Source organism: Dehalobacter sp. CP (genome assembly GCF_047652685.1).
Lineage (GTDB): Bacteria > Bacillota > Desulfitobacteriia > Desulfitobacteriales > Syntrophobotulaceae > Dehalobacter.
In genome coordinates this window covers 430,805-661,490 of record NZ_CP157399.1, presented here as the reverse complement: position 1 = coordinate 661,490, position 230,686 = coordinate 430,805, and the positions used below count along the sequence as shown (strand labels likewise).

Sequence of the window (230,686 nt, the reverse complement as noted above, 5' to 3'; positions counted from 1 at the left end):
GCCCTCACGCACTTGCCGCATAAAATGCATTTATTCATATCCCGAAAAATGAACGGATTGCTGTCATCCGGGTCAGAGCAACGTTTCTCTCCCTGAAAAGTATTTCCTTTAACCTGATATTCATAGGCATAACGGGAAAGATCGCAGTCGCCCATCTTTTCGCAGGTTAGGCAGTCAATATCATGGTTCGCTAAAATCAATTCCAGGATAATTCTGCGGGCTTCCCTAATTTCCGGTGTTGAAGTCCTTACGACCATCCCCTGTTGTACTTCCATCGTACATGCTGTAGCCAGGTTTCGCATGCCTTCTACTTCGACCATGCACAACCTGCAAGCGCCCCAGTTCGTCAGTTCGGGAGCATGGCACAGTGTCGGAACAGAAATCCCGTTTTTCCGGCAAGCTTCCAAAATCGTAGATTTTGCTGAGGCCAATACAGTTTTTCCGTCAATTTGGAGTTGAACCTTTTCCACACTCTCACTCCTTTTTCACTTTTCATCCAAGCAAACAATACAAATCACTCGACATTCAAATAAACGAATACCAGATCAGCCATTCCTAGGCTCATCTGGATAACCATTTGAAATACTAAGCTAAGCTGATTGCATTAAATTTGCATTTTTTCAGACAAGCCCCGCATTTAATGCATTTCTGCGTATCGATCACATAGGGTGTCTCTTTATCCCCGGTGATGCAGCCGACCGGACAGACTTTGGAACATTGCCCGCAGCGCTTGCATTTTTCATTGTCGACCGTATATTCCATCAGCGCGGTACAGGCATGTGCCGGACATCGTTTCTCAAAGATATGGGCTTCATATTCGTGGCGGAAATAGCGCAGTGTTGCGAGCAGTGGATTCGGGGCTGTCTGACCAAGACCACACAGTGATGTTTGTTTGATAACCTTGGCCAAATTTTCCAGCGTATTCAGGTCCTCAGCTTGCCCCTCACCCTTGGTGATCCGGACCAGGATTTCCAGAAGCCGCTTCGTTCCTTCCCGGCAGGGTGTGCACTTGCCGCAGGATTCCTTCTGGGTAAAGCTTAAGAAAAAACGGGCAATATCGACCATACATGTCGTATTATCAAGGATAACCAGTCCGCCTGAGCCAACCATTGCTCCTGCGGCGGTCAGATTATCATAATCGACTTCAATATCCAGCATTTCCTCGGGCAGACAGCCTCCGGAGGGCCCCCCGATCTGAACAGCCTTAAATTGGTTCCCGTCCTTGATCCCGCCGCCGATATCAAAGATGATGTCCCTCAGCGTGATCCCCATCGGCACTTCCACCAGGCCGGTGTTATTGACCTTGCCGGTCAGAGCAAATATCTTGGTGCCTTTGCTTTTTTCAGTGCCGAATTGCGTATACCAGTCTGCGCCATTCCGTAAAATATACGGTACATTGGCCCAAGTCTCGACGTTGTTAATATTGGTCGGTTTCCCCCAGAGACCTTTGACGGCAGGGTAGGGAGGCCTGACCGTCGGCATCCCGCGCTTGCCTTCGATGGAAGCAATCAGGGCCGTCTCCTCGCCGCAGACAAAAGCGCCTGCACCGGCTTTGATCTTTAGTTTGAAGTTAAATCCGGAATTCAGGATGTTATTGCCCAGTAATCCGTTTTCCTCAGCCTGGGCAATCGCGGTTTTAAGCCTGTCGATCGCGAGCGGATACTCGGCCCGGCAGTAGATATAACCCTCGTCAGCGCCAATCGCGTAAGCTCCGATCAGCATTCCTTCAATCACCGCATGCGGGTCTCCTTCAAGAACGCCCCTGTCCATGAACGCACCGGGATCTCCCTCATCTGCGTTGCAGATCACATATTTTTTCGTGCCCTCTGACTGGCGGCATAGACTCCATTTAAGTCCTGTCGGAAAGCCTGCACCTCCGCGGCCTCTCAAGCCTGATTTTTTGACTTCCTCCACAACCTCGTCCGGGCTCATGGTTTGAATCGCTTTGGCCAAACCTTTGTAGCCGTCTTTAGCGAGATAATGGCTGATTTCCTCCGGGTCGATCTTGCCGCAGTTATCAAGGATGATCCGTTTCTGTTTGGCAAATAAATTCACGGTCTCAAAATTTGCCGCGAGTTTCCCCGATACCGGATCCTCGTAAAGAAGTCTTTCGACTTTTTCATCACGTATAATATCTTTTTCGATGATTTCGGAAATGTCCTCCGCTTTAACCTTCGTATAGAAAGTCTTGTCCGGTTCAATGATCACGGTCGGCCCTTGTTCGCAAAAACCATGACAGCCCGTAGAGCGGACGTCAGCCGTATGGATGCCTCTTTCAGCCAATCCTTCCCTGAGTAGATCGATTAATGTCTGGGAACCCGAAGAAAAGCAGCCTGTTCCATTGCAGACCAAAACCTGCTTATTTTTCCTGTCTGGTTCCAGGATCAAAGACGTCAGTTTCTGCCTCTGCTGTTTGCAGGAAATATCGTCATGGCATAACGGCCCTTCCGTCCTGCATTGAACATAATCGGAACAGGGAGTGGATGCTGTATGATGACATTTTTCACAACACGGGTTCGCTAAAACCTTCATCGTTTCCCCTCCCTTATTTAAATCTTTTCAGAATATCCGGCACCAGGCCGGAATTCATATTCCCAAAAACCTGACCGTTGATGGTCATGACAGGAGCCAGGCCACAGGCTCCAATACAAGCAACGGTTTCCAACGTGAATCTTTGATCAGCGGTAGTCTCTCCGGCAACAATTGCAAGTTCACGTTCAATCTCAGAAAGTACTTTCTGAGCGCCCCTGACGTGACAGGCCGTTCCCATACAAACCCGGATCAAATTACGGCCTGTTGGTTTCAGTCTGAACTGAGCATAGAAAGTAACGACGCCAAATACTTTTGCCTCAGGAATCTTCAGTCCTTTGGCAATGGCCCGCATGACGGCCTCAGGAAGATAACCATACACTTCCTGAGCTTCCTGGAGAACCGGAATAAGAGCACCATCATGACCCTGATAAGCAGAGAGGATCTCATTCAGCCTGTGTTGGTTGGAATCAGCAAATACTGCCTCTTGTTTGGAGTCACAACACTTACACATATTCACTCTCCTTAAATTGTCATAATCTTCGCAAATATGATTATGGAACATAGATTACACCATTTTCTGTAAGCAGTAAAGACATTTTAAAATCGTGATCCTCTGCTGCAATTTTTTCAACCAGCTGACAATCGTACGCCAAACCGACGATGCAGACGTCTTTCCTTAATTGAGGCAGAAAACGGTCATAAAAGCCTTTGCCAAAACCAATCCTTTCGCCTTGCCTGTCGAATACGACACCCGGAACTAGAATCAGATCAATTTCTTCTGGGGATACCGGATGCAATCGGTCGGGACGCGGCTCTCTGATCCCAAAAGTCCCTGACTGCACATCATTTTTAACATTTCTGATCTCACACGGAATGATCGTTTCCCCCTGACATAATGGAATGATCAGCTTTTTTCGTGCTTTGAGCGTTTCTTCGGCAACCCCGTTAGTTTCAGCTTCATCCCAATAATTTAAGTACATCATAATTATCTCAGCGTTCTGATAAGCTGGCAAAGACATTATATTCCTCTGAATCCGATCATTTTTTTGCCTACGTTCATCAGCTGTCATGACCCTCCTGATTTGAAGAACTTTTTTTCGAAATAAATCTTTTTCTTTTTCGTTCACGTTCTGCTTCCTCCTGGTCATATGTCTGCATTATAGAGCAAAATTAATCAAATTTTCGACATTAATCACTTCTAAAATTGCAATTTCCTAACAATGATGTTCGTTTAGCATTTTTCTCCTAAGAAATTATCCCCATCCGCAGTAGCCAAAGAACAAGTTTTTTCATGGTTTATCCACATTATCCACAATCGTTGTGGATAAATATTGCATCCTATGTTTTTCTTATACCTATTCTTTTTTGTCGATTTTTTCACCATAATAAATAAAAAATATAAAGTTTTTGATAATTTTGATAATTATTAATGAATAATTGAATATAAACTGATGTAACTGCGTCCTCCAATTTTACAGATTTAAGCCAGGAACTGCATTTAACTTCCATGAAGCATAATCATCATTCATAAAGCGATAATAACCGGCCAGTGCAATCATCGCACCATTGTCGGTACAGTATACCGGCGAAGGATAAATAAAAGAGATCCCGCGGTGATCCAGTTCCTGCTGCAGCGCTTGCCGCAAATTGCTGTTTGCTGCAACCCCGCCGGCCAGGGCCAAGGTCTTAACCGGATATTTTTCCAAGGCCCGGAGGGTTTTCTGCACAAGCACCTCCACAACGGCAGCCTGGAAAGAAGCTGCCAGGTCGGCAGTATTCAAAACTTCGCCCTTCATCCGGGCCCTGTTTAAGGTATTAAGAACCGAGGACTTTAACCCGCTGAAACTAAAATCAAAGCTCCCGGTCTCCAGCATCGCTCTGGGAAAATCAAAAGCTGCTGCGTTTCCTTCGAAAGCAGCTTTCTGGATATTCGGACCGCCCGGATATCCAAATCCGAGCGCCCGGGCTACTTTGTCAAAGGCTTCCCCGGCAGCATCATCCCTGGTTCTGCCGATCACTTCATAGTCTAGATGCCCCCTAAAAATAATCAGATTGGTATGTCCGCCGGATGCCAAAAGCGCCAGCAGCGGGAAACGTAAGTCCGGATGCTCCAAGAAATTGGCATAAACATGCCCCTCCAGATGGTTGACGCCGATTAAAGGAATGTCTGCTGCATAGGCCATGGCTTTGGCAGCAGATACTCCCACCAGGAGAGACCCTACCAGCCCCGGGCCGTACGTCACTGCAACCGCAGAAAGATCTTTGAATCCCATACCTGCTTGTCCGAGGGCCTCTGCAACTACCTGACTGATATGCAGACAGTGTTCCCGTGATGCTATTTCCGGGACAACGCCGCCATACTTTTGATGGGTACCAATCTGAGATGAGATGATGTGGCTTTTTAAATCCGTGCCGTTGGCTAGGACTGCCGCCGACGTCTCATCACAACTCGTTTCAATACCTAAAATTATTACATTATTGTTATTGTCCACAATACTCCTCCAACGAGACCAGTTAAGTTCTACTAGAGACTGGCCCACATAATCAGCGCATCCTCCTGGTTGTCGGAATAGTACCCTTTGCGTACTCCGGCGGCCTTAAAACCTAATTTCTCATACAGATTCCGCGCCGCCTGATTGGATACCCGGACTTCCAGTGTAAACCGCAGCACGCCTTTGGCAATCATCTGATAAATCACGTTTTTCATCAGGTATTCACCCCAGCCCTTACCACGGCATCCCGGCCAGATTGCAACATTTGTAATATGGCCCTCTCCCATGACGATCCAAAGCCCTATATAGCCAATAACCTTGTGATCCAGCTCTAGGCAAAAATAATTGGCTAAAACATTATTTTTCAGTTCTGATGTAAAGGACTCCGTTGTCCATGGCGTGGCAAACGATACTTCCTCAATCGCCACAATGGATGGGATATCCTCAAGCTGCATAGGACGAACGATAGCCTCCGCCTCAGGTTCCCTATTCTGTTCGGCCTGACCTCTTTTTAACATTTTTATCACCTGAATATCAGTATTCTTTTTATAGTATGTTGAGAATACCAATATGACTACTGCATTGTACCTTGTTTCTTAAGATAATTGGTTTCAGCTTCTGAGAGACGAATATAAATGGGTTCCAGGGCCTGAAAATTCCCGTCAGAGCATCTTGTCTTCCACTGTTCCCAAACCTCACATGCTGCATAGGCTCCTCTGGGCAGGTACTGGTATTCGGACAGCAGAACGGCCTGGCTGCCGAGTTGTTCCTCCAGAAATTCTCTGGCTCCGGTAACCGCATCCCCAACAAAAAAACAAGGTTTTTGAAGTTCCTTCAACTTCGCTGTGAGCGCCTCGGGTGTAACAGCCTTCGGCCCGTCCAGGCACTCTCTGCCATCCCGCCAAATATAGCGGGCATAATACCATTCATTTTTACGGGCGTCAAGGATCACAACGGTTTCTTCCGGCCTGCCCTTTCCGGCCCAGGCTAGCGTATCCAGCGAAGTAATTCCGACCAAAGGGATATTGAGGACCTGTGCAAGTCCCTGGGCTGTGGCGATTCCGATCCTGATGCCGGTAAACGACCCCGGACCCCGGACTGCGCCGATAAAATCAAGATCCACGGGTTTCCAGTCGGCAGCATTCAGCAGCTGATCCAGCATCGGGATCAGTCTTTCAGAATGGGTTTTTCCAGTGTTCAGAAATCCCTCTCCGACCAGCCTGCCATCCTGACCCAGGGCCAGCGCAGTCATCTTTGTCGTTGTATCGATTGTCAGATATTTCATAAGCCTCACTGCTCTTAATTATTTTTTTCTTAGGACCACAGATTTATTCTAAAGCTTTTTAGCAAGTATGATGTCAAAAATTGAGCATAATTAAACGTGTTTGATCACCACTTCCCTGAATTCTGATTTCGAACCTGTCTTCCGGCAGTAAATCCACGATGATTTCCGGCCATTCCAGCAGACAGACACAGTCATCCCGGAAATAATCGGCGACACCAATGATTTCTGCTTCTTCCGGGTAGCGGAGCCTGTATAAATCCATATGAATCAGTTTCAGTCCATCAATTTTGGTACTGTATTCCTGAATCAGGGTAAATGTCGGACTTGTCATGGTGTCTGTAACCCCCAGTCCTTCACCGAGCCCTTTGGCCAGGACGGTTTTGCCCGAGCCCAAATCTCCATAAAGACAGATGACCGTGCCTTCCCGGATACTTTGTCCGAGCTGTTTCCCGAGAAGAAAAGTCTCCTCAGAACTTCTCGATTCAATCAGCCGTTCCATATTTTCACGCTCCCGTCTCACTCGGGCTTTACGATCAAACCGTTGATCAATACTGTATGGGGCGTGGCCTCAAAACTGAGCGGCTTGCCCTCCCATACGACAATATCAGCATCTTTTCCTACTTCCAAAGATCCGACTCTGTCAGCTACCCCGAGTATTTCAGCCGGCCAGATCGTGATTGCTTTCAGTGCGTCTTCTTCCTCAAGTCCGTTGCGGACAGCCATCGCTGCACACAGCGGCAGATGCTCGATAGGGGTAACGGAATGATCAGTGATGATCGCTATTTTAAGTCCTGCTTTGTTCAATACTCCCGGTGTGCTGAATGTTTTATCTTTAAGCTCTACTTTAGCCCTGTTTGTGAAAGAAGGACCTACAGCCGCTGGATAGCCATACTGCTGAAGAACATCGGCAATTTTATGCCCTTCAGTACAGTGATCCAGAACAAGATCCACGTCAAACTCGCGGGCTATGCGGATAGCAGTCATGATATCATCTGTCCTGTGGGCATGCGCTCTGAGCGGTATTTTTTTGTCCAGTACAAGATTGATGGTTTCGAGCCCGAGGTCCCGTTCAGGAAGTTTGTCCAAATCCTTTTGGCCTTGTTCCAGTTTCTCCCGATAATTTTGAGCATCTACCAACGCCTGCCGGAGCAAGGCTGCGGTTCCCATCCGCGTCATAGGCATTTTTTTCTGTTCTCCGTATACAGATTTTGGGTTTTCACCGAACGCAATTTTGAGTCCTGCAGGATCTCTCAGAATCATTTCTTCGACCACACGGCCCGCCGTTTTGACAACAACACCTGTACCCCCAATGACATTTGCGCTTCCGGGGCAGGTAAACGCAGCGGTGACTCCTCCGAGCCGTGCATCCCTGAAGCCTTCATCTTCAGGATGGATTCCGTCAATCGCGCGAAGTTCGGGGGTTAGTGGATCCGTCATTTCATTCAGGTCGTCACCTTCATGCTGATAGATTTCTTCTCCAATCCCGACGTGGCAGTGCGCATCAATGAAACCAGGCAAAACCCATTTTCCCCTGGCAGACACAATATGTACCGGCTCTTCTGTACTTAGGCCGAACATTTCTCTGAACGCACTTTCTTCGTCTTCATCTGTCTCCGCAACCGAATGCTTCCTAATTGTTGCAATTTTACTGTCTTTAACCAAAATACTCCCTGTAAATTCAGGCTCTCCGGTCATCGGCTTGATATTTCCGCCGGCAATAATGATCTGTTGATTGCTCATATGAAATATTTCCTCACTTTAAGGTATTATCGTACAAATACATTTATAATGGCTATTCAAACGCCTTCACGCTTCCTGTGCCGTCGTCCATGCTGCGCTCACCACGAAACTGTGGCCCCCAGACTGATTTATAGAGTTTTTTCAGAAGATCTGCATGCCTGAATGTTACTCTTTGTATGAAGTTATTTCAAGAATGATTTATTAAATATCCTTCATCGAGAGGCTGACTCGACCTCTGGCGTGATCGATACCGAGGACTCTGACCTTCACGATATCGCCGACCGAGATAACTTCCATCGGATGTCTGACATAACTGTTGCTGAGTTCCGAGATATGAACCAATCCGTCATTCTTGACGCCAATATCGACGAATGCGCCAAAGTCAACAATGTTCCTGACCGTCCCTTCCAGACTTATTCCTACCTGCAGGTCCTCCAATTTGGTGATATCCTGACGCAGCAGTGGGCGCGGCAGGTCCTCACGCGGATCCCTCCCCGGTCTCAGCAAAGCCTCGAGAATATCTTTAACGGTCGGTACGCCTGCCTGAAGTTCCGCAGCCAACCCCTCAGCACTGAAACCTCCCAGCGCAGCGCGCACCTGCTCCGGATTCGTTTTGAGGTCCATCGCTGTCAAATTGGCTTTCTTCAGGATTGCCGAGGCGACATCATAAGACTCTGGATGAACTGGTGTGTTCTCCAGACAATTATCTCCATCCGGCAGCCGGATAAAACCGGCACATTGAATATAGGTCTGCTCCCCGAGCCGGGATACCTTCTTCAGTTCTTCTCTGCAACGAAATTTGCCGTTCTTCTCCCTGTAGGAAACAATATTTTTGGCGACTGTATAATTCAATCCGGAGACAAATTTCAGAATAGACGGAGAAGCCGTATTCAAGTTGACTCCGACTGTATTGACGCAGGATTCGACGACACCGCCCAGCGAGCTTTCCAAAACCTTAGGCTGGATATCATGCTGGTACTGACCAACACCGATTGCTTTCGGTTCAATCTTGACAAGCTCAGCCAAAGGATCCTGCAGTCTGCGGGCGATGGATACCGCACTTCTCAGCGAAAGATCAAAATCCGGAAATTCCTCTTTGGCCAGTGGCGAAGCCGAATAAACCGAAGCCCCTGCCTCGCTGACAATAATATATTCCAACGGACGTCCGCTTTCCCGGATGAATTCGGTGACGAGCTCCTCCGTTTCGCGGGAAGCCGTTCCATTGCCGATTGCAATAATCTGGACGCCATACTGCTCCACCACTTTGGCAATGAGCTGTTTGGCTTCTTTCTTTTTATTCTGTGGAGGGTTTGGATAGATCACCCCTACCTCTCCAAGTTTTCCTGTATCATCGATCAGCGCCCACTTGCAGCCTGTCCTGTAACCGGGATCGAGCCCCATGATCACTTTATCTCTTACCGGCGGCTGCAGCAGAAGCTGCCGCAAGTTGGCGGAAAACACCTTGACAGCTTGTTCTCCTGCCCTGCTGGTAATCTCGGCCCGGATCTCCCTTTCGATCGATGGGTAGATCAGCCGCTTATAGCTATCCTGCAAGGCCTCTTTCATCAACTCCTGACAGGGGCCTCCCTGCAGGTATTTCTTTTCCAGTAATTGCAGAATCTTATCCGCTTCAATCTCAAGCCCTACGGAAAGGAATTCCTCCTTTTCTCCTCTGTTCAAAGCCAGAACCCGGTGCGGCGGAATTTTACGGACAGGTTCCTTATATTCATAGTACATCTCATACGGCGAACGCTCTTCTTTTTTCGCTTTGGCTGTAATTTCTGCCCATTCATAGATCCTGGTCCGAACTAGTTTTCTTGTTTCCGCATCATCGGAAACGTTCTCGGCAATTATATCCCGGGCTCCGCTCAAGGCCTCAGCAGCATCATGGACATTCAAATCGGGATTAAGATACTTAGCGGCCTCTTCCTGTAGACTTCCTTTGGCAGGCTGGTTAAATAACCAATCCGCCAGAGGCTCCAAACCCTTTTCTCTGGCTATCGAGGCTCTGGTTCTTTTTTTCTGCTTGTACGGCCGGTACAAGTCTTCGACTTCCTGCAGTTTGGCGGCAGCTTCTATTTTGGATCTTAAACCGTCATCTAGCTTGCCCTGTTCGTTAATCAAGCGGATGACTTCCTCTTTTCTGAGCTCCAGGTTCCGGATATATTCCAGCCGATCTGCTATGGTTCTGAGTACAGTTTCATCCAATTCTCCGGTTGCTTCTTTGCGGTAGCGTGCAATAAACGGAATGGTATTCCCCTGGTCCAGGAGCTTTACCGTTTCCCCGACCTGCCAGGTTCTCAATCCTAACTCCCTCGAAATGACGCTAATAAAGTCCATTATTATTTTTTCCTCCAATCATGGGAACATGGGGACGTTTCTTTTATCCCCTCGAGGGGATAAAAGAAACGTCCCCATGTCTCCCCTCCGTATAAAAAACAGCGTCAGGTGTTAGAAGCCTGTACGCTGCGTTATTCCGTACTATGTAATTTGGCCTCATCCATTGAAATCCTTCAGATCTCCGTCAGCCCAAGGCTTATTTCAATAGCTTCATCAACCCTGAGCATTACTTCCTCGTCGAGCACTGCGACTTTTTCCTTCAAACGGCTCTTATCGATCGTTCTGATTTGTTCAGTCAAAATAACAGAATCTCTTTCCAAACCACTTCGTTTCGCTTTGACTTCCACATGGGTCGGCAGTTTGGCTTTTGAAATCTGGGATGTAATTGCTGCGATAATTGTTGTCGGGCTATACTGGTTTCCAATATCATTCTGAATAACCAAGACCGGCCTGGTGCCGCCTTGTTCAGAACCTACAACGGGGTTTAGTTCCGCATAAAAAATCTCCCCGCGTTTAATACTCATACCCGACACTCCAAGCTAGTTTCCCTTCATAACGCATGGTTGCCTCTTCTTCAGCCTGGCATAAATCTACTGCCATCGACAGGTTGATTTGAGCCATCTCAACATATCCCTGCCGCATCTGCTCTCGTATTCCTGCTTTTCGCCGTTCAATCAATACACTGTAAACAGCTTCTTTGATAAAATCACTCCGGTTTAACTTCTCTGACGATACGATTTCGTCTACTTCCTCAATAATGCTTTCCGGCAAACATACAACAATACGCCTAGTCTCTGCCAAGCAAGGCACCCCCTTCATGGCCACGGAAGGCCCCATTAAGCAATCCTATTTTATTATAGCGACTCACCCTCTAAAGTGTCAACGAAGACACGGCCGGGTACAAGCAATATTCAATAATTCTTTCTGGTTTTGATCATGTAATTTTTTCCTGTTTCAATCCTATTTGGCTCCTGCCCTGGATCCTGCCGTGAGAAAACGCTCAATAATCGCATGATGCGCTGCTTTTTCCAGAGAATCTCCCAGGATTTCCAGCTGATAAGCCGGATCCTTTCTTTTTGTCGCCAGTCCCAGCAGCAGGTCGGTAATATGGGGATTCTTCGGCAGCAACGGTCCATGGAGGTAAGTCCCGAAAACATTTTTATACCATACACCCTCCTGTAAATCCTCTCCGTTATTGCCATAACCCCTCAGCGCTCTTCCCAAGGGATTCAGCTCTGATCCAAGATAGGTCTTCCCGGAATGGTTCTCAAATCCGACCATGGTATTGAACACCTCAACGCCATCGGTCTGCCGGATAATGTTTCCCGACACGGAACTCAGAAGCTCAGGTGACATTTCAACAATGACATTGCCAATCAGTCGTTTGTTTCCGGCAATGGTATAGAGGTCCAGGATACCCAGGCCCGGAATTTTTTTCCCGTCTCCGGTCTGATAATACAGCCCCAAAAGCTGGTAACCGCCGCAAATGGTCAGCATGACAAGTCCATCGTCGATCGCTGCTTTAAGTTCTGAGGATCTGGTGCTTAAATCCTGAACCAAAAGGCTTTGCTCCCGGTCTGAACCGCCCCCTAGAAAAAGAATATCCGCCTCGGAGAAATCCATTTCTTCCCCCAAAGATATTCTGCGTATCTCGACATCAATGCCGCGCCACCTGCATCTGGCAGCCAGCGCCAGAACATTTCCCCTGTCGCCGTATAAATCAAGCAAATCCGGATAAAGATGAAAAATGGTGAGCTTCATATATTTACCGCCTTACGCTGTTTTTCTCCGGTTTTTCTTCTCACCAGAATATCCCGCATCGGGAAAAGGGCAGTGTAGGTTGGCAAAATAAATACGGCTTCTCCCTCTGCTATGCTTGCAGCCGCCTCAACCGCTGACACCGTGTTGGCGCTTGGCTGTTCCAGCATCTCCACCGCTTTTTCCAGAGAATGTTCCATTGTAATTCTGTCTTCCTTAATTCCGGCATACTTCAGTCGCAAAGCCATGTCCTCAGCTCTTAAACCGGAGCATATGATTTGTTTCACGTCATCCTGACGCAAAGCCAAAATTTCAAAGTCGACATCCCATAACCAAGATATATCCCGGCCATCGGCCGCCAGATCGTTAATCGCAATCAGCAAGCGGACAGACCGAGGCAGTTCTGCAATGGTATGGATGACCTGATTAAAACCTGTTGGATTTTTCACCAGGGTCAACGTTGCCTCACATCCGGGAAGCGAAAACTGTTCCATTCGCCCGGCATCGGAAACATACCGGTTCAGTCCGGCACCAATATCCTCTCTGGATATCTGCAGACGGTCCGCAGCACAGAAAGCTGCCAGTGCGTTATACAGATTATAATACCCTTGCAAAGGTACCTGATAGACGCGGTCGTCATGGTCATCATCTATCCTGAACGAGATCTCCCTGCTTTCCACTTTGACTTCTTTCGTTTCAATATAAGGATCAGGCCGGCTGAAACCGCAGCCAGGACACCTATAGTACCCTAACTGACCGTAATGAAACAGCGTGTAAGACAATTCCTGACCACAGTGCGAACAGTATCGTCCTTCCCGCGTTTCCGTGCTGTCGGCAGAGCTTGTGGGCAGTGTGCTTACCCCAAAGTAAAATACACCTTTCCGGCCGGTTCCGATCTGAGCAACTAGCGGATCATCCGCATTCAGCACCAGTTCTGTTGCAACAGGCAGCGACTCTTTTACCAGCTTGATCGTCGTATCCAATTCGCCATACCTATCCAACTGATCCCGAAAGAAATTCGTAATCACAGCAAGCCGTGGAGTCAGCTGCCTGCATAGCCCCGGCAGTGTAGCCTCATCCACTTCGAGCAGCAGGACAGAAGCTTGCGGCATGCCGGCAAATGTAGTATTCTGCAGTAATGCTCCTGTAATCCCCGTAAGCATATTGGCCCCTTCCCGGTTAAAAGCAATCTTTTTTCCGGCTGTCTTCAGGATGGAAGCGAGTAGGTTGTTCGTTGTCGTTTTGCCGTTGGTTCCCGTAATAATCACCGCGCCTTCCGCAAAACTGGAAGCCAAAAGGCCAATAATATTGGGGCAAATCTTAAGCGCAATAAATCCAGGGAAGGTTGTGCCTTTCTTCCCCAAAAGCCGCATCAATATCAATACGATTTTTCCTGTCCAAAGCGCCAGGTAGAAACGGATTTTCATCAGGAGCTGCTCCTTATTTTTTAGTTGTTGTAACAACATACTTCTTTGTTATTTCCAAACATTCTTAAACATCCCTATTAATATAACCTAACTTACACCTAAAATAAACAGCAACTTAAGGGTTTGCTTGTTTTTCAAGAAAATTTGACTGGTGCCAAGCTTTTAGCGGCAGGCCCTTCTCGACAAAAGCTGTCCTGGAATCTATAATATTTTAAAAGATAAAAAGCAGGGAGCAAGCAATCCTATGATCATTCCATCGGGGCGTTAGGCCGTCGGTGGCAGAAACTGTCTATGTGGCGGACGGCGCAAAAATCATTGGCAGCGTAACCATCGGGGACCACGCAAGTATCTGGTTCAATTGTGTTCTGCGCGGAGATATTGCCCCGATTACCATCGGTCAAAGAACAAACATTCAGGACTTAAGTGTTATCCATGTGAATACCGATCTGCCGACACTTATTGAAGATGAGGTTTCTGTCGGCCATGGTTGTATCCTCCACAGTTGTACGATTCGTAAAGGCTCTCTGATCGGGATGGGTGCAATCATCATGAACGAAGCTGTCATTGGTGAAAATTCGATTGTGGGCGCTGGCTCCCTGGTCCCGGAAAGAAAGATATTTCCTCCAAAATCACTGATTCTTGGCTCTCCCGCCAGGGTAATTAGAGAAATTACCCCGGAAGAATTGATATCCATTCGCCAAATAGCAGAGAGGTACGTGGCCAAAGGCCAGGAATATCTTTTTCAAGGATACCCGATATAGTTATTGTCTTTGCCGTAAAAAAAGATAGCTGAAATACTTTATCAACTATCTTTTTTATCTGTTTTTTTGTAAGCGTAATGCCCGGTTAGTTGTATACCGATAGCTAAAAATGGTTTACTGTTTCACGACCACAATACTGTCCCCCGGTTTAATCCATCCCGGAGACAGGACTTTGGTAAAAACCCCCTCACGCGGCATCACGCAGTCCCCGGCAAGCCGTTTAATGGCGCATCCGCTGTTATGGCATTGTTTGCCGATCTGGGTCACTTCCATCAGCGTCTCACCGATTTTAAGCTTTGTACCAATGGGAAGCTCATACAGAATAATGCCTTCGGTCGTGAGGTTTTCCGCAAATCTACCGTTATCCAGCCCGGTGAGTCCGGCCTGTTTTAATTTTTCAACACTTTCTGTCCCAAGCAAGCTGACCTGTCTGTGCCAGTTGGCAGCATGCGCATCCCCTACTAAACCATGATCCACTTTAAAATAGCCTTTTTCAATTTCTTGCTTCGGAACCCCTGTTGTTTCACTAATATTGACAGCAATTATTTTTGGCATTCGGGTACCCCTTCCTTTAAGACAAATATTTCTCGACGATAAAATCCGCTACAGCTTGATAATCGTTGATATCGATCACCGGAACCGGAACTGCAAGATCATTGATATCCGTGATAACACCAATTAAATTCTCCAAAGGTGAAACAATAGCGGTGCCTACTTCTCTTCGTACAACTTCAAACCGTGGTCTTTGGGACATTTTGAATCCTTCAACCAGGATGATATCGATGTCTTCAATCATCGCAATCACATCTTCAATATCTTTCTTCATCTCGGTTTTCTGAATGACAGCATATTGGTCTGGCCCGATAATCGCCGTAGATCTTGCACCTGCCTCGGCAAACCGCCAACTGTCTTTACCTGGTTGATCGATATTGAAGCGGTGAGCATCGCTCTTGATCACACCGACCTTGAAGCCGCGTTCCGTCATTTCTCTGATGAGCTTTTCCAAGAAAGTTGTCTTTCCGGTACCTGATTTCGCAGCAACAAAACATATGACTGGAACATCATTCACAGTGCTCTCCCCCTGTCTGTTGTTTGTTAAATTGGCTGCGCACACTCTTCGGCAGTCCCTTTTAGAATTTCTATACCGTGCTCCAACGACTGCAGAGCAACAGTCAGACATTCTTTAACACCTTTAGGGCTTCCCGGTAAATTGATAATCACGGTTTTGCCTCTGATCCCGGCGGCCGCTCTGGAAAGCATCGCTCTGGGCGTGACCTTCAGGCTCTCCAGTCTCATCGCCTCGGGAATTCCCGGAGTGAGCCTTTCGACGACAGCCAGCGTAGCTTCCGGGGTCACATCCCTCGGTGAAAACCCGGTTCCTCCGGTCGTGAATATCACATCAACTTTGCATTCGTCGGCATATTCAATCAGCTTGGCTTCAATGATCTTCTGTTCATCCGGAACAATTTCCATAATCCTAACTTCCCAGCCGATCTCTTCAACCATATTTTTAATGACCTGCCCGCTTAAGTCCTCGCGTTCTCCTCTGGATCCTTTGTCACTGGCTGTGATAACACCTACAGTGATCATCGTCTTTCACCTCTTTAAAGTTTTTTGAATAGTACATCTGTCATTTTTGTTCTGGATATCTTGTTCATTTCTTGTTCATAATTTGTTATTTATTAAATCTCTTAAATATTTTGTTTTATTTTGTTTTATCCGCTCGGATATAATTGCCGCTTTTGCCGCCGGACTTGCTGACCAGACAGATATCCCCGATCGCCATATCCTTTTCTGCGGCCTTGCACATGTCATAGATGGTAAGCGCTGCGACAGAAACTCCCGTAAGTGCTTCCATTTCGACGCCGGTCTGGCCGGAGTTATTAACTGTTACCTGAATTTCAATCTTGCTTTCCTGGTCGTTGATTTTAAAAGAAACATCTATTCCCGACAACAGCAGCGGGTGGCACATCGGAATAATATCAGAAGTTTTTTTGGCACCCATGATACCTGCAACCTGTGACACCGCCAGCACATCCCCTTTAGCCATGAGTCCCTCCTTGACTAGCGTCAGGGTTTCAGGCTTCATCCGGATCTCGCCGCGTGCTACCGCCACGCGAGTGGTTTCAGCCTTCCTGCTTACGTCAACCATTCTGGCCCGTCCCTCTTCATTGAAATGTGTCAGTTCATTCATGTTATTTTTCACCCGCCTATTTCATGCATATTTCTTATTACCGGCTCAAAGTCACTGTTCTGGATACAATGCCGGGTGGGTTTTGCCATGATTCCATCCATCAGAAACTTCTCAAGTCCGTTTTCACCGTAATTTCGGATATCGATCTCGATATTGGAATGAAGACATGGTTTCAGTTTGCCGTCGGGCGTAATCCTGATCCGGTTACAGTAATTACAGAAATGACTGCTTAACGAGCTGATCAGACCAACCTTGCCTTTGCTATTCGGAAGTTTGTAGAGACGTGCTACGCTGCCATGTCCTTTAAATGGCATCGGGATCAACGTCGGTACTCTTTTTAGTATTTCTTCGTTGGACAAGAAATGCTCCCGGCCCCATGCTCCAGCTTCCCCAATCGGCATAAGCTCAATAAAACGAACTTCGATATCATCATCCATCGTCATCGCGACAAAATCTTCGATTTCATTGTCGTTGAATCCGCCAATAAGAACGACATTGATCTTTAATGGGAATAGTTTTGCTTCTTTTGCCGCCCTGATCCCTTCCAGAACATCCTGGACATTACCGGAGCGGGTAATTTCCTTATATTTTGCCGGATCCATGCTGTCAATACTAATATTTACCCGCGTCAGCCCAGCTTTTTTCAGGTCATCCGCATATTTTTCCAGAAGCAGCCCGTTGGTCGTGAGTCCCAGTTCCTTGAGTCCTTTGTTTTTCAGCAAGGCAATATTTTGGACCAGATCCATGATCCCTCTCCTTACCAATGGCTCTCCGCCAGTGAGCCTGATCTTGGTGATCCCGAGTTTAACGGCTGTCTCAGCAATTTTCTCCATAGTTTCCAGGCTTAAGATATCGCAGCGTTCTTTTTTCTCAATACCTTTTTCCGGCATACAGTACGTACATTTTAAATTGCATAAATCCGTTACAGATATTCTTAAATAATTGATATCCCTGCCATATGCATCGATCATTATCCCAACTCCCCACTTACACTCGTATACCCGTACACTGAATGAAAATTTTTATCTGCAGAAATAGCAGCTTGGATATTGACACATCTGGCAGTTCAAACATAAGCCGCCTTCCCCCATGCGGATAAAATCATTTTTGTTCAGTGTCTCTCCAGCAAAGATCTTCGGGAGTACCGCATCCAGGACAGTGGTCTTGTAATAGGCGGCCGCTCCAGGTACGCCTAAGATAGGTATCCCATTCAAATAAGCCAGCATAAACATATTGCCGGGCTGAACAGGAACACCATATGTTACAACATCTGCACCGGTACTCCTGATCGCCCCAGGAGTAAGATCATCGGGATCTACGGACATCCCCCCGGTCATAATAATCATGTCGGCTTTTTGCTTCATATAACCTGTGATCTTCGCTTGAATCAATTCCAATTCATCAGGGCAATATTCCTGACCGATGATTTCCGCGCCAAAATACTCAAGTTTTTTCCTGATCACAGGCCCAAATTTATCTTTGATCCTTCCCTTATACACTTCACTTCCGGTAATTACAATCCCAACCCTGAGCTTTATATACGGCTCAACATGAAATACCGGACCATAAAGGGTGCATAATTCTTCTACTTTGCGAATATTTTCTTCTTTGGTAACAAGCGGTATAATCCTGGTTGCTGCAACTTTCTGATTAACTTCAACCTTGAAATTATTCGGTAGGGACGGTATCGTAACATGTTCGATCGAATTGATTTCGTGCAGCAATGAGCTTTTGATCCTCAGCAAACCTTTTTGAGTCGAAATCAACGTAGTTTTACCTTCCTGAGGTTCCAAAAAACTGATGTTCTGACCCATGACAGCTTGTGCCATTCTGATCGCCGCATCGTCTTCATGGATTTCATCGGCATTTTCTTCCCAGACGTAGATGTGCTCTTTACCAAGACTCAACAGTTCCTCGATATCTTCCTGCTTGATCACATGATTTCTTTTAAAAGCGGGGCCTTTAAATTCCCCAGGAATCACTTTCGTTATATCGTGGCAAAGGGTCATGCCGACTGCATCCTGGACTGCTATTTTTTTCACTTTTATTCATCTCCTTAGACCATAAAATCGTATAACAGCTTCTTATTTGATTCCCATTCTTATTGAATTCCAACTTTTTCATTTTGCTTCTATTCAATGATATAAGCGGTTAATTTTTCACCGGCTTTGACTGGGCCGCTCTTTTCCGGAATTTCCGCCAGGATATCGCAGCCGAGCATGGAGCGCAGTACGCCATTGCCTTGTTCTCCGGTCGATTCCATGATGACCATACCATTCTCGTAAAGCATTCTGCCGCGTAAAAATCTTCGGCGAGGACTTGATTTTCGGAAATCCTTCTTCAGGGTCACTTCAATCTTTCGATAACAATAATCCCTTCTGCCAGTCATTTTTTTAATGTAGGGGACAGCCATCAGCTGAAAAGTTACCATTGCTGCGGCCGGATTGCCTGACAAGCCGATCAGCATCTTCCCGTCCTTCACTGCGGCTAGACACGGTGAGCCCGGTTTAATCTCAATTTTCCAGAAAAGTGTTTCGGCGCCAAGATAATCGGCTGCATGCCGGATCACGTCATAGTCTCCCACCGATACGTCTCCGGTCGTCAGTACCAAGTCGGCGTGCTTCCAAGCCTCTTCAACCAGAGCTGCAACATCTTCTTTCTTGTCTTTGCAGATCCCCATCACGACAGTCTCTGCACCAAGTGAACGGAGATAGCCTTGGAGTGTATAGCTGTTGCTGTTTCGGATCTTACCGGGAGCCAGAGGCTCCGTTACATCACGCAGTTCGTCTCCGGTAGAGATAATCGCAATTTTTGGACGTTTATAAACCAGTACTTCCGCAACACCGAGGGAGGCCATCAGCCCCATCAGCGGTGCCGTAACAACGGTTCCCTCAGCCGCAATCAGATCACCTACGGCAATATCTTCACCCGCAGGCACGATATCTTCACCGTGCATGAAGGCCTTTGAAACAGATATCTTGCTACCCTGAACTTCTACCTCTTCAAATTTGACAACTGCATCCGCGCCTTCAGGGATCGGAGCTCCTGTCAAAATTTTAATTGCCTGACCCTTGCTGACAGCGTTTTGGGCCGTATAACCTGCCGGCACTTCTTCAATCACCTCAAAGGTGACCGGATTAGCTTCGCTGGCTCCCGCAGTATCTTCGGCCCTGAAAACAAAACCGTCATAAGGTGAACGCGAAAACGGCGGAATGTTTTCCCTGGCAACAATATCCTCTGCCAGCACTCTACCAAGGGTATCCGCTAAATGATTATTCTCCATTTCGGTCAAAGGACAATAATCAAATATCAAACTTTGGGCTTCTTCCAACGAAATATTTTTTTGCATGCATATCCTCCTTATTAATCACAAAAATCCTGCACGGACATGCAGGATAAAGATTTTTGGCTCGGCAAACAAACCAATTCTTTTCACATCTCCTTCGCAATACAGCAAGTAATAGAATTTCTTCTACTACTCCGTGGACTTTGTCCAGACCTTGCATCCATAGCCGCATTGCAACTTTAGGATCCAAGGCTCGGAGAAAAATATTCTAATGTCGTGATCCGCCGACTCCTTTGCTTATATTCGCTTCAGCAATTGAAGGGGGTACCCTACTAGGTGAACACTCCTAGTAGGGTTATATAAAGGGAAGGAACACACCCAAGGGTAATGGCATGGTAAGATAAGATTATACTTATCTTACTCGTTCCTTATTCAATAATCAATGCAAAATAAGTGCCAGTTTCAAATTTACTTCGTTTAACAGCGTTAATAACCCTGCAAGCCTTGAGAAATGCCCATCATGTTATCACCAAGCATTTTTTCGTTTTGTTAAGCAATGATATCATTTTTTAAAAATTGAGTCATAAAATTTTCAAAACAGGAATTTGTTGTTCATCTATTGCCTCCAGATTTACAAATTAGCTGGAATAGACAGATTATCCAGCAATTCTCAGACTAAAAAATTACCGATTCCCATCCCCGGACTTCGAAATTATGATATACTATACTGCGTATTATTCAATTTTGAGGTGAAACTGTCGATGGACGAAAAGAAACTATCCAGTCAGGTTGTAAAACGTTTGCCCAGATATTACCGGTATCTTTCAACACTGCTGCAATTGGGAATCAGCAGGATTTCCTCTAAAGATTTGGGCAACCGAATGGGTCTGACCTCTTCTCAGGTAAGACAGGACTTTTTCTGTTTTGGCGGCAACGGCTTACAGGGATATGGTTATGATGTCGGTTTTCTGCATCAGGAAATACACAAACTGCTTGGACTGCAGCATTCTCATACCATGATCATTATAGGGGCCGGAAGTTTGGGCCATGCTTTGGCCAAACACGCGAATTTTGAAAAAAGCGGGTTTAAACTTGCCGGGATCTTTGATGTCAAGCCTGAACTGATCGGCGAAAAAATCAGAAACGTTGAGGTCCAGCCCGTGGATAACCTGTCAGATTTTTTGAGCAAAAACCCTGTGGATATTGCGGTTTTGACCGTGCCGGAAAATTGTGCCGGTGAGGTCGCCAGGTTGGTTGCTGATTTAGGCGTTAAAGCTTTATGGAATTTCTCTCCGGTCGAACTGATGATGCCGGAAGATATCATTGTGGAAAATACCCATATGATTGACTGTCTGATGGTGCTCGGATACAACCTTCAGGAAAGGTCGCTGAGGGAAGAGTCGCTGAAAGAAAAACCATAAACAGCAATTATTGTTGAATAGATCATAAAGCAATCAACAATTAGGCGAACAAATAGGCATATAAAAATAGAATAATCAATTCAAGAAAAATAACAAATAGCCCTGCTAATCTCCCTGTTAAAACTGAACCGGGAGATTTCTTATTTATTGTTAAATAATTAACAGCATTGTTAAATATATTAATAACTTTGCTAGCAATGTCTATTATTTTGCATCGTTATTCTGTTATTTTGTCAAATAAATAACTATTCTTGATTTACATTTTGCCCCATATTACACTGAAGCAAGCACAGGTAAACTTTCCTGCAGAAAGGTTACAGAAAGGCAGTGTGATCAAATGACGGCAATCAAAGAAGTTGTCAACCGGTTTGGAAAAAAAGAAGCCTTGTTGCTTCAAGTAATTTTAGCCGTTCAGGATGCCGACCCCCAGAATCATCTGAGTGAAGAAGCCGTAAATGAAATTTCCCGGGAAATGAATATCTCCCGAAGCAGAGTTTATTCTACGGCATCTTTCTATAGTGAGATCTCCCTGAAACCACGGGGCATACACATTATCCGGATATGTACGAACGCGCCCTGTGAAAATGCCAACAAAGCTTCCATCCTTGCTGCAATTAAACAGGAACTCGGTATTAAGATCGGACAAACAACAGCAGACGGGCTTTTTTCTCTGGAAAGCGTCAATTGCCTTGGTGCCTGCTATATGTCTCCGGCCATCAAAATTGATGATGCGGTCTATGGTGACCTGACTCCGGAAGCTGCGGTCACCATTATCCATAATTTAAGAAAGGAATATCAAGATGAACAAAATGCTTGATGACGATCAGATTTTTAATATTTCTCCGGGCAGGCATGTCGACTTGGACCATCATTGTCAAAACGGTGGATATTCCGCGTTAGCCAAAGCCCTGGCCCAGGGTCCTGAAACTTCCCTGAAAGAAATATTGGATGCTGGACTGCGCGGCAGGGGCGGAGCTGCTTTCCCTACTGCTGAAAAAATAAAAATGCTTCGAGCCAACACGGAAAAACTGCGTTATATCATTTGCAATGCCGACGAAGGTGAACCAGGCACCTTTAAGGACCGGTTCATTATGACCCATATCCCTTTCCAACTGTTGGAAGGCATCACCATCGCGGCGTTTATGGCCGGAGCTTCCGAAGGCTATATCTACGTGCGGCACGAGTATCCTGAAGCACAGAAAATCCTGCGCGAAAGCATCGAAGAAGCCGAGCGCCGCGGGTTCCTTGGAGACAATATTCTTGGCAGTGGTTTCAGCTTGTCTTTAAAGCTATTTTCCGGTGCCGGAAGCTATCTTTGCGGTGAGGAAACCGCGTTAATTTCCTCCATCGAGGGCAAAAAAGGCCGTCCGCGTCTGAAACCCCCTTACCCGACCCAAGCCGGTCTCTGGCAAAAACCCACGTTGATCAACAATGTTGAAACGCTTGCCAATATCCCCAAAATCATTGAAAAAAGTGCATCCTGGTACCGTTCTTTTGGTACACCGGACAGTCCCGGAACCAAGTTGATTTCGCTTTCCGGTGATGTCCAAAACCGTGGTTTATTTGAAGTACCATTCGGAATGACCTTCGCTCAAATTATCAACGAATATGGCGGCGGAGCAAAGACCGGAAAAGCCATAAAAGCGGTAAACATTGGCGGCGCTTCCGGCGTTCTGATACCGCCGGAAATGCTTTTTACCCCGCTGGAATATCTGGCCTGTGCCAAAACCGGGATTACGATCGGATCAGGGGCTATCTTTGTTTTGGACGACACCCGTTCGATCTTGTCAAACGTTCAAAACCGTCTGCGCTTCTTTCTGCATGAAAGCTGCGGCAAATGCACGCCCTGCCGGGAAGGTCTGCGTCAGGCCAATCTGATCCTTGACAGGCTGCTCGCCGGAGAAGCCGTGCGTCAGGATGTTAGCACGCTGGAGCGTTATACCCGGGCGATTCAGGAAGCTTCCTTCTGCGGTCTCGGCCAAGCAGCCGGCAACAGCCTTCGTTCCTCCCTGGCCTATTACCGGGATGAATATCTTGCTTCCTGCCGTGATAACAAACCATCATTCATTGAGGAGGAGACCGCCTGATGCAAACTATCAATATTACGCTAAACGGTAAGGTAACGGCAGTTGCACCTGAAATCACTATTTTAGAGGCAGCCAGACAACAGGGCATTGATCTTCCAACCCTTTGCCATCATCCTGATCAGCGCGTCAAGGCAAATTGCCGGATTTGTGTGGTCGAGATAGAAGGCGTAAAAAACCTTGTGCCTTCCTGTTCCACTAGGGTAACAGCCGGAATGAACATCACGACGAATTCTCCGAGAGTCAGAGAGACCGTCCGCACGATTCTGGAATTAATTTTTGCTGACCATCCGCAGGAATGTCTGACCTGTATCCGCAACGGCAACTGTGAGCTCAGACAAATCGCCGCCAAATTCGGAGTCAGGGATATCCAAGGAGAAAAAAGAAAACACAGTTTTTCTCAGGATTTCTCAACTCCCTCGCTGGTCAGAAATCCAGATAAATGCATCAAATGTGGCCGATGCGCGGAAGCCTGCCACTATATTCAGAACGTTGGAATCCTCTATAGTCATGACCGCAGTACGGAAATCAGCATTTCACCGGAATACGGCAAACAGTTGGCTGATGTCGCCTGTGTGCTGTGCGGACAGTGTGCTTTGGTTTGTCCGGTAGGTGCAATTCATGAAAGAGATGATACAGACCGCGTCTGGGAAGCTCTCGCCGATCCCCAAAAACATGTCGTCGTTCAGGTCGCTCCGGCCGTCCGGGTATCCCTAGCCGAGGAATTTGGATTCCCATCAGGCGAAATCGCGACAGGAAAACTCGTTTCTGCTTTGCGCAGTCTGGGATTTGACCGGGTTTTTGATACAGACTTCTCAGCAGATCTGACCATCATGGAAGAAGGCCATGAATTACTGGACCGGATAGCAAACGGCGGTGTCCTGCCGATGATTACTTCCTGCAGTCCCGGCTGGATCAAATATATGGAACATTACTATCCGGAATTAATTCCGCATCTGTCAACCTGCAAATCTCCCCAACAAATGTTTGGGGCCCTGGCCAAAACGTACTACGCTCAGACCAGTGGCCTTGAAGCCAAGGATATCATTGTCGTCTCCGTGATGCCCTGTACCGCTAAAAAATTTGAAGCCGAGCGCCCGGAAATGAATGCAAGCGGCAGCCAGGATGTAGATATCGTCCTCACGACCCGCGAACTTGGCAGAATGCTGCAGCACGAGGGAATTGATTTCCGGATGCTCCCTGAAGCTGAATTTGATTCGCCCCTCGGCATATCAACAGGTGCAGCCGCTATTTTCGGAGCAACCGGTGGAGTTATGGAAGCAGCCCTGCGTACCGTATATGAAGTTGTTACAGGTAGAACCCTGACTGACTTAAACTTTACAGCCGTGCGCGGAATGGTCGGCGTAAAAAAAGCTTCGGTTGATCTTGCCGGAACGGAAGTAAAAGCGGGGATTGCTCACGGACTTGCCAACGCCAAAAAAATCCTGGAAATGATCAAAGCCGGCCAGGCCGATTATACATTCATCGAGGTCATGTGCTGTCCCGGAGGGTGTATCGGCGGAGGAGGCCAGCCTTACGGCACGACCAATGAGATCAGAGCCAGACGGATCGAAGCCCTGTACCAGGTCGATGAAAATATGCCGCTACGCAAGTCACATGAAAATCCGGCAGTACAGGAACTCTATCAGGACTTTCTGCTTGAGCCCCTCGGAGAATTATCCCACAGGCTTTTGCACACCCAATATTGCAACCGCAGTTAAAACAGCGATGCCGAAGCAAAAGCACCTCGTCCATGAACACCCTTTTCTGGAATATACCTTCCCCTTGAACACTCCTTCCAATGGACACTCTTTATCTGAATATACCTTCTCTCTGAACACACCCTCCCTTAATTACCTATTCAAATATAATGCGAAGGAACCGTGGATGTTATTAAATACCCGCGGTTCCTTCGCATTATATTGACTAATCTTCCACCCAAATATAGTTCAAAATCATCAATGCCACTTGAATCTCGTGCCCCGTAAGTTTAGGCGATAATGCTTTGGACAATTAATATCTTTTACGGTGTAAATTTGTAGGTATCCCCATACTCTGACGGTACTTGTTGACAGTTCTCCGGGAGATCCTCATCCCTTTGTTCACAAGCATCATCATAATATCCTGGTCGCTCAGTGGTTGGTTCGGGTCTTCTTTATTAATGATATCCTGGATCAAGTGTTTGACACTTTTGGAACTTATTTTGTCGCAGTCATAAGAACCCACACCGGAGTTAAAGAAATACTTCAAAGCAAACAGTCCGCGCGGCGTCTGAACGTATTTGTTGCAGGTGACCCGGCTTACCGTAGATTCATGGATGCCGACCAGGTCCGCAACCTGACTCATGGTCAAGGGCTTCAGATATTCAATGCCATTGTCAAAAAATTCTCTTTGAATATCAACAATGCTTTGCACAACTTTGTAAATGTTCAGTCTTCTTTGTTCAATTCCGCGGATGAGTCCCAAAGCGGAATCAAACTTTTCTTCAAGATATTTTTTTACATCATCAGATAACGCATTCGAATTACGGAGAATATCCACATACGTCTGATTGATTCTCAAATAGTTAAAATCAAAGTCGTTTACAATAACCATATAATCGTTCTGGTCTCTCATAATCGTAACATCAGGCCAAATAAAAGGATTTCTTTCAGCGCCAAACTGCAGTCCGGGTTTGGGATCAAGCGTCCTGATAAGATCATAGACTTCTTGGACCTGCTTCGTAGACACGGAGAGGGTATTGGCTATTTTCATTATTTTTTTGTCGGCAAGCTCCTGGAAGTAGTTTTGAATAACCTGTTCCGCAAGCTCACTATCCTTGCCGTTTGCTCTCATTTGCAGAAGCAGGCATTCCTGAAGATTTCGGGCACCTACGCCGGTAGGATAGAAAGTATGAATGACCTTTAGGACCTCTTCCACTCTCTCAACGGCAACATTCAATTTTTGGCTGACATATTCCAGTTCTGTTGTAAAATAGCCGTTCCGATCAATACTTCCTATCAGAAAGTTTCCAATGATAATATCCGCAGGATTTTTGATCTCTAAATTCAATTGTAATTCAAGCTGCTCATATAAACTTGGCCGATCAGACAGATATTGTTCGTATCCGGTGTCATTTTCATTCTTCTCATTCCAGATATGACCCATATTGCTGTCGCTGCTGAAATGTTCAATCAGGTCGTCCATATTAACCCGGGTTGCAGTTTTGCTGACAACCTCATTGTTTTCAGCAACAGGTTCATCTTCGTCCAGAAAAGGATTCTCTTCTATTTTTTTTGTGATATACTCGCTTAGTTCCAGAGTCGACATCTGCAATACAGAAATTGCCTGACGCAGTTCAGTGGTCATGAACAATCTCTGTTGCTGTTCAAGAAATATATCTTGGCGTATCTGCCTCATATTTTCCTTCCACCTTCTGAATCAAACTAAAATACTATACAGATTCCCGGACAGACGGCATTTTCATATTCTTTTCACATTAAAAACCGGGATTTACTCGGGTATGCTACATCCACTTGACCCTTACGGCAAGATTCATGCCAAACGATATCTACGTTCAAGTATACAACTTATTTAAAATACTTTCTATTATTGTTTTTTAATTTTTTTATGTAAATTATTCTTCATTTTCCAACCAATTTCAACGCTTTGCAGATTCGTTTCAAGGATTATTTATTTCAATTATTTATTTCCTGTTACTTCTTCCACTAGAGTCTTGAAAAATAACTCCATAAATCTGACCCTTTTTCTGGCAATTGCTTTCGCTTCTTCCGTATACAGCCTATCCGGTATTTTTCTTAATTTAAGCTCAAATTCCAGGTTGGTCGTATGTTTGGAAGCATCTTTAATCCTGCCGTTCTCACCAATATTTTCCTTCAGATATTCTTCGACAGAAACCTCATGATATAGTCTTTCCCCGTGCTGGCCAGCAAGCATGAAAGAGCGGGCAATCCCAGTTGCTCCGATGATATCAAGTTTGTCGGCATCAAAGAGGATTTTGGCTTCGATGCTCTCCGGCTGATGTCCTGTTCTGAACCGATGCGCTAAAATACAGTGTGTGATCTCCTGTCTCAAATCCGGATCATAATTTAGGTCTTGAAGGATCTTCTCGGCCATTTCCGCACCCAATACGGCATGGTCGATCTCTCCGGAATTATCTTCATCCTCTTTGGCTCTGGCAATATCATGAAGCAGGACAGCCGGAATCAATACTTCCGTATCGACATCCTCCCGCTGCCCGGCCAGAATCAAACAAAGATGATAGACCCGCATAACATGATCCAGATCGTGGGCCGCATAAGACAGCTCTTTCTCTACAATATCCTGCAGAACCCGATACCGTTTTTCCATTGATATATTCTATGCCTCCCTGTCCTTGCAATAAACGCTTTTAAATGAAGGCGTAAAAGTCTTCATATCATTATAACATAGAGAAATGCCAGTCTTCAGAAGCGTTTCTTTTATAACCACTTAGAAAACAGTTTATTTGACTTAATTACTTAAGTATTTTATAATTTAGTTAAGTATTTAGTTAATTAAAAATACTCGGAGGATATATGGAGCAAATTGTGCAGGTATTCAAAGCGCTTTCTGACGAAACAAGACTGCAGATCTTGCTTATCTTGTCCAGAAGAAGCATCTGTGCTAAAGGAATTGCAAGACATCTTCAAATTTCCGAAGCAGCCGTGTCCCAACATATTAAAATTTTAAAGGAAGCCGGCCTTCTGATTGGCGAGAAAACAGGCTACTTCGTACAATACAATTTGCAGCAATCAGTTTTTGAAGATCTGATCGGATTCATTGAGCAGATATCAGGCACCCACCCCTCGGACCACTATAAAGATGTTTTCAGCGTCCCATTCAATTGTCAATATGCTTGCAATGCCCAGCGTGAAAAGTGCTGTGAGCGTTCAAGCAATGAATAAACCGAGAAAAGGAGCTTAAACATGAAAATTTGTATCCCTGTAAAAGAAGACAAAGGACTTGAGAGTATCCCCTATGATCATTTTGGCTCAGCCCCATTTTTTCTGATCTACGACCTGGATAAAGAAGAGATGAAAGTCATCGACAACGGAGACTCTCATCATGAGCACGGGATGTGCCAGCCTTTGAAGGCATTGGGTGGAGAACAGGTGGACGCGATTCTGGTTGGCGGAATCGGTGCAGGCGCCCTAATGAAACTCAATGCGCAAGGGGTGCGTGCTTTTCGGGTTGATAATGCCACCGTTTCGGGTAACATCCAGCTCTTCCTGGATAACCAGCTTCCGGAATTCTCTGCCATGAACAGCTGCAGCCATCACGGATGCCACTAACCTTGATAGATATTTTCTAGCCCTAAGGGGGAAAAACAACCCCGAAGGGCTACTTTTTTATCTTGTCAGCCATCAAATTCTATTTAAAGAAACATACCGCTTTTTGTTTCCCGACATCAGCAATAATCTCCAGGGCTTTATGCATTCCTTTATTGACATCATATACTTTAATGATTTCTCCAAGGGAGGCGCTCAGTGGTAGCAGCTCAGGAAGCAAATTTTGAAAGTGGTTTAATAGTTTTGTCTGAAGGACTCCTCCCCTGCCTTCCGGAAAAAGCGCCACATAAAAGATATCACTTTCAATGAGATCCTGAAAGAAATGGGTTCCGTAAGATATCTCCGGGGTGAACCCGCCCTCTTTAACTGCAATTTCACCAAGGACAGTGATATTATTAATTTCGGAAAAATAAACAGGCACGCCGAGCGAAGGCGTACTGGTACCCCATCGTCCGGGGCCGAGCAGCAGCACGGTCATGTTTTCTTTCTCAATCTGGCTGTTCAATTTGCCGATACATCTGGCTACCCTGTATTTTTCGAGGTCACTTAGCCTGCTGTAGGTTTCAGGCTCGACATAAATGATTCGCTGAATACCATAATGGATATTCCCGCCCATGAAAGTATTATGGCTTTGAAAGAATGTTTTTTGGAAATCAATATGTTTCGGGAACACCACCTTACTTTTGAGACCTTTTGCGGGCAGCGGCCTGCACTGCAGGAGATTGATCTGATAATGATTCAAATCTTTAAAATTAACGGTAAATTCAATGTCCACCGGATATGCGTAGAATTTTTCCAGGCATTTAAGCATTTTTTGAATGACCCCGACAAAAGTGGAATCGGACAGAAATTGATCAAAATTGATAATCCAGGCCTGCCGGCCTTGCTGGCCTATTTCTTTCATCATTTTTTCTGCAGTATAGTCTCTCTGCGCGAAATAATGCAGTTTGGGATCGTCAATTTCGTTTAAAAGATCGTTAAACGCGATACCAACCATGCTGTTTTTGGTTACCATCAGCGCATCAATGTTTCTTTGGGCATATTGCCTGTAATCATCAAAATCCGTTAAAGGTGATGACAAAGGTTCATCAATCGCTATAATTCTGGCATAGTCACCTGCCGTACGGTTTACAGCCCGAGTGCCTAGACCTACAACTACCCGCAGCATGCCCGCTTTCGGAGACATTTTCTCATCCCAGACATAGATATTGTTTGAGTAGCCGACCCCAGCAAGATCCGGGAAAAAATATTCCTTACGATAAGAACCCGATACGCGTTGAACAAGCAAAGCCATCTGCTCATCCTGGTCGGCTATTCCTCGTTTCAAACGATACATCAGCGCGTCGTCGCTCATCGTGCTGGCAAAGACTTGTTTCACAGCGTTTTCAAATTCAAGATAGCGATGTTCGAGCGTACCTTGGTTCGTACAAAAAACACTTTCATATTTTCCAGCAAAAGAATTACCAAATCCATCTTCCAAAAGGCTGCTGGAGCGGACAATGATCGGTGATTGTCCAAAGTACTCCAGGACCCGCAAAAAATGGTTTTTGACATTCTCCGGAAAAACACCGCTGAGTATTTTGCTTTTAATGACTCTGGCCAGAGAAAAATATTTTTCAGGTTTTCTCTGCTCCATTCTAAGTTTCCAGAGACCATTTTTAACAAGATAAGTGTAAAAGACATCAGAACCAATGTAGAATGAATCATGGGGTTCCAGAATTTTTTTATAATCAAAATTTTCATCTTCAAGTAAAATTTTTCTGGCCAGAAGCATTCCGACCGCTTTGCCGCCGATAAATCCCGATCCAATTAAACTTGACTTGATCTGAAGCAAATCTTCCAGAGTAAAGACCTTCGTCAGCAACTCAAGGAATCTTTCATCGCGACTTAAAACCATCCGGCAGAGCTTTTCTACCAGGTTTTTTTCCTCAGCAGACGGTATACGACTGAATTTTACCTTTTCATAGGTGTCTGACGCTTTCAAAAACATCCGGTCCCAATAATCCAAATGCCTTCGCGGAGCATCAAATACATTCAGGGACATATCTGCAAACAGCTTTGAAGCATCGCTGCTGCTTGTTAACGGAATAAAATCCTGCGCCTGTTTGATATGCGGCAGAAACATCGTCGGTGAATACCTGTCGATCACTTTGACCGGATGGATATAGGTCTGTCCCCTGACATTATAGATATTCATCAATACCTGGGTCGTTTCCCGAATTGCGGAAATCGTCTCATACGAATTCATATTTTTATAAATTGCAAAGAAAGCCACCGTTTTCAGTTCATATAAATACGGACAGGTGATCTGAAAAAAGTTGCCGATCATAAGATCCGTTGCCCAGGTGTACAAAAGATCGGACAGACAATCAAAAACGTAAAAAGCCTCTTCTCCCTCAGCTGCAATAATCTGGTGGACCTGCGTGGAAAAAGCTTCAAAACCGTGTTCGGCGTCAATATGATACACTTTAACATTTTCATTGTCGTCAATAATTGGAGAATGACGCGCAAACCGCATATAAATCACTTTTCTGCCCTCGTCCAGACTCGTTCTGACAAAAGGCAGCACAAAGGATTCATAATCTGCGATATTGTCAACCTGCAGAACAACATTATCGCCAATCCTGAGATGGTCGATGATCTCATCGAGCCCCGGCAGGCCGGATCTTATTTTCTTACGCTGATCCATTACACATCATTCCTTACGCCAATTTAGCTATCATTTTATCCTTAAAATTAATAATTGCTGACACTCAAATCTATATGTGCAAGCAGCCAATAACCGATACGCAAAAACCAAGCAATGAATCCTAGCATCTATCCATTACTTGGCTTTACTATTCGGTATGATAAAGCATAACGGTGGATGCCGTGTAATATCATGTTATCACATCCGGCATGAACATTGCACTCTGTTTATCATAACAATTGGCTAGATAATTATACTTTTTCCCATCAAATATTTGTCCACTTCTCTAGCTGCCAGCTTTCCTTCCTGGAAAGCCCAGACAACCAGACTCTGACCTCTGCGCATGTCGCCAGCGGCAAAAACTCTGTCAACATTCGTCTCAAAAAACGCATATTCCGCTTTGACATTGCTGCGAGCATCCCGCTCCAGCTTAAGCTCTGTGGGGATATTGTCTTCAGGCCCTAAAAAGCCCATGGCCAGCAGGATCAGGTCCGCTTCCCATACCTTTTCACTTCCGGGAGTCACCTGTGGAACCATTCTGCCGGCAGCATCTTTGACCCAGGTAAGGTTGACTGTATGAACTTCCTTGACCTCACCGTTCTCATTGCCCACAATCTTTGTGGTGGAAATGCAATAATTCCTCGGATCCTTGCCATAAAGACAGATTGCTTCTTCCTGTCCGTAATCCACTTTCAGTTTTTTCGGCCATTCCGGCCAGGGGTTCTCAGCCTCAAGACGATGGGCAGGTGGCTCAGGCAGAATTTCAAACTGAAAAACACTTTTGCAGCCATGCCGGATTGCCGTGGCCACACAATCCGTCCCGGTATCTCCACCGCCAATGATGATGACATTCTTACCCTTGGCACTAATAAAACTCTCATCCTTTAAGTTGGAATTCAATAAACTTTTGGTGGTCGCTTTTAGGAAGTCTACGGCATAATAAACCCCTTTCAGATCTTTGCCTTCCACATCCAGCCTCCGGGGCTTGGTAGCTCCTGTGCACAGCACAACGGCATCATAGTTGTCTATGAGCTCTTGGGCCTTCATATATTTGCCGACTTCGGTATTCAGAACAAATTCTATCCCGGATGCCTTCAGTACATCAAGCCGTCTTTCAATAAATCGTTTATCAAGCTTCATGTTGGGGATCCCGTACATCAAAAGTCCCCCAGCCCGGTCATCCCGCTCATACACCGTGACCTCATGGCCGACGGCATTCAGATAATAGGCCGCAGACAGTCCGGACGGGCCCGAACCGACAACAGCGACTTTCTTGCCGGTGGCTTTGGCCTTCTTAGGATTTACCCATCCTTCGGCAAACGCTTTCTCGATAATCTCATATTCAATGCTGTTAATAGTCACAGCGTCCATGATATAGCCTTCGGTACAAGCCCCTTCACAAGGTGCAGGGCAAACCCTTGAGGTGAATTCCGGGAACGGCGTCGTTCTGGTCAGCCGCTTGTATGCTTCCCGCCACTGTCCCTTATAGACGAGCTCATTCCATTCTGGAATCAAATTGTGCAGCGGGCAACCTGAAGCGGCGCCGTTCAAGAGCACACCGCCGTGGCAGAAAGGTACACCGCAGTCCATACAGCGCGCGCCCTGCGTTCGGACAATCTCAGGATCCTGGGGAATCTTGACTTCATTGTAGTCTTTGATCCGCTCTTCAGGCTTTCTTTTCTTCGGATCGATTCTGTTATACTCTAAAAATCCTGTTACTTTTCCCATGATCACACCTTCCCTTCAAAGGCAGCCGTCAGGGCTTCTTCACCGCTTAAGCCAGCCTTGTGAGCTCTATCGATATTTTCCATCATCTTTTTATAATCTTTGGGTATGATCTTCGTAAATCTTGCTGCGTAATCCGCCCAATTGTCCAGTACTTTCCGGCCTAGGGGGCTTCCCGTGTGCGCTACATGTTTACGGATCATTTCCCTGATTTCTTTCAGTTCCTTTTCCGAAGCAATTTTTTCCATAAGAATCAGGGACTTGTTGCAGTATATTTCCTCAAAATCAAGGATATAGGCAACACCGCCGGACATACCCGCAGCAAAGTTCCGTCCTGTCTTACCCAGGATCACAACTTTTCCTCCGGTCATATATTCACAGCCATGGTCGCCGACACCTTCAACAACCGCATTGACGCCGCTGTTTCGGACACAGAATCTTTCACCGGCGATTCCGTTGATATAGGCTTCACCCGAAGTTGCACCGTAGAAGGCGACATTGCCGATTAGAATATTCTTTGCTGGTTCAAAATCCGAAGTTTTTGGCGGATAGACTATGATTTTACCACCCGAAAGGCCTTTGCCAATATAGTCATTAGCATCACCCTCAAGTTCCAAGGACATGCCCTTGGGTGCGAACGCACCAAAGCTTTGACCAGCAGAACCAACAAAAGTCAGCTTAATGGTATCCTCCGGAAGCCCCACTTCCCCGAAACGCTTGGTTATTTCACTGCCGACAATGGTTCCAACCACACGATCCACATTGTTGATCTTCAGTTTGGCCCGGATTGATTTTTTGTGTTCCAGGGCCGGTTTGCACATTCTTAAGAGCTTGCGCATATCCAGGGATTCTTCCAGTCCATGGTTTTGCTGCTGTGACTTAAATCTGCCGACATCTGCACCGGCATAGGGCTGATACAGAACCTGGGAAAGATCAACCTTGGCTGCTTTCCAATTCTTAATATTTTCTTTGTGTTTGAGCCTGTCTGTACGTCCAACCATTTCATTAATGGTCCTGAAGCCAAGTTTTGCCATGATCTCCCGCATTTCCTGTGCAATAAACAACATAAAATTCTCAACATGCTCAGGCTTGCCGGCAAAATTCTTACGGAGCTCTTCATTCTGGGTTGCAATACCTACCGGGCATGTGTTCAGATTGCAGACGCGCATCATCACACAGCCCATGGAAATGAGTGGGGTGGTGGCAAATCCATATTCCTCAGCACCTAAAAGTGCAGCGATGACAACATCTCTACCTGACAGAAGCTTACCGTCTGTTTCCAGGACGACTCTGTCTCTTAAGCGATTAAGCACAAGGGTCTGATGGGTTTCGGCAAGTCCCAATTCCCACGGCAATCCTGTATTTTTAATGCTTGTTCTCGGTGAAGCACCTGTACCGCCATCATAGCCGCTGATCAGAATAACGTCGGCCTTGCCCTTGGCCACACCGGCCGCGATCGTACCGACACCCACTTCAGAAACAAGCTTAACATTGATTCGGGCATCACGGTTGGCATTTTTAAGGTCATGGATCAGTTCCGCCAGATCTTCGATTGAATAGATATCATGGTGCGGCGGGGGTGAAATTAATTCGACACCTGGTGTTGAGTGTCTAACTTTGGCAATTGCCGGAAAAACCTTCCGGCCTGGAAGCTGCCCGCCTTCTCCAGGCTTGGCCCCTTGCGCCATTTTGATCTGTATTTCCGAGGCATTTACCAGGAAGCTGCTGGTAACACCGAAGCGACCTGAAGCAACCTGCTTGATGGCACTGATCAGACTGTCGCCATTCGGCAGCTTTCTAAATCTTTCAGGATCCTCGCCGCCTTCACCGCTGTTACTTTTGCCGCCCAAACGGTTCATGGCAATCGCCATACATTCGTGAGCTTCCTTGCTGATCGAGCCATAGGACATCGCCCCGGTCTTAAATCTTTTGACGATAGACTCGACCGGTTCGACTTCTTCGATAGGAATCGTATCTCCGGCGCTTATTTTGAAATCCAGCAGCTGCCTGAGTGTATAGATCTCCTCGTCATTAATTTTTCTGGAGTAATCTTTAAAAAGATGGTAATCGCCTTCCCGGCAGGCGCGCTGAAGCAGGTAGATTGTTTCCGGGTTGTAGAGATGAATCTCCCCGTTATCTTTACATTGGTAGAAGCCGCCGATTTCCAGTGTATCTGTATAAAGTGCATTCTCATCAAAAGCGCTTTCATGCCGCATTTGATTTTCCATCGTAATTTCTTCCAGACCGATTCCTTCCAAGCGGGATGGCGTCTGAGTAAAGTAGCGGTCAATCAGATCTCTTTTCAGTCCGACAGCTTCAAATATCTGGGCACCATGGTAGCTGCGCATCGTCGAAATACCCATTTTCGTAAGCACCTTTAAGATGCCTTTGATCGAGGCTTTAATATAGTTCTTTTTGGCCTCCTGATAACTTAGGCCATTCGTCATTCCTTTGGCCGCTAGGTCTCTGATCGTTTCGTAAGCAATATAGGGGTTGATCGCGGTAACACCGTACCCGATCAAGGCACAGAAATGGTGTACCTCCCTGGCTTCTCCGGTCTCCAGAACAATACCCACACTCGTCCGGATTTCACGGCGTATCAAATGGTGATGCAGCCCTGAAGATGCCAGAAGAGCGGGGATAGCAGCAAATTCTTTATTAACGCCCCTATCCGAAAGAACAAGAATATTTGTGCCATCAGCAATTGCTTTATCTGCTTCCCGGGATATTTTGTCTAAAGCTCTTTCCATTGCTCTAAGGCCGCCAGCTGCCTTGTAAAGAATGGAAATCCTGGCTGTCTTGAACTTCCCGTTATTTAATTTCATAATGGTATCCAATTGCGTATTGGTGAGGATCGGTGACTCCAGATATACTGCGGAACTATGCGTCCGGTCAGGATCCAGAAGGTTTCCCGCATTCCCCAGGAGCATTGTGCTGGAGGTAATGATTTCCTCACGGATGCCATCAATCGGGGGATTCGTCACTTGGGCAAAAAGCTGCTTGAAATAATGGTACAGCATTTGAGGTTTGTCTGAAAGTACTGCCAGCGGTGAATCCATGCCCATCGATCCGACAGGGTCAAGGCCATCAGTCGCCATCGGCAGAATCATTTTATGGATATCCTCATGGGTATAGCCAAATGCTTTCTGCTGGGAGATAATATCTTCCAGCATCGGTGCTTCCAATTCGTCGTCAGCAGGGAGATCACTTAAATAGACAATATGCTTCTTATTCCACTCTTCATACGGATGCATCAGGGAAACATTCTTTTTGATTTCCTCATCAGAAATGATCCTTTGTGCTTCCGTATCGATCAGGAGCATTTTACCCGGTTCCAAACGGCCTTTATACTTGACATTTTCAGGTTTGATGTCGAGAACCCCCACCTCGGAGGCGAGGATAACTTTATCATCTTTCGTGACATAATAACGTGATGGTCTGAGTCCATTCCTGTCCAGTACGCCACCGATAACGGTTCCGTCGGTAAAGCCCATGGCAGCCGGTCCGTCCCAAGGCTCCATAATAAAATTATTAAACTCATAAAAGTCCTTTTTTTCTTTAGACATCAGATCATTCTTTTCCCATGGCTCAGGAATCATCATCATGACAGCATGTGGAAGTGATCTGCCGGTAAGATGGATAAACTCAAGACTGTTGTCAAACATGGCCGAATCGCTGCCTGACTCGTCAACAATCGGATATACCTTGGAAATGTCATCAAATAATGGTGAATCAATGCATTTTTGCCTGGCCTTCATCCAGTTCACGTTTCCTCTGATGGTATTGATTTCCCCATTATGGACAATATATCGGTTCGGGTGTGCCCGCTCCCAGCTCGGAAAGGTATTAGTGCTGAACCTGGAATGAACCATGGCCAATGCTGAAACAAAATCGAGATCGGAAAGATCCAGATAAAAATTCCTGAGCTGTTCAGCTGTAAGCATACCTTTGTAGACAATGGTTTTGCTGGAAAGGCTGGCAACATAGAAGGAGCCGCCCTTGTCTTCACACATTGGGATGATCAGTTTCTCTGCTCTTTTCCGAATGACATAGAGCTTTCTTTCAAAATCCATATCATCGGTCAGATCAGGGCTTCTTCCGATAAAAACCTGTATAAACCGGGGCATTACAGCTTTGGCACTATGGCCGACCGTTGATTTGTCAATCGGGACTTCCCGCCACCCAAGAATCTTCTGTCCTTCCTCACGAACAATCTTTTCAAAAGAATCCATCTGGGTAACCCGAAAATCTTCATATTTATGCGCAAAAATCATCCCTACACCATATTTGCCCTTTTCCGGCAAATTAAAACCAAGAACATCACATTCCCGTTTAAAGAAGTTATGGGGTATTTGCACCAGAATGCCAGCCCCGTCACCCGTATTCTCATCCGCACCACTGGCGCCTCTGTGGTTTAAGTTTTCCAGAACAGTTAAAGCTTCCTCGACAATGTCGTGTGATTTTTCACCTTTGATATTCACGACAAATCCCATACCGCAGGCATCATGCTCAAAGGCCGGATCGTAAAGACCCTGTTTTTTTGGCAATTGATTGTATTTCATATTACACACCCTTTGTTGGAGTTTATATCTATAGTTTCTTTACGATTTTACCAAAAATCCATCAACAACATAACTGTTTTAACTAAAAAATATTGTATTCATTTTAATTTTCTTTGTATTTTTTAGTTTTTCGTATAATTTTAATGCCAATGTTTAAATATTTAGATTTAATATTATAAATTCATTATTTTGCATCACTAATATCTTATAATGAATACAGTATATTGTTTGTTTTGTTATGTTCAAACGCAAATTAATATTGTAGAATACGGTTATTGATAAAAAACATTATTTTTTCTGGAGGGTAAAAAATATGTCTTATGTCCAACAAGTCATGGAACAGGCTATCAAAAGAAGCCCGAACGAGCCTGAGTTCCACCAGGCACTCAAGGAAGTGCTGGAATCTTTGGAACCGGTAATTGCCAAACATCCTGAATATGAAAAAGCTGGTATCCTCGAGCGGCTCGTCGAGCCCGAACGCGTGATCATGTTCAGAGTTCCCTGGGTCGATGACAAGGGAAATGTTCGGGTTAACCGTGGTTTCCGAGTTCAATTCAACAGCGCTATCGGTCCTTACAAAGGCGGCCTGCGTTTACACCCGTCTGTTAACCTTGGCATCATCAAATTTTTAGGTTTTGAGCAGATCTTCAAAAACTCCCTGACCGGACTCCCGATCGGCGGCGGCAAGGGCGGCAGCGACTTCGATCCCAAAGGCAAATCCGATAACGAAATCATGAAATTCTGCCAGAGCTTCATGACCGAACTTTGCAAACATATTGGTGCAGACACTGATGTTCCTGCCGGTGATATCGGTGTTGGCGGCAGAGAAATCGGTTACATGTTCGGTCAGTATAAGAGAGTCAGAAATCTCTTTGAAGGCGTACTTACTGGAAAAGGCCTGACTTATGGCGGAAGCTTAGTTCGTACCGAAGCAACCGGCTATGGTCTGGTTTATCTGATGGACGAAGCAATTAAAGACATCGGCAAATCCTTTAAAGGTGCTACCGTTGTTATCTCCGGTTCAGGCAATGTTTCGATTTATGCAGCCGAAAAGGCCATGCAGCTGGGTGCCAATGTTGTTGCCCTGAGCGATTCCAACGGCTACATCTACGACAAAAACGGTATTGACCTGAAGACCGTTAAGCAGCTCAAAGAAATTGAAAGAAGAAGAATCAAAGATTATCTGGAATTCCACCCGAAAGCTGAATACAAAGAAGGCTTCGAAGGCATCTGGACCATTCCTTGCGATATCGCTCTTCCCTGCGCTACGCAGAACGAATTGAACGAAGAATCCGCCAAGGCTCTGGTTGCCAATAAATGCTTTGCTGTCGGTGAAGGTGCGAATATGCCTTCTACTCCGGAAGCAGTCAAAGTATTCCATGCCAATAAAATCATCTTTGCTCCTGGTAAAGCTGCCAATGCCGGCGGTGTTGCAACCTCCGCTCTGGAAATGTCCCAGAATAGCATGCGTTATTCCTGGACTTTCGAAGAAGTTGACGCCAAACTTAAAGACATCATGGTCAACATCTATCGCAATGCCAGCTCAGCTGCCAAAGAATACGGCTGTGAAGGCAACCTGGTCGTCGGTGCTAACATTGCAGGCTTCCTGAAAGTTGCTAACACCATGATGGCTCACGGCGTAATCTAAGCCGGAGCTGCCTAATCCGATTCGTGATTCCATTGATACTCACGATATAGTCTTGATACCACTAAAATTAAAAAGACCTCTTGGAGACTGAGTATGTTCAAAACAGCTCGCATCCAAAAGGTCTTTTTTATTAATGTTTTCCAAATACTATTTGCTCTCAACCATCACCCTTGGCACTCTCTTGGAAATACCGCACAGGATCTCATAGCTAATCGTTCCGCATTGTTCAGCAATCCGATCTGCGGAAATAAACAGGTCACCGTTTCTGCCGAGCAGAACGGCTTCATCCCCTTCTTGGATCTCTTTAATTTCTGTTACATCAACCATGATCTGATCCATGCATATTTTGCCGATGATCCTGGCTTTCTTTCCCTTCAGCAAGACCTCACCGCCGTTGGACAGAGAACGGCGCAGACCATCGCCGTAACCGATCGGCAGCGTTGCGACTTTTGTGGGCCTGTCGGCAATAAACGTCCTTCCATAGCCAACACTCTCGCCCTCTTCGATGGTCTTCAGCTGGGAAATGCGGGTTTTTAAAGACATAACCGGTTCAAAGCCGGCTTCCTGTCCGGCGTGGTCCATCGGTAAAAGTCCGTACAATATGATTCCTGGACGGCAAAGTTCGTAATGACTTTCGGGAATTTGCATGATTGCAGCAGAGTTTGCGACATGACGGATCGGAATTTTTATTCCTGCCGCGCATAACTTTTCATATAAGTCATCAAAGATCTTCAGCTGCTGCTTCGCATAAGACAAATCAGTGCTGTCGGCCGTGGCCAGATGGGTATAAATCCCCTCCAGATAAAGGCCGGGAAGCTTTGCAATTTTTTGAATATTTTCGAGTACATTTTCACGGAACCCTGTCCTACCCATTCCCGTATCCACTTTGATATGGAGTCTCGCTGTTTTATTCAGCTTCAACGCTGCCGCTGAAAGCGCTTCAGCCTGTTCGATCTGAAATATTTCGGGAATGATCTCTTCTTTGACCAGTATTTCTGAATACTTCGACAATGTAGGTCCAATAACCATAAGGGCAATATCCGGGAGTTCCCTTCTGAGCTCCAAAGCTTCTTCCAGGATAGCAACCCCGAATCTGGTAATCCCTTCTTCCTTTAGAGTCCGAACAACCTCCACTGCACCGTGTCCGTAGGCATCTGCCTTGACTATGGGCATTATTTCACTGCCGGCGTACTGCTGTATCCTTTTTAAATTGCGTCTTAAAGCCCCCAAATCAACTTCTGCCCAAACCGGACGAAAAATATTCATTCTAAAAATCTCCTAACTGCTCTATCTCTTTTCTGACCCTTGGGAGGCAATCAGCTACCTCCGAAGCTGTGAAACCTGATAAACCAAACTGATCTTTTAAAACATCTCCGGCCTTGCCGTGAAGATAAACCCCCATGCAAGCTGCACCTAACGGAGGGACACCCTGGGCAATCCAGGACATAATACTTCCGGTCAGCACATCCCCTGTGCCGCCTGTGCCAAGTCCTGCATTACCTGTCGGATTCAAAAAAACTCTGCCGTCCGGCGAAGCAACGACCGAACCTGCGCCTTTCAGGGCAACAATGGCACCCCATTCCAGGGCTTTGGCCAGCGCTATCTTCAAACGGTTTTCCTGAACCTCGTCAATTGAACAGCCGCATAAGCGGGCCATTTCCCCTGGATGAGGCGTCAGAATAAGATTGCCTCTGCCTTTCCTTAAACTGACAACATCCGGTTCGCGGGAAATCAGATTCAACGCGTCTGCATCCAGAACTACCGGTACATCGGTCTCTATCAGTATATTTTTTATGACATTAAGAAATGACTCCGTCTGCCTGAGTCCGGGACCTACTGCACAAGCGTCAGCTCCTTGTAACCGCTCCTGAATGACCGACCAGGCATTGACGCTTAACATTTCATAATCCTTTGCTGGCCAGACCGTAGCTTCAATGACTCCCAAATCTACCGTCTCAGCAATCGCTTCAGGGGTAACGATCTGAAGAAGCCCTGCCCCGCAGCGCAGAGCCGACTTTCCTGCCAGGATGACAGCCCCGCTCATTCCAAGCGATCCCCCAATCAGAACCGCCCGGCCATGCGTACCTTTATGGCCCAGTATGTGTCTTGCTGGAATCAAAGGCCGGATGACTTCATCCGTCAATAGATAGGCAAAGATTTTTTCTTCGCCTATCACTTTTTCGGGAATTGAAATTTGGTCAATGACCAGCCTTCCTGTATAGATTAATCCTTCTCCGAGAAAATGTCCAAGCTTTGGCAAGCCAAAGGTAACTGTCACATCTCCCTGGACCGCAATCGTATGTACTTTCCCCGTATCTGCTTCCAGACCGCTGGGAATATCGACACAAACCACCGGCAGATCGGCTTTGTTTAAGTCTTCAATGAAACCTGCCAGGGATTCCGGAATTTCTCCTTTAAAGCCTATTCCATACAACGCATCAACAGCAACCTGAGACTGCATCAGCGCAAGCTTGAATAGACGAAGCTGTTTTTCGTCTTCGACAGGAATGATCTTCTCTCCCATTTTCTGGAACAATTCATAGTTAAGCTTGGCATCCCCTTGAAGCTCAGCAGGATTTGCGAAAAGAAAAACGGTCACTTCCATCCCTAATACACAGAGATGCCTGGCCACTGCCAGACCGTCACCGCCATTATTGCCTTTTCCGGCAAGAATAACTGCTCTCAAACCACGAAGCGACTTTTTTTCATCCTTCAGCAGAATAATCTTTATTTCCCTTACTACTGCCAACGCTGCATTCTCCATAAGAATTGACCCGGGGATTCCAAAATGATTGATTGCGTTGGAATCAATGCTGCGCATTTGTCCGGCACTTACAATACGCATTTCTTTCTATCCTCCTCGGAAAAAAACTTTTCCACTTATTTTATAATGAACACTGCCAAGTACCATGTCAACCCTAAAATGCCCGCCCGTTGCTGTCACCGTTTGTTGCTGTTTAATATTTTAGATACCAACGATATCTATTCCAGAATAACAGACGCTATGGCCGTATCTTTGCTGTGAGAGAGGCTTATTCGGACTCTCTCTGCTCCTCTCGACCGCGCTGCAGCCTGTGCCCTTTCACTCAAATATACGATTGGTTCTCCCGCTTCATTCCGCAGGATCTCAATATCATGCCAGCTTAGACCGCTGAGCCCCGTCCCCAGTGCTTTAAGTACCGCTTCTTTGCCTGCAAACCTGGCAGCCAGAGAAGATATATGTTTTTTTGATAGTTCAGCCAGCTCCCTGTCGGTAAACAGTCTGGCAACCAGTTTTGAATGTCTCCGGCAGGCCTGTTCAAATCTGGCTATTTCAACAATATCTATACCTGGATACAAATGAAGTTCCCCGTTTCTTCGTAAAATCAAATACCATTTCTGGCCCTGGTACTAGACATAGGGTCCTGAATCCAGGGTTCGGCAGAAGGCTGCTGCGGACTGGTCTGTTTGTATGGAAGCCTCATTTCTACAGTCGTCCCCTCACCTATTTTGCTTTCAATGTTTAATCCGTATTCTGAACCATATAAACCCTTCAGGCGGGCATGGACATTGGCGAGCCCTACACCGTTGCCTGAGCCTACACCGGGCAGCAGGACATCTTTCAGCCGATCCTCTTCAATCCCCATTCCGTTATCAATGACTTCTACAAAAAGCTCACTTTTACCATCTTCCAGCCCAAGTTCCCTGACTCGGATCGTTACAACACCATTCAGCATGATCATGGGGGTAATCCCATGTTTGACCGCATTTTCAACTAGAGGCTGAATACTCAGTCTTGGTACCTCGGCATCCATCAGTTCCTTGTCAATTTCCAGCTTAATCTTCAGCTTTTTCCCAAAGCGAGCTTTTTCCAGCACAAAATAATTATTAACGAATTCCATCTCTTCCCGAAGAGAAATGAGTGCGCCTTTAGATTTTAAAGACTTACGGAAAAATTCGGCCAGATGGATCAAAAGTCTTCTGGCCCGGTTGGGGTTGGTTCGGCTGGTGGCAATAATTGTATTCAGAACATTAAAAAAGAAATGCGGATTGATCTGAGCCTGAAGAGCATCGAGTCTGGCTTCCATCGTCAGATTGGTCTGATGGTCCAGTTCAGCTACTTCCACCTGAAGGCTTAAAATCTGGCCCATGCCAAGTGCAAGCCTGATCAGGTCAGGAGAAATCTTTCCACCCTTCGTTTCATAGAGCTTAAATGTTCCGACAACATTTCCTTTGCAGGAAAGCGGAACAATGACTGCCGCAGCCAAAGGACAGTCACACGTGTCCGACATCGGGCAGTTTAATTCTTCCTGCGTCTGAACAACTTTATATTTTGCAGTCTGTATGACTTCTCTGGTCGCTGCCGTCAGAATCTTATCACCGGGATGGTGCCTGTCGCAGCCTGCCCCAAGATAGGCGAGCTGTTTCTCACAATCGGTGATCGAGACTGCGGCCACCTGAGCAATCCCTTGAATGATTTTGGCAATGGCTTCGGCGTTTTGTTTATTCAGACCGCCGCGCAGGTAAGGAAGTGTTTCGTTAGCAATCTTTACACTCAGGTCTGCCCTGCTTAACGTATGCAGCGGTACGGCCTTTTTCTCTGAATTTTTCATATACCAGAAGAAATATCCAGCGTCAATCACCATAAAAGCGGCCAATAGAAAAGCATTTTGCAAATAAAGACCCAGAGCGATTTCAAGGGCTATGACCAGAACAAGGGTTACATTCATATTTTTCATCGTCACACCTCCCTAAGAAATTATTTCAATAAGCTCCGGACTTTTTTATTGCCATTCTCCGAGCTGACTACGAGAAGAATATCTCCTTCTTCGAGCAGGAAGTCGGCTTCAGGAGAAAAATTCTCATTGCCGTTTCTGACAACCCCTACGACTGTTGCTCCAGTTTTTTCTCTGACTTTAAGCTCTCTCAGGGAACAGCCGATTGCGGATGATTCCGGCTGGATTTTGAGTTCTTCAACGTCATTCCAGCGAGAGATATATCGGTCGGCATAGGTCGAAACTTTCTGAAGCAGCACATCGATTTGCCCGTCAATTTCCTTTCTCTGCTCCATCAGGCTTTTCAACTCGTCAATAAAGGCTTGAACCTCATTTTTTTGGTCAAAAGACTTTAAAAATTTTTCGGCCTCTATCCTGGAGTTCACAATGATGCCAATACCCGGTTTTACTCTGACGACTCCTTCATTTTGCAGAATAGCAATTGCCCGACGGATCGTCTCCGGAGAAACATTGAATCTTCCTGCCAGGGTCGACCTTCCGTGGATTTTATCCCCTTCACGGAACTCGCCGAGAACGACGGCATGCGCGATCTCATTCGCAATTTCCTGGTATTTGGCCTGTTCCAAGATATGATCCCTTTCTTTCTTTGCTGATTTCAGATACCTAGTACCATGTCAATCAATCCGCATCTTCTATCATGCACGCATCAAATTTTTGCCTTTTACGTAATTCTACCCTAGGGAGTTGGGGAAGACAATCTTTTCTATAAAAAAAGACCATTTCCAGGCAATATTGGAGCAGCGCCATACCTTCAAGATTTTTCCATTATTTGACGTAATCGGACATTTTAACCCTCTTGACGCCCGACAACTTACAATGCTATGATTGGTTGGCAGTATAATTTTTAGCGTCGCTATTTTGTATGATATGGAGGTTTTTTCTGTAATTAGCATTTGAAAGGGGGGCTAAATATGGCAATCGAGCTATATAGACCGCATCGTGATTATCACTATTTTTCTATTAAACGTACCGAAGAATTAAAGCAGCGGATCGAACCCTATCTGCAAAAAGCTAATCAGATACCTGCCGGACTTAATCTGACAGATTTATATTCTGCCCAAAAGGAAAGGATCCTTCAATACTTCGGGGCAACCCAGGAAATTTGGGATGACTGGCGGTGGCAAATGAGCCACAGGATCACGGATGTCAACACGCTGAATTCTCTTTTTCCGTTAACTGATGCTCAAAAAAATGAGATCGCAACAGTCGGCCGGATATACCGCTGGGCTGTATCACCGTATTACCTCAGTTTGATGGATTTTAGCAACCCTGAAGACCCCATCCTTCTGCAGGGAATACCCAAAATAGAAGAGCTGTTTGATAAAAGCGGAGAAGAAGATCCAATGGGAGAAGCCTTAACCTCCCCCGCTCCTTGTATCACCAGACGCTATCCGGACCGCTTGATTATTAATGTTACCAACATGTGCGGCATGTACTGCCGTCACTGCCAGCGCCGGCGTAATATCGGCGAAACAGACGGACACAAGGAAAAAGAAGACCTGAAAGCCGCCCTGGATTATATCCGTGAGAACCCAGAAATCCGGGATGTACTGATCACAGGCGGGGATGCGTTTCTTTTAAGTGACCAGACCATCGAATGGCTGCTTGCTGAACTTCATAGTATTCCACATGTTGAAATCAAACGTCTTGGAACCAGGGTCCCTGTAACCCTGCCGATGCGGATTACCGATGAACTTCTAGCCATACTTGCCAAATATCCGCCAATCTATATCAATACCCAATTTAATCATCCGAAAGAAGTAACCCTGGAAGCCAAAAAGGCTGCAGATAGGCTTGTTTCAGCCGGTGTTGTGCTTGGGAATCAGGCCGTACTGCTCAAAGGCATCAATACAGACCCCGATGTCATGAAGAAAATGAATCAGGAATTACTGAAAATCCGTGTCCGTCCCTACTATATCTTTCACGCCAAAAACGTCAAAGGCACCCGGCATTTTATTCCGTCCATTCAGGAAGGTCTGGCCGTGATGGAAGCGCTCAGAGGCTTCACCTCCGGTCTGGCCGTTCCGACCTATATTATCAATGCACCAAAAGGAGGCGGCAAAACCCCGCTTCTTCCCCAATATCTTCTTTCCCTCGATGAGCACCGGGCTGTTTTGAAGACATGGGAAGGGAAAATTGTTTATTATGAGAATCATTACGCTGATGAAGGCTAAGTTAATCGCATTTACCAGGTTAACGGAATTTTGGCGTTATGATGGATTCCTTGAAAGCTTCCTCTTCGTTCCATCTCTTGGTCGATGCCGTTTAAGACCTCCCATTTACGTCGGGTCCACATTGGGGCAATAACATCATTGAGAGGTCCGTCGCCCATAAGTCTGTGGATGATCATATTGGGAGGAAGAATCTCCAGGATATTGGCTACGAGATCTATATATTGTTCCATGGAAAGTAGCCGAAGACCACTCTGGCTGTAGAGATCCGCAAGCGGAGTCCCTCTTAAAATATGAAGCGAATGAATCTTTATACCCTGTATCGGGATTTGGCTGATCACCTGTGCTGTCCTGAACATTTCCTCCTGGCTTTCACAGGGAAGCCCCATGATGATATGGGTACATACCCGAATATTCCTTTGTCTGAGCTTATTCACACCCTCCAGAAAACAGTTGAAATCATGTCCCCTGTTCAGCCAGTCCAAGGTTTTGTTATGAACAGACTGCAAACCCAGTTCTACCCATAGATAGGTCTGTTTATTCAGGTCTTCCAGAACATCAAGGATTGCTTCGTTCAGACAGTCCGGTCTGGTCGAAACGGATATGCCGACGACATCTTCCAGCGCCAACGCTTCCCGGTATAAATTTTCCAGATAATCTTCAGGACCATACGTCGCAGAAAACGATTGAAAATAAGCAATATATTTTGCTTTTGGCCATTTTTTCAAAGTCCTTTCCCGAACCTGGTTAAACTGTTCGCGAATGGACAGCCCTCTTTGCCCTGCAAAATCGCCGGAACCTTTTTCACTGCAAAATATACAGCCCCCGTCACTTACCGTCCCATCCCGGTTCGGGCAGCTGAGACCTGCATCCAAAGATACTTTGATGACTTTTTCGCCAAAAAATCCGCGGAAATGTTCATTTAATGTATAATAGCGTTTGTTCATGTTCAACCCCATCTTTGACTTGCAATGTCGTATCTCTTTTCTTTGCTATTTGTTAAAGAAGTCTCTGTATCATAGGCTAGTCTTGTGCCATATACACTTTTTGTCTTTCTTGCATCCTATTATAGCTTTAGTTGGTCTGAAACAAAACAACAACGCCAAGAAACCTGTAATTTCTCCATATAAAGCCAGAAACCGGAATCAAATGTATTTCCCAGCCTAGCGGTGGCATACATCTGGATTCCGGTCTCATTATCTTCATAAGCTTACATCTGCATATCATACTTTACTGCATATCATACTTTAGGTCTGCACTTATAACGCAATCTTGTTGCTTCTATAAATTATAGATCGAATTTGCTGTTAATCCTTCAAAATCGGGATAGGCACTTTCTCCGTGTTGGGTTGTATCAAGACCGCTGACCTGTTCAGCGTCTGTAGCTGTGAGCGGAGTGATCGCTCCGATGACTTTCAGTAGGATAAACGTTACCAGACCTGCGTATATATACGTTGCCAGTACTGCAATGAGCTGTATGCCGACTTGATGGAACTCACCAGTGTAGAACAGGCCGTCTTTACCGAGAGGGTTAACTGCGGTTGTGCAGAAGATGCCTGTTGCCAGAGCTCCCCAGGTTCCGCCGATTCCGTGGATGCCAAAGGCATCCAGCGCGTCGTCATAACCAAGCTTATCTTTAAGGATTGCAACTGCAAAGTAGCATAATCCGCCGGCTACAAGGCCGATTACCATTGCGGAGGCATTTGTTACATAGGCACAAGCAGGTGTTATGGCTACCAGTCCGGCAACAGCTCCGGAAATTGCACCCAGGACAGTAGGCTTCCCACGGTGCAGTTTTTCTGCAACGACCCAGCCCAAAAGCCCTAAGGCAGCTGCAATAAATGTGGTCACAAAAGCGATGACTGCAATTCCATCAGCCGCCAGTTCACTGCCTGCATTAAAGCCAAACCAGCCAAACCATAGCAGGGCGCCGCCCAGAATCACGTAAGGAATATTATGCGGAATAGTCGGATCTGTGGACTTATTGATGCGTTTTCCAATCACAAGTGCTGCGATCAGACCGGAGAAACCTGAACTGATATGAACGACAGTACCGCCGGCAAAATCAAGTGCACCTAAATTTCCAAGCCAGCCGCCACCCCATACCCAGTGTGCGATCGGAACGTACACCAGTAAACTCCAGAAACTCATCAGTAAAACAAATGCGGGAAAACGCAAGCGTTCGGCAGTTGCCCCAGTCATTAAGGCCGGTGTCAGGATCGCGAACATCATTTGGAAAACCATGAAAAGCAGATGCGGAATCGTAGCGCCTTCAGTTCGCGGCTCCAGCCCTACGCCCTTCAGCATCAGATGGTCGAGGCCTCCAATGACTGAACCGATATCTGGCCCAAAAGCAAGCGAATAACCTAAAACTACCCAGATAAGTGTTACAACACCCATCGCAATAATACTTTGCATCATCATGGATAAAACATGACGTTTTTTAACCAGTCCTCCGTAAAAAAAGGCCAGACCGGGTGTCATTAACATAACAAGTGCAGTGGAAATAATCATAAAACCAATATCCCCAGTTGTGTAATTCATTTTCTTCTCCTCCTTAGTTCTCTTGATGTATTTCTTATAGATTTATTGATAGCTTGATACAAGTCTTTAGCCACGCGCCGATTGACTAATAAAAAAAGCCTCAAAAAAGTATTGCACTTTTTTGAGGCCCCGTTGCCTGATTGACTTGCGTATAACAAACGATCTATCTGTACTATATTACCCGGTAAACAATCTGTAAAGAGGTTTTTCGTTTAAATAATGTATACATTCCTGTATACATTCTTCAATATTACACATACCTGATTAATCCTAAACCTGTCATTGGTCATAAGAGTCCAGCTCCCCAAATTTCCTGACCGCATCCGCATTTCCCTTCTGTGGTTTTAACGGTCACCCGCATGTCTCTGGTAATAACCTCCTGACCGCATTGCGGACAATAGGTTGTGTTGCCTCCTGCCATATTCCCGAGGTACACATAGGGCAGGGTTTCTTTGGCCAACCTCCATAGTTTCCTCAGTTTCTTTTCATCCGTTGCCGGTATTTTGCTTTTATGCATTGGATGATATTTGCTCAAATGCCACGCCAGCGGAGTATTTAAGCCGGACAGCCATTTGGCCAGCGCCTTAATTTCCTGCGGATTGTCATTCAAGTTCGGGATAACAAGCGTTGTGATCTCGGTATGAACGTTTGACACCAGCGTTTCAACTGTTTTTAACACCCACTCCAGTTTCCCTCCGGTGTATTTCTCGTAGAATTCCGGGGTGAACCCTTTAATATCAATATTGACCGCATCGATGTAAGGGATTAGATATTCGAGGTATTTCTGTTCGATAATCCCATTGGATACCAGGACGACCTTTCCTCCCCGCTCTTTAACCAGCGGAGCTGTCTCCATGATCATTTCGTACCAGACCAGAGGCTCCGTATACGTAAAGCAAATCCCGATGGACTGGTCTTCCGCGGCCATTTCCGTCAGCTGCTTCGGGGGAATCTGGCGGCCCTGCTCATATTTTTGGGAGATCTCATGGTTCTGGCAGAAGAAGCAGTGCAGGTTGCAGCCATAGCCGCCGACAGAGAATATCCGGCTTCCCGGATAGAAATGATAAAGCGGTTTCTTCTCCACAGGATCAAGATGAAACGCAGCGACTTCAGCAAAAGTCAGCGGTATGATTTCACCGTTCCGACACCCTCTGACCTTACAGAATCCGGACTGGCCTTCTTTGAGTTTACAGTGATGCGGACATAGCGGACATTCAGAAAATCCTGTCATATGCTTCATCCCTCTTTCCTGTTATTCAAAAAAACGTTCGACTTCAAAACGCCAGAGCTCGACTTCCTCCTCCGGATCAATACCAGCTTTCTGTTTGGCTATTCCGACCTGTTCCTCAACCGTATCAATCCCTTCAAGATGAGGCAGCAACAACCCGACCTTTCCACCGCGGCGTACAACTACCCCGTAACGCTGAGGATCCAGATCTTCGGGCCCAGTAATCTTCTCCGTGTCTCCAAGAACATCGACAGATACAGATATTAAGGGCAGTTCTTCCGCTTGGATCGGCCAAAAGCGTGGATCCTGGGTACCTGCTGCTATCGCGTTATGTCTAATTTCTGAAGCCAGGTTTTCTCTTACCGGTTGGATCGTACCAATGCAGCCCCGCAATGCCCCATCCTTTTTAAGGGAAACAAAGCAGCCTTTCTTTTCTTTCAGCAGAGGGTCTCCAGGAATATTTAACCTGTCAAAAGGCGGGGATGTAAGATAGTAAGTCAGGCATTCCCTGGCATAACCGGCAATCGGTGAAGAACGGAAGATCTCAGCAATGAGGTAACCTACCCCAAACGGTCCTTCATAGGAGAGAACCTTAATCGCACCTTCTCTCGCCCCGAGTGCAAACAGCAGGGAATGATAGCCGCACTGGCCCGCTTCATCCAAAAGACTGGCGGGAATCCCCCTGAGCAGTGTTGTATCTCTTTTCAATCCTTTGACTATAAGCTGGTCCAGTTTGGGGCCTGAAGGGTGGAATCCATAAGGTCCGTCTTCTTTGAGCCGGTGGGAAAGGTCACCGCTTGCAAGCAAGGCGCAGCGTTCAGCTGCATCATTTAAAATTTGGCCGACTTTTTTTCCGTAATGTTCCGGACGGCTCATCGGCATGCTTAAGACAACAATCTTCCCGGACCATCCGGCTTGATGGAGAAAATAAAGCGGAATGAGTGAACCATGATCAAGCTCTGCCCGGACAGGAAAAGCATCAGGAATCTCTTCCCTGATGGTCTCCACGAGTTGCTGATCTGTTTCAAAGCTTAAGCTAACCTGGCCTGCCCCAAAACGGCTGAAACTCCCGGAGAGAGTGTCTCCGTCTAAGATTACCAAACCCTGCTCGGCCAGCTGCGCATGAGGAGATACAATCAGAACCGTCTGCGTATTCATCCCGATGACTTGCTGAACGAGCGTCCTATAAGCCTCTGCTGTTTGCTGACAACCTTTTTCTTCACCATGCCCGACCTCAGGCACGAGAATCGGAGGATGAGGAACAAACCCTACATAGACAAGACTCATAGCAATACCCCCTTAGTTTCTAAAGAAAATTTGGCTGACACCAAGCCTTTGGCGATTGATTTTCTCATATCGGTTATTTCATCGGATTTGCTTCTGTCAATTTACTTCTTTTTGAAGTACTATTTTTTCTTTATATATTTTCTTTTTATATGCATATTTATCCTGCTAATTCATCTGCTGGGCTCGGATTAATTATAATCCGGATTATTTCCGGATTATATTTTGTATACATCGGAATAAACACTTGTTATTTCTAAAAAAGTGTGTTAACTTTTTGATATATTTTTATAGGTAATTTAAGCAAAGATGCTTATTCCTCAACCAAACGCTTTGAGGGTTAAGTTTGTTTTTGCTTTTTTTGCTTTTTGTGGTTATTTATCTATGTACCATTATTTAATATCTAAATCTGAAGGGAGATTTCGAAACAATGGATATCTTTGCAATGAACGTTTTTAACGATGCCGTCATGAGGGAACGGCTGCCCAAAGCAACTTACAAAGCTTTGAAGAAAACAATTGAGGACGGGAAAGCGCTGGATCCGGATGTCGCCGAAGTCGTTGCGAATGCAATGAAAGACTGGGCGATTGAAAAAGGAGCTACCCACTATACCCACTGGTTCCAGCCAATGACAGGACTCACTGCGGAGAAGCACGACTCGTTTATTTCTCCGACTGCCGACGGCAAAGTCATTATGGAATTTTCCGGTAAAGAACTGATCAAAGGCGAACCCGATGCATCTTCTTTCCCAAGCGGCGGCATTAGAGCCACGTTTGAGGCCAGAGGCTATACTGCCTGGGACTGCACCTCTCCGGCTTTTGCCAGAGAAGAAAGAAACGGCAACATCACGCTGACAATTCCCACAGTATTCTATTCGTATACCGGTGAAGTTCTCGACAAAAAAACGCCGCTTTTGCGTTCTATGGAAGCACTCTCCAAACAAGCAGTAAGACTGTTAAAATTATTTGGCAATACGACAGCAACCCGGGTCATTTCTACGGTCGGACCCGAGCAGGAATACTTCCTGATTGATAAAAGTTTTTTTGATGCCAGAATGGATTTAGTCCTTACCGGCAGAACACTCTTTGGCGCTCCGCCGGCTAAGGGCCAGGAAATGGAGGACCACTACTTCGGCAGCATCAAAGAGCGCATCGCCGCCTTTATGAAAGAATTGAATGAAGAACTCTGGAAGTTGGGCGTTTTGGCTAAAACGCAGCACAACGAAGTTGCTCCTGGCCAGTTTGAAATTGCCCCAATTTTCTCGACAACCAATGTTGCCACCGACCATAACCAACTGATCATGGATAATTTGAAAAAGGTTGCCTTGCATCATGATCTGGTCTGCCTGCTGCATGAGAAACCGTTTGCAGGCGTCAATGGTTCCGGGAAACACAATAACTGGTCCATGAGCACTAATGATGGACAGAATCTGCTTGATCCGGGAAGTACCCCGCACGATAATGCTCAGTTCTTAACTTTCCTTTGTGCTGTCATTAAAGCTGTGGATGAATACTCCGAACTGCTCAGAGTCTCCGCCGCCAACCCTGGAAACGACCACCGTCTCGGTGCGAATGAGGCTCCCCCGGCAATCATTTCCATGTTCCTCGGCGACATGCTTTCGGATATTGTCGAACAAATCCAAAACAATGGCGGTGCTGTATCATCCAAACCAAACGGCACTTTGACAGTCGGCGTGTCCACGCTTCCGGAAATTCCAAAGGATAACTCCGACCGCAACCGGACTTCACCGTTTGCCTTTACCGGAAATAAATTTGAGTTCCGCATGGTTCCTTCCAGTGCATCTATCGCCGGTCCGAACATGGTCCTAAATACGATTGTCGCTGAAAGTATTTGCCAGATTGCCGATAAGCTTGAAAAGGCTGTCGATTTTAACAGCGAACTGCAGGCCCTCTTGAAAGAAATTCTGGTCAAACACAATCGTATCATCTTCAATGGCAACAACTATTCCGAAGACTGGGTCACTGAAGCAGAAAAACGTGGTCTGCCAAACATCAAATCCATGGTGGAAGCTTTGGAGCACTTCATTGATGAGAAAAATGTCAATGCGTTCGAAAAACACGGTGTATTGAGCAAACAGGAAGTTCATTCCCGTTACGAGATTTTGCTGGAGCAATACAGCAAAACGATCAATATTGAAGCCAAGACGATGATTGATATGGCTAACAGGCTGATTCTTCCCGCAGCTGCAAAATATGCAGCTGACCTGGCCGGTTCCGTGCAAAGCGTTAAAGCTGCCGTAGCTTCTGCGGACACCTCGGCTCAGGAAGAAGTCATTAAAGAAGTATCTTCGGCTTTAGGTTCCTTTAAAGCCAAAACTGTGGCTTTGGAAAAAGCTGTTTTGGGCGCGGCTGACGTTGAAGATGTCCATGCCAATGCGGTTTACTACCGTGATATCGTCTTTGTTGCGATGAATGAATTGAGGATCTATGGGGATAAGCTTGAAACACTTGTTGACGCGGAGCTTTGGCCGCTGCCGACTTATGTGGAAATGCTGTTCATCATTTAATCCATACCCTTCAGAAAAATAGCAGAGGAGAGGGCACCGGCCCTCTCCTCTGCTATTTAATTACATTCTCATCGTCATTTTCCTATCCCTCACCAGCTTTGCAGACTATTTACTGTTTTGAGTTCTTATCGCCTGCCGGCCCAAAATCCTCCGCGGAAATTCTTAGGCTCCTGGAAAAATATAAACGCGCTTGGGCAGGAACCATTAACAATATTCAAAAGTTCTTTTTGCCGGTTTCTTTTGGCCAGAACCAACATCAGGAGGCGTTTCCCGTCGCGGCCTTCCCCGGTCCAGGTGGTAACACCAAATCCTTTCTTACGCAATAATTTGGGAAGCGTCTCATCAAGCGAATCAACAATGACCTCGGCAGTCATGTACCCAAGAGCAAGTCTTTCCTCGATCCTGCTTCCCAGATACACTCCGATACCATAACCGATGCAATATGCTGCGATGTTCCAGTAACTGTCCAGGTTTTTTAGAATAATAGACAATCCGGCAATGTACACGAGCACTTCGACCATGGACAGCATGGAAGCATACTCCTTTAAGCCCTTGATCACAAGGATAAACCGTACCGTTGTCAGTGATACGTACGTAATATTAATAGCCGTGATCAGCAGAGCAAACAGGACTACTTGGTTCATTCTTATCACCAATCTTCTTTTCTGGGCTGGATCATTCCTTGATATTATTATGATCCATTTTAGCGCAATTCTACTATGCTGTTCCGAATTTTTCTGAATTGCTGTTTCACTCGTTACTGTTTCACTCACATTTTGCCGGTTATCTCCTGCGCATTACAAAAATACCCGTATATGTAAAGAAATGAATAAAATATGCTAAGGAACACACAATAATGACGGACTAGCAAAAGACCGGCTTTTTTTCATTCAGTAAGCCAATATTCTATATCGGGAGGGGAAAACATTGAAGAAGGGCAGCTATTATGACTGGGCCCGCCAGAAAGGAATATCCCGGCGGGACTTTTTAAGGTTTTGTGCCATGACTGCAGCAATGTTGGGACTCGATGCAACCGCTGTCCCCAGAATTGTGGAAGCTTTGGAAAACAAGTCACGCCCACCTGTCATTTATCTAAATCTGCAGGAATGCACCTGCTGCGGCGAGTCTTTCATCAGGTCCGCCCACCCTTTGTTTTCGGACCTGATCTTCAATATGATTTCCCTTGATTATATGGAGACGCTGCAGGCCGCAGCCGGAACACAGGCAGAGTCTGTCCGTCTGAAAACAATGCAGGAACATTACGGGGAATATATTCTGGTAGTCGAAGGCAGTGCCACGCTGGCAGAGGGCGGCATTTACTGTACCATCGGCGGAATGACTGCCAACGAGCTCCTGAAGGAATGTGCCGACGGAGCAGCTGCCGTGATAGCGTATGGCTCCTGTGCGACCAACGCCTGTGTCCAGGGGGCACACCCCAATCCAACACAGGCTGTACCGATTCGGAGAATTGTCAAGAACAAGCCTGTCATTGACGTTCCCGGATGTCCGCCCATTGCTGAAGTCATCACCGGTACAATCGTTCATTACCTGACATTTGGGAAAATCCCGGAATTAACGAGCTTGGGCCGTCCTAAAGCCTTTTACTCCAAACGTGTCCACGACGGCTGCACCCGCCGGGCCTTTTTTGATGCCGGCCAGTTTGTGGAGCGCTTTGATGACGAAGGTGCCAGAAAAGGCTGGTGCCTGTATAAAGTTGGCTGCAAAGGCCCAGTTGCTTATAATGCCTGCGCCGTAACGGAATGGAATGACGGAGTCAGCTTTCCTGTGAAATCGGGACACCCTTGCATGGCCTGTTCCGAGAATAATTGGTATGATTCCAGCACGCCTTTTTATGCTCACCTGGCTGAGATCCCCAATGAGGCCATCGGCGGCAACCCTGACCATATCGGTCTTGCCGCTTTAGGTGTGGCCGGTCTGGGTGTTGTTGCCCATGGGGGAATTACGGCCGCTGCTAAAGGGCGTGGGAAAAAGAACCACCCGGACAGAAGTACGGATACTGAACAAAGAAGACAAGTAACTAAGAAGACAAATAATAAAGAAGACTAATGCAGAAAGGTTTTGAATCTCAATGACAACAAGAATTGTTGTGGATCCTGTCACCCGGATCGAAGGTCATTTACGCATTGAAGCCATTGTTGACGGGACAAAGATCAGTGATGCCGTCAGCTCAGGAACAACATTTAGAGGAATTGAGAAGATTGTCGAAAACAGGGATCCACGTGATGTCTGGGCGTTTGTCCAACGGATTTGCGGTGTTTGCACGCACATCCATGCGATCGCCTCCGTGCGGGCAGTGGAAGATGCCTTGGATTATCCGATCCCCAAAAATGCCAACTACATACGCAATATCATGACGCTGACCCAATTTACTCAGGATCATGTAATCCACTTTTATCATTTGCATGGTTTTGACTGGATTGATGTCTTAAGCGCGTTAAAGGCTGATCCTAAAGCAACAAGCAGTCTGGCTATGTCCATCTCCTCGTGGCCTAATTCTTCGGAGGGTTACTTCAGGGATGTGCAAAACAAAGTTAAGAATATTGTCCAAAGCGGCCAGCTTGGTATTTTTGCCAATGCTTACTGGGGTCATCCCGCTTATCGCTTACCGCCGGAAGCCAATCTAATGGGAGTCGCGCATTACCTGGAAGCATTAAGTTGGCAAAAAGAAATCGCTAAAGTCCATACCGTGTTCGGAGGGAAAAACCCGCACCCGAACTATCTGGTCGGCGGGCATGCTTCGAGCATCAACCTTGATGATGTCCATGTTCTGAATATGGAACGCCTGAATCTTGTGAAAACAAAGATCGATGAAGCCCAAACGTTTGTCAACCAGGTCCTTATTCCAGATATTCTAGCCATTGCTGGCTTTTACAAAAAAGACCTTTGGGGAGGCGGAATCGGCAACTTCCTGGCCTACGGCGGTGTACCGCTGGTCGATATCCACGAACCGGACAGCTACCTGTTCCCGCGTGGGATTGTCCTGAACAGGGACTTGAGCAAAGTCTATGATCTTGATCTAAAGAATCCAAGCCATATTCAGGAATTTGTATCTCACTCGTGGTATCAATACGAGGATAAGGATGCCGGGCTTCACCCCTGGCAGGGGCGGACGGATCCAGCGTATGACGGGCCCAAACCACCTTATCACAATTTGGATGAATCAAAAAAATACAGTTGGATCAAAACACCGCGCTGGCAGGGCCATGCGATGGAAGTCGGCCCACTGGCCCGCTTCGTGGTTGCTTATGCCAAAGGCAATAAGGAAATCAAGGAACTGGTCGACAGCTCCCTGCGGAAACTGGATCTTCCGCTCAACGCTTTGTTTTCAACGCTCGGACGGACACTGGCCAGAGCACTGGAAGCAAAATTTTGCGTCGATCAACTTGCTGGTTTTTATGCGGACCTAATCGCTAATATTAAAGCCGGTGACACACAGACCTTCAATCCTGAAAAATGGGAACCCAGCCGCTGGCCGGCAGAAGCGCAGGGTGTCGGCTGGGCTGAGGCCCCGCGAGGAGCCCTGGCTCATTGGATTAAAATCCGCGGCGGCAAAGTGGAAGGCTATCAGGCGGTTGTGCCAACAACCTGGAATGCCTCACCGCGGGATGCTACAGGACAAAAAGGTCCTTATGAGGCATCCCTGCTCGATACACCGGTCGCTGCTACCGACCAGCCCTTGGAACTTCTCCGGACCATTCACTCATTTGACCCCTGCATCGCCTGCGCAGCACACCTGATAACACCGCAAGGAAAACCACTAAGTTAGGGAAAATCCAGGGGCCACAATGTCTGCGTGCCATGGAGACGCTAGCATACATTCTAAGTGATACGGAGGGATTACGATTGGCCTTATCCAAAGAAAAGAAAAGTTCCGCTCCGATGCCGCAGCGCAGACCGGTATACGTCTGGCAATTTCCTGTCCGGATGTTTCACTGGATAAATGCAGCCGCCGTCACCGTACTCTTTCTTACAGGTCTGTATATTGGAAATCCTGTCTTTATAACCCCCGGAGAAGCTTTCCAGCAGTTTTTAATGGGATCCGTTCGCTACTGGCATGGAATAGCCGCTTTTATCTTTACGGCCAATCTGTTATTTCGCCTCTATTGGTTCTGGGCAGGTAATGCGTATGCCAAGATACGTTTCTGGCAGAAGGCTTTTTGGCAGGACCTCAAGTCAACGGTCCGCTACTATTTATTTATGAGAGGAGAACATCAGGGACATCTCGGGCATAATGCCCTGGCCCAGCTATCTTATCTTCTCTTCATCTGGATCGGAAGTTTTTTCATGATTATAACCGGTTTTGCTATGCGGATAGGCACCAATCCGGACGGTATATCCGGAAAGTTGTTTTCCTGGGTCATTCCGGCTTTTCACAACGAAAATTTGGTTAGGATGAGTCATCATCTTGTCGCCTGGGGCTATGTGGTTTTTTTGTTGATTCACCTCTACCTTGTATTCAGACAGGATCTTCTGGATGATGATGGTACTACCTCATCCATGATCAATGGGTATAAATATGAATTGCCCTCTACTGTCGGCGCTGAAGAAGTCCATACCCCCGAATATGTTGTACTCCAGAAGGGGGATTAACTTGAATTTCGAGCCCAAACAGGTCTTTTATGAGCCTGAAGCCCTGGATTATCCACTTGGAAAGAAGCTTGTTGATTATTTTCGGCAAACCAATATTCCGGTCAAAGCGACAAGCTCTCACAACAGAATAACCGGTCTGAGCGGAGATACTGCTGCCGAAACCTATTTTGAAGCCAAAAAAACATTGGTGATCGGTGTCAAACGCGGAAAAACGTTTCAAACCTGCAAACCGTCGGCTCATTATCAGCTGCCGCTGACCACAAGCTGTCCTGGGATGTGCGAATATTGTTATTTAGCCACGACGCTGGGTGCAAGACCGTACATCCGCATCTATGTCAATATCAATGAACTGCTTGAGAAAGCCCAAACTTTAATCCATGAACGTTTACCCGAGATCACTTATTTCGAAGGAGCCGCAGTTTCCGACCCAATCCCGGTGGAGCAATATACAGGCAGTCTGAGAAAAAGCATTGAATTTTTCGGAAGACAGCCTCAGGGCAGGTTCCGCTTTGTCACAAAATTCACTGACGTCGATAGTCTTTTGAATCTGGAACATCACGGCCATACCAGGTTTCGTTTCAGCCTGAATTGCGAGGAAATCATCAGAAATTATGAGCATGGGACACCATCCGCTGAAAATAGAATAAGGGCAGCCGGAAAAGTACTTCGCGCCGGCTACCCTTTAGGTTTTATTATTGCCCCGATTATCAGATTTGAGAACTGGATGGATCAATACGAAAAGCTCTTTGCTGACCTGGCAGAGCAGTTAAAAGCCGCTTCTCCGGCAAACTTTTCTCCTGCGGCGCTTACCTTTGAATTTATCACACATCGTTTTTCTTCCCGAGCCAAGTCCAATATTTTAAATATCTATCCGCAGACAAGCCTACCGATGGATGAAGCTTCGCGCAAATTTAAATTCGGGCAGTTCGGCTACGGAAAATATGTCTACCCACCCGTTGAAATGGAGGAAATAAAGACTTCCTTTCTGGCGTTTATGAACCATCATTTCCCGGGAGCAAAAGCCAAATACTTTATTTAGCTTTTCGGCTATTGTACGCCAGTATGCTGGTATTGGGCGTACCAGCTTCTGATGGCCTGCTTGCTCTGCTCGCTCGGGTAATAATTCTTGTTTTCATCATCTTTGCCCACAGCAAAAACAGAAAAACCAAGATGCCAGGTTTCTTTTTCAAACACTTGCTGATAAGCCAGAAAGCAATTTGCCTGCTCCTGGTTATTAATTATTTCCGACGGCAAGGGATTCCAGGGATGAACTGCAGCACCGTCTCTTTTTGGGAAACCCAGTTCACCAAAGAATACAGGTTTGTTCCATTTCGCAGACAACTGTTTTAATTCATCATAGATATTCTGGTTCCGGTCAAAAATCCGGGTCTTATAGATCGAGCTTACAAGGTTATCTACAGTATTGGTCTCCTGGTCGGTCAATTCAAAATAAGCTGCGACAGAGATAAAATCCACTTTTCCAAGAACCGGATTATTTAATTTGGCAATGTAGGTATCGTACGCCAAATCCTGCCCGGCATTCCATTCAGCTGTATACCACCAGTTTGTCCGGTAAGTCACTTTGCCCTGGTATTCCGCCCTGACAAAATCCGCGACATCAGTCCAATAACCGCATTGATCCTCAAATTGATCAAAGTTGGAACCGATACATAGGGCGTAGACTTTATTCGGCTTAGCCACATCACGGATAAGTTCGACAAGGACGACCTGTTTCCAGTTCCAGAACCATTGATTGATATGATCCGGCTTGAGATCCGTCTCATATTTCTCACCGTTTTGAATATACGGATAAGGTTCCAGAATGACGTTAATTCCTTTATATCTTAAGCGTTTAATCAACCGGACCGCTTTCTTTTCGCTTTCCGCATTGATACTCATCGTACTGGCTGTCAACGACGGAATATCAATTTGGACAGGGACGTTCAGGGTATTTAACCCGAGACTGTCAATATCGCTCAGAGCTTGTTCAATTGTATAATCTACAGACAGGTTTGCCGATTTTATCTTTTCCCCCCATGGGGTAATAATCCTGTTCTTTTCGTATTGGTGACCGATATAGACAAGATCCACTAGAACCAGTTTAATGATCAGCAACACCGCAATAATAACACCTAACGCAATCAGCCGCGTTTTATTTTTTTTGAGCGTATTCAGCAAATTGTTCAATATTCTGACCCTTCCTAAGAATCGTACATGTTAAATAGATTGACGATTAGAAGCGTAAAGGATGAAAAGCTTATACTTTCTAATATGCTAAGAAAGGTTTTCCGCGGAAGAATCTTTGAGCAGAAAATTGTAATTCTGCCTGAGGTATTCCGTCACCTTTTGGGCAATAACCTTATGCCCGTCTTCATTCGGATGGATCCCGTCAATACAAAGCAATTGAGTAAAATCCGGCGTCTTCAGAAAAGCACCTCTTACATCAATCCATCTCGTCCTGGTTTCCTCTGCAATGTTCACAATCATGGAGTTGTAGCGTTCCTGCCACCAGTATATCTTTGTAACGCTTCCAAGCCAAATTAATATACTTTTTCCTATCTCATTACTGTTTTTGCTGATCCACTTGAAATACCGATCGGCGTCAAGCGGGGGAAGCGTCATCAACACCGGGATAATATTATTGTTTTTAAGCGAAATAATGGTATCTGTAAGCATTTTCCCGAAAACGTTGAAATCCGTTTTGGGTTCATGCTCTGCCATTGGATCATTCGCAATCTGCATCCAGTCAAAATCACAGTCATTGCCTCCAAATTCGATCAGTACAATATCCGGACACGTTTTGGAGACATCCCGATTAAGGCGTTCAATACCTTTTTTGATGGTATTACCAAATTTCGCAGCATTATAGACCATGCCCTTCAAGCTGTTCTGGACCAGAGAAACATAGTTTCTGTCCAATAACGAATATTTCCCCTGATCCTCGTTATAGATCACGCCTTTGGAAATGGAATCTCCTACAATCAGAAATGTATAATTTTCTTTCAGTTCGGGCTGATTGTTATCCATCAATTCACACCTTTCACAACGACTTGCTTAAAACTTCATAGGCATTACTTCAAGATTTCATAAGTATTTCAAAATTGCTTTCCAATGTCTCAGCTTTTCCTCAAATTTCATCGTATTGGCCGGACTAGTTGAGGGCAATAGCAGATAGGCAATGGAAGCAGACTCCAGACGGATTTTCCTCTTATATATATTAAAGCCCTTTGCTCCGTTAAATGCAAGTAATTCCAGATTTGGGTACTGAATAAATAAATTTTGAAAATCATTAACCTGTTCATTAACGATATTGCTATCGAGACTGCCTTCTCTGGAGCAGTTACGGATGACATCCCAGAGGGCAATTTTTCTGTCCAAAAGAAATTGTTTCCTGTTCTCATAATCAGGATCCGGAAGTTTGCTGCTTTCTGCCATCCGTGGTACCGCAGCATTAGAGCATCTACGGGCATCGTCAAAAAGCGCATACATAATCCGCCAAAAATGATTGTAAGGATGTGCATAATATTTCTGCTCCCTCAACGATTGCACTCCTGGCATCGAGCCGAGAATCAATACCCGGGACTCCTGATTGATGACTGGTTCAAATGAATAGAGAATTTCCATTTCCATATCAGTCCAAACTCCATTGTCTTGGATAAAAAAGTGATGGCGGCAGCTTGGTATGTTTGTCCCCCTTCGCTGTATTCAGCTGGGCCTGGGTCAGGAAAATACTTTGGCTTAAATCAGTGCCGCTAAGGTCGGCATCGCGCAAATCCGCCCCGATCAAATCAGCTCCGCCCAGATCGTTCCCGCTGAGATCTGCGGCAATCAAACAGGCTCCTCTAAGGTCAGCCCCTCTGAGGTCTGTTTCCCGGAGATCTGCAGCGACCAGACTGCTCCTGCGCTTAAAGGTCTTCAAAATCCCAGCCTGAATATTCCGCTCCTGACAAATAGAAACACGGACCAGTTCACTTGTCTGAAGCAGCAGGGCATTTACTTCGGTACGATATAAAGGTACATCCATTTTCAGAAGCTCGCATGGGCTAAGCAGTGTCAGCCGTTCCGTCTCTTCCCGCAGGGTACGAAGCGCCTTATGAATTGAATGAGCCGGGTGTAATGTCTCTGCTTCTGTCAAATACCAGAGCATCTCCTGAAGCTGCCGAATGACAAGAAAAACTTCAAACATTTGCTCCCTGAATTCCGGTGATCGCCGCCAGTCTCTGCCGCCGTAACTGAGCCTGGATACTTTTGGCCCTGCGCCAAAACAGTCAAATGCCATGCAGCCTTTCAGACCCAGTCGCTGAAGATCTTGATATATACAGCAGCGGAAGTCTTCCTGCAGGTTCCGACAAGGCTGACCGGCCTCTTTATCGTTTGGAAAGCCTTCCGAAGCTGAAAAATACAGCGCGGTGCAGCACAATCCGAAGCAGTTCTCGCAGTCAGCTCCCAGACTGCGCCTCTGCTCAGCAAAAATGTCTATTGGTTCACGAATTCCAGACAATATTTGATCCTCCAAAACAAAGAACATTTGATTTATCCCCAGAAATGATGCTTGAATAGTCTGTCTAATCCTTTTTAGCCTTTCTAAGAACCAGTTGAATATTCAGACGATCGGCTTCCGCTTTTAGCAAGCGGACGGCTTCTTCAGCACTGCCGTTGCAGTTGATCTGATCCATATGACAGATCTCATCCATTATATTATTCAGGACGGAAAGCGGCAGCAGGTTCACCGCCAGACAATAAAATCCCTTTGATTTGCCGTCGTTGTAATTCGCGATTAGTTCGCCTAAAATTTTGTGTTTTTCCGTCAGTTCTTCAAGATAATTTTGAAGGTCCATTTTAGCCTCGGCTTGATTCTGCAATACATTTTGATAGGATATAAAAGAATCGGCCTCGCTTGGAGCCTGATACCTCTCACATGGATAGACACTGCATTCAAAACAGTATTCAACATTTTGATGCTTTTTATTACAGGTAATAACGGCACAGGAAGGATGCTTCAAAAAAAAGTCCGGACCCCCGCAGCCAGGGCACTTTGAAGAACCATCCGTATGAAAGCGCGGACAGAGACAGCAATTTAGTCCGCATAATGAAAAGTCGGCGCATTTCCGCCTGTATTCTTTACTTACCATTGATTTGACCATCGCATGCATCTCCTGGTAATAATCATTTTTTAGCATCCCCCGAAGATTAAGGGCCGTATCTAAACATCGCAGCACGGAATTCTTCTTGGGATATGCGCGTTCTCCGCGACTCTGTACTTCACGATCTTGCTTATTAACGCATACGGAATAGGCTTATTTAACGGAAATTGTACCGATCCTTTGGCTCCCTTATAACCGGCCAGTTCCTGTTTAAAGGCTTCGATCCCGCTTGGTGTCGGATAAAATCCAATGTGGTTCTTGAATGCTGCGAAATGAACGAGATTACCGTTCAATACAAACGTAGGCATCTGATAGCTGATCTTTTCCACTGCGTCCGGTGCTGCTTCTCTTATCACATTTCTAATTGCTCTTAATATTTCCTGTATCTCATCAGGAAACTGCAAAATATACCCATCAACTGATTCATGAACCACTTTATCCGCTCCCATTTTTAGTTTCTCCTTTAACTATCTTCATAATGTTATCCGTACACGTATAAACATCATTAATGAGTTATACGAATTTTAGCAGATTCCTCTGCTAAATCAAGAACCATTTATCATTTGGCACCAGAATAAAGAATAATTTTCCAAATAACCCCTGTAGAACTTGAAAGCGATGTGTTACAATGGTTCTATGACCGAAATATCAATCGAATAGGGATACAGGAGCAACGACAATGGCAAACTTGGTGAAAGCCAGGGACGCAAAGCTATGGGTCTTCCAGAATAATTCTGATGACTGCCAGGCCACCGAATCCGCTCAGGTTTGTTTTGAATGTCGCCATGCAATCTGCTGGTGATTTTTTTGTTGCTTCAGCCAGCACTGATTTATTGGAAAGGAAGATTACAATTGCGTCAGGTAAGTGTAAACCGGCTTCAAAAGGGAGACGTATTGGGAAGAACCATCTTCTCGCATAACGGCCGTTCATTGCTTGGAAAAGGAGTCACGCTGACCCAGCCATATATCGACCGGTTAAAAGAACTGGGCATTAGTATTGTCTATGTGGACGATGACGAAACCAAGGATATCGTTATTGAGGATGTTATTTCCGAGGAAAACAGGCGGGAGGCAATGAACTCCATTGAGCATTCAGCGGAAGCGGTACGAATCGGTAAAGACCTCAATGGTTTTCAGGTAAAAAAGACGGTAAACAACATCATCGGAGACGTCCTATTTCAAGAGAAGATATTTCTGAGCCTGACAGATATGCGGAGCTATGACAATCAAGTTTATGCGCATTCAGTCAGCGTCTGCGTCCTCGCGACCATTTTGGGCAAAGCTTTGGGGCTGGATAAAGATACCCTGGAGGCACTGGCAGTAGGGGCTTTGCTTCACGATATCGGGACTGTCAAGCTGCCGAAAGAGCTTGTCGCCAAACGTGAGGCCTTTACTCCGAAGGAAAATGACCTATATCAAACGCATACCATTCACGGATATGAAATACTCCGGAATAAACCGGAATTAAACTTATTGAGTGCGCATATTGCTTTGCAGCATCATGAATGGTTGAACGGAAACGGCTATCCCCGTAAGCTATCCGGCAGGCGCCTTCATGTCCTGGCTCAAATCGTAGGGGTGGCCGACTTCTATGATAATCTGGTCAATGATGGCCCGGGCCACTCCCGGATCGTCCCGCATGAAGCCTGTGAAATTGTAATGGGATGTGCAAACAAGCTATTCTCTCAGCAATTGGTTGTAACGTTTTTAAAACATATTGCGGCCTATCCGACCGGCTGTACAGTTAAACTTAATACAGGTGAGGTTGGGATTGTAGTTGACCAGAATAAAAGTTTGCCGATGCGCCCAATTATCAGGGTATTAATCACCGACAAAGGGCTAGCCCATGTCCAGACTAAGGAATATAACCTTGTCGAAGATCTTACAACCTTTATTGTATCCATTGTCGAGTGAAGCCGATCCATCTTTTGAAAAAAACGCCGGCTCAAATGTTTTTTGAGCCGGCTGACCTATTATTTTGGAAGTTTTCCAAACACCTTCAGTATGGACCGGTGGAACGAATGAGGAAACGATGGTTCTGCAAACATTAGGACGCATTGGTCATGGATGACGTTTATATGATTTTCCGTACAAAAGTCTATAGCCTCTTTGGATTCAGCCCCCTGCTGAATCCAGATATGTTTGACTCCAGCTTCTACCGCGTCCCTAACGACCTTATTGGTTTTGTCCGGAGGGACGACGATCACTACGCCGTCGGCTTTCTGCGGCAAAGACTGAAGGTTCTCATAGCAGATCTCGCCGTCAATACTGTCCATATTGGGATTTACGGCAAAAACATTATACCCTCTTCTTCTTTAACGTTCTATACAGCCTACGCGAGAACTTCTTTTCGGATCTGGATACCCCGACCACAGCTAAAGTACGCTGGTCTAGAAAATCAGTGACTGAGCTCATTGTCGTCAAAAAAATGACCCCCTTTATTAAATTATTCAACTGCCTACATCGCTTCCCATGGATCAAAACAACAAGACAGACATTTTGATGCTCGGCTTCTTCCCTGGCTGTTAATTGAACTATGATCAAATCTTTTAGTCTGAATTGGATTAGCTCATCTATTCTTTTGTTTATTTCTTGGTGATGTGGCTAATTCCTTCTTCCAATATTTATTTTCTGTGAAAACTATTTTCAGTTCCTATCGTATTAATAAACAGGCTCTTATTTCCTTGCTTATATTCATGATGAACAGGCGTTATGACTAGATGTAAAAGCTTGCAATAATCTGGGCGGCCGGCAAAAACAGCACTTGCCCCAATAATGTGCCAATTAGTTTTGTAGCAATAAGCATAATAACCAATGCTTTCACATCAGCATAAGGCCTTATTCCTCTCAACGCCTGATCCGTAAAGATTGCCGATTTTGGATCGATAAAAAAAGTAAGTAGAATACTTGCCATGCCATTAATGATTCCTGACGATGCGGCTGCTGCTAGTCTTGTATGCTCCGGAACCAGAAGAGCTGAGTAATTAGCAGCAAGGACCCCAATGGTATATATACCTGTAACCATAATATTGATAACAAGTAACCTTTTGGGTATCTCTCTATACCTTAGTCTTTCCAGCATTGTCTTCGAAGGCCGCACAGCACTTTTTACAATTCGCTTGATATTATTTGCCTGCAGGGCCTCGACAACCAAGGAAGGTACAGAACCGGCCAATTCTAAACGTTTGACAGCAACTTCAAATACCTTTAAGAATGTAGGTATGAGCAGGATTCCAAATAGGGTCCCTGCTGTCGCAGCAAAAATAACCGACCGCAAATCACTGGCCGGATTCAATCCTTGCGCTATACTTAAATCAACAATGCCTGCAATTAACGGTCCCTGAAACATGTTGGCTGTCCGTGAAACAAGAACAAACATGTTGAAGAGAGAAAAAGATAAAGCAACCTGTCCGCTTTTTACGGAATTCAAGCGTACGGAGTAGGCCAGGGTATCGACAATATGAATGACAACTGTAAGAATCATTAATTCTATGAGCATCTTTTCCATTTACTGCAATCCATACGCTTTCAAAAGAATTAATATTGTATGATTGGTCATTTTATTCGTCAGCAGTTGCTTGAATTTTACTGAATTCGTTTTGCCTTCAAATCTTAGCTTCTCTAATTCCATAGAGATTTCACTTTGTTTAAATATCAAATCATCATAAAAATTTTCGAACTTTGCCAGTTTGTTAATGACTTCCCCAAAATAACCGTTTGCATCATGCTGTAGTTGAGAATCTTCCACAATAAAAAGACCATTGCTTTCTAATGCTTTTGTTAATCTCTCCATGTGATTACTCCTTGTATAAATATTTACATGGTTATATTCAAATAAGCAGCTGCCGTTTATGAAAAGCTCGATATGCACTTCACGCCCATTTTTTCTATATCCTTTAGAAGACGATTCGGTTCAGCCAAGTGCCCCATCATCCAAAGTCCGGGCTTACGGGCAGAGCCATCCAAGTATTGTAATAAAGTCGCAACAACAGGGATAGCTGTTAATTCGTAACCATCGGGATGAGAAACGCTGACGTGGGGTTGAATCATCTGCCCATCCTTATATCCAGATGCCCTAACCAGAAGTTCAACCCGATATGGCGGCTTGTGAAAAGTGCCCATGCTCCACCATAAAAACTTACCAATTGACCTGACAGCGTTTGGCATGATCTTTAGCCACATCCAAACGATTGGCATAGTCACCCAGTCTGTCACCCAGTGTGACTCCGATATATAAAAGCCAAGATCCTTGAGCGAGGGGTATAACTCCGGCAGCGGCTGCAATTCCTCAAAGAACATAGAATAGCACCGTTTCAATCCAATGTCTCTCCCAAAATCTATTTTACGTATTTCATAGGAGCTTTTTTTCGTCCATTGTCCGTTCTTATAGACCTGAGCCTGATATTCCTTGAAACACTCAACCAATTCGTCAACTGCTTCGGTATAAGGAAGATCTTTCCCCATATTGAGATAGCCCGCTGTTATGGCGCTTTCAATCGAGTCCATATGGGTGGCCACGTAACGAACCAGTGCAGAAGGAAGCCCAGGATGGAACCCAGCCTCCGTGATAAAAGTTCTTCCAGCGCTTTTGATTTCTGTAGCAAGGGACTGCAAATAAGCAAATTTCTTGGAGCCAAGCTGCACATCGAGATAATCAATCCCAGCCTGAAGCGCAGCATGGGCCACGATTTCGGTATAGGCAGTCGTGGGTGCTGCGACCACAACGATAGACTGGTCTTTAAACGCTGTTCGTAAGGATTCCGCTTCTGATGCGTTTGCATAAACAGCCGATGCACGTAAACCGGGGTACTTTTGATTCAGCTCATCAACAAATACCTGTGCCTTGTCGGGATATCGCGTCCCAATTGTAACTGTAGCTTCGGAATACTCCAATAGATGACGCGATATCAATCTGCCAGTTTGACCTGTCCCACCTAGGATAAGGATTTTAGACATCAGTATCTCTTCCTTTCTTTTGGCCTGTACTTTTATTTTTAAGTGAAAACTCCAAAAGCCAGTCCCTTACAAATCTTGCATGGTCTGTCACCTAACTCGTCCTTATGTCGCCTTCAGCGGCATCTATGATAACGAAAAGGGACGATACCCTTATTGTATCCTAGACTTACACTATCTTCCATTATTTTCTTTACGCACTTCCCTGTCCTACTTTTCATAACTTATAAAGGAGGTGGGGAAATGTTTACTGAAATACAACAATCAAGTCCAGTTACTAGTTGTGTGACTCGGATTGAAAGTGTTGAAGATTATTTAAGAGCTGTAGATTATGCATTCCAAAAAATCTGCCCCGCGGGGGGTAGATGTGAATTATGGTACCGTGGTCAAAATCAACCGGCAAACCAAAACGCATTTAATTTAGAACCCAGCATCACTCGAAGAGGGCGCAATCCCCAAATGGAAATTATCTATCTATCTAAGTTCAAATCCTATGCTATTCCTTTCGTACAGGAGCTGCCCTCTTTTCCCATTCCAAATGGTCCGGCAGCTTATTGGCACTGGCTCTTTATGATGCAGCATTACGGAGTACCAACTCGACTATTGGATTGGAGCCGAGATGCGCTTACTGCCCTTTTCTTTGCATTGGATGGTCGGGGTGCTAACGATGTTGGCAAAGATTCCGCAGTTTGGATTCTAAATCCCGTTCTGCTCAATGAAGCATTCTCATTTCATAGCTTTGTTAAAGCTGGCTATATTCCCAATGTAGATGAAAAGATTGTTGATCTCTACTTTGGGCCGAATGCTGAAATCCTTGCCAATAAGAAGCCTGCCGCTGTCATCGGCCCCTTGAACAATCCACACATTGTCGCTCAAAAAGGAGTTTTTACTGTATTCCCCCATGATAAAGAGATTATCCCATTGAATCTCTTCTCAGACGCATCGGACTATCTCCTTGAAATCTGTGTCGCTGCCGAGAAAATTCCATTAATCACTTCTCAACTTGAACATTATGGTGTGACGCGCTTTACCCTCTATCCTGATATCACTGAGGTTACTCGTCAAATTAACCTTGAAGTCCAAGAGGAAGGTCAGTTGCCTTCTATCACCAGTTCCATTATTCCGATGTAAGATATTAAGAGTTTTAGAAATGACCCAGATTCCCGATAACATTCTGGGTGTTACCGCAGCGTCATACTATTTATTATTTGCTAAGCTACGATAAAACCTTGTTAAATGAAGTTGGTCGCCCCCAGATTGAGAAGTCGCCATGGAGGGCGGCTCCTTATACTAAAAACATTTTATTCATACATAAAGTCTATAGAGCTTGACTTAATTAGTAATTGATAAAATTCTCTTTTTCGAACAGACTATATTTGTATCATTCTGTTAGAAAAGAGGTACTACTTTGAAAAAATATAATGATACTATCACTATAGGAACAATCAGCGGAATAATTGCAGCGAGATTAGTTCAACATTAATGGCACTTATTAACTTCATTGTTCTTGGTGTATTAAGTTCATCAATCATAGCTAAATACTATGAATCTAATAATAAACCAAATTTCCAAAGATAAACTGCTTAGCTAATAATATTCATATATTTTTCTATAACCATCTTATTTAGATTAATTATAAAGTGCTTTGCATAATTTAAGCTGGAACCAAGATATTGTTTCTGAATCAAAAAGAATGTTTTGAGAAATAATAAATATTACAAATTAATGTTAGGGGGAAATATAATGGTAAATAAATCCATCTATAGGCGATGGTGGTTTTGGCTATTATGTATCATAGTAATTATCATACTTGTCCAAGCATGTAGTGGCGGTCAGTCTACCCCTGCTCCAACTCCCTCTCCAAATTCGTCTACCCCTCAAACTTCCACTCCCCAGGAATATAAGCTAAATGATGAGGTTAAGGCAGGAAATATTGGGTATACTGCAAGCGAGGTAAAAAGGAGCACTAAAATTGGGCAAAATCAATATTTGCAAAAAACAACCGAAAATGAATATTTACTAATAAAAGTAAAGGTATCAAACAACGATAAAGAGACTCGTACCATTGATACTAGTTTATTTAAGTTAAAAGATGCTGAAGGCAAAGAATATTCTGCTATGGCTGAAGCAGACATGTATGTAAACACCGATAATAGTTTCTTTCTAGCCCAGGTAAACCCGGGAACAAGCAAAAGTGGATATATTGTATTTGAAATTCCTAAAAACCTAAAAGGTTTAAAATTACAAGTTTCAAGTGGTTTAGGATGGTCTGGTGGACAGTACCAGATAATAAACCTTGGTCAATAGGCTTGGAAAAGTATAGATTTTGGCCGAATCATAATAAATTGAGATTCGGCCTTCTTTCTTTATGTTTTTTCACTTAAGTCTTTTTTCCACTTTTCCAGTTTATCTTTAGCATCTTCACTTTAAATTATAAACCAAGGATAATGCTCATTTTGTTGGTTCGTACCAATTTTCAACATCAGGTATTTTTTGTATCAATTTCTCATTTGCTTCCAGCATCTTCTTGTAATAAAAATCATATGCTGGACTTAGCGTTCTCATCATCGGAATGAACACATCATAGTATCCGTTTGTTTCTCCAAATTTACGAAACAAATCCATGAGTTGTGCCATTACTGAATTCTGGTACTTATCCGTTTTCTTAAATTCTGTATATTGAATGATATTATCTTTGTTGTTTTCCCAATACGTGTCAAAGTCATCATAAGTACTCTGTATGTTGGCACTCATTTCTTCAATTTTTTCATTGTCCATATATTTGTCAGCTTCGTCCAAAATTGATTGAAACTCTTCTGGAATTTCGATTGGTTCCATATCGTCAAGGAAGTTAACAATGTTGTCATATAACACTTTCTGCTCATTTGTCTTTACTGGTTCATTGAGAAATTGGCCAAAATGAAAGCTGAAGTATCTCCCATAGTATCCGGGAAACGCCATTAATAACTTTTCTTTAATCGTAGATTGTTGTTCTAATAAATTCAAGCTATCCTGAATTTCAGCAACATCCACCCCATTGATCAACTGTCCTATCAAATCAAGTCGATATAATTTTGCCTTTGCCTGAATCTCTTTTGCTTGCTTAATTAAAGCAAGGGTGTGCTTCTTGTCGTTACTATCAAGCACTTGCTTGATCTCATCAGTGCATAATTCCAGTTTTCGAAACAACGCAATTTCTTTCAAACGAGATAAATCTGAGTCAGAAAATTCCCTATATCCGTTCTCGTTAACTTTAGGTGATACTAAACCCTTTAATTGATAATACTCAACTGCTTTTTTCGTTAAACCTGTTTGTTTACAAATCTCATTCAATTGCATACCTTACACCTCCTGATTTCAGCTTAAGGTATCCTCTTAGGTGCTAGTCAAGTACTTAGCTAATATAAATTATCCCTTCTTCACACTTTTCTACTACTGCGAATACTACAGATTTTTTTCATCCGCGCCAAGGATGGCGAGGTCTTTGCACGATATGTCGTAGAACGTCTTGTGAATTCCCGAAGTCTGGTTACTACTTGCATATTCTCCCAGATTTCGGGAATTCACTGTTCTACCAAGCTGTACGCCCCCAGATTCAGAATAATCAACTCCCCTTAATAGGTATACTTGTCTATTCGCATAGTATGCTTTACATTTTCTTTTCACTGTGCTACTATCTAGTCAGGAGGTGATAGTTTGAATGATAATATTCAGCTTAAAAATCGATTAAAAGTCGCCCGAGCAGAAAAGAATCTTTCGCAGGAACATCTTGCAATTCTTGCAGGCGTAACAAGACAAACAATTAGTTCTATTGAGACAGGTCAATACTGTCCGACAGCAAAATTAGCATTAATTCTATCAAAAGTTCTTAATAAACAATTTGAAGACTTATTCTATTTTGAGGAGGTTATAGAAAATGGCCAGTAATATGGTTAAGAAAGATGAAAGAACAACATTTATCGAAAATATTAGTTATAAATTCGGATATGTTTTTATTACGTTTGCTTTGCTTCTTGATGTTGTATATAGATCGCTAAAACTAAATGAAGCGCCCTGGGATCTGCTTGCATTAATTATTGTAAGTGGTCTGGTTATGTCCTTATATCAATACAAACAAAAGATTTTAGGTAAGACTTGGATAAAAACATTCATTTATGTATTTGCAATTTCCTTTATTATCGCATTTATAATGGCATTCATTAGAAAATTATTCTGAAACTATTCCGCGCATGGAGGCGCTGTCTCCCGCATGGTTTTTCCCCTAACGTTTATGTGTTTGCGACGCGTCCCATACAGCTTTCATATTGGCAAAGTGTCGCTAAACACAGTGTTACAAAAGCATCTCTAATAATAGTATATCACCAAAAATCGACTTTCTACATATCATCTCCAAAGTAAAACAAAGCTTTTGCCGTCACGGTAGACACGTCGGTTCCCGGTTCACCCCGGCCTTTCGGTTATTCTTGGTGTTATTAGTGCATACCATTTCATTTTTGCTTCATACTCTTTCCAGGTAAAGCTTCTTCTTTGACTCCTTTGGTTCAGCTATTTGTACAGGATTTTTTGACCATAGTAATTGTAACCTTTGTTTAGCTGTTTGCTTAGGCGGACAGCTTTTTAAAAAATTAAATTATGGTGTAACGAAACACTGCGTTATCGGATATATGTTTTGAAGGAAGTGAATTGCATGTTCGACATAGATGACATTTATAAGGAATATGCAGAGACAGTCTTTAAATTTCTGATCATTCTTTGTAACGATGAGGATACTGCGGAAGAGCTCACGCAGGAGACCTTTTACCGTGCAATAAAATCAGCCAATCGCTATGACGGTACATGTAAAGTCTCGACATGGCTTTGCCAAATTGCAAAACATCTGTGGTATCAAGAGATTGATAAAAGAAGCCGCAAAGAAACATCTATGCTTAATGACAATATTGTTTCCAACAAATTTAATCCGGAGGAAGAATTATGTCTGATAGAAGATAAAATGCAACTTATCAAAGCAGTACATATTCTTGATGAAACTGCAAAGGAAATAGTTTTCTTACGCATCACTGGTGCATTTTCTTTTAGAGAAATTGGGGAAGTATTCAACAAAAATGAAAACTGGGCAAGAGTCACTTTTTACCGTGCAAAACAAAAAATTATGAAAGGAAGATTGTAAATGATAAAATGTGCAATTATAAAAGACCTGTTACCAAGCTATATTGATGGTTTGACCAGCTCTGAAAGCAACCTGGAAATCGAAGAGCATCTTAATAATTGTCCTCAATGCAAGGAAATTTTTGAGCAAATGAAAGCAGAGGTCAGGGTAGAAAATACCGAATACAACAAAGAAAAAATCAAACCATTCAAAAAGCTGAATAGAAAAGTTTTTAAAGCAGTTCTAATAACCTTGACAATCTGTGCATTGGCAGTAGTATCTTATCTCTATTTCTTTGGATTTGGATGGAAAGTGAACTCCGCTGATATGAACATCGACTATGTTTATAGAGACGACAAGATATTATTTGAATTTGAACTGACAGATGGTAGGGTTCTTAATCCTTGGAGTCATCCGGACGCGGACAACATTCATGCTAAAACTATTAAGTTTACAGAATGTTTCAGTAGTATCTTAGATGACAGAGGCGAACATCCAAACAAGTTTTCATATGGCATACACTGTACCGATTATAATGGCAATAAAGTACAATTTACTGCGGATGATTGCGTTATATTACAATTCGAGGACAAAACAGAAACTTTTTATTTGAGGGAAATAGCTAAAGAATTAAATATAATGTAATCGACATTTATAGCGAGAATCTGTAGTTTAGATCAAGCATATATTATTGGATGGTCAGCAGTTCGTAGAATGTATCGGCGATTGTTTGGCAGCAAGCGGCGCATTTTTCTTCATACTTCGTGGTAAAGGTTGAGGGGGCTGCAGTTTTTGGCCCACTTTTTGATTTGTCGGTTTTCTTGACGGTTATATATTCTATTTTGATATCCTGAGGATTATTTGGTATGGGCATGACTTGAGCCTGCACTTTCTGCGGAGCGGTTTGGTTCAGTTCTTTGAGAGTCTGATCAAGCTCCCGGGAAGTCATATCTTTAACATCATGCTGCAGGATAAATTTCTCCCGCTCATCTTCCGGAATCCCCAGAAGAAGAAGGGCCTGATAGTAGGTTAAACTCGTCAGCGCTGACGAATTTGAGTTTACAAATCTGTTGTTTGAACCTATTAATCTCAGCCGTGATAACAAGCGGCGTACGTTCAGTGATTGGTTCATTCATTTTGATTCCCGCCTTTTTAGTAGCTTTAATTACAGCATACGCAGACGGGCTTCGGATGGTGAAGGCTTGTCTATGAACCTATCAAATCACCTTTCAAAATTGACATCAATTCTATTTGTTTTATCGCTTTCTTATCAAGCAATCCGCCTGTAAGTGCTTTAAAAATGTACGTATCAATTTCTTCTGAGGTATCATTTTTTTTAATTAACAAAAGAATATTTAGAATATCAATTAATATTAGCTTTCTCATTGTTGGTTTAATATCCATAATATCAATGGATATAAGTTCATTTGCAACTTTATTATGTAAATTTGTCCTGTAAGTAACTATTTTGCCTAATGACTGTATACATTGGCGTACCGTAATCGGTTTTTCATCATCTAAAATTCTTAAATAGTCATCAATTGTTATATCAATTCTGTTTTCTCTATCCCATTTTACATTAGTAGCAATAAGCATTACCCCAATACTTTTCTGATAGGAATTAGTACTTTTTAGTTTTTCACAAAAAATATCCCAAAAAGGATACACATCATCATATTCCTCTGAACGATGTTCTAATAATAGCAATGAGTGATATCTCAGCTTATCATCTTTTTCAGTTAACAATTCCACTAACTGAGATATGTCTTCTGCCTCTAAAGTTTTAGAGAATTCAAGTAAATTCTCCTTTTTTATTGTTAACAGTCTCTCAATATTAATCATATCTCCCACACCTCTTTCAAATTAACCTCTGCCCCAAAAAATTGCTAATCCTACGCAGCGTCATAACCACATTCATATTTGTAAAGTTGAGTAAACCTCGTGTTAGGCGTCGTGTGGCGCTTCAAATTCAGCAGTGGTCATGGATGGCAATCCTTAAAAATTCTCCTTGACTTATCTTCCAAAAACGATAAGCTATTCATTAGGAGGCGATCGTATTGGATGATAAGGTAATGGATCTTCTCGGAAAGATCCTTGAAGACCAAACCGAAACTAATTCCCAACTTAAAGAATTAACCTCTCAAGTCCAAAAAATAGAAACAAAAGTTGAAAATGATCTAGGTTATAAAATCAAAGCATTATTTGATGCTCGCGAAGTACAAAATGAGAAAAATGATACTATTATCAATGCCCTCGAAAGAATCGAAACTAAAATTGAAACCTTACAGATGGAAACAACCCATGTACGAAAAGTTAAATAGAATGATTGAAGGAGCTTGTTCAAGGCTTCTTTTTATTTTACCCTTCGACACCCGGATGGAAACCTTTCCCATGGATGGCGCTGCCTTAAATATCTAGCAATCAGCACCAGTATTACAAAATAAGAAAAATTTATCCGAAGCTTTATAATTATGTATCTAGAAGAAGACTCACTCTATATAAGTTTTGCAGATCAAACAAAAAGCTCTATGTACGCAAACAATATTGCCACATTCTTTGCAAGTCCATTTATTTTCCTCATTCCGCAAAAATGAATCAATGCCATATTGCTTTATTTGCTCAAGGTTTTCAAGCATGCTCATGTGATATTTTGTTCGATATCGCTTATCTAACTGTTTTAACCTCCGGCAAGGGTATTTATCACATTCAAAGCAAAATCCCGATTCATTGCTTTTAATTACAGAACAGTTTTTGATTATGCAACTGACGCTACCTTTTGTTTTATACCTAATATCTATCTCATTCCGACACCCTTTACAATGATTTTTCTCTCTTTGATTACCTAAGCAAAGTCTGCAATTCATACCACAAGGAGCAATCAATTCTTCCTTCATATTATTCATCTCATACCTCACACCTCAGAATATATATAATAACGTCACGTTATTCTACTGTTACTAAAAATCCGACTGCCGCAAAGAAATAACCTATAATCCATTTTATCCGCGCCAGAACGGCGTGGCCTTTTCACGATATGTCGTAGAACGTCTCGCGTATTGCCGACGCGCCCCAACCGCATGCATCTTTTCCAAGTGTTGGCAATACGCTGTTCGTATGTAGCCGGGCCCCAAAGAATATCTCAATCATCTCATCCATCCAATAGTTTTAATCTCATCTTTTGTTGACTGAAAATGTACAGCCGCTGGTGCTCTCCAAAAAAATAAAGACTTGATTGAAATTACTGTCCTCGGTCCATTAGCCGTATCAAAAATGTAAACTTTACTCCAACCGAAATCTACATCTCCAAGAGACACCGCATTCCTTCCAACATCCAAATGAGCTTTAGCAGCTGCAAGTGGGGTAAACCTATAATTCTACCTCATGTTTTTTTATATTTATGGAACAATAGCATAGATGGAGGTGATCAGGAAAGATGCTTAAAAAACCTGTCCTGATTTGGGAATTATCAGGTACCTTCTTCCTAATCATTGTTGGTTCCTTGCTACATTTTGCCTTTGATTGGTCAAATCGGTTACCAATTATCGGTGTAATCAGTGCAGTAAACGAAAGTGTATGGGAGCATTTAAAACTTGGTTTTTGGTCCTTAACTTTGTTTTCTCTAATTGAGTATTGGTATGTTAAAAATAAAACTAACAACTTTCTACTTGCAAAAGGTCTTGGCATTTTGACTCTTCAAGGCTTTATTCTTCTGGTCTTTTACACTTATTCAATGTTTTCATCTAAAGAAATTCTGGCAATAGACATTGCATCCTATATTTTAGGGTGTGCCCTGTGTCAATTGGTCAGTTATATGATACTTACTAGAACAAATATGAAAAAAATGCTAAACAGATTAGGCCTCGTACTCATCCTGATTCATGCCGCTCTCCTCATAACATTTACATTTGCACCGCCCAAGTTACCTATTTTCCAGGATCCTCATTCGTTATCTTACGGGATAGAGTGGAAAACCCAATAAGGAACTTTCACCGCTCTTTCACATAACGTCCCGTGAATTCCCGAAGTCTGGTTACTGCTTGCATATTCTCTCAGATTTTGAGAATTCGCTGTTATCTGAAGTGCGGCAAAGTTAATCATTCAAAAATTCCAGCACCAAAAATTAATCCGAATCAATTCATCTATTAAGCATCTGGAATCCCGCAAATCCTAACGTACTAATTGTTGTAAGTAAAACTGTCCAAATCACGATACCAATACTCATCCAAATTGTAAGTCGTTTGGGTGATGCTCCCAATGAGATTCCTATCGCGGCTCCTAGGGGTGCACCCGTTAAAAGTGGCGATAGCATTCCTAGTCCTATCACCCCATACTTTTCCCAAATTCTATAGATTCGTCCTTTGCTTTTTTCTTTCTTCACCCTCTTCTTTAACAACCACTGGCGTAATCGATCACCAAAGAAAATAACTACCACTGCTCCAATAATGGCACCAAACGCTGATGCTATTCCGTTAAGCAAAGGGTGAAGTTTTAACGCTGTTCCTGCTGGAATTGCTGCCCATAGCTCAATGATTCCAAGACCCATAATTGTTATAAACTTGATCAGAACTTCCATATAAACCTCCAAGCGTCTACCAAACGAATTGCAATTTGAGCACCATCATTTTAAATTTTTTCTATATTTTTTTCCAAAATTCGTTTCCGACTAATAAAAATCTTTCGCCCACTAGACCCAGCATTTCAGATAACGTTTCGCAGATTTACGCAGTCTAGTTACTACCTGCATATTCTCTTAGATTGCGTAAAGGTGCTGTTCTACGACGTATCGTGCCCCGTGACTCAGACAGCGCCCGGATGGCGCTGCCTTAAAAAGGTAACCAGCTCCAAATTACATGCTACTATTAATACATGTTCCTTCATTAGCTTTTCTCTAATACCTTATTAATAGACAAATACTGATAGCCGTTGGCAGTAAAACGAATGGTATAAACTTTAGTATAAAAAACAGTTTTATACTGGTCATCGTAATAATCGACCGTTAACTTCAATTTATCATTATTTAGCTGCTCTTTCTTGACTAATTTAGGAAAGCGACCTCCGCCAAATCCTGACAGTCCACCGATAATTATCTCATTTGTTTGCGCATTGTAACCATAGACTTGAACAGGGTCAAAATTACAGCCATCAAAATATTGGTTCAGAATCTCTTTAATATCAGCTACTGGTACCCGATAATTATTATCAGCCTTGATGTACCATTTATCTTGATAATCTGATCCATAACTATTTGTTATATAGCAAAAAAAAGTAAATAAGGTTTGGGATGAAATAGTTTTTGCATCAGAAAATAATAAATTGTCGCCAAGACAAAGGTCTAGGGTACTACAATACTCAGCTACAAGCTTGTCATCCGCTAACTTCAACGCCTGTTCTAATCCTTTATTACCTGCTGATGCCGGGGAAACATTTACGCTGGGTATAGTTTTATTGCCGCAGCCAGACAGTAAGCATGCGAAAATCAACAATAATATGGATACATAAACAACTTTTTTCATTTTCTACCCCTTTCGTCCGCGCCATGGACGGCGCGGCCTTTGCACGATATGTCGTAGAACGTCTCGGCAGTTCCCGAAGCATCTTATAACATTCATATATTCTAAGTTTCGGGAACTGCCTGTTCTACGAAGTATCCTGCCCCTTAATTGAGAGTGCGCCAAGGACGGCGCACCCTTGAAAAAACATTTTATCTAATCACTGTTTAAATACTAATCATTTTCTTTCGTGAGATCTTCAATAGTACTAATAAACTCAGTCAAATACATAACATCATAACCATTATTTGTCATTCTACTGTGAAGTTCTTTATCTTCAGTAATTAAAGTACATCCTTCATATACCGCTGTATCTGCTATTACCGCATCATCAATATTACCATTATTATTCTTGAGTATCTTATTATAAACAATTCCGTCGCCGAATCTTGCATATCCTAATCTTGCTCTACCGTTTAGTATAAATAAGGATATAGGAACAAGTTTTGCTCTGAGATCTGCTAACATCAGAATATTCCTAGCCCTAATATCTTTCTTGCTATCAGGAATTTCGCATAATTCTTCGACTTGTATAGTTGTAATATAGTACTCATACTGGGTTTCAGTAGATTTTTTTATTTGATGTATTATCTCTGGCAACCGATCAAAAACATTCGAGTCGAACATTATCTTCTTCATTTATAATACCTCAGATTCTACTTTTTAACGTTTTCGCGCCACGGATGGCGCGTCCAAGCAGGGTATTTCGTAGAACGTTCAAGCGTTCCCGAAGCGTCATACTACATTCATCTATTCTAAGTTTTGGGAACGCTGTGTTAGATGAAGTAACCCCGTAACCCCATAACTATGCAGCTTCTCGAATTCTTACCGTCAAATAAATACTACTATAACTACGTAAAACATCTGAATATACATCCACTAATCCATTAGCGTCTATCACTTGAATAATAATTACGTAGTCTTGCTGAAAATCTTCAGGTAGGTCTCCACGTGTTAGTAACCTTACTCTAGCTTCCCATTCCCCTGCACAATAGTTCCTAGAAAAATCTTTCTCAATTTGTATGACCGGATTCCAAGGAACTGAATACTTGAAGTCATTAGATGAAAGAGAGACTTCTCTCATACCGTCATCACATTTCTTAAAAAGAGATACTGCCATTCTACTCATAGAGTACTCTTTTTGGTTATCTGGATTAACAGGTGGGTTATAAACGAGCGTTACTCGAATTCTTAACTTACTTTCAGCTCCAACTACGGCAAATGAATCGGGGACATGAAATTTAATATATTGGTATACATCCTTCTTAATACTACCCTGCCATATATAAACTGCTGTTGATAATGAACTTAGCGCATAATTAATATCTGGTTCACCAAATCCATAAAATTTTTGAGGATCTATGCCGTCTAGTTCTGGACAAATTACATTATTAGCCGAATTGCATAGAAGTGCCTTAATTAAATTCATCGTAGCATTTGGGTTAGCTCCTAATATCTTAGCAGCATAGTTAGAGATAATTGGCGCCGAAAAGCTTGTACCTACATCATATGCAAGCCTTCGACCTGAAGAGTCTACTCCATATGCCCCAACTCTCGGAGAATGGCCCCAACCACAAAGTAAATTCCCACCGTGGGCAACTAGCTCCGGTTTCATTCCTTGATCCGCTCCTGGACCAATACAAGAAAAAGGCGAGATTTCATTTATTGTTGAAAGACAACTTGCATTTGAGTATTTGGCAATAGAACCCACAGTTAAAGCTAATAATGATTCGGACGGGGGTTGTACCCTAGCATTTGTAAATTTAAAATGTTCTGGATAACTAGCTAAAGGATGTCGAATATTTCCCGCAGCAATAACAAAAAGTACATTGAACTCTCGAGATAAAAAATCAATTTCTTGGGCTAATAAGGAATACTTATTGTCTTCAATAGGGCAATTAAACCCGAGTGATAAATTAAATATTCTAACTGTTTTTGATAAAGTTGGAACAATATTATCCAACATTGTCACCAGTTGATCTTCTTTTAACCCGATTACATTGCCGAGTAAATCTTCTCCAAAGACAGTAATATCAATAACACTACAAGTAGGAGTTAATTCATGTAAGTGAACACAAGACTCTAAGTTATCTCCATATATAACTCTACTTGCAACTAGGGTTCCATGATCTACAGCCTTTTTTGTCGTCCCAGAAGGTAAAAACAGTTGGTTATCGTTGATCAATCCATTAAAGGCAGGAGATGTTTCATTAATTCCTGAGTCAACTACTGCTACTACTACATCTGTATTTGGTTTAGAAACCACTAAAGGGTTTGGGAGGTTGTCTGTTGGAAATGATTTTTCTAATATCATCGAACCATTAACACTAATTGAACGAACAGTAATATACTCTTGCCCAAGTTCTTTTATTATTGAAGGATGTAAGTTTGCAGATAGGATAACCGTACCATTCAATAACTTACTCTTTCTTATTTCGTTAATATCTTTGTTCCTTAATACACTTTCAATATTATTAATGATAATCTCTTTTTCCTTAGCTGAAAGGATATTATAAAGTGTAATTATACATTCAACTTCAATATCATCATTGCTTTTTATACTTGTGTCTATTTTTTCTTCTAAAGGAACCTCTCTAATTTCTTCAATAACGGAAATATTTGTTTTCCCATAGTGATCTTCAGATTCAGCATATTTAATCACTTTCTTATCAAATTCATTGAACTTATCTTTATGAATTATAGCTGTTGCAATATTTTCTTTATTATTTGAATAGGAAACAATATCGAAACCCAATTTATTTAACTTATCTTTATGACTTTTAATCGATATTTGTTCAGGAGTTTTTACTTGGAGAATATAGTCTTTTGTAAGTTCAGCATCCTTCTTAATTATTATTTCATTCTTTATTTTGTTTACCTGCTCCGTTAATCTCTTTCCATGTTCATAATAATCATCTCTAGAATAGCTCGGACCACCGTTCCCTAAATTCACAATATCTTCTCTGACCTGATTTTTAGGTATCCATAAATGGTCTCTTTCATCAGACATAATATTCTCCCCCAAATAAATATACTTGTATCTTTTAAAATATTCCCGGAAGGGTTATTTCATCTAACGTTCAAGAGTTCCCGAAGCGTCATTCTACATTCATATATTCAAAGTTTTGGGAACTCTGTGTTCTCTGATGTGCGGCGGGCCCGCGGAGCCAGAGCCCCACGGATGGGGCGCCTTAATCAATACGTAACTATTCAATATCTTCATAAGATTTAATCACTTTATCATCTGTCAATTGCGATGCTATACCATTTTTAACCAAGTCCATTTCATATATCTTAACAACAAAATCTGCAACAGTTCCTAATCGATTTGAAAACTGTTGTCCCTTTTTCTCAGGCGGAAACCCTTTAATCAATTCAACGACACCGACATGCTTGCCTCTTTTCTTAATGTATTCAATAGAAGGAATAAAATCTGCATCTCCAGATATTATTAGTGCAAAATCATAAATACTTTCTAAGGTAACTATGTCAACAGCCAAGCGTGTATCAAGTTCTTTCTCAAGAATCACTCTGGTTAAGGGTTTTATTTTCCAATGACCACAACTTATTACTTCTATAAAATCCGAACTACGTTGTAATCCAGTATAGAAGTTCCCAAATCCATCAATGTTTGCTTTTCTTTTCTGATACCAAGTCTTTGTTTCTTTAAAAAGCATATCCCATGCTTTTTCTGCAACTTCATTTTGTGGCATACCAGCATTCTGTTTTCCGATTAACGTCATGTAAGTTTTCTTCGGCTCTTTTTCTTTATTAAAAATTTCATATAAATGCTGTTTAGTTTCTGGTTTATCAAAATCCCATATATCAATACTGCCAACTGCATACCAATAAACTCTATTCATTAATGTTGTAATACTACTGCCCCTAAGGCATTTACTCCATATCTTAACTGATTCGTCAAATACATATCTAAAAAATGTCTCGTAATCTTTAATCTGAATTTGTATACCTACTTTACTAAGCGAACCTAAGAAGTTTGAGCCATCAACAAATATAGTTCCTTTAAACACCTTTCTGCCTCCCCTTATAAATCTAAAATTTCACTTCAAATCCGCGCCAAGGATGGCGCGGCACTTTCCGCCGCATTTCAGAGAACGGCCGGGCGTTCCCGAAGCGTCATTCCACATGCATCTAGACAAAGTTTCGGGGAACGCCTTGTTATCTGAAGTCATATGCCCCCAAAGACTACCTTAAATAATTGTGGCCTTAATCCTATTAAATAACTTTGTATATAGATCTTCCTCTTCATCCCAAACAATGTGATTATATTGCCGAGTATCAAAGTGTAGTTTATCCACCTCATTACTTTTACAAGTCCAAATAACAGGTAATCCAAGTCCTAACGCAAAACCAGCTTCAAAATAAACACCGCCTCTTTGTCCTGTAAAATCACAAACCACAAACTTACTATTTCTTATTTCCGCTATTATCTCATCACAAATCTTATTGTTATGCTCTTTATTATCAATTCTCCGCGGAGTAAAACCTGCATCTGTAATTGCTTTCTGAATCGCTTTCTTCCAAACTAAATCCATACTACTGTCAAACCACATTGCAACAAATCCTTGTTTGGACTCTTTATTAACCGTACGCTGTAAATCAGCTACTCGATTCCATCCCTTAGAAGTAACAATAAGCTCGGTTGGAAAACCTTGATGCCCCTTCACATAATCCTCCGAGATAAGCTGCTCCATAATAAAGAAAGTGGCATCAATTCTTATGGAATCCGGGCAGAAAATTGAATAATCCTTTTCGTTTAATTTCACCTTATCTCCAGCAAACTTTGACAATAATGCTAAGTTCAAAAGGGCTCTGTCAATACGATCAGCCAGATTCTTGGGAAACGCCTCAACAATTCCTTCAATAGTTATTCTCGGAACTGGTTGCCCGTCCTTGTCTTCAACTACTACCGTAATTTTCTCCAAATTTTTAATTGTCCGTTCTCTCAAAAATGAAGAGAGTTTGACTCTATGTTGCTGGGTATTCTTATCTTCACAAACATAATCTCTCGCAATATCTGATATTGAATAAGAACCGCATACTTCGCAGTCAACGTTATGATACTGATCCAATGGACCTAATCCCACAACTTTTGCTTGGTTTCCGCAAATAGAACATACATCTTGAAAAGACATTCCCTTTCCTCCTACCAATTGCATATGATTTTAGATAACGTCTGGGAATTCCCGACGCGCCTTAACCGCATTCATCATCCTCTAAGTGTCGGGAATTCCGTGTTATCTGAAGGCCGGATGCCCCCAGACCCAGAGCTGCCACGGATGGCAGCCCTTTAAAACAGTCATCACTTCTGCAGAATTGCAAATAACCTATTGCTTTTATCCTCCGAATACATGGAAAAATCAAAATCGCCAAAAATATTGACATTGGCAAATTTGGTTCTCGAAAGACATCCTTCAAATCTCGCTTTAGTAAGCAAACTCAGCGCCATTGAATTAAGTGAATGGGTGAATGAATCCTTTGTTTTTTTTACATCTAATATGTTAAATACGACGCGATCGTCAAAATACTCAATGATATGGTAAATTGCTTCGTCTTGGTATGTTCTTGCAGGTATTAATTTTGGTCTGCTTCTCGCAAGTAAATCAGATATCCCTGAAAACATTACAACTATTCCGTTCTCCTCCAACCTTTCATACATTGAATCTAATGCTCTGATAATGTCCTCATCTTCCAACATATGATTTAATGCACTTGAAACGCAGAGAATCATATCAAACTTTCTTTCCCATGTTTCTGATAGTTTACAATAATCCTCGATCCTAAGTTCAATATTTGTGCCTCTTAGATTATCCTTACAAATATCAATCATCTCTGGAGAAATATCAGACCCACAACTCTTCACTCCAAGGTTATTAATCATATATAAATGCCAGCCTAAACCACAAGCACAATCTAAGCAGGTTTTCACATTATACTTTTCAATAATTTGAGAAAAGAAATCCCTTTGAAGAATTATTTCTTCTTTTGGATTAAGCGCCTCATAATCTTGAGCAAAATTCTTGTAATCATCCATTTTTATTACCTCAAAATATCTCAAAATAATTCCCTGCCCACCAGGACGGCGGGCATATCCGCATCTGGCTTTCAGATAACGTTTAGCCGTTCCCGAAGCGTCATAAAACATTCATCTATTCTAAGTTTTGGGAAAGGCGTGTTATACGCCGTACCGACAAATTTATTCTCCAGAGTAACAGACCCTATAGCCTTGCTTTTACAAAAATCGTTGTAATAACTGAATCACTTGTATCGGATATAAAAGAGACTTCTTTATTTCCAATCACATAATTGATATTCCAACCAAGTATTTCTCTATCATTACTTTCTCCTTCGAATTTGGGATCTCCTAGAATTTGCTTTACTTCTGATGGTAGCATTCCAACTTTAACACTACCAATCTTTCTTTCACCATGAAGAGCTATCGCACTTACTTTAGCTATCTTTTCATCTTCACTGTCTGTAAAAAAAGTGATGTCACCATAATCTAAATATTCACCAGCTTCAAAGTAATCTTTTTGATTTGGCTCTTTCATTTCTTCAATGATATTTTTATAACTTGATCCAATATCAATGTTAGTACCTTCAATTTTGAAATCATTCTCTGATGTAACTTCAATTTTAGTATTTGGTGTATTGCTAATTTCCGGTGTACAAGCTGAAATGCTAAAACATAATAAAAATAATAAGCAACAAATTATGATTCTTTTCATATCAGACATCTCCTTAGCAAAATCCTCGGTAAATCGCCAGTCTAACCAAATAAAGACCCAGGTATGGCGTATAACGTCGTTTTCCCGCAATTATTGCGTATTACATCTACATCTAAATATGGAGGTAAACCGCAAGGGTTGCGGAGATATTTCCTTTAGCAGAATTTACTTCCTTTAAACCTCTATGTCCAGTGCATCGATTGGGCTGTGTATTTTGGCTAGATCCCGTTGGCTTACATGGGTATATATTTCTGTTGTTTTAGAATTTTTATGCCCTAAAAGTTCCTGGATATATCTCAGATCCGTACCGCCTTCCAGCAAATGGGTGGCAAAGGAGTGTCTGAGTGAGTGAACATCTTTCTGCTCCATTCTTACATAATGGAAATATTACTAATAAATACCATTACAAAAATATTTTAACTTCTTTAATTTGCATGGTCAATCCTGAAAAATAATTTTGGTATTATTTCGGAAACTTCTTTTCATGTCATATGCGTTTATCCGAATAAACAGCTTCAAGCGCTTTGGAACCAGTACGGTGAAAGCAATTTTGAGCTTGTAGTATACCTCCTCAAATTCGGATTCGGCTCCGAATTTGAGGAGGTATGCCGTCCAGCTCCGTTCTCTTTTTTCCTTACTGCCCATCTCCGCAGGGGCAAGCTTCCCTGCTCCACGCCTCGTCTTTACGCCACACATCCATAAGATCGCAAACCTTATTCTTATAAATGATATACGTCTCCTTGTCATTAGGGGCGATTTCGCGCAGCTTTTGCTTTACTTCCCTAACGGTTTGATCCAAGTTTTCACAGAGGAAGGCGAGATGGTTAGCCCTGACTTTGAGCGAACTCTTCATGAAGTTATTTCTCATCCTCTCGTAGCTCTGGGCGGATGAGCTTTTTCGGAGCGATTCCAGCGAATCATTCAGCTGTCTGGTCGTTATAGCGAGTTCTTCTTTGGACGCCTTGACGTTCTCCAATTGGGCCTTTAGATTGGCGAGTTCCGCAGTCAGCTCGGCAATGGTACCACTTTGGTCTTCCACTTTTTTCTGGAAGTCCGCGTTCTCTTGCTGGGTCTGGTCTTTTTCTTGCCGGGCCTGCGTCCGTTCCTTGACCGCCTGACGCAGTTCCTGGGTGGTCATGCCTTCGACATCCATATCGACGATGAATTGCGCCCGTTCCTCCTTCGGGATACCTAAAAGAAGCACCGCCTGGCTGTAGTTTAATTTCGGATTCGGCTCCGAATTTGAGTTGGTAAGCTGTCCTTCTCCATACTCTTTGAAGATACGCATCAGTTTATTGGCCCTGCTTTGGGAGAAATCGACCGACTCCTCCAGCCACTTGCCCCATTCTCCAAACTTAAGAAAGGCTTTGGCCTCCGTCAACCGTCTTCCAATCTCGACGATAGCGGTAAGGTAGATATTCTCAGCCTGATATTTGATCATGTTAATCTCAGCCGCTATGACATGCGGCGTACGTCCACTGATGACATCAGGTACTGTATTGCTTACTGGATCATTCTCCGGATCGGTTGCTGTATCCTTTGCTGGATACGTCATGATATCCACACTCCTTTGGACTAATTTCACTTATAGGATATGTGGCCATGCTTAAAAGTGTACTACCTCAGTCGTTAAGCTTTTTATTATAGGGAAGTACCTTTCTTATTTCCTTTCTTACTTCCCCCAAATGTGTACGCTTCACCTTGCTGTTGCCAGTTTCGGTGCAACACTCGATATGGGTGGTTGGCTAGACCTTGCCCAGCAAGGACTTTCACCTTGCAGGAAGTACCAAGCTTTGCTTGGCGCACTAACGTTTAGGGGTTCCCGCTGCGCCCTAACCGCATGCATCATTCTCCAAGTGGCGGGAACCCCGTGTTGTATGAAGCCGTACGCCCTCAGACTCAGAGGCCGCCACATAGAAGTATTGCTAACCACAAAAAATGGTTAGCAATACTTCTATTCATACTAATCTTCTATTTCAGGCCACGGACAGGACAATTCAGCTTCTCTCCCATTTCTTTGAGCCATGAGTCAGGATAAGCATCATAAGTTTTCCCGTCGAGCACGCCCTGGGGGGACTGGCGAAACTGCTGGAGCACCCAGGGAGTTTCATTTCCGAGGAACTCACGGATTAGCTTTAGATCTTCAAATGTATGCCAGACCGGCAGTACCGTAGTTCTGAATTCGTATGCAATTGTACTCGCCCTGATCCATTGGATGGTTTCAAACGCCGCCTCTCCGCTGTTTTTGCACGCGGTCAGCTTCTCGTATTTATCAGGAGTACATTTAATATCCATGGCAATATAGTCCAGGAAAGGAGCCAGCTCCCGGAGTTTTTCCGGGCTGCTTCCATTGGTATCCAATTTCACCTTGAAACCGAGCGCTTTGACCTCTCTTACAAAGGGATTCAGATCCGGGGATAAAAGCGGCTCCCCGCCAGTAAGACAAACACCGTCCAGTAATCCTTTCCTGGTCTTCATAAATTCAATGACAGCAGAAGGAGAAGTCCGCGACTTCTCCTTCTTGTTGACCAAAGCAGGGTTATGGCAGTAGCCACACTGGAAATTACAACCTCCAAAAAAGACCGTTGCTACGATATGTCCAGGATAATCGACAAGAGAGAAAGGTTCAATATCCATTAGCATCTGCGATCACCAATCCTTGTTCTGCTTTATACTAAATACCTGTACTCGTAAAAGTTTCTGCATAAAATAGATACGTTGTGACAACTTACCCTTACTTCGCTACACCGTCAAACAGACTTGGCGTGACTCCTGTAACACGGTATTTGATGGTTTCTTTTTTCTCTTCCTGTTTGCCGGGGTTCATGGCGGAGATCGGTCTATAGAAGCCGGTGACCCTCGTCATGACCAGGGTTTCCCTGCCGCACTCGGGGCAGTTGAAATGCTCGCCTTTGATATACTTGTGGTCTTCGCAGATGCTGAAGGTCGGAGTCAGCGTGAAATACGGCAGCTGGAAGTTCTCAAATACCCTGCGTACGACGGCCTTGGCAACGGCAAGATCATCGAGACTTTCAGCCAGATAGCCATGAAGCACAGTCCCGCCGGTGTAGAGCGTCTGCAGGTCATCCTGAAGCTCAACGGCGCGGAACAGGTCGCTGGTATAACCGACAGGTAGGTGGGTGGAGTTCGTGTAATAGGGTTCATTGTCACCGGCCGTAATCATATCGGGATAATGCTTTTTGTTGATTTTGGCCAGACGGTAGCTCGTACCTTCCGCGGGTGTTGCCTCGAGGTTATAGAGGTCTCCGTCTTGCTCCTGGAATTCCTGGATGCGGTCTCTCATATAGTTCAACGTTTCCTTGGCAAAATTTTGTCCGAAAACAGTGGTGATGTCATCGGCGTCCGAAGTAAAATTACGGATCGCTTCATTCATGCCGACTAGACCGATCGTCGAAAAGTGGTTCGTCCAGTACTTGCCGAATCGTTTTTTAATATCTCTCAGATAAAATTTAGTATAGGGATACAAGCCGTTGTCCGTCAGGATCTCCAGCGTTTTGCGTTTGGTCTGCAGCGAGGACCGGGCGATGTTCATGTGGTTATCAATCAGCGTGATGAACTGATCCCAGTTGCCTTTAGCCAGATAGCCGTACAACGGCAGGTTCAGGGTCACAACTCCAATGCTTCCTGTGAGCGGATTGGCTCCGAACAGGCCACCGCCGCGTTTTCTGAGTTCCCTGTTGTCCAGACGCAGACGGCAGCACATGCTTCTGGCGTCCTCGGGATTCATATCGGAGTTGATAAAGTTCGCAAAATACGGGATTCCATATTTATCGGTCATTTTAAAGATCGCTCTCGATACTTCACTGTTCCAGTCAAAGCCCTTTGTGATGTTGTATGTCGGGATCGGGAAGCTAAAAATATTGCCGTCAGCGTCCCCTTCGAGCATGACCTCGCAGAACGCCATATTGATGATATCCATCTCAGCTTGATATTCCCGGTACGGCGTATCCAGGAATTTGCCGTCAACGACAGCAGGCTCATCTTTAATGGCCGATTCGGCCGCCCGCACATCGAGCGTAATATTAAAAAATGGAGACTGGAAACCCACCCTGGTCGGGACATTGACATTAAAAATAAATTCCTGAATCCCCTGTTTGACTTGTTTATAATCGAGGTTATCCACTCTGACGAACGGAGCAAGATAGGTATCAAAGCTGGAGAGCGCTTGAGCACCGGCAGCTTCTCCCTGTAAGGTATAAACGAAGTTAACGATCTGTCCGAGTGCGGAACGGAAATGTTTGGCCGGTTTGGAGGTTGTTTTGCCTTCCGCGCCCCTAAAACCTACCAGAAGCAGATCTTTGAGATCCCAGCCGACGCAATATGGAGCAAGGTCTCCCATGTCATGATTGTGCAAAGCACCGGAATCGTGCGCTTTGCCGACTTCAGACGGAAGCAGAGACTGCCAGAAAGCATTGGTCGCTTTGCTGGTTACAAACCGGTTAAGCCCCTGAACCGAAAATCCCATATTGGAATTCTCTTTGATTTCCCAGGTTCCCAGCCCCAGGTAATCAGAGAATAATTTATTGTTATCGTTTTTGGCGCTTTCCTGATTTCGAATGATTTCATGCTGGAAGCGGTACCGGATATATGCTCTGGCGACATTGGTATTTCCTGTCTGCATCAGGACATCTTCGACTTTGTCCTGAATCTGCTCGATTTGGAAGCCTTCATTCTTACTGTAAGCAGCTTCCAATTCCGAGAATACCCTGTCGGTAACAATCTTCGCCCAGTTGGTGACATTGGGGGTCTCGGTAGCAATAAAAGCCTTTTCTACCGCCTTGCAAATCTTTTCCTGATTAAAAATTTCTCTTCTTCCATCCCTTTTCACAACGTACATGGCTTAGTCCTCCTGCTCCCATATATATTTATTTGCATGGATATCCTGTCTTTATCGCAAGGATCTCAGTTGGGGGGACTGTTTTATTTACGGCGCTTTACCAGCCCGTTCAACTCTTCCATAAACTTTTGAATATCCTTGAACTGCCTGTAAACAGAAGCAAAGCGAATATATGCAATTTCATCTGCTGCAAACAGTTTTTTCATGACGGCTTCGCCGATCAATTCGCTCGGCACTTCGCGGTCGTTGATATCACGCATTTCTCTTTCGATATCGGTGACCATTGTTTCCAGCTGTTCGGTAGACACGGGGCGTTTTTCACAGGCCTTGTTCAAGCCTGACAGCAGTTTATGACGGGAAAAGGGCTCTCTTCTGCCATCCTTTTTCACGACAATCAGCTGAAAATCCTCGTAGCGCTCATACGTCGTAAAACGCTTTGTGCAGACATCGCATTCCCGTCTGCGTCGGATAGCAGTGCCTTCCTCAATCTGTCTGGAATCCAGCACCTTCGTGTCGTCACTCTGACAAAAAGGACAGCGCAATACCCTCATCCTTCCTATATCTTGTATATTCCTTATTTTATCAACACTACATATAGTAAGCAATAGCCTTTTATTGGCGTTTTTATGCATCTAAGGCCTTCTATATGGATTATTTTACGTTTTACTTGCGATTTTAGTTCTTGGAGATTTCATGCAAAACATTACTTAAGTCCCATATCATTGTAAAATAAATAAATCAAGACAAACACACTTCCGTCAAAAAAACATATCCTTTTATTGTAAATATATTCCAATATAACCATAAGGAGGAATCCCCATGAGTATTGGTCAACCCTCCTATCTTCTGCAAAAAGTTGCACCGATTGTACTGAGGGAACTTCAGCCATACATCGCCGGTAAAGTTGGTCCCCTCGTTGCTGAAAAAATTGGCATGCCCATTGCCAGGAAAGTCGGACTTCCACTTGCTAAAAGAATAGGTATTCCTATGGCCCGTAAAACCGGTACCTTTTTGTTGAACCGGGTCGGCTATCCGCTTATTAATAAAGTCATTTTCAAAGGAAATCCCCCTTCATTCCTCTTGCCCGGAAATCCCCAGGCAAACAGTGGCACAGGAATAAAGACAATGGTGACAGAAGCAGGATCAGGACTTGGGCCAAGTTCAGGATCAGAAAATGGTACCGGTACTGGAATAAGCACCGGTTCAGGTACAGTTATTAATACAAGTAAAGGTATAAAAAGGACAAAAAGAACAGAAACAGGAGTAGGATCTGAAGCAGGTGTACGCGGGAGAAAACAAACCAAAGCAGAAAAAAAGATTGAAAAGCAAAACAGAAAGCGCCAAAAAACACGGAGAGGCTTGTTTAGCTTTGGTAAAAATCTTCAGTCCTTCCCGACTGGAATCCGTCCGCTGAACCAGATTGTACCCGGGCCGGCCGTTCCTTCTCCTATTCCGGAAGCACCGAGTACCTTCGTCCAGCCTCTTGTTCAAAATCCAGCTGTCCAAAATTCTTATGAACTATTTGATCAAAATCAGAATTATGCTTCAAGTCTCTTTAGCAGAAGAAGGCAAAACCATGGTTTTTGAAAAATTTAAACACGAATAACAGCTATGAAAAGTTAAAGAAATCTTAGGAAAAAGAGGCCAGTAAGGCTCTATAAAAACTAGTTGACAACACACAAGACGCATGAAATCCCGCCTCAGTCTCGAGACGGGATTTCATGCATCGATTAGCATCTACTACAGAGATCAACGGTTAATATTAAATATTTTAGCTTCGGGATGAGAAAAAACAACAGCGGTAACAGACGCTTCGGGGTCCATCATGAAATTCTCTGTCAGTGCTATTCCAATCTCCTCCGGTTTCAGCAGTCTGAACAGCTTGGCCTGTTCTTCCAGTGCTGGGTAGATCGGGTAGCCCGGAGAAACCCGGATGCCGTTATCAATCCCCCAGATTTTACGCATCTTTTCATGCATGATGTCAGCAAATCCTTCAACCAGCTCCAGGGCCAGAACCTGAAGAAGAAACGACTTCAGGTATTCGCCCTTGTCCCGGTAATTCTCGGCCTTTTCTCTAATTCCCAGGCCCGTAGTCAGCGCAAACATACCAAGATAATCATACGTCTGCTCCTGACCGTCAAGCTTATTCCAGGGACGGACATAATCAGCGAGACAAAGGCCATTGTCTTTTTGCTGACGCGGAAAACTGAGTTCTTCAAGAACAATATTTGAAGCTTTCAGATTCGAATCCGGATTCGAATCTGATTCTGAATCCATAATAGCGACCGTATTTCCGTTCGCACAGGCCGGATAAAACGCAAATACCCCATTGACCGTAATCAGCTTGTGTTCTTGGATCTCTTCCAGGAAATCCTGAACAAATTTCTGGATTTTGGCTGATTTATCCTGGGAAACATCTTCGGAATCCAGCAGGAGGCTTTCCGCTGCCTTGATTTCTTCCTGGGAAGGATGGCGCAGTTTGTTTTTGACCCCGAGATAACGCCTCAGGATAAAAGGCAGATCCAAGTTCGGGATAATCTCCGCCAGCGGATAATCCAGAAGGACCTCCCGTGCTGTATGCTGCGGGCGGCAGACAGGTCCGTCAAAGCTGACCGGCGAAAATCTATTTTCGCTGTGGTTGTCAGAAATACTGCCGGAGGTACTGTCTGGGATGTTGCCGGAAATCGTACCAACATTACCGGCCTGATCATTATTTTTAGCTGCGTTATAGCTTCCGGAATCATTGGCCGGCTTGCTTTTCAAGCCATTCAGAAGATTCAGTCCAGCCATGGCGTCGCGCGCATACAGGACAGGTCCGCCGTATTGCGGGGCAATCTTTTCTTCGGTATATTTGCGCGACAGAGCCGCGCCTCCGAGAATCAGCGGGATATTGATTCCGGCTGCCTGCAGGTCCTGGGCAGTCAACAGCATCTGCTGAACCGATTTGACCAGAAGTCCGGATAGACCGATCGCATCAGGGGCCTCTTTCCTAGCCGCTTCAATCAGCTGTTCAGAACTGACTTTGACGCCAAGGTTAATCACCTTATAACCGTTATTGGACAGGATGATCTCCACAAGATTCTTACCGATATCATGGACATCGCCCTTGACCGTTGCGAGCAGGATCTTCCCTTTGACCGCCTCCTCAGCTTTTTCCATATAGGCCTCTAGGATGGTCACCGCTGCCTTCATGACTTCGGCACTCTGCAGAACTTCAGCCACGATCAGCTGGTTCCTGTTAAAGAGGCTGCCGACTTCCTCCATACCTTTCATCAGCGGACCGTTAATAATTTCGAGCGGCCGATATTTCGTCAGGGCCTCGTACAGATCATTCTCCAGGCCCTCTTTGGAGCCTTCCACAATAGCTCCTGCCAGCCGTTCCTCAACGGAAAGCCCGGACGTCTGTTTTTGTTCCGTGACCTTTTTCTCTCTGTAAAAATCGGTAAAAGCTTTTAAGGTCTGGTCATTCGTATTTAAGAGCAGATCTTGGGCCAGTTTTTTCTCTGCCTGAGGAATCGTCGCATAACGTTCCAGTTTTTCGGAATTGACAATCGCGTAGTCCAGTCCGGCTACGGTATTCAAATAGACGAAAACGGCATTCAGCACTTCCCGGCCTGCTGCAGGCAGACCGAAGGAGACATTGCTGATCCCAAGAATCGTCTTGCATTCCGGATATTTGGCTTTGATCAGTCGCAGGCCTTCAATGGTCTCAACTGCAGAACCGAGATACTTGACATCCCCGGTCCCTACCGGGAATGTCAGCGGATCAAAGATAATATCGGCAGCTGAAAGACCGTATTCATGCACCAGCAGATCGTAAGAGCGTCCGGCCACTTCGAGCTTGCGTTCCCGGGTCAGGGCCATACCCTGTTCATCGATTAAGCCAACCACGACTGCAGCCCCGAATTTTCGAAGCAGCGGAACAACTTCATCAAAGCGTTCCCGGCCGTTTTCAAGGTTGATCGAATTAATGATTGCTTTGCCCTGAATTAACCGGAGCCCTGCTTCCAAAACCGCGGGATCGGTCGTATCCAGCATCAGCGGCGCTTTGACTTTATTGACAACATGGGGCAGAAAGCTAACCATATCCTCAAGTTCGTCCCGGTCGGGATTGGCCACACAGACATCCACAATCTGAGCGCCCTTCTTGACCTGATTTCGGGCAATCTCGGAACCTTCTTCATAATATTCACCGGCAATAAGCTCCTTGAATTTGCGAGAACCGATCACATTGGCCCGCTCGCCGACCAGCAGCGGCCGGTTTTCTTCTTCGGGCCAGACTGCTTCGAGTCCTGCGACGCTGCTTCGTTCAGCAGCCCGCATTTGTCTCGGAGCGTACTTGGCCAAGGCTGCTGCCAAGGCTTCGATATGGCGATCCGTCGTCCCGCAGCATCCACCGGCAATGTTCAGCCAGCCTTTGGCTGCGTAAGCGGCCATCTTTCCGGCAAACTCTTCCGGAGTTTCCTGGTAGCCGCCTTCTTCATCAGGAAGCCCCGCGTTCGGGTAACAGCTCACGGCGCAAGAGGCAAGCCCCTCCAGGGTTCTGAGGTGATCGTTCATCAGTTCCGCTCCGGTGCCGCAGTTCATGCCGACGGCAACCGGCTTCAGGTGCTGTATCGAAATATATAAAGCTTCAATATTCTGTCCTGCGAGCATCGTACCCGAGGGTTCAATCGTCACGGAAACGACCAGCGGCACCTCCCGCCCAAGTTCAGCAAAGGCGCGTTGGATCCCGAGTCCTGCCGCCTTGATATTCAGCGTATCCTGACAGGTTTCGACGATTAGCAGATCGACGCCTCCCTTAATAAGGCCAAGGGTTTGACGGCAATAAGCCTCTTCCAGGTCAGTAAAAGTAATACCGCCTCCAAAGGCCAGCATCTTGGTCGTCGGGCCCATGGATCCAGCCACAAACCGCGGTTTTTCCGCTGTAGACCATTTGTCGGCCGCTTCGCGGGCCAGCCGTGCCGCAGCCTCGTTGATTTCCATATCCCTGTCCCCGAGATGATATTCCCCAAGGACAATATTTGTGCCTCCGAAGGTATTGGTTTCAATGATATCCGCACCGGCTTTCAGATAGGCCTCATGAATATCACGCACGATATAAGGACGGGTGAGCGTCAGGATTTCGTTGCAGCCTTCTTGTTCAGGCCCTCCAAAATCTTCGGCAGACAGATCCTTCTGCTGAAGCATGGTTCCCATCGCTCCGTCCAGAATCAGAATTTTTTTCGCAAGTAATTCATTAAAAATCTGTTGTTTCATGGTCTCACCACTTCTTTGCAAACTTTTCCTCCAAGCTTCCCTTGGGTTTATCATATTATTTTACCATGATTATACGATTCGTCCAATCTATACATTTCGTATTTCCTGCGTATTTCCTGCGTAATCATTTTTGTATATTTTAAGCAGCATATCCGGATATTCCGAGCTGCAGAAAATTCTTGTTAAAATTGCTCAAACCGTTAAAATAGTTATATATGGCGATATACAGACGAATGCGACTGTATTCAGTTTCCTTTCAGAATAATCGTGTATTTTAAAGATACAGGAGGAATAAACGAATGGCCAATAAATTCAGAATACTTATCGTGGATGACGACGCTTCAATCCGCCAGATGCTCAGCCTGGGGCTGAAGCAGGAGGGTTACGATATCGGAACAGCGGACAACGGGAAAAAGGCGCTGGAGATAATCCCGGTCTTTGAACCTCATGTCATCATCCTTGACATTATGATGCCGGTCATGGACGGATATGAACTATGTGAATCCATCCCGGAAATATCCGGTGCTTCCATAATTATGCTGACTGCCAAGGATACATCCAAAGACATTGTCAAAGGACTGCGCCTCGGAGCCCACGACTATCTGGTTAAGCCTTTTCACTTTGACGAGCTGCTGGCCCGGATCGAGGTTCAGCTGCGTAACCGTTTCCCGGATCTATCCGGCAAAAGAACCATTGGCCGGTTTACGATCGATGAACTGAAAAAGTCAATCCTGCTCGATAATCAGCCTCTGCAGCTTTCTCCGACCGAATATAAACTGCTGTCCTATCTTTTATGGAACAGCAACCAAACGTTGAGTAAAGAACAAATCCTGATTCACATCTGGGGTTACGATTTTGAAGGAGAGGACAATATCGTCGAGGTATATATCCGCTATCTTCGAGAGAAACTCGGGGATCTGGATCACACGATCATTAAAACCGTCAGGGGCCTCGGTTACCATCTGCAGACAGAACAGCAGTAACTGGCAGTCTACACGAGATATCAAATATCAAGCATTTTACACAGGAATATCATGACGCATTGCATGTTTAACATTTCAATCGTTGTGTTTTAAGTATGATCACATTAGGGAGATCATCATGAAAGTTCATCCTCTGGAAAAACTGAATATTTGGCGGCAATCCCTGGTAGGGCAGCTCCTGCTGCGTTTCTGGGTGTGCCATATCATTTTTTTTACGTTAATTGGGGCTATTCAGTATACTTCCCTGAAAAATTCCCTGTATCAGAGCGTGGAGCAGAACCTGCTTTCAGACTATTACGCCATACGGAACAGTATGGGGAGCTGGCTTTCGAGCAGTGAGCTTCCTCCGGGAAGATTCTCCGAACTCCGCCCGGGAAATTTTGTGGCGTTTTATACCAGCGACTATCAACTTAAATCGATTGTTTACAGCTACGGCAAGACGAACAGTACGGTCCCGAATCTCAGCCGCAACCAACTGCAGTTTGATCTTGCTGAGAAGGCGAGATCCGGCGGATGTTTTATTTTTCAGGATACCGACGAACAGCAGTATATGCTGATGGTGGCCCCGGTCGTAACGAACCAGCTTTCGGTAAACAGTCTCCCCCTGGAACAAAACAACGATATTCAGCCTTATGCGGGCTATGCTTTGATCGGTCAGCCGCTGGCTGAACAGGACCTGATCTTGAGCCGAAATCTCAGAGGATATACTTTTAACGCGATCATCATTATTCTACTCAGTACATTTTTTACAGCGCTGGTTTTGCAGAAACCACTGGAACCGCTTCTGAACATTTCCTCTACGGCCCGCAAGATTGCCGCCGGCCGCTATGACCTGCGCCTTCCGTATATGAATAAAACCGCTTCGGAAATCCAGCAGCTTCGGGAAGCTTTAAACCATATGCTTGGACAGATGGAGAATGCTCTAAATACGGAAAGATCGGCTAAAAACCGGATGGCTCGGTTTATTGCCGATGCTTCTCATGAACTCAGGACTCCGCTGACCTCGATCAGAGGCTTCCTGGAAATACTCCAGCGGACAGGTATGGCAGACAAAGAGACTTTGGATGCCGCCCATCAGACCATGCTGATCGAGACGGAAAGACTGATCAGGCTTACCGAGGGTCTGTTGACCTTAAATCGGATCGCCCAGGAAGAAATAAACAGCGATCATTCCGAAGAGCTCAATTCCGGACTGCACGATGTGCTTCCCGAGCTTATGCCGCTTTTGGCCCCCCTGCTTAAAGACCGTACTTTCAGATTCAACGGCCAGGATTTCCGGACAATTGATGATTTTGTCTCAGAAGTCCTGGATACGTCACAAGTACTTCCATTAAAACCCGATGAACTGAAACAGATACTGTACAATCTTGTTAATAACGCTATTCAACATACACTTTCCGGTGGAACGATTGATATCCTCGCTAAATCGGAAAATTCCCGTTTTATTCTATCCGTCAGGGATAACGGTGAAGGAATCCCGGTTGAAGACGTTCCTCATATTTTTGAAAGGTTTTTCCAGGGAGACCGTTCCCGTTCCCATGGAAAAGGCCAAGGATCGGGACTCGGCCTGGCAATCGTATCCGAACTGGTGTACCTTCGCGGAGGAGAAATACGGGTCGAAAGCACTCCCGGAGAAGGAACCACCTTTACAATATCTTTCCCACTGATTCATGTGAAAAACGATAACCTAGATGAAACAAAATAATTGATTGATCATTCTACGACAGGATTAATGCCAGGATAAAGCCGAGCATGATGCCGACATTGGCATATTCACTGTGGGAATGGTGGCTTTTCGGAATCAGTTCGTCACTGCTGATATAGATCATTGCTCCGGCCGCAAACGCCAGAAAGAAAGCGATGATGAGCGGAGAGATCAGGCCAAGAATCATTCCCAGCCCGGTACCGAGCAGCGTTGACATACCGGTCATGGTCGTAATCAGGACGACCCTCGATTTCGGGACGTTGGCGAGACACAGCGGCATCGCCACACAAAGACCTTCAGCAATATTATGCAGACCGATTGTCAAGGCTGTCATGACGCCCATGTGATACGATACTTCGCTGGTCGCACCGATCGCGATCCCTTCGGGAAGATTATGCAGTGTGATTCCGAGCGCGATAAAATACCCCATCTTGGCATAGTTACTCAAATCCGCTTCAACCTTGTGAATGTGCGGCATTGAAATATCCACCAGAAACAGGAACAGAGCTCCGGCTGCAAAGCCGGCAATACAAATGATACTGTTGCTCATGTCTAGGCTGGTCGGAATCAGACTTAAGGCAGATATCCCGATCATGATTCCTGACGCAAATCCGAGCGATATTGAAAGTATCTTGTTCGTGATATTTTTTATCGAGATAGAGATGACAGCGCCAAGCCCGGTAACCAGACCCGCTATCAGCCCGTAGAGTAGAATCGTAATAATAATCACTCCGGTATTATTTCTTCACAACCGCTCTTTCCAGGATGTTATAGAGTCTGTTAACCATACTCCTGGGATCGATGATCAGCCCGGCGGCAATCTGCGAGTTTTCCAGAATCTGTTCCGCCGCTGCCGCAGCAAATGCGTCGCCCGACTTGCGCAGTTCATTGATTCCCTGAATGACCGGATGCCGGCTGTTAATCTCCAAGATTCCTGCTGGGATATCTTCCATATCCTTGTTCATGATCTGCATCATTTTCTGCATACTATGCGTTCCGTATGAGCTGAGCACAACCGCAGGACTGTCCACGAGACGTTTGGAAGCACGCACCTCGGTTACCCTGTCCCCGAGTGTTTCTTTGAACCAATCCAATAAGGCCTTCACTTCATCCTCTGGAATTTCACTTTCGGCATTACCGGGCTGCTCAGCATCTAAATCCGGCAGATCCTGACTGTCCTGTTCGGCCGCAACAATCTTCTTCTCTTTGAATTCAGGAAGCCCGCCTAAGATGTAGTCATCAATCGGTTCATACGTATAAAGCACTTCGATGCCCTTGTCCTTAAATATCTCAAGATACGGCCCGGATTCAATGACTTTACGGTTAGAGCCGCTGACATAATAGATCGCTTTTTGTTCCTCTTTCATTCTTCCAACGTAGCCTTCCAGTGAAATCAGCTCACCTTCAGCCGTCATGTTGGATTCAAAGCGCAGAAGCCTGACCAGCGCATCCTTGTGGGCATAGTCCGAAGCTGCTCCTTCTTTGATGAACCTGCTGAATTTTTCCCAAAATTGATTGTATTTGGCCGGATCATCTTTGGCTTGCTCTTCGAGATATTTTAAGAATCTGCCGGTGACTACCTTGTTCAGTTTGGCGACAAGCGCATTGTCCTGAAGGGTCTCCCTGGAAATGTTCAGGGGAAGGTCATCACTGTCAATGACGCCGCGTACAAACCGCATCCACTCCGGCACGATGGCTTCAGATTTTTCCTGAATCAGGACTTTTTTGCAGAATAGGTTAACGCCTCTCTCCATTTTGCTGAAGCCGAACCGCTCATAATTTTCTCCGGGCACAAACAGCAGTGCTTTGATGGAAAGTGGCGCATCGGAGGAAAAGTGCATTCTGTAAGATGGCTCGTCAAAAGCATTGTCGATATATTTATAGAATTCCGTATATTCCTGCTCACTGATTTCGGATGCGTTTTTCGTCCATATTGCTTCGACGGTATTGACTTTTTCACCGTTGACTTTCACGGGATAAGGGACAAAACTCGAATACTGTTTGATAATCCTGTTGATTTCGTCAGCTTTGCTGAAATCATAGGCATTTTCTTTTAACTGAAGAACGATCCTAGTCCCGTAATTGCTTTGATCACCCGGTTCTATTAAATAGCTTCCTGCTCCGTTTGAAGACCAGATCCAGCTTTCGGAGTCCGGTCTGAAAGAGCGGGTATAGAGCGTTACTTTCTCCGCAACCATAAACGCTGAATAAAATCCGACGCCGAACTGTCCAATCAGGCTTAAATCGGTATTGTTTCCGGATCCGGCCTTTCTGACCTCGGTCAGCTGTCTGATAAATTCCTTGGATCCTGAATGGGCGATCGTACCCAGATTCTCAATCAGTTCTTCTTTGGTCATTCCGATCCCATTATCGGTAATGGTAAGCGTGTGTTTTTCTTCATCCGTTTCGATGGAAATTTCCAACGGCTGTTCGGATTCGCTTATCTCATTTTCGGTGAGCCTGCAGTAGCGCAGTTTCTCCGTAGCGTCAGCTGCATTGGATATTAATTCTCTTAAGAAGATCTCTCGCTCCGTATAGAGAGAATTAATAACAATATCCAGCAGCTGGGTGATTTCTGTCTGAAACTCCCTCGTTTCAACATTGTTATTCATCATTACCAACCCTCCCAATCATTTCATATGGCTGTGCTTTGGTCGAATCAAAAATCGACCATCATATTATACCATGGAATGGAAAAAAATCTAACATTCAAACACTTGTTCCTTCAAATACTTGTTCCTCTGACTTTCTTAGTGCTGAAACCAAAAAAATATTCCAGTATTCAGGATGGTGTTCTAATTTTTGGAATGAAATGATACGTATATAGAGGACTTTTTACGAGTCATCACGAAAAATAATATAACGAAATATAGTTTAACAAAATATCATTTTTGAAGAGTTACCCGCTAATAGAGTTTGACATCATTCTTATCGAATGATTAAATCTTTAAATTCCATTATCTGAATACAAAAGAAGGTATAGGAGGAGAATATCATGGGATTGACGCGACGGTATCTTGCGCTTTTGCTCGTTTTGCTGCTTCTTTGCGTTGGGGCTTTATCTGGCTGCGGCGGAAAAGAAGAACCCGCTGCCCAAAATGAAGCAACCTCGGCTCCGACAGAGACAGAAACACAGACTTTACCTGATGATAACGAAATTGTATCCGGTCTGATCGGGAAAGGACAGCTGGTCAAAGAAATGGCCTATGATTATGTGATTGTTGGCGGCGGAGCATCTTCGGAAAGCAAAGTCTGGTTCAAGGATCAGAAAATGAAAATGGAGGGCACCTTTAACGGCCCAAAGATGACTTTTATTTTTGATAGGTCCAAGAAGGAGTTTATTACTTATACCTCGGGTCAAAACAGCGCCATAAAAATGACGTTAAGTGAATATAACGGTCCGGATACCACCACCCCTGTTGATTATGTCAGTGGTCTTGTTGAATCTAAGTATACAATAGGCGGGACTGAAACAGTCAACGGCATGGAGTGCAAAGTCCTTACTTTCACCAACGAAGGATCAACTGTCAAGGAATGGATCAGCACCGAGTACGGCATTGTTGTGAAGGCCCAATATGAGGCAGGGGGCGAGATGACCACTATGGAATTCAAAAACCTGCAAATTGGAACAGGTGCCGTACCCGCTGGGACTTTCGACCTGCCGTCAGGAATGGAAGTGGTCGACATTAACGGCATGATGAATCTCGACAGCAATAAATAACAGATAAATAAAATAGTAGATGAATGGCTTTTTCATATTTCCGACTGTAGGGTGAACCCCTAGAACAAGCGTAACTTAAAATCTATAAGATACTGTTAATCGTTTTATACTGTTGACAGTATTTTTTTAATGGTTTTTTTAACTTAGGTGTTGCGTCATATACCCTTACCGGTTCGTGGATTCCAAAAGCACCCTCCCCTTTGCCGTGAGCGTCCACAAGATTGCTCCCGCTTCTCCGTTTCCTTTGCTGCAGCAGCCCCCGCACCCCTTACATTGTTCATTGACGCAGGCTGCATTATCCGCAGTTAGGTATCCAAGTCTTTGCAGGTCATTCAGCATTTGTTTGATCATCTCTGGATCGAGATCTAATTTTTTTGCCAGCGAAGAAAAGGAGTTCGCTTGTTTACCGGCAATTTCTGTTAACAAATTGATCAGCATCGCAATACCTCCTGCCTATTCTTCGTTTAGATGAACAACGAACCGAGCTGAAAGATCAGTACCGCTGCGATCCAGCCAATAATCAGTGAGTAGAGAACAGAAAACAGTGTCCATTTAATAGAATTGGTCTCCTTTTTAATTATTCCGATGGTCGCTGCACAGGGTGAATAAAGTAGGGTCATTACCATAAAGGCATAGGCGGAGAGCGGCGTAAAATGCTGTGCTAAGACTGCTCCAAGCATTCCTTCGCCTGTCCCGTAAACCAGCCCGAACGTCGCAATGATTGCTTCCTTGGCACCAATCCCGACAAGAAGTGCTACAGAGGCCTGCCAGCTGCCAAAACCAGCCGGGGATAATATAGGTGCGATGACTGTGCCTAATTTTCCAAGGAGACTTTCGGCGCTTCCAGGTTCAACGCCGACCGGGAAAACGGATAGCATCCAGATCAGGATGACGATCCCGAGGATCACAGTCCCTGCTTTCCTGACAAACGACTCCGTTTTTTCCCACATGTGCCGTATCAGGCTCTTCAGCGTTGGCAGACGATAAGGCGGGAGTTCCATAACAAAGTAGGATTTTTCCTGCTTGAACAATGTTTCACTCAGGATTTTCCCGGCGGCGACAGCAACCATGATCCCTAAAAGGTACAGTGAAAAAATAACCAATCCTGCCAACGGTATGATGCCGATCGTTTTGCCCCTAAAGAATGCCCCGGCAAACAGCGCATAGACCGGAAGCCTGGCACTGCAGGAAATAAACGGACTGATTAAAATACCGATCATACGGTCTTTCCGGCTGTCCAAGGTTCGGGTGGACATGATTCCGGCCACATTGCAGCCGCTGCCGACAATCATGGCAACGGCCGTTTTCCCGTGCAGCCCGACAGCATTCATCAGCCGGTCCATAACATAGGCTGCCCTGGCCATATAGCCGCTGTCTTCAAGAAAAGAAATCAAGAAATACATGGTAAACATCATCGGGACAAATACGAGTACAGAACCTACCCCGCCGATCAAAGCATCGCTGACAAAGGACTGGGCCAGGACCGGAGCGTTTACCAGCAAGCCGGAAACATACCGCCCCAGGATCCCGAAGGCACTGTCCACATAGCCCCCAAGAGCATTATTGCCGAGACCCATTGTGATTTGGTACAGCAAAAACATGATTACAAAGAACAAAGGAATCCCGATCCATTTATTTGTTACGACCCTGTCAATCATTTCTGTCAGATCTTTCTGCGGAGGCGTTTCTCTTCGGACACAATCCCTAATGATTTGGCCAATAAAGGTATAACGCTGGTCTGCCAGATAGATTCCGGGCTCAAGACCAAAACGGCTCGTTATCCTGTCCTTTTCCTTGTCAGCCAGTTTTTCCAGGGTAGGACAACCTGCTATTTGCGTTCGAGCAAACGCCTCATCCTCGAGCAGCCTGGCAGCCACCAAGTTCGCCGATTCTTTACCAGCAATACCTTCTTCGAGCAGGGCCTCAGCCAAAGCTCCAGATTCCCGGTTCATTGTTTGCCAATAGTCTGGCTGGACGGGTCGGCCTGGTTTTACTTTCATTGCCGTTGAAGTCTCCAGCAGCTCCCGAATCCCTTTGTTCTTCGTTGCCACTGTGGTGACAACCGGCACGCCAAGAACATCTCCAAGTTTCGCTGTATTGATGAAAATATTCTTTTTCACTGCTTCATCTGTCATATTTAATGCAATGATTACATTCGTATCCATCTCAATCAACTGTAACGTGAAATAAAGATTCCTCTCCAGATTTGCTGAGTCAATCACGTTCACAACAACATCGGGTTTTTCCTGCAAAATATAGTTTACCGCAACTATTTCATCCTCCGAACTGGCGGAAAGACTATACGCCCCGGGTAAGTCAATTACGCTGATCTCATCCCCGTTGAACCTGACCGTACCTTCTTTTTTCTCAACGGTTACTCCCGGCCAATTGCCAACATGCTGCCTCGAGCCTGTCAACGCATTAAAAATGCTTGTTTTCCCGCAGTTTGGGTTTCCAACAAGAGCTATCGTAAAATTCTTTTCCATCTGTTAATCCTTCCCCTGAAACACTTGCGATTAAGCATTCCATACAATGTTTGTTTCAATATTTATTACTGTCTATGCTGTTTTAACAAGGTATAATTTGCGGTGTTTATCATCGCAAATTATACATGATAGTGATTATGATTATCATCTGATGACCAAAAATAGGGAGGAAGATTCATATTATCTGTTCCAAATCTCTTCAACCTGAATTTTCCTGGCATCGCTTTTACGGATAGCAAGATGATATCCCCTCAGATTAATCTTCATAGGGTCCCCCAGCGGAGCTTGGCCGTCAACTTTAAATTCTGTCCCTTTGACCAGGCCCATATCTGTCAGTTTTTTTCTTAATACGGCATCCATGTGTATATTGACAATTCTGGCATTCGAGTTTACGGGTATCTTGTCCATTGTTAGAAAGGTAGCGTCCATTGCAATCTCCTTATAGATTTTTTAAATTTATTATTTTGTTCAAATGTCATAACGATATGACGATTTTGATAATGATTATCGAATTCACATCATAAATATAACGTTTATTGCTCAAAATGTCAATTCGTATCTTCCTTTCAAGTATTGAGCTTTTTATTGAAATATGCCGGAATGAAATGATATACTTAAATAACTCTTTTTTCAGGGAGTATTTAACTTTGCAGGAGGCTGATCTTCCTTTGAATTATTCCGTCTATCTGGTGATCGGTTTAGGCGGTGCACTTGGAGCTATTGCCCGTTATGTACTTTCCACCTGGATTTATCAAAAATATTTTTATACTTTTCCCTGGGGAACCTTCGTCGTCAATATGCTGGGGTGTTTTGTTCTGGGCATTGTCTATGTACTAGGAGTTGAAAACCTCGTAACCAGCCCGAATACCCGTTTATTTATATCTGTGGGTTTTCTGGGTGCGTTTACAACCTTTTCTACGCTGAGCCTTGAAACTCTGAATCTTATTAAGAGCGGAGAAATTATTGTAGCTGTGCTGAACGGTCTGGGAAGCATGATTGTCGGACTGATTGCAGTCTGGCTTGGAATGAGCCTGACTCAGCTATTAATAAAATAAAGGAAGGGATCCTAATGGTAAAGATATCCGGTCAGGCAAGACGCATCCGCATCTACATTGGAGAAGCCAGCAAATATAAAGGAGTATCCCTCTATCACACGATTGTCTTAAAGGCCAAAGAGCTGGGCCTGGCAGGTGCGACTGTCTTTAGGGGAATTGAAGGATTCGGCGCCAATACGAGAATCAAAACGTCCAGGATACTGGATCTTTCCAATGACCTTCCCATCGTTATTGAAGTAATAGACAGCGCTGAGTATCTGCAGGACTTTCTGCTTTTTTTGGACGAGGTCGTCAATGAAGGATTAATAACCGTCGAAGATCTGGAAGTTATGAAATATTCGCCAAAAAAATAAAGCCGTCTTAGCGGCTTTATTGATTCTGATCTAGCAGCAGGAGATACCGGGCATAACGGGATTCCGAAGGCTCTTTTCGGCCTGAAGAATAGAAAGCGACCTCACCATGACCGTCCTCAGCAAAAAGTTTTCTTTCAGTCAGGATTTTTTTCAGATAATTGACGGTTCCGGTACTTCCATCAATAATGTGCGTATCAGCAGGAAACAGTTCCTGCAGAATCCGCTTAAAATATGGAAAGTGTGTGCATCCTAAAACGACAGTACCATACTCGGTCAAATTATGAGTGCCAAGTTTGCGATTCAGGTATTTCAGGATTTCATCTTTGTCAAAATAAAAATTCTCTGCATATTCAACAAGCTCCGGAAATGCTTTGCCATCTACAAGATGGTCCTGATCCAGTCTGGTGACCAGATTTTGATACTTTTCTTCGCGAAGTGTGAGCGGGGTGGCCATGACCAGGATTCTCTTGGAACCATTATTTTCGACAGCTGGTTTTACTGCTGGTTCCATGCCAAGGATTGGAAAATCATATCTTTGGCGAAGCTCATTGATGGCAATACTCGTCGCCGTATTGCAGGCAACTACCAGAATTTTTATCCCTTCAGCAGCCATGAAATCAACAGCATCCAAAACCAGTTTCAGGACTTCTTCCTTGCTTTTGGTCCCATAAGGCACATGATCAATATCCGCGTAATAAATAAAATCCTCCCGGGGCAGCTGCTTGATCGCTTCATGCAGTACGGTGATTCCACCGACCCCGGAGTCAAAGAAGCCTATGCGCATTTTTTTCAACTCACAAACTTTGTTTTTTCTTAATAAATTATAACCTATATCTTGTTAATCTTACAAAGAATATTATCACCATTTTCGTCTTGTTTTTAAAAGATTTGTTTAAAAATTTGTTCAAAAAATATTCGAACTGTCTATAGAAAAAGCTAAAAAATATGTATAATAAAGTAGTAACTTGAGAGAAAAAGGCTTAAAAAATAATATTTGGCACAGGTGCAGGAAATGAATATAAAACCTATCAATAAAAAACTAAAATTATACGGCTTTAACAACCTGACGAAAACGTTGAGCTTTAATTTCTATGATATCTGCTATGCTTTATCGCAGGATCAACATAAGAAATACATTGAGTACATTGATGAAGAATACAATGCCGACAGGCTGGTTAAAATTCTAACTTCTGTCGCTGAGATCATTGAAGCCAATATTCTGAATATCGCCAATCAGGATTACGACCCTCAGGGCGCCAGTGTCACCATGCTGGTTGCTGAAAACCAGATTATGATCCGTGAACCGATGGAAATTCTTGAAAACGAGGCCCCGGGTCCTGATTCGCAGTCATTGGTCGGTCATCTGGATAAGAGTCATATTACGGTGCATACGTATCCGGAAAACCACCCTGATAAGGGGATTAGTACGTTCCGGGCCGATATTGACGTCTCCACCTGCGGCCAGATCTCGCCGCTAAAGGCTTTAAACTACTTGATTACGAGTTTTGAACCGGATATTGCGATTATCGATTACCGTGTCCGGGGCTTTACCCGGGATGTCAACGGTCGAAAATATTTTATTGATCATAAGATCAATTCCATTCAGAATTTTATTTCGGAAGAGACCAGAAACAGATATCAGCTGATTGATGTCAATGTCTATCAGGACAATATTTTCCACACCAAAATGCTTTTGAGAGAGTTTGATCTTGACCATTATTTGTTCGGAGCTGAAAAGGAAGAGATATCCTCCAGCAAAAGAAGAAGGGTCAAACAAAGAATCAAACATGAGATGCAGGAGATTTTCTCAGGAAGAAATGTTTTCTAGGACATACTAGTTGTCATTAAAAAAGATGCCAGTAAGGCATCTTTTTCTGCATCTCAGCTAAGTTTGGAGACTGCATCGGCATAGGCCAGGGCGCTAGCATCGATGACGTCGGTACTTACTCCCTTGCCGACATAATAATTTCCGTCGGCAAAAATTTTAACAGTTGCATTCCCCAACGCCTCTTTGCCGCGGCTCACAGATTTGATACTATAATCCTCGAGCCGGACTTCGTTACCGGTAATTCGGTCAATTGCTTTAAACACCGCATCGACAGGACCATTTCCGATCGCCGCATCGGTTATCTCCGTACCCTGTATTTCCAAAGTAACCGCAGCGGTGGCCGACTGTTTCCCTGATGTAGCTACGGATATATTCTTGACCTTGATCCTGTTTTGCTCAGGTATACCCGTTCCCATCAGAATATGCAAATCTTCATCGTAGATTTCTTGCTTCTTATCGGCCAGCAATAGAAATTCTTCGTAAAGGGTATTCATCTGGCTATCTTCCAGCTTATATCCGAGTTCCTCCAGCCTGTGTTTCAGCGCATGCCTTCCTGATCTGGCACTCAGGACAATCTGGTTCCTCGGTACGCCGATGGTCTCCGGATCAATAATCTCATAGGTCTGTTTCTCTTTCAGGATGCCATCTTGATGAATACCGGAAGCATGCATAAACGCATTTGTCCCGACTATCGCCTTATGGCTCGGTACAGGGACCCCTGTGATTGAGGAAACCAGTCTACTGGTTGCGGCAATTTCCCGGGTGTTTACAGCTAAATCGATGCCGTAGCGATCTTTCTGGGTATACATCGCCATAACAACTTCTTCCAAAGCAGTATTGCCGGCTCTTTCACCTATCCCGTTGATAGTGCCTTCCACTTGATCGGCCCCGGCCATAACCCCGGCTAGGGTGTTTGCTGTGGCCATTCCAAGATCATTATGACAATGGACACTTATTTTCACCCGGTCAATATTAGGGACATTGGTTTTGATATAGGAGACCAGTTCGCCGAATTCCCAAGGAGTCGCGTATCCTACAGTATCCGGAATATTTACGACTGTTGCTCCGGCTGCGATTACGCGCTCAAATATCTTAGCCAGAAAATCATAATTACTCCGAAAAGCGTCTTCAGCATAAAACTCGACATCGTTCAGATATTTTTTGGCATATCTGACGGCTTCTTCAGCCTTTTGGATTACCTGTTCCGGTTTTAGCCTGAGTTTTTTCTCCATATGAATCGGGGAAACAGCGATTCCGGTATGAATTCTAGGGTTCTCAGCTTCTTTGAGAGCCTCGGCACAAAGGTCAATATCTTTTTTCACACAACGGGTTAGTCCACACACTGTGATCCCCTTAACCTCCCTGCCAATGATTTTCACAGATTCGAAGTCCCCGGGAGATGAAGCCGGAAAGCCCGCCTCCAAAATGTCTACGCCGAGTGTAACCAGCTGCTTGGCAATCTCTAGTTTTTCCCGGACATTTAACGTGATTCCGAGAGATTGTTCACCATCTCTTAACGTAGTGTCAAACAAATATAATCTGCGCATAAAACATTACCTCCTTATAACGTCGCCGCCCCTTGCCATCCTTTACACTGCAACTTTTGTCCATCCGTGGGTTTGTCGGTTCTTTCCCTCCATGGAATTGCGACATTAGCTAGCCATGGACTTGTCGCTCCTTTCCCTCCATGGAATCGCGACATTAGCTAGCCATGGACTTGTCGCTCCTTTCCCTCCATGGAATCGCGACATTAGTCCATCCATGGACGTCAAAAAGCCTTCGTCTCAAATAATGAGACGAAGGCCAATTCGCGGTACCACTCATGTTAACGGCATATGCCGTTCACTCGACAGGATGCGGGAAAACAATGAAATCATCTTCCGATATCCCCTTCCTTTTAACGGCGGAAGACTCCGTCCGGTCCTACTACCTGAATGGTTTCAGCCGGCAACTCAAGGGGGAGTTCAGTCTTTCGTCTTGACCGCTTTTCACCAGCCTGCGGCTCTCTGCACAAACACTCCGGACTTATTATTCCCTGTCATCATCTCTTCATATATTCCTATTCACTATATCAGTCCAATTACTTCTTTGTCAATACCTTTGTTAATACCTTGTTAATACCTTTATTCACCGAGACTGTGCATTCTCCACTCACATTCTTTTTCTAACCGCCTAAAGTAATATCCTGCGTATTATACCACTTCAGAGCATCATAGAAATGCTCTTCCTTAAAATCAGGCCAGTAATCATCGAGTACATAGAAATCCGCATAAACACTTTGTGCAGGCAGGAAACCGCTGAGTCGGCGTCTTCCTCCCCAGCGAATCAGCAAATCAACTCTGGAAATATCATTTGATTTTAACTCTTTAATAACCTTTCTCTTATTTTTTTCGGCAGTACGAAGATTTCCCAGATCCCATTCCCAGCCGTAATTGACGAGAAAATTCACTCTAATGCCGCCTTTGCCGACCTTTGTCCGACGCGTATATGGCAGCAGCGCTTTGGGGAACATCTTAGATTCTGTATCGCCAATCACTAACAAGGACACGTCCTCGCTCGCAATCATACCAATTGCATCAATGCAGGCCTGCACAAAAGCTTTCTTCTGAGTAGCTGGTCTTTTGGTATTATCCACCGTAAAACCATAATAGGTCAGTTCTTTGACGCCGGCTCCCCTGCATAATTTCAGAAGTTTAAGTCCTGGGTCCAGACCTTCCCGGTAGCCCATCTCCTTTGGTAATCCATTGTTGTCTGCCCATCGCCGGTTGCCATCTGGGATAACCCCAATATGATTGGGAATTCTCATTCTGGATACTCCTTTACACTATGCCGATAATGTTCGATATTCTCTACAGGTTTACCATTATTGTTTCCAATTATCGTAGATTATTACAAATTATTTTCAGCTAATAAAAAGAAAACTTTGCTGACGCCACGCCTTGGTGTCAACCATAGCTGCATTTAGATATATCAGTATTTCTACTTTTTGATATACTAAAATGACTGAGTCGAAATTCTCCATCTCGGCTCAGCCTTAATATTTTCAGCCTTAATATTTTTCTGGTTTCTCAATTTCTTAAATCTTTGCTGTTATGGCCAGGTTTACCTGCTGCTAGCTCTGAGCCATCCGGCCGGATCTCTGTCTCCGGATATCGTATAGGTACCATCTTTGTAAACAAGACTGTATTTTTCCCTGGGAACCTCTGAGTTCTGCTGAATGACTTCAATCCAGTCGTCGTCTACTCCGCAGATAATTGCAACGTGACCGTAAGACCCCTCATCGAAGACCAGCAAGTCTCCTTCCCGGGGTTTTTCATTCCCTCCGTTAACGTACTGAACAAGGCCTCTCTGTTCATTCAGTTCGCCCTGCGCCAGCATCGGATTAAAGAAATATTTGGCGTTTCCAGCGCCGTCAGGCATCTCATGATGATAGATTTCATAATAGAATCGTTTGACGAATTCCACACACTGCCACTTGTAGCCGTAATAATAATCGTCTTTACTATAACTTAAGCCGTGGCTGGACATATAATTCGCGCCATTGGAATAGACTGGCACACCTTTATATTCATCGATTTTCGTACCGGCAGCAACGTCAGCTTGCCGGATTAGACGCGCAGTGTCCGCTGCTTCACTGGAATGATCCGCCGTTTGAGCTCCGTAGCTTGAGCCTGTCTGTGAATGATCGGTTGCATTGCCGGAAACTATTTTGGATACCATTACGATTGCTAAGGCAAATACGATGATTAAGATGGCGAGCAACGGTGTCTTGTTTCGTCTGCGATAGGTTCGCCTGGATTTCCTCATCGGGTCTGCTCCTTCATGATGTGTTTTATACTCGTCCCTATGAAATTATATATTTCTCCGCATATTTGCGCAAGCCTTACCGCGAACATGCCGATTGTAGAATAATGTTGAAACAGTTCCAATAAAAAATAGACAGATCCTGATTCCAGAATAAAACAAAAAATGATCGGGAAAAATAAATTAATTTGAAAAAAACTTTAAACGTATTATAATATTAAAGGTTACGTCCTCTTCATATGCAGGACGATTGGCAAGTATTACTTCTTTAAGATTTCGATATGCAAATACCAATATTCTTATTTATGTTCTTACTTGTTAAGGAGAAAGAATTAGATTACGACAGGAGAAATTGAATGTACGCTGACCATTTAAGAAATTTAGCAATTATTGCCCACGTCGATCATGGCAAGACAAGTCTTGTCGATGTCATGCTCAGACAAAGCGGAGCGTTTCGCTCCAATGAACAAGTCGAAGAAAGAGTCATGGACTCCAATGATCTGGAGAAGGAACGCGGAATTACCATTCTGGCTAAGAATACTTCCGTAAACTGGCAGGGTGTCAAGATCAATATTGTCGATACCCCTGGACATGCCGATTTTGGTGGAGAAGTCGAGCGCGTCCTGAAAATGGTCGACGGTGTGCTTCTGGTTGTTGATGCGTTTGAAGGCCCGATGCCTCAGACCAAATTTGTGCTTCGTAAGGCTTTGGAACTGGATTTGAAACCCATCGTCGTCATTAACAAAGTCGACCGGCCTGAAGCGCGTCCCTACGAAGTTGTCGATGAAGTCCTGGAGTTGTTTATGCAGCTTGGCGCGAGTGATGAACAACTTGATTTTCCAATTGTTTATACCTCAGCTCGTCAGGGAAATGCCGGTTATGAACCCGGGGAAATGACTGAAGATCTGGTCCCGTTATTCGAAACGATTCTGAAAGAAATTCCTGCTCCAGAATGCGATCCCGACAGTCCGCTGCAAATGCTGGCAACAACACTTGATTATAATGATTACCTTGGCAAAATTGCAATCGGACGTGTCTTCCGGGGCAAGCTGACTGCTAATACTCAAGTCGCTGTGATCAAGAGAGACGGATCGATCGAAAAAGTCAAAGTCGGTAAAGTATTTACCTTCCAGAACTTAGGCCGGGTTGATGTACTTGAAGCAAATGCCGGAGACATCGTAGCTATCAGCGGCATTCCCAATATCAATATCGGAGAAACCATAGCTGATCCGTTGAATCCGGAACCTCTTCCGATGATTGAAATTGACGAACCTACCCTGACCATGCTTTTCATGGTCAATACCGGTCCTTTTGCCGGAACAGAAGGAAAACATATCACGTCCCGCAAGCTCAGAGAAAGACTGTTTAAAGAGATTGAAACAAATGTTAGTCTCCGCGTGGAAGAAACTGAAAACATGGACTGTTTTCAAGTATCAGGACGTGGAGAGCTGCACCTGTCCATCCTGATCGAAAATATGCGAAGAGAAGGCTTCGAACTGATGGTCTCGAAACCGGAAGTTATTCTGAAGGAGATTGACGGTGTCAAATGCGAGCCATTTGAGCATCTGACTTGTGATATTCCTGATTCGTGCACCGGCACCGTGATTGAAATGCTTGGCACCCGTAAAGCTGAGATGCAGAACATGGTCAACATGTCCGGTGGCGTTACACGCCTGGAGTTTTTGATTCCGGCACGCGGATTGATCGGCTTCAGGGGGGACTATCTGACCGAAACCCGCGGGGAGGGAATCATGGCTCATGTCTTCCATTCCTATCAACCGTATAAGGGCGATATTCAAGGCCGCAACCGGGGAGTCCTGGTCGCTTCAGATCCGGGAGAATCCACCGCTTATGCACTGTTTCAGCTGCAGGACCGCGGCAGAATGTTTATTGATCCCGGAACCAAAGTCTATGAAGGTATGATTGTCGGCCAAAGCAACCGCGAACAGGATATTGATATTAACATTGCCCGCAAAAAGCAGTTGACCAACATGCGCTCCAGCGGAGCCGATGAAAGCCTGAGACTGGAACCGGCAAAATTGCTCGGTCTGGAAGAAGCCCTAGAATATATCAATGATGATGAATATGTAGAAATTACACCCATCAACGTTCGCCTGCGCAAAAGATTTTTAGACAAAAACACCCGCACCCGTTATGAAAAACAAAAAAATATGAGCGGAATCTAATCCTCAAATCAGAACATCTGATAACGAAAAAGCCTGATCGAGAATCCTAAATCCCTTTCCGGATGATTCTTGCATTAGGCTTTTTTGTTTTTTGATTTTTAACCTGGTCATCATTAACTAGGCACATATTATTTTACTTTACCATAATATGGAATGTAAAAGGACAAATTTTATAAAATCAGGTGATCTATAATGGTTTTTGAGCTTCTGCTGGCTTTAAGCCTCCGTTTTTTTCTATTTGACTTTGTCTTATTTAAAAAAATCAGAGATGCCCTTAAGCAGAAAGGCTACTTTTTCTGCAAGTTGTTTGGCTGTCCATTCTGTCAAGGCTTCTGGTGCGGTTTAGCTATTTTCTTATATTACCATTCGCTCCAGCTTAACTTACAGCAGCTTATTGCATTTCTGGGCTTCGGCTTTATCTCTGCTTATCTGGGTCTTGTCTCTGCCGTAATCATTGACCCGCTTATTCAAAGATATGAGCGGAATACCGGTATACCACTTCAGTAGCCTGTAATCAATATTAGAGGGATCATTATTATTGAAATAAAAGTAACAAGAATAGAAAAAAGGGGGGACAAAAGTAGCGTATCCCCCTCCATTTTTCCTGTTATTCTTTGATGAAGGTCGCACAGTCAGTCTGTTCAGCGTTAGCTGCATTCCGGGGCTGCACTTCAATTTTTTCAGCTGTGCAGTGATCCCCATTCATATAATAATAACAGGTATTGACCACACATCTGATTCCAGTGTTAGGTCCTTGCATCTTCTTGGCTTTCATTGCAAAAATACCTCCGTTTTAATATTTTCGTTTTATTATGGACCGCTGAAAAGAAAATATTCTGTGGCCGGAAAGGTAAATTCTGTGTTTAATTTTTATGTAAAAAAATAACCTGACATTCATCAGGTTATTTGATCCGACTTGCTTTGGGCAATCAGCTGATATTTTTGTTCCCGGGTTAATTGTTTGATGCTGTATTCCCTTTGGAATGCTTCCGGCTTGGATGACACCTGTTCCAGGTATTTGAGGACAACAGGAAACCGCGACCGGGTATATTTAGCACCCTTACCCATGTTATGGGCTGTCAGCCTCTTTTCTATGTCTACAGTCCAACCTGTGTACAATGTTCCATCCTTGCATTCTACAATATAAACGTAAAACAATATAGAAGCCCCCAAAACGATACATGTGATCAATACAAATACTCAGTCACCCAACTTGATTCAACCTCTCAGTCTGACTCAGCCAATTGTCCAAGGTCGAAAGGTGTCTGCTGATATACATAATAGTTCAGCCAGTTTAAAAACAATAAATTGGCATGTCCTCTCCAGGTAACCTGAGGCATTTTCTTCGGGTCATCATTAGGAAAGTAATTTTTGGGAACCGCGATATCCAGGCCTTTATTCACATCCCGGTCATACTCGGTTTTCAGCGTAAACGCATCATACTCGGGATGGCCGGTAACAAAAAGATGCCTGCCATGCTTGCCGGCAACCATATAAACTCCGGCGTCATCCGATGTGGCCAAAACTTCCAGTTCCGGATGCTTCTCGATATCTTCTATACTGATTTCCGTATGGCGGGAATGCGGTGCATTGAATACTTCGTCAAACCCCCGCAGGAAATTATTGTTGTTGTTATGATTAATAATTTTATGGCTGAATATCCCAAACATTTTACTGTCAAGCGAATATTTCGGAATCCCGTAATGATAATATAATCCAGCCTGGGCTCCCCAGCAGACATGTATGGTTGAATAAACGTTGGTAAGGCTCCACTTCATGATCTGTTTGAGTTCATCCCAGTAGTCCACATCTTCAAATTCCAGATTTTCGACCGGTGCACCGGTGATAATCAGACCATCAAATTTTTGGTCTTTCACTTCATCAAAAGAACTGTAGAACCTGCTTAAGTGTTCTTCCGAAGTATTCGCAGGCTTATGCGTCCAAGTGTAAAGCAGTGTTATCTCTATTTGCAGAGGTGAGTTGCTCATCAAGCGCAAATACTGCGTTTCGGTAACGATTTTGGTAGGCATTAAATTAAGCAGTGCTATTCTTAAAGGACGAATATCCTGATGCTGTGCCCGGTTTTCGCCCATAATAAATATATTTTCATTCTCCAGGATTTCTTTTGCCGGTAAATCGTCCGGAATTTTGATCGGCATTCGCTTTCCTCCTCAAGTGTCAAAAGTATTTGGTCAAATGCATGCTCCAATAAAACAGTATAATCTATCTTTTATGATCATACCACATTTTCAACTGGCTTGCTTTAAGACAGGCGATTTTTGAAGTCCTCATAGCCGAAGCTGCGGACAGTCTCAAGGGTACCGTCAGCCTTGTTCAGGACAATATCCGGCAGCCGTATCCCATTGAATGTATTGTTTTTGACCATGGAGTAAATCGCCATATCACAGAAGACCAGGCGGTCTCCGGGATTTAAGGCCCGATCAAATGAATAATCGCCGATGATATCGCCGGCCAGGCAGGTTGGCCCCCCAAGACGGTACGTAGTTTTCTTTTCTCCGGGCTGCCCTGAGCCAATTATCCGGGGACGGTACGGAACTTCCAGTACATCCGGCATATGGCAGGCAGCTGAAGCATCCAGGATAGCAATGTTCATACCGTTATGCAGCGTATCCAGCACGGATGAGACCAAAAAACCGGCATTTAGCGCGATCGCTTCGCCAGGTTCCAGGTACACGGTAATGCCATAGGTTTCCCGCAGACGCTTGATGGTTCGAATCAGAAGCTCCCGATCGTAATCTTCACGTGTAATGTGGTGCCCGCCACCAAGGTTCAGCCATTTCATCCCAGGCAAGAACTGACCGAACGACTCCTCAAAGGCTTCGACCGTTGTCACCAGCGCATCGGCATTTTGTTCGCACAGCGTATGCAGATGCAGTCCGGAAAGGCCTTGGAGCCAATCCTGCTTCAAGTTTGCCCTGGTCACACCGAGTCTGGAATAGGGTCCACACGGATCATACATGCCATGACCTTCCTGGGTGGAACATTCCGGGTTGATCCGCAGGCCGCATTCTGCCCCTGCGGCAAGCGCCCGCTTACCAAACTTATCCCACTGAGAAAAGCTATTAAATATGATATGATCGGATACAGTCAGGATCTCATCGAATTCATCCTCCCTGTAAGCCGGACTGAAAATATGCACTTCTTTGCCAAATTTTTCGCGGCCAAGCTTCGCCTCGTATACACCGCTGGCTGTTGTTCCGCACAAATATTGGGCAATCAAAGGGTATACCCGGAACATTGAAAATGCCTTCTGGGCGAGCAGAATTTTTGCTCCGCTCTGTTCCTGAATGCCTTGTAAAATTTTTAAATTTGAGATTAACAGATTCTCATCAACCACATAGCTCGGAGTCAGAACACAGTCAAACCAGTTTTCTGCATTTTCTGTTTCTACAGCCTTCAGTTCCTCAGTATTCTGTTCTCTTGCGTACAGGTCCATTATTGCGTTTCCCATCAGCGTACCAGCGCCGGATTGAAGTCCTGTTCCCAGGGCAGCCCCCACTTATTGAGTGCTTCCATAAAAGGATCGGGATCAAACTCTTCCATATTATAAACACCAGGTTTCGCCCAGGTACCGTTCATAACCAGCATCGCCCCGATCATCGCCGGTACGCCGGTGGTATAGCTGATGGCTTGGCTTCCTACTTCGCGATAGCACTCCTCATGATCGCAGATGTTATACAGATAGTAGGTTTTTTCCTTGCCGTCTTTAATTCCCTTGAAAATGCATCCAATATTGGTTTTGCCCTTGGTACGCGGGCCAAGGGAAGCCGGATCCGGCAGGACAGCTTTTAAGAACTGCAAAGGGATGATTTCCATTCCATTATAATTAATAGGCTCAATGCTCGTCATACCAACGTTCTCGAGACATTTCAGATGTGTCAGGTAGCTTTGTCCGAAAGTCATAAAGAAACGAATGCGTTTAATGCCTTTAATATTCAGCGCCAGGCTTTCCAATTCCTCGTGGTGCAGCAGGTACATATCCTTGACACCAACACCCTTGAAATTGTACTCCCTTTTGATCTCCATCGGCTCAGTCTCCACCCAGTGGCCATTTTCCCAATAGCTGCCTTTGGCCGTGACTTCGCGGATATTAATCTCAGGGTTAAAGTTCGTCGCAAACGGATAACCGTGGTCGCCGCCATTGCAATCCAAAATATCAATTTCATGTATCTCATCAAAGTGGTGCTTTAATGCGTACGCACTGAATACACTGGTGACCCCCGGGTCAAAACCTGAACCGAGCAGCGCGGTAATTCCTGCTTCTTTGAATTTCTCCCGGTATTCCCACTGCCACTTGTATTCAAAATGAGCAGTATCCTCAGGCTCATAATTGGCGGTATCAACATAACTGGTCTTTGTGGCCAGACAGGCATCCATAATATGCAGGTCCTGATACGGCAAAGCCAGATTCAGTACAACGTCAGGCTTCTCTTTGTTGATCAGTGCGATCAGTTCTTCCACGTTGTCAGCATCTACCTGGGCTGTTGTAATTTTGGTTTTACCTCCGCCCAGTTTTTCCGCTAAAGCATCACATTTCAATTTCGTACGGCTGGCAATACACAATTCTCCGAATACCTCTGAATTCTGACAGATCTTGTGAATTGCCACACCGGCGACGCCGCCGCAGCCGATAACGAGTACTTTTCCCATAATCATTTTCCTCCAATCGCTGAAATAATTTTTGCTGTAAGTTCCTGACTTTCATCCCTCTACTGATCATGAAACATAAAACTTCGCAGACATTTTGACAAATAAAAAACACTTAAGGAGGCGGTACTGCAAAACAGGGCAGTACACCACACCTAAGCGCGACGATCATGAAAAACTTGTTTATTTGGCTCTATTTACGTCAAGGGCGAAGGCCCTTTCCATTTAGAGTTATTTATTCAGCTTTCGAGGTTTCAGAGTCTATATAGCAAGGAATTACTTTTACTACTCTTATTGATCGTTTCATAAGTGTGATGTGCAGCGGATTTGCACACGGCTATGAATTAGCCAACTCATAACGCTTCGAGCCGCCCCGGCTCAATCAATAAGGCAACAAAGTTGCCAACTTCGGCTTTTGACCCGGCTGTCCGTATGGCCTTGGTCCTCTATAGCTTCTGCAGAGAACGGTCAAAAAATTCTTTGCTGAAAAGGCTCTACTGCCTCTTTTCGCAACTGAAATTATATCTAATATTTCGAGATATTTCAATAGTTTTTATAAATTAGTTTTGATAAGCTTCATTTTTTTCATTGTTTTCTTTTAAGATCTTACTTTTGAATTTCACGTACTTCTCTCATAGCGTAAAACCTTTGGATTGTAAAGCTGATCGGATCGCACCGCCGCCCAGGACATGATCTCCGTCGTAAAGCACGACAGCCTGCCCGGGAGTTACCGCTCGCTGTTTTTCTGTGAAGGCCACCTCGGCTGTTCCATCGTGCAACAAATTGACCGCTGCAGAGACTTTTGGTGCATTGTATCTGATCTTAACCAATATGTTTTGTAGGAGTTCAGGAGACACAGAAGAAATCAAATGCACATTTTCTGCAAGCAGACCTGAGCTGAATAGTTCTTCTTTTCTTCCGACCCGGACTGTATTGGTTTCAGCATTGATCGCTGTCACGTAAACAGGGAAACCGAGGGCGAGTCCGAGTCCCTTATGCTGTCCGACCGTATAGTGGTAAATCCCTTTATGCTGCCCAATCAAATTCCCCTCAGCATCAATAATATTGCCTTGTCCAATATCCTGAAGTTGACGGTACATCTCAATAAAATCCCCCGCTGTCCCTTCAACAAAACAGATATCCTGGCTTTCCGCTTTTTGCGCGACAGCAAGTCCTTCCCTGCCGGCAATCTGCCTGACATCCGCTTTGCGGTATTTTCCCAGCGGAAAAAGTGTATGGGTAAGCTGATCCTGGGTCAGATGGTAGAGTGCATAGCTCTGGTCTTTCGTTTCGTCGATCCCGGTTTTTAACACCCACTGCTGTGTTTTGTCATCGTATTCTTTCCTTACATAGTGACCGGTTGCAATGAAATCTGCACCCAGACCACGGGCTTTCTGCAGCAAAGCATCAAATTTTAAATGCCTGTTGCATTCGATGCATGGGTTGGGCGTTCTGCCCTGGAGGTATTCATTGCAGAAATGGTCAATCACCTTGTCTTCAAACTCCTGCCTGAAATTCATCACGTAATACGGAATTTCAAGCTTCCAGGCTACCCTGCGGGCATCGTTAACTGCCTCCAGACTGCAGCATGCTTTGGCCTTGTCCTCGGATTGCGGCCAGATCTGCATGGTGACACCGATAACACGATAGCCCTCCCGTTTTAACAACAAAGCGGCGACGGAGCTGTCCACTCCGCCGCTCATGGCAACAACCACAGTTTTCTTCATAACATTCTCCTGTCGTTGTTATTCTTCTCAAAACTTTTATTTTAAATTCACTGATTAGTCTATCTTGGAAAAAGCCTGTTCTAAATCAGCAATGATGTCATCAGCATCTTCGATCCCAATCGATAACCGAATCATGTCGGGTGATACCCCTGCAGCCAGCTGTTCTTCCTCGGAGAGTTGGGCATGCGTTGTGCTGGCAGGATGAATCACGAGGGACTTGGCATCCGCCACATTGGCAAGCAGAGAAAATAATTCAAGATTATTGATCAGTTTAACTCCCGCTTCCGCACCGCCTTTAATGCCGAACGTAAATATCGATCCAGGGCCTTGTGGAAAATATTTTAACGATAAATCAAAGTATTTATTTTCTTTTAAACCTGGATAATTCACCCACGAAACCTTGGAATGGTTTTTTAAATAATCAACAACCTTCCAGGTATTTGCCACGTGCTGTTTGACACGTAAAGACAGTGTTTCAAGGCCCTGAATAAACAGGAAAGAATTAAACGGGCTCAGGGCCGCACCGGTATCTCTCAAGAGCTGCACTCTGGCTTTCAGAATATAGGCTGGTGCACCCAATGTTGCATAGACCAGTCCGTGATAACTCTGATCCGGCTCTGTAAATCCAGGAAACTTGCCGCTTGCAGCCCAGTCAAATTTTCCGCCGTCAATGATCAGCCCGCCGATGGAGGTACCATGACCGCCAATAAACTTGGTTGCCGAATGGACCACAATATCTGCTCCGTATTCAATAGGTTTCAGAAGATAAGGCGTTGCAAACGTATTGTCAATAATAAGCGGTATCCCGTTATCGTGTGCCACTTTGGCAACGGCTTCAATATCGACGATATTGATCCCTGGATTACCGATCGATTCTACATAGATGGCTTTGGTCTTCTCTGTGATTGCTTTCTTAAAATTTGCGGGATCATCGGGGTTCACAAAATGGGTCTTAATCCCCAGCTTCGGAAGCGTAATTGCGAAAAGATTATGTGTTCCGCCATACAGCGTGCTGGCAGCGACAATCTCATCTCCAGCCCCGGCAATGTTTAGAATGGAATAGGTGATGGCAGCCGAACCTGACCCTACGGCAAGCGCCCCAACACCGCCTTCAAGCGCAGCGATTCTCTGTTCCAGAACATCGGAGGTCGGGTTCATAATCCGGGTATAAATGTTGCCGGGTTCTGCCAGAGAAAACAAATCAGCGGCATGCTTGGCATCGTTAAATACATACGATGTGGTCTGATAAATCGGGACGGCTCTGGATCCGGTAGTCGGATCAGGGACCTGTCCGGCATGGATCTGCAATGTATCAAATTTCCAATTTCCTTTGTTCATATCAACATCTCCTCATTATGTTTTTATAATTATTTTCTTAATTTATGTTTTAAACTTAATATCACCAGCCGCGTTCCTGCATTCGTTCACTGGCATTGATTAAAGAAATCTCCAATCCCGGCATCGCTTCACCTAAATTCCGGGATACTTCGGTTAAGACCTCAGGCTCGTTATAGTGGGTTGTTGCCAGAACAATGGCCTTAGCCCGTGCCCTCGGATTCGATGACTTGAAGATTCCGGAGCCTACGAAGACCCCATCTACACCCAACTGCATCATCAAAGCGGCATCCGCTGGGGTTGCAATTCCGCCTGCGGCAAAATTCACTACTGGCAGCTTCCCGTTTTTGGCGACGGACAACACTAGGTCATAAGGTGCTCCCATCTCTTTGGCCGCAGTCATCACCTCTTCTTTCGGCATTGTTTTCAGTCTTCTGATTTCACTCAGTACCGTCCGCATATGCCTTACTGCCTCAACAATATTCCCCGTTCCTGGCTCTCCTTTAGTCCTGATCATCGCTGCTCCTTCTCCGATCCGGCGCAAAGCCTCTCCAAGATTGCGGGCTCCGCATACGAAAGGTACTGCAAAGGCCTGCTTATCAATGTGATAAAGATCATCCGCCGGGGTAAGGACTTCACTCTCGTCGATATAGTCTACGCCCAGGCTTTCCAACGCCTGTGCCTCAACAAAATGCCCAATCCTCGCTTTGGCCATAACCGGAATCGTAACCGCTTCCATAATCTTTAGAATGATTGTTGGATCAGCCATTCGGGCCACCCCTCCGGCTGCCCGGATATCTGCCGGAACGCGTTCCAAGGCCATAACTGCGCATGCGCCTGCTTCTTCAGCAATCTTGGCCTGATCCGGAGTTGTCACATCCATGATCACTCCGCCTTTCAGCATCTCCGCTAATCCTGTTTTCAGTTTCCATGTTCCTTTTTCTGTCTTGCTCATCATGGCCTCCGTATTGATTAAATATTTCTTATTTCGACTGCACTTAACTCTCCTGAAACATTAGCGTGCTCAGGTAACGTTCACCGGTGTCAGGAAGGACAACAACAATCCTTTTTCCTTCATTTTCCGGACGTTTAGCAACCTCCAGGGCTACATAGACTGCGGCACCGGATGAGATCCCCACCAGGAGCCCTTCCTCCCTGGCCAGTCTGCGCCCTGTTTCAAAAGCCTGATCATTCGTTACTTTATAAATTTCATCGACAAGCTTTAGATTAAGGACTTGTGGAATAAACCCTGCCCCAATTCCCTGAATCTTGTGCGGTCCAGGCTTCCCACCGGACAAAACAGGAGAATCATTCGGTTCCACCGCAATGATTTTAACATCAGGTTTCCGTGATTTAAGAATTTCACCAACCCCTGTAATCGTCCCGCCTGTTCCTACGCCGCCTACAATAATATCGACCTTCCCGTCTGTATCACTCCAAATCTCTTCAGCGGTTGTGTTACGGTGAATTTCCGGATTGGCTGGATTTTCGAACTGTTGGGGGATAAAAGAATTTGGCATCTCCTCCGCCAGCTCCAGCGCTTTTTTTATAGCCCCGTTCATTCCATCAGCCCCAGGGGTCAATACAAGTTCAGCGCCATAAGCTTTAAGCAAGCTACGTCTTTCAACACTCATTGTATCCGGCATCGTCAGAATTAATCGGTATCCTCTGGCTGCTGTAACAAAGGCCAGTCCAATTCCAGTGTTTCCACTCGTTGGTTCAATGATCACCGAATCTTTATTAATCAGCCCTTTTCCCTCAGCCGTTTTGATCATATTCAGGGCAATTCTGTCTTTGACGCTTCCACCTGGGTTGAAGGATTCCAGCTTAGCCACAATCTCCGATTTTATCCCCACCGTTATTTTATTTAATTTTACCAATGGAGTACCACCAATTAAGTCTGTTAACTCTTCATAGATTTTACTCATCTAAACACGCCCCTTCTAAATATCATAATGTCTATAGTTTTTGTAGTGTTTAAAGATATAGTAGTAGGGTTTTAAGCATTTGTCAATACTATTCTGACTAATTTATCTGTTATTCCTATGGACTTTATAGTTTTCCATAGAGAAAAATTGACCTTATGCTGCCAGGTAACGGGCATATAAAAAACCCCATGGTTTTTCCAAACAACCATGGGGCAAGATTAAAATACACAGTATTAAATGCAATAATTGTCAAAGGAATTATTGTTCATTTTTTTATATTCCTCCATCAGGTCCGCCAAAGTATAAGAATCCAGTACCTTTACCATTGCATTTTTCAGATCGTCCCATACCATTTTGGTTACGCACAATTCAGCTCTGGAACAGGCACCCGGATTATTGTCATTGACGCAGTCGACGGGAGATATCGGGCCTTCCAGTGCTCTGATCGTATCACCGACCGTAATACTTTCAGGCTCTCTGCCTAAAATATATCCTCCCTGGAATCCGCGGATGCTTTTGATGAGCGCGTTCTGTTTCAGTGTAATGAGCAGCTGTTCCAAATAGCGTTCAGATAAATCCTGGCGCTCGGAAATACTATGAATGGTTACCGGTCCTGCGTGCTCATTCAGGGCCACGTCAAGAATCGCACGTAAACCATATCTTCCTTTTGTTGATATTTTCAAGTCGACCCTCTTTCCTTTCTTCAGATTTTATCGCTTCGTTAATAATCTAACTCATAATCCCTAATATCTATAGTTTTATATGCCTTACAATCGTATAAATTGCACTCAGCCAGTGCCCTTTAGCTATTTTTAAGTTTCCAGGTCCAGTTCGTTTGTCAGTTCCTTCTTATCTTTTTGCATTTCCTGCCCCTTAAAGATCAGATCCGGATTTTTAATCATTACCCTGGTTCCAGGCGGGACAGATTGGGTAATAAACACATTACTGCCAATGACCGAACCTTTTCCGATAATCGTTTCCCCGCCAAATATTGAGGCTCCGGAATAGACAGTCACATCATCCTCAATTGTTGGATGACGCTTTTGGCTGCGAAGGCTTTGTCCGCCTCTAGTGGATAGGGCTCCCAGCGTTACACCCTGATAAATCTTAACTTTATCGCCAATAATCGTAGTTTCGCCAATAACGACACCCGTACCATGGTCTATGAAGAAATATTTGCCGATTTTGGCCCCTGCGTGAATATCAATTCCAGTCTCGTTATGAGCAAATTCAGTCATGATCCTCGGGATCAACGGAACAGAGAGCAGGTAAAGCTCATGCGCGAGCCGGTAAATACTGACTGCCAAAAGGCCCGGATATGCGAAGATCACAAGCGCTTTGTCATCAGCTGCCGGATCCCCGTCAAAAGCAGCCTGTACATCCAGTGCTAGATATTCCCTTATTTCCGGAATCTTGCTTAAAAAGTGCCAACATATCTTTTCTGCTTTTTCACTGATTTCTATATCATCACAAGATGCGTTATTGCCGTGTTGATGCTTGAGCGCACAGCTTACCTGCTGGCTCAATTTTTCATAGATCTCGATCAACAGGTTCCCAACATGATATTCCAAGGTGCTTTCATTCAGGTTTTGCTTGCCAAAATACCCCGGAAATAAAAGCTGCCGCAAGAGGTGAATAATCTCGATGATGACATCCCGGTTTGGAAGCTGGCAGGACAGCTGAGTGTAAGAATTGGGCTGTTCCTGATAGCTTGAAACAATATTCGAAACAAGTTGATTCATTTGCATATTGGCTTTTTCCACCATAATAATCACCTCGGATACTTTCGTTTATCAACTATTCGTATTGATCTTTTCATTCATACTGCCGCTGCGGTAGCCCTTAAGGTCAAGTGCCGTATAAGCAAAGCCAATATCTGTAAATTTCTTATAGATCTTCTGAGCTATGTCCTGTCGTATGATAAGATTATTCTCCTGCGGCAATACCTCTATGCGGGCAATATCACCATGGTACCGTACCCGAACTTGACGGAAACCCAAATCGAGTAAAAATTGTTCTGCAAAATCAATCATCTGTAGTTTCTTTTCATTTATCTCTTCGCCATAGGGAATCCTGGAAGACAAGCAGGCAAATGAGGGTTTATCCCAGGTCGTCAACCCATGTTCTTTCGAAAGAAGGCGGATTTCTTCTTTTGTCAACCCTGCCTGAAGCAGCGGACTTTGTATCCCTAGTTCTTCTAAAGCCTGTCTTCCAGGACGATAATCGCTTAAATCATCCACATTGGAGCCTTCTACGACAGATTCCATACCGTAGTCAGCCGCAATGCTCAATATTTTGCTGAACAATTGTTTTTTACAAAGATAACAGCGGTTAAAAGGATTTTTGCCGAACTCAGGATCATCCAATTCCTCGGACTCTATAATTAGATGGCTGATCTCTTCCTGCCGGCAAAATTGAACAGCCTCCTGAAGTTCCCTCTCCGGAAATGTAGCTGATTTTGCCGTAACAGCAATTACGTTTTTGCCCAATACAACTCCGGCAACTTTAACTAAGAAAGTACTGTCCACTCCTCCTGAAAATGCAATCATGATCTTGCTCATTTTCTCCAGGTTTCCTTGGAGTGTTATAAGTTTATCACGATAGTGCAATACGCTTGCCTCTTTCCAGCTTATAATTTTTGACGCGGAATTAAGTCCATCCCGCAGAACCAATTATCGTATTTATCTAATATACCATAATTTCTATAGTCTTAATAGGATAAAGCTCATTTTATTATAAGTTAGATGCTTTTGAAAAAGAGCCCGCATTTTAACGAGCTCTTTCAGGGAGTTTACCGTCTTCCCCAGGACTGAATTATACAGCCTTCTTTACAATGAGCGGTTTCACGCAGCATCCAATGTTTTGTAAACATTTGTGTACACCTCCTCTCACTGGGAACAAACTGCGAACTATTGCATTTTATGATATTCACAACAATTTTGATTGAGAACGCTTTTCACAGCTTTGAGAAACAACCAGGTATTTTCATAAACCGCTTCTTGTTGGTCTTCAGGAATTTCTGCCGACAGTTTTCCCAGGAAAATATCAACATGTTCCCATACATTCGTCTTTATCTGCTGACCTTTGTCAGTCAGAATTAGATTAATCGCTCTGCAGTCAATTTCTGATCTTTCCTTGATAATTAGACCCTGTAGAACAAGAGGCTCAATCAGTCTGGTCGAGGTACTTTTTTCCACTTTAAGCAGAGAGTGTAAATCTGAAAGCTGCAGTATTCCGTATTTGCCAACCAGATCAAGTATGTAAAATTGGGTAAAAGTAATAGATCCTCCTAGGATTGCATCCTGCTGGCAACATCTCGAGGCTTTTGTCAATTCAGCTAGTAAACATAAAAGCTCTCTGTTATTTTTCATCGCGCCTCTCCTTAGTTGTATGATACAACTACTTTATCTGAATTGTCAATAATTACTTTCCCTCTCTTTCATAATTATTACGTTTATTTAGCCAACTAGAAATATTTTTACCAAAATGAAACAAAATATGATTTGGAAAAAGCGATCTCAGTTTGCAAATATGCATATTCTATCGTTTATTTCAGACAAATTATACCGATCCGGATATTGGTACGTTTCTTGCATTAAAATACTTGTAAGACAATAAAGCTAAAATTTGTTGTTGATGTTTGATTATTACAGAAGGAGAAATGAAAATGAGTTACTTAGAAACCACCCATGATTTGTACAAGGAAACGGCCCTGGAATCGCAGATAAATACGGCTGTGAAACCACTGTGCATTTTGGTGAACTGAATCCCCGAGACACTGTGCTATATGTTGGTGTTGGCGGCGGGCTGGAGGCGCTGCAATTTGCCTATTCACAGGGTGTCCGCAATCGGTGGTTGCTATCGACACCGCACAAAACTGTTTATGGCCAAGCTTTCATTGTTTTGTTACAACAATAGTAAAAATATTATACGAGGAGAATCGACTATGGAAACTTATTATAATCCAGCTGATTTAGCCAAATTTTCAACAATGGGCGAAGAAGTTCCCGACCTCTGGCAAAAATTCATGGCTTATTATGGCTCTGTTTTTCAGGACGGCACACTGAGTGCGCGAGAAAAATCCTTGATTGCCCTAGCAGTCGCCCATGCTGTCCAATGCCCCTACTGCATTGACTCCTATACCAAAGATGCCCTCGAAAAAGGTTCCAATGAGGCCCAAATCACAGAAGCCATCCATGTTGCTGCAGCAATCCGCGGCGGTGCTACGCTGGTGCATGGTGTGCAGGCAAAGAATATTGTGAGCAAGCTGAAATTCTGAGAGGAGCATGCGACATAATGAAATTGACAGATCATCAAAACGCCCAGCTCTTATGTTTGGAAAGCCTGGATACAATTAAACCGTTTGCCGAAAAAGTCAAAGAAGTCAATACTTATCCCTTATTAAGCTGTTCGACAATCGAAACCATGCAAGTCAATACCGGCAAGGTCTGCAATTTAGGATGCAAACACTGCCATGTGGAGGCTGGCCCTCATCGAACCGAGTCGATGTCAAAGGAAACCATGGCTGCCTGTTTTCAGGTCATGTCAGACAATGATATCAAAGTTCTGGATGTTACCGGCGGTGCTCCGGAACTCAATCCGAATTTATGCTGGCTGATTCGGGAAGCAGCACAATTGAAGTACCATATCATGTTGAGGACGAACCTGACGTTGTTGGACCAGCCTGAATATGCTCATTTACCTGAATTTTTTGCCGCGCATCAGGTCGAGCTGATTTCTTCCCTGCCTTACTACAGCGAAAAGGACGCCGACCGCCAACGAGGCAGCGGGGTTTTCCAAAAATCGATTCAGGTGTTATCAAACTTAAATAAACTTGGTTACGGTAAAGAAAACAGTCATTTAAAACTCAATTTGGTTTATAATCCGGGTGGTGCTTTTCTTCCTGCAGCACAGCAGTCACTCGAAGCAGACTACCGCCGGGTCCTTCTCAGTCAGTATGAGGTCTCTTTTCATAAATTATTTGCTATGGCCAATTTTCCGGTTGGCAGATTTTTAACCTTCTTGCAAACATCAGGCAATTTGCAGCAATATATGGAAAGACTGGCCAATACATTTAATGCATCTACCCTGAACAATCTGATGTGCCGGAATCAAATTTCCGTAAGTTGGGACGGATACGCCTATGACTGCGATTTTAATCAAATGCTGGGGCTGGCGTGCAACCCCAGGCATATCTCCAGATTTTCCCCGGCAGATTTTAAGAAACGTGAAATCCGCATCAATAACCATTGCTACGCCTGTACGGCCGGCAGCGGTTCCAGCTGCGGCGGCGCAGTCGCCTAATGAGATCTTAGATTGTTTCCAGTGCATTTCAATGCACAGGCGATCGCACCTGCTTCCCCTTCCAGAAATGCAAGGCGTTTCTCAAAGAAGCTATCGTCGGATCAATTGATTCGCAGAACCCTTTTACAACCAGGTTAGGGATGACCACAAATAGCATTCCCGAGAATATCCCGGACAACTTCCCCAGCCATCAGCAGACCAGCCACGGACGGAACGTAAGAAATACTGCCGGGAATCTGACTTTTCAGGGAACAGTGAGCATCACCGCTGGGGCAAATACAATTGGACGCGCAGCTATTTTCCTGCTCCAGCGGCTTCAGGGCCGGCTCAGGAGAGAAAACAACTTTGAATCCTTCCGTAATTCCTTCCTTCCTCAGAAGTTTGCGCACCGCTTTGGCTAACGGGCAGCCGCTGGTCTTGGATATATCAGCAACACGGAAACTGAGCGCATCGAAACGATTGCCGGCCCCCATGCAGGAAATGAGCAGAATTCCTCTACGGCGACATTCTTTGGCCAGACTCACTTTGCTTTTGACCGTATCAATTGCATCAACCACATAGTCCGGTTTCTCGGTAAAGAAGCCTTCGGCACCTTCCTCCTGATAAAAGGACTGGAAGGTTTCTATTTTGGCTTTGGGATTGATATCCAGCATCCTTTGTTTCATTACATCCACTTTAGACTTGCCAATCGTCGAATGCAGCGCATGAAGCTGCCGGTTGATGTTTGTCAGGCAAATTTCATCAAAATCAACAAGCTTAAAAGCGCCTATACCGGCCCTGGCCAGAGCTTCGGCCGTATAGGAGCCTACCCCGCCCAACCCGAAAATAGTCACTTTGCTGTTCTGAAGCTTTGACAGGCCTTCCTGTCCAGTCAACAATTCCGTCCGCGAAAACTGATTTTGCATAATGACTCCTTGTAAAAATACTATTTTCCATCTGTACCTGTATCCAACGCGGGAATCACAGGAAAACTTACTGTTGATTTTAAAGATCCATGATTCCAACCACTTCGTAACCGACATCCTCGATTGCCAGTTTAATGGCTCCCTCCTGAATATCATCGGTCCCTTCCAACACAGCCGTCTTCGCGTCCAAATTGACATCGACACCTGTTACACCCGCAAGTTCACTCAAAGCTTCTTTGACATGATTGACGCAATGGCTGCAGCTCATGCCTTCGATCTCAATTTTCTTTTTCATAATGTTGCCTCTCTCGTAATGATTGATTTGTAATAGATCTTTATTTTACAGGCTTGAATCCTTTTAACCTGAGCGCATTCAGCAATACCGACACCGAGCTGAAGCTCATGGCAGCGGCAGCAATAGCAGGATTCAGCAGGGGGCCTCCAAAGATATACAGAATTCCCATAGCGATTGGAATTCCAAGGATATTGTAACCAAATGCCCAAAATAAGTTTTGTTTAATATTTCTAATTGTGTTTTTACTTAACTGGATTGCAGCCGAAACGTCAAGCAGATCACTTCGCATCAGGACAATATCCGCGGATTCCATCGCGACGTCCGTACCTGAGCCGATCGCTATCCCGATATCTGCTTGGGCGAGGGCCGGAGCGTCGTTGATACCGTCGCCGACCATGGCGACCTTCCTGCCTTCCTGTTGGAGCTTTTTCACTTCGTTTGCCTTATCCTGAGGCAGGACTTCAGCCAGCGTTCTATCGATTCCGACCAATTTGGCGATAGCCTCGGCCGTTCTTTGGTTGTCACCGGTAATCATGACAACTTCAATATTCATTTTGTGGAGGATCTCAATCGCCCTACTGCTGTTTTCTTTGACCGTATCGGCTACAGCGATAATTCCAGCTAAAGTGTTGTCGATCACAATATACATCGGAGTCTTGCCTTCTCTGGCCAATTGATCCGAGGTTCCCTCGAAGTGAAGAAGAGATATTTTCCTTTCGCCCATCATCTTTTTGTTGCCAAGCAACATAGCTCTGTTTTCGATCTGTACTTCGATCCCCTGACCGGGAATTGCCTTGAACACATCTGGTTTCTTAAAGCTAAGCTTCTTATCCTCAGCCTCCCTGACAATCGCTTCTCCAAGCGGATGCTCCGACCCTTTTTCGGCAGAGGCGGCAAGCTGCAGCAGATCGTTTGGACTGATCCCAGCCGCGGTAATAACGTCTGTGACCTTAGGTTTCCCTTCTGTGATCGTACCCGTTTTATCAAAAACGATGGTATTAATTTTATGTGTCGTTTCTAAGGCTACTCCGCTCTTGATCAAGACCCCATATTCGGCGCCTTTGCCTGTTCCGACCATGATCGCGGTTGGTGTGGCCAGCCCCAGAGCACAGGGGCAGGCGATAACGAGTACCGAGATAAAAATAGTCAGTGCAAAGACCGCGGACTGCCCACCAATAAAATACCATCCTAAAGCCGAGAGCAGAGCGATTCCCATCACCGCCGGTACAAAGTAACCGGAAATCACGTCGGCCAGCTTTGCGATCGGCGCTTTGGAGCCCTGTGCTTCCTCAACCAATTTGATGATCTGCGCGAGGGCCGTATCTTTACCGATTCGGGTTGCCACATATTTGATGGTTCCGTTTTTATTAATGCTGGCCCCGATGATCGCATCCCCGGGATTCTTTTCTACCGGAATGCTTTCTCCTGTCAGCATGGATTCATCCACGGACGTGCTCCCTTCAACGACATTGCCGTCAACAGGCATTTTCTCTCCAGGCTTTACAAAGATGATATCTCCCGTCTCCACTTCTTCGATCGGGATCTCAATTTCTTTCCCATCCCGGATAATGATGGCTGTTTTTGGTGCAAGCCCCATCAACTTTTTAATCGTTTCCGACGTCTTGCCCTTCGTTACAGATTCCAGATATTTGCCCAGTGTAATCAGTGTCAAAATCACACCTGCTGCTTCAAAGTACAGATGATTCGCATATTCTGTATTTCCCCTAAAAATCTGAAAGACTGCAAAAACTCCGTAAATGAACCCTACCGAAGTACCCATTGCAATGAGCGAATCCATATTCGGACTTCCCTTGAGCAGTGTTTTTAACCCAATGGTAAAGAACTTATAGCCTGCGATCACCACAGGCAGAACAAGAATCAGCTGGATAAGGGCGAAGTTTAAAGGATTCATCATCGGATCAATCATTTCCGGCAAATGAAAGCCAACAGCACTGCCAAACATATGTCCCATCGTAATACTTAGAAGCGGAGCCGTAAAGATAGCGGACAGCACAAACCTCCGCCAGAGAGCTTTTCTTTCCCTTTCTTTTTTTTCTTTGTCTTCATCAATCTTTGCTTCTTCCAGAGCGCTGTATCCGGCTTTTTCAACGGTCTTTTTGATATCTGAAACACGCAGCAGGGAGGGTTCATAGCGGATGCTTAATTTCTCTGTGGCAAAATTAACATTGGCCTCTTCAACGCCCTGCAGTTTCCGTACGGCTCTTTCGACAGCCTTTGCGCAAGATGTGCAGGTCATCCCTTCTATTTTCAGCGACTTTTCCATCATCGTATACCTCTTTTCAGTGATCTAACCCTCATATAATTATCTATTTTTTTGTCAAATTTATTACCTATTGTATTTATTTTGTATTTATTGGCCTTTATTTATTGGTCACCTTTGCCAGGATTGCCATGATCTCATCAATTTTTTCCCTGCCGTTACCCTGTTCGAAAGCTTCGGTTACACAGTGGTCCATATGCTGTTTCAGGATCAGCAAATTTGCTTTTTTCAAGAGAGATTGTGTCGCAAGGATTTGATTTGATACATCGACGCAATACCTTCCCTCTTCAATCATCTTAATTGTCGCTTCAATTTGGCCCTGAGCTGTTTTTAAAGCCTGAAGGGCTTGTTTTTTTTGGGTGTTCAATTAATTACCTCCTTATCCCCTCCCTGTGGGGGAGGGGATAAGGTAATCATAATATGCCGATCATAATAAGTCAACCGTGTTGTGTTGGTTTTACCTTAATACCAAAAACCCACTTTCTCCTGCGATGTTAGATGATCTATGTTCGCAGGAGAAAGTGGGTTTCATTAATTAGCAGCAATTGAAGAGAATTTGGTATTCTACAGCATTTCCAGAAATGCGTCGACTCTGAGTTTGATTTGCTGGCGGTCAGCATCGCTGTAGTCTGTTTCAATCTGCAGAAGCGGGATATTATGGTTCTTTTTCAAATGTTCCTTGATCGAATAAGACTCAATATTGTACGTATGACAGGCCTGGAGGGTGATATCTACAACCCCGTCAACGTTGTATTCTTCAACGAGCCTGCTTAGCAGTTCAAAGCGACCGGTATTCGGCGAACTACAGGAGCACGGGATCTTGCTGTATTTTTCAGCCAGGGCTTCGAACGGATCCATTTCCTCAGATACAAGATCAACCAGACCTTTAATGCCGCTGCAGGACTCTTGCAGCACAATCGCTCCGCCTGCTTCTTCAATAACCTGCATGACTTTTTCCTGTCCGGTACCCGTCGGACAGCCTGTAATGAGTATCCGTTTGCTGGAAGATTGGGAAGCACCTTCACCTTTTGCTGTCATTTCTTTTAGTTCAGCAATCAATTCCTTAACCTTGGCAGTGTATTCATCGCGTTTGAACTGGAAGCTTCTTCCCCACAGCACTTTCAGCAGGTCTGTACCTGAAATTGGAGTTGGATGCAGTTTATTGAGACTAACCAGTTCCATTAAGAGCTTTCTTTCCTCGTTGTAGGTCCTGATGACCTCAGCAAGTTTTTCTTTGCTGATCTTGACATCTAAATTCTTTTCAAAATAATCCTTGGCTCGGTAAATTTGTTTGACCCAATGGACCTGTCTGTCTTCCAGATTGGAGCTATTCGGAATATCCAGCACGATCATCGGTTTATGCTCCGCCAGCAGCTCGTACATTTTTTTCTTGCCGTCACAGGTCGTTTCGGCCAGGACGATATCTGCAAAATGAAAAAAGGGACATTTGCCGCTTACAGCAAAGCCGTAACTGGATTTGACCAGTGGACAGAGATTACGCGGCAGTACTTTTTCCGCCTCGGCTATCGGTTCCTGTTTGGTTGCACAAAGCCCAACTGGCACTGCCCCTGCAGCCTCGATAAGTTCTATCGGGGAAAATACACAATAATACCCTACTACATTTCTGCCTTGTTCCTTGGCCTCCTTGGCCATGACCATCCCACTAGGGATCAGCTGGTCGAAGTAAGCCATTGTTTGAGCTCGCATTTTTCTTGTTCCTCCTCTTTTATAATTCATAGCCCAGGATTGCAGCTCCCAAAGCCCCTACAGCCTGAGGGCTCGGCGGCACAGCCAGCCTGCATCCTATTTCCTGACTAAGCAGGTCTTTAAGCACCTGGTTCTGAGCTACCCCGCCGCAAAAAGCAACGGTATCCTGAAAATGGATTTTCCCAGCCATCACGCTGATGCGTTTCGCTATGGACTTTAACAAACCGGCGACAATACTTTCGATAGTAATGCCCTGCGCCAGCAAGCCAATCATTTCTGATTCGGCAAATACCGCGCACATACTGTTAATGTCAGCCGGATCGGCATCTTTGGCGAGATCGGATAACTGCGAAACCTCCAGACCCAGTGTTTGGGCGGTTACTTGCAGAAACCTTCCGGTCCCGGCCGCGCATTTGTCGTTCAGCACAAAGTCTTCAACTTTGCCCTTTTCGCCAAAGCCAATCACCTTGCTGTCCTGACCGCCGATATCAATCAGCCCGCAGGCTTCCGGTAACAGATAATGTACACCGCGGGCATGGCAGGTAATCTCACTAAACGTTTTATCAAACATTCCTTGTTGAATACGGCCATAGCCTGTACCGACAAGCAAGCTAATATCATCACGGGTCAGTTCCTGCGGCTTCAGCAGACGCTCCAGAACCTCCTGCCCTGCCTGGGAAGGGCTCCAGCCGCTCGGAATAATTTTTGAATCAACCTGTTCTCCATTAAAAAGAACTGCTTTGGTTGATACGGACCCGATGTCGATACCCACTGTCCATTTCATTTCGGGCCTCCAGCATACCTTTTCAATAATTGATTAAGCATTAATTCCCTCTGCTTTAAGCTTTTAAATTACTTTATTATAGCAAGCATCAGATCTTTCTTGAAATACTTTTTATCTTCAAATAGGATTGCTATCTATCGATAATAACGATAATATAAAATCATTAACGTTTAACGGACTAACGGATAAAGCAAAGACTAACAGCCTATCCTATCTGCAGGGAGTGAATTTTTTTTATGTTATTGCATCAATTGGAGATTTTTACACAAGTAGCGGAAAAAAACAGCTTTTCTAAGGCTGCCCAAAGTCTTTTTTTAAGCCAGTCGACGGTCAGTACGCATATAAGCAATCTGGAGCACTACTTTGGTCAAAAACTGTTTGACCGGCTTGGAAAGGAAATTGTCTTAACACCTTTTGGGGAGAAATTATATCCATGGGCCAGGGAAATACTCAATGTAAAAGACAGGGCGCTATGGGAAATGAAAGGCTGGACTGCAAAAATTGACGGCCATCTACATATTGCGGCCAGCAGTGTTCCGGCTAAATATGCAATTCCAACTTTATTGGCCAAATTCTTAGGGGAGTATAAAGGAATTCAATTTGTCCTTAACCAGAGCGGTTCGGAAATTGTTGCAGCCAAGCTGTTGAACGGGGATGTCGAAATCGGCGTGCTGGGTAAACAATACCATGAGGATCAGTTGACTTTTATTCCTTTTCTGCAAGAAAAGCTGGTCTTAATCACACCCATCAGCATTCGTTTAAACAATCATATTTCCATCACTGAATTGGTAGATTACCCTTTTATTTTTCGGAAGTCAGATTCGGGTACCCATGCAAATATCGTCCAAATGCTGCATACATCAGGCATTACGCTTTCTGACTTACAGGTTGCCGGCTACTGCGACAACCTTGAAGCTCTTAAAGAAAGTGTCAAGGAAGGAATTGGCATCTCAATTATTTCAGGCATAGCCGCTCTGGATTATGTCAAAAGTAGACAGATCAATGCCTATGAACTTGCTGAACTGCCCGAGAAAAGAATGTTCTATTTTGCCCACCATAAAAAAAGAACCCTGTCTCCCTGGGCAGAAACTTTTATTCACTTCTGCCTGAAATCAGCCGGTCTTGTTTCGAATCAATATGCATCTTTGCCTGACTAACTTGGCATTTTAGACTGCATAAAAATTTATGACCCTGGAAACCATCTATCACTTCTAAAAATATAAACGGGATATAATCTAACCGCGCCCAAGCGTAACATGGATGTGAAGCGGGGCTAAATAGCGCCAGAAGGGCGCTATTTGCCGAAGAGCGGTTAGATTACGTCCCGTATACATACATAATACTTTATGGCTCACTTAAATTTTATCAAGTGCCTGCTTCAAATCGGCAATAATGTCTTCGGCATCCTCAATGCCGATGGACAGTCTGATCATATCCGGCGTTACGCCGGAAGCAAGCTGTTCTTGTTCAGACAGCTGGGCATGGGTCGTGCTGGCCGGATGAATGACAAGAGATTTAGCATCGGCAACATTCGCGAGCAAAGAGAACAGCTCCAGGTTATTGATAAAGCTTTTGCCTTCGTCGATACCGCCCTTAATCCCAAAGGTAAAAATCGAACCGGTTCCTTTCGGAAAGTATTTTTTAGCTAAGTCATGGTATTTGTTTCCTTCAAGTTCGGGGTAATTGACCCAGGAGACACAGGGATGACTCTGGAGGAAATTAACGACTTTTCTGGTATTCTCTACATGCTGTCTAACCCGAAGCGACAAAGTCTCAAGGCCCTGAAGCAAAAGGAACGAATTAAACGGGCTGATTGTTGCTCCCGTATCCCGGAGCAGCTGCAACTGTATCTTGGAAATATAGGCCAGTGGCCCAAGTGATTCAAAGTATTTTAGGCCATGATAGCTCGGATCAGGCTCGGTCATCCCCTGGAACTTGCCGCTTGCCGACCAGTCAAATTTTCCGGAATCGATGATCAGTCCCCCGATTGTCGTACCATGTCCGCCGATAAACTTCGTTGCGGAATGCACAACAATATCCGCGCCGAATTCAATCGGTTTGAGAAGGTAAGGTGATGCAAATGTGCTATCGATAATCAGCGGGATACCATTTTCATGCGCGATTTGGGCCACAGCCTCAATATCGACAATATTGATACCCGGATTGCCAAGGGCTTCAATATAGACCGCTTTTGTTTTTTCGGTGATGGCAGTCCGGAAATTCTCCAGCTCATCAGGATTTACAAACGTGGTTTTTAAACCAAGTCTGGCTAACGTAGTTGAAAACAAATTATAGGTTCCGCCATACAATGTATTGGCAGACACGATCTCATCTCCAGCTCCGGCAATATTTAAGATCGCGTACGTGACAGCGGCCGATCCGGATGCTGTCGCAATTGCAGCAGCTCCGCCCTCCAACGCTGCAATCCTCTTTTCCAGGACATCTGTCGTCGGATTCATCATCCGCGTATAGATATTGCCGGACTCCTCCAGACTGAATAATTTGGCCGCATGATCCGTATCTTTAAATACATACGAAGTTGTCTGATAAATGGGCACGGCCCTTGAACCTGTTGTAGGATCAGACACCTGACCGGCATGAACCTGCAACGTATCAAATTTCCAGTTATTTTTGCTCATAAATGGTTTCTCTCCTTAGATATTTTATATATGTTCATATGTTCATATGTTTTTTAAATTTGCAATTATTTTCTATTTTTTATTTATCCTAAAACATTTCAGTACTGATATACCTTTCACCAGTATCCGGGAAAATGACTACAATCATTTTCCTTTCATTTTCCGGACGTTTGGCAACTTCCAGGGCAGCAAAAGCGGCTGCACCGGCAGAAATGCCGACCAACATTCCCTCTTTTTTCACCAGTTCTCGTCCCGTCCGATACGCTTCCTGATCCGTCACCTGGAATATTTCATCAATGAGGTCAAGGTTTAAAACTCCGGGAACAAACCCTGCTCCAATTCCCTGAAGGTTGTGGGAACCCGGTCTGCCCCCTGAGAGGACCGGAGAGCCTTGAGGTTCCACTGCGATCACCTTTAGTTCAGGTTTACGCACCTTCAGAACTTCTCCTATACCTGTAAGCGTGCCTCCTGTTCCAACTCCGGCAACCAGAATGTCTATTTTGCCATCTGTATCGGCCCAGATTTCCTCAGCCGTCGTCTCCCGATGAATTTGAGGGTTGGCCTGATTTTCAAACTGCTGGGGAATAAAGGATCCTGGGATTTCCCGGGCCAACTCCGCTGCTTTTTTAATTGAACCTGTCATCCCTTCCGAACCTGGCGTCAGGATGACTTCAGCACCGTAAGCCTGAAGCAGCTTCCGCCTCTCTACACTCATTGTTTCCGGCATGGTCAGGATCAACCGGTACCCTTTGGCCGCTGCAACAAAAGCCAAGCCAATGCCGGTATTACCACTGGTCGGTTCAATGATCACCGAATCCTTTGTCATGAGGCCTTTTTTCTCGGCATCCAAAATCATATTCAAAGCAATCCTGTCCTTGATGCTACCACCAGGATTGAACGATTCAATCTTCGCAATTACCTCCGCATTGATTCCGGCAGAGATATGATGAAGTCTTACCAGCGGCGTGCCGCCGATAAGTTCCGTCAAGCCGTTATAAATCTTTCCCATTTTATGCACCCCCTTACCCATGCTAACAATATTTCATATGATCTTTGTTTGAACACTTTTAGTACACTTCACTACCACCCCCGGGACGATCCACCGCCCCCAGAAGAACCGCCTCCGAACCCGCCACCACCAAAACCACCGCCGGAAGAGCCTCCTCCAAATCCGCCTCCGAATCCTCCCCCGAAAGGACCGCGGAAATTGCCGCTCCGTTTGCCTCTGTTGCGACTGTTAAGGTAAATGATGACAATGAACACAATTAGGATGATGATCCAGTCATAATCAAATCCTGATGATTCTTCAGCTGCTAATTCCTCCGATGCCCCCAGGTCATCAATACCATACTCCTCGCAGACCTCAGCGACCAGGAGATTAAATACCAGATAGACGCCGCCGTCGTGATCCCCATCCTGGAAGTACGGTGTAGACTGGTCCAGAAAACGACCAGCTTTGGCATCATTAATCCTACCTTCCAGACCATAGCCCACTTCGATTCTTCGCTCCCGGTCCTCTTTGCTGATCAGGAACAATACACCGTTGTCTTTTTCCTGATCTCCAATGCCCCAGGCCCGAAACAGTTTATTGGCATACTCCTCAACCGTGCTGCCTTCCAGGGAATCCACCGTCACAACGGCGATTTGAGCCGAGGTTTTTTCATGCAGAGTAGCGGCAATTCTGAGAATTTCCTGTTTTGTTGTATCTGCCAGCATACCGGCATAATCCTGTACATAAATATCCGCTGCCGGCTTGGCCGGCAGTGTCAATGCCAGCAGAGAAGGGCAAACCCCTGCCGTCAGTAAAAACACAGCCAGGAATACGGAAAGGAGTTTCTTTGTCATTTCTGTCCTCCTACTCGCCAAAGTTTACTACCGGAGCCTTCTCTGCTCCTTCCTCAGCCTCGTAGTAAGTGTAGCTTTCAAAATTAAACATCCCTGCAATAATATTTTTCGGAAAACGCTTGATGGAAGTATTGAACGTTTGAACAGCCTCATTATAATCCTGACGGGCGATTGTCAGGCGGTTCTCAGTCCCGGACAGTTCATCCTGCAGGGCGATGAAGTTCTGGTTTGCTTTCAGATCCGGGTAATTCTCAACGATCACCAGCAATCTAGACAAGGCACTGCTCAGTTCATCGTCCGCTGCTACTTTTTCATTGATTGTCTGGGCTCCGGCCAGTTTTGAGCGCGCATCCGCGATAGCGGTAAACACTTCATTTTCATGCGCAGCATATCCCTTGACTGTTGCCACAAGATTTGGAATCAGGTCCATTCTACGCTGCAGCTGGTTCTCGACCTGGCTCCACTTACTTTTTACATTTTCATCAGCAGTCACCAGACTGTTATAGCTGCCAATCAAAGAACCTCCAATGATCATAATTAGAATCAGGATAATTCCCAATACAATAGCTGTCTTTTTCATTTTTCTCCCCCATTCAGTAATTTTCTTTTTGATCTTAGGAACATCTTAACATAATTTTCGAAACATCTTAATCCTTTTGTCCTTTTTACCTTTTGGATAAAGAAACAAAACGACCGGTATCATAGACAAGATAATTTTTAGGCATTATGAACATATATTAAAAATGGATATATTTACCAATATAAAAAGAGGTGAATAGCATGTTCTTTTTCGGTTTTCCTTTGGGACTTCCCCTTTTCATTGGCGCATACAGGCCGAGATACCGTTACAGAACCTGGTGGTGGTAAAAGTCACTCCCCAAAAACTATAAAGAAAGATGGCTGATTAGGTTTTCCAAATCAGGCGAAACAGGGGCCTGTATTTCAATTAACTTTCCGTCCACGGGATGGCAAAACGAGACGGATCTGGCATGCAAGGCCTGTCTGGGTATCAGGTAGGAGCGCTTCCCGTACATTCTGTCTCCGAGCACAGGATGGCCAAGTGAGGAGAGATGAACGCGAATCTGGTGCGTTCTTCCGGTTTCAAGGGTAAGCTCCAACAGAGAATAATTTTCAAAAGTCTTGATTGTATTGTAATGGGTAAGCGCACGCTCCCCCTGATCATGAACAGCCCGCCGGTTCGGCAGCGTTGGATGCGGTCCGATCGATGCGTCAACAGAACCGGATGGCGGCTCAATTCTTCCCCGGACCACTGCGTAATATTTTCTTTTCAGCCTCCCATCCTGTAACTGTTTTTCCAGTTCAGACTGGGTTCGTGCATCTTTGGCAAATACCACACAGCCTGTAGTATCCCGATCCAGACGGTGTAAAGGACGAATGGTAATTGTCTCGCCATTTTCCCGAAAGTACTCCGCCAGATAGTTAGCCAGCGTTCCGCCGGTTGTTTGCCCTGCTGGATGCACCAACATGCCGGCTGGTTTATATAAAATAATAAGTGCCGGATCTTCAAACAAAATGTCAATCAATCCCGGCTCAGGCTTAACCCCAAAGAACTGATCTTCCAAAACGAGAACATCCAAGATGTCCCCGCTTTTTATCTTTTTCTGAAGATAAGCATTTCTTTTATTGAGACGTACTCCGCCTGCTCTGGTCAACTTTTGAATTTTTCTGCCGGAACATTGTACAATACTTTTCAAATACTGCTCGACAGTCAAGCCCTGATGTTCTTCCGTAATCCGAAATGTTTGGAATTTCTTCATAAGGTCCCTCTCTCATGTCTTTTGACCATGCTTTCCTTCATTACCTTTGTCCGCGAGCTTAATGATGTCTAACAGGAAACCATAGTACCATGATACTGGTATCAGTTTATCTTTTGATTAATAATAATTCAATTAGATTCAGAACATCGATTAAATTCCGGAGCATCAATTGAATTATAAACGACAATTGAATTCGGGCATCGATTGATGTCTTAAATACTTGACAGTAGGACCGATCGGAATTAGAGATAGCAGATTCTGCCGGGAGAAGATGCAAATCCAATGTCCCTATGCTAAAATAAGTCATATTAAATCCATATGATAAGGGGAGACGGAATTGCTTTATTTTGATAATGCCGCAACTTCCTGGCCGAAACCCGAGGTGGTCTACGAAACCCATGACCGGGTCCTGCGTCAGGGAGGGAGTGCCGGACGCGGTGTCAATCAATCTTCTCTGCGCGCCGGGCGGGAGCTTTTTCATACCAGAAAGGCTTTAAGCCGCTTGTTTGGCATCGCAAGTACTGAGAGAATTGTTTTTACGCAGAATATCACCGAATCGCTCAATGTGGGACTTCATGGACTTCTTCAGACTGGGGATCATGTTCTGATCAGCTCCCTTGAACATAATGCCGTTGTCCGTCCGCTGGAATATCTCAAAAAGAGCGGAATTTCCTATACAATTGTTCCGTGCAGCCGGGAGGGTTTTTTGGATCCCGCTATCGTGGAATCTAATTTTCAGCCCAATACCCGCCTGCTTTGTTTTACGCATGCTTCGAATGTGCTGGGTACGATTCTGCCGATCAAACAGCTCGGGCAAATCGCTAAAGCGCACCATTGCCTGTTTATGGTGGATGCGGCCCAGACTGCCGGCGTGATACCAATTGACGTGGAAGACCAGCACATCGATTTTTTAGCCTTTACCGGCCATAAGAGCCTGTCGGGGCCTCAAGGGGTTGGCGGATACTATGCCAGGCCAGATCTTGTTTTAAATCCCCTGATTTATGGAGGGACAGGCCTTCATTCCCTGACCCTTGAACAACCGGATATCTGGCCGGAAGGGATGGAAAGTGGCACACGGAATATCCCGGGAATCGCGGCCCTCGGGGCTGCGGTAGAATTCATATTGCATGAGGGCCTCCCTAATATCCGCAGCCATGAACTTCAACTGATGTCTATCCTGCTTGAAGGATTGGAACATATCCCGGAAATCCAAATTCTCGGGCCCCGTGACATCAATGCAAGAGTCGGCCTGGTGTCCTGTGTTTTCCGGAATCATACCCCTGATAGCGTGGCTCTGGAGCTGGACCGCTGCTTTGATATTGTTACCCGCTCGGGACTGCATTGCGCCCCCTTAGCCCATCAAACAGCCGGAACCATTGATCGCGGAGCATTGCGCATCAGTATCAATTATTCTCAAGCAGAGTCAGATATAGCGGCGTTATTGGCTGCTTTAAACACCATATTGGGAGGTTCAATGTGACAAGTTCGGAAAATGTCGCCCTTGTTTTCAGTTCCGTTCATCAGACGCTTGAAGCAGAAGATCTTTTGAATTCAGGCAGCTGGCCTTTTGTCTTGATACCGATCCCTCCCTCAATTAACCAGGGCTGCGGGCTCGCGATCCAGATCACCTGCTCCGACCAGCAGGGCGTTGAAGCGTATTTGGAGCAGTATGACATTCTCCCACTCAAAGCTGTCCGTATGGATTGATGATTATTTTTTTGCTTCAGGGATCATGTTAAATTTTGGATTTAAGATGAATGGTTCTTGTCTTTGTGTATAAATAAATATTGGGGATTGAAAGGAGCATTTTTTATGGGTTACGTATTGTTGGTTACAAGTAAAGGTTTCGGTAAAGGTGAAGAAATCCTAGGAGAGAAATTAATGTATTCCTATCTCTACAGTCTGAGCGAGGGAGACCATTTGCCCTCTCATATTTTATTCCTGCACGAGGGCGTCAAGCTGGTCACAGCAGATGCCCCAGTTCTGAACATTTTAAAGACTTTAGTCGATAAAGGGGTTACCATTTATGCCTGTGGCATCTGCCTGGACTTCTACAACCTTAAGGATCAGGTCAAGGTAGGTGAAATCGGCAACATGTATCTGAATATGGATATTATGGCCGAGGCTGAGAAAGTAATTACCCTTGGGTAACGTCCGTTCAGTTATACCGCAGGAATATACTTTTTAAGCAAAAATGACTTACGATATTACTTGCTTCACCCAGTTGGCAGCACGTTCCAACTCACCATTTTTCAGTGGTCCTTCAGAGTTTTTAACAAAATATCCTTCAGGAGGAGGAATTCAGATTTCCTCCTTTTTCTTTAGCCGCTCAGCAATTGGTTTCGCAGCATAGCCAACGATCTTGACCTTGTTCAATCAAATATCTGTATCTTGTTACTCTTAAACGATTTTAATTATGATGACTGTGCGGTTGCGGATCTACTCCGCTAACCATTACTGTACGGTAGTCACAGCCGATATAGGTCTGCTTTCCGCCCGGCAAGTCTAATGTGCAGTCGGAAGAATCCTCCGTCCAGTCTTCGACAAGCGGTTCCAGCAGATCGACGATCGTCTCCAGACCGTTTTCCTCTTCGTCAATAACCTCAATGGTCGCAAAACCATACGCCGAGGAGTTATTACCATGAATCTCAAACGGGACCAGTTCGCAGTCCTCCGGCAAAAGCGCGAGCACCTTCTGGACATGTTTCTTTTTTAGGCCGCTTTCTGCAGGCACCATCCATGCCGCTGCATGATAGGTTGACAATGGGATAACCTCCTTACCCAGTAACAGCTTTTTCCAGATAATTATATTACTTAAGTGTCTTACAAGGCAAATTTTATTGATAGATGATTATAACATCTGGGTAAAATTTGAATTGACATAATTTTCAGATAATGATAATATTGACCCTAAGCATCTAATCGACAAAATAAAAGGAGCCGGAATTTTCATGTTATCTCAAGAAAGAATTGAAAAACAATCTCAACTTAATCATGACACCATTCATACTTTTGAGGCCATTGTCGGGAAAAGCCGGCCTATCGTACAGGCCATTGATTTTGCCAGGAATATCAGCAAGTCTACATATAATGTTCTGCTGAATGGTGAAAGCGGGACAGGAAAAGAGATATTTGCTCAGGCAATTCATCATGATTATTGTCCTGAAGGACCTTTTGTCGCCCTTAATTGTGCTTCTATACCCAGAAATTTAATTGAAAGTGAATTATTCGGCTATGAAGGAGGAGCTTTTACCGGAGCCAACAAAAACGGTCAGCCCGGTAAAATAGAGGCTGCCAATGGTGGAACTTTGTTTTTGGATGAAATCGGGGATATGCCTTTGGAAGTCCAGCCTGTATTATTACGTGTCCTCGAGGACAAAAGAGTCGTCAGGATTAACAGCAGCAAGTACACCACGGTAAACTTCAGACTTATCGCCGCAACTAACCAGAACCTGTTTCAAATGGTACAGGAAAAAACATTTCGAAGCGATCTATATTTCCGTTTATCCGTTTTAGCGATTGACATCCCCCCGCTGCGGGACAGAGGAAAGGATATTCTCCTGCTCGCGCATTATTTTTTGGATCAGATCAGTAAAGAACTACAATGTGAACCACCCAAATTAAGTTTTGAGGTCTATAAAGCGCTTGTGGAATATACCTGGCCCGGAAACATCAGGCAGTTAAAAAATGCGATGGTGTATGCGGTCTTTAAAGCCAAAAACGGCATACTGAATATCGGAGACCTTCCGAATGAAATCAAACACAGGCAAACCACCGTGAGTGTAACACAAAGCAATGACCCGCTGCCTTTAAGGGATATACAAAAAGAAGCCATTATGCATGCTTTGTGTAAAAACAAAAACAAAGATGAAGCGGCCAGAGAGCTGGGCTTATCAAAATCAACATTGTACAGAAAAATTAAGGAGTATGGTCTTAAGTAAAATATACCAGGACACGCAAACGCCCTAGTTATAGAGCTTCCGTTGGAAAACGGCAATAGGTTGAGAGCAAAAAAGTAGCCCGCATTCAGGGGGCTACTTTTTTTTGCTAAATAACTTTATTTGGCTGGCTTTTTCAGTATCTTCCGTAGGATTGCCAAATACCCTTCATATTACTCAACCGTCACTGATTTAGCCAGGTTCCTGGGCTTATCGACATCGTTCCCTCTGGCGACAGAAACATAGTAGGACAGAAGCTGCAGTGGAATCACCGTTAAGATCGGAGCAAGCTCATTGACAGTCTCCGGGATATAGAATATTTCATTAACCGACTTGTATAAATCGGTATTTCCTTCAAACGTAAACCCAATGACCTTGGCGTCCCTGGCCTTAACCTCGATCACATTCGAGACCGTTTTCTCGTACAGGTCTCTCTGGGTTGCGAGCGCGATGATCGGTGTATCCTCTGTAATCAGCGCGAGCGTGCCATGCTTTAACTCACCTGAAGCATAGGCTTCAGCGTGAATATACGAGATTTCTTTAAGTTTCAGAGAACCTTCCTGCGCAACTGCCCAGTCCAGGCCGCGCCCGATGAAGAATGCGCTGCTCACTTCTTCAAAGTACCTGGCTAGGGTCTTAATGCGTTCAGCTCCTTCTTTGAGAATAATCTCCGCTTTATCAGGAATTTTGCCAAGTTCGGAAATAATTTCGGTGATCCATTCCTTCGGCATGGTTCCTTTGGCCTGCGTAAGATAAAGTGCAAGCAGGATCATTCCTTCGATCTGAGTCGTATAAGCTTTCGTCGAGGCCACGGCAATTTCCGGTCCCGCCCAGGTGTGGATCACATCGTGTGCTTCCCTAGCCACGGAGCTGCCGACGACATTGGTGATTGCGATAACTCTGGCTCCCTTCTTTTTGGATTCGCGCAAAGCTGCCAGGGTGTCGGCCGTTTCTCCCGACTGGCTGATTACAACGACCAGGGTTTTATCATCAATCAAAGGCGCTCTGTACCGGAACTCCGAAGCGATATCGACTTCGACCGGTATTTTGGCCCAGTGTTCAATTAGCCCTTTGCCGATCAGTCCGGCATGATACGCAGTTCCGCAGGCAACAATTGCTACTTTATTGAATAAAGCAACCTCTTTCGGGGTAAGATCCACTTCCTGCAGCACAACATGGTCGTGGTTCAGTCTTCCGGCCAGCGTGTCCCGCAGGGCCTTCGGCTGTTCAAAAATCTCTTTTAGCATAAAGTGCTCGTAACCGCCTTTTTCGGCTGCCACAGCATCCCAAGTGACTTCAAAGACACTCTTTTCAATACATTCGCCTGTCGTAAAATCGCAGAACTTCAAACCTTTGGCCGAGACGGTCACCATTTCCCCGTCTTCCATGATGTACGTCTTTCTCGTATATTTAAGTACAGCCGGGATATCGCTCGCGACAAAATATTCTCCGTCTCCAATACCGACGATCAACGGACTGTCTTTGCGGGCTGCAACCATAATATCGGGATTCTTATAGCTCAAAACGACGACTGCATAGGACCCTTCTACCTTGGCCAGCATTTTTTTGACTGCGTCCTGGAGATCCCCTTTATAAAAATGTTCGACCAGATGAGCCAGCACTTCCGTATCCGTTTCAGAACGGAAAAGATGTCCCTCCGCAGTCAGCCATTCTCTAAGCTCAAGATAATTCTCAATAATTCCGTTATGTACAACGGCAAAGTCTCCATGGCAGTCCATATGAGGGTGAGCATTCACATCAGACGGTCTGCCGTGCGTCGCCCACCGAGTATGGCCGATTCCGATTTTTGCATTGTAAGTGCGGTTGCTTAGCTTTTCCTCTAAATTGACAAGTTTCCCAACACTCTTGGTGATCCGGATCCCGCCTTCTTCCATGACCGCTATGCCCGAGGAATCATATCCCCTATATTCAAGCTTTCTTAGACCTTCAACCAAAATCGGAACAGCCGATTTCTCTCCAAAATATCCTACAATACCACACATGTTTTTTGTTCTCCTCGTTTAAAATTTAATAATTTTTTAGTTGTTGTCTCATTCATGACGTGTCTATAACATTATATTTTCGTCAGCCATAAAAAATAGCCGTCAAGGACGGCTACAAATCTCTAACATACAAACATAAAGTGAGAGAAGATATAACAAGGCAAGACAAATCAAAACAAGTCAAGACCTTTTAATCCTGTTCGTGACTTCTTTCCCAACTGCTTCGCAATCGGGCGTAGGAAAGTACGGACAACTAAAGGGATTCCGCGAAGAAAACCTTCTTCCTGTTTGATCCGCTCTTGTCCCGGAAATTGCTTTCCGGATTTGCAACGAATCTAACGATGACAAGCCACCGAGAGGCACCCGCCGAAAACTTCGATTAACCTCTTCCTCGTCAACCCAAATGGGCTCTGGCGCTACATTTTTTGTGCGGAAAAATCCGCAGTGTAAACTGTATACTGTAAACCGTCAAAATCATCCACTATTCATTTTTTAATCCCTGACCTATTTCCCAACCATCTCCTCATAAGCAGTCAATTATCTATCAATGTAACAGACCAGCAATGCTTCCGACTTTCCTATTATAATCCATATGAGAAAATAGGTACAGACTTATTTTCTCAAGATCATCTGAAGATTATCTGAAAGAAAACTTGGTTGGTGCCGGTCTATTACATTTTTATTCTATTACATTTTCCGTCAAAGGGTTCTAACCCTTTTCAGCCAAGGTCATTCTGATCGACAATCCTGACCACCTTGACGACTTCTTCAGCCAGCCTGGTTAGCTCCTGCTGGTCCGGTCCTTCCAGCATGACCCGGATCAGAGACTCCGTACCGGACGGACGAACAAGGATCCTGCCGTCCTCGCCCAGGCTTTCCTGAACCTCTCTGACCTTCAGATTCACTTGCTCATTCTGCATAATCTTGTCTTTATTACCGACGCTGGTATTTACCAGGACCTGCGGGAATCGTTTCATTTGTTTGGCCAGCTCGGACAGCTTGGCTTTTTTCTCTTTTATTACGGACAACAGCTGCAGACCAGAGAGCAGCCCGTCACCCGTCGTATTGTGTTCCAGAAAAATAAGGTGGCCGGACTGTTCCCCACCGAGGATTGCGCCAGATTCCAGCAGTCTCTCCATGACGTAGCGATCCCCGACCTTGGTCTCAAGGATCCGGATGCCAGCTTTGCGGAGAGCTTTATGCAGTCCCATGTTACTCATCACGGTTACAACCAGCGAATCATGGGCCAGCTTCCCTTTGTCTTTCAGGGCTCGCGCACAGATCACCATGATCGCATCGCCATCAAGAATATTGCCGTTCTCATCAACAGCAATGATCCGATCCGCGTCTCCGTCACAGGCCAGCCCGAGATCCGCACCATGCTGCAGGACTTCTTTAGCGAGCGCTTCCGGATGCGTCGAACCGCAGTGAACATTAATATTGATCCCGTCAGGCTGGTTATAGAGTGGTATGACCTCAGCACCGAGATCGGCCAGTACTTTTGGGCCCACTTCATAAGCCGCGCCATTGGCGCAATCCAGAATGATTTTAAGCCCTTTCAGGGATACGGAGGTTTTTTTCAGGAATGCGGCATATTTCTCCGACGCATTCTCGACTTCCACAATGCTGCCAATGTCACCGCCTGAAGGTAATTCCAGCTCATCAATCCTCTTCAGTGTATCTTCAATCTCATCTTCCAACTCGTCCGAAAGTTTGAATCCGCTTCCGGCAAAAAATTTAATACCGTTGTCCTCATAAGGGTTATGCGACGCCGAAATGACAACACCGGCACTTGCTTCCAACGTCCGCGTCAAAAATGCAATGCCCGGCGTTGGAAGGACTCCAGCCTTCAGTACATCGACTCCCATCGAACAAATACCTGCTGCCAGCGCTGCCTCCAACATATCTCCTGATATCCGGGTATCCTTGCCAATGACAATTTTGGCTTTTTCCTGCCTTTTTCCCAAAACGTAGGCTCCTGCTTTTCCAAGTTTGAAAGCAAGCTCCGGCGTAAGCTCCGTATTTGCTTTTCCTCTGACTCCATCCGTTCCAAAAAGTCTGGCCAAATTCAAGCTCCCCTTTCATTTCCAGTCAACTTAAGGTTATATATACTGTAAATTGGTTTATTTTTTTGGACTTTCCAACTTTTCTTACTCTTTGGGCGCATACTGCGCCATCAATTTTTCGGCAGCCCTGAGTCCATCGACCGCCGAACTGGTGATCCCGCCGGCGTACCCAGCTCCTTCTCCTGCCGGAAACAGACCTTTCAGGTTTACGGACTGGCCTGATTCATTGCGCAGGATCCTGACAGGTGCACTCGTTCTGGATTCGATTCCAGAAAGTGTGGCCTCGACACCGGCAAAACCTTTCATTTTCTGATCAAAGGCCAGCAGGGCTCTCTTGAGCACGCAGCCGATTTCATCCGGCAAAATCGTATGCAGATCCACCGATGTATATCCCGGCCGGTACGTCGGTACAAGCGGAAATTCCTTAGTCAGCCGATTCCGCAAAAAATCCTGTACCGACTGAGCGGGTACCCAGTAATTCCTTCCTCCGGCCAGAAAAGCCTTCTGCTCCCATTCTCTCTGAAAATCAATCCCTGCTAATGGGTCGCTAGAAGCAAAGTCCTTCGGACTGACTGTCACAACAACCGCACTGTTCGCAATGGCAGTGTCCCTGGAAAAGTTACTCATCCCATTGGTGACGATCCCTCCGTCTTCGGAAGAAGACGCAATCACCTGTCCGCCGGGGCACATGCAAAACGTATAAGCGCCTCGGCCGCTGCTTATATCTTTATAGGTCAGCTGATAGTCTGCCGGACCTAGCCGAGCGTGGAAAGGGCCCCCATATTGAGTCAGGTTGACATATTCCTGCCGGTGCTCGATTCGCAGGCCGACCGCCAAAGGCTTCGCTTCTAGCTGCACGCCAAGAACCTTCAGGAACTGATAAACGTCCCGCGCACTATGTCCGACTGCTAGAATCACCGTTTCAGCCGGGATCGTCTCCGCGCCATCGATCTCCACAGCCTCCAGTTGATTGTTGACGGTCTTCAAACCGGTCACTTTGGTCCGGAAGAGCACCTCACCGCCCAAAGCTTCAATTTTAGCCCGCATTGCCGCGACGACCTTCTTCAGTATATCGGTTCCGATATGTGGTTTGGCCGCATACAGAATTTCGGGGCTGGCTCCGAATTCCACAAAACTTTCCAATACTTCCCGTACTCTTCGGTCATCAATCCGGGTGGTCAGCTTGCCATCGGAAAATGTCCCGGCACCGCCTTCCCCAAATTGGACATTACTCTCCGGATCGAGGGTTCCTGTATTCCAAAAGCGTTCAACTGTTCCGCTTCTGTCTTCAACTTTGTCTCCACGTTCCAACACCAGCGGCCTGTAGCCTTTCCGGGCCAGGGCCAACGCAGCAAAATATCCGGCAGGTCCTGTCCCCACCACAATCGGCCGGAAAGCAAGTTTGGACGCCGGGTAGCCATTTAGCGGGTGCTCCGGGACAAACACTTTTTCTTTCAGCCGCGGATAATGGACCATTGCTTTTCTTAATTCCGGACCGGAAATCTGCGCAGAAAACTCAACGGTATAAACAAAAAAAAGCTCCGGCTTTTGGCGTGCGTCAACAGAACGCCGTAGTATCCGCAGGTTATTGATCTTTTCGCGTGACACTCTTAATCTGCGGGCCAGAATATACGGCAGTTCCCCCTCGTCCTGGTCCACAGGCAGCTTTAGATCCGACCAAATCAGATTCAATCTATCCAACTCTATTCTTTATTATCTCCGGAAGTTGCTGTGCTTGCCTTCAGAACAAGCTGCACTTTGGGTATGCTAACCATTGTCACCCCAGATGGGACTTCCCACAGTACCAATACGTCGGAGTATGTCCCTTCTTTCAGGCCTTTAGCATCTATCCAACAGGAAATATCCTCTTGTTTCAGCGCTTTAAGAATATCCGGATATCCGCTGACCGTGACATCGATCGGCTGAATGTTATCAGCAGTCAGTCCGTCGGGAATATTTTTAATCCCGACCGGTATCGCTTTCAGGATCTCATTCTCCGCTTTGGCACCGACATAAACCATGACGCTGATTTTGGTTCCCTTACTGAAAGACACTCCTTTAGGCAAAACAATTGAATTCAGGGAAACATTAATGGTTTTGGTGCTGGTAATTCCGCTGATATCAACAGTCCCAAGATTTAAATATTCGACCGCTTTAAGTTCTTCCTCTTTACCAACGAGCTGAACCTGTGACGGAAGCGGAGTCACGAGCCGTACTTCCATTCCATCCGCAGGTGTCCCTTTAGTTGCCACCCGGAGCGGCACAGTTTTACTCGCCGTCCCTTTTGCATATACCGGCATGATTACCTCAACAGTATCGGGAAAAGCCTGCAGTGTAGGGTACGGATTCGCGTCAAAAATCCCTGCATTTTGGTTATCAGTAAAGTAGACCGGCCTAACCACACTTTTGCTCTCTGTGAGATCTGTAAATTCTACATCGACGGTGACGCTTGTAAGGTTGGCCAGGACCGATGCAGGTCCCCGTACATTCACCACGGAAGGAGTGAATAACAGTTCGCCTGCCTCATAGCCGGAAGCCGGTTCACCCTTAACGTTGGCCTGAACCTTGACAATCTTGTCTTCAAGCCGATCCAGCTTTAATGTCACTGTTTTCGGACTGATTTCTACAACTTTTATACCTTGCGGTGCATTAATTTGAACATCATAGGTGGATTCCCCGGCTACAGCGTCTTTGAGGTCGACATAAGCAACCAGGTCTTTGACACTGCTTTCTTGGGAGGAACTGTCAATTCGGATCGTAATCGTCGGAACCGGCGATATGATCCCAATATTGGAGGGCTGGTTGTAAAACACCAGCTGCCGGGTATCAATATTCTTTGAAAAAATCGAGGAATTATTCTGGCTGGTCAGCCATACCCAGAAAACAATCGCCAGGACCAGAGAGATCACTTTATATCCAAGGTTTCGCCGTAAAATATCACGTATTGGCATTGTTGTCACCTCTTCGGAACAGATTGTGCCCGGAAGCTTTTTCGACCAGGATCTCATTCTTTAAAAGATCGCGGAGGCTCTTTTCATCGAGGAAGCGGGTGAGCCTGCTGTTTTTTGCCGTAGAAACGACACCAGTTTCTTCAGATACGATGATAACCAGCGCATCTGATACTTCTGAAAGCCCTAAAGCAGCTCTGTGTCTGGTCCCCAAATCCTTCTGCAGTCCATTATCCTGGGTCAAAGGTAAAAAACAACCTGCAGCCGCAACTCTGTCCCCACGGATAATCACCGCGCCGTCATGGAGCGGCGACTTTGGAATAAATAGGTTAACCAGGAACTCTGAAGAGACAACCCCATCAATTTTAACACCGGTCTCAACATATTCCTGAATCCCGGTTGTTTTTTCAAGGACGATCAAAGCGCCAATACGGCTTTGCGATAAAACCTGACTGCACCTGACAATTTCCTCGATCAGCTTCTTATACTCCTCAGGTCCGGTTGTCGCCGGGTGCATGGTAATAAACTTACCTCTACCAATCTGTTCCAGGGTCCTTCTTAACTCAGGCTGAAAAACGACAGGCAGCGCAACAACCAGCATGGTCCAGACTTTTTCCACCATCCAGTTCAGCGTCGTCAGACCAAGCTGCCTCGCAATCAGAGAGATGACCATAAACACAAAAAGACCCTTGATTAATTGGACGGCCCTTGTTCCTTTAATCAACATAAGCAATTGATAGATAATGATCGCGACAACGACAATATCTACGAAATCTTTCCATTGAACCATTTGTGCAAACGTCTGCAGATATGCCACTGTCTCACTCCTTAAAAATAGATCAATGGATCATGATTCTACATTAATCCCTAAATTCCTTGCCCGACAGGAAAAATTCCCTTAAAATTGAACTTACAATAAACTGCAAGGGAGTACTGTTCGCGATGGATATCAAAGATTGGCAAAAAGAAGTCGATAATTGGATTTCCCAATTTGAAGAAGGTTACTGGCAGCCCTCTTCGATGATGCTCCGGCTGATCGAAGAAGTTGGCGAGCTGGCCAGAGAGGTTAATCATCGTTACGGAGAAAAACCCAAGAAACCGTCCGAGCAGGAGGGTGATCTTGCGTTGGAAATGGCCGACATTCTGTTCATCATCATATGTATGGCCAATTCGCTTCAGATAGACCTTGAAAAATCCTTTGAAGGAATGATGGAAAAATACCGTCTCCGGGATAGCAACCGCTGGACCAGAAAACAGCCGGAATGACTAGCCGGGCGCATTTACAACAAGTACCATTTTATACCTTTTTCTGTAATTAGTAAAATATTTTTTATTCACCATACCCAGTACTTGGCAAAATCTATTGACCATCAATATTTTATTATGCTAAAGTAGGCTGAGATACATATTTAATTAGACTTGGCGCAAACTTATCTAATGCCCCTGGACGCAGGGGTATTTTTCTATCTAAGTTAGAGATTCTATCAATTGTCAAAAAATTTCATTTAAAGACAGCTAATAAAATTTGCTAAATTGGTTAAAGCTAAAGATAGAATTTTAATTTAGGAGGGAATGACGATGCGGGAAGGCTTGATACCCAGCGCATTAGGAACTGCAGTCACAGCAGCCGGTGTTGCCTTAAGGGTCAAAGATATGAAAAAAAACGGTATGAACAAAAGGGAAGTATATCCTTTAATCAGTGCAGGAATCATCGGGTTTGGTCTAGCCCATATGATATTGGGCGGGATTGACTTATATGAACACCGCTTTTAATTTAAGGAGGTCTTAAGCCGTGGACAGTGTCATGCATATGGATTTTGCCCAACTTGATCAGACTCAGCTGAATCAGGTCAAACAAACTGAATCAACCCTGAATTCTCAATACAAAGCAAACAATGAAGAACTGGTCTTATTGGCTTTTAAAAAAAGCAAGTAAGAACCAGCTGCCCGGCAAAAGATTCGCCCAAAGAAAAAACCAGATAATACATGCTGTCTGGTATTTCTTTGGGCTTATTTTCTCTTCATTTTAATTATTATTTTTGAATTTTTTTATTATTTCATTATGATTCGGCTGTCAGATAGGCTATCGCAGCTTCGCAGATTTCCTTGCAATAAATGAGTCCTTTTCCGCGGTTTAACTCCGAAATGATTTCCTGCTTCGGCTGGGCTGCCCTGTATGCTCTATCACTTGCCATCGCATCGATTGTATCCGCAACTCTGATAATTTTGGCTTCAAATCGTATTTCCTGCCCCTTTAAACCGCGGGGATACCCCGAGCCATCCATATTTTCATGGTGCTCAAGAATGATTTCAGCGATCGGCCATGGGAAATTGACCCTAGATATTGCCGCACAACCAATTTCGGGATGCATCCGGATCACCGCAAATTCTGAATCAGTTAATTTTCCGGGTTTCAGGAGAATGTCTGAGGGGATGCTTATTTTCCCAATATCGTGAAGTCGTGAAGCAATACTAATTGGCTTTAATTGTTCCTCCTTGACAATACCTAAATTCCTCGCTATTTGGAGGGCCAGACGCTGTGTCCTTATCTGATGGTTCAAATCGCAGGGATCATTCATTCCAATCCCCCCCTTCATCAGTATATGGACAAGCATCAAATAAGGGAACAAATTGCCGCCAGCGAATGTGGAATTATAATCGATAGACTTGCGTTTTTCGATTATAATGGAATCAGGATAGGATAGCACAGAGAAAGAGAGGTCGTTCAATGAAACGCTTCAGAAAAAGGCTTTTAAAAGCACTGTCCTATCCGGATGTAAATATTAAGAAGACCTATAAGATCTACCGGAAAGTCCAGAAGGTTGTACATCCATATTTTAAGCCGCTGTACAATTTATTGGACCATAAGATCATTGTTGCTTCAAGAGAAATCCCGGTGCGGATTTTTCGTCCTGAAAACCAAGAAATCCCCAGAGTTCTAATCTTCTTTCACGGCGGAGGATGGGTTACTGGAGATATTGATTCCTACACCAATGTCTGTGCCAAAATGGCGGATCAGACCAATCATACGGTTATTTCCGTAGATTATCTTTTAGCGCCGGAAAACCCCTTCCCAGCCGGCATTGAGGAATGTTATCATGTTGCCAGGGAGTTATCCTTACGCCATGATCTACTGCAATGCAGTCCCAAGGATATTACCTTGATTGGGGACAGTGCGGGCGGCAATCTGGCAGCAGCCGTGTCTTTAATGGCCAGAGACAGGGGTGAATTTCTGCCCCCCCGTCAAATACTCATCTATCCCGCAACCTATATTGATCATAGCCCAAGCTCTCCATTTCCGTCTATACGGGAGAATGGTACAGATTATATATTAACTGCCAAACGCATTCAGGATTATATGGATCTATATGTTCAAAGAGAAGAAGACCGCAACAACCCTTACGCGGCACCACTCTTAGCCAAAGATTTATCGAATCAGCCCCAGACACTGATTATCACGGCTGAATTTGACCCACTCCGCGATGAGGGGGAGGCTTATGGAATACGTCTGAGGGAATCCGGCAACGATGTCAGGATATACCGAATGAAAGACGCGGTTCATGGTTTCTTCTCGCTAGCATGGAACACGGAGCACCTCATCACATGCTATAAGGTGATTAATTCTTTTTTAGATGACAGTACATTGTCAACCTAAAAATTATAATATGATGACGAGCAGATTCTCAATATTCTAATTTTAGGATTAACATAGTACGATATCAGAAAGGTGATCGAATGAGACAGCGAAAGAGCGTTGAGTGGACTAGACTGGATAATGCCTCTAAGATCTTTCCGGCAACATGCAGCAATAAAGACACGAAAGTATTCCGGCTGGCCTGTGAACTCTATAACGCTGTAGATCCTGAAATGTTGCAGGAAGCCCTGAATATTACGATGGATTATTTTCCGTTTTACAAATCCGTCTTAAGGAAAGGCGTATTCTGGTATTATTTTCAGACCAGCGACCTGCATCCGGTAGTTGAAAGGGAGTCTGATCCGGTCTGTGCTCCGATCTATCTTGATGACAGAAAGAATTTGCTTTTCCGGGTGTCCTATTACCACAACAGAATCAATCTGGAAATTTTTCATGCTTTATCTGACGGTACTGGGGCGCTCTGGTTCATGAGAACCCTGGTCTATCAGTATATCCGGCTGCGGCATAAGGAAGCCTCTGCGGACCAAATCCCTGAATTCAAGCCAAACGCCTCGATCAGCGAAAAAATGGATGACAGTTTCGGCAGGTATTTTGAAGGCCGGGATCTAGATATTCTGAAGCTGATGGATAACCCGAACAAAGCAAAAACGGCCCGGACTTATCGCATCCGTGGAACCAGGCTGGATGAAAACAAAGTGAAAGTAATCGAAGGTTCGATGTCTGCCAAGGCAGCTTTGGGATTAGCACATGAATATAATGCTACTTTGACTGTTTTTATTGCCGCCTTGTTTATTTATGCCCTACATAAAGAAAGACCTGTACGCACGAAGAATGATCCCGTCGTTTTGTCCGTCCCGATTAATTTGCGGAATTTTTTCCAATCTGAAACAACCAGAAATTTTTTTAGCACGATGAATATTGGTTATGCCTTTGGTCAAGAAAGCTTCGATTTTCAAGACGTGATTCGAGGCGTAAGCGAGGACTTTCGAAAAGAGCTTACTGCAGAAAGCTTAAATCAACACTTAAATCAATTAATGTCAATTGAAAAGAATCTTCTTACCCGGATTATTCCTTTACCTTTCAAGGATTATTCGCTGCGCCTGGCCAGTAAAATTGCTGACAGGGGGATCACTGCGGCAATAACGAATATTGGTCAAATCTTGCTTCCAGAGGAATTCAAACGCTATATTCGGCAGTTTAGCCTCTGCAGCAGCGCTAGGATGCCTCATATCAGCATATGCTCCTACAATGACAGGCTGTCTGTGAGTTTTAGTTCACCCTTCCGGGAAACTGAAATCCAACGAACTTTTTTTGAGTTCCTTTCGGAAAAAGGCATCGACATTGAAATTACAAGCAATCTTTAATTGAGTAAACAGAGAGGATCATCTTTATGCAATATTGCAGCCACTGCCAGGTCCGCGTACGCGGTAATAAAAAGGATTGTCCCCTATGCGGAAATATTCTGCCGGGAGACGATGGTGCCTGCGGTCAGCAGGAAATCTATCCGGTGGTTCCTCCGTTCTATGAACGGCACCTAGCCCTGCGGATTATGATTTTTGCCTCTGTCGTTGCTCTGGTCGTCAGTTTTGTGGTCTATGCGTTATTTCCCTCGAGTATAAACTGGCCTGTTTTTGCTTTATTCGGTCTCATCAGCATGTGGCTGAGTTTGATTATCGTCATTAAGAAAAGACATCATATTACCAAGAATATCATGTGGCAGGTAACCATTTTATCTTTTCTTAGTGTTGTCTGGGACTGGGGAACCGGCTGGCGGGGCTGGTCCCTAGACTTTGTTGTTCCTATTTTGTTTGTTTCCGCTATGTTCGTGCTGTATGTAACAGCGAAAATTATGAAGCTCAGGGCCAGGGATTACATTACTTATTTTCTGTTAGATGGTCTTCTCGGCATCATTCCGGTAATATTCCTCTTGTTTGACTGGATTCATGTGCTATACCCTTCTGTAATCTCTGTTGCCGTCAGCATCATATTCCTGTCTGCGATCCTGATCTTTCAAGGGGAAAATATCAAGGCAGAACTAGCCAAACGCATGCATATTTAACAAGGTTGTCGCCGGTAGCCCCCGGGTTGGATATAAGTTGTCCGCATTCCAATTCATGTTAAATGTTTGCTTATTTAATCGGCTCAACTTCTTCCAAAGCCAGACTTGCGGAGGGAAAGGGCCTTAATGCCCTTGGGAGAATGCCCATTACGTATGCAATCAATATTCCGTAATTCGTGATTGATGTGCCACATTCCCGCGCTTTTTGCACGCGGTACTGCATTTCCCTGCGGTTCAACATACAGCCGCCGCAGTGGATGATCACGGCATATCCGGAGATATCCTTTGGAAAACAGGCGCCGCTTGCCCATTCAAATTCAATTCCTCCGCCCGCGATCTGGTGTATCCAGCGCGGGATTTTTACTTTACCGATGTCGTCCGACTGACGGTGATGGGTACAACCCTCGACAATGAGAACCTTGTCCCCAGGGGCCAGCTTTTCAATGCGCCTGACACCCCGCACCATTTCCGCGAGGTCCGCCTTTTGCCGTGCGAACAGAATTGAAAACGATGTCATGGGAATCCCGGGAGGGGTGTCCGCGGACACTTTAAGAAAGGCCTGTGAATCCGTAATCACGATGGCGGGGGGCGTCTTTAAACGTTCGAGCGTCAGCTTGAGCTCGTGCTCTTTTGTTACGATCACCATCGCATCGCTTTCGATGATATCGCGGATCATCTGCTGCTGAGGAAGTATCAGCCTACCTTTGGGAGCCGACTTGTCGATGGGTGTCACTAGTACGGCAATGTCGCCCGCGTGGATCAAATCGCTGACCAACGCCGGTTCCGCATCCTCAAGTCCAGAATTTGCAACGATTTGCTTTTTTATTTCATCAATCCCAAATCCGTTTATTGTGCTTGCGCATATCAGCGGGATCCCGGCAAGCTCTTTCAGCTTCTCAAGCTCGCCTGCGTCAGGCACTCCTTTGTTGCATTTATTCAGTACGCAAACGGCCAGAATCTTTCGTCGTTTGAGTTGTTCTATAAATTCTACCTCAAACTCCGAGATGCCTAACTGTACATCAGCGACAACAATTGCGAGGTTACATTTCCGCAAAACTTCATAGGTTTTCTCAACACGTAGCGCTCCAAGTCCGTCCACGTCATCGAGTCCTGCGGTATCAATCAATACGACCGGCCCGATCGGCAAAAGCTCCATAGCCTTATAAACGGGATCCGTCGTCGTCCCCGGCACATCGGAAGTAATCGCAATGTCCTGCCCGGTGATAGCGTTGATAAGAGAGGATTTCCCGGCATTCCTCTTTCCGAAAAGCCCTATAGCAAACCGGCTTGCCATAGGTGTTGCGTTCATATTTTCCATTGCCCTTTCTCCTTTTCCATTGCGGCTCCGGGTGACGTAAGCCGTTCTGGTTTTAAAATTTCATTCAGCATCTGTTTGTCCATCAGGTGTTGTTCCAGCACGATTTCCCCTACCGATTTGCCTGTTTTTCGACACAGGGCAGCAACTTCGGACGCTTTGTCATACCCGATGTATCCGCTCAAAGCCGTTACCAGGGTAAAGCTATCGTTCAGTTTTTGCAGGCAGCTTTCCCTGTTAGCCTGAATTCCTCTGATGCAACGGCCGATGAAGAGGGGAAGAACAGACCCAAGCAGATCAAGCATGTCAAATAGGTTTTTTGCAATCAGGGGCAAAAAGGCGTTCAATTCAAGCTGCCCCGCCTGTGCCGCCAGAGTTACCGCCATATCGTCCGCCATGATTTGAAAAGCTGCCTGATTTACGGCTTCACACATCACTGGATTGACTTTGCCCGGCATGATCGAGGAGCCGGCCTGTATGGCGGGTAAAACAATTTCGCCGATTCCCGCGCACGGACCCGAGGACAAAAGCCGTAAGTCATTCGCAATTTTTGTAAGGCTGACCGCCGCCGCTTTCAAAAGGCCGGAAACCTCGACAAATACGTCACAGTTTTGCGTAGGGTCCATCATGTATTCAGCCCGTGCCAAGCCGATTCCCGTGAGCTCCCGCAGACGTTCGATCATTGCGAAAATATAAGCTTTGGAGGCGTTTATTCCGGTTCCCACGGCAGTTCCTCCGATATTGACCTGCCGGAGCCGTTCCTCCGCCTTATAAAGCCGCCAGCGATCGCGTGAAACGGCCTGTGCCCACGCTCCGAATTCCTGACCGAGCGTGACGGGAACTGCGTCCCGAAGCTGCGTTCGGCCTACCTTTAAGATATCGGAGAATTCCTCTTCCTTATCCTGAAGCGCGGTTTGCAGCGCGGCAAACTGCTCCGTAACAGGCATAAGCAGGCGAATAGCAGCGATGCGCACTGCGGTTGGAAACACGTCGTTTGTCGATTGATGAAAGTTTACATGATCCAGTGGATGAACAAGGGTATAGTCGCCCTTGCGTCCGCCAAGCAGTTCGATGGCACGGTTCGCGATCACTTCGTTTGCATTCATATTTGCGGAGGTGCCCGCTCCGCCCTGCATGCAGTCAACAACAAAATGATCCATCAGTGCACCCGAAAGGATTTCGTCACATGCCGCTATGATCGCGCCCGCAATATTTCCGTCCAAAGCGCCGATGTCGCGGTTTGTAATTGCCGCGGCCTTTTTGACGCATACCAGTGCGTCAACCAGCGCGGCGTGAATCGGCACGCCCGTAATTTTGAAGTTCTGCATCGCGCGCGCCGTGTGAATTCCATAATACGCGCCGTCACTGATTTGCATCTCACCCAGCATGTCTTGTTCTATCCGCATGATGAATCCTTCCCTAAAAAGTCTATATAGTCCCCGCGTGAAAAATCAGGTATATAACCGACCGACGTAATACGCCGTGCAAGACAGGAAAGGCATTCGGCCGCCTCTTCGTCGGTACAGATTTTATTATCATATAAAGCATAATCCCTGCGGTACTTAACCGGGGAAAGATTGGGCATGACGACATTGGCACCGGCCTTTAGTCCTTTTTCACGCCCCAGGGGGTCGATGGTGCCGAGCGCTGTAGTAGCAGGCAGAAGGGTTTTCGGCAGCATGATCCGGATAAGGGACAGCAGGGCCAATGTCCGACTGGAGGACGGCGTGCAATAACCCCGGAACCTTGTATCCTTTTGCGGAATAAACGGACCGATGCCGATCATTTGGGGTTTCAGTTCTCTCAGAAACAGAAAATCCTCCGCCAGTGTATCGAAGGTCTGGAAAGGAGAATCCACCATAAAGCCGGCTCCGACCTGATAGCCGATTTCCTTTAGATGATATAGGCACTGTTTGCGATTTTTTAAGCTGAGTTCCGACGGATGTAGTTTGACGTAATGGGCCTCATCGGCCGTTTCGTGACGCAGAAGGTACCGGTCAGCCCCGGCATCGAATAGGTATTTATAGGAAGCGAAACTTCGCTCTCCCATTGAAAGGGTCACCGCACAATCCGGAAAAAACTCCTTGATCCCTGATATGGTGTGACACAGCCGCGCGTCTGTAAAATACTTATCTTCGCCGCTTTGCAGCACAAAGGTGCGAAAACCCAGATCATAGCCCGTCCGGCAGCAATCAAAAATTTCCTCCGGCGTCAAACGGTACCTTTTGGCACTTCGGTTGCTTCTGCAAAGTCCGCAGTAGAAACAATCGTTCCTGCAAAAGCTGGAAAACTCAATCAGCCCCCTAAAGTAAACCTTTTTGCCATAATATTTTTCCCGCAGCTCATTTGCATAAGAGGACATCACCGACCATTCTTCTGCCGTTGCTTCCTCAAAAAAATACCGGATAATATCGGAAAGTTCCTTTTTTACTGCTGAATTCATCCATTTTGAGAACCCTTCCGGGTCTTTTAGACTTAAATCCATAGACTTCTCCTACAGGCGTAAATCACGTTCGCCTTTTTCCAGCCGCTTTAAATTCTCAAGTATCGTGTCGTAGGCTGGATCACCTTTAAACCGCTCGACATGCTGTTTGAGAACTTTTTCGCCTTTGGCCCTTGTTTCATCCGACGCATAGTCGAGCAGGTATTCCTTCAGCGTGAAAATGGCGTTCGGTATGCAGTAGTTATGTACGAACCTGGATTTTGCGACCTTCATAAAATGTTCTCCCGTACGGCCTGCACGGTAGCATGCCGTGCAAAAAGAGGGGATAAACTGCATATCGCATATTTCGCCGATAACATCATCCAGTGCACGCGAATCGCCGATGGAGAACTGCTCTTTGTCGGGAAGCTGGTTTGCATCCTTGGACTGTGCATAAGCGCCGACGCCAATGCGCGTTCCAGCATCGATCTGTGAAACCCCAAACGAGATTACCTCCCTGCGCACTTTTTCCGGTTCACGTGCAGTACAAATCATGCCAGTATATGGGACGGACAGGCGCAAGACGGCAACAAGTTTTTTGAAGTCGCTGTCGCTGACCGCATACTCAGGGTGATCGGAAAACGGCGTACCGGTTGCCGAAGTAATTCTGGGGAATGAGATTGTGTGCGGTCCCACACCGTTGAAAGTTTCCTCCAGATGAATGGTATGGTATAAAAGGGCCATGACCTCAAAACGCCAGTCGTACAGGCCAAACAAAACGCCGAGTCCAATATCGTCGATGCCGGCCTTCTGTGCCCTGTCCATACAGTAAAGTCTCCAGCGGTAATGCCCCTTGATGGTCCCGGCCGGATGTATTTTATGATAAGTTTCATGGTGGTAGGTTTCCTGAAAGACCTGGAACGTGCCGATACCGACTTCCTGAAGTTTTTTCAGCTCTTCGACGGTGAGCGGCGCGCAGTTAATGTTTGCGCGGCGGATTTCACCGTGCTGTGCTTTTACGCTGTAGACTTTTTTGATCGTATCGCACATGAAATCCACTTCGGTTGCGGGAGATTCGCCATAAACGAGTACAGTACGTTTCTGGCCTTCTTCTATCATGATCCGCACTTCCTGCTCGATTTCATCCATACTGAGCGTTTTGCGGTGCATCGCCGTGTTGCTTGAGCGGAAACCACAGTATTTGCAGTTGTTCGCGCATTCATCGCTGATATAAAGCGGCGCGAAAAACACGATACGGTCTCCGTAAACCTCTTCTTTCAGCTGATGGGCAAGTTCATACATCTCCTGTATCGTATCCTCATCCTTGTTTTGGATAAGAATCGCTGTTTCCTCCGGCTCGAGCCGTACACACTGCTCCGCTTTTTTTAGCACGCGACGCACGTCTTCTCTAGACGGGTTGTGCCATTTGTTCAGCTGTTCCCATATCTTGTCGTCGTTAATAAAATCATGGTCAAGCTTGTCGTACTCCTCGAATTCCTTTTGATATTTATCAAAAAAATTCATATTTTGCGTCCCTTCAAATTACTTATTGCTTTTTGTAATCATGGATTTAACGGACGCGCCGGAGACTCTGCCCAGTTTGCCGGTCAGCGCGCTGATTTCATCATTACTGCCGTCGACAATCAGCGAGATAACTGATACGCCCCGTTCTCCGTAGGGAATTCCCATCCGTCCGACGACCAGTCCGGCATATTCATGCAGAATCGCATTGATATGCTCCACACAAGAGAGATCTTCAACCACAATGCCGATAATACCAATTCTTTTGTTCATAGGTTTGGCCTCCTTTAAAAATCAAAAACTCCCTTTCCGCAAGCCACGGAAAGGGAGCAAAACGGCAAAAAAAGAAAACACACATGCCGGATGAGCGCCTTTCCACTCGGATATACCTTGCGGTCGGGTAAAAAACGAGCCTTGTATCTCCAGACAAACGAGTTGTGAGCAGATACATTGCAATTTAATTAAACTAAAATCTATCATGTATTCTTTATGTTGTCAAGACAGTTCTAGGTATGGTTCTATGCATTATCATGGATTATCATGCATTATTCCATCTTTTTTGCATTGGCTATAGCAAACCAAAATGTCACCATTGATATTATGCCTATCCAGATGAAGGATTACCACTTTCACAGGAAACTCTGTCTATAAATATATTAGTAAAGGGCTGCAAAATGATAATCAGAAAAAATGGATTTACAAAAGACGATCTATGTCTTATGTTGAGCGAAACTACTACAAAAATTGTACAGAATATTGAAGATCGATGCGGGAAACTAAAGTCCTTCGATCTGAACTTCAATTTTGAGAAATCACAATACCAGCTCACTGATCGGGACATAGGAGCATTCCGAAGCAGGAGCCAAAAGGATGACATTTAGAATAAATTCAAATATTAAAAAAGCAACCAGATGCGTTCCACTTGTTGCTTATTTTAGCAATTAGTAAAATAGGGGCTGCTCAAAACTATCAAAACCTGCATGAACCTTGGTAATCAATGGTATTTTGCGCTAAAATAGTACATGCATAAGCTTTTATTAAAAAATCTTGCGTTTTGGTGCATGTTTTCATGCACAAGTAAAAAAGGTTAACTTCAAAGGTCGATTTGTAAAACTGAGTAAAAAACTATTAATAAATTGTAAATTTTCCTGGCACACAATACGCATACAAACACAAAAATAACCTCCAAGGAAAAACCCTAGAGGTCTTAATACTTGTGGAGCCGATGGTCGGAATCGAACCGACGACCTGCTCATTACGAGTGAGCTGCTCTACCCCTGAGCCACATCGGCATGTTTGGTAACCCATAAGCTTTAACAGTATAACATAAGAAAAATAATTTGTTAAGGGTAAAATAATCAAAAATGTGGGAAAATGAGAAAATTTATAAGGAATGTTTAATGCTCCGGCTGCAAATAATAAAATTTAACATATTCAGGCTGCTTACATGTTGAAGATGTACTTCACAGGAGATAAACTTACAAAAAAGGATGTGGTCTTTTTGCTATTAGATCTGCGAATATTGGTAATTGCACTTACTCCGGTCATTGCTCTAGCCCTGGCAGTCTATTATACCGACCGTTTCGATAAAGAGCCTTTGTATCTTCTTATAAAAGTTTTTATCCTGGGAGCGCTGGCAGTCATCCCGATCGTGCTGTTTGAAAAATTTCTGACATCCGTGAACATCTTTACCGGGGTAGCGGCAGCTTTTTTCAATGCCTTTGTCGTTGCGGGACTGACCGAAGAATTTTTCAAAAGGGCAGTCGTCCTGCGGACAGTCTATCGGAATCCGGCGTTTGATGAAAAACTAGACGGAATTGTCTATGCCGTATTTGCCGCGCTTGGCTTCGCAACAGTCGAGAACATCATGTATGTCCTTGTAAACTTTTCAGCCAACCCGTATGTAGGCCTTTCCAGAGGAATATTCTCAGTGCCGACCCACGTGCTGCTTGGTGTGACGATGGGATACTACCTTTCCCTGGCAAAGTTCTCCAATCATCCTCATCTTGAAAGAGCTTACCTCAGAAAATCCTTATATGTTCCTATCCTGCTTCACGGTTTTTTTGACTTTATTCTGATGTCGGAAATTCCGATTCTGCTTACGCTGTTTTTACCGTATATCATTTACCTGTGGACGGTTAATCTTAGGAAACTTAACAGGTATTACAAAGAATCGAGGGAAAAATACCAAAAAATTCCCGCCCGACAACCTGCTGAATAAAAGACTGTACACCTATGTTCTGTCACCATTGTAAATGCAGACTAAAACCCGACAGGAAAAAGGAACCGAGATACTCGGTTCCTTTTTCCTGTCGGACTTATTAAGTAATTTTGCCGACTCGTTAAGGATTATGCTGGATCCGTCCTTCTCTCTCATATTCGCGATTCGGTACGAATAAGAGTGTGATGCAATACAGGCCGCTGAGTCCGACCAGCGCATAGACGATTCTCGGAGGGAGCGGACTGATCCCCCCGAGGAGGGCATTGACAAGATCAAATTGGAAAAAGCCAATCATTCCCCAGTTAATGGCCCCGATGATAATAATTGCAAGGGCAATCTTCTGCCAGATATTCATGTACAACCTCCTTAAAAAGTTAATTATTAATAGGATGTCGTTAAAATGTAAAATTTATACATCAAAACATTAATTTACGATTTAGAAACAATCATTTATAATAATTTAGGACTTGTGTTTTTGTTTTAATAAAAGGAACAAGGGTCAAAAAATGTACCAAAAAGGAGTATTTATGAACGAACGTCATGACCACACCCACGATGACAGCAAAACGGTTAAGCGCACCCTTTTGTTTATGGCAACCGCAGGTTCTTTTCTGACTCCATTTATGATTTCATCGATCAATATCGCGCTGCCTGCAATTCAAAAGGAATTTGCAGCAGATGCTGTCGTTTTAAGCTGGATTGCGACATCTTTCCTGTTGTCTTCGGCTGTGTTTCTTCTTCCTATCGGCAAATTCGCCGACATCCTTGGCCGGACCAGGCTTTATAAATGGGGGATAATTTCATTTACTGCATTTACGTTAATCTCAGGTTTTGTCCCAAATATTGAACTATTAATCGTGATGAGAGTCCTGCAGGGAATTAGTGCATCGATGATCGCAACTGCGGGAATGGCGCTGATCACCTCGGTCTTTCCACCACAGGAACGCGGCAAAGCCCTGGGCTTTAATGTTTCAGCCATATATGTAGGACTTGCTGTCGGGCCTTTTCTAGGCGGATTCTTAACCGAGTATTGGGGCTGGAGAAGCATTTTTTTGGTATTGGTTCCTTTGGGGGTCCTGATCACGGTTTTAACGATTACATATGTCAAGAGCGATTGGGCCGATGCCAAAAATGATAAACTGGATATTCCAGGCAGTATGATCTTCGCCGTTACCCTGATTGCGCTTATCTATGGTTCGAGCATTTTACCCGATATTCTCGGGATTATCCTGATCCTCTTCAGCATTGTTTGTTTTGTTTTCTTTGTGAAACGCCAGCTCAAGGTCCCGAATCCCGTGTTAGAAATCAGGCTTTTTCAGGATAACCGGGTTTTTGCTTTTTCCAACGTCGCAGCATTGATCAATTATGCTGGATCGTACTCCGCAACTTTTCTTCTGAGTCTATATCTGCAGTACGTCCAGGGTATGTCTTCAGAACATGCTGGAATCATCCTGATCATCCAACCTATTATCCAGTCTTTAATTTCCCCTTTGGCCGGACGTATTTCCGATAAAAAAGAACCTGCCAATATTGCCTCTTTGGGCATGGCTGGAACCGCCGCAGGCTTGTTTCTTCTTTCCTTTATCGGCCCGCATACTTCTCTGTTCCTGATCATCGCTGCTTTGACGGTGCTGGGTATTGGATTTGCCTTATTCTCTTCTCCGAATACCAATGCAGTCATGAGTTCCGTAGATAAGCATTATTACGGGATTGCCTCCGCCTCAGTATCTGTGATGAGGGTTCTCGGTCAGATGCTGAGTATGGCTACAGCTACGCTGCTGATTTCCATATTTGTCGGCAAAAACCAGATTACCCCTGAAAACTATCCGCAATTTATACAGAGTATTCGCCTTGCTTTTCTGATCTCAGCCTGCCTTTGTGCTGTTGGTATTTTCTTCTCTTTCTCCCGCGGTAAAATCCACGTCCATAATAATCAGGCATAAAGTTTGTGCTCCTTGTTATCCATGACACTGCGGCATTAGGCCGTACATGGTGATCATGAAGATACCCGGTAGCTTAACTGACCGGGTATCTGTTTCCGCTACAGGGCGGATAGCCTTCGAAAAAGGTTATTTACCTTACGGTATTTCCCTTTTCCCAATACTATCTTTTGCAGCTTCAGACAATAATATTCGCAGGTTGATTTTGATTTGTTGATTCTCGATTGTTTTATTTAAATCAAAATATTAATTTTTTCCAGTTATAAATCAAACCACAATTTCGTCGGTATTATGGTTTAAGATGGATAATCTGGTTATATTATTTATTGATTTTTGTGTATTTTATGATTATTATTATATTGTCTTCGTTTTACTCATTTAGTCTCATTTTTTGACCTTCAATTTATAAGAAGGTCTTTTTTTGGTTTAAATTTGGTTCAATTATAAATATTTTATCTTAATAATCACGAAGAACAGAGCGTAGGATTTTCCCAGATCTGGTCATTGGTAGTTTTTCACGAATTAAAACCCGGATGGGCATTTTAAATGAAAAACTGTTTCTGATGTACTGTTCTACCGCCGAGCAGTATTGTTCTCTTTCTTCCTTCGCCGAAAAAGAATCTTCGAGCGCAAGATATACTTTGAGGATCACGCTTTCACCATCCTGGCTGTTAACGATGACACCTGCTTCGAACACTTTGGGATAATTATAAAGAGCAGACTCTACTTGGTAATAACTTACAAATTTATCATTAACGATAAGACCGTCAAGCTCCCGGCCATTTAAGATTTCAAAGTCAGGTAGTGCTGCATATCCGGACATTGCGTTTTTCCTCCCTTCTTGTGACAAAACATTGCAGTTATAGACTAAGCTGTAAAATGCGTATAAATCTTATATTTTAGTCGTATTTGTATTATAATATTAAATGCGGCTTTTCCCTACCGATTTGAGGTTAATGGCATTGTTGGAAGGCTGAACAGCTCTAATTCTCATGTTAACTGTTTTCAGGAAGAATATCTTTGATTTACGTATTGACAGATACCTTTTTCAAGATATTTGGGTATAATGTAATAGGAATAGAATACCGGAAGGAAAGATGCACATTGCAATTACATATTCATTTTGTTGGCATAAAAGGAACCGGGATGAGCGCCCTTGCCCAGATTACACCGTTGATAGAAGATGCCGTGATTACCGGATCCGATGTGCCGCAAAGATTTTTTACAGACGTTGTATTAGAGAAGGCAGGCATTGAGGTCCTGAACTTTGACCCAGAGAATGTTGTCGGCGCTGATTTGGTTGTCACCTCTGCCGCTTACTGCGACAGTCACCCTGAGATTAGCCGGGCCAAAGAGCTTAACATACCGGTACTGACTTACCCTCAATTTCTGAGCAAACTGATGTCCAAGAAAAAAGGAGTCTGTGTAACTGGGACTCACGGCAAGACTACGACAACTGCCATGGCTGGAAAAATCCTGCTTGATGCAGGTTTGGACCCTACGATTGTCGTAGGCAGCGACGTGCCCTGTATTGGCGGCAACGCCCATGCCGGTCAGGGAGAACTTTTTTTAGCCGAATCCTGCGAATACCGGAGGCACTTCTTAAATTACTCTCCCGAGCACCTGATTATTACCAATATGGAACTGGATCATCCCGATTATTTTAAGGATTTGGATGATGTGGTCTGCGCTTTTTCCGAACTCGCCTGCAAGCTGCCTGCTGAGGGCAATCTGATTATCTGGCATGACGATCCGAATATAGATAGGATTAAGACCAGAGCAACGGTTACAACTTTTGGTTTCTCGGCCGATGCTGATGTCAGCGCTGCAAACGTTGTTTTCGATAATGACGGAAGCTGTTTCGATGTGATGATGAATAAAAAAAATATAGGTAAGCTGCATTTGACTGTTTCAGGAAAACATAACATTCTGGATGCCCTAGCTGCCATAGCCCTGACTTCTCAGCTCGGAATATCGTTGGATACCGTGCTTCAGGCGCTGAGCGGCTTTAATGGTACCAAAAGAAGATTCGAACGTCTTGGCACAAAACACGGGGCAGTTATTGTTGACGATTATGCCCATCACCCGACAGAAATCCAAACGACCCTGGACGGAGCAAGGCTTTCCTATCCCGACAGAAGAATCCGGGCAGTATTTCAGCCTCATACCTTCAGCCGGACTGAAAAACTTTTTTATGAGTTTTCTCAGGCCTTTCAGGATGCCGATGAGGTTTTGCTGGCAGAAATTTTTTCCTCGGCGCGCGAAAAAAAAGCTGGAGTCAACCCGATCTCTTCAGCAAAACTTGCCGACTTGATGAAAGAAAAAGGAATTACCACCCGTTATTTTCCAACGCTTGACGAAATCAGTTCTTATCTTGACCAAACCCTGGAAGAAGGCGATCTCGTTATTACGCTCGGAGCCGGTGATATTTACAAAGTAGGGCAAAACTTGGTCTCTTGAGCGCTGTTTCCTGACCGCTGAGTAACTTCAATGATTCATACAGGAGAAACGATGAAAAATAAGTTGATTTTTTCTTTGCTTGTCATTCTATTTGGGATTTTTTTCATAAGCGGTTGTATTCAAATGAGCATTCCTGATGCTTCCCCTGATTCTCAGGGTTCGCAAACATCCGCAGAAAACGTTCCGATTGATACCTTTATGCTAAGAATCGGCGCTGCGAGTAAGGAGGCGATAAATTATCACGATGTTGCCAGCATCGCTGTTTTAGTGAATAAACAAAATCAGCTTCCCTCCGATTATGTTCCACCGGATCTGGTTGAAGTCAACATTTCTTTTACTTTTGAGGAAAAAGCTGAGAAAAGAATGCTGCGTCAGGAAGCTGCTGCGAAGCTCGAGGAATTATTTTCTGCTGCGAAAGAAAATGGTGTAATTCTTTATGGTGTATCAGGCTACCGCTCCTATCAAACGCAGCAAGATTTATTTGCGAGTTTTACCCGGCGGTACGGAACCGAGGAAAAAGCCAACCAAATCAGTGCGAGACCCGGTGAAAGTGAACACCAAACCGGCCTGGCAATGGATGTATCCTGCCAGAGCGTTAACTTCGGTCTGGAAGAGACATTTGGAGATACGGACGAATATGTCTGGCTGAAAGATAACGCTCATCGTTTCGGTTTTATCATCCGCTACCCGAAGGGCAAAGAATACCTGACGGAATATACCTACGAACCTTGGCATCTTCGCTATATCGGACAAGACCTGGCCACGAAACTCTATGAACAGCATCTCACTTACGAGGAATACCTGTTCTTCAAGATTTGATCTTATTATTCGTAAACTTGCATAGATATGGCACGCGCGTTAAGTAAAAAAATATTCTTCACCGGCTAATACCGTTCCTGCTGAATTGCTCAATATGACATACAACATCATTCCAGTCATAACAGCGGATGACACCTTCCGGAAGATTTCCGCGGTTATAAGGCGCATCCATCAGTAGCACCGGAATGCCCATGGAAACGATCTCCACTGAATTGGAAATAAAGTCATCGACGAACACATCAATACCGTGTTCCTTGACCGCAATGGTCTTGCTGAGCCCCCCTGTGAATATCTTTTCACCCGGGGGGATTTGTTTTTCTTCAAGCCATTTTTTTGTGATTAGTTCCTCAGCCCCCGGCTTTCTGGCTGTCACATAAATGATTTCATGCCCTGCTTCTGTTAAGGAAACGATGCTCTCGACTGACCCTTTGACCGGCTCCGGTGTTGAGAAGAGAACTTCCATATTTTTGTCAAAAAAGGTGTCAAGTTCATTCCAGTCAACGTTGTAGATTTTCGACATATCATCATTGTCAATTTCCATAATATTTTTGCCGTATTGCCTGTTGAGTTCTTCTGTGAACACAGGAAAACTGTCCGCGACGACGCCGTCTATATCTAATCCGATCCGTAGTTTCATCTAATCCAACCTCTCCGGTTTTTCTAATTCGATGGTTGGGGGCAATTGCCGTTTATGCTCACTCATTTTATGCAGTCTTTCAATTTTGGCGACAACATCGTCAGGAATCTTTTCTCCCAAAAGATATTTATCGATAAGATCATAGGAAAAACCCATCTCTCCCTCATCGGTCTGTCCCTGCCAAAGACCAGCAGTCGGTGTTCTGGAAGCTATTTTTTCCGGCAGGCCCAGTGCCCTTGCCCAGGCTCTTACTTCCGTCTTGGTAAGTGAGCCGATCGGCAGGAGGTCCACGCCGCCATCCCCATATTTCGTAAAATATCCGGTATAGCTCTCAGGGGCATTGTCTGTCCCGACAACCAGATACTCCCTGATATTGGCTACCGTATACAGCGTAGACATACGGAGCCGTGCTTTAAGGTTCCCTTGTCCTGCTTGCTGAATATTCAGAGGCGTCTGATTAGCTTTTAAAGCGGTCTTCATCTGGTCATAAATGGCTGCATGCGCTTCCCCGAGATCAATCTCGATCACTTCCATCCCAAGGGTCTCTGCAATCAAATAGGCATCCTCGCGATCCGCAGGATTTGATTGGCATGGCATGATCACACCAAGGCAGTAATCAGGAAATGCTTTTTTGCATAAAGCTGCCACCACCGCAGAATCTACACCGCCGGAAATTCCGCAGACCAAACCTTTGGTATTTGCCTCAGTATTTTTCTCGCGCAGCCATTCCACAACCTGCTTTTGGCGTTCCAGTATTTCTTCAGTACTCCACACCGGTACGGCCTCCTTTTTTATTTCACAATAGTTTAATGATCATTCAAATATTTATCAAAAGTTTAGACATAAAATTTAAATTTTATATTTTTTTAAAACCCATTCTTTTAACTTAATCCACAATATCCACATTTTTATCCACAAAATTTTAAGATGACCGTTGGATTCTGTCAGCATTCTTTGCTATGTACCGTCATTTCAGCATCGCCGGCTATTTGTTATTTTCACAATTTTTACATTCTAATTACATATTCTTAACATATTCTTAAAATTTCTTGATTAATACTCTGAAGGCAGCAAAATGTACCATTATTCGTGCTAAATTTACACTTGATTGTTTTCTTAATTGTTTTTTACCACCTGAGTTGATCCAGAGTTTCTTTACTAAACTGTATCGCTGTCTGAACAGCCTCCGGTGCAGGACCTCCGGTAACGCTCCTCTTCTGAACGCAGGTTTGAAGAGAAATAGCCTCATAAAGATCTTCCTCGAAGAATTCGGATACTGTTTTCAGTTCTTCCAGCGTCAGATCCTCCAACGAACAGCCCCTGTGGGAACATTCCAGTACCAGCCTGCCCACAATCGCATGGGCTTCGCGGAAAGGAACATTCTTCTTAGCCAGATAATCAGCCAGGTCTGTGGCATTGGTAAAGCCCTTCTTAGCTTCCCTTGCCATAATATCGGCATTCACTTTCATGGTAGCCAGCATCGGCCGGATAACCAGCAGCGATTTTTGGATGGTGTCCACAGCATCAAACACACATTCCTTGTCTTCCTGCATATCTTTGTTATAAGCCAGAGGAAGTCCTTTCATAACGGTGAGCAGTGTTATGAGATCCCCATACACCCTGCCGGTTTTCCCTCTGACGAGTTCTGCGACATCAGGATTTTTCTTCTGCGGCATAATACTCGATCCGGTGGCATAGGCATCATCAATCGAAACGAAACAGAATTCGCCGCTCGACCAGATGATCAGTTCTTCACACAGCCTGCTCAGATGCATCATCATGATAGATGCCGCTGCCAGGAATTCCAAAGCAAAATCTCTATCGCTGACGCCGTCTAAACTGTTGAGCGTGACGCCGTCAAAATTCAGTTCAGCAGCTACTTCTTCCCGACGCAAAGCAAAGGTCGTACCCGCCAGCGCACCCGATCCGAGCGGGGAGAGGTTCAGTCTCTTGCGAGTATCTCCGAGCCGTCCCAGATCGCGCAAAAACATTTGGACATAGGCCATAAGATGATGGCTCAGGGTGATCGGCTGGGCCTTTTGCAGATGGGTATATCCGGGCATCCAAGTCTTAAGATGTTCGGAACACAAGTCAAGCAAGGTTTCCAGCAGCGCAGTGAGGAGATCTTTGGTGTTGTCGATTTCTTCTCTTAAGAACAGCCGAAAATCCAGCGCAACCTGATCATTCCGGCTGCGGCCGGTATGGAGCTTTTTACCGGCATCACCGATTCTCTCCGTAAGTAGTTTCTCAACGTTCATATGGATGTCTTCGGCTCCGACTTCAAATTCAACCCTTCCCGCCTGAATATCCGCCAGAATACATTCCAGTCCCCCTATTATTTTCTCCGTTTCTTCGGCTGACAGGATACCTATTTTGCCGAGCATTCCGGCATGAGCGATGCTGCCCATAATATCAAATTTATAGAGGCGCCGGTCGAATGAGATCGATGAGTGGAAATCTTCGACCAGGGAATCGGTGTCTTTCTCAAAACGTCCTCCCCAAAGTTTCATTGGTTTAACTCCTTCCGAATCAAAATTAAGTATAGTATAACGCAACAATATGACAGAACACAAGAATGCGCAATGTGCTTAGACAATTGACATCCTTGTGTTCTATGCCCGCAAATCTATGCTCGCGCACCGTTGCGCATCATGATTAACGTAAGCCTGATTTTCTCTCCATTAAAGCGCGGACTTTAAGAGGCAGTCCAAACAGATTAATAAAGCCTTCTGCGTCTTTCTGGTTGTAGACTGCATCTTCGCCAAACGTTGCGAATTCTTCATTATACAGTGAATAAGGGGATTTTATCCCTACCGGTGTACAGTTTCCTTTATACAGTCTCATCCTGACGGTTCCGGTAACATTTTTCTGTGTAACTTTTACAAACGCATCAAGTGCTTCTCTCAGCGGTGAATACCAGACACCATCGTAGACCATCTCCGCATATTTCAGCGCAATTTGTTCCTTATAATGCAGGGTCTGACGGTCAAGGGTTAACAGTTCCAGCGCCTGATGCGCGGCATAGAGAATTGTCCCGCCGGGAGTCTCATATACCCCGCGCGACTTCATCCCGACAAGCCTGTTTTCGACCATGTCGACAATCCCGATTCCATTCTTGCCGCCCAGGGCATTCAATTTCTCGATCAGCTGAATCGGTGCAAGTTTCTCCCCATCTACAGCTACCGGTATGCCCTTCTCAAAATCGATCAGCACATACGCGGCCTGGTCCGGTGCCTGCATCGGGGAAACCCCAAGTAGATAAATATCATCCTTCGGTTCATTCCAGGGATCTTCGAGGTCACCGCCTTCATGGCTTAAATGCCACAGGTTACGGTCCATGCTGTACGGTCTGTCCTTGGTAACCGGGACAGGGATTCCGCGTTCTTTGGCATAATCAATCGCATCATCCCGCGATTTGATGTCCCACTCTCTCCACGGAGCAATAATTTTCAGATCAGGATTCAGTGCTTTGACAGCCAGTTCAAAGCGGACCTGATCGTTGCCTTTCCCTGTCGCGCCATGCGCAACAGCAACTGCGCCTTCTTTTTCGGCAATCTCCACAAGCCTTCTGGCAATAAGCGGACGCGCAAAGGATGTTCCCAGAAGATATTTGCCTTCATACACGGCTCCAGCCTGAAGTGTCGGATAAATGAAATCCGTAATGAATTCTTCTCTCAAATCTTCAATATACAATTTGGTGGCTCCGGTTTTAGCAGCCTTCTCATGAAGAGGTTCCAGTTCCTCTCCCTGTCCCAAATCTGCCGCCATCGCGACAACCTCATAGCCATAGTTTTCTTTCAGCCATGGAATAATGATGGACGTATCCAGTCCGCCTGAATAGGCAAGTACTACTTTAGCCATACGCTGTCTCCTTTATTTTATAATTATTACATGACCAGCGCCATAATCGCTTTATGGGCATGAAGCCGGTTTTCAGCCTCCTGGAATACCACGGATTGAGGACCTTCGATCACTTTGTCGGTGATCTCTTCTCCGCGGTGGGCAGGCAGACAGTGCATGACGATCGCTTCAGGATGAGCTGCCCCAAGCACCTCGTCATTGATCTGGTACGGTGCAAAAATTTTCTTCCTGATTTCGCTTTCTTCTTCTTGTCCCATACTGGCCCAGACATCGGTATAGAGAATATCCGCTCCCCTGGCAGCCGCCACAGGATCTTCGACGACCTGCACCGTACTTCCGCTGAGAGATGCATTCTTCCAAGCCAGATCCATAATTTCCGGAACCGGCTGGTATCCCTGAGGTGAAGCAATCACAATGTTCATGCCCATCTTGCTGCCGCCAAGCAGCAGGGAATTTGCCACATTATTGCTGTCCCCGATATAGGTCAATTTCAGCCCCTGAATCTTGCCTTTTGTTTCTTTAATAGTCAAAAGGTCGGCCAGAATTTGTGTCGGATGCAGAAAATCGCTCAAGCCATTGATGACCGGCACAGAGGAATGCTCGGCAAGATCAAGAACCTCCTGATGGCTGAACGTTCTGATCATAATACCGTCGACCATCCTGGACAAGACCCTTGCTGTATCCTGGATCGGTTCACCGCGTCCCAGCTGGATATCGCGGGCGCTCAAAAACATTCCGGAGCCGCCGAGCTGATAAATACCAGCCTCAAATGCCACCCTGGTTCTCGTCGAAGATTTTGTAAAGATCATCGCCAAAACCTTTCCCTGCAGGACAGGGTGGGGAATTCCGGTATTTCTCTCAGCCTTCAATTCCATAGCGACGTCAACCATATATGAGATTTCTTCTGCTGTGAAAGCATTCAGTGTAATAAAATCTCTGCCTTTAAACCTGTCTTTGTTTAATTGAACCATCATTATTCTCCTTCATCTTAATAATACGCAGTACTGTATTATTATACTTCATCATGCATAATTATTCAATAGCCCTGATGAAAAAGAAGCTATCCCCAGACGAGTAATCCTTACCCTCCTGAGGATCAAAAAAGATGACTGAATCTACACATCTATTTTCCTGATTGTTTAAAGCATTTATAACATCAGCTAGGACTTATCCGATATAAGATGCAAAACTCCAGTATCTTACGTTAGAATATTAGATCAGAGAATTCTCTCCACCAGTGTAATTAGATGATAAGACAGAGCAGCAACGATTGCCGTGGAAGGAATCGTCAGACACCAGGCAGTCAGCATCTGCTGCGCAACACCCCAGCGCACGGCCGAAATACGTTTGGCAGCGCCTACTCCCATAATGGAACCGGATACCACGTGCGTGGTACTGACCGGCAGATGGAGACCCGGAAACGCCGTCGCTACCCAGATAACGATCGAGGATGACAAATCTGCGGCAAATCCGTTGATCGGCTCAATTTTAAAGATTTTAGCACCAAGCGTATGAATGATTCTCCAACCGCCCACTGCTGTACCACAAGCAATGGCTAATCCGCACAGGAGCTTTACCCAGAGCGGAACATCCATCGTCGACTGTACCCCCACAGCGACAAGCGCCAGCGTGATAATACCCATGGATTTCTGCGCGTCATTGGAACCATGGTTAAACGCAAGGAGTGCGGCTGAAACCATCTGCAGCCTCCGGAAGATACTGTTCGTTTTCATCGGCGCTTTATTGCGGAACAGGTAAAATAGAATGGTCATGATCAGATAACCGAGTCCCATGCCGACGAGCGGTGAGCACAGCAGCGCCAAGATAATTTTTTTGATGCCGGCCCCCTGGACAATACCGAGTCCCGCTGCAGCGATCCCGGCTCCGAGGATTCCCCCAATAATGGCGTGGGAAGAACTGCTTGGAATGCCAAAATACCACGTCAAAAGATTCCAGAAAATCGCCCCGATCAGTGCAGCGACCATCACTTCGGAAGTGACGCTGTTCGCATCTACAATGTCCTTTGCAATGGTCTTGGCAACTCCTGTGCTGTACATCGCGCCAATAAAATTGAGTACCGCGGCCATAATGATTGCGGTTCTTGGCGTAAGTGCTCTTGTCGAAACCGAAGTAGCTATGGCATTGGCAGTATCATGAAATCCGTTGATAAAATCAAATGCCAACGCAAATAGTACGACAACAAATAATGCAATATGCAGACTAGACATATTTTAATACGACCCCTTTGATCACAAGCGCAAGATCTTCACATCGGTCTGTGGCGTCTTCCAAATGTTCCAGTATTTCTTTCCATTTAATGATTTCAATCGGATTGCTTTCATTTTCAAACAGCTTGCCTACTTCACTCCGGTATAAACGATCTCCCTCGCTTTCCAGTTTATGAATTTTTTCTGTGTTTTCAAGAATAAGATTTAATTTGGTGCGAATATTGGGAAGGTTGTCCACAGATATTTTAATAATATGAATACAGTCATCCAGAACCCGAATCAACTCTTCAACCCCGGAGTGGGGCGGCTTCGCTTTATACATGATCATCCGTTCCAAGGCACCTTGAATGAAATCAATAATATCATCCATGTTTGTCGCCAACGAGTAGAGGTCTTCCCTGTCCATTGGCGTCACCAGTGTCTTATTCAGGTTGTCAATGATCTTGTTGGTAATGTCGTCGGCACGGTGTTCCAAATCAATAAGTTCCTTCATCTTAACCGGGAACGTGTCGGGATCCTTAACTGCTTCTTTTAATACCAGCGAGCTTTCGCAAATAAGCTGCGCATTTTCTTTCATGAGTACAAAAAAGTCGTTTTCTTTTTTTGACACAGTCTTTACTTCCTCCTTTATCATGACCTGGTGAAATCTTCCCACACTATCTTAGCACAAGAGCCAAAGATAAGATACTTAAATTTATAAAAAAACAGGCACTTAAAACAACAGGCAGAATAGAGCGAAAGGTTCAGCCAAAAGCTCTCTCCAGCATCAGTTTAATTCGATTGATCTGGTTCACTTCACTGGCCCCGGGATCATAATCCACAGCAACAATATTGGTCTGGGGATACCGCTCTTTCAGGGTCTTGATCATACCTTTGCCGGTAATATGATTCGGCAGACAGGCAAACGGCTGCATGCAAATAATATTGTTGGCGCCGCTTTTGATCAATTCCACCATTTCCGCAGTCAGCAGCCAGCCCTCACCGGTTTGGTTGCCCAGGGAAAGGAACGGTTTGACACTTTCCGCCATCTCCTGAATCGTCGGCGGGATATCGAATCTTTTACTATTCTTTAAGGCAGCCCTTAAATCTTCACGATAGCTTTCTATATACTTGACCAACAGATTTCCGATGACTCTGGAAGATTGTTTCCCACCAAGATATCTGTAATTAAATTCCTTTCCGTAGCAGCAGTAAAGAAAAAACTCCATCAGCCCCGGAACTACCATTTCTGCGCCTTCTTTTTCAATAAACTCGGCCATGTTGTTATTCGCCGCAGGGTGGAATTTTACAAGGATCTCCCCAACCAGTCCAACCCGTGGTTTTCTCTGCTGAATAATTTCAATATTTTCAAAATCCCGAACAATACCCTTCAGGTTTTCACGAAATGAGCTGCGGTCTCCATTGGCAACATTGATCTTGCAGATATCTATCCACTTTCTCAGAAGCTGATCCGCTTCTCCCGCATTTGCTTCATAAGGCCTTACCCTGTAGAAAACCTTCATCAGCAGGTCTCCGTAAAGCATGGCCATAATTGCTTTGACCGCCATGGAGACCGTCAACTTAAATCCGGGATTTTTCTCCAAACCTGCGACATTGAGCGAGAGTATCGGAATGTGCTCCAGTCCTGAGACCTGAAGCGCTTTCTTTAACAGCCCCAAATAATTGCTGGCCCGGCAGGGTCCCCCCGTCTGGGTTATAATGACCGAGGTGTTATTCAGATCGTATCTTCCGGATTTTAACGCTCTTAACAGCTGCCCAATAATTATGACCGAAGGATAACAGGAATCGTTGTTAACATATTTCAGGCCTTCTTCAATATCTTCTTTCTCGACTTTGGCCAGTACTTCAAAACGGTATCCCTCCGAACGGGCGACCTCCTGGGCAAATTCAAAATGAATCGGCGCCATCTGCGGAGCAAGAATGGTATGTGTTTTACGCATTTCCTTGGTAAATATTGGTCTGAGAGCGGCATTCGGCTCCTTTGCCCGGTCCTCTATCGAATGATCATGTTTTATTCTGGCATCCATCGCGGCTTTAAGCGAGCGGAGCCTTATTCTGACCGCACCCAGATTGCTGACTTCATCTATTTTAATCATGGTATAGATTTTACCGGCTTTATGTAAAATTTCCTGGGCTTGTTCCGCGGCAATCGAATCCGGCCCACAGCCGAATGAGTTTAACTGGACAAGTTCGAGCTCCGGTTGTACGGCAACAAAATCTGCTGCTTCGTAAAGCCGGGAATGGTACATCCACTGGTCCAGCACCCGGAGCGGCCTGGTAACTTTTCCGAGATGGGCCACCGAATCCTCGGTAAGCACTGCCATCCCTAAGGCCGTGATGACTTTAGGTATGCCGTGGTTGACTTCCTGATCCATATGGTAAGGCCTGCCGGAAAGGACAATCCCGCGGTTTCCTGTTTCAGCGAGCCACTGCAAGACCTCTTCTCCTTTTTTGCGGATATCCCGTTTGAAATTCAGATCTTCATTCCAGGCTGCGTCAACGGCCTGGTTGATTTCTGCAAAAGTCATGCCTAAATGTTTCAGCTCTTCATATAATCTCTTGCTAAGCATTTTTTTATCTTCATAAGGAAGAAAAGGATTCCAGAATCGGACACCGCTTTGCTTCAACGCGTCCATATTGGCTTTGATCACTTCCGGATAAGCGCTGATCACTGGGCAATTAAAACAGTTGTCCGCCTCGGTTATTTCTTTTCTCTCCTTCGGTATGCAGGGATAAAATATGAGTTTCACGCCTTGTTTAATCAATGACACGATATGACCGTGAACAAGTTTGGCAGGATAACAAACGGTATCGGAACAAATTGTTTCCATGCCCGCCTCATAAACCTTCCGAGTGGAAACCGGCGACAGCTCGACCCGGAAACCAAGACGGGTGAAAAAGGTAAACCAAAAAGGATAATTCTCAAACATATTCAAAACCCTTGGAATCCCGATGGTTCCTCTGACTGCTTTCTCTTCGGCCAGCGGTGTATAATTAAAGATCCTGTTCAGTTTATAGGCATAGAGATCCGGAATTTCATCTGTCTGACCGCGTTCCGATCCTTTTTCGCAGCGGTTTCCTGTGATGTGCCTGCGCCCGTCGCCGAAACAGTTGACCGTAAGCAAACAGTGGTTCTGACAGTTTTTGCAACGGGCTGCGCTAACTTCCACCGAAAAGTTATTAATTTGCTCTGGGGAAAGCAGCGACGTAACCACTCCCTCCCGCCAGGCGTTCCTGGCCAGGAGAGCCGCACCAAAGGCTCCCATGAGACCTGCAATGTCCGGACGGACGACTTCTCGGCCGATGGTCCGTTCCAGGCTGCGAACCACAGCATCATTCAGGAAAGTTCCTCCCTGGACAATAACCTTTTCACCGAATTCCTCAGAGCTTTTTAACTTAATTACTTTATAGAGCGCGTTTTTGATCACGGAGTAGGATAATCCTGCCGAAATATCCGCGACCGTCATGCCTTCTTTTTGGGCCTGTTTTACTTTGGAATTCATGAAAACGGTACATCTTGATCCTAAATCGGCAGGATTTTGAGCCAAAAGTCCTTTGCGGGCAAAATCCGCCACATTCATTTCCAGTGACTTCGCAAATGTTTCAATAAAAGAACCGCAGCCGGATGAACAGGCTTCATTTAGCATAATATTTTCAATCACACCGTTCTTTACTTTGAGGCATTTCATATCCTGTCCGCCGATATCCAGAATCAGGTTGACTCCAGGCAGAAAATGATTGGCAGCTGTGTAATGAGCAATGGTCTCGACTTCCCCCATATCAAAAAAAAGAGCTGCCTGAGCCAGTTTTTCTCCGTAGCCAGTCACGGCAGAATAAGCAATTTTTGTGTTTTCCGGGAGCCTGTTGTATAGTTCTTTCAGAATATTGACTGCTGAATCCAAGGGGTTGCCTTCATTATTGGTATAGGCGGAATAAAGAAGGGTGCCTTGCGGATCGATTAAAACAGCTTTTGTCGTGGTGGATCCTACATCCAGACCTAAAAAACATTGGCCCTGGTACGTCTCCAGCTGATTTGTGCTGACAATATTTTGGGCATGCCGTCTTACAAACGCGCGGTATTCCTCTTCATCTGCAAAAAGCGGATCAAGTCTGGCTGTTTCATACTGAAGCTTTTTTATGTCTGTTTTCAATTTCTGACCAAGCTGCTCAAATGTAATATCTTTTTCCTGAGTGGAGGCGAGGGCAGCTCCAATAGCTACATAAACTTCGGAATTTTCCGGCACAATCATATCTTCATCCTTCAACCCCAGCGTTTCCTGAAACCGTACCCGCAACTGCGGCAGGAAGTGAAGCGGTCCTCCGAGGAAGCCAACTTTTCCTTTGATTTTATGACCGCAGGCAAGCCCTCCGATGGTTTGATTCACAACTGCTTGGAAGATCGAAGCTGCGATATCCTGCTTGCGGACTCCTTCGTTTAAGAGAGGTTGAATATCGGTTTTGGCAAAAACCCCGCATCGGGCGGCAATCGGATAGATAACCCGGCTTTGGGCAGCCAGCGCATCCAGACCAGCCGCATCCGTCTTTAACAGGACAGCCATTTGATCAATAAAAGCGCCGGTTCCGCCCGCACAAATCCCGTTCATCCGCTGATCAAACCCCTTGTCAAAAAAGGTTATCTTGGCATCTTCTCCGCCAAGCTCAATGACAACATCCGTTCCTGGCAAATAACGGTCCACTGCTTTGCTTCCGGCAATGACCTCCTGAATAAATGAAATGTCCAGCTGTTCAGCCACAGCCAGTCCGCCTGAACCTGTGATTGCCACTGTCAGCGAAAATGCCGCATATTTCTGACCGGCCTCATCCACCAGCCTTTGCAACGTGCTCCAGATATCCGAATAATGCCGGGTATACCGGCTGAACAACAGGACGCCTTCCTTATTTAAGACAGCGATTTTAACAGTGGTGGAACCTATGTCTATCCCAACACGAAGGTTATTCTTATCTTTGTCAGTGATTCTGTGATGATGCGAATCCAGATTACATTCCCCCTCAAACAAATTCAGCAGAATTATTTTTCCATCTGAGGGGGTTATTATTCATTGTCTACCTTGCCGTTTGAAGTTATTATAAAAATAATATAAATTTTTCTACCCACTTTCTGTCCTTCGTGTTAATATAGTGTTATGAAATCACAATGGAATATTAATACCCAGAACAGATGGTGCTCTCAAAATAGACTCGCTGGAATATAAACGATGAGAATCCATAGATTTATGAAGAAATGACTTTTTGATTCCGTGAAGATGCTAAACCATCAAGGAAGTTCCTTTTGAATTGGATTAAGGAGGATGGGTCATGGGTAAACAAATCTATCGGTCTCAAAACAAAATGATTGCAGGGATCTGCTCTGGAATTGCGGAATATTTCGAAATAGATCCTACGATTGTACGGATTATCTGGTTGCTCGCATTTTTTGCTGGGATTGGAATTCTTGCCTATCTCGTTTGCTGGATAGTGATTCCTCAAAAACCTTTTGGCTCATTCGACAGTTCTCATAACTATGCCGACTCGGCAGATATTCCAAATAATGATCATAATCAGGCCATCAATAAAGACAAAAGCTTTAAAGTATTTGGTATTGCGCTGATCATTGTTGGTGTTGTATTTTTGTCAGACAGACTCTTTGACTGGTTTGACATTGACATCCTGCTGCCTATAGGTTTGATTGCTGTTGGCGTTTACGTATTGTTTGCAAGGAGAGATCATCAATGAAAAAAAACATTGCTCTGGGTGCAGTGATCATTCTGGTCGGTGTAATCTGGCTGCTTAGTAATCTTGACGTTTTTTCGTTTTCGATCATCGGGGCTTTTTTCCTATCACTCAGGAAGCTTTGGCCTCTTCTATTGATTGGTGCCGGTGTCAGTTTATTGATTAACAAGAGCTCCATTATGAAAACAATTGTTTGGATCATCATCGTCATCTGCATCATGTTTTATGGTATTTATGGAATGAATAACGGCACGTTGAATTACCCGGAATTTAAATTACAGGAACATCTTTATTGATTGCATTAACCTTAAGTTGTATTTTTGCAAGGTCTTATGTCTCTTTAGATGATACAATCCGTATCAGAAAGATAAATATTTTGTCTATTTTAATAATTTTGATCTAGCTATAATTTTTTCGTATTGGCTTATTTGCAAGTTTTTCAGTCGTTTTATGTTTTGGCACGCTTCTTGCATTTATTAATTTGGAAAATAGATAAACTTTATATATATTTGGATGATTTTTTCGTATATTGCTCACCGCAATAATATATTTTTACGAATATATATTATCTAAATATTTATAATTTTTATCCTATTTTATATTTAAGAAAGAATGTTATTTTTTGGACATGTAGAGGAGGAATTGCAGAATGAACACATTTGATGCTCTGGCAGCAAGAGGAGTATCCCGGCGCAGCTTTTTGAAACTGATGACTGCGACTACGGCAGCTTTAGGTCTCCCTGCTGCAGTATCTCCCAAGGTCACTCAGGCTGTTGAGACTGCCTTGGACAAACCGCCGGTCGTATGGCTTCATGGAATGGAATGCACAGGCTGTTCCGAGTCACTTTTGGCGACACTGAATCCGTCGGCAGCCGAAGTGGTCCTGGATATGCTTTCGATCCGTTATCATGAGACCATTATGGCGGCTTCCGGCTATAAGGCCGAGGAAGCTTATCAGGAGGCCCTGAAAGAAAACTTTGTGCTCGTTGTCGAAGGAGCTATCCCCTCGAAGGAAGACAGGTATTGCATGGTGGGCGGCAAACCTTTCCGGGAAACCGTCCTGGAAGCTTCCAAGAAAGCTAAAGCCATTATTGCTGTCGGCAGCTGCGCAACCGATGGCGCTGGAATTCCCGGAGCCTGTGAGGTTGACGCTGTCGGCGTCCGTGAACTGTTGAAACAAAACAATATTTCAACCCCTGTCATCAATCTTCCATGCTGTCCGGTCAAACCGGCCACCATGCTTGGAACGATTGTTTACTACCTGACCTATGGCACGGTCCCGCCTTTGGATGATCAGGCCCGCCCGGTCGTTTTCTACGGTAAGCTGCTTCATGACAACTGCCCGCGCCGCGGCCAGTTTGAAGCCGGCAACTATCTGAAAGACTGGAATGACCCCGCCCAAAAAGACTATTGTCTGCTCCTGAAAGGCTGCAAAGGCCCGAAGACGTATACCGACTGCGCACAGGTTTGGTACAACGACAATACCAACTTCTGTATCAACGCCGGTTCACCATGTTCCGGTTGTTCAGAGGCAGGATTCTTTAAAACCTTCAGTCCTCTTTATAACAAACAAGAAGGCTTTGAACTTCCCGGCATCGGCCAAATCAATGCTGATGCTACCGGCAAGATTATCGGAGGCGTTGCCGTTGCAGGCCTTGCCGTTCATCTTGCAGCTACGGCGGCAACCGGCCGTTTAGGCAAAAAAGACCATGGACATAAGGAGGAGTAAGGAATGTCTGCACAAAAAATTGTCATTGATCCCATTACCCGTATTGAAGGCCACTTAAAAATAGAAGTAGAGATCGAAAATGGTGTCGTCTCTAACTCCCGTGTCATAGGCACTATGTACAGGGGCCTTGAAAACTTGGTTATCGGTCGTGATCCCAGAGATGCCAGTTATGTTACGGAACGTGCCTGCGGCGTCTGCTCGACAGTCCATGGTTTAGCTTCCGCGCTGGCTTTGGACGCTGCTTTTGGTGCCGAAGTCCCCTATGGCGGCCGTCTTATTCGCAATCTGATTTACGGCGCAACGCTCTTGCATGACCATCCGCTCCATTTTTATCATCTATCTGCCTTGGACTATCTGGATGTCATGGCCATTGCCCAGTACAAAGGCAATGACGCCGGTTTAAACGGCGTAAAAGATAAGATTTTAAAACTGGTTGCAGCTAACGATACAGCGCCTCTGACACCCCGTTACAATCCTGATCAATATTGTGTCAGCGATCCTGAACTCGTTACGATGGCTGTTGCGCACTACCTGAAAGCCTTAGAAATGCAGGCAAAAGCCAAGAAAATGTCTGCGATATTCGCCGGCAAACAACCGCACCAATCCTCGATCGTCGTCGGCGGCGTCACAATACTGCCTACTTTGGAACAAGTCTTCCAATACCGTTCCATGCTGATGGAGCAGATCGCCTTCGTTGAAAATGTCTACCTCCAGGATGTCCTGACCTTCGGGACCGGGCCGCTTCTGCCTTTGGCTCAGGCCGGCGTTGGCGGCAGTCATGGCAATTACATGTCTTATGGCGGCTTTGCCGGAGATGCAGAAGGAAAAGACTTGTTATTTACACCAGGTATCGTTCTTGATAATAACTTTGGAACGATTCATGAGCTCAATAGTGGCAAAATTACTGAAGATATCACGCACGCCTGGTACAAGAGCGACAAAGGCAGAACTCCTTATGAGGAAGACACTGTTATTGATTTGGATAAGAAGGACGCGTATACCTATGTCAAAGCACCGCGCTATGACGGCAAACCGATGGAAGTCGGACCGCTCGCCCGTATGCTCGTCATGCAGCCGAAAGTGCTTATGGACGTTATTACGAAATATAACATCAAGCCCGGCGCTGTCGCCCGTCATGCCGCCCGGGCGGTGGAAACCATTCTTATGGCTAAGAAAATGCTCGAATGGGTCGATTCCCTCATTGCTGAAATGGGCAAGCCGAACTTTAAGATCCATGATACCGATCATTGGGAAATCCCCGCAAGCGGTCAGGGTGCAGGCTTGATTGAAGTTGCCCGCGGGTCGCTTGGCCACTGGATTAAAGTTGAAGACCATAAAACAGCAAATTACCAAATGGTCGTCCCCTCGACTTGGAACTTTTCACCGACAGATGGAAACGGCGTTTTAGGCCCGGTTGACAAATCCATGATTGGGGTACCGGTACCAGATCCGGACAATCCGATTAATGTCGTCCGTGTCATCCGTTCCTACGACCCATGTCTGGCTTGTGCAATTCACCTAATCGATCCGCAAAGCAACGAAATCAAGAAACACCATATCGGCTTCTAAGGAAAGAGAGGGAACGAAAAATGGCTAAAGCATCTGATCATCCGCTTATTCAGCGAATCTCTCACTGGATAAACTTAATTACCTTTGCGGTCCTGATCTCGACCGGTTTTGTCATCCATGCTCCTTTCCAGGGAGCCAATATGAATGTCGCCAGAAATCTCCACTTTATCTTCATGTACATTCTGGTGATCAACGGGATTGTACGTTTCTATGTCTCCTTTTTCGGGAAAAATAAAGATTATAAGGAGTTTTTCCTGAACAAACTAGATCTGAAGACTTTTATCCCCCAGATTAAATATTATCTGTTTATCAGTAAGGAACATCCAAAGACCAACAAGTACAATGGGCTTCAGAAATGTGCCTATATTGCATTACCAGTCCTGGCTGTCTTTCAGGCCATCACCGGGATCATTCTATATCTGCCGATGAAGTTCTCAGGAGCTGCTCAAGCACTTGGCAGCCTAGCTGCAGTCAGAGGGATCCACTATGTTGTGATGTGGTTGTTTATAGCGATCATCTTTGTTCATGTTTACCTTGTCTTTACTGAAGCTAAGGATGCGTTCTTTCTGATGTTCTTCGGTAAAACCGGTAAGAAAGAAAAGGGCGACGCTAACAAAGCAAATCAATCGGTCATAAAAGGCTGATATTTGCAGGCTGAAAATTTAGTTCAATCATATTGCGTATAATATTAAAAGTAAAGCTAGTATCATCGTATTACTAGCTTTACTTTACGAAACTTTTTAGGAAAGGACTTCACGTATGACTCCACCAAAAATTATGCTGATGGGCGTAGGGAACGTTTTGCTAAGTGACGAAGGGTTAGGCGTTCAGTTTTTAAATGAATTTAAGCCCGAAGAACTTCCTGACAATGTCGAGCTGCTGGAAGGCGGAACAGCCGGTCTGGAACTGGTCCATCTGATCAAAGAGACCGATTTCTTGATCATTGTGGATGCTATTAACGCCCAGACAGAGCCTGGCAGTGTCTTCCGGTTCTGTCCGGAAGATATCCGGGTTTTCCCGGAGAAGTACCAAGTATCGTTTCATCAGGTGGGCATTCTGGAAGTTCTTGCCCTGGCGGACATCCTGGGGAATACTCCCCAAACCCTTATCTACGGTGTTCAGCCGAAGAGTCTGGAATGGGGCATGGACCTGTCCGAGGAGATTAAGGCCGTTTTCCCGCGACTCAAGGAACAAATGTTCAAGGAATTTGCCCAGATCAATGCCGCATCCAGCTTCCTGGATATTCCGCATGCCGAATAGGCATAAAGAGCTTCAAGCGTAACTCTAAACCAAAAAGATACTGCTGATAGTCTTATGAACCGCTCCCTGTCAAGTAGACAGATGAAAAAATGAAATTCGCTATCACTGGACTTCGTCAAAAATGGGGTCCAGTTTTTTATGCAATATTTTCGAGCAACTGGCGATAGGTCATTGGAGCCAATTTATTTAACTTTTTTTGCCGTCGTTTGTAGTTGTAAAAATATATGTAGCTCTCAATGGCTGCTGCAAGGCTGTCATAATCCCTGAAGTTTCCAAGGTAGAACATCTCACATTTGAGAATACCCCAGAAGCCTTCCATAGGGCCATTGTCGATGCAGCGGCCAACACGGGACATGCTTTGTTTCATTCCAGCTCTATCCAATCTGGTTCTAAATTGTTTACTTGTATATTGATAACCTCGGTCACTATGGAATAGCGGGTGAGCGTTAGGGTATCTGGAAATGGCCAAATCGAAGGTGTCAAATACGAGTTGGTTATTATTACTCCGGCCCATGGTGAAAGAGACAATAGCGTTATCTTTAAGATTAAGGATAGCGCTCAGATACAACTTTGAATGATCTCCATACTTGAATTCCGTAACGTCAGTCAACCATTTCTCGTTAAGGTTTTTAGCTATAAAGTCACGATTAAGAATATTCTCAGTTGTAACTTCCGGCGTGGAACGTTAGTATTGCGGACGTTTTCTGCGGATAACTGCTTTTAATCTCACCAGTTGGGTAAGACGGTATATACGCTTGTAGTTGTAGTTGGTCTTGTACCGGGCATTCAGTTCATCTGTCAGTCTCCGGTATCCATATATTCCGTTAAATTCTGCGTAAAGATAACCAAGCTTGTGAAGAAGATCTTCGTTCTCATACTCACAGGCACTCTTGCTGCGGTGAAGCCATTTGTAATAGGATGACCTATTCAGGTCTAATATCCTACAAATATTTTCTACCGGGTATCTTTCTTTTTCGTGCAACTCCTTTACAGCTAGGTAAAGCTTTCCTGCCGGACGCCGCTTAGCCCCGCCTCCTTTCGATCTCCTGAACTTTTTTTAACACAGCAATTTCCATTTTTTTTGTTTGTTCTCGGCTTTGAGCATCTTGTTCTCTACTCGAAGGCGTTCGACTTCAGTCATTTCATCCATCGGCTTGTTTTTCCCTCGTTTGTCGATAAGGCCGTCTACTCCCTTTACCTCATACTTTCGTACCCAGCTATATATCTGCTGGTAGGATATCTCATACTTGTCTATTGCTGCGCTGTAGTCCTTACCTTTGGCTATGCAGTAACTGACAATTTCAATTCGTTCATCTAACGTGGTCAACTGTCCTTTGGTCATATAGATACCTCTTCCTCTACCTCGGCCTCTGGTAGCCTGAAAATCTTTATGACCATTATACATCTTTATCCAATCTAGAAGTTGTGCTTTACCACGGAGGCTAAACTTCTTACATATCTCCAATAGGCTTCCTTCACCCCGGATGTAAGCTTCTACGGCTGTGGTTTTAAGTTCCAAACTGTATCTGTTATTTGTCTTTTGGAGTCCTAGCCCAGATGGACCCATGGACTCATAGTTTGCTATCCATTGCTGAAAACTAGCTTTTTTACTCCATATTCCCGTGCTATGCTATCCTGGGTTCCATCTCCTCGCTTGTATTTTTCTACTGCTTCCAATTTCTTTTCATAATGAACTCTTCTTCCCATAGAAAAACTCCCCTTTACGTAGTCCTGAATTTTTGTTATTTCAGGTGTCTACTCAAAGGGGAGCTTATCATTATACTATTGGCAGTATCTTTTTATGACTCTATGTCAAACGTTGGGGTGAACCCCTAGACAGGAGTCACTCTAAATATAAGATGCTATGATTAAGGTACGAAAGGAGTGATCGAGATGACCATCTACTACCAAGCAATGAGAACTGAGGGATTTTCTTCTAGAATGCCCCGTACTTTATGGCAGATCTGGTACGGTTAATCCAAGTCTATACCGACAGCGAATTCCTGAATACCTGCTATAATGCCAGGATCAGCTCTCTCTTTAAAACTGTATTCAACCAGCCGGATAAGAAAATGCTCGGTGCGAGTCAACAGACAGAGATAGAGCGAGCACTCAGAAATCTATCCGGAAAACATGGACATATTTATGAAATATTCTTCGAAATCATCAGAAAATACGCCTGGCATCGCACAGAAAAAATCGGATACTGCAAATTAGCCAGACTGATCATGGGTAAACATCTTTTATCCGTAATGTACGAACTTCAGGGATACGGAAAACTTGAATTAAACAATGATCCCGATGTTTTCATCTCTCTAGACGACCTTAGTTTTTTGGATAATCTCGATAAAATCGGTATCCGCCCACTGCTACAAACCTATAAAATTTAACCGGCGAAAAACTACAAATTCACATCGGCGTTCACAGTCTATATATCAAAATTCCTATCTAAGAAATAGACTTAAATACCTGATATAAACTTATTAAGATCATTATAACCACGGAACTAATCAGTACCAAAAATAAGGCGTCTTTGGCTTTTAGTTTGGAGTTCATTATAACACCTCATTCCTGGGTGTAATCTGGTCTGCTCCTACAGTGCCGCTATTCTCACTTGGTCTCGTCATTTTTCCTTTGATTATTCCTACAATCTTTCTCAGCTTCAATATGACTTCATTGATTACCATGCCCGGACAAAAGAATCTGCACCAGAATCTACTGATAAATAACGAAGTAAATATCACGACTGGGAGGATAAACCACTGAATACCGAATCCCTGCAAACCGAACAAGGTAGCAAAAGGCTCATAGCCTGCAAAACCGGGTGACTTCAATAATAATGCTCCTAACAAAGCGACGTAAACGAGTACATATTTTATTTTCGCAGCCTTCGCCTCTATGACTTTATTACAGCACTTGAAGTTGCCACCACCAATTTTTGCCATAATCTCCTGAAATGCACTAAATGGACAGAGCCAAAAACAATAGACATTCCGGCCTAGAATAAAGGTAATAATAGGGATTCCGATTAAGAGTACATACCATACTAAATTCTCTCGCATAGAAGGAAAATTCCCCATCAAAAGAGCAGCAACGTTCGCTAACGAGATCGGTGTATTGAATTGGAACCCGATAAACACCAAGCTGCCTATCAGCGTCACCCATCTTAATTTCTTAGACTTAACTACCACGCCTATGAGCATCAGTACAACTAAAGACAGAACAGAAATCTCTTTAAGTCCGAATTGAAAAGGTACAATCTCACCCTGAACATCTAAGCCGAATTGATTTCTAGCCACTGCATGACTACCTTGAGAGATTGCTTTGGCAATTCCTCTCGATGAATAGGTGGCTCCTGATACTCTATCGATATCCTGTTCTATACTTAAGGGATCTGCAATACTCTTGCCAATAAACTGTTTAAGGTACTTGTGGTCGTTAAGGATTTGAATAAAGGAGGGAGTATCCTTATGATTTGCGATCACAGCCCCTACTATTTTGCCTTGGGGGTCAATGCCCGTGACTATTTTAATCAGCCCACCATAGGCATGCGCTTGGTCTATTACAACATAGCCAATCGTCTCTTCCTGTCCTCCTTGCGTTTGGATTTTCCCTTCAAAGGTAAGCGGAGAAGACGCAATCTTATTGAAAGATTGCGCTTCCGGGAGGACTTCTTTAACTAATGGCAGCTGTTCTTTCACCGGTATGATCCAACTGGTACACAAGGCGATTGCTAAAGAAACAATCGCGATGATATAGATAACTCTGTTTTTCATGTTTACCTCAAATCCTATTACAGATATTTACGTTATTTAGCCACATATTTGTTTTAATTATATCAAAAAAATCTAAACTCTATGTAACATAAGATACATAGTGCACAATCTCGTAAACGGTTCAAGAAAGAACGCCTGAAGGAGATCAACGAGCGTATTGCTAAGGCATTGATACAGGGGCAAGTAGATGACAACGCTGAAGCCAAGAAAGATGACAACGACGATCACAATGATCATCAGGGTGGTTCCGGCAATGTGAATGCCGAGAAAGCAACAGAAGAAGCACCTTCGAATGAACCCCAAGCAAATCAAGGAACCTTGATTCTGGATGCTACCTGCATCCCGTCGGATATCAAATATCTGACTTGAAGCCAGGGAAAAACTCGAAGAGATCATCGATACCCTTCGCAGTGCTAACGGCAAACAAGAGAAAAAGCCGAGAACTTATCGCCAAACTGCCAGGAAAGCTTATCTGAGCGTCTCTAAGTAACGAAATCCCAGAAAAATTCAGCTTCGTCAAAGTATAAAGCGCCAGTTGCAGTACTACAAACGGAATCTGCGTCATGTAGACCGGTTATTAAGCGATGTCCCTTCAGGGATGAATTGAATGTTTTAAGTCAAAGATAGATTGGGCTGCTGAAAACCATACGAATACTGGTTGAGCAACAAGACAAAATGTATAAAACGCAAAACCACCGGGTCGAGGAACGGATCGTCAGCCTTTATCAGCCACATGTCCGGCCTATCGCATGAGGCAAAGCGAGTGTAGCCGTCGAGTTTGGTGCGAAGGTTGCCATCAGTATATCTGCCGCATAAAAAAGCTGTCCTGGGATGCATTTAACGAATCGGGTACGCTCATCGAAAGTGTAGAACGCTATAAAGATCGGCATGGAAATATAGTCCTCTAAGTTAGAAAATACTGTTTAATGGTAAAAGAAATAGTAGCCTTTGTTACACTGGTAAATAGCTAACAAAGAATCTAACAATTAACAATCATTTGCTACAAATATGTGTAGCAAATGCTACTTTTTCAATATCTTATAATCAATATAAGGATAGACTATAAATAATTATAAGTAATATGAGGTGGGATTATTATCAATAATTTTAATTTTTTTATAATTTTAACTATTACTAAATTATACTGCTGCTACTGTGTGTGATAAAGAATTATTAGAAGAGGAGATAATCCACTATGGCAAATGAAATTGTATTTAATCCCTTTTTTGATAAGGAAATTCTATTTGAAGTTAGACAACTCATTCTTATGTACGGTACCAGAATAAGTTGCCCTACAAGGACAAACTTTACCGTACCAGGAGAGATAATTGATACGCTTTATTATATTGAAAAAGGAAGAGCAAGATGTTACTATTATCATCCTGAAGGCGAAGAAAAAACCTTGATGATTTTAAATGAAGGATCTTTTTTCAATGAAGCTGCCATATTGGATCAAGTTATTGCATATCATAATGCAATAATTTCTATTACTACGTATGATGAATGTACCTTATATAAAATTGACAAAAATACTTTTGATTATTTATTTGGGACTTCAGACATTTTCAGAAAAGCTATTGGTTTATCGGTTTCAAGAAAGCTTTATATAACATATAGTCATGTAATTAACCTGTCTTTCAACTCTTGTAAAGATAGACTCTATCAGGTTTTGTATGCAACAAGGGATTTAAATTATGATTCAAATGAAGGATGGTATAAACTTAAATACCGTTATACTCAACAAGAGCTTGCTAATATAATCGGGTCTACTAGAGTAACAGTGGCTAAATTGATATCTACGTTAACTCAAGAAGGTAAAGTAAGAGTATTAAACAATAAAATAGAAGTTAAAGCGTAACGAATTCCGTACAAAAGATATACACTTAAGCCAATACTGCTATCATCCAAAAAGTATGATGGCAGTATTTTTGTCTAACGAAAATCACCTGCTAAGCAGGTGGCTCAGACTGCTGACAAAGAAACGTTTGTCAGCAGTCTGAACCCTTTAGGGGTAGTTTGAAAAGATGTGCAGCTGAAGGACTATTCAGCGAGCCTTGAGGCTCTGCCAAGTAAAATCCCGTATAGGGTAGAGCAAACCACCCGCTAAGCGGGTGGTGGTGATTTATAATAAGTGCAATAGAAAGGATAGTATATTTTAGTATTCTTAATTCTGTCCGAGGCTTTTACTATTATTTTCTTTCAGAACAGTACGACGTTTTTTTACAATTATTTGCCATGTAACTGCAAACAGGATTATTGCAATCCCTCCAAAAACAGCTAGCCCCATTCCTGCAGCTCTTGTTTCTCCTTCTGCAAGGCTGCTTATTGTCCATGAGATTGAAAAAAGTGCTAACAGAGCAGATAATATGAGACTACTTTGAGCAATTAAGGATATTTTATAACTCGTATTTCTTTTCCAACTTTGCAGTAGCCAAAAAGAGCCTAAAGCTAATGTCCCCAGAAAAAACCACATTAAGCCCATAAAAATTTCCTCCTCAGTATAATTTGTTCATTAACTATTTTTTCCACCATTCTCTCATTGCATCTTCGTTAAATACATCTCCATATCCAAAGGCCTCATCTAAAGTTCTTAAGACAGGTTTAAATGGCGTTTTTGTTATCGCTGCTGTCAAGCGGTGGTGCCATAATTCAGGCTTATTATATGGGCAACTGGCAACACAACATCCGCATCCATCCACCGCTCCTTCGCTCCAATACTTAAAGCAGAGGTCCTGGTTAATATACCATTTTTCTATGCCGGGGTTGTTAGAAATGCAAACCCCTTCAAAGCTTGGTTCAGTATCTTTCGGAATAGCAGCACTGGGACATGCATCAGCACAACGTTTACATACCTTGCAGAATTCTTGCACACCAAAACTTATTGGTTTATCTGGAGCTATTTCCAGTTCAGTGAACACTTTACATAACCGCACCCTAGGTCCATATTCATAGGTTACTAGGATACCATTTCGGCCACATTCCCCTAACCCAGCTGCTATGGCATAGGGAATACTCAGAGCGACATCATTACCTGATCCAAATGATTTATACCCCAAATGACGGATAAAGGCAGCTACAGAATATGCTGTTTCAGCCATTCTGGAATAACCTAACCCTGTGGCCGCAGCTCCAATATATGACGGGGCTGTAGTGTATGCCGAATAATCCATTTCAATGGCAATAACCACCACAGATTTAGGCTCAAAAGGGAATTCAGCAGGAATATCTTTATTTTCCAAAGCGTTGAATAAAGGATCATAAACCCAACGCGGATCGTATTTTGCAATACCAACTAAATCAGCACCCAAAAAACGAGTCGCTTTCTTGACAATTTCAGCTGCTTCTTGCGGGCTTGAGAACGCATATTTATTGGGGTGAGTGGGTAAATCCCAGGCATAGCACTGGCTTTGAGGTAACCCAAGTTTACTAAGAGTAGCAAAGGTATCTTCTACAGCCCATCCACTTTTCCAAAGGGCTTTGTCTATTTGTGTATATCCTGGTTTATCTAGAAAATTTTCTTGATCCCTTACCCAGTTTTGGAATAACTTCTGGATTTCGGGTTCATACCAGCCACGGGAAAACACGGTATTCTTCTGTGAGAATCTTTTATAATTCTCTGCTATCTTTACGGGAAAATCATCATACTGAGTTTTCATTGCTGCTTCTGCTATTTTATCACCTTTTTCCCTTGATAATGAAGCGATACCAATGGCGCTTCCTAAGAAAGCACCCCCCTTCAAAAAACTTCTTCGTGTTAAAGAATGATTCTTTTCTTTACTTGTTTTGTGATCATCCAAGTCATTCATCTCCCCTTTTATAAAATTAATATCTATTTGTACATTTTAATAATCGCTCAGTTTTCTGTAAATAAAGTAAAATACAACGTGTTGTATGATACAAAAAATAGACAAACGCATTGTCTTGCGATGTCTATTTGGGGCTTGCTAGCCAAATTTCGTTTTTTGGACAAAGTCACAGCATTGCGTTTTCCAAAGAGCATTTGAAAAAATTGGATAAAAAGAACTCTGAGCTGGCGCTCCAAGCTCATCACCAAAATGTGCATAGCGATCATGGCTCTCAGCTGTATCCTTCAATCTTTTATACATTTTGTCTTGTTACTCAACCAGTATTCGTATGGTTTTCAGCAGCCCAATCTGTCTTTGACTTAAAACATTCATCCCTCAAGGGACATCGCTTAACAACCGGTCTACATGACGCAGATTCCGTTTGCAGTACTGCAACTGACGCTTTATACTTTGACGAAGCTGAATTTTTCTGGGATTTCGTTACTTAGAGACGCTCAGATAAGCTTTCCTGGCAGTTTGGCGATAAGTTCTCGGCTTTTTCTCTTGTTTGCCGTTAGCACTGCGAAGGGTATCGATGATCTCTTCGAGTTTTTCCCTCGCTTCATTGAGCAAACCCAGATCAGTCAGATTTTTAATATCTGCCGGGATGCAGGTTGCATTCAGAATCAAGGTTCCTTGATTGCCTTGTGGTTCTTTCGGCTGTTCGGCTTCCTTTACTTTTGCGGAATCGACATTGCCAGAGCCGCCTTAATAATCGGTATGATTGTCGTGATCATCGTCATCTTTCTTTGATTCAGCGTCTTCAGTTACTTGAGCTGATGCCAATGCTCTGACAATACGCTCATTAATCTTATCCAAACGGTCTTTTTTAAACCGTTTACGAAACTTAACCAACGCTACTGGCGTAAAAACCGGAGTTAGTTGATATTCTTTTAAGCCGATGAAGTACTGTAGGTATGGATTTTCTGTTATCTGGTGCACCAATTCCCGGTCTGTGTACCCACAACGAGTCTGGATGATCAAAGAGCCCAAGGCCATACGGACAGGTTTGGCGACCTTGCCGCGATCACTGGGAAACATGAAGGCATAATCTTTTCCAAATTCATCCCAAGGTATGAGTTTGGCCAATTTAACCCAGCGGTTTTCGGCGCTCATCTTGCCCGAAAACGGCAGCATAAAATCATCTAAGGTTAGTTGTGGATCAGGTTTGCGGTACATTTTCTCCTCCAAGTGCGAGGTTTTTCGGGGTTTTTTCTCTATTCTCTTACACTTAAATTCGCCAGAAGTACCGTCAAACCCCTTGTTATTACTGAATTTTCTCGATCTTTAGCAAGCCCTACTTATTTTTTTAAGTAATTATCTATTCCACCAGTTTCTTATACCCTTATCATTAAATGATTTATCAAAACCAAAAGTAGACTCAGGTCTACTGAATTCTGCAACTGCCAGGGTTTGAGCCAAATCATGATGAATGTTTTGTGGTGTATTAAAAGGACATACAGTGATGCATCTGAAACAGTCTAGGGAATTATCAACCCAAAACTGAAAACACTTTTCAGCATTGGTATACCATTTGTCTATTCCCTGAGAATTGGAAATATTTATTCCTTTAAAAGTCGTTCCCTCTTCCATAGAAATCGCTTTAGACGGACAAGCTTCCGCACATTTCTTACATGAAGTACAGAATTCTTTAATTCCAAAAGTTATTGGCTTATCAGGCTTTAGCTCAAGCTCGGTAAATATTTTGCATATCCCTATACGAGATCCATGCTCTCTTGTGATTAAAAGCCCATTCCTACCACATTCCCCCAAGCCAGCCATAATAGCAAGTGGTACACTAAGGGCAGTATCGTTACCGCACGGTATTGCCCTATACCCCAAATGCCTGATAAATGTAGCTACTTTATACGCGGTTTCAGCCATACGAGAATATGCTAAACCCTTTGCTGACACGGTTATTCCAGAAAAAGACTCACCATTCGATTTATAATCTATTTCTATTGCTATTACTATTACACTTTTCGGTTTAAAAGGAAAATCTACAGGCATGCTTTCTTTTTTTAGTAGATGATATAAATTCGAATATACCCACCTCTCGTCATAATCAGCTATCCCAACCAGACTAGCACCTAAGAACTGAGCAGCCTTTTTTATTATCCCGGAGGTTTCTTCAGGGTTATTAAATTCTCTCTTATTTATGTTAGGTTCTATATCCCACTGGTATAAGCCCTGGTTAGGGATTCCAAACTGACTTCCTGCTGCAGCATAATCATTAACAATCCATGAAGCTATGCATTGGGCATAATCTATAGGAGTAAATCCCTGTTCTTCCAGAGGTGGAAGAATACCCTTAATACTTGACTCTAGTTTTATAGAGGCATGCTCAATTTTAGAATCCCAAACCCCACGATTATAAACCGTGTATTTTTGGTTGAAACGCCGATATTTATCTGTTATTTCAAGAGGTAAGTCATCATGAATTTGGATTTCTGTCTTAGCTTCCCAAGGAGACTTCTGAGTACTCCCTGAAGAGCAATTATCATTTCCCATAGGCTCGCTATGATTTACTCTGCCTTTTTCCGGTTTGAACGTATGCTCATCTTTTTTATCTGATTCAGGTTTCATCTTCGAACTCCTCCTCTCAATAATTCAAGAATATAAAGAGATTAGATACAGGATTACGGCTACTATTATCCCCAAATAGATTTTGTTAACTTCTGTGTCAACCCATGATGCCAGCTAGCCCATTTATTATAAGGGCAACAGGCAATACAGTTAATACAGTCATCACCATTTATAGCCCAAAACTCAAAACAACTCTCTGGATTGGTATACCACTTGAGGATTCCCGGAGAGTTAGATATACTTGGCCCCACCATTGTCGGCCTTGGTTCGAAGGTTATAGCACCCGCCGGACAAGACTGAGCACATTTTCTACATTTCATACAAAACTTGCTAACTCCGAAAGATATAGGCTTGTCAGGTTTTAAGGGAAGATCTGTAAATATTTTAAACAGTCTTACTCTGGGACCATATTGAGGCGTAATAAGCATACCACTTCTGCCCATTTCACCTAATCCCGCTTGCACAGCTATTGGAATACTTAATGCCGTGTCATTCCCGCAAGGGATCGCATTGTATCCAAGCATACGAAGAAAAGTTGCCAGTTTTTTTCCTATTTCACCCATACGAGAGTATCCAAGTCCTATCGCTGCGCAGGCAATTAAGGAAGGAGAAGTCATACAGGCATCTTGATCCATTTCTATTCCTAAAACGATGACACTTTTTACCTTGAAGGGAAATTCAGGTGGAACACTCTCTCTAGAAGAAAAATCGTACCAAGTACCATACACCCATCTTTCATCGTAAGGGGCTATTCCCACTAAATCAGTGCCAAAAAACTTTGCGGTACTCTTTACAATTTTAGAAGCTTCTTCTGGATTATTGAATCTTGTTGTTTTCTCACTTTTTTCTCCACACCAATCGTAGAACCCGAGATTTGCTCGACCTAATTCATTATTGGGCGTATATGCAAAACAAACAGACCAAGCCGCTGTCTTTAATGCCTCTTCTAATTGTGTATACCCCTCAGAACCCCTGGGTGGTTTAAGATTATAATGTCCTTCTTCAAATCTCTCGCGGACAGGGATAATCTCTTTGTCCCAAAATCCCCGAACGAATACAGTTAACTTCTGGTCCATTCTTCTGTAATCTTTGGATATTACTATTGGCATCGTATTTTGTTCAATAATCATGAATAAACCCCCACTTCTAGAACTCAGGTTTCTTCACATTCTGCACTTGGTTTCTTATGCTCCCTGAAAAACGAATCCAGAGAATACATTAGATTCAAATAAAATAGCGTCCCTGATAAGTTTATTATATATTGTTTTCCTATAGCTTATATAAGAATTATGATAATATTATAGTAATGGCCTTTAGATCATAATCTGTGAGGTACAAAGACATGAACACTAGAGATTTTTCTTCCCCATATCTAGGTCCTGACAAAGTACCTGCCTTCTTCGAGCAGATCGGTAATAAGATACGTTATAAGAAAGGCGAAATCATTGTTTCTGCAGATGATGAAATGAAAGATATTTACATTATTCTAAAGGGTAAAGCAAAGCAGTATGCAATATCCAAAGAAGGTCGAGAAAAGATATTGTTTATTCTCGAACCAGGTGGTATGATTGGAGACCTTTCCATTTCAGAAAAGAAAGAGACTGGTTTTTATGTAGAAGCCATGGAAAGCCTAGAACTAATAAAATTAACCTTTAAAGATTTACAAGAAGCTCTCTATAAGTATCCTGAATTCAACCTATATATTCTCTCTTCTTTAAGCAAAAAAGCTCAAAACCTAGTTGTTCAGTTAGAAGACAATTGTTTTAAAGATGCCGAGACCAGAGTATGTGAAATGCTTATTAAACTAGCTTTCTATGAAGGAAAAATGGATACAAGTAGTTATACAATCACTTTCCGCACAAGCCAGCAGTTCATAAGTGATATGGTTGGAATAAACAGGATAACAACTGTTCGGATAATAAAGAATCTGAGAGAAATGGGACTCTTGGATGTAAAAGGATCTAACTATATCATAAACGATATTTCTCTGTTGGAGATGTATGCTATTAAGGATTGTTAGTTTCATCTTTAGCAAGTTGGTTACTATTGACGTACATTTTTATTAATACACGAACAAACATTTCTATTTGAGCTGAAGCTAAATCCTTAAAAAGTATCGATTTAATTTTATCCACGTAAGCTTCAAAGCCATCAATAAACTGATTTCCCATATCTATACAATACAATTTTTATCCATTCATTGACTTGGCGCACGATATAACCCTTATTTTCTAAAATATTGATCGCATTTGTCACACTAGCTTTACCAACATTTTTCATCTTGGCGATTTCATTTTGGTGAGTTGCGATAATCTTAAAATACTCAATTTGACCGTGTCCAATGCCTAGCAGAGCTACCTTCTCTTCCAGGTATTTATTCATATTGTACGTTAGACCGCGAATATCTTACCTATTCTCTTAGATCCATTGCTCCTCCTTAATTTCAATTTATTATTTCATAGCTCGAACTTAGTGATGGATAACGCACTAAGCTTACTAGAACATCAGAATTCTACCTCTTCATAAACCTTTCTTTAATTCTATCATAGTGACCATTAAGAAATACACACTCTTTAATACACGTTGAGTAGCCTTCAGAAAAAGGCACCATACATTTTTCCAAATTGATAAATACTTTCGATCCATCCTTGTGGATCTTTGGTTCTTTATATATTACCCCTGCTGGACATTTAGCCACACATCTGTCACAAGTATCTCAGAAATCACTTATCCACATGTGTTCATTCTTTTTTTGCTATCGGCAAATTATCCACATCGATAAAGACTGCTGCCAGTCTGACACAGCGTCCATGTTCCGGGGTGATCAATAAACCATTTTTTCTTACTGCCCCTAAGTTAGCATCCTGTGCCACAGGAAAGGTACAGATATCACCACCAATAGCAGGTCTTGGATGGCAATTATATTAACGCTTTTTCCTTGCTCATCATAGGTTCGGAAAATCTCTGTCCCGGATTCCATTAATAAGATCCTTATTCATTTCCATCGTTATCATCATGGCATTATTAAATAAGATACCTTGCCGTCAATAAGGCCAAAGCCTTTTAACATTTTAAATTCTTTAAACAGCTGCTTTATTGCCGTTTTATTATCTTTCATAAAGGCTGACAGAGTTCCATGATCGAGTGTTATTTTTCCAATTAGCCACATCTTGTTGCTTCAGCTTCCATGACTCGCGATGACCTTATTTTGTTCATGTAGCAGTAGAGATATATTTAAGCAAATCGTTTCTTCGATATGGCTTTTGGCCTGCTTTTTGACCAAAGTATACTTTAAATCCTATTTCCTCTAAATTTAAACTATCCACAAAGGCGTTAATTACTCTTACCGGATTTTTTTGCTGACATAATCCTCTAAAGTATCGGGAAACAAATTTATTTGATTTCTTTCTTCACCTTCTATATACCCCATGCTATCACTCCCATCTCTTTGTATATATTCGACAGTGATAGCTGTCTTCTTCCTTTATTTGGTGATATTTCTCATAATTGTTAGACAGTCTGGCGAGCGGAGTATCTGTGCGAGGCTACAGACACCCAAAAAAGAAAACACCTCACTATTTCAGCTTATCCAGAAAACGATGTAGCCTTCTCATACCTTCAGTTATCTGTTCCGAAGAACTTGCATAAGAGATTCGTAAATACCCCGGCGCCAGGAAAGCACTGCCGGGTACGACGGCAACCAGTTCGGAATCAAGCAGTCTATTACAGAATCCGATATCATCCTTGATCTTCTGTCCTTCAAAGGACATTCCGATACAGTTCTTAATATTTAGAAAAACATAAAAGGCACCTTCAGGTTCCGGAAACGAGATGTGCGGCATTTTACGCAAAAGTCCGCAGATCAGATCCCGTCTGTCACTAAAAGCTGCCTTCATTCTCAGTAAATCTTCCCCGCTTTCCCGCATCGCCCCGACTGCAGCCCATTGGGCAATGGAGCAGGCATTCGAGGTCAGATGGCTTTGAAACGAATTAATCTTGGATGACAATTCGAGCGGAGCAATCGAATAACCGATCCGCCAGCCTGTCATCGCATAGGCTTTGCTTACCCCGTTGATGATGATCGTCCGTGAAGCCAGCTCTGGCATAAGCTGCAACGGATTAACATGTTTGTTCTGACCATAGACCAGCTTCTCATAAATCTCATCCCAAATCAGCCAGAGATCATGCTTCTGGGCGATCTTACCAAGGCCCCTGACGGTCTTTTCGTCAAATAGTACCCCTGTCGGATTGGATGGAGAGTTCAACAAAAGTGCAGTGGTTTTGTCCGTGATTGCAGCTTCCACGCGGTCCAATCTTGGCATAAAACCGCTGTCTTCGGTTTCTACGATCACCGGTCTTCCATCGACAAGATGGATCTGTTCAATATAACTTACCCAGGCAGGTGCAAGCAGGACAATCTCATCCCCCGGATCAACAATCGCTGTCAGCGCTTCATATATGCAAGGTTTGGCTCCCGGGCCAACAACTACCTGTCCCGGATCAAATTCCAGACCAAATTCCTTTCGGTAATAAGTGCAAATTTCCTGACGAAGCTCAGGAATTCCAGGTGTGGGTGTATAATGGGTTTTCCCTTTTTCCATCGCTTCCGTCGCATACTTGAAAGCGGACGGCGGGGACACGAAATCTGGTTCCCCGGATCCAAACGAAATAACATTCTTCCCCTGACTCTTTAATTCTTTGGCTTTAGCGTCAACAGCCAATGTAGCAGACGGCTTCATGCCCAGAATGCGCTGGGACAGCTTCATACTTTCAAATCCTTTCACCTATGGCGTTCTGTATATGATGCAGACATCATGATTGCAGGCATTATTATTGAAACTATTTATTATCATATCGTAAACAATCAAAAATTTCATCATATTTCTGCCATTTTAGCAAGATTTTCAACACTTTTAGCTCTGATTCTTTCTTTTGGATTCATAGTCTTCGATAGCTTTTTTCAGGGCCTGGGGACCCAGTACGGAACAATGGACTTTACTTGCCGGCAGACCATTCAACGCATCGAAAACGTCCCTGCCGCCTATGTCTAAAGCCTCCTCAATACGCTTCCCTTTTACTAAAACCGTAAACATGCTGCTTGCTGCTACAGCCGCGGCACAGCCAAACACCAGGTAACTAATATCTGTCAGGATACCATCCTTTACTTTCAGATAGATCGTCAGCGAATCTCCGCAGGACACATCCCCGAAGATTCCCTCGGCATCCGCGTTAGGCATGCTTCCCACATTTTGCGGGCACATAAAATGTTCAATAACTTTATCCGAATAATCCACGTTTCTTCCTCCGGTCTCATCCAATCTGTTTTCTCCAGAATCGTTTCAACCCTTTTGACCTTATATCTCTAATAGTCTACAACCAAAATTCTTTTTTCTCAAGTCTAAACGAGCATTGTCTGAAGAAGAGTGTTCTTTCATGAGCATAGTATGGCGTGCAGCAGTATTAGCGGCTGCAAATCGATAAAACTATTGCTTCATCCATAAAAAGGATATCTGTCAGACTGTATAGAATTATCGATTAATTACCCAATATGTTACTTCTAATCTGTTATCAGATACTTGATATAAGTAACTCTGGGAAACAGAATCAGTTTAACATTCCCTTTAAGTATTGACAGCCTGATCTCTGAAAACATAAAAAAGAAGGCGTAACGACTTTGATAGAGTTTGGTCACGCCCTCCCTTTTTATTCATTTTAATCTGTTGGTTGTTATTATCTTATCTGTTCTTACTTTACGTTAAAGCTTCTTTGAAAGGCCTGCTCCAGGATTTCCATCGCCTGGTCAATTTCGTCAAACGTGACTGTAAGCGGCGGCAGGAAACGCAAGGTCTTGCCGCCGACGCAGTTGATCAACAGTCCGTTCACACAGCAGTCACTCACAATCTCGGGTCCGTTTTCTTCGACAGGCAGCCCGACCATCAGCCCGAGCCCCCTGACCTTACCGGGTAAATGAAATTTCCCAGCAAGCTTCTGCAGCTTATCCTGGAAATAATGCCCCTTATTCTCGACCCCGGTCAGAAAATCTTCCCGGGTCATGATCTCCATCACTTTGCAGCCGACAGCCGAGACCAGATGGTTGCCTCCGAAAGTCGAAGCATGGTCTCCCGGCTGGAAAGAAGCCGCTGCGTTGTCTGTTGCGAGCATCGCGCCAATCGGCACACCATTGCCCAGAGCTTTGGCCAGCGTCAGGATATCCGGCTTTACGCCGGACCACTCGTAGGCAAACAGTTTCCCGGTTCTGCCCAGCCCACACTGGACTTCGTCAAAGATCAGCAGCGCCCCATACTTGTCGCATAATTCTCTGGCTTTTTGCAGAAACTCACGTGAAACAGGGTGCACACCGCCTTCCCCTTGCACAGGTTCGATCATTACAGCCGCAGTCTCCTCATTGATGATGCCTTCCAGTTCACTGAAGTCATTCATCGTGGTATAGGAGAATCCCTCCGGCAGCGGCTCATATCCCTTCTGGTACTTGGCCTGGCCTGTGGCTGTTATCGTTGCCAGCGTCCTGCCATGGAACGAATTCTTCAGGGATACGATCTGAATTTTTTCAGCCCCAAAATGTTCCTTGGCATACTTCCTCACCAGTTTGATGGCAGCTTCATTGGACTCCGCTCCGCTGTTGCAGAAGAATACTTTATCCGCAAACGAATTGTCCGTCAGCATTTTCGCGAGTTTGACCTGCCCAGGGATCCAGTACAGATTTGAGGTATGCAGGATCTCTCCGGCCTGTTCGCGGATGGTCTCCACGATCTCCGGATTGGCATGCCCGAGTGAGGTTACAGCCAGACCTGCGACAAAGTCCAGGTATTGCTTGCCGTCACTGTCCCAGACCAGCGATCCGGATCCTTTGACTAAGGCCATTGGCAAACGGCCATACGTATTCATGACATTTTCTTTGCCCATCGCAATCATTTGTTCCGTATTCAGCTTTATATTCATATCGACCATCGACCTTTCTTATCTAATACAATTTATTGAATATTCTCCGTTTATTTAATCATCGTCCCGATCCCGCCGTCAGTAAACAATTCCAGCAAAATCGCATGCGGCTGCCTGCCGTCCAGGATATGAACGGTACCTGTTCCCTGTTCCAGTGCATTTACTGCACATTCTATCTTCGGTATCATTCCGCCTTTAAAGATCCCTTCTGTCATCATTGCCGGTACATCCTCCTTCGGGATAACGGAAATAAGAGACTCCGGATCATTGATATCTCTCATAATTCCCTTAACATCGGTCAAAAGCAGGAATTTGTCGGCCTTTAAGCATCCGGCGATGGTTCCGGCAGCCGTATCGGCATTTACATTATAGCTTTCGCCATCATCTCCACCGGCCAGCGGTGAAATAACCGGAATATATCCCTGATCCAAAAGGCTGGTAATGATCCCCGGCGTAACCTTCTTGATCTCACCGACATACCCGAGATCGATTTCCTTGACCAATCCTTGTTCATTGGCCAATTGCATCGGTTTCTTCTCGGCAACGAGCAGTTTAGCGTCCTGACCGTTCAGCCCTACCGCTTTTCCGCCAAAGCTGTTTAGCATGGAAACAATCTCCGTGTTCAGCTTTCCGACCAGAACCATCGCTGCAATTTCCATGGTCTCTTTATCCGTAACCCTTAAGCCCTGTACAAACGTGCTTTCTTTGCCGACACGCTTCAGCATCGTATTGATTTCCGGTCCTCCGCCGTGAACTATAACCGGACGGATACCAACTGTATGCAGCAGCAGGATATCGAGCATGACTTTTTCTTTAAGCTCCTGATCAATCATGGCATGCCCGCCATATTTGATCACAACGGTAGACCCGGAGAACTTTTGAATATACGGCAAGGCTTCGATCAGAATATTGGCCTTATCCAGATTGCTGATCTTCGCACTGAAATCTTCCATTTTGATGCGCCTCCTTTACTCCTCTTCATCAAGTGTCTCTAAAAAACTTAAGTGCTTTAACAGATAATCACCAGTAACTAACGTTTATATTCAATAATCACTCAATTACGCTGATATTATTACGTCCGGTAATCAGCGTTGATGTCAATATACTTATGGGTAAGATCACAGCCCCAGGCCACGGCCTGTTCGTTTCCTTCACCCAGGAGGACATCGACCTTGATGTCTGTATTCTTCAGCAAAACCGAAGCTTCCGTCTCGGAAAACGGCAAGCCCTGTCCATGTGCAGCGACCTGCAACCCGTTCAGGTAGATATCCGTTTTGTTCGGATCAAAGCTGGCTCCGGAGTATCCCGCTGCAGCCAGGATCCTTCCCCAGTTGGCATCTTCGCCGTATATGGCAGATTTAACCAAACTAGAGGAGCAGACACTGCGTGCGATCATTCTGGCGGCTTCCGACGATGCGGCCCCTGTGACTTTCACTTCCAAGAACTTGCTGGCCCCTTCGCCGTCTCTTGCAATCGCTTTGGCCATCGTACAACAGGCTTCCCGGACCATAGCAGAAAAGCTCTCCCATTCCTGACCTTCCGGCGCAACTCCCGATAATCCGTTGGCCAAGATCACGACCATATCGTTCGTACTGGTGTCCCCATCCACGGTCACCATATTAAAGCTTTCATCCGTTGCCGCCTTCAGCAGCTCTTTCAGCTTATCCTGCGCAACCTGCGCATCCGTCGTGATAAAACAAAGCATCGTTCCCATATTCGGATGGATCATGCCCGAGCCTTTAGCCATGATGCCAAGTTTTATCGTTCCCTGGGTGCACTGCAGTTCCAAAGCAAGTTCTTTGCAAACCGTGTCTGTGGTCATAATAGCCAACGCCGCCTGGTGAGCGTATTCAGTTTTTTCACTTGCGGAGACTTTTCCCTTAAGTGCCTGAACTTCCTTTGCTGCCAGCCTGATCCCTGGGATGACTTTAGCCAGCGGCAGTTCCTGCCCGATTACCCCTGTGGACGATACTAGGATATCTTCCGGAGCAAAGGCGAGCTCTGCTGCGGTCACCTTGGCCATCTCCGAGGCAGCTTTTTCACCAATCTCGCCCATACAGGCATTGGCATTGCCGCTGTTGACGACAATAGCCTGCGCTTTGCCGTCTGCAAGATGTTTCTCGGTGAGTACCAGCGGATGAGCCTTCACGACATTGCGTGTGAACATCCCTGCCGCACTGGCCGGGATCTCAGATAAGATCAGCGCCAGATCGTATTTGTCTTTATATTTGATTCCTGCTTTGACACCGCTGGCATAAAATCCAAGCGGTGCAGAAATCCCGCCATTTATTTCTTTCCAAGGATCTAATTTATCCGTCATTTTTATTCCTCCTTAGATCGTTTCTGTCTCTATATGGTTGCGGACAAAAATGTCCCTTTGTCTCCCTATGGCCAGAGCGCAGTGGTTTGAAGCCCGGTCGCTTCCGGCAGATCAAACAGGATGTTCATATTCTGGATGGCCTGGCCGGATGCTCCTTTGACCAAATTGTCAATCACGGAAACCAGGACGACTCTGCCGGTCCGCTGGTCGTGTCTTAGCTGAAGGAATGCGTGGTTGCTCCCATACGTATATTTCGTCTGGGGCCACTCTTTTTCCGGCATTACATGAATAAACGGTTCCTTCTCGTAAGCTTGCTGCCAGCAGTCCCACAGTTCCTGCTCCGTTATGCCGCTCTTGACACCGGCATAGATGGTAACCAATATGCCTCGGGTCATTGGTACGAGATGCGGGGTAAAACTAATCACGACTTTCGCAGCCGCCGCACCGCTTAGCTGCTGCTCAATCTCCGGCGTGTGGCGATGCACACCAACACCGTAAGCCTTGAAATTCTCATTCACTTCGGAATAATGAAGGTTCTGGACAATCCCGCGGCCTGCTCCTGAGACACCCGACTTGGCATCGATGATGATGCCGGTCGGATCAAGCAGCCCTGTCCGGAGTAGCGGCACCAGCGCTAGCTGGGATGCTGTGGGATAACAGCCCGGATTCGCCACAAGGGTTTTCCCCGCAATTTCATTTCTGTATAGTTCAGGCAGTCCATAGACAGCCTCTGGCAGCAAAGCTGGATCAGCATGCTTAACCTTATACCAATTTTCATATTCCTGGGCGTCTTTAAGTCTGAAATCGGCTCCAAGATCTACAATTTTTATGCCGCGTTCCATCAATTCCCTGGCTCTGGCCGCTGCTATGCCATGCGGCAGAGCCATAAACATTACGTCGATATCAGGTATCTCCTCTGTCTCCAGCACATTCTCCAGACTGTCCTGAAGATAAGGGCAAATATCTGAAATACGCTTTCCCGCAGATGTAGAAGAGCCTAGATACGCCAGCGTGACCTCCGGATGGTTATTTAATAAACGAAGCAGTTCCTGCCCTGTATAGCCGGTTGCTCCAAGAATTCCAACTTTAATCATCCCTATCCCTCCTGTAACGGTAATGCAGCATTTAGTTCATTTAATAATATATTTTAATAATTATACACTTACGTGAATAATTATTCAATACCTAAGCCCTTAAATTTTTACTTTTTTCCAATACTTCTTTTAAATTATTCTGATCAATTTCTCTATCTATTCTCTCAGTTTATCTTACTATACATTCCGTCTTTTTCCAAAAAAAAATACTCTCCGTTATGCGAAAAGTATTTTTCATGAGGCCTTACAACAGTATTTCGGCATCATCAATAACATTAATGAATATGCACCTTCGTCCGCCTAGACCCTGAACCGGTAGCCTGCTCCCCAGACCGTTTCTATATACTGCGGGTTGGAAGGGTCGCTTTCTATTTTATCACGCAGCCGGGCGATATGAACCGTGACCGTAGCAGAATCACCGAGTGCCTCAAGTCCCCAGACCTTTTCAAATAATTCGTCTCTGCCGAATACCCGGTTGGGATGCGCCGCCAGATATAAAAGCAGCTCAAATTCTTTCTGGGCGAGATTGGCTTCCTTGTCATGGATATAGACTCTGCGGGCTTCTTTCTCGATCCTGAGTCCACGGATCACAACAGCGTTGTTCCTTATCTGCTTTTCGCTGAATTTCTTCTTTAGTTTTTCATAATTCTGCAGATGCGCTTTGACCCTGGCGACGAGTTCACCCGGGCTGAAAGGTTTCGTGATATAATCATCCGCTCCGAGATTAAAGCCCTTGATTTTGTCGATTTCCTCTTTTTTAGCGGATACCAGAATCACAGGAACCTCTTTTTCATCTCTTAGACTGCGCAGAATCTCCAAGCCATCCAGACCCGGAAGCATGATATCAAGGATTAGGAGATCATAGCCGTTTTCCTGGAACTGCTTCAGACCGGCAGAACCATCCGTACAAATATTGGCTGCAAGACCTTCCACTTCCAGGTAATCTTGTTGCAGTTCCGCAATATTCAGATCGTCTTCAATAATCAGAATTTTTTTCATAACAGTCCTCGTTTTTGGATGGTTTTCATGTAGATTCAAGGTTGACGTGGTACTCGTCTTTTAGATAGGCCAGTGAAATCAGAATACTCATTCCTTCCTTGCCGTGGGGCATTGCCCAGATAATACCCTGATGCCCCTCAACGACCTGTTTGGCAATCGCAAGTCCGAGGCCGCTTCCCTCAATCCCTGTTCTGGCCTGATCGGAACGGTAAAACCGGTCAAAAATATACGGCAGATCCTTTTCACTGACTCCACACCCATTGTCCTGAAACTCCATAATAATACTGGAAGGCGTCTCCCTGAGCAGCACCCTTATTACCGCCTGATCTTTGTCCATATACTTGCGGGAGTTGTCCAGAATGTTCATTACAATTCTTTTCATTCGTTCCCGATCAAGAAGAACGCAGCGCTTTTGGGTCAGGTCACTGAACATTTCCATGTGTATTCCATTGTTTTCGAGCTCAGGTTCACTTTCCAGTAAGCAGCTTCTAATAAATTCCTGAACATCGGTCCTTTTAAAATTAAACGGAATCTGGTTTAGATCAAGTTTGGCGTAGAGCAGCAAATCATCAATCATCTTATCAACCTGCTCAGCCTTTACATAGATGGTTCTCAAATATTTCTCCGTTTTTTCCGGGGTATTTGCGACGCCATCCAAAATGCCTTCAACATAACCCTTAATCGAAGTAACGGGAGTCTTTAAATCATGGGATATGCTGGATATCAGCATTTTCCTGTTGTCTTCGTATTTCAGCTGGGTTTGGATCGATTCCTTGAGCTTAAGGCGCATAAGCTCAAGGTCCCGGCACAATGCTTCAATCTCTCGGTCACCTTCTTCGGCAATCTGGCAGTCCAGGTTGCCGGTTCGGATCTCATCTGCAGCATGCTGCAGATGATTCAGTGGCTGTAAAACCGTCCGCGAAAACTGATAGGAGATCAGGATATTCGTAACAATAAAAGAGCAAAGGAACGTCAGTCCGATCACAATGAGAAATTGAATCAGGCCGTTAGCTGCCTGATCCGGCGGAACGAGCAGCAGCACGGTCCCTCCCGCGGCATCTGCGGGATCCTGATCAATAATTTGAATCGTAAAGGACTGACTGCTGATTACAATGGTTTCCTTGCCAGGCTTGTTTTGTCCTGCTTCCAGGGCCTTAGCCAGCTCAATTTTGCCAATCTCCGATGCATCCAGCGAGGTATAGATCATGCTATCATCCTTCAGGATGATCAGTTCGCCTCCGATTTCGGCTATTTTCTGACGTAACAGCCGCTGAAATTTTTCATCAGCAATCGCGTCGGGGCTCTCCTGCTGGATCAGTCTTTCTGTATCCATCAGTATTGCTTCAATCTGAGAGGCCCGCTGGTAGCTTTCCCAGGAATATATATTGCCATATAGTTTGCTGTATATAAACAGATAAGCCATGGCGACCAGTGCTGTAATCAGCACCGGAATCACCACAGTAGCTGTATTTGCTGCAATTAAGCGCCTCTTAAGATTCATTGCCGGTCCTCTTATTCAGTCATTTAGCATCATTCTTAAGCAAATTCTGAAATCTAGAACTCTTTTTTATCAAACAAATAAAACCCCACTGCAAAAAACATCAGTGCGTAGCCAAGCATCAGACAAAACTCCCGGCCAATCTTCGCCAGCGGCAAAGAATTGGCCAGCCACAAATTGTACCAGTCGAGCTGTGTGGTAATCAACAGGCTTGCGTACTCGGAAAAGAAAATACCAAAAGCCTTGATGGCCAGAAAAACAATAATTGCAACAAAAAATATCGACGTGCCGCTCTTTAGAATATTGGCCAAAAACACAATCCCCAGGGACAATGTAAACAGCGGAAACAGGCTGATCACATAAACGAGCACGGTTCTCGCTACAGCGGTAATCGTAGCGGAATTGGCATTGAACAGAAAACCGGCCAGCATGGAGAAGACCATTAAGATCATCAGGTTGGCCAGAATAAAGACCGCAATAGCCGTGACTTTAGCCGTATAGATTTTTAGCCTGCTGACCGGCCTGGTCAGCGTGACGCGCATCAGGTTATGGGAGAACTCCCCGGAAAAACAGTCAATGGCAACGAGCGCTGTAAACAGCGGCAGAATCGTATTGACAACGACCGACAAAACCAGTACGGAAAATTCCACGCTGCCGGTGCCTCTTACGCCAAAGCCTGTTCTGACACCAACGACGGCCAGCTGCCCCAGTACAATCACAACCAGCGAGATAATCAGCGCAACCAGGGCTTTTTTCTTTTTATACAGCTTTTCAATTTCATTGATCAAAGCAGCTTTATACGCGGCCATTGCGTTCCACCTCACTGACAAAGTAATTCTCCAACGTGGCGTAATTTTGCAGAATCTTTTCCGTGCTGTCCACATTGAGCATCTTTCCGTTGACGATGACCCCGATCCTGCTGCAGGTAAGTTCAACATCATGGATCAGATGGCTTGAAATAAAAAAGGTAGTTCCTTCCTGTTCAGCCATCTGCTTAATGAGATTACGGACATCAATCATCCCCTCGACATCAAGTCCGTTCAACGGCTCATCCAGGATCAAAACTTTGGGTCTGGCCAGAATAGCTGCAGCTAAGCCCAAGCGTTGCTTCATTCCTAGAGAGAACTTCCTGGGTTTTTCCTGTTTGTATTTGATCATACCGGTAAGCTCCAGAACCTCATCAATTCTGTGGTCATCAACTCCCGGATAATACCGGGCACGCTGCCTTAAGTTTTCATAAGCGGTCAAGAACGGATAAGAGTCAGCAATTTCAATAATACAGCCAACTTCCGCCATGGCCTTCTCATATGATTCGGTAATACTATGCCCGAAAATCCTGACGTCACCGCGGTCCGGCCTGATCAATCCGGTCATGACCTTCATTGCCGTTGTTTTCCCTGCACCGTTTGGCCCAAGAAAACCAAAAATATCCCCCTGATCAATTTCCAGATTGATATCGTCAATGCCCCGGCCGTTTTTATACAGTTTGGTCAGGCTGCATATTTCAATCACTTTTTCCATATAATTGCCCCCATTGCGCACTGCAAGGAGCCTGCCGGGATTCCCCGGCAGCTCCAACTTATAGTAATTGTTATTTGTTATTTGTTTTGTTACTTGTTATTCGTTATCTATCCATCTAACATTGCGTCTGTTCATTCCAGAACAGGCGAGAAGACAGAATCGTAAGACGCGCTGGACATGTTGTTCAAGTTGAAATACACCTTGGCATTCGCTTCATCTAGATAGATGCTTCCGGACCGGTTCGATCCGTCATTATCTCTGAATTCAAACATGGCATCCGATTTTGCCTGATTGGAGGTTGTGGCGTCAAACGTAAAGGTCAGGGCATTCTGAGCATACGTCTCAAAGCCTTCTCTGTATTTCTCGGAATATTCTCCGGCAATATTTGCGCTCTCAACGTGGGCAATTTTTAGAATGCGTTCGCCAATCTTGACAAATTTACCGTCTTGCTCAATGATAATATCGTTTTTAAATGTCCCGATAAACTTTTCAGGATTGGAGATCTGAGGCCCGGCGCTGGTTCTTTCAGTTGTTCTCTGAACTTTTTTGCCGTTAAGGTCCGGCTTCTGAACAATTGTTCCATTGATATCCGTTAATTTAACAAGCGTTTCCATCGTAATTTCATGGACCTGTTCCTGTGCGTCCTTGCCGGATAATATCACTGTTGCCAAAATATAATCCAAGAGACCGTCGGAATTCACTGTGGCCGAACCTTCAATTTGTTTCACATAGATATCCTGCGTTAGTACAGGGATTCTGGCACCATAGCTGTTTTGTCCCGAAAAAGCCTGTTTAACCTGAAGGGAGGCCACCGCGTTGACCAAAGCCGGGATCTGTACTTCAGACAGGGAGCCCGAAAGCGCTTTGCTGCCATCGGCATTCTCCTGAACGACCACATAGTCCTTCAAACTGCCGACAACCGCATCCACAATCTTCTCAACATCTTCCGCTTCATCCTGTTTAAAAGGATTGTCAAATACATCCGTTTCGCGTTCCTGGGTATATTCGGTATAGTAATAGGCCTCATTGCCGGTACCGATATCCGTACCATTGATCCAGGTGTTCTTATCCGTATAGTAATAAGAATCGGAAACCTTTCCGTCCGGACTCAGACTGTGGCTGCTGTCTTCGGTCGCCCCATTCAGCCTGTCAAATTTTTTGACATCATTCTGGGAACTGATGATTTTACCGTTATACTTTATGGCAAATGAATAATCCAGGGTAAAGTTGTTAAATTTCTCTGAACAGCTCGCTGCACTTTGCTTCAAGCCGTCCTTAAGCGTATCATAGCCGCTTTTGCTGACAATGTCCGCCAGTGCAGTCGTCGCAAACAACAGAACCCCGACGGTAAAGACTACCGGCAGCGCCGCTTTTTTAGATATTCTCATCTTCACTTACTCCTTTTCAAATATTGGAAAGCTTCTTGATCTTATTTTACTCCCAATATCTTGAATATCTGTAAACAGAATCTAAACAATTTATAAACAATGCTTCTGGGCAAAGTGGACAATTCATCTTTCAGTTTTTTACTTTGAAATAGATTTGAAATGGCGTCAAGCACAAGCCTTGAAAGGTCAGGTGCGTTACAGCTTTCAAAGTGATTATCTGATATATTCGGGATTAATTGTTTATCTTCCTTTATTTATTGCCAGCACGGTAAATTTCCTTTTATAACCTTTTATAATTAATCGGCTGCCGCCACCGGCTGTTCCTTGGCCAGATAATTGCCCACTCCCTCGAAAATAGCCATGGCCAGCTGCTGCTGATAAGCACTTTCATTTAATTTCTTTTCTTCTTCCGGATTGGACAGGAAACCCACTTCGATCGTCACAGCCACCATATCCGTATTTTTAAGGATAAAATAGCTTTGGTTCGCCTTTGCCTCCCGTTTTTTTGTTCCGACTTTATTCAAACTTTGCTGGATACTTTCAGCCAGCAGTTTTCCTCCCTCAGATTCCGAATGGTAAAATACTTGCGGGCCATGCTGTCTTTGATCGGAAAAACTATTGGCATGAATGCTCAGATATATTTTAGCCTGGGATTCCATAGCGGTTTGAATCCGGTAGGCCAAGTCCTCTCTTTTGCGTTGAAGCAGGCTTAAAGAAGTTCCAAAATCCCGGTCCTGCTCCCTTAGCATCACAACTTTGCTTCCGGCCTGGGTGAACAGTAGCTGCAGTCTTTTAGAAACCTGCAGGTTCACATCCTTCTCCAGGGTTTTATTGACGCCAACAGCTCCAGGGTCAACCCCGCCATGACCGGCATCGATCGTTATGGTTACCCCGCCAAGTACCCAGCTCCATCCGGGAACATTCTTGGCGGTATGCACTGCTGCTTTCTGACTGAGAAAAATACCGGCTACAGCCAGAAGAACGAGAATACTTGATACCAGTATAATCTTTGGTCTTGGTATTATCTGTCTGTGCATCAATCCGCTGATCTGTGAATAATTTATTTGTTTGGCCATGGTTCTCCCCCTCTCACCTATATCTATGGTGAAGGGTAGGCAATTATTCAGGAGGGAATGATTACAAAATATAGTCTTTATCATGAAAAAAATCCCCCAACCATACGTATGTTGAGGGATTATTATATTTATTGTTTTAACGTTTCGAGAGTTGGAAATCCTCGCCTCATACGGGCTTTCATCTTTTTTGTATCATATATGTGTACTACGTATAGAGATTAATAAAAAATCTATTTGTCATTTGGCATTGAATTGAATATTTTTTTTTAACTTTAACATGATAATAGTAAGAAACTAAACTCTAGAAGTATAGATAGGAGTATATAAATGAAGAAAATTAATGACTGGTTTTCTTCTGGACTAATTGCAGGAACGCTTGGGGGAATTACACACCTATTATATAACTCTTTACTCCTTATGTTAGGTTTACAACATAAAACTTTTTGGCATGCAATGGCAGGACTTTTTTACAATCAACAATTGCTAATGACTGTTGGTGCACAAATCCATGGAATGGTAGATGCTATAGGAGTATCTGCAGCTAATGGAATACTATTAAGCCTCATTCTTATGTTAACTGGGAAAGACTATTTATATGCCAAAAGCATTACAATGAGCGCAGCAGGAGGTTACTTCCTTTTTATAGTTGTTTTTCCTCAGACAGGCTTAGGTAAGGACTCACCCTTTGTCCCTTGGATTGCCATAATTGGTTTTATTGTTTTTAACGGACTTTTAGTAGGCTATGTACTTAACCAAATATCTACATATAAAGTCCCAAACAAAAGATAACAAAGTTTTCGGATATTTACCGAATAATCTAAAATAAAAAGCAAATCCCCCAACCATCAGGTTTGAGGGATTTGTTGTTTGTCTGAAATTAGCGTTTCGAGAATTGAGGCGCTTTGCGGGCTTTTTTAAGTCCGTATTTGCGGCGCTCTTTCATACGCGGGTCACGGGTAAGGAAACCTGCGCGTTTCAAAGCCGGACGAAGACTTTCATCTGCTTTAAGCAAAGCTCTGGCAATGCCCATTCTGAGGGCACCGGCCTGGCCAGTTGTACCGCCGCCGTGAACTCTGGCAATTAAATCGTATTTCCCTAAAGTTTCAGTAATCTCTAAGGGCTGCTGAACAATCATCTCTAGAGTTTTCTTGCCGAAGTACTCACTTAGGTCTCTGTCGTTAATCGTATATTTTCCGTTACCGGCCAGAAGTCTGACCCGGGCAACTGCATTTTTTCTTCTGCCTGTACCTTGATACTGAAGCTGTGCTGACATGCTTTTACCTCCTTCCAACTATTTCATATTCCATACTTCTGCTTTTTGGGCCTGATGCGGATGTTCCGGTCCCGAGTATACTTTAAGTTTCTTATACATCTGTGCACCAAGTTTGTTGTGAGGAAGCATTCCTTTTACAGCATGTTCCATAGCTTTTTCGGGGGCTTTGCTCATCAGTACTCGGTAGGTCATTTCTTTCAGACCGCCTGGATAACCGGTATGCCAGCGATACATTTTCTTATCCAGTTTATTTCCTGTAATCAATGTTTTATCTGCATTGACGATAATGACAAAATCACCTGTGTCAACGTTCGGTGTAAATATCGGCTTATGTTTTCCTCTGAGCAAGCGGGCGGCTTCAGCTGCCACTCTTCCCAAAGAAACACCGGCTGCGTCAATGACTAACCATTTACGGTCCACCTCATGGGCTTTCGCAAATTGCGTGGTGGTCATGTTGGTTCCCTCCATTTTTAATCGCGTCCATCATGTTTTCATGTACGATTTTTGTGTTCGTTATATCATCACCGGACGTGAAGGGCTCATTCACGTTTCGGTAAAAGACTACTTAAAAAGTTTAACTAAAATAACGTCTTTCGTCAACCTATGGTTTCCTGTTTCTTAAAGTTCCGGAAAGATTTCACCGGGACTGGATGCGTCATAATTGACATAGGTCAAGGTGAGTCCTCTGGCCGGAGCAGTTTGACCTGCTTTGGTCCGATCCCTGGACATAATTACTTCTGAAATCGCTTCCGGAAGTATTCTGCCTTTACCTACATCCAATAAGGTACCGGCAATGATTCTTACCATGTTATAAAGAAACCCATCACCAATACAGGTAATTACGATTTGTCCATCCAACCAACATACTTTGCAGCGGTACAGTGTCCGGACAAAACTTTTAGCCGAAGACCCGGCAGCGGCAAATGCACTAAAGTCATATTTCCCTTCAAGCCGGGAAGCTGCCATTTGCATGGCGTTGACGTTCAGTGGCACTGGCTCATGAAGAACGTACAGTCTTCTGAAAACGTCCGGAATTCGTCCGTTGTCAATTCTGTAATCGTATCTCTTCCACTTGGCGCTTTTCCTGGCACTAAAATCTTCAGGCATATCCCTGGCCTCGCGTATTCTGATATCATACGGCAGAATACTGTTCATGGCCTTAGGAATCTTCTCCTGCGGAATACGCGCTTCTGAGCAGAAATTAACCACTTGGCCGGCAGCGTGTACACCCGTATCCGTCCTGCCCGCTGTTGTGATTTTTATTTCTTCGGCAAAAAGCTTCTTCCAGACCTTTTCCAGTTCTCCCTGGATAGTTTGTCCATGTTCCTCTGGCTGGCGCTGGAATCCGTGGTAGTTTGTACCATCATAGGCTAATCGCAGAAGGATGTTGCGCATTTTTTTCTCCAGCAATCTTATAATATTGAACTGGACGGTATGCTTGTTTTCAAAAGAGCCAACAGGAAGTTCGAAGCTGAACATGTGTCAATGTTCAGAGGTACGATTCATGTGTGTGATTAAGGGTTATCGATACGCTTATTTGGTTTCGTTATCCGGTATCAATCAATTCCCGGTATCCGGTTTCCGTTATCTGCGATCGAACACCGAACCTCGAACTTCGAACTTCGAAATTAGGCCTTCATCTTAGTCCACAAGCTCAACTAAAACCATTTCGGCAGCATCTCCACGACGATAGCCGTTTTTCATGATTCTGGTGTAGCCACCCTGCCTATCGGTATATTTCGGAGCTATTGTATCAAAAAGCTCTTTTACTACCGTCTCATCCAGCAAAAATTCCATCGCCTGACGTCTGGCAGCCAGGTCACCCCTTTTGCCTAGGGTAATCATTTTCTCTGCCAGGGAATTCAGTTCTTTTGCTCTTGCTTCTGTTGTCTCAATCTTTCCATGCTTCAGCAAGGAAGTTACAATATTTCTTAACATAGCCCTTCTGCGGCTCATGTTAACTCCAAGCTTACGGTATGCCAACTGTGATCCCCCCTTTAGGTTTAATCTTCAGGAGTACGGAATCCCAGCCCAAGTTCTCTGAGCTTGTGTTCGACTTCTTCCAGAGATTTGCGCCCAAGATTGCGTACTTTAATCATATCTTCTTCTGTTCTTTGTGTCAGTTCTTCAACGCTGTTTATGCCGGCGCGTTTCAGGCAATTATAAGATCTTACGGAAAGATCCAGTTCTTCAATGGTCATTTCCAGAATCTTATCTTTGGCCTCTTCTTCTTTTTCCACCATGATCTCAACATTACCCAGATTATCGTTCAGTCCGATAAAGAGCCTCAAATGTTCACTCAAAATCTTGGCTGCGAGACTCGTTGCCTCTTTCGGGGTAATACTGCCGTTAGACCATACTTCCAGGGTAAGCTTATCAAAGTCAGTCATCATACCGACCCGAGTATCTTCTACAGCATAGTTGACCTTATAAATTGGGGTAAAAATTGAATCGACAGGAATAACGCCGATTACCTGATCTGCTTTTTTATTCTTCTCAGCTGAGACATAGCCGCGGGAACGTTCGACGTTCATTTCCATGAAGAGACGTCCGTCTTTATCCAACGTGGCGATCTTCAAATCTGGATTGAGAATCTCAATATCGGGACCGGTGATAATGTCTCTTGCGGTAACAACCCTTTCCCCTTCACATTCCAAACGCAGAACGCGCGGTTCATCCGTATGGCCTTTGAGAGCGAGGGATTTAATATTGAGAATGACCTCAGTTACGTCTTCCAAGACTCCTGGAATGGTTGAGAATTCGTGTAGTACGCCTTCTATTTTTACTGAAGTAACCGCGGACCCGGGTAGAGAAGAAAGCAGGATACGACGCAGGGAATTCCCCAAGGTAATGCCATAGCCTCTCTCTAAGGGTTCAATAATGAATTTGGCATAGGTATTATCTTCAGATCTCTCAACACATTCAATATTGGGCTTTTCGATTTCAAGCATCGGAATGCACCCCTTCTTTCCCGGAAAAGTTTAACGAGAATATTTCTCTACGATAAGGTGTTCTTCGATCGGAATCTGAATATCTTCACGGGTCGGCATGTTGATGACAGTCCCTGTGATGCTGTTGATATCCAGGCTTAACCATGCAGGAACAGCTCGATCCTTTAAGGATTCGGCCATTTCCTTGATTCTATTGTTATCTCTGCTGCTTTCTTTAATCGAAATTGCTTCGCCAGTGCTGACGAGATAAGATGCAATATCGACACGTTTGCCATTGATTGTGATATGACCATGTGTCACAAGCTGACGTGCTTCGGGTCTGGATGAAGCAAAGCCAAGTCTGAAAACAACATTATCCAAACGGCGTTCCAATAAACGGAGAAGATTTTCCCCGGTCATACCTTTTTGACGGGCAGCTTTGTCGAAATATCCACGGAATTGTTTCTCAAGAACGCCGTAAATCCTCCGAACTTTCTGCTTTTCTCTGAGCTGAATGCCGTACTCAGTCGGTTTTTTGCCTCTAGCCTGTCCGTGCATGCCCGGAGCATACGCCCGACGGTCCACAGCGCATTTATTGGTATAGCAGCGATCCCCTTTCAGAAATAACTTCTGACCCTCACGCCGGCACAGACGACATACTGATTCTGTATATTTAGCCATGTTTTACACCCCCTATACTCTTCTGCGTTTGGGCGGCCGACATCCGTTATGCGGTACCGGAGTTACGTCCCGAATAAGGTTCACTTCCAGACCTGCCGCCTGCAATGCTCTGATTGCGGCTTCACGGCCTGATCCTGGACCTTTGACAAAACATTCAACAATTTTAAGCCCATGCTCCATTGCTGCTTTGGCAGCTGTCTCTGCAGCCATCTGTGCAGCAAAAGGTGTGCTTTTACGTGATCCTTTGAAACCCAAAGAACCGGAGCTGGACCAGGAAAGTGCGTTTCCGGTCGTGTCTGTAATGGTGACAATCGTATTATTAAAAGTCGACTTAATATGTGCTATGCCGCTTTCAACATTTTTACGTTCTCTTTTTCTGGTACGAACCACTTTACGAGCCATGCTTCAATGCCCCCCTTTACTTTTTCTTCTTTCCGCCAATTGCTCTTGCGGGACCTTTGCGTGTACGGGCATTGGTTTTGGTCCGCTGTCCGCGCACAGGCAGTCCACGACGATGGCGAAGGCCACGATAACTGCCGATTTCCATCAGTCTTTTAATGTTAAGGGACACTTCCCGACGCAGATCGCCTTCGACCTTAAATTCTTTATCAATAGTTTCCCTGATCTTGGCGACTTCGTCGTCTGTAAGATCTTTGACCCTGGTTTCAGGGTTAATCTGTGTTTTTGTCAGGATTTTTTTGGATTGAGAATTGCCGATACCATAGATGTAGGTAAGTGCAACCTCAACACGTTTGTCCCGAGGTATATCCACCCCTGCGATACGTGCCATCTAAATTTCACACCCCCGTTTTAATCGACGTTCGAAGTTCGATGTTCGAAGTCCGAATTATCAGTGCTTTTTCTTTGTCGTTATTTTTACTCGTTCTTGCTTTTTGATAACGCTTTTCGTAATGGTATACGTCAGCTGCAGATCAGTGTTCAGTGCTCGTCGTTTGACACCAAATGCTAGGATTGTATACCCCAACATCGTGCCTCGAACTTCGAACCTCGACTCTAGCCCTGGCGTTGCTTATGTTTCGGATTTTCGCAAATAACCATTACTTTTCCGTGCCGTCTAATAATTTTACACTTTTCACAAATCGGTTTCACAGAAGGTCTTACTTTCACCTGTGATCCCTCCCTTGCCTTACTTAAATCTGTATACAATTCTTCCTCTGGTCAAGTCATAGGGAGAAAGCTCCACCGTGACCCGGTCTCCAGGCAGGATTCTGATAAAATGCATCCGAATCTTGCCGGAAACGTGCGCCAGTACCTTATGACCATTATTTAATTCTACCGTAAACATTGCGTTTGGCAATGGTTCCAGTACTTTGCCTTCGACCTCAATCACATCTTCTTTTGACATTTGCGCCTATCCCTCCTTTGACATTTATTTACCGGTTTTCAGCCTTCAATTCGAGTTAGTATTTCCGGGCCATTTTCAGTGATGGCCACTGTATGTTCAAAATGCGCCGATGCTCGGCGATCTTTCGTTACTACAGTCCACTGGTTCTCAAGAGTTTCAACCTGATAGCCTCCTAAGTTGACCATTGGTTCTATCGCCAGGACCATTCCTACCTCGAGTCTCGGCCCCCTGCCGGGTTTGCCAAAATTGGGTACTTGAGGTTCTTCATGCATTTTTCTGCCGATTCCGTGACCTACATAGTCCCGAACAACCGACATTGTATTCTCTTCTACATACGTCTGAATAGCGTGGGATATATCAAACAGCCGGTTACCTTTCAGCGCCTGGGCAATTCCACACCTGAGAGATTCTTCAGTCACTGCCAGCAGATTTTGAAGTTCCCTGCTGATTTCTCCTACCGGCAGTGTGATCGCAGAATCACCGACGTATCCGTCAATGATTGCCCCGCAATCAATACTGATAATATCTCCACTTTTCAGGGCCCTTAAACCCGGGATCCCATGCACCACTTCTTCATTAATCGAAGTACACAGTGTTGCGGGGAAGCTGTTATACCCTTTGAAGGCAGGAATCGCATTGCATTTGCAAATGTAATCTTCCGCTGCTCTGTTCAGTTGTTCCGTAGTTACTCCCGGAGCAACCATTCTCCGCATCAGTTCCAGAGTTTCTGCCACGATCCGGCCAGCTTTCCGCATGCGGCCAAGCTGTTCCTTACTCTTCAGTTCAATCATGGCTTCTTACTCCAACACGCTGAGAACATCGCTGAAAACCTGCTTAATTTCTTTATCCCCTTGAATTCTCTTGAGTAAGCCTTGGTTGTTATAATATGCAATCAGGGGTTCAGTCTGTGTATTATACACGTTCAGCCGGTTTTGTGCTGTTTCAAGTGTGTCATCGCTTCTCTGGTAGAGTGCACCACCGCACTTGTCACAAACGTCCTGTTGTTTCGGAGCGTTGAAGACAGTATGGAAGGTTGCGCCGCACTGTTTGCAGACTCTTCTTCCGGTGAGCCTTTCCAAGAGATCCGCTTCGCCCAGTTCAATGTTGATAACTCCGTCCAGAGCAATTTTCATGTCGCTTAAGATTTTCGCCAATGCATCCGCCTGGGCAGCCGTACGGGGAAACCCGTCCAGAAGGAAACCATTTTGACAATCAGCCTGAGCCAATCTGTCGGCTACAATCCCAATCGTTACTTCATCCGGGACGAGGCCACCGGCATCCATGTATTCTTTGGCCTTCATTCCCAGGGCAGTCTGTTCCTTGATTGCGGCTCTGAACATATCCCCAGTTGAAATATGGGGTATATGATAATGCTCAATGAGCAAATCGGCTTGTGTTCCTTTTCCTGCTCCAGGAGGACCCATGAGTATCATTCTCATCTTGATCGCCTCCTACTTTAAAAATCCTTGATAGTGACGCTGCATCAGCTGATTCTCCATCTGTTTCATCGTATCAAGAGCAACGCTGACCACAATCAGCAGGGATGTTCCACCTAAATAGATGTTATCTATTCCAGTAAATCCCATAATCAGACTGGGGAGAACAGCAATCAGTGCCAGGAATATCCCACCTGCCAAAGTCACTCTGCTCAGGATTTTAAACAAATAATCTGAAGTCGGACGACCCGGACGAATTCCGGGAATAAAACCGCCGTACTTTTTAAGATTATCCGCGACATCTACAGGATTAAATGTAATTCCTGTATAGAAATAGGTAAAGAAGATGATAAGCAATGCGTACATAATCAAGTATGGTATCGAATAGGCTGAACCGTTCATGGACAGCCATTTCTGAGCAAACAGCGCGAACCCTGAATTCTGAGGAAACCAGGTCGCGATAGTTGCCGGAAAGGCCATTAAGGAAATACCGAAGATAATCGGAATGACACCGGCTTGATTTACTTTTAATGGGATATGAGAGCTCTGTCCGCCGTATTGTTTGCGTCCGACAACTCTCTTAGCATATTGGACCGGGATTCTTCTCTGGCCTTCCTGAATAAATACAACACCGGCAATAATCAGCGCTGCAATGACCACGATGCCCAGGATCGAGATCCAACCGATTTCCCCAACCTGCAGCAGGCTGACCAAATGCTTGATTGCATCCGGAATTCCAGCGACAATACCGGCAAAAATGATGAGCGAGATACCATTGCCAATGCCTTTTTCGGTGATCTGTTCGCCCAGCCACATCAGAAAAGCTGTACCTGCGGTCAGTACGATTGCAATCATCATGTAAATTGGAATCCTAAGCGACTCTTGAGGGATCGTAAGCGCGCCTCTTAAGCCGATGGTCAGTCCAAAACCGTTGATGAAGCCAAGTACAACAGTACCATAGCGGGTATACTGAACAATCTTTTTTCTGCCCTGATCGCCCTCTTTCGATAGTCTTTCCAGATAAGGAATGACGACCGTTAAGAGCTGAATAATGATTGAGGCAGTGATATAGGGCATGATACTTAACGAGAAAACAGAGAAGCGTTTCAGGGAGCCACCAGAGAATGTGTTGAAGAAATCAAACAATCCTCCACTGCCCATCATGTTTTGAAGCACTTCACGATCCATAAACGGAATCGGGATGTGAGCCCCAATCCTAAAGATCAGAAGCATAAGCAAGGTGAACCCTATTTTCTTTCTAATGCTTGGAACTTTCCAGGCATCCTTCAGGGTTTCAAGTATCAATTTATTCCACCTCTACTTTTCCACCGGCAGCAGTAATCTTCTCTGCTGCTGTTTTGCTTACCTTATGAACTTTTACGGTTAATGATTTGGTCAATTCCCCGTCTCCGAGTACTTTGACCCCATCCTTGACTTTATTGATGAGTCCAGTCTCAAATAAAGCTTCAATGGTAACTTCTTCACCATTTTCGAATCTTTCTTCAAGATCGGATACATTGATGACCTCATATTCTTTTCCAAAATTATTTGTAAAACCGCGTTTCGGAAGTCTGCGGGTAATGGGCATCTGGCCACCTTCAAATCCGGGACGGACACCACCGCCGGAACGGGCTTTCTGACCCTTGCTGCCACGGCCGGCTGTATTTCCAAGTCCCGAGCCGTTGCCTCTTCCAACACGTTTGCGTGATTTGGTCGAACCTTCTGCAGGTTTGAGTTCATGGAGTTTCAATATGGACACCTCCTTACTTGGTGCTGCGATACATTATTTTAGAGTATTTCTTCCACTGCCTTGCCGCGGGCTTTGGCAACATCAACGTCGCGCTTCAGGGCCTTGAGGCCGGCCATCGTTGCATTGACAACATTATGAGCATTGGAAGATCCCAGTGATTTTGTGAGTATATCTTTAACCCCTGCTACTTCGAGTACTGCACGCACCGGACCACCGGCAATAACTCCGGTACCTTTGGCAGCGGGTTTCAGCAGAACCTCGCCGGCACCAAATTGGCCGAGAATCGGATGCGGGATCGATGTTCCTTTTAAAGGTACAGCAATCAGATTCTTCTTAGCATCTTCTACGCCTTTACGAATAGCCTCCGGAACTTCGGTTGCTTTTCCGAGTCCTGCGCCGACAATACCATTGCCGTCGCCAACGACAACCAGAGCACTGAAGCTGAAACGTCTTCCGCCTTTAACAACTTTAGCAACACGGGCAATGTGTACAATTTTCTCGGTGAGCTCCAGTTTACTAGGATCGATATTTGACAATGATTTTCCCTCCTTTTCTAAAGATTAGAAGTCAAGTCCTGCTTCTCTGGCGGCTTCGGCCAAAGCTGCGACTCTGCCGTGATATAGACTGCCGCCGCGGTCATAGACCACTTTGGTAATTCCTTTATCCAGCGCATTTTTCGCAATGAGCTCGCCAACTTTTTTAGCTCCCTCAATGTTTCCTCCAGACAGCTCTGCTGCTTTAAACGCAGCATCAAGAGAAGAAGCTGCAGCCAGGGTAATTCCAAGGTCATCGTTAATAACCTGGGCATAAATATGGTTCAAGCTTCTAAATACCGCCATACGCGGTCTTTCGGCTGTGCCCTGGATTCTTTTGCGGACACTTTTATGCTTCTGTTTCAGAATTTGTCTGCGGTCACTTTTTTTAATCAAGCTCTTTCATCCTTTCTACGCGGCAAGAGATTTTGCCCTTACCTTATTTCTTACCGCCGGTTTTACCTTCCTTGCGGCGGATGACTTCTTTTTCGTATTTAATCCCTTTACCTTTATACGGTTCCGGTTCACGTTGCTTACGAACATCTGCAGCAAAATTACCGACTTGTTCCTTATCAATTCCTTTAATGATCACCTTGTTCGGTGCAGGAACTTCAATTTCAATCCCTTCATAGGGTTCCATTTCAACCGGATGAGATTTGCCGACAGTAAGCACAAGTTTTTTACCCGAAAGAGCAGCACGATAGCCTACTCCAACAAGATCCAAATTTTTGCTAAACCCGTTCGATACACCTTCCACCATATTGGCAAGAAGGGTGCGGGTCAGTCCGTGAAGCGAACGGTAGAAAGGTTCGTCGTTGGGACGGGTAACGCTGATTGTATTTTCTTCTACTTGAATAGCTATTTCAGGCCGGAATTCTCTGGTAAGCATTCCTTTAGGGCCTTTAACGGTAACGACCTGACCTTCTTGTTTAACTTCCACCCCGCCTGGAATGGTGATTGCTTTTCTACCAATTCGAGACATATTCTACACCTCCATCCTTTACCAAATATAGCAGATAACTTCTCCACCCAAGCCTTCATTGCGTGCCTGTCTGTCAGGCATGATGCCTTTGGAGGTAGATATCACAGCAACGCCCAAACCTCCTAAAACCTTAGGAATCTGGTCTTTTTTCGCATAAACTCTTAAGCCAGGACGGCTGATACGTTTCAAGCCGGTAATGACTCTTTCCCGGTTAGGGCCGTACTTGAGGTATAATCTCAAGACCCCCTGTTTATTGTCATCAATATATTCAAAATCCTTGATAAAGCCTTCCTGTTTCAGCAGTTCGGCCAGAGCCTTCTTGATACTTGAAGCAGGAATTTCTACTTTATCGTGGTAAACCATCCCGGCATTCCGGATCCGTGTCAGGAAATCGGCAATAGGATCTGATGTTGTTGACACTTTTATTTCCCCCTTTCTCCAATAATGCTTACCAACTAGCCTTCGTTACACCAGGCAGTTCGCCTTTATAAGCCAGTTCTCTGAAGCATATCCTGCATATTCCAAATTTCCTCATATAAGCATGCGGGCGGCCACATATTTTGCAGCGGTTATGCACACGTACAGAATATTTTGGTTGGTGACGAACAATCATTGACGTCTTGGCCATATCTTAAGCCTCCTTCATATCTAGTCCTTAAACGGCATTCTGAATGCTTTAAGCAGTTCTTTTGCTTCTTCATCCGTATTGGCCGTTGTTACAAAGACGATATCCATACCTCTGATTTTATCAATCTTGTCAAAGTTAATTTCCGGGAAAATGAGCTGTTCTTTGATGCCGAGAGTATAATTGCCTCTGCCGTCAAAAGCCTTGGCGGATACTCCCTGGAAATCTCTGACACGAGGAAGCGCTACGTTCAGCAGCCTGTCAACAAACTCATACATCCGGTCACCTCTTAAAGTAACCTTCACGCCAATCGGCATGCCTGCACGAAGCTTAAATGCTGCAATCGACTTCTTTGCCCGTGTTACGATCGGTTTTTGACCTGTGATCGTCATGAGATCATCTACAGCGGAATCAATGGCTTTCGGATTTTGAATGGCTTCTCCCAAACCTATATTGATAACCACTTTTTCCAAGCGCGGTGTTTGCATAATATTCTTATAATCGAACTTTTTCTGCAGAGCCGGGGTTATCTCATTTTTATAATAATCTCTTAAGCGAGCCACCAGAGTACCTCCCTTCCAGAATTACTTCTTATTTTCTTCCGGCAAATTGTGTCCGCAATTCTTGCAGACTCTCACTTTACCTTCTCCAGTAATCTTAACACTCTTCCTGGTGACAGAATTACATTCTGCACAAAACAGCATCACATTGGAGCTGTGAATCGGAGCTTCTTTATCGACGATTCCACCTTGGGGCATATCTTTGGTCGGCTTCTGATGTTTCTTTACAACGTTGACCTTCTCGACCACAACTCTGCCCTTCTGAGTTAGAACTTCAAGAACCTTGCCTTTTTTCCCGGCATCCTTGCCGGATATCACCATGACCATATCGCCTTTTCTGACGTTTACTTTTGTTTTTTCGGCGGACATTATAACTTCACCTCCGTCCGGTTTTTTCTATAGTACTTCCGGTGCCAGCGAAACGATTTTCATGTAATCCTTTTCTCTGAGTTCACGGGCAACGGGTCCAAAAATACGCGTTCCTTTCGGACTCTTGTCATCTTTGATAATAACTGCCGCATTTTCGGAGAATCGGATATATGAACCGTCTGGTCTTTTAATTTCTTTGGTAGTACGGACAACAACAGCTTTGACAACATCACCTTTTTTGACAACGCCGCCTGGTGTTGCTTCTTTAACCGCAGCAACGATGATATCACCAATTGATGCGTAACGACGTTTAGAACCACCCAACACACGGATACATAAAAGTTTTTTTGCTCCGGTATTATCTCCCACTTTAAGGGTTGATTCAGCCTGAATCATTGGGCGGAACCTCCTTTCTTAGCAGCTTGATATTTCCTCGGCTTAGAGAATAACCGCTTTTTCAACAACTTTGACCAGTCTCCAGTTTTTTTCCTTGCTTAACGGTCTGGTCTCCATAATCAGGACGGTATCCCCTAGTCTAGCCTCGTTATTCTCATCATGCGCCTTATATTTTTTGGTAACCTTTACTGTTTTATGATAGATTGGATGTTTTTTTCTGGTTTCAATTGCCACAACAATCGTTTTATCCATTTTATCGCTGACAACTTTGCCATATTGCGTTTTGCGCATTGTTCTTTCCAATGTTTTTGCCTCCTTTCCTACCTTAAGCACGTTTGAGCTCGCGCTCACGGAGAATGGTTTTGCCTCTCGCGATCCCTTTACGGACCTCTTTGATCCGCATCGGGTTATCAAGTTGTCCGGTAGCTAATTGGAAACGCAAATTGAATAATTCCGTTTTGAGCCCGTCAATCTGTTTCAGGAGCTCTTCATCGGTCATATCGGGAAAATTCTTATTCTTCGCCATCTGCGCCACCTCCAACCTGTTCTTCAGCCTGATCCTCTTTACGGACAAACTTACATTTAATCGGAAGTTTATGTGCTGCGAGCCTTAACGCTTCACGGGCAACTTCCTCAGAAACACCGGCGAGTTCAAACATGACTCTGTTGGGTTTGATAACAGCAATCCAGTATTCCGGAGTACCTTTACCACTACCCATTCTGGTCTCAGCCGGTTTTGCAGTGATCGGCCTGTCAGGAAAGATATTAATCCATACTTTACCGCCACGCTTAATGTAACGGGTCATTGCAATACGAGCTGCCTCAATCTGCCGGTTAGTAACCCAGGCATTCTCGAGTGCCATAAGTCCATATTCACCGTAAACGACTTTAGTACCTCTCTGAGCCTTTCCTTTAAGGCTCGGACGATGTTGTTTACGATGCTTTACTCTGGTTGGTACTAACATTTTATAATCCTCCTTCCTCCTGAACGGACTTCTTGGTCGGAAGAACTTCTCCACGGTAAATCCATACTTTTACGCCGATTTTGCCATACGTTGTATTGGCTTCGGAAAATCCATAGTCAATATCTGCACGCAGCGTATGAAGAGGAACTTTTCCCTCGTTATACCATTCTGTACGGGCAATTTCAGCTCCACCCAGACGTCCGCTGCATGAAATCTTGATCCCTTGAGCACCTGCACGCATGGTGCGGCCTACGGTCTGTTTCATCGCTCTCCGGAAGGAAATACGTTTTTCAAGCTGCTGAGCGACACTATCAGCCACCAGCTTGGCATCCAATTCAGGCTTTTTAATTTCAACAATATTAACTGCAACCTGTTTGCCGGTCATCGTTTCTAATGCCTTGCGCAGGTTCTCAACTTCAGCGCCGCCGCGGCCAATTACGATCCCGGGTTTTGCAGCATGAACAGATACTTTGACCCGATTTGCAGCGCGCTCTATTTCAACTTTAGGAACTCCGGCTTGTTGGAGTTTGTCGGTTACAAATTTACGGATTTTTAAGTCTTCGTGGAGGAGCTCCCTGTAGTTCTTATCAGCATACCAGCGGCCTTCCCACGAACGGATAATGCCAATACGAAGACCTTTGGGGTTAACTTTTTGACCCATGCTTTGCCTATTCCTCCTTCTTATCCCCGACGACAACGGTAATGTGACTGGTCCGTTTGCGGATCCTGTCAGCTCTTCCCTGCGCCCGGGGCATGATACGCTTTAAGGTTGGTCCTTGATCAACGAATACTTTGGTAACATACAGATCATCCGGACTCATTTCCAGGTTGTGTTCCGCGTTTGCTACTGCTGACTTCAGCACCTTGCCAACCGGTTCAGCAGATATATTCGGCGTAAATTTCAAGATCGCCATCGCTTCTTCAACTTTCTTACCGCGAATCAGATCTACAACCAGGCGCACCTTGCGAGGAGAGATACGGATAAATTTAGCAACTGCTTTTGTTTCCATTTTTCTTTACCTCCTCTCAACTAGCGTAAGCCGCTCGATTTTTCACTTCCGGCATGTCCTTTGAAAGTCCGGGTCAGTGCAAACTCACCAAGTTTATGCCCAACCATATCTTCTGTAATATAAACAGGTACATGCTTGCGTCCGTCATGGACGGCAATCGTATGACCAATCATCTGCGGGAAAATGGTGGATCGTCTGGACCAAGTCTTCAATACTCTCTTCTCGCCGTTTTTATTCATATCTTCCACCCGTTCTAACAAACGAGCGCTGACATAAGGTCCCTTTTTTAGAGATCTGCCCATTATGAGGTCTCCTTTCGCTTACTTCTTATCTCTACGCTTGACAATAAACTTATTGCTTTGGTTCTTCTTTTTCCTGGTCTTGGCGCCAAGGGCGGGTTTACCCCAAGGAGTAACAGGATTACGTCCAATCGGGTTACGTCCTTCACCACCGCCGTGGGGGTGATCACACGGGTTCATGACTGAACCGCGGACTGTCGGACGAATCCCAAGCCAACGGGATCTTCCGGCTTTACCGATCGTCACGTTTTCATAATCCAAGTTCCCGACCTGGCCAATCGTGGCCCGGCACTCGATATGAATCATTCTCATTTCTCCCGACGGGAGTCTGAGCGTTGCATAACTGCCTTCTTTGGCCATCAACTGAGCTGATCCACCGGCCGAACGAACTAACTGGCCGCCTTTGCCGGGTTTCATCTCAATATTATGAATCAGTGTTCCAACCGGGATATTCTTGAGCTTTAACGTATTGCCGACTTTAATATCAGCCTGTTCGCCGCTTACAATTTCCTGGCCCACCTTAAGTCCATTGGGAGCAATAATGTAACTTTTAAAGCCGTCAGCATAGTTCAGAAGAGCGATGTTAGCAGAACGGTTCGGATCATATTCAATGCTAGCAACCTTGGCAGGAACGCCATCTTTGATTCTTTTAAAATCTATCAGACGATAACGTCTCTTATGACCGCCGCCTTGATGACG

228 protein-coding genes, 1 tRNA gene, 6 pseudogenes, 2 riboswitches and 1 other annotated feature (2 of these 238 cut by a window edge) are annotated in these 230,686 nt (G+C 44.6%); of the genes and pseudogenes, 60 read left to right on the top strand and 175 right to left on the bottom strand.

Going from position 1 to position 230,686, the window contains the following annotated elements; all coding sequences use genetic code 11:
• The 14 genes from fdhF to AAH944_RS03275 form a co-directional block, all read right to left on the bottom strand.
• Nucleotides 1-470, bottom strand: the start of a protein-coding gene (gene fdhF, locus AAH944_RS03340) for a formate dehydrogenase subunit alpha (protein ID WP_415536462.1). Its footprint begins 2,206 nt before the window's first position; only the first 470 of its 2,676 coding nucleotides appear in the window; its start codon is at nt 468-470; its stop codon lies off the left edge, out of view.
• 115 nt (nt 471-585) lie between these two features.
• Nucleotides 586-2,532: an NADH-quinone oxidoreductase subunit NuoF gene (gene nuoF / locus AAH944_RS03335; RefSeq protein WP_415536460.1), complete on the bottom strand. Its 1,947-nt coding sequence runs from the start codon at nt 2,530-2,532 to the stop codon at nt 586-588.
• 13 nt (nt 2,533-2,545) lie between these two features.
• Nucleotides 2,546-3,043, bottom strand: coding sequence for an NADH-quinone oxidoreductase subunit NuoE (gene nuoE, locus AAH944_RS03330; protein ID WP_287705376.1), 498 nt, complete (start codon nt 3,041-3,043; stop codon nt 2,546-2,548).
• 40 nt (nt 3,044-3,083) lie between these two features.
• Nucleotides 3,084-3,659, bottom strand: a complete 576-nt coding sequence (locus AAH944_RS03325; protein ID WP_287705375.1) for a 5-formyltetrahydrofolate cyclo-ligase — start codon at nt 3,657-3,659, stop codon at nt 3,084-3,086.
• Between the two features lie 345 nt (nt 3,660-4,004).
• Entirely contained in the window at nt 4,005-5,024 is a 1,020-nt protein-coding gene (gene tsaD / locus AAH944_RS03320) for a tRNA (adenosine(37)-N6)-threonylcarbamoyltransferase complex transferase subunit TsaD (RefSeq protein ID WP_415536458.1), read from the bottom strand.
• 32 nt (nt 5,025-5,056) lie between these two features.
• Entirely contained in the window at nt 5,057-5,542 is a 486-nt protein-coding gene (gene rimI / locus AAH944_RS03315) for a ribosomal protein S18-alanine N-acetyltransferase (protein ID WP_015043679.1), read from the bottom strand.
• A 56-nt stretch (nt 5,543-5,598) separates the two neighbouring features.
• Complete coding sequence (gene tsaB / locus AAH944_RS03310) at nt 5,599-6,309, bottom strand: tRNA (adenosine(37)-N6)-threonylcarbamoyltransferase complex dimerization subunit type 1 TsaB (protein ID WP_287705373.1); 711 nt, start codon at nt 6,307-6,309, stop codon at nt 5,599-5,601.
• A 73-nt stretch (nt 6,310-6,382) separates the two neighbouring features.
• On the bottom strand, nt 6,383-6,808 hold the full coding sequence (tsaE, locus tag AAH944_RS03305) for a tRNA (adenosine(37)-N6)-threonylcarbamoyltransferase complex ATPase subunit type 1 TsaE (protein ID WP_015043681.1): 426 nt from the start codon (nt 6,806-6,808) through the stop codon (nt 6,383-6,385).
• Nucleotides 6,809-6,825: 17 nt separating this feature from the next.
• Entirely contained in the window at nt 6,826-8,049 is a 1,224-nt protein-coding gene (locus AAH944_RS03300; RefSeq protein WP_287705372.1) for an amidohydrolase, read from the bottom strand.
• Between the two features lie 201 nt (nt 8,050-8,250).
• A complete protein-coding gene (locus AAH944_RS03295) occupies nt 8,251-10,389 on the bottom strand; it encodes a Tex family protein (protein WP_415536454.1) in 2,139 nt (712 codons plus the stop codon).
• A 173-nt stretch (nt 10,390-10,562) separates the two neighbouring features.
• Nucleotides 10,563-10,913: a type II toxin-antitoxin system PemK/MazF family toxin gene (locus AAH944_RS03290; RefSeq protein ID WP_015043684.1), complete on the bottom strand. Its 351-nt coding sequence runs from the start codon at nt 10,911-10,913 to the stop codon at nt 10,563-10,565.
• A complete protein-coding gene (locus AAH944_RS03285) occupies nt 10,903-11,190 on the bottom strand; it encodes a CopG family ribbon-helix-helix protein (protein ID WP_019225279.1) in 288 nt (95 codons plus the stop codon). The genes AAH944_RS03290 and AAH944_RS03285 overlap by 11 nt, the downstream gene beginning before the upstream one ends.
• A 159-nt stretch (nt 11,191-11,349) precedes the next feature.
• The gene (locus tag AAH944_RS03280) at nt 11,350-12,150 is read right to left on the bottom strand and encodes a type 1 glutamine amidotransferase (RefSeq protein WP_415536452.1); all 801 of its coding nucleotides are present in this window, start codon (nt 12,148-12,150) and stop codon (nt 11,350-11,352) included.
• Nucleotides 12,147-13,574 (bottom strand): MurT ligase domain-containing protein, encoded by a 1,428-nt coding sequence (locus tag AAH944_RS03275; RefSeq protein ID WP_415536450.1) that lies wholly within the window; start codon nt 13,572-13,574, stop codon nt 12,147-12,149. Before AAH944_RS03275 ends, AAH944_RS03280 begins: the two co-directional genes overlap by 4 nt.
• 275 nt (nt 13,575-13,849) lie before the next feature.
• On the opposite strand from AAH944_RS03275, the gene AAH944_RS03270 reads away from it, so the two are divergent.
• Complete coding sequence (locus tag AAH944_RS03270; RefSeq protein ID WP_415536448.1) at nt 13,850-14,335, top strand: gamma carbonic anhydrase family protein; 486 nt, start codon at nt 13,850-13,852, stop codon at nt 14,333-14,335.
• Nucleotides 14,336-14,449: 114 nt separating this feature from the next.
• Here the strand turns inward: AAH944_RS03270 and AAH944_RS03265 are convergent, their stop codons facing one another.
• From AAH944_RS03265 to glp, 7 genes are all read right to left on the bottom strand, one after another.
• On the bottom strand, nt 14,450-14,890 hold the full coding sequence (locus AAH944_RS03265; protein WP_415536446.1) for an MOSC domain-containing protein: 441 nt from the start codon (nt 14,888-14,890) through the stop codon (nt 14,450-14,452).
• Nucleotides 14,891-14,906: 16 nt separating this feature from the next.
• Nucleotides 14,907-15,404: a molybdopterin-guanine dinucleotide biosynthesis protein B gene (mobB, locus tag AAH944_RS03260; protein WP_415536444.1), complete on the bottom strand. Its 498-nt coding sequence runs from the start codon at nt 15,402-15,404 to the stop codon at nt 14,907-14,909.
• A gap of 26 nt (nt 15,405-15,430) precedes the next feature.
• Nucleotides 15,431-15,925 (bottom strand): MogA/MoaB family molybdenum cofactor biosynthesis protein, encoded by a 495-nt coding sequence (locus AAH944_RS03255; RefSeq protein ID WP_415536442.1) that lies wholly within the window; start codon nt 15,923-15,925, stop codon nt 15,431-15,433.
• Between the two features lie 115 nt (nt 15,926-16,040).
• Complete coding sequence (gene moaC / locus AAH944_RS03250) at nt 16,041-16,529, bottom strand: cyclic pyranopterin monophosphate synthase MoaC (RefSeq protein WP_415536440.1); 489 nt, start codon at nt 16,527-16,529, stop codon at nt 16,041-16,043.
• 8 nt (nt 16,530-16,537) lie between these two features.
• Complete coding sequence (gene moaA, locus AAH944_RS03245) at nt 16,538-17,500, bottom strand: GTP 3',8-cyclase MoaA (protein WP_415536438.1); 963 nt, start codon at nt 17,498-17,500, stop codon at nt 16,538-16,540.
• A gap of 51 nt (nt 17,501-17,551) precedes the next feature.
• Nucleotides 17,552-18,571 (bottom strand): molybdopterin-binding protein, encoded by a 1,020-nt coding sequence (locus AAH944_RS03240; RefSeq protein ID WP_415536436.1) that lies wholly within the window; start codon nt 18,569-18,571, stop codon nt 17,552-17,554.
• Between the two features lie 89 nt (nt 18,572-18,660).
• A complete protein-coding gene (glp, locus tag AAH944_RS03235) occupies nt 18,661-19,878 on the bottom strand; it encodes a gephyrin-like molybdotransferase Glp (protein WP_415536434.1) in 1,218 nt (405 codons plus the stop codon).
• 73 nt (nt 19,879-19,951) lie between these two features.
• Nucleotides 19,952-20,086, bottom strand: a riboswitch (molybdenum cofactor riboswitch).
• 490 nt (nt 20,087-20,576) lie between these two features.
• On the opposite strand from glp, the gene AAH944_RS03230 reads away from it, so the two are divergent.
• From AAH944_RS03230 to AAH944_RS03215, 4 genes are all read left to right on the top strand, one after another.
• A complete protein-coding gene (locus AAH944_RS03230) occupies nt 20,577-21,236 on the top strand; it encodes a redox-sensing transcriptional repressor Rex (protein WP_415536433.1) in 660 nt (219 codons plus the stop codon).
• Between the two features lie 337 nt (nt 21,237-21,573).
• On the top strand, nt 21,574-22,053 hold the full coding sequence (locus AAH944_RS03225) for an NAD(P)H-dependent oxidoreductase subunit E (protein WP_415536431.1): 480 nt from the start codon (nt 21,574-21,576) through the stop codon (nt 22,051-22,053).
• Nucleotides 22,037-23,323, top strand: a complete 1,287-nt coding sequence (locus AAH944_RS03220) for a complex I 51 kDa subunit family protein (protein ID WP_415536429.1) — start codon at nt 22,037-22,039, stop codon at nt 23,321-23,323. Before AAH944_RS03225 ends, AAH944_RS03220 begins: the two co-directional genes overlap by 17 nt.
• Complete coding sequence (locus tag AAH944_RS03215; RefSeq protein WP_415536427.1) at nt 23,323-25,041, top strand: NADH-dependent [FeFe] hydrogenase, group A6; 1,719 nt, start codon at nt 23,323-23,325, stop codon at nt 25,039-25,041. Before AAH944_RS03220 ends, AAH944_RS03215 begins: the two co-directional genes overlap by 1 nt.
• A gap of 292 nt (nt 25,042-25,333) precedes the next feature.
• Here the strand turns inward: AAH944_RS03215 and rpoN are convergent, their stop codons facing one another.
• Together rpoN and AAH944_RS03205 are read right to left on the bottom strand one after the other, a co-directional pair.
• The gene (gene rpoN, locus AAH944_RS03210) at nt 25,334-26,719 is read right to left on the bottom strand and encodes an RNA polymerase factor sigma-54 (RefSeq protein ID WP_415536425.1); all 1,386 of its coding nucleotides are present in this window, start codon (nt 26,717-26,719) and stop codon (nt 25,334-25,336) included.
• Between the two features lie 282 nt (nt 26,720-27,001).
• Complete coding sequence (locus AAH944_RS03205) at nt 27,002-27,670, bottom strand: HD domain-containing protein (protein WP_025206062.1); 669 nt, start codon at nt 27,668-27,670, stop codon at nt 27,002-27,004.
• 206 nt (nt 27,671-27,876) lie between these two features.
• Here AAH944_RS03205 and AAH944_RS03200 point away from each other — a divergent pair, with 206 nt between their 5' ends.
• Together AAH944_RS03200 and AAH944_RS03195 are read left to right on the top strand one after the other, a co-directional pair.
• On the top strand, nt 27,877-28,245 hold the full coding sequence (locus tag AAH944_RS03200; protein WP_415536423.1) for a metalloregulator ArsR/SmtB family transcription factor: 369 nt from the start codon (nt 27,877-27,879) through the stop codon (nt 28,243-28,245).
• Between the two features lie 21 nt (nt 28,246-28,266).
• Nucleotides 28,267-28,632, top strand: coding sequence for a NifB/NifX family molybdenum-iron cluster-binding protein (locus tag AAH944_RS03195; RefSeq protein ID WP_019225259.1), 366 nt, complete (start codon nt 28,267-28,269; stop codon nt 28,630-28,632).
• 79 nt (nt 28,633-28,711) lie between these two features.
• Here the strand turns inward: AAH944_RS03195 and AAH944_RS03190 are convergent, their stop codons facing one another.
• The 3 genes from AAH944_RS03190 to gltB all read right to left on the bottom strand — a co-directional run bounded on the left by AAH944_RS03190 (nt 28,712) and on the right by gltB (nt 37,605).
• On the bottom strand, nt 28,712-31,318 hold the full coding sequence (locus AAH944_RS03190) for a PEP/pyruvate-binding domain-containing protein (RefSeq protein WP_415536421.1): 2,607 nt from the start codon (nt 31,316-31,318) through the stop codon (nt 28,712-28,714).
• A gap of 243 nt (nt 31,319-31,561) precedes the next feature.
• Complete coding sequence (locus AAH944_RS03185) at nt 31,562-33,046, bottom strand: glutamate synthase subunit beta (protein WP_415536419.1); 1,485 nt, start codon at nt 33,044-33,046, stop codon at nt 31,562-31,564.
• A gap of 2 nt (nt 33,047-33,048) precedes the next feature.
• Nucleotides 33,049-37,605, bottom strand: coding sequence for a glutamate synthase large subunit (gene gltB, locus AAH944_RS03180; protein WP_415536417.1), 4,557 nt, complete (start codon nt 37,603-37,605; stop codon nt 33,049-33,051).
• Between the two features lie 313 nt (nt 37,606-37,918).
• Here gltB and gdhA point away from each other — a divergent pair, with 313 nt between their 5' ends.
• Nucleotides 37,919-39,253, top strand: a complete 1,335-nt coding sequence (gene gdhA, locus AAH944_RS03175) for an NADP-specific glutamate dehydrogenase (RefSeq protein ID WP_415536415.1) — start codon at nt 37,919-37,921, stop codon at nt 39,251-39,253.
• Between the two features lie 147 nt (nt 39,254-39,400).
• Here the strand turns inward: gdhA and alr are convergent, their stop codons facing one another.
• The 5 genes from alr to AAH944_RS03150 form a co-directional block, all read right to left on the bottom strand.
• Nucleotides 39,401-40,519 carry an alanine racemase gene (gene alr / locus AAH944_RS03170; RefSeq protein ID WP_415536414.1) on the bottom strand — a complete coding sequence of 373 codons (1,119 nt, stop codon included), beginning with the start codon at nt 40,517-40,519 and terminating at the stop codon, nt 39,401-39,403.
• A 1-nt stretch (nt 40,520) separates the two neighbouring features.
• Nucleotides 40,521-42,098, bottom strand: a complete 1,578-nt coding sequence (locus AAH944_RS03165) for an NAD(P)H-hydrate dehydratase (RefSeq protein ID WP_415536412.1) — start codon at nt 42,096-42,098, stop codon at nt 40,521-40,523.
• 137 nt (nt 42,099-42,235) lie between these two features.
• Nucleotides 42,236-42,592 (bottom strand): holo-ACP synthase, encoded by a 357-nt coding sequence (locus AAH944_RS03160; protein ID WP_019225252.1) that lies wholly within the window; start codon nt 42,590-42,592, stop codon nt 42,236-42,238.
• A gap of 26 nt (nt 42,593-42,618) precedes the next feature.
• The gene (locus AAH944_RS03155) at nt 42,619-43,971 is read right to left on the bottom strand and encodes a sensor histidine kinase (protein ID WP_415536410.1); all 1,353 of its coding nucleotides are present in this window, start codon (nt 43,969-43,971) and stop codon (nt 42,619-42,621) included.
• A 20-nt stretch (nt 43,972-43,991) separates the two neighbouring features.
• The gene (locus AAH944_RS03150; protein WP_353852859.1) at nt 43,992-44,594 is read right to left on the bottom strand and encodes a TrkA C-terminal domain-containing protein; all 603 of its coding nucleotides are present in this window, start codon (nt 44,592-44,594) and stop codon (nt 43,992-43,994) included.
• A 345-nt stretch (nt 44,595-44,939) separates the two neighbouring features.
• Here AAH944_RS03150 and eam point away from each other — a divergent pair, with 345 nt between their 5' ends.
• Nucleotides 44,940-46,202, top strand: a complete 1,263-nt coding sequence (eam, locus tag AAH944_RS03145) for a glutamate 2,3-aminomutase (protein WP_415536407.1) — start codon at nt 44,940-44,942, stop codon at nt 46,200-46,202.
• 11 nt (nt 46,203-46,213) lie between these two features.
• On the opposite strand, the gene AAH944_RS03140 is transcribed toward eam, so the two are convergent.
• The 4 genes from AAH944_RS03140 to amrA all read right to left on the bottom strand — a co-directional run bounded on the left by AAH944_RS03140 (nt 46,214) and on the right by amrA (nt 51,258).
• Complete coding sequence (locus tag AAH944_RS03140) at nt 46,214-47,146, bottom strand: TIGR01212 family radical SAM protein (RefSeq protein ID WP_415536405.1); 933 nt, start codon at nt 47,144-47,146, stop codon at nt 46,214-46,216.
• Nucleotides 47,147-47,480: 334 nt separating this feature from the next.
• On the bottom strand, nt 47,481-48,743 hold the full coding sequence (locus AAH944_RS03135) for an ammonium transporter (protein WP_415536403.1): 1,263 nt from the start codon (nt 48,741-48,743) through the stop codon (nt 47,481-47,483).
• 286 nt (nt 48,744-49,029) lie between these two features.
• Entirely contained in the window at nt 49,030-49,974 is a 945-nt protein-coding gene (gene amrS / locus AAH944_RS03130; protein WP_415536401.1) for an AmmeMemoRadiSam system radical SAM enzyme, read from the bottom strand.
• A 21-nt stretch (nt 49,975-49,995) separates the two neighbouring features.
• A complete protein-coding gene (amrA, locus tag AAH944_RS03125) occupies nt 49,996-51,258 on the bottom strand; it encodes an AmmeMemoRadiSam system protein A (RefSeq protein WP_415536399.1) in 1,263 nt (420 codons plus the stop codon).
• A 427-nt stretch (nt 51,259-51,685) separates the two neighbouring features.
• On the opposite strand from amrA, the gene AAH944_RS03120 reads away from it, so the two are divergent.
• Nucleotides 51,686-53,782, top strand: a complete 2,097-nt coding sequence (locus tag AAH944_RS03120) for a glutamine synthetase III (RefSeq protein ID WP_415536397.1) — start codon at nt 51,686-51,688, stop codon at nt 53,780-53,782.
• 125 nt (nt 53,783-53,907) lie between these two features.
• Here AAH944_RS03120 and AAH944_RS03115 read toward each other — a convergent pair whose 3' ends face one another.
• A complete protein-coding gene (locus AAH944_RS03115) occupies nt 53,908-54,426 on the bottom strand; it encodes a DUF2179 domain-containing protein (RefSeq protein ID WP_415536395.1) in 519 nt (172 codons plus the stop codon).
• 283 nt (nt 54,427-54,709) lie between these two features.
• On the opposite strand from AAH944_RS03115, the gene AAH944_RS03110 reads away from it, so the two are divergent.
• From AAH944_RS03110 to splB, 4 genes are all read left to right on the top strand, one after another.
• Entirely contained in the window at nt 54,710-55,849 is a 1,140-nt protein-coding gene (locus AAH944_RS03110) for a hydrogenase small subunit (protein ID WP_415536393.1), read from the top strand.
• 22 nt (nt 55,850-55,871) lie between these two features.
• Nucleotides 55,872-57,569 (top strand): nickel-dependent hydrogenase large subunit, encoded by a 1,698-nt coding sequence (locus AAH944_RS03105; protein ID WP_415536391.1) that lies wholly within the window; start codon nt 55,872-55,874, stop codon nt 57,567-57,569.
• A 77-nt stretch (nt 57,570-57,646) separates the two neighbouring features.
• Entirely contained in the window at nt 57,647-58,393 is a 747-nt protein-coding gene (gene cybH, locus AAH944_RS03100) for a Ni/Fe-hydrogenase, b-type cytochrome subunit (RefSeq protein WP_415537752.1), read from the top strand.
• Nucleotides 58,368-59,432 (top strand): spore photoproduct lyase, encoded by a 1,065-nt coding sequence (splB, locus tag AAH944_RS03095; RefSeq protein WP_415537750.1) that lies wholly within the window; start codon nt 58,368-58,370, stop codon nt 59,430-59,432. The genes cybH (AAH944_RS03100) and splB overlap by 26 nt, the downstream gene beginning before the upstream one ends.
• Before the next feature lie 8 nt (nt 59,433-59,440).
• On the opposite strand, the gene AAH944_RS03090 is transcribed toward splB, so the two are convergent.
• The 6 genes from AAH944_RS03090 to AAH944_RS03065 form a co-directional block, all read right to left on the bottom strand.
• The gene (locus AAH944_RS03090) at nt 59,441-60,580 is read right to left on the bottom strand and encodes a glycoside hydrolase family 113 (protein ID WP_415536389.1); all 1,140 of its coding nucleotides are present in this window, start codon (nt 60,578-60,580) and stop codon (nt 59,441-59,443) included.
• 87 nt (nt 60,581-60,667) lie between these two features.
• Nucleotides 60,668-61,420, bottom strand: coding sequence for an SGNH/GDSL hydrolase family protein (locus AAH944_RS03085; RefSeq protein ID WP_415536387.1), 753 nt, complete (start codon nt 61,418-61,420; stop codon nt 60,668-60,670).
• Between the two features lie 57 nt (nt 61,421-61,477).
• Nucleotides 61,478-62,023, bottom strand: a complete 546-nt coding sequence (locus AAH944_RS03080; RefSeq protein ID WP_415536385.1) for a DNA-deoxyinosine glycosylase — start codon at nt 62,021-62,023, stop codon at nt 61,478-61,480.
• Nucleotide 62,024: 1 nt separating this feature from the next.
• Nucleotides 62,025-62,894, bottom strand: a complete 870-nt coding sequence (locus tag AAH944_RS03075) for a pentapeptide repeat-containing protein (protein WP_415536383.1) — start codon at nt 62,892-62,894, stop codon at nt 62,025-62,027.
• 64 nt (nt 62,895-62,958) lie between these two features.
• Nucleotides 62,959-63,537: a DUF3795 domain-containing protein gene (locus tag AAH944_RS03070; RefSeq protein WP_415536381.1), complete on the bottom strand. Its 579-nt coding sequence runs from the start codon at nt 63,535-63,537 to the stop codon at nt 62,959-62,961.
• A 59-nt stretch (nt 63,538-63,596) separates the two neighbouring features.
• Nucleotides 63,597-63,986 (bottom strand): iron chaperone, encoded by a 390-nt coding sequence (locus AAH944_RS03065; protein WP_415536379.1) that lies wholly within the window; start codon nt 63,984-63,986, stop codon nt 63,597-63,599.
• A gap of 222 nt (nt 63,987-64,208) precedes the next feature.
• A riboswitch (cyclic di-GMP riboswitch) is annotated at nt 64,209-64,294 on the top strand.
• A gap of 95 nt (nt 64,295-64,389) precedes the next feature.
• Here AAH944_RS03065 and AAH944_RS03060 point away from each other — a divergent pair.
• Nucleotides 64,390-65,451, top strand: coding sequence for an HD-GYP domain-containing protein (locus AAH944_RS03060; RefSeq protein WP_415536377.1), 1,062 nt, complete (start codon nt 64,390-64,392; stop codon nt 65,449-65,451).
• A gap of 59 nt (nt 65,452-65,510) precedes the next feature.
• Here AAH944_RS03060 and AAH944_RS03055 read toward each other — a convergent pair.
• The 4 genes and pseudogenes from AAH944_RS03055 to AAH944_RS03040 all read right to left on the bottom strand — a co-directional run.
• Nucleotides 65,511-65,837, bottom strand: a pseudogene (locus tag AAH944_RS03055) (CoA-binding protein); the annotation flags it as partial.
• 416 nt (nt 65,838-66,253) lie between these two features.
• Complete coding sequence (locus AAH944_RS03050; RefSeq protein WP_415536375.1) at nt 66,254-67,045, bottom strand: lipid II flippase Amj family protein; 792 nt, start codon at nt 67,043-67,045, stop codon at nt 66,254-66,256.
• Complete coding sequence (locus AAH944_RS03045; RefSeq protein WP_415536373.1) at nt 67,046-67,330, bottom strand: hypothetical protein; 285 nt, start codon at nt 67,328-67,330, stop codon at nt 67,046-67,048. It lies immediately after the preceding gene.
• Nucleotides 67,331-67,386: 56 nt separating this feature from the next.
• Nucleotides 67,387-68,493 carry a saccharopine dehydrogenase NADP-binding domain-containing protein gene (locus tag AAH944_RS03040; protein WP_415536371.1) on the bottom strand — a complete coding sequence of 369 codons (1,107 nt, stop codon included), beginning with the start codon at nt 68,491-68,493 and terminating at the stop codon, nt 67,387-67,389.
• Nucleotides 68,494-68,733: 240 nt separating this feature from the next.
• Here AAH944_RS03040 and AAH944_RS03035 point away from each other — a divergent pair, with 240 nt between their 5' ends.
• Both AAH944_RS03035 and AAH944_RS03030 read left to right on the top strand, forming a co-directional pair.
• Nucleotides 68,734-69,621, top strand: a complete 888-nt coding sequence (locus AAH944_RS03035; RefSeq protein WP_415536369.1) for an FRG domain-containing protein — start codon at nt 68,734-68,736, stop codon at nt 69,619-69,621.
• 567 nt (nt 69,622-70,188) lie between these two features.
• Nucleotides 70,189-70,797: a DUF4352 domain-containing protein gene (locus AAH944_RS03030; RefSeq protein ID WP_415536367.1), complete on the top strand. Its 609-nt coding sequence runs from the start codon at nt 70,189-70,191 to the stop codon at nt 70,795-70,797.
• 144 nt (nt 70,798-70,941) lie between these two features.
• Here the strand turns inward: AAH944_RS03030 and AAH944_RS03025 are convergent, their stop codons facing one another.
• Entirely contained in the window at nt 70,942-71,829 is an 888-nt protein-coding gene (locus tag AAH944_RS03025) for a MerR family transcriptional regulator (RefSeq protein WP_415536365.1), read from the bottom strand.
• Between the two features lie 357 nt (nt 71,830-72,186).
• Between AAH944_RS03025 and AAH944_RS03020 the strand changes: the two genes are divergently transcribed.
• From AAH944_RS03020 to AAH944_RS03005, 4 genes are all read left to right on the top strand, one after another.
• The gene (locus AAH944_RS03020; protein ID WP_119774571.1) at nt 72,187-72,417 is read left to right on the top strand and encodes a helix-turn-helix transcriptional regulator; all 231 of its coding nucleotides are present in this window, start codon (nt 72,187-72,189) and stop codon (nt 72,415-72,417) included.
• Nucleotides 72,407-72,706, top strand: coding sequence for a hypothetical protein (locus tag AAH944_RS03015; RefSeq protein ID WP_415536363.1), 300 nt, complete (start codon nt 72,407-72,409; stop codon nt 72,704-72,706). The genes AAH944_RS03020 and AAH944_RS03015 overlap by 11 nt, the downstream gene beginning before the upstream one ends.
• A 471-nt stretch (nt 72,707-73,177) precedes the next feature.
• Complete coding sequence (locus AAH944_RS03010; protein WP_415536361.1) at nt 73,178-73,657, top strand: RNA polymerase sigma factor; 480 nt, start codon at nt 73,178-73,180, stop codon at nt 73,655-73,657.
• Nucleotides 73,658-74,281, top strand: a complete 624-nt coding sequence (locus AAH944_RS03005; protein WP_415536360.1) for a zf-HC2 domain-containing protein — start codon at nt 73,658-73,660, stop codon at nt 74,279-74,281.
• A gap of 52 nt (nt 74,282-74,333) precedes the next feature.
• Here the strand turns inward: AAH944_RS03005 and AAH944_RS03000 are convergent.
• Both AAH944_RS03000 and AAH944_RS02995 read right to left on the bottom strand, forming a co-directional pair.
• Nucleotides 74,334-74,772, bottom strand: a pseudogene (locus AAH944_RS03000) (DUF3102 domain-containing protein); the annotation flags it as partial.
• Between the two features lie 70 nt (nt 74,773-74,842).
• Nucleotides 74,843-75,478, bottom strand: coding sequence for a hypothetical protein (locus AAH944_RS02995; RefSeq protein ID WP_415536358.1), 636 nt, complete (start codon nt 75,476-75,478; stop codon nt 74,843-74,845).
• A 215-nt stretch (nt 75,479-75,693) separates the two neighbouring features.
• Here AAH944_RS02995 and AAH944_RS02990 point away from each other — a divergent pair, with 215 nt between their 5' ends.
• Nucleotides 75,694-75,957 (top strand): hypothetical protein, encoded by a 264-nt coding sequence (locus tag AAH944_RS02990; RefSeq protein ID WP_415536356.1) that lies wholly within the window; start codon nt 75,694-75,696, stop codon nt 75,955-75,957.
• A 168-nt stretch (nt 75,958-76,125) separates the two neighbouring features.
• Here AAH944_RS02990 and AAH944_RS02985 read toward each other — a convergent pair whose 3' ends face one another.
• Complete coding sequence (locus AAH944_RS02985; protein WP_415536354.1) at nt 76,126-76,539, bottom strand: DUF3795 domain-containing protein; 414 nt, start codon at nt 76,537-76,539, stop codon at nt 76,126-76,128.
• 530 nt (nt 76,540-77,069) lie between these two features.
• Here AAH944_RS02985 and AAH944_RS02980 point away from each other — a divergent pair.
• Nucleotides 77,070-77,615 (top strand): DUF6512 family protein, encoded by a 546-nt coding sequence (locus AAH944_RS02980; RefSeq protein ID WP_415536352.1) that lies wholly within the window; start codon nt 77,070-77,072, stop codon nt 77,613-77,615.
• A 156-nt stretch (nt 77,616-77,771) separates the two neighbouring features.
• Here the strand turns inward: AAH944_RS02980 and AAH944_RS02975 are convergent, their stop codons facing one another.
• The 13 genes from AAH944_RS02975 to nrdR form a co-directional block, all read right to left on the bottom strand.
• Nucleotides 77,772-78,209 carry a small multi-drug export protein gene (locus tag AAH944_RS02975; protein WP_415536350.1) on the bottom strand — a complete coding sequence of 146 codons (438 nt, stop codon included), beginning with the start codon at nt 78,207-78,209 and terminating at the stop codon, nt 77,772-77,774.
• 304 nt (nt 78,210-78,513) lie between these two features.
• Nucleotides 78,514-79,149, bottom strand: coding sequence for a hypothetical protein (locus AAH944_RS02970; RefSeq protein ID WP_415536348.1), 636 nt, complete (start codon nt 79,147-79,149; stop codon nt 78,514-78,516).
• A gap of 210 nt (nt 79,150-79,359) precedes the next feature.
• Nucleotides 79,360-79,824 (bottom strand): hypothetical protein, encoded by a 465-nt coding sequence (locus AAH944_RS02965; RefSeq protein WP_415536346.1) that lies wholly within the window; start codon nt 79,822-79,824, stop codon nt 79,360-79,362.
• Between the two features lie 166 nt (nt 79,825-79,990).
• On the bottom strand, nt 79,991-82,195 hold the full coding sequence (locus tag AAH944_RS02960; RefSeq protein WP_415536344.1) for a S8 family peptidase: 2,205 nt from the start codon (nt 82,193-82,195) through the stop codon (nt 79,991-79,993).
• Nucleotides 82,196-82,391: 196 nt separating this feature from the next.
• Entirely contained in the window at nt 82,392-83,216 is an 825-nt protein-coding gene (locus AAH944_RS02955; RefSeq protein WP_415536342.1) for an NYN domain-containing protein, read from the bottom strand.
• Nucleotides 83,217-83,396: 180 nt separating this feature from the next.
• The gene (locus tag AAH944_RS02950; protein ID WP_415536340.1) at nt 83,397-84,341 is read right to left on the bottom strand and encodes a hypothetical protein; all 945 of its coding nucleotides are present in this window, start codon (nt 84,339-84,341) and stop codon (nt 83,397-83,399) included.
• A 167-nt stretch (nt 84,342-84,508) separates the two neighbouring features.
• The gene (locus AAH944_RS02945; protein ID WP_415536338.1) at nt 84,509-85,240 is read right to left on the bottom strand and encodes a class I SAM-dependent methyltransferase; all 732 of its coding nucleotides are present in this window, start codon (nt 85,238-85,240) and stop codon (nt 84,509-84,511) included.
• A 184-nt stretch (nt 85,241-85,424) separates the two neighbouring features.
• The gene (locus AAH944_RS02940) at nt 85,425-85,934 is read right to left on the bottom strand and encodes a hypothetical protein (protein WP_415536336.1); all 510 of its coding nucleotides are present in this window, start codon (nt 85,932-85,934) and stop codon (nt 85,425-85,427) included.
• Nucleotides 85,935-86,108: 174 nt separating this feature from the next.
• Entirely contained in the window at nt 86,109-86,303 is a 195-nt protein-coding gene (locus AAH944_RS02935; protein ID WP_415536334.1) for a tyrosine-type recombinase/integrase, read from the bottom strand.
• Between the two features lie 265 nt (nt 86,304-86,568).
• Nucleotides 86,569-87,489 carry a DUF3102 domain-containing protein gene (locus AAH944_RS02930; protein WP_415536332.1) on the bottom strand — a complete coding sequence of 307 codons (921 nt, stop codon included), beginning with the start codon at nt 87,487-87,489 and terminating at the stop codon, nt 86,569-86,571.
• A gap of 416 nt (nt 87,490-87,905) precedes the next feature.
• The gene (locus tag AAH944_RS02925; RefSeq protein WP_015043767.1) at nt 87,906-88,577 is read right to left on the bottom strand and encodes an anaerobic ribonucleoside-triphosphate reductase activating protein; all 672 of its coding nucleotides are present in this window, start codon (nt 88,575-88,577) and stop codon (nt 87,906-87,908) included.
• A 91-nt stretch (nt 88,578-88,668) separates the two neighbouring features.
• On the bottom strand, nt 88,669-90,792 hold the full coding sequence (locus tag AAH944_RS02920; RefSeq protein WP_415536330.1) for a ribonucleoside triphosphate reductase: 2,124 nt from the start codon (nt 90,790-90,792) through the stop codon (nt 88,669-88,671).
• Between the two features lie 83 nt (nt 90,793-90,875).
• Nucleotides 90,876-91,334 carry a transcriptional regulator NrdR gene (nrdR, locus tag AAH944_RS02915; protein WP_025206092.1) on the bottom strand — a complete coding sequence of 153 codons (459 nt, stop codon included), beginning with the start codon at nt 91,332-91,334 and terminating at the stop codon, nt 90,876-90,878.
• 277 nt (nt 91,335-91,611) lie between these two features.
• Here nrdR and AAH944_RS02910 point away from each other — a divergent pair, with 277 nt between their 5' ends.
• A complete protein-coding gene (locus AAH944_RS02910) occupies nt 91,612-92,379 on the top strand; it encodes a hypothetical protein (RefSeq protein WP_415536329.1) in 768 nt (255 codons plus the stop codon).
• A 162-nt stretch (nt 92,380-92,541) separates the two neighbouring features.
• On the opposite strand, the gene metH is transcribed toward AAH944_RS02910, so the two are convergent.
• Entirely contained in the window at nt 92,542-96,072 is a 3,531-nt protein-coding gene (gene metH / locus AAH944_RS02905) for a methionine synthase (RefSeq protein WP_415536327.1), read from the bottom strand.
• Between the two features lie 278 nt (nt 96,073-96,350).
• Here metH and AAH944_RS02900 point away from each other — a divergent pair, with 278 nt between their 5' ends.
• Both AAH944_RS02900 and AAH944_RS02895 read left to right on the top strand, forming a co-directional pair.
• Complete coding sequence (locus AAH944_RS02900; RefSeq protein ID WP_415536325.1) at nt 96,351-97,034, top strand: response regulator transcription factor; 684 nt, start codon at nt 96,351-96,353, stop codon at nt 97,032-97,034.
• A 118-nt stretch (nt 97,035-97,152) separates the two neighbouring features.
• The gene (locus AAH944_RS02895; protein WP_415536323.1) at nt 97,153-98,739 is read left to right on the top strand and encodes a sensor histidine kinase; all 1,587 of its coding nucleotides are present in this window, start codon (nt 97,153-97,155) and stop codon (nt 98,737-98,739) included.
• Nucleotides 98,740-98,752: 13 nt separating this feature from the next.
• Here AAH944_RS02895 and AAH944_RS02890 read toward each other — a convergent pair whose 3' ends face one another.
• Together AAH944_RS02890 and htpG are read right to left on the bottom strand one after the other, a co-directional pair.
• Nucleotides 98,753-99,469 carry a ZIP family metal transporter gene (locus tag AAH944_RS02890; protein WP_415536321.1) on the bottom strand — a complete coding sequence of 239 codons (717 nt, stop codon included), beginning with the start codon at nt 99,467-99,469 and terminating at the stop codon, nt 98,753-98,755.
• Between the two features lie 7 nt (nt 99,470-99,476).
• Nucleotides 99,477-101,354, bottom strand: coding sequence for a molecular chaperone HtpG (htpG, locus tag AAH944_RS02885; protein WP_415536319.1), 1,878 nt, complete (start codon nt 101,352-101,354; stop codon nt 99,477-99,479).
• A 380-nt stretch (nt 101,355-101,734) separates the two neighbouring features.
• Between htpG and AAH944_RS02880 the strand changes: the two genes are divergently transcribed.
• Nucleotides 101,735-102,460, top strand: a complete 726-nt coding sequence (locus AAH944_RS02880) for a LolA family protein (protein WP_415536317.1) — start codon at nt 101,735-101,737, stop codon at nt 102,458-102,460.
• A gap of 165 nt (nt 102,461-102,625) precedes the next feature.
• Here AAH944_RS02880 and AAH944_RS02875 read toward each other — a convergent pair whose 3' ends face one another.
• The 3 genes from AAH944_RS02875 to AAH944_RS02865 form a co-directional block, all read right to left on the bottom strand.
• Nucleotides 102,626-102,898 carry a FeoC-like transcriptional regulator gene (locus tag AAH944_RS02875; RefSeq protein ID WP_415536315.1) on the bottom strand — a complete coding sequence of 91 codons (273 nt, stop codon included), beginning with the start codon at nt 102,896-102,898 and terminating at the stop codon, nt 102,626-102,628.
• Between the two features lie 26 nt (nt 102,899-102,924).
• Nucleotides 102,925-104,946, bottom strand: coding sequence for a ferrous iron transport protein B (feoB, locus tag AAH944_RS02870; RefSeq protein WP_415536313.1), 2,022 nt, complete (start codon nt 104,944-104,946; stop codon nt 102,925-102,927).
• Between the two features lie 180 nt (nt 104,947-105,126).
• Nucleotides 105,127-105,375 carry a FeoA family protein gene (locus AAH944_RS02865; RefSeq protein WP_415536311.1) on the bottom strand — a complete coding sequence of 83 codons (249 nt, stop codon included), beginning with the start codon at nt 105,373-105,375 and terminating at the stop codon, nt 105,127-105,129.
• A 218-nt stretch (nt 105,376-105,593) separates the two neighbouring features.
• Here AAH944_RS02865 and crcB point away from each other — a divergent pair, with 218 nt between their 5' ends.
• Together crcB and AAH944_RS02855 are read left to right on the top strand one after the other, a co-directional pair.
• On the top strand, nt 105,594-106,001 hold the full coding sequence (gene crcB, locus AAH944_RS02860) for a fluoride efflux transporter CrcB (protein WP_415536309.1): 408 nt from the start codon (nt 105,594-105,596) through the stop codon (nt 105,999-106,001).
• Between the two features lie 14 nt (nt 106,002-106,015).
• Entirely contained in the window at nt 106,016-106,354 is a 339-nt protein-coding gene (locus tag AAH944_RS02855) for a DUF190 domain-containing protein (RefSeq protein WP_415536307.1), read from the top strand.
• A 16-nt stretch (nt 106,355-106,370) separates the two neighbouring features.
• On the opposite strand, the gene murI is transcribed toward AAH944_RS02855, so the two are convergent.
• Entirely contained in the window at nt 106,371-107,138 is a 768-nt protein-coding gene (murI, locus tag AAH944_RS02850) for a glutamate racemase (protein WP_415536305.1), read from the bottom strand.
• Nucleotides 107,139-107,366: 228 nt separating this feature from the next.
• Between murI and speD the strand changes: the two genes are divergently transcribed.
• The gene (gene speD / locus AAH944_RS02845; protein WP_415536303.1) at nt 107,367-108,182 is read left to right on the top strand and encodes an adenosylmethionine decarboxylase; all 816 of its coding nucleotides are present in this window, start codon (nt 107,367-107,369) and stop codon (nt 108,180-108,182) included.
• Nucleotides 108,183-108,235: 53 nt separating this feature from the next.
• On the opposite strand, the gene AAH944_RS02840 is transcribed toward speD, so the two are convergent.
• The 3 genes from AAH944_RS02840 to AAH944_RS02830 form a co-directional block, all read right to left on the bottom strand.
• A complete protein-coding gene (locus AAH944_RS02840; protein ID WP_415536301.1) occupies nt 108,236-109,729 on the bottom strand; it encodes a 2-isopropylmalate synthase in 1,494 nt (497 codons plus the stop codon).
• Between the two features lie 242 nt (nt 109,730-109,971).
• Nucleotides 109,972-110,233 (bottom strand) — a binding site (T-box leader).
• A 113-nt stretch (nt 110,234-110,346) separates the two neighbouring features.
• A complete protein-coding gene (gene uppS / locus AAH944_RS02835; protein WP_015043787.1) occupies nt 110,347-110,988 on the bottom strand; it encodes a polyprenyl diphosphate synthase in 642 nt (213 codons plus the stop codon).
• A 296-nt stretch (nt 110,989-111,284) separates the two neighbouring features.
• The gene (locus AAH944_RS02830) at nt 111,285-111,989 is read right to left on the bottom strand and encodes a CHAP domain-containing protein (protein ID WP_415536299.1); all 705 of its coding nucleotides are present in this window, start codon (nt 111,987-111,989) and stop codon (nt 111,285-111,287) included.
• 353 nt (nt 111,990-112,342) lie between these two features.
• Here AAH944_RS02830 and typA point away from each other — a divergent pair, with 353 nt between their 5' ends.
• Nucleotides 112,343-114,172, top strand: coding sequence for a translational GTPase TypA (gene typA, locus AAH944_RS02825; RefSeq protein ID WP_415536297.1), 1,830 nt, complete (start codon nt 112,343-112,345; stop codon nt 114,170-114,172).
• A gap of 192 nt (nt 114,173-114,364) precedes the next feature.
• A complete protein-coding gene (locus AAH944_RS02820) occupies nt 114,365-114,679 on the top strand; it encodes a hypothetical protein (protein ID WP_415536295.1) in 315 nt (104 codons plus the stop codon).
• Between the two features lie 100 nt (nt 114,680-114,779).
• Here the strand turns inward: AAH944_RS02820 and AAH944_RS02815 are convergent, their stop codons facing one another.
• The 13 genes from AAH944_RS02815 to AAH944_RS02755 all read right to left on the bottom strand — a co-directional run bounded on the left by AAH944_RS02815 (nt 114,780) and on the right by AAH944_RS02755 (nt 127,201).
• Entirely contained in the window at nt 114,780-114,947 is a 168-nt protein-coding gene (locus tag AAH944_RS02815; RefSeq protein WP_415536293.1) for a DUF1540 domain-containing protein, read from the bottom strand.
• A 122-nt stretch (nt 114,948-115,069) separates the two neighbouring features.
• Nucleotides 115,070-115,330: a GIY-YIG nuclease family protein gene (locus AAH944_RS02810; RefSeq protein ID WP_026156209.1), complete on the bottom strand. Its 261-nt coding sequence runs from the start codon at nt 115,328-115,330 to the stop codon at nt 115,070-115,072.
• 68 nt (nt 115,331-115,398) lie between these two features.
• Nucleotides 115,399-116,331 (bottom strand): homoserine O-acetyltransferase MetA, encoded by a 933-nt coding sequence (gene metA, locus AAH944_RS02805; RefSeq protein WP_415536291.1) that lies wholly within the window; start codon nt 116,329-116,331, stop codon nt 115,399-115,401.
• A 104-nt stretch (nt 116,332-116,435) separates the two neighbouring features.
• The gene (gene nspC / locus AAH944_RS02800) at nt 116,436-117,629 is read right to left on the bottom strand and encodes a carboxynorspermidine decarboxylase (protein ID WP_415536289.1); all 1,194 of its coding nucleotides are present in this window, start codon (nt 117,627-117,629) and stop codon (nt 116,436-116,438) included.
• A 14-nt stretch (nt 117,630-117,643) separates the two neighbouring features.
• Nucleotides 117,644-118,843, bottom strand: a complete 1,200-nt coding sequence (locus AAH944_RS02795; protein WP_415536287.1) for a saccharopine dehydrogenase family protein — start codon at nt 118,841-118,843, stop codon at nt 117,644-117,646.
• A gap of 629 nt (nt 118,844-119,472) precedes the next feature.
• Nucleotides 119,473-120,567, bottom strand: coding sequence for a tRNA 2-thiouridine(34) synthase MnmA (gene mnmA, locus AAH944_RS02790; RefSeq protein ID WP_415536285.1), 1,095 nt, complete (start codon nt 120,565-120,567; stop codon nt 119,473-119,475).
• A 54-nt stretch (nt 120,568-120,621) separates the two neighbouring features.
• Nucleotides 120,622-121,905, bottom strand: a complete 1,284-nt coding sequence (locus AAH944_RS02785; RefSeq protein WP_415536284.1) for a homocysteine synthase — start codon at nt 121,903-121,905, stop codon at nt 120,622-120,624.
• A 61-nt stretch (nt 121,906-121,966) separates the two neighbouring features.
• Nucleotides 121,967-122,857: a pyridoxal 5'-phosphate synthase lyase subunit PdxS gene (gene pdxS / locus AAH944_RS02780; protein ID WP_415536282.1), complete on the bottom strand. Its 891-nt coding sequence runs from the start codon at nt 122,855-122,857 to the stop codon at nt 121,967-121,969.
• A 43-nt stretch (nt 122,858-122,900) separates the two neighbouring features.
• Entirely contained in the window at nt 122,901-123,830 is a 930-nt protein-coding gene (cysK, locus tag AAH944_RS02775) for a cysteine synthase A (RefSeq protein WP_415536280.1), read from the bottom strand.
• Between the two features lie 233 nt (nt 123,831-124,063).
• Nucleotides 124,064-124,513 carry an RrF2 family transcriptional regulator gene (locus AAH944_RS02770; RefSeq protein ID WP_019226001.1) on the bottom strand — a complete coding sequence of 150 codons (450 nt, stop codon included), beginning with the start codon at nt 124,511-124,513 and terminating at the stop codon, nt 124,064-124,066.
• Between the two features lie 129 nt (nt 124,514-124,642).
• Nucleotides 124,643-125,572, bottom strand: coding sequence for a serine O-acetyltransferase (locus tag AAH944_RS02765; protein WP_415536278.1), 930 nt, complete (start codon nt 125,570-125,572; stop codon nt 124,643-124,645).
• Between the two features lie 51 nt (nt 125,573-125,623).
• Nucleotides 125,624-126,439, bottom strand: a complete 816-nt coding sequence (larE, locus tag AAH944_RS02760) for an ATP-dependent sacrificial sulfur transferase LarE (protein WP_415536276.1) — start codon at nt 126,437-126,439, stop codon at nt 125,624-125,626.
• Between the two features lie 300 nt (nt 126,440-126,739).
• Entirely contained in the window at nt 126,740-127,201 is a 462-nt protein-coding gene (locus tag AAH944_RS02755) for a MarR family winged helix-turn-helix transcriptional regulator (protein WP_415536274.1), read from the bottom strand.
• Between the two features lie 575 nt (nt 127,202-127,776).
• Between AAH944_RS02755 and AAH944_RS02750 the strand changes: the two genes are divergently transcribed.
• Together AAH944_RS02750 and arsS are read left to right on the top strand one after the other, a co-directional pair.
• On the top strand, nt 127,777-128,109 hold the full coding sequence (locus AAH944_RS02750) for an arsenosugar biosynthesis-associated peroxidase-like protein (RefSeq protein ID WP_415536272.1): 333 nt from the start codon (nt 127,777-127,779) through the stop codon (nt 128,107-128,109).
• Between the two features lie 17 nt (nt 128,110-128,126).
• The gene (arsS, locus tag AAH944_RS02745) at nt 128,127-129,134 is read left to right on the top strand and encodes an arsenosugar biosynthesis radical SAM (seleno)protein ArsS (protein ID WP_415536270.1); all 1,008 of its coding nucleotides are present in this window, start codon (nt 128,127-128,129) and stop codon (nt 129,132-129,134) included.
• Between the two features lie 134 nt (nt 129,135-129,268).
• Here the strand turns inward: arsS and AAH944_RS02740 are convergent, their stop codons facing one another.
• The 6 genes from AAH944_RS02740 to AAH944_RS02715 all read right to left on the bottom strand — a co-directional run bounded on the left by AAH944_RS02740 (nt 129,269) and on the right by AAH944_RS02715 (nt 135,106).
• A complete protein-coding gene (locus tag AAH944_RS02740) occupies nt 129,269-130,039 on the bottom strand; it encodes a ThiF family adenylyltransferase (protein WP_415536268.1) in 771 nt (256 codons plus the stop codon).
• A gap of 79 nt (nt 130,040-130,118) precedes the next feature.
• Nucleotides 130,119-130,334 (bottom strand): heavy-metal-associated domain-containing protein, encoded by a 216-nt coding sequence (locus AAH944_RS02735; protein WP_415536266.1) that lies wholly within the window; start codon nt 130,332-130,334, stop codon nt 130,119-130,121.
• A gap of 40 nt (nt 130,335-130,374) precedes the next feature.
• Nucleotides 130,375-132,621, bottom strand: a complete 2,247-nt coding sequence (locus tag AAH944_RS02730) for a heavy metal translocating P-type ATPase (protein ID WP_415536264.1) — start codon at nt 132,619-132,621, stop codon at nt 130,375-130,377.
• A 94-nt stretch (nt 132,622-132,715) separates the two neighbouring features.
• A complete protein-coding gene (locus AAH944_RS02725; RefSeq protein ID WP_415536262.1) occupies nt 132,716-132,982 on the bottom strand; it encodes a metal-sensing transcriptional repressor in 267 nt (88 codons plus the stop codon).
• 197 nt (nt 132,983-133,179) lie between these two features.
• Entirely contained in the window at nt 133,180-134,322 is a 1,143-nt protein-coding gene (locus tag AAH944_RS02720; protein WP_415536260.1) for a double-cubane-cluster-containing anaerobic reductase, read from the bottom strand.
• 19 nt (nt 134,323-134,341) lie between these two features.
• Nucleotides 134,342-135,106, bottom strand: a complete 765-nt coding sequence (locus AAH944_RS02715) for an acyl-CoA dehydratase activase (protein WP_415536258.1) — start codon at nt 135,104-135,106, stop codon at nt 134,342-134,344.
• A gap of 236 nt (nt 135,107-135,342) precedes the next feature.
• On the opposite strand from AAH944_RS02715, the gene AAH944_RS02710 reads away from it, so the two are divergent.
• Nucleotides 135,343-136,263 (top strand): selenium metabolism-associated LysR family transcriptional regulator, encoded by a 921-nt coding sequence (locus tag AAH944_RS02710; protein WP_415536256.1) that lies wholly within the window; start codon nt 135,343-135,345, stop codon nt 136,261-136,263.
• A gap of 198 nt (nt 136,264-136,461) precedes the next feature.
• Here AAH944_RS02710 and AAH944_RS02705 read toward each other — a convergent pair whose 3' ends face one another.
• From AAH944_RS02705 to AAH944_RS02685, 5 genes are all read right to left on the bottom strand, one after another.
• The gene (locus tag AAH944_RS02705) at nt 136,462-137,745 is read right to left on the bottom strand and encodes a homocysteine synthase (protein ID WP_415536254.1); all 1,284 of its coding nucleotides are present in this window, start codon (nt 137,743-137,745) and stop codon (nt 136,462-136,464) included.
• 88 nt (nt 137,746-137,833) lie between these two features.
• Nucleotides 137,834-138,754, bottom strand: a complete 921-nt coding sequence (gene cysK / locus AAH944_RS02700; RefSeq protein WP_415536252.1) for a cysteine synthase A — start codon at nt 138,752-138,754, stop codon at nt 137,834-137,836.
• Between the two features lie 71 nt (nt 138,755-138,825).
• Nucleotides 138,826-139,590, bottom strand: a complete 765-nt coding sequence (locus AAH944_RS02695; protein WP_415536250.1) for a TPM domain-containing protein — start codon at nt 139,588-139,590, stop codon at nt 138,826-138,828.
• Nucleotides 139,591-139,600: 10 nt separating this feature from the next.
• Nucleotides 139,601-140,170 carry a LemA family protein gene (locus AAH944_RS02690; protein ID WP_415536248.1) on the bottom strand — a complete coding sequence of 190 codons (570 nt, stop codon included), beginning with the start codon at nt 140,168-140,170 and terminating at the stop codon, nt 139,601-139,603.
• A 304-nt stretch (nt 140,171-140,474) separates the two neighbouring features.
• A complete protein-coding gene (locus AAH944_RS02685) occupies nt 140,475-141,368 on the bottom strand; it encodes an RluA family pseudouridine synthase (RefSeq protein WP_415536246.1) in 894 nt (297 codons plus the stop codon).
• A gap of 337 nt (nt 141,369-141,705) precedes the next feature.
• Between AAH944_RS02685 and AAH944_RS02680 the strand changes: the two genes are divergently transcribed.
• The 3 genes from AAH944_RS02680 to yedF all read left to right on the top strand — a co-directional run bounded on the left by AAH944_RS02680 (nt 141,706) and on the right by yedF (nt 143,519).
• Complete coding sequence (locus AAH944_RS02680) at nt 141,706-142,848, top strand: aminotransferase class V-fold PLP-dependent enzyme (RefSeq protein WP_415536244.1); 1,143 nt, start codon at nt 141,706-141,708, stop codon at nt 142,846-142,848.
• Nucleotides 142,845-143,075, top strand: a complete 231-nt coding sequence (locus AAH944_RS02675; protein WP_415536242.1) for a DUF3343 domain-containing protein — start codon at nt 142,845-142,847, stop codon at nt 143,073-143,075. Before AAH944_RS02680 ends, AAH944_RS02675 begins: the two co-directional genes overlap by 4 nt.
• Before the next feature lie 105 nt (nt 143,076-143,180).
• Nucleotides 143,181-143,519, top strand: a complete 339-nt coding sequence (gene yedF, locus AAH944_RS02670; protein ID WP_019226805.1) for a sulfurtransferase-like selenium metabolism protein YedF — start codon at nt 143,181-143,183, stop codon at nt 143,517-143,519.
• 259 nt (nt 143,520-143,778) lie between these two features.
• Here yedF and AAH944_RS02665 read toward each other — a convergent pair whose 3' ends face one another.
• Complete coding sequence (locus tag AAH944_RS02665; RefSeq protein WP_415536239.1) at nt 143,779-144,132, bottom strand: hypothetical protein; 354 nt, start codon at nt 144,130-144,132, stop codon at nt 143,779-143,781.
• Between the two features lie 187 nt (nt 144,133-144,319).
• Between AAH944_RS02665 and AAH944_RS02660 the strand changes: the two genes are divergently transcribed.
• Entirely contained in the window at nt 144,320-145,309 is a 990-nt protein-coding gene (locus AAH944_RS02660; protein ID WP_019226803.1) for a sigma-54 interaction domain-containing protein, read from the top strand.
• Between the two features lie 170 nt (nt 145,310-145,479).
• Here the strand turns inward: AAH944_RS02660 and glmS are convergent, their stop codons facing one another.
• The 5 genes from glmS to cdaA form a co-directional block, all read right to left on the bottom strand.
• Complete coding sequence (gene glmS / locus AAH944_RS02655) at nt 145,480-147,309, bottom strand: glutamine--fructose-6-phosphate transaminase (isomerizing) (protein WP_415536237.1); 1,830 nt, start codon at nt 147,307-147,309, stop codon at nt 145,480-145,482.
• A gap of 719 nt (nt 147,310-148,028) precedes the next feature.
• Complete coding sequence (gene glmM / locus AAH944_RS02650) at nt 148,029-149,375, bottom strand: phosphoglucosamine mutase (protein ID WP_415536235.1); 1,347 nt, start codon at nt 149,373-149,375, stop codon at nt 148,029-148,031.
• An 84-nt stretch (nt 149,376-149,459) separates the two neighbouring features.
• Entirely contained in the window at nt 149,460-151,067 is a 1,608-nt protein-coding gene (locus AAH944_RS02645; protein ID WP_415537748.1) for an NAD(P)/FAD-dependent oxidoreductase, read from the bottom strand.
• Nucleotides 151,068-151,078: 11 nt separating this feature from the next.
• Nucleotides 151,079-152,326 (bottom strand): YbbR-like domain-containing protein, encoded by a 1,248-nt coding sequence (locus tag AAH944_RS02640; protein ID WP_415536233.1) that lies wholly within the window; start codon nt 152,324-152,326, stop codon nt 151,079-151,081.
• Nucleotides 152,313-153,140 carry a diadenylate cyclase CdaA gene (gene cdaA / locus AAH944_RS02635; protein WP_015043824.1) on the bottom strand — a complete coding sequence of 276 codons (828 nt, stop codon included), beginning with the start codon at nt 153,138-153,140 and terminating at the stop codon, nt 152,313-152,315. Before cdaA ends, AAH944_RS02640 begins: the two co-directional genes overlap by 14 nt.
• Before the next feature lie 125 nt (nt 153,141-153,265).
• Here cdaA and AAH944_RS02630 point away from each other — a divergent pair, with 125 nt between their 5' ends.
• The 3 genes from AAH944_RS02630 (at nt 153,266) to AAH944_RS02620 (ending at nt 154,259) form a co-directional block, all read left to right on the top strand.
• Nucleotides 153,266-153,589: a nucleotide pyrophosphohydrolase gene (locus tag AAH944_RS02630; protein ID WP_415536231.1), complete on the top strand. Its 324-nt coding sequence runs from the start codon at nt 153,266-153,268 to the stop codon at nt 153,587-153,589.
• Between the two features lie 312 nt (nt 153,590-153,901).
• A complete protein-coding gene (locus AAH944_RS02625; RefSeq protein ID WP_019226797.1) occupies nt 153,902-154,096 on the top strand; it encodes a hypothetical protein in 195 nt (64 codons plus the stop codon).
• Between the two features lie 19 nt (nt 154,097-154,115).
• Nucleotides 154,116-154,259 (top strand): hypothetical protein, encoded by a 144-nt coding sequence (locus tag AAH944_RS02620; RefSeq protein ID WP_015043827.1) that lies wholly within the window; start codon nt 154,116-154,118, stop codon nt 154,257-154,259.
• Between the two features lie 124 nt (nt 154,260-154,383).
• Here AAH944_RS02620 and AAH944_RS02615 read toward each other — a convergent pair whose 3' ends face one another.
• Nucleotides 154,384-154,902, bottom strand: coding sequence for an HD-GYP domain-containing protein (locus AAH944_RS02615; RefSeq protein WP_015043828.1), 519 nt, complete (start codon nt 154,900-154,902; stop codon nt 154,384-154,386).
• Between the two features lie 149 nt (nt 154,903-155,051).
• Between AAH944_RS02615 and AAH944_RS02610 the strand changes: the two genes are divergently transcribed.
• The 3 genes from AAH944_RS02610 (at nt 155,052) to AAH944_RS02600 (ending at nt 158,037) form a co-directional block, all read left to right on the top strand.
• Nucleotides 155,052-155,978 (top strand): alpha/beta hydrolase, encoded by a 927-nt coding sequence (locus tag AAH944_RS02610; RefSeq protein ID WP_415536228.1) that lies wholly within the window; start codon nt 155,052-155,054, stop codon nt 155,976-155,978.
• Between the two features lie 80 nt (nt 155,979-156,058).
• Complete coding sequence (locus AAH944_RS02605) at nt 156,059-157,342, top strand: hypothetical protein (RefSeq protein WP_415536226.1); 1,284 nt, start codon at nt 156,059-156,061, stop codon at nt 157,340-157,342.
• Nucleotides 157,343-157,368: 26 nt separating this feature from the next.
• Nucleotides 157,369-158,037, top strand: a complete 669-nt coding sequence (locus AAH944_RS02600) for a DUF6320 domain-containing protein (RefSeq protein ID WP_415536224.1) — start codon at nt 157,369-157,371, stop codon at nt 158,035-158,037.
• Between the two features lie 70 nt (nt 158,038-158,107).
• Here AAH944_RS02600 and hydF read toward each other — a convergent pair whose 3' ends face one another.
• The 6 genes from hydF to AAH944_RS02570 form a co-directional block, all read right to left on the bottom strand.
• A complete protein-coding gene (gene hydF, locus AAH944_RS02595) occupies nt 158,108-159,355 on the bottom strand; it encodes a [FeFe] hydrogenase H-cluster maturation GTPase HydF (RefSeq protein WP_415536222.1) in 1,248 nt (415 codons plus the stop codon).
• On the bottom strand, nt 159,343-160,758 hold the full coding sequence (locus AAH944_RS02590; RefSeq protein ID WP_415536220.1) for an aspartate ammonia-lyase: 1,416 nt from the start codon (nt 160,756-160,758) through the stop codon (nt 159,343-159,345). Before AAH944_RS02590 ends, hydF begins: the two co-directional genes overlap by 13 nt.
• The gene (gene hydE / locus AAH944_RS02585) at nt 160,749-161,837 is read right to left on the bottom strand and encodes a [FeFe] hydrogenase H-cluster radical SAM maturase HydE (protein WP_415536218.1); all 1,089 of its coding nucleotides are present in this window, start codon (nt 161,835-161,837) and stop codon (nt 160,749-160,751) included. Before hydE ends, AAH944_RS02590 begins: the two co-directional genes overlap by 10 nt.
• Nucleotides 161,838-161,846: 9 nt before the next feature.
• A complete protein-coding gene (gene hydG, locus AAH944_RS02580; RefSeq protein ID WP_415536216.1) occupies nt 161,847-163,298 on the bottom strand; it encodes a [FeFe] hydrogenase H-cluster radical SAM maturase HydG in 1,452 nt (483 codons plus the stop codon).
• A gap of 18 nt (nt 163,299-163,316) precedes the next feature.
• Nucleotides 163,317-163,568, bottom strand: a complete 252-nt coding sequence (locus AAH944_RS02575) for a TM1266 family iron-only hydrogenase system putative regulator (protein ID WP_020491174.1) — start codon at nt 163,566-163,568, stop codon at nt 163,317-163,319.
• 944 nt (nt 163,569-164,512) lie between these two features.
• Nucleotides 164,513-164,587, bottom strand: a tRNA-Thr gene (locus AAH944_RS02570).
• A 209-nt stretch (nt 164,588-164,796) separates the two neighbouring features.
• Here AAH944_RS02570 and AAH944_RS02565 point away from each other — a divergent pair.
• Entirely contained in the window at nt 164,797-165,516 is a 720-nt protein-coding gene (locus AAH944_RS02565) for a PrsW family intramembrane metalloprotease (protein ID WP_415536214.1), read from the top strand.
• A 121-nt stretch (nt 165,517-165,637) separates the two neighbouring features.
• On the opposite strand, the gene AAH944_RS02560 is transcribed toward AAH944_RS02565, so the two are convergent.
• Nucleotides 165,638-165,871 (bottom strand): DUF378 domain-containing protein, encoded by a 234-nt coding sequence (locus AAH944_RS02560; protein WP_015043877.1) that lies wholly within the window; start codon nt 165,869-165,871, stop codon nt 165,638-165,640.
• 172 nt (nt 165,872-166,043) lie between these two features.
• Between AAH944_RS02560 and AAH944_RS02555 the strand changes: the two genes are divergently transcribed.
• A complete protein-coding gene (locus AAH944_RS02555; RefSeq protein ID WP_415536212.1) occupies nt 166,044-167,459 on the top strand; it encodes an MFS transporter in 1,416 nt (471 codons plus the stop codon).
• Nucleotides 167,460-167,913: 454 nt separating this feature from the next.
• Here the strand turns inward: AAH944_RS02555 and AAH944_RS02550 are convergent, their stop codons facing one another.
• Nucleotides 167,914-168,279, bottom strand: a complete 366-nt coding sequence (locus AAH944_RS02550) for an AMP-binding enzyme (protein WP_415536210.1) — start codon at nt 168,277-168,279, stop codon at nt 167,914-167,916.
• Nucleotides 168,280-168,560: 281 nt separating this feature from the next.
• On the opposite strand from AAH944_RS02550, the gene murC reads away from it, so the two are divergent.
• The gene (murC, locus tag AAH944_RS02545; protein WP_415536208.1) at nt 168,561-169,916 is read left to right on the top strand and encodes a UDP-N-acetylmuramate--L-alanine ligase; all 1,356 of its coding nucleotides are present in this window, start codon (nt 168,561-168,563) and stop codon (nt 169,914-169,916) included.
• A gap of 51 nt (nt 169,917-169,967) precedes the next feature.
• A complete protein-coding gene (locus tag AAH944_RS02540; protein ID WP_415536206.1) occupies nt 169,968-170,735 on the top strand; it encodes a D-alanyl-D-alanine carboxypeptidase family protein in 768 nt (255 codons plus the stop codon).
• Nucleotides 170,736-170,793: 58 nt separating this feature from the next.
• Here AAH944_RS02540 and AAH944_RS02535 read toward each other — a convergent pair whose 3' ends face one another.
• The 8 genes from AAH944_RS02535 to AAH944_RS02500 all read right to left on the bottom strand — a co-directional run bounded on the left by AAH944_RS02535 (nt 170,794) and on the right by AAH944_RS02500 (nt 182,479).
• On the bottom strand, nt 170,794-171,372 hold the full coding sequence (locus tag AAH944_RS02535) for a 5' nucleotidase, NT5C type (protein ID WP_415536204.1): 579 nt from the start codon (nt 171,370-171,372) through the stop codon (nt 170,794-170,796).
• A complete protein-coding gene (gene nadE / locus AAH944_RS02530; RefSeq protein ID WP_415536202.1) occupies nt 171,373-172,146 on the bottom strand; it encodes an NAD(+) synthase in 774 nt (257 codons plus the stop codon).
• A gap of 353 nt (nt 172,147-172,499) precedes the next feature.
• A complete protein-coding gene (argH, locus tag AAH944_RS02525; RefSeq protein WP_415536200.1) occupies nt 172,500-173,882 on the bottom strand; it encodes an argininosuccinate lyase in 1,383 nt (460 codons plus the stop codon).
• 145 nt (nt 173,883-174,027) lie between these two features.
• Entirely contained in the window at nt 174,028-175,233 is a 1,206-nt protein-coding gene (locus AAH944_RS02520; protein WP_415536198.1) for an argininosuccinate synthase, read from the bottom strand.
• A 26-nt stretch (nt 175,234-175,259) separates the two neighbouring features.
• Nucleotides 175,260-176,204, bottom strand: coding sequence for an ornithine carbamoyltransferase (gene argF / locus AAH944_RS02515; protein WP_415536196.1), 945 nt, complete (start codon nt 176,202-176,204; stop codon nt 175,260-175,262).
• Between the two features lie 246 nt (nt 176,205-176,450).
• On the bottom strand, nt 176,451-177,461 hold the full coding sequence (locus AAH944_RS02510) for an inorganic phosphate transporter (protein WP_415536194.1): 1,011 nt from the start codon (nt 177,459-177,461) through the stop codon (nt 176,451-176,453).
• Nucleotides 177,454-178,071 (bottom strand): DUF47 domain-containing protein, encoded by a 618-nt coding sequence (locus AAH944_RS02505; RefSeq protein ID WP_415536192.1) that lies wholly within the window; start codon nt 178,069-178,071, stop codon nt 177,454-177,456. Before AAH944_RS02505 ends, AAH944_RS02510 begins: the two co-directional genes overlap by 8 nt.
• A gap of 133 nt (nt 178,072-178,204) precedes the next feature.
• The gene (locus AAH944_RS02500; protein WP_415536190.1) at nt 178,205-182,479 is read right to left on the bottom strand and encodes an acyl-CoA dehydratase activase-related protein; all 4,275 of its coding nucleotides are present in this window, start codon (nt 182,477-182,479) and stop codon (nt 178,205-178,207) included.
• Nucleotides 182,480-182,777: 298 nt separating this feature from the next.
• On the opposite strand from AAH944_RS02500, the gene AAH944_RS02495 reads away from it, so the two are divergent.
• The 6 genes from AAH944_RS02495 to AAH944_RS02470 all read left to right on the top strand — a co-directional run bounded on the left by AAH944_RS02495 (nt 182,778) and on the right by AAH944_RS02470 (nt 187,749).
• Nucleotides 182,778-183,194, top strand: a complete 417-nt coding sequence (locus tag AAH944_RS02495; RefSeq protein ID WP_415536188.1) for a PspC domain-containing protein — start codon at nt 182,778-182,780, stop codon at nt 183,192-183,194.
• The gene (locus tag AAH944_RS02490; protein ID WP_415536186.1) at nt 183,191-183,487 is read left to right on the top strand and encodes a LiaI-LiaF-like domain-containing protein; all 297 of its coding nucleotides are present in this window, start codon (nt 183,191-183,193) and stop codon (nt 183,485-183,487) included. Before AAH944_RS02495 ends, AAH944_RS02490 begins: the two co-directional genes overlap by 4 nt.
• Before the next feature lie 353 nt (nt 183,488-183,840).
• Nucleotides 183,841-184,920 (top strand): hydrogenase small subunit, encoded by a 1,080-nt coding sequence (locus tag AAH944_RS02485; RefSeq protein WP_415536184.1) that lies wholly within the window; start codon nt 183,841-183,843, stop codon nt 184,918-184,920.
• Between the two features lie 3 nt (nt 184,921-184,923).
• Entirely contained in the window at nt 184,924-186,489 is a 1,566-nt protein-coding gene (locus tag AAH944_RS02480) for a nickel-dependent hydrogenase large subunit (protein WP_415536182.1), read from the top strand.
• Nucleotides 186,490-186,509: 20 nt separating this feature from the next.
• Nucleotides 186,510-187,133, top strand: coding sequence for a Ni/Fe-hydrogenase, b-type cytochrome subunit (gene cybH, locus AAH944_RS02475; RefSeq protein ID WP_415536180.1), 624 nt, complete (start codon nt 186,510-186,512; stop codon nt 187,131-187,133).
• Nucleotides 187,134-187,248: 115 nt separating this feature from the next.
• Complete coding sequence (locus tag AAH944_RS02470; RefSeq protein WP_415536178.1) at nt 187,249-187,749, top strand: HyaD/HybD family hydrogenase maturation endopeptidase; 501 nt, start codon at nt 187,249-187,251, stop codon at nt 187,747-187,749.
• A gap of 136 nt (nt 187,750-187,885) precedes the next feature.
• Here the strand turns inward: AAH944_RS02470 and AAH944_RS02465 are convergent.
• The 4 genes and pseudogenes from AAH944_RS02465 to AAH944_RS02450 form a co-directional block, all read right to left on the bottom strand.
• Nucleotides 187,886-188,407 (bottom strand): annotated as a pseudogene (locus tag AAH944_RS02465) (IS3 family transposase); the annotation flags it as partial.
• A 27-nt stretch (nt 188,408-188,434) separates the two neighbouring features.
• On the bottom strand, nt 188,435-188,731 hold the full coding sequence (locus AAH944_RS02460) for an IS3 family transposase (RefSeq protein WP_415536177.1): 297 nt from the start codon (nt 188,729-188,731) through the stop codon (nt 188,435-188,437).
• A 75-nt stretch (nt 188,732-188,806) separates the two neighbouring features.
• Nucleotides 188,807-189,091: a helix-turn-helix domain-containing protein gene (locus tag AAH944_RS02455; protein WP_415536175.1), complete on the bottom strand. Its 285-nt coding sequence runs from the start codon at nt 189,089-189,091 to the stop codon at nt 188,807-188,809.
• A 239-nt stretch (nt 189,092-189,330) separates the two neighbouring features.
• Nucleotides 189,331-189,456: a hypothetical protein gene (locus AAH944_RS02450; RefSeq protein ID WP_415536173.1), complete on the bottom strand. Its 126-nt coding sequence runs from the start codon at nt 189,454-189,456 to the stop codon at nt 189,331-189,333.
• Nucleotides 189,457-189,704: 248 nt separating this feature from the next.
• Between AAH944_RS02450 and AAH944_RS02445 the strand changes: the two genes are divergently transcribed.
• Nucleotides 189,705-190,139 (top strand): hypothetical protein, encoded by a 435-nt coding sequence (locus tag AAH944_RS02445; RefSeq protein ID WP_415536171.1) that lies wholly within the window; start codon nt 189,705-189,707, stop codon nt 190,137-190,139.
• Between the two features lie 165 nt (nt 190,140-190,304).
• Here the strand turns inward: AAH944_RS02445 and AAH944_RS02440 are convergent, their stop codons facing one another.
• Nucleotides 190,305-191,525, bottom strand: a complete 1,221-nt coding sequence (locus tag AAH944_RS02440; protein WP_415536169.1) for a 4Fe-4S binding protein — start codon at nt 191,523-191,525, stop codon at nt 190,305-190,307.
• A 111-nt stretch (nt 191,526-191,636) separates the two neighbouring features.
• On the opposite strand from AAH944_RS02440, the pseudogene AAH944_RS02435 reads away from it, so the two are divergent.
• Nucleotides 191,637-192,418, top strand: a pseudogene (locus AAH944_RS02435) (IS5/IS1182 family transposase); the annotation flags it as partial.
• Between the two features lie 302 nt (nt 192,419-192,720).
• Nucleotides 192,721-193,383 (top strand): Crp/Fnr family transcriptional regulator, encoded by a 663-nt coding sequence (locus tag AAH944_RS02430; RefSeq protein WP_415536167.1) that lies wholly within the window; start codon nt 192,721-192,723, stop codon nt 193,381-193,383.
• Nucleotides 193,384-193,689: 306 nt separating this feature from the next.
• On the opposite strand, the gene AAH944_RS02425 is transcribed toward AAH944_RS02430, so the two are convergent.
• The 5 genes and pseudogenes from AAH944_RS02425 to AAH944_RS02405 all read right to left on the bottom strand — a co-directional run bounded on the left by AAH944_RS02425 (nt 193,690) and on the right by AAH944_RS02405 (nt 199,086).
• A complete protein-coding gene (locus AAH944_RS02425; RefSeq protein ID WP_415536165.1) occupies nt 193,690-194,007 on the bottom strand; it encodes a dehalogenase in 318 nt (105 codons plus the stop codon).
• A gap of 34 nt (nt 194,008-194,041) precedes the next feature.
• Nucleotides 194,042-195,322: a reductive dehalogenase gene (locus tag AAH944_RS02420; protein ID WP_415536163.1), complete on the bottom strand. Its 1,281-nt coding sequence runs from the start codon at nt 195,320-195,322 to the stop codon at nt 194,042-194,044.
• Between the two features lie 324 nt (nt 195,323-195,646).
• Nucleotides 195,647-196,549: pseudogene (locus AAH944_RS02415) on the bottom strand (transposase); the annotation flags it as partial.
• 138 nt (nt 196,550-196,687) lie between these two features.
• Complete coding sequence (locus AAH944_RS02410) at nt 196,688-197,956, bottom strand: reductive dehalogenase (protein ID WP_415536162.1); 1,269 nt, start codon at nt 197,954-197,956, stop codon at nt 196,688-196,690.
• Between the two features lie 65 nt (nt 197,957-198,021).
• A complete protein-coding gene (locus AAH944_RS02405) occupies nt 198,022-199,086 on the bottom strand; it encodes a reductive dehalogenase (protein WP_415536160.1) in 1,065 nt (354 codons plus the stop codon).
• 212 nt (nt 199,087-199,298) lie between these two features.
• Between AAH944_RS02405 and AAH944_RS02400 the strand changes: the two genes are divergently transcribed.
• Entirely contained in the window at nt 199,299-199,976 is a 678-nt protein-coding gene (locus tag AAH944_RS02400) for a Crp/Fnr family transcriptional regulator (protein WP_415536158.1), read from the top strand.
• On the opposite strand, the gene AAH944_RS02395 is transcribed toward AAH944_RS02400, so the two are convergent.
• The 16 genes and pseudogenes from AAH944_RS02395 to AAH944_RS02320 all read right to left on the bottom strand — a co-directional run bounded on the left by AAH944_RS02395 (nt 199,963) and on the right by AAH944_RS02320 (nt 214,812).
• Nucleotides 199,963-200,127 (bottom strand): hypothetical protein, encoded by a 165-nt coding sequence (locus AAH944_RS02395; RefSeq protein WP_415536156.1) that lies wholly within the window; start codon nt 200,125-200,127, stop codon nt 199,963-199,965. The two genes, AAH944_RS02400 and AAH944_RS02395, sit on opposite strands and share 14 nt — an antisense overlap.
• The gene (locus AAH944_RS02390; RefSeq protein ID WP_415536154.1) at nt 200,108-200,338 is read right to left on the bottom strand and encodes a hypothetical protein; all 231 of its coding nucleotides are present in this window, start codon (nt 200,336-200,338) and stop codon (nt 200,108-200,110) included. The genes AAH944_RS02395 and AAH944_RS02390 overlap by 20 nt, the downstream gene beginning before the upstream one ends.
• A gap of 130 nt (nt 200,339-200,468) precedes the next feature.
• Nucleotides 200,469-200,657, bottom strand: a pseudogene (locus tag AAH944_RS02385) (hypothetical protein); the annotation flags it as partial.
• Between the two features lie 40 nt (nt 200,658-200,697).
• On the bottom strand, nt 200,698-200,829 hold the full coding sequence (locus AAH944_RS02380; RefSeq protein WP_415536153.1) for a hypothetical protein: 132 nt from the start codon (nt 200,827-200,829) through the stop codon (nt 200,698-200,700).
• 702 nt (nt 200,830-201,531) lie between these two features.
• Entirely contained in the window at nt 201,532-202,740 is a 1,209-nt protein-coding gene (locus tag AAH944_RS02375) for a pyridoxal phosphate-dependent aminotransferase (protein ID WP_415536151.1), read from the bottom strand.
• Between the two features lie 129 nt (nt 202,741-202,869).
• Entirely contained in the window at nt 202,870-203,250 is a 381-nt protein-coding gene (locus tag AAH944_RS02370; RefSeq protein ID WP_415537746.1) for an iron-sulfur cluster assembly scaffold protein, read from the bottom strand.
• 451 nt (nt 203,251-203,701) lie between these two features.
• Nucleotides 203,702-204,925 (bottom strand): aspartate aminotransferase family protein, encoded by a 1,224-nt coding sequence (locus tag AAH944_RS02365; protein WP_415536149.1) that lies wholly within the window; start codon nt 204,923-204,925, stop codon nt 203,702-203,704.
• 41 nt (nt 204,926-204,966) lie between these two features.
• On the bottom strand, nt 204,967-205,869 hold the full coding sequence (gene argB / locus AAH944_RS02360) for an acetylglutamate kinase (protein WP_415536147.1): 903 nt from the start codon (nt 205,867-205,869) through the stop codon (nt 204,967-204,969).
• Nucleotides 205,870-205,988: 119 nt separating this feature from the next.
• A complete protein-coding gene (argJ, locus tag AAH944_RS02355) occupies nt 205,989-207,236 on the bottom strand; it encodes a bifunctional glutamate N-acetyltransferase/amino-acid acetyltransferase ArgJ (RefSeq protein WP_415536145.1) in 1,248 nt (415 codons plus the stop codon).
• Between the two features lie 65 nt (nt 207,237-207,301).
• Entirely contained in the window at nt 207,302-208,330 is a 1,029-nt protein-coding gene (argC, locus tag AAH944_RS02350; RefSeq protein ID WP_415536144.1) for an N-acetyl-gamma-glutamyl-phosphate reductase, read from the bottom strand.
• A gap of 300 nt (nt 208,331-208,630) precedes the next feature.
• Nucleotides 208,631-209,329 (bottom strand): response regulator transcription factor, encoded by a 699-nt coding sequence (locus tag AAH944_RS02345; RefSeq protein ID WP_415536143.1) that lies wholly within the window; start codon nt 209,327-209,329, stop codon nt 208,631-208,633.
• A gap of 25 nt (nt 209,330-209,354) precedes the next feature.
• The gene (locus tag AAH944_RS02340; protein WP_415536142.1) at nt 209,355-210,830 is read right to left on the bottom strand and encodes an ATP-binding protein; all 1,476 of its coding nucleotides are present in this window, start codon (nt 210,828-210,830) and stop codon (nt 209,355-209,357) included.
• Nucleotides 210,831-210,883: 53 nt separating this feature from the next.
• Nucleotides 210,884-211,636 (bottom strand): ABC transporter permease, encoded by a 753-nt coding sequence (locus tag AAH944_RS02335; protein ID WP_415536141.1) that lies wholly within the window; start codon nt 211,634-211,636, stop codon nt 210,884-210,886.
• Nucleotides 211,623-212,348 (bottom strand): ABC transporter ATP-binding protein, encoded by a 726-nt coding sequence (locus AAH944_RS02330; RefSeq protein ID WP_415536140.1) that lies wholly within the window; start codon nt 212,346-212,348, stop codon nt 211,623-211,625. The genes AAH944_RS02335 and AAH944_RS02330 overlap by 14 nt, the downstream gene beginning before the upstream one ends.
• A 131-nt stretch (nt 212,349-212,479) precedes the next feature.
• The gene (locus AAH944_RS02325; protein ID WP_415536139.1) at nt 212,480-213,736 is read right to left on the bottom strand and encodes a hypothetical protein; all 1,257 of its coding nucleotides are present in this window, start codon (nt 213,734-213,736) and stop codon (nt 212,480-212,482) included.
• Between the two features lie 296 nt (nt 213,737-214,032).
• Nucleotides 214,033-214,812, bottom strand: coding sequence for an N-acetylmuramoyl-L-alanine amidase (locus tag AAH944_RS02320; RefSeq protein WP_415536138.1), 780 nt, complete (start codon nt 214,810-214,812; stop codon nt 214,033-214,035).
• 327 nt (nt 214,813-215,139) lie between these two features.
• Here AAH944_RS02320 and AAH944_RS02315 point away from each other — a divergent pair, with 327 nt between their 5' ends.
• Complete coding sequence (locus AAH944_RS02315) at nt 215,140-215,601, top strand: hypothetical protein (RefSeq protein WP_415536137.1); 462 nt, start codon at nt 215,140-215,142, stop codon at nt 215,599-215,601.
• Between the two features lie 88 nt (nt 215,602-215,689).
• Here AAH944_RS02315 and rpsI read toward each other — a convergent pair whose 3' ends face one another.
• The 29 genes from rpsI to rplB form a co-directional block, all read right to left on the bottom strand.
• Nucleotides 215,690-216,085: a 30S ribosomal protein S9 gene (rpsI, locus tag AAH944_RS02310; protein WP_020491284.1), complete on the bottom strand. Its 396-nt coding sequence runs from the start codon at nt 216,083-216,085 to the stop codon at nt 215,690-215,692.
• 18 nt (nt 216,086-216,103) lie between these two features.
• Nucleotides 216,104-216,538: a 50S ribosomal protein L13 gene (gene rplM, locus AAH944_RS02305; protein ID WP_015043913.1), complete on the bottom strand. Its 435-nt coding sequence runs from the start codon at nt 216,536-216,538 to the stop codon at nt 216,104-216,106.
• Nucleotides 216,539-216,703: 165 nt separating this feature from the next.
• Nucleotides 216,704-217,564 carry a tRNA pseudouridine(38-40) synthase TruA gene (truA, locus tag AAH944_RS02300; RefSeq protein ID WP_415536136.1) on the bottom strand — a complete coding sequence of 287 codons (861 nt, stop codon included), beginning with the start codon at nt 217,562-217,564 and terminating at the stop codon, nt 216,704-216,706.
• Between the two features lie 162 nt (nt 217,565-217,726).
• A complete protein-coding gene (rplQ, locus tag AAH944_RS02295) occupies nt 217,727-218,068 on the bottom strand; it encodes a 50S ribosomal protein L17 (protein WP_415536135.1) in 342 nt (113 codons plus the stop codon).
• 20 nt (nt 218,069-218,088) lie between these two features.
• Nucleotides 218,089-219,036 carry a DNA-directed RNA polymerase subunit alpha gene (locus AAH944_RS02290; protein WP_415536134.1) on the bottom strand — a complete coding sequence of 316 codons (948 nt, stop codon included), beginning with the start codon at nt 219,034-219,036 and terminating at the stop codon, nt 218,089-218,091.
• 30 nt (nt 219,037-219,066) lie between these two features.
• Nucleotides 219,067-219,696, bottom strand: a complete 630-nt coding sequence (rpsD, locus tag AAH944_RS02285) for a 30S ribosomal protein S4 (RefSeq protein WP_015043917.1) — start codon at nt 219,694-219,696, stop codon at nt 219,067-219,069.
• Nucleotides 219,697-219,708: 12 nt separating this feature from the next.
• Nucleotides 219,709-220,098 (bottom strand): 30S ribosomal protein S11, encoded by a 390-nt coding sequence (gene rpsK, locus AAH944_RS02280; protein ID WP_015043918.1) that lies wholly within the window; start codon nt 220,096-220,098, stop codon nt 219,709-219,711.
• A gap of 16 nt (nt 220,099-220,114) precedes the next feature.
• Nucleotides 220,115-220,486, bottom strand: coding sequence for a 30S ribosomal protein S13 (gene rpsM, locus AAH944_RS02275; protein WP_415536132.1), 372 nt, complete (start codon nt 220,484-220,486; stop codon nt 220,115-220,117).
• A 224-nt stretch (nt 220,487-220,710) separates the two neighbouring features.
• Complete coding sequence (rpmJ, locus tag AAH944_RS02270) at nt 220,711-220,824, bottom strand: 50S ribosomal protein L36 (protein ID WP_021315208.1); 114 nt, start codon at nt 220,822-220,824, stop codon at nt 220,711-220,713.
• A 19-nt stretch (nt 220,825-220,843) separates the two neighbouring features.
• Nucleotides 220,844-221,062 carry a translation initiation factor IF-1 gene (infA, locus tag AAH944_RS02265; RefSeq protein WP_015043920.1) on the bottom strand — a complete coding sequence of 73 codons (219 nt, stop codon included), beginning with the start codon at nt 221,060-221,062 and terminating at the stop codon, nt 220,844-220,846.
• Between the two features lie 38 nt (nt 221,063-221,100).
• Complete coding sequence (gene map, locus AAH944_RS02260) at nt 221,101-221,853, bottom strand: type I methionyl aminopeptidase (RefSeq protein WP_415536131.1); 753 nt, start codon at nt 221,851-221,853, stop codon at nt 221,101-221,103.
• 6 nt (nt 221,854-221,859) lie between these two features.
• Nucleotides 221,860-222,501, bottom strand: a complete 642-nt coding sequence (locus tag AAH944_RS02255; protein WP_415536130.1) for an adenylate kinase — start codon at nt 222,499-222,501, stop codon at nt 221,860-221,862.
• 12 nt (nt 222,502-222,513) lie between these two features.
• Nucleotides 222,514-223,803, bottom strand: coding sequence for a preprotein translocase subunit SecY (gene secY / locus AAH944_RS02250; protein WP_415536128.1), 1,290 nt, complete (start codon nt 223,801-223,803; stop codon nt 222,514-222,516).
• 1 nt (nt 223,804) lies between these two features.
• Nucleotides 223,805-224,248 carry a 50S ribosomal protein L15 gene (gene rplO / locus AAH944_RS02245; RefSeq protein WP_020491295.1) on the bottom strand — a complete coding sequence of 148 codons (444 nt, stop codon included), beginning with the start codon at nt 224,246-224,248 and terminating at the stop codon, nt 223,805-223,807.
• A 38-nt stretch (nt 224,249-224,286) separates the two neighbouring features.
• Nucleotides 224,287-224,784, bottom strand: a complete 498-nt coding sequence (gene rpsE / locus AAH944_RS02240) for a 30S ribosomal protein S5 (protein WP_015043925.1) — start codon at nt 224,782-224,784, stop codon at nt 224,287-224,289.
• 24 nt (nt 224,785-224,808) lie between these two features.
• A complete protein-coding gene (gene rplR, locus AAH944_RS02235) occupies nt 224,809-225,177 on the bottom strand; it encodes a 50S ribosomal protein L18 (RefSeq protein WP_415536126.1) in 369 nt (122 codons plus the stop codon).
• Nucleotides 225,178-225,220: 43 nt separating this feature from the next.
• Complete coding sequence (rplF, locus tag AAH944_RS02230; protein ID WP_415536125.1) at nt 225,221-225,763, bottom strand: 50S ribosomal protein L6; 543 nt, start codon at nt 225,761-225,763, stop codon at nt 225,221-225,223.
• An 18-nt stretch (nt 225,764-225,781) separates the two neighbouring features.
• Nucleotides 225,782-226,183: a 30S ribosomal protein S8 gene (gene rpsH / locus AAH944_RS02225; RefSeq protein ID WP_415536123.1), complete on the bottom strand. Its 402-nt coding sequence runs from the start codon at nt 226,181-226,183 to the stop codon at nt 225,782-225,784.
• A 28-nt stretch (nt 226,184-226,211) separates the two neighbouring features.
• Complete coding sequence (locus tag AAH944_RS02220; protein WP_015043929.1) at nt 226,212-226,391, bottom strand: type Z 30S ribosomal protein S14; 180 nt, start codon at nt 226,389-226,391, stop codon at nt 226,212-226,214.
• Between the two features lie 20 nt (nt 226,392-226,411).
• Nucleotides 226,412-226,951 carry a 50S ribosomal protein L5 gene (rplE, locus tag AAH944_RS02215; protein ID WP_415536120.1) on the bottom strand — a complete coding sequence of 180 codons (540 nt, stop codon included), beginning with the start codon at nt 226,949-226,951 and terminating at the stop codon, nt 226,412-226,414.
• A gap of 21 nt (nt 226,952-226,972) precedes the next feature.
• Nucleotides 226,973-227,317 carry a 50S ribosomal protein L24 gene (rplX, locus tag AAH944_RS02210; protein WP_415536118.1) on the bottom strand — a complete coding sequence of 115 codons (345 nt, stop codon included), beginning with the start codon at nt 227,315-227,317 and terminating at the stop codon, nt 226,973-226,975.
• A 27-nt stretch (nt 227,318-227,344) separates the two neighbouring features.
• Entirely contained in the window at nt 227,345-227,713 is a 369-nt protein-coding gene (gene rplN / locus AAH944_RS02205; RefSeq protein ID WP_015043932.1) for a 50S ribosomal protein L14, read from the bottom strand.
• A gap of 42 nt (nt 227,714-227,755) precedes the next feature.
• Nucleotides 227,756-228,016 carry a 30S ribosomal protein S17 gene (gene rpsQ, locus AAH944_RS02200; RefSeq protein ID WP_015043933.1) on the bottom strand — a complete coding sequence of 87 codons (261 nt, stop codon included), beginning with the start codon at nt 228,014-228,016 and terminating at the stop codon, nt 227,756-227,758.
• A gap of 22 nt (nt 228,017-228,038) precedes the next feature.
• Nucleotides 228,039-228,239: a 50S ribosomal protein L29 gene (gene rpmC, locus AAH944_RS02195; RefSeq protein ID WP_015043934.1), complete on the bottom strand. Its 201-nt coding sequence runs from the start codon at nt 228,237-228,239 to the stop codon at nt 228,039-228,041.
• A complete protein-coding gene (gene rplP / locus AAH944_RS02190) occupies nt 228,226-228,678 on the bottom strand; it encodes a 50S ribosomal protein L16 (protein ID WP_019225212.1) in 453 nt (150 codons plus the stop codon). The genes rpmC and rplP overlap by 14 nt, the downstream gene beginning before the upstream one ends.
• Before the next feature lies 1 nt (nt 228,679).
• The gene (rpsC, locus tag AAH944_RS02185) at nt 228,680-229,339 is read right to left on the bottom strand and encodes a 30S ribosomal protein S3 (RefSeq protein ID WP_020491305.1); all 660 of its coding nucleotides are present in this window, start codon (nt 229,337-229,339) and stop codon (nt 228,680-228,682) included.
• A gap of 7 nt (nt 229,340-229,346) precedes the next feature.
• Nucleotides 229,347-229,688, bottom strand: coding sequence for a 50S ribosomal protein L22 (gene rplV, locus AAH944_RS02180; protein WP_019225211.1), 342 nt, complete (start codon nt 229,686-229,688; stop codon nt 229,347-229,349).
• Between the two features lie 20 nt (nt 229,689-229,708).
• Nucleotides 229,709-229,990, bottom strand: coding sequence for a 30S ribosomal protein S19 (gene rpsS, locus AAH944_RS02175; RefSeq protein WP_015043938.1), 282 nt, complete (start codon nt 229,988-229,990; stop codon nt 229,709-229,711).
• An 18-nt stretch (nt 229,991-230,008) separates the two neighbouring features.
• Nucleotides 230,009-230,686 carry the 3' portion of a 50S ribosomal protein L2 gene (gene rplB, locus AAH944_RS02170; protein ID WP_015043939.1) on the bottom strand. It continues 153 nt past the right edge of the window, so the window shows 678 of its 831 coding nt (coding positions 154-831); its start codon lies off the right edge, out of view — the gene reads right to left on this strand; the stop codon is at nt 230,009-230,011.

Excerpts from the sequence above, each read along its gene's own strand:
- argC (WP_415536144.1), bottom strand. The coding sequence starts at position 208,330 with ATGATTAAAGTTGGAATTCTTGGAGCAACCGGCTATACAGGGCAGGAA.
- AAH944_RS02685 (WP_415536246.1), bottom strand. The coding sequence starts at position 141,368 with ATGAAGAAATTCCAAACATTTCGGATTACGGAAGAACATCAGGGCTTG.
- nuoE (WP_287705376.1), bottom strand. The coding sequence starts at position 3,043 with ATGTGTAAGTGTTGTGACTCCAAACAAGAGGCAGTATTTGCTGATTCC.
- AAH944_RS02940 (WP_415536336.1), bottom strand. The coding sequence starts at position 85,934 with ATGAAAAGAATCATAATTTGTTGCTTATTATTTTTATTATGTTTTAGC.
- moaA (WP_415536438.1), bottom strand. The coding sequence starts at position 17,500 with ATGATCGATGCATATGGCAGGGATATCAATTATTTAAGAATATCTGTA.
- AAH944_RS03275 (WP_415536450.1), bottom strand. The coding sequence starts at position 13,574 with ATGAAAATCCGTTTCTACCTGGCGCTTTGGACAGGAAAAATCGTATTG.
- AAH944_RS02900 (WP_415536325.1), top strand. The coding sequence starts at position 96,351 with ATGGCCAATAAATTCAGAATACTTATCGTGGATGACGACGCTTCAATC.
- rplV (WP_019225211.1), bottom strand. The coding sequence starts at position 229,688 with ATGGAAACAAAAGCAGTTGCTAAATTTATCCGTATCTCTCCTCGCAAG.
- rpsS (WP_015043938.1), bottom strand. The coding sequence starts at position 229,990 with ATGGGCAGATCTCTAAAAAAGGGACCTTATGTCAGCGCTCGTTTGTTA.
- rpsD (WP_015043917.1), bottom strand. The coding sequence starts at position 219,696 with ATGGCTAAATATACAGAATCAGTATGTCGTCTGTGCCGGCGTGAGGGT.
- AAH944_RS02325 (WP_415536139.1), bottom strand. The coding sequence starts at position 213,736 with ATGAGAATATCTAAAAAAGCGGCGCTGCCGGTAGTCTTTACCGTCGGG.
- AAH944_RS02995 (WP_415536358.1), bottom strand. The coding sequence starts at position 75,478 with ATGATTAATATTGAGAGACTGTTAACAATAAAAAAGGAGAATTTACTT.
- AAH944_RS02255 (WP_415536130.1), bottom strand. The coding sequence starts at position 222,501 with ATGAGAATGATACTCATGGGTCCTCCTGGAGCAGGAAAAGGAACACAA.
- AAH944_RS03290 (WP_015043684.1), bottom strand. The coding sequence starts at position 10,913 with ATGAGTATTAAACGCGGGGAGATTTTTTATGCGGAACTAAACCCCGTT.
- gltB (WP_415536417.1), bottom strand. The coding sequence starts at position 37,605 with ATGAAATACAATCAATTGCCAAAAAAACAGGGTCTTTACGATCCGGCC.
- AAH944_RS02765 (WP_415536278.1), bottom strand. The coding sequence starts at position 125,572 with ATGAATCAACTTGTTTCGAATATTGTTTCAAGCTATCAGGAACAGCCC.
- AAH944_RS02740 (WP_415536268.1), bottom strand. The coding sequence starts at position 130,039 with ATGCAAAATCAGTTTTCGCGGACGGAATTGTTGACTGGACAGGAAGGC.
- AAH944_RS03050 (WP_415536375.1), bottom strand. The coding sequence starts at position 67,045 with ATGGAAAAGATGCTCATAGAATTAATGATTCTTACAGTTGTCATTCAT.
- AAH944_RS02615 (WP_015043828.1), bottom strand. The coding sequence starts at position 154,902 with ATGAATGATCCCTGCGATTTGAACCATCAGATAAGGACACAGCGTCTG.
- alr (WP_415536414.1), bottom strand. The coding sequence starts at position 40,519 with ATGAATATTTTTCGTCCGGTTTGGGCAGAAGTTGATTTGGGGGCTTTA.
- feoB (WP_415536313.1), bottom strand. The coding sequence starts at position 104,946 with ATGGAAAAGAATTTTACGATAGCTCTTGTTGGAAACCCAAACTGCGGG.
- AAH944_RS03220 (WP_415536429.1), top strand. The coding sequence starts at position 22,037 with ATGAACAAAATGCTTGATGACGATCAGATTTTTAATATTTCTCCGGGC.
- AAH944_RS02795 (WP_415536287.1), bottom strand. The coding sequence starts at position 118,843 with ATGGGAAAAGTACTCGTTATCGGCTGCGGCGGCGTCGCCGGTGTGGCA.
- AAH944_RS02450 (WP_415536173.1), bottom strand. The coding sequence starts at position 189,456 with ATGGGAAGAAGAGTTCATTATGAAAAGAAATTGGAAGCAGTAGAAAAA.
- AAH944_RS02330 (WP_415536140.1), bottom strand. The coding sequence starts at position 212,348 with ATGGAAAAAGTGATTGAAATATGCAGCCTGACCAAACTGTATAAAAAC.
- AAH944_RS02345 (WP_415536143.1), bottom strand. The coding sequence starts at position 209,329 with ATGAAAAAAATTCTGATTATTGAAGACGATCTGAATATTGCGGAACTG.
- AAH944_RS02945 (WP_415536338.1), bottom strand. The coding sequence starts at position 85,240 with ATGGATGATTACAAGAATTTTGCTCAAGATTATGAGGCGCTTAATCCA.
- AAH944_RS02495 (WP_415536188.1), top strand. The coding sequence starts at position 182,778 with ATGGGTAAACAAATCTATCGGTCTCAAAACAAAATGATTGCAGGGATC.
- AAH944_RS02830 (WP_415536299.1), bottom strand. The coding sequence starts at position 111,989 with ATGAGGAAATCCAGGCGAACCTATCGCAGACGAAACAAGACACCGTTG.
- argH (WP_415536200.1), bottom strand. The coding sequence starts at position 173,882 with ATGAAACTTTGGGGAGGACGTTTTGAGAAAGACACCGATTCCCTGGTC.
- AAH944_RS02880 (WP_415536317.1), top strand. The coding sequence starts at position 101,735 with ATGGGATTGACGCGACGGTATCTTGCGCTTTTGCTCGTTTTGCTGCTT.
- AAH944_RS02600 (WP_415536224.1), top strand. The coding sequence starts at position 157,369 with ATGCAATATTGCAGCCACTGCCAGGTCCGCGTACGCGGTAATAAAAAG.
- AAH944_RS02290 (WP_415536134.1), bottom strand. The coding sequence starts at position 219,036 with ATGCTTGAAATCGAAAAGCCCAATATTGAATGTGTTGAGAGATCTGAA.
- AAH944_RS03195 (WP_019225259.1), top strand. The coding sequence starts at position 28,267 with ATGAAAATTTGTATCCCTGTAAAAGAAGACAAAGGACTTGAGAGTATC.
- AAH944_RS03120 (WP_415536397.1), top strand. The coding sequence starts at position 51,686 with ATGGATATCTTTGCAATGAACGTTTTTAACGATGCCGTCATGAGGGAA.
- AAH944_RS02550 (WP_415536210.1), bottom strand. The coding sequence starts at position 168,279 with ATGTCCGGATATGCAGCACTACCTGACTTTGAAATCTTAAATGGCCGG.
- AAH944_RS03155 (WP_415536410.1), bottom strand. The coding sequence starts at position 43,971 with ATGAAAAATATGAATGTAACCCTTGTTCTGGTCATAGCCCTTGAAATC.
- cybH (WP_415536180.1), top strand. The coding sequence starts at position 186,510 with ATGGCTAAAGCATCTGATCATCCGCTTATTCAGCGAATCTCTCACTGG.
- arsS (WP_415536270.1), top strand. The coding sequence starts at position 128,127 with ATGAAATTGACAGATCATCAAAACGCCCAGCTCTTATGTTTGGAAAGC.
- AAH944_RS02555 (WP_415536212.1), top strand. The coding sequence starts at position 166,044 with ATGAACGAACGTCATGACCACACCCACGATGACAGCAAAACGGTTAAG.
- cysK (WP_415536280.1), bottom strand. The coding sequence starts at position 123,830 with ATGAGTAAAATCTATGAAGAGTTAACAGACTTAATTGGTGGTACTCCA.
- AAH944_RS02510 (WP_415536194.1), bottom strand. The coding sequence starts at position 177,461 with ATGTCTAGTCTGCATATTGCATTATTTGTTGTCGTACTATTTGCGTTG.
- AAH944_RS03085 (WP_415536387.1), bottom strand. The coding sequence starts at position 61,420 with ATGGATAACAATCAGCCCGAACTGAAAGAAAATTATACATTTCTGATT.
- AAH944_RS02715 (WP_415536258.1), bottom strand. The coding sequence starts at position 135,106 with ATGAAATGGACAGTGGGTATCGACATCGGGTCCGTATCAACCAAAGCA.
- AAH944_RS03005 (WP_415536360.1), top strand. The coding sequence starts at position 73,658 with ATGATAAAATGTGCAATTATAAAAGACCTGTTACCAAGCTATATTGAT.
- AAH944_RS02965 (WP_415536346.1), bottom strand. The coding sequence starts at position 79,824 with ATGAAGAAGATAATGTTCGACTCGAATGTTTTTGATCGGTTGCCAGAG.
- argF (WP_415536196.1), bottom strand. The coding sequence starts at position 176,204 with ATGGTTCAATTAAACAAAGACAGGTTTAAAGGCAGAGATTTTATTACA.
- AAH944_RS02365 (WP_415536149.1), bottom strand. The coding sequence starts at position 204,925 with ATGGTCGATATGAATATAAAGCTGAATACGGAACAAATGATTGCGATG.
- AAH944_RS02960 (WP_415536344.1), bottom strand. The coding sequence starts at position 82,195 with ATGTCTGATGAAAGAGACCATTTATGGATACCTAAAAATCAGGTCAGA.
- AAH944_RS02395 (WP_415536156.1), bottom strand. The coding sequence starts at position 200,127 with ATGGGAAATCAGTTTATTGATGGCTTTGAAGCTTACGTGGATAAAATT.
- AAH944_RS03135 (WP_415536403.1), bottom strand. The coding sequence starts at position 48,743 with ATGAATTACACAACTGGGGATATTGGTTTTATGATTATTTCCACTGCA.
- AAH944_RS02605 (WP_415536226.1), top strand. The coding sequence starts at position 156,059 with ATGAGACAGCGAAAGAGCGTTGAGTGGACTAGACTGGATAATGCCTCT.
- typA (WP_415536297.1), top strand. The coding sequence starts at position 112,343 with ATGTACGCTGACCATTTAAGAAATTTAGCAATTATTGCCCACGTCGAT.
- AAH944_RS02910 (WP_415536329.1), top strand. The coding sequence starts at position 91,612 with ATGAGTATTGGTCAACCCTCCTATCTTCTGCAAAAAGTTGCACCGATT.
- AAH944_RS02820 (WP_415536295.1), top strand. The coding sequence starts at position 114,365 with ATGGTTTTTGAGCTTCTGCTGGCTTTAAGCCTCCGTTTTTTTCTATTT.
- rplN (WP_015043932.1), bottom strand. The coding sequence starts at position 227,713 with ATGATTCAGGCTGAATCAACCCTTAAAGTGGGAGATAATACCGGAGCA.
- yedF (WP_019226805.1), top strand. The coding sequence starts at position 143,181 with ATGGGTTACGTATTGTTGGTTACAAGTAAAGGTTTCGGTAAAGGTGAA.
- speD (WP_415536303.1), top strand. The coding sequence starts at position 107,367 with ATGAATATAAAACCTATCAATAAAAAACTAAAATTATACGGCTTTAAC.
- AAH944_RS02560 (WP_015043877.1), bottom strand. The coding sequence starts at position 165,871 with ATGAATATCTGGCAGAAGATTGCCCTTGCAATTATTATCATCGGGGCC.
- AAH944_RS03205 (WP_025206062.1), bottom strand. The coding sequence starts at position 27,670 with ATGGAAAAACGGTATCGGGTTCTGCAGGATATTGTAGAGAAAGAGCTG.
- AAH944_RS03165 (WP_415536412.1), bottom strand. The coding sequence starts at position 42,098 with ATGCGTATTGTAAGTGCCGGACAAATGCGCAGCATTGATTCCAACGCA.
- AAH944_RS02490 (WP_415536186.1), top strand. The coding sequence starts at position 183,191 with ATGAAAAAAAACATTGCTCTGGGTGCAGTGATCATTCTGGTCGGTGTA.
- AAH944_RS03190 (WP_415536421.1), bottom strand. The coding sequence starts at position 31,318 with ATGGATCAGCGTAAGAAAATAAGATCCGGCCTGCCGGGGCTCGATGAG.
- rplM (WP_015043913.1), bottom strand. The coding sequence starts at position 216,538 with ATGACCACCACGCAATTTGCGAAAGCCCATGAGGTGGACCGTAAATGG.
- murI (WP_415536305.1), bottom strand. The coding sequence starts at position 107,138 with ATGCGCATAGGCTTCTTTGACTCCGGGGTCGGTGGAATCACCGTACTG.
- AAH944_RS03035 (WP_415536369.1), top strand. The coding sequence starts at position 68,734 with ATGTTTACTGAAATACAACAATCAAGTCCAGTTACTAGTTGTGTGACT.
- AAH944_RS02730 (WP_415536264.1), bottom strand. The coding sequence starts at position 132,621 with ATGATGGAAAAGTCGCTGAAAATAGAAGGGATGACCTGCACATCTTGC.
- AAH944_RS02630 (WP_415536231.1), top strand. The coding sequence starts at position 153,266 with ATGGATATCAAAGATTGGCAAAAAGAAGTCGATAATTGGATTTCCCAA.
- eam (WP_415536407.1), top strand. The coding sequence starts at position 44,940 with ATGGCAATCGAGCTATATAGACCGCATCGTGATTATCACTATTTTTCT.
- AAH944_RS02755 (WP_415536274.1), bottom strand. The coding sequence starts at position 127,201 with ATGAAAAATAACAGAGAGCTTTTATGTTTACTAGCTGAATTGACAAAA.
- rpoN (WP_415536425.1), bottom strand. The coding sequence starts at position 26,719 with ATGAGGCAGATACGCCAAGATATATTTCTTGAACAGCAACAGAGATTG.
- infA (WP_015043920.1), bottom strand. The coding sequence starts at position 221,062 with ATGTCAAAAGAAGATGTGATTGAGGTCGAAGGCAAAGTACTGGAACCA.
- argB (WP_415536147.1), bottom strand. The coding sequence starts at position 205,869 with ATGGAAGATTTCAGTGCGAAGATCAGCAATCTGGATAAGGCCAATATT.
- uppS (WP_015043787.1), bottom strand. The coding sequence starts at position 110,988 with ATGAGAATTCCCAATCATATTGGGGTTATCCCAGATGGCAACCGGCGA.
- truA (WP_415536136.1), bottom strand. The coding sequence starts at position 217,564 with ATGTTCAGCTTCGAACTTCCTGTTGGCTCTTTTGAAAACAAGCATACC.
- rpmC (WP_015043934.1), bottom strand. The coding sequence starts at position 228,239 with ATGGCGAAGAATAAGAATTTTCCCGATATGACCGATGAAGAGCTCCTG.
- AAH944_RS02535 (WP_415536204.1), bottom strand. The coding sequence starts at position 171,372 with ATGAAACTACGGATCGGATTAGATATAGACGGCGTCGTCGCGGACAGT.
- AAH944_RS03265 (WP_415536446.1), bottom strand. The coding sequence starts at position 14,890 with ATGCCAAAAATAATTGCTGTCAATATTAGTGAAACAACAGGGGTTCCG.
- AAH944_RS02485 (WP_415536184.1), top strand. The coding sequence starts at position 183,841 with ATGAACACATTTGATGCTCTGGCAGCAAGAGGAGTATCCCGGCGCAGC.
- AAH944_RS02410 (WP_415536162.1), bottom strand. The coding sequence starts at position 197,956 with ATGAAACCTGAATCAGATAAAAAAGATGAGCATACGTTCAAACCGGAA.
- AAH944_RS03040 (WP_415536371.1), bottom strand. The coding sequence starts at position 68,493 with ATGTCTAAAATCCTTATCCTAGGTGGGACAGGTCAAACTGGCAGATTG.
- AAH944_RS02935 (WP_415536334.1), bottom strand. The coding sequence starts at position 86,303 with ATGGAGCAGAAAGATGTTCACTCACTCAGACACTCCTTTGCCACCCAT.
- AAH944_RS02690 (WP_415536248.1), bottom strand. The coding sequence starts at position 140,170 with ATGAAAAAGACAGCTATTGTATTGGGAATTATCCTGATTCTAATTATG.
- AAH944_RS02590 (WP_415536220.1), bottom strand. The coding sequence starts at position 160,758 with ATGCGGATAGAACAAGACATGCTGGGTGAGATGCAAATCAGTGACGGC.
- AAH944_RS03025 (WP_415536365.1), bottom strand. The coding sequence starts at position 71,829 with ATGCAATTGAATGAGATTTGTAAACAAACAGGTTTAACGAAAAAAGCA.
- AAH944_RS02930 (WP_415536332.1), bottom strand. The coding sequence starts at position 87,489 with ATGACGTATCCAGCAAAGGATACAGCAACCGATCCGGAGAATGATCCA.
- metA (WP_415536291.1), bottom strand. The coding sequence starts at position 116,331 with ATGCCGATCAAAATTCCGGACGATTTACCGGCAAAAGAAATCCTGGAG.
- tsaB (WP_287705373.1), bottom strand. The coding sequence starts at position 6,309 with ATGAAATATCTGACAATCGATACAACGACAAAGATGACTGCGCTGGCC.
- AAH944_RS02980 (WP_415536352.1), top strand. The coding sequence starts at position 77,070 with ATGCTTAAAAAACCTGTCCTGATTTGGGAATTATCAGGTACCTTCTTC.
- rpsC (WP_020491305.1), bottom strand. The coding sequence starts at position 229,339 with ATGGGTCAAAAAGTTAACCCCAAAGGTCTTCGTATTGGCATTATCCGT.
- rpsM (WP_415536132.1), bottom strand. The coding sequence starts at position 220,486 with ATGGCACGTATCGCAGGGGTGGATATACCTCGGGACAAACGTGTTGAG.
- hydE (WP_415536218.1), bottom strand. The coding sequence starts at position 161,837 with ATGGATTTAAGTCTAAAAGACCCGGAAGGGTTCTCAAAATGGATGAAT.
- AAH944_RS02865 (WP_415536311.1), bottom strand. The coding sequence starts at position 105,375 with ATGGACGCTACCTTTCTAACAATGGACAAGATACCCGTAAACTCGAAT.
- nspC (WP_415536289.1), bottom strand. The coding sequence starts at position 117,629 with ATGGACCTGTACGCAAGAGAACAGAATACTGAGGAACTGAAGGCTGTA.
- rplX (WP_415536118.1), bottom strand. The coding sequence starts at position 227,317 with ATGTCCGCCGAAAAAACAAAAGTAAACGTCAGAAAAGGCGATATGGTC.
- AAH944_RS02660 (WP_019226803.1), top strand. The coding sequence starts at position 144,320 with ATGTTATCTCAAGAAAGAATTGAAAAACAATCTCAACTTAATCATGAC.
- AAH944_RS02220 (WP_015043929.1), bottom strand. The coding sequence starts at position 226,391 with ATGGCCAAGACGTCAATGATTGTTCGTCACCAACCAAAATATTCTGTA.
- pdxS (WP_415536282.1), bottom strand. The coding sequence starts at position 122,857 with ATGAGCAAGACAGAAAAAGGAACATGGAAACTGAAAACAGGATTAGCG.
- rimI (WP_015043679.1), bottom strand. The coding sequence starts at position 5,542 with ATGTTAAAAAGAGGTCAGGCCGAACAGAATAGGGAACCTGAGGCGGAG.
- AAH944_RS02430 (WP_415536167.1), top strand. The coding sequence starts at position 192,721 with ATGGCAAATGAAATTGTATTTAATCCCTTTTTTGATAAGGAAATTCTA.
- AAH944_RS03185 (WP_415536419.1), bottom strand. The coding sequence starts at position 33,046 with ATGGGAAAAGTAACAGGATTTTTAGAGTATAACAGAATCGATCCGAAG.
- AAH944_RS02925 (WP_015043767.1), bottom strand. The coding sequence starts at position 88,577 with ATGCTAATGGATATTGAACCTTTCTCTCTTGTCGATTATCCTGGACAT.
- AAH944_RS02315 (WP_415536137.1), top strand. The coding sequence starts at position 215,140 with ATGAAGAAAATTAATGACTGGTTTTCTTCTGGACTAATTGCAGGAACG.
- AAH944_RS02575 (WP_020491174.1), bottom strand. The coding sequence starts at position 163,568 with ATGAACAAAAGAATTGGTATTATCGGCATTGTGGTTGAAGATCTCTCT.
- splB (WP_415537750.1), top strand. The coding sequence starts at position 58,368 with ATGTTGTACTCCAGAAGGGGGATTAACTTGAATTTCGAGCCCAAACAG.
- AAH944_RS02695 (WP_415536250.1), bottom strand. The coding sequence starts at position 139,590 with ATGACAAAGAAACTCCTTTCCGTATTCCTGGCTGTGTTTTTACTGACG.
- AAH944_RS02625 (WP_019226797.1), top strand. The coding sequence starts at position 153,902 with ATGCGGGAAGGCTTGATACCCAGCGCATTAGGAACTGCAGTCACAGCA.
- gdhA (WP_415536415.1), top strand. The coding sequence starts at position 37,919 with ATGTCTTATGTCCAACAAGTCATGGAACAGGCTATCAAAAGAAGCCCG.
- amrA (WP_415536399.1), bottom strand. The coding sequence starts at position 51,258 with ATGAGTCTTGTCTATGTAGGGTTTGTTCCTCATCCTCCGATTCTCGTG.
- AAH944_RS02875 (WP_415536315.1), bottom strand. The coding sequence starts at position 102,898 with ATGCTGATCAATTTGTTAACAGAAATTGCCGGTAAACAAGCGAACTCC.
- AAH944_RS02320 (WP_415536138.1), bottom strand. The coding sequence starts at position 214,812 with ATGGCCAAACAAATAAATTATTCACAGATCAGCGGATTGATGCACAGA.
- AAH944_RS02440 (WP_415536169.1), bottom strand. The coding sequence starts at position 191,525 with ATGAAAAACAGAGTTATCTATATCATCGCGATTGTTTCTTTAGCAATC.
- glp (WP_415536434.1), bottom strand. The coding sequence starts at position 19,878 with ATGCAAAAAAATATTTCGTTGGAAGAAGCCCAAAGTTTGATATTTGAT.
- amrS (WP_415536401.1), bottom strand. The coding sequence starts at position 49,974 with ATGACAGGATTTTCTGAATGTCCGCTATGTCCGCATCACTGTAAACTC.
- AAH944_RS02815 (WP_415536293.1), bottom strand. The coding sequence starts at position 114,947 with ATGAAAGCCAAGAAGATGCAAGGACCTAACACTGGAATCAGATGTGTG.
- AAH944_RS02970 (WP_415536348.1), bottom strand. The coding sequence starts at position 79,149 with ATGAAAAAAGTTGTTTATGTATCCATATTATTGTTGATTTTCGCATGC.
- AAH944_RS02340 (WP_415536142.1), bottom strand. The coding sequence starts at position 210,830 with ATGAATCTTAAGAGGCGCTTAATTGCAGCAAATACAGCTACTGTGGTG.
- rplF (WP_415536125.1), bottom strand. The coding sequence starts at position 225,763 with ATGTCTCGAATTGGTAGAAAAGCAATCACCATTCCAGGCGGGGTGGAA.
- AAH944_RS02705 (WP_415536254.1), bottom strand. The coding sequence starts at position 137,745 with ATGAGCAAAAATAACTGGAAATTTGATACGTTGCAGGTTCATGCCGGT.
- rpsI (WP_020491284.1), bottom strand. The coding sequence starts at position 216,085 with ATGTCAGCACAGCTTCAGTATCAAGGTACAGGCAGAAGAAAAAATGCA.
- AAH944_RS02405 (WP_415536160.1), bottom strand. The coding sequence starts at position 199,086 with ATGATTATTGAACAAAATACGATGCCAATAGTAATATCCAAAGATTAC.
- AAH944_RS02895 (WP_415536323.1), top strand. The coding sequence starts at position 97,153 with ATGAAAGTTCATCCTCTGGAAAAACTGAATATTTGGCGGCAATCCCTG.
- AAH944_RS02785 (WP_415536284.1), bottom strand. The coding sequence starts at position 121,905 with ATGAACAAAGGAAATTGGAAATTTGATACATTGCAGATCCATGCCGGA.
- AAH944_RS03230 (WP_415536433.1), top strand. The coding sequence starts at position 20,577 with ATGGACGAAAAGAAACTATCCAGTCAGGTTGTAAAACGTTTGCCCAGA.
- AAH944_RS03105 (WP_415536391.1), top strand. The coding sequence starts at position 55,872 with ATGACAACAAGAATTGTTGTGGATCCTGTCACCCGGATCGAAGGTCAT.
- AAH944_RS02335 (WP_415536141.1), bottom strand. The coding sequence starts at position 211,636 with ATGGCCGCGTATAAAGCTGCTTTGATCAATGAAATTGAAAAGCTGTAT.
- AAH944_RS03300 (WP_287705372.1), bottom strand. The coding sequence starts at position 8,049 with ATGAGCAATCAACAGATCATTATTGCCGGCGGAAATATCAAGCCGATG.
- moaC (WP_415536440.1), bottom strand. The coding sequence starts at position 16,529 with ATGAATGAACTGACACATTTCAATGAAGAGGGACGGGCCAGAATGGTT.
- AAH944_RS02640 (WP_415536233.1), bottom strand. The coding sequence starts at position 152,326 with ATGCCAATACGTGATATTTTACGGCGAAACCTTGGATATAAAGTGATC.
- AAH944_RS02470 (WP_415536178.1), top strand. The coding sequence starts at position 187,249 with ATGACTCCACCAAAAATTATGCTGATGGGCGTAGGGAACGTTTTGCTA.
- rpsK (WP_015043918.1), bottom strand. The coding sequence starts at position 220,098 with ATGGCTCGTAAAGTGGTTCGTACCAGAAAAAGAGAACGTAAAAATGTT.
- cysK (WP_415536252.1), bottom strand. The coding sequence starts at position 138,754 with ATGGGAAAGATTTATAACGGCTTGACGGAACTTATCGGCGGCACGCCG.
- AAH944_RS03280 (WP_415536452.1), bottom strand. The coding sequence starts at position 12,150 with ATGAAGCTCACCATTTTTCATCTTTATCCGGATTTGCTTGATTTATAC.
- AAH944_RS03115 (WP_415536395.1), bottom strand. The coding sequence starts at position 54,426 with ATGAACCAAGTAGTCCTGTTTGCTCTGCTGATCACGGCTATTAATATT.
- map (WP_415536131.1), bottom strand. The coding sequence starts at position 221,853 with ATGATTGAACTGAAGAGTAAGGAACAGCTTGGCCGCATGCGGAAAGCT.
- AAH944_RS03215 (WP_415536427.1), top strand. The coding sequence starts at position 23,323 with ATGCAAACTATCAATATTACGCTAAACGGTAAGGTAACGGCAGTTGCA.
- mnmA (WP_415536285.1), bottom strand. The coding sequence starts at position 120,567 with ATGAAGAAAACTGTGGTTGTTGCCATGAGCGGCGGAGTGGACAGCTCC.
- nuoF (WP_415536460.1), bottom strand. The coding sequence starts at position 2,532 with ATGAAGGTTTTAGCGAACCCGTGTTGTGAAAAATGTCATCATACAGCA.
- AAH944_RS02855 (WP_415536307.1), top strand. The coding sequence starts at position 106,016 with ATGGTAAAGATATCCGGTCAGGCAAGACGCATCCGCATCTACATTGGA.
- AAH944_RS03295 (WP_415536454.1), bottom strand. The coding sequence starts at position 10,389 with ATGGACTTTATTAGCGTCATTTCGAGGGAGTTAGGATTGAGAACCTGG.
- hydF (WP_415536222.1), bottom strand. The coding sequence starts at position 159,355 with ATGGAAAATATGAACGCAACACCTATGGCAAGCCGGTTTGCTATAGGG.
- AAH944_RS02975 (WP_415536350.1), bottom strand. The coding sequence starts at position 78,209 with ATGGAAGTTCTGATCAAGTTTATAACAATTATGGGTCTTGGAATCATT.
- AAH944_RS03140 (WP_415536405.1), bottom strand. The coding sequence starts at position 47,146 with ATGAACAAACGCTATTATACATTAAATGAACATTTCCGCGGATTTTTT.
- AAH944_RS02950 (WP_415536340.1), bottom strand. The coding sequence starts at position 84,341 with ATGTCTTTTCAAGATGTATGTTCTATTTGCGGAAACCAAGCAAAAGTT.
- AAH944_RS02720 (WP_415536260.1), bottom strand. The coding sequence starts at position 134,322 with ATGCGAGCTCAAACAATGGCTTACTTCGACCAGCTGATCCCTAGTGGG.
- AAH944_RS02985 (WP_415536354.1), bottom strand. The coding sequence starts at position 76,539 with ATGAATAATATGAAGGAAGAATTGATTGCTCCTTGTGGTATGAATTGC.
- AAH944_RS03010 (WP_415536361.1), top strand. The coding sequence starts at position 73,178 with ATGTTCGACATAGATGACATTTATAAGGAATATGCAGAGACAGTCTTT.
- AAH944_RS03225 (WP_415536431.1), top strand. The coding sequence starts at position 21,574 with ATGACGGCAATCAAAGAAGTTGTCAACCGGTTTGGAAAAAAAGAAGCC.
- AAH944_RS02540 (WP_415536206.1), top strand. The coding sequence starts at position 169,968 with ATGAAAAATAAGTTGATTTTTTCTTTGCTTGTCATTCTATTTGGGATT.
- AAH944_RS03015 (WP_415536363.1), top strand. The coding sequence starts at position 72,407 with ATGGCCAGTAATATGGTTAAGAAAGATGAAAGAACAACATTTATCGAA.
- AAH944_RS03255 (WP_415536442.1), bottom strand. The coding sequence starts at position 15,925 with ATGATCACTGTAGGTGTTATCACAGCCAGTGACAAAGGATCCAGAGGA.
- rplP (WP_019225212.1), bottom strand. The coding sequence starts at position 228,678 with ATGTTAGTACCAACCAGAGTAAAGCATCGTAAACAACATCGTCCGAGC.
- AAH944_RS02840 (WP_415536301.1), bottom strand. The coding sequence starts at position 109,729 with ATGCGCAGATTATATTTGTTTGACACTACGTTAAGAGATGGTGAACAA.
- AAH944_RS02520 (WP_415536198.1), bottom strand. The coding sequence starts at position 175,233 with ATGGCTAAAGTAGTACTTGCCTATTCAGGCGGACTGGATACGTCCATC.
- argJ (WP_415536145.1), bottom strand. The coding sequence starts at position 207,236 with ATGACGGATAAATTAGATCCTTGGAAAGAAATAAATGGCGGGATTTCT.
- AAH944_RS03200 (WP_415536423.1), top strand. The coding sequence starts at position 27,877 with ATGGAGCAAATTGTGCAGGTATTCAAAGCGCTTTCTGACGAAACAAGA.
- AAH944_RS02425 (WP_415536165.1), bottom strand. The coding sequence starts at position 194,007 with ATGGGCTTAATGTGGTTTTTTCTGGGGACATTAGCTTTAGGCTCTTTT.
- AAH944_RS02750 (WP_415536272.1), top strand. The coding sequence starts at position 127,777 with ATGGAAACTTATTATAATCCAGCTGATTTAGCCAAATTTTCAACAATG.
- AAH944_RS02920 (WP_415536330.1), bottom strand. The coding sequence starts at position 90,792 with ATGTACGTTGTGAAAAGGGATGGAAGAAGAGAAATTTTTAATCAGGAA.
- hydG (WP_415536216.1), bottom strand. The coding sequence starts at position 163,298 with ATGAATTTTTTTGATAAATATCAAAAGGAATTCGAGGAGTACGACAAG.
- glmS (WP_415536237.1), bottom strand. The coding sequence starts at position 147,309 with ATGTGTGGTATTGTAGGATATTTTGGAGAGAAATCGGCTGTTCCGATT.
- AAH944_RS02610 (WP_415536228.1), top strand. The coding sequence starts at position 155,052 with ATGAAACGCTTCAGAAAAAGGCTTTTAAAAGCACTGTCCTATCCGGAT.
- AAH944_RS02400 (WP_415536158.1), top strand. The coding sequence starts at position 199,299 with ATGAACACTAGAGATTTTTCTTCCCCATATCTAGGTCCTGACAAAGTA.
- AAH944_RS03065 (WP_415536379.1), bottom strand. The coding sequence starts at position 63,986 with ATGGGAGCGGATAAAGTGGTTCATGAATCAGTTGATGGGTATATTTTG.
- htpG (WP_415536319.1), bottom strand. The coding sequence starts at position 101,354 with ATGATGAATAACAATGTTGAAACGAGGGAGTTTCAGACAGAAATCACC.
- AAH944_RS02455 (WP_415536175.1), bottom strand. The coding sequence starts at position 189,091 with ATGACCAAAGGACAGTTGACCACGTTAGATGAACGAATTGAAATTGTC.
- AAH944_RS02390 (WP_415536154.1), bottom strand. The coding sequence starts at position 200,338 with ATGAATAAATACCTGGAAGAGAAGGTAGCTCTGCTAGGCATTGGACAC.
- AAH944_RS02480 (WP_415536182.1), top strand. The coding sequence starts at position 184,924 with ATGTCTGCACAAAAAATTGTCATTGATCCCATTACCCGTATTGAAGGC.
- AAH944_RS02710 (WP_415536256.1), top strand. The coding sequence starts at position 135,343 with ATGTTATTGCATCAATTGGAGATTTTTACACAAGTAGCGGAAAAAAAC.
- AAH944_RS03070 (WP_415536381.1), bottom strand. The coding sequence starts at position 63,537 with ATGGTCAAATCAATGGTAAGTAAAGAATACAGGCGGAAATGCGCCGAC.
- AAH944_RS03045 (WP_415536373.1), bottom strand. The coding sequence starts at position 67,330 with ATGGAGAGATTAACAAAAGCATTAGAAAGCAATGGTCTTTTTATTGTG.
- AAH944_RS02445 (WP_415536171.1), top strand. The coding sequence starts at position 189,705 with ATGGCAGATCTGGTACGGTTAATCCAAGTCTATACCGACAGCGAATTC.
- tsaE (WP_015043681.1), bottom strand. The coding sequence starts at position 6,808 with ATGGAACGGCTGATTGAATCGAGAAGTTCTGAGGAGACTTTTCTTCTC.
- AAH944_RS02735 (WP_415536266.1), bottom strand. The coding sequence starts at position 130,334 with ATGAAAAAGAAAATTGAGATCGAAGGCATGAGCTGCAGCCATTGCGTC.
- AAH944_RS03080 (WP_415536385.1), bottom strand. The coding sequence starts at position 62,023 with ATGGAAATGGAAATTCTCTATTCATTTGAACCAGTCATCAATCAGGAG.